We start from the raw sequence: 227407 nt of genomic DNA on the forward strand, positions 1-227407 counted from the left end.
GTTGTCGATGAACTGCATCGTGTCGTAGATGGCCATGCCGGAGTAGACCGAGCCACCGGGCGAGTTGATCCAGAGGTTGATGTCGCGGTCCGGGTCCTCCGCCGCGAGCAGCAGCAGCTGCGCGCAGATGCGGTTGGCGACCTGGTCGGTCACCTCGCTGCCCAGGAAGACGATCCGCTCCTTGAGCAACCGGTTGTAGACCGAGTCGTCGAGGTTGCCAATGGTGTCACCGCCGCGGGCTTCGATCGCCCGTAGCGGCTTCGCTGGGATGTGCATGTCGGTCATGGCAGCCCTTCGCTCTCCGTACCGTCGTGTCCGACACTAACCGCTCGGCCGGGCGCCGGACTCCCGGTCCGGGCACTGTTCGCTCTCAGCGCAGCAGGCCGGAGGCGTACCCGGAAAAGGGATTGGGCCACCACCCACCGCGACCGGCGGACGGTGGCCCGACCCGGCGATCAGTGCTCGTGCGAGTGCTCCTGCTCGCTCGCCTCACGCAGCGCGTCCATGGTCACCACGTTGCCGGCCGAGTCCTTGATCGTGATGCGCTCCATCACCGCGGCCAGCGCCTTGCCCCGCCGGACGTCGCCGTAGACCGCGCCAGCGGTGCCGGAGCGGACGAGCTGGTCGTAGTACTGCTGGGGGGCCATGCCGGCACGCTGGGCCCGGTGGACGATCTCGTGACCGAACTCGTCGTCGGAGACCTGCACGTCCTCGGCGTCGGCGAGGGTGTCCAGCAGCAGCTGGACCTTGACGCCCTGGGTGGCTGCGTCGGTCAGCTCGGCGTCGATCTGCTCCTCGGTCTTCTCCTCGGCGGCGAGGTAGTCCTCCATCGAGGCGCCGATGCGCTCCAGCTGGTCGGCCATCGCCTCCTTGCGGCTCTCCACCTCGTCGCGGATCACGCCTTCGGGAGCCGGCACCGCGGCGGCCTCGACGAGCTGCTCCAGGGCCTTGTCGCGGGCGGCGTAGATCTGCTCGACCCGCTTGCCCCGGGTAACCCGCTCACGCAGATCCGCCCGCAGCTCCTCGATGGTGTCGAACTCGCTGGCGAGCTGAGCGAACTCGTCGTTCAGCTCCGGCAGCTCCTTCTCCTTGACCGTCCGCACGGTCACCAGCACCTCGGCGTCACGACCGGCGAAGTCGCCGCCCACGAGCTGGGTGGTGAAGGTGGTGTCCTCCCCGGCGGAGAGGCCGACGACCGCCTCGTCCAGGCCCGGCAGGAGCTGCTTGCTGCCCACCTCGTGCGAGATGTTGCTGGCCGAGCCGCCGGGCACCTCCTCACCGTCGACGGTGGCCCGCAGGTCGATCTGGACGTAGTCGCCCTCGGCCGCGGCACGCTCGACGGTCTTCAGGGTGGCGAACCGCTCACGCAGGCCGTTGACCTGCTCATCGATCTCGCTGTCGTCGATCTGCAACTCGTCGACGGTGACCTCGATCGAGGCCAGGTCGGGCACGGTGATCTCCGGCCGGACATCCACCTCGGCGGTGAAGTTGAGCGAGTCGCCGTCGTTGAACTCGGTGATGTCGACCTCGGGACGGCCAAGAGTCTTCAGGTCGTGCTCACGGACCGCGGCGAGGATGTTCTGCGGGATCGCCTCCTGCACCGCCTCGTTGAGCACGGCGCCCCGGCCGACCCGCTGGTCGATGATCGCCGGCGGCACCTTCCCCTTGCGGAAGCCGGGGATCTGGATCTGCTGGCCGATCTCCCGGTACGCCTTCTTGAGGCTCGGCTCGAGCTCGACGAACGGCACCTCGATGGCGAGCCGCACGCGCGTCGGGCTCAGAGTCTCGACGGTGCTCTTCACAGGCGTACTCCTTGACGGATCTCGGTTGATTCTGGGCGCACTTTCGGCCCATCGAGTGTAGGCGAGCCGGCACGCCAGACCAGCAGCGCCCGGGGCCGGCGGCAGGCCTGCCCCGCCCGCCGGTCGTCCGGGTGCCGCCGTCTGGTGCTTACGGCAGTCGGGGTGGCGGGATTTGAACCCACGGCCCCTCGCTCCCAAAGCGAGTGCGCTACCAAGCTGCGCCACACCCCGTGGCGACGAGCAGTCTATGCCGTCCCTCCGACAACCGGTTGCCGGGGCGTCACCCAACGCGCCGAACGAGGACGAACCGGACACGACGCGGCAGGCGGCAGGCGGCAGGCGGCAGGCGGCAGGCGGCAGGCGGCAGGCGGCAGGCGGCAGGCGGCAGGCGGCAGGCTGGTGCAGTTTCGCGGATGTTGTGGTCTCCCGGGCAGCCCGAGGGGACAACACACAGGAAGTTGCGTGGATCTATGCGACGCGACACCGGGATACGGCCGCGCGGCCGCCGCGGGTATTGGGTAGGCTGTCGGGCGCACCCGGTCCTGACGGGTGTACGCGGGCGTAGCTCAATGGCAGAGCTTCAGTCTTCCAAACTGACGGTGCGGGTTCGATTCCCGTCGCCCGCTCCAACTGCGTCTGGCCCAGGTCGGAGGCCGTATCCCTCGATCCTGGGTCGAACGGCCACTCCCCCGCTTCGATCTTGTGGGCCAACAGCTGCTCTGGCCGTCTTTGCCTCGGGTCTGCCGGGCGATCCGCCGGTCCATGGCCGAGGCGATCTCCCGGTCCCGCCGCTGGTCGCGTGCTGATAGATCAACGCCGCCCGTATGCTCACGTGCCCCCATCCGCTGCGTCAGCTGGCGAGTGTTCGCCAGAGGCTGCGATGCGGTGTGCTGGTGTGCGTTAGCTCGTCGTGGTGGTGTGCGGGTCGCACATGCTTTTGGCATCGCGCTCCCAGTCGCTCCCTACGAGAGCGACGAGGTGGGTGACCTCTCTGACCTGCCCGTCTTCCGTCTCAACCGAAAGCCGTAGCGACAAGGGCTCTGGCTGGAAGGCGATCGAGCACTCGAAACGCAGCTCGACCAGGAGCTGACCGGTGCCGCCGGGGGGTAACAGCCGGGGTTGTCCCGTGCTGCGTACCGCGGCGCCGGGCATCTCTGCCTGAACTCCCCGAACCGTGATCGGCGCGGGGCCGGCGTTGATCAACGTCAACTGCCCAGACAGTTGGATCGATCCCTGGGCGGACGAGCCTCCGAAGTCGGCCGATCGAGGTAAGGCCACGAGTGCGACCGCAGCGTCGCGCTCTCGCTGATCACGCGAGTCGCGCAGCTCGCTGACACCGAAGCCGCCAAGCACAACGCCGACCACGAACGCAGCGACGAGGCGCAGGACCATTTTCCGCCTGGCGACGTGCCGGCCGGAGATGGTGCCTGACTCCGCCTGCCGGTGATTCTGCTCGTCCAAGTCGATCACGGCATGCTCTCCGACATGGGCGTGAGCTTAGGGTCACTCCGCACCGGCGCGTCGCCCGGCCGTGCAGCCACCTGTACAGCCGAGGCCATCCGCCGACGTCGGCCAAGACGGTGGCGCGTGACGGGTACGAGCGCCTCCGGGCCGACCTCCGCCCGCAGGCGTTTCGGGCGGCACGACCGCTTGAGCACGATGGCCGTCAGAGTGGGTCGAGGCGGCGCCTGAGCAGGCAGAACTCGTTGCCTTCCGGATCGGCGAGGACGTGCCAGGACGCACCCGCGGGCTGACCGATGTCGGCGAGTACGGCTCCGGCGGCCAGGAGGCGTTCGAGCTCGACGTCCTGATCGCGGTCCGTGGGGTTGACGTCTATGTGCAGTCGGGCATGTCCGTTCCGCGGCTCGTCGTCGCGGATGAGGAAGATCGTCGGCTGCGGGCCGCCGAAACCTTCGCGCGGCCCTATCTCGATGTAGACCTCCTCCTCACGATCGAGTTCCACGAAGTCAAGGACCTCGCACCAGAACCGCGCCAGCACCTCGGGGTCGCGGCACTTGAGCACGAGCTCACCGATTCGGCATGCCATTGACGAAACCTACTCTCAAGCATGGGCACTGTCGGGGCGGCGGCACGTGGATCTCGTGGGCTTCCCGCAGCGCGTGCAAGCTCGCGATCGTACCGGGGGCGGGGCGAGTGGGCTCCGGAGTTCAGGCGCTCGCGTGGTCTGGGACCGAGGAACACGCCGACCCGAGCAATTCCACAGCAGGCCGGCCACTGCCCGGCGACGAACGATCTGCCGCGGCATGCCCGCCCGACACCGGGGCGACCGGATGGCAGCGGAGGGTCCGACAGCGGTCCGTCGCCGAGGCGGTCGCGGTCCCGCTCGTTCAGTCGGCGGCTCGCAGTGCGGCGGTGACCACCACGAACAGCGCGATCAGCGCGACCGAGCCGGCTCGTAAGGGTCGTGATCGGCTGAAGACGCCCACCACGAGCGCCACTCCCAGGCCCAGGAGCCAGTGGCCGACCTCGGAATGCCGGTGTGGGTCGAAGCCCAGATGACCAAGGTTCCCCCGGTCGTAGCGGACCAGTGCGGCTCCGCCGGCCCAGATGAGCAGGGTCCAGCCGCACCGGCCACCGGGACTTTCGGTCAGCCGCGAACCGTGGCGGGTCAGCGTGCCGAGCAGGTAGGTGATCGACAGCAGCGTCACCGCACCGACCAGCAGCACGGCGTGCAGCCCAACGAACATTACGAGCAGGAGCCACCCGCCGTCGGTAATACCTCTCAGAAACAGGGCAGCTGCCGCACCCACCACGACCATCTGCCCCACCGCGAGGCGGTGTGGATTCGCCAGGCGAGGCTCGGCCGGCACCGACCGTGGTGGGGCCGGGTGCTCCGCCATGTCCTGTCCCCCTGTTGCGCCTGTCCGCCCGAGCCGGAACAGCAAGGGCCAGTCAGCCGTCAGCGTGGCAGACGCAGCGTACTGTCGCTGTCCCGCGATCAGAGAAATACGGGCGCCCCCGTACGCGTGGTGCTGTCACGATTGCCTCCGTGACTGCCGACCGGCCGACCGGTGACTCCCGCGCCTGGCGTAGCGCGCTGCTGGCTCGCGTGGTCGCGGAGATCGAGGCGGAGATCCGTCGGGCGTGGGAACGTCTTCTGCTCGCACTCGAGGTCGAGCCCGATTCCGCCGAGGCGGTCGAGTTGGCCTGGCTGGTGGCCGAAGATCCGGCGGCCTACGACTGGCGGACCGTCGACGGTGCGCTCGACCGGTTGAGCTGTCCGACCTGCGGATCACGACTGGCCCAGGGGCCGGCCGCGTGCGAGACGTGCGAGTTCCATCACCGGATGCGCTTCGGCGCCCGGGAGGTGGACCGTCGGCACGTGCCGCCAGGCAACGAGCATGCCTTGCGGGTGGCGAGCGCGGTGACGCGTACCCGTCATCGTTATTCGGCCAGGGCCCGGGTGGGCTATGAGCTGACGCTGCCGGACCTGGTTGCCGGTGCGCTGCCCACCACCCGGCAGGCGCAGGCCGGCAAGGCCCTGATCAACAAGCTGACCGATGATGAGTGTGACCGCGTCGTCAGCTTCGCCCAAGTCGAACAACTGGCGCGCGGTCGCTGATCCCGACCGTCCACGAGCGTCTGGAGTGGTCATGTCCGGTGCACCGGAGCCGGGTTCGCAGCCCGAGTGGCTACGGCCCGGTCAGGAGCAGGGTGATCCGATCCTGGTGACGGTCGACGGGCAGGACTTCCGGGTGTGGGCCCGGGCGGACGCACCAGGCACGTACGACTTCGACTGGCTCAGCGGGCCGCACGAGTACGGTTTCGGGCTGTCCCGGTCCGACGGTTCGGTGATGAGCCTGGCCGAGATGGAGACGGCGATCCGCGAGTTCCTCGCCGAGATCGACCCCGCCACCGGCTACCTGGCGGAGTGACAGCCGCCGCAACGACGAGAGCGGCGAAGCCGCAAGACACCGACTGCGGAGCCGGCGCCGTCACCGGGAGCAGAGCCGGCGCTGCAACCAAGTGACGATCAGTTCGTCGAAGCCGGGGGCGCGGGCGGCACGGACCCGGATGTTGTGGTCGGCACCGGGGAAGACCACGATCTCGTGGTCTTGGTGGCCGGCCTCGCGGAGCACGGTGGCGACGGTCCGGGCGCTCTCCCACACTGGCACGAGCAGGTCCTCGGCACCGTAGACGGCCAGCATCGGGCAGGTCAGTGACCTGAGGGCGACGGCCGGATCGTGGTCGGCGATACCAGCGAGGAAGGCGATCGACCGGGGTGTCGTGCCGGCCAGCAGCGCGGACCACGGCGCGGTGTGCCAGCGTGCCTGGGCGGCGTGGACGCGTACCGGATCGTCGCCGGAGCGTACCCGGTGGACCTGCTCGTGGAGTAGCCTCAGCGCCTGCTCGACGTCCGCCCCGGTGAAGCCCTCGGCGGGAAGCTGGTGGCGGAGCCGGTGCTCCTCCTGCGCCAGCACGCCCACCCCCGGGCCGGAAACGCAGACCACCGCCGCGACAGTGTCGCTCCGGGCGGCGGCGAGTGGGGCCACCCAGCCGCCCTGGCTGTGACCGATCAGGGCGACCGCGTCGGCTCGTACGTCTGGCTGCTGTCGCAGGGCGCGGACCGCCGCCAGGGTTTCCTCGGCCCGGTCGGTGAGCCGCTGGCGGGTCCAGTCTCCGGTCGAGGCACCCGAACCCGGTTTGTCGTAGGCGAGGCTGGCGAAGCCGGCGGCGGCCAGCCGGGTCGGCCACTCCCCCAGGTCGCGCCCGCCGGGTCCCGAGCCCTCGACGAAGACCACCGCCGGGTACGGGCCGGGCGCGGGTGGTCGAACCAGGTCACCGACCAACTCGTCGCCGTCGTGCCGGAAGGACAGTTCCGTCGACACCGGCTCGAACAACATCGCTCGGATTATCCACGCCGCGCCGAGGCACGACGTGCGGCATGTTCCGCGCGGGCGGGGGCGCCGACCTCGTGCAGGTGTCGTAGCGCCTGACGGTAGGAGTCGAGGAGACCGGTCTGTTCGTAGGCGACGCCGATCTCGGCGCAGTACGCCTGCACGATGGGCTGGGCCCGGCGCAGGTTGGGGGTGGGCATGCCGGGGAACAGGTGGTGTTCGATCTGGTGGTTCAGGCCGCCGAGCGCCACGTCGGTGAGCCAGTTGCCGCGCACGTTGCGGGAGGTCAGCACCTGCTTGCGCAGGAAGTCCTCGGTGCCGGTCGGGTGCGGCATGCCCTTGTGGTTGGGGGCGAACGTCAGGCCCAGGTAGACACCGAACAGGGCCTGGTGCAGCAGCAGGAAGGCGACGGCCTGGAGCGGCGTGAGGACCACCAGCAGCGTCGCGAGGTAGCCGACGGCGTGCAGCACCAGCAGGGCGCTCTCCACGCCTCGGCGCCGCACCGTGCCGTCGCGCAGGGCCTTGACGCTGGACACCTTGAGGCTGACCGCCAGCAGCGTCAGCAGCGGGAAGAACAGCGCGGCCTGGTGTCGGGTGATGAAGCCTTTCAGGCCCCGCCGGCCGGCCGCCGTCTCGGCGGCCCAGACGAGCACCTCGGGGGCCACGTCCGGGTCGAGGTCGTCGTGGTTGGGGTTGGTGTGGTGGCGGGTGTGCTTGTCCATCCACCAGCCGTAGCTCATGCCGACGCCGAGGTTCCCGGCGAGCAGCCCGGCGAGTTCGCTGGGTCGTCTGGTGCGGAAGACCTGACGGTGGGCCAGGTCGTGTGCCACGAGGGCCACCTGGGCGAACGTGACGGCGAGGAAGACCGCCGTGAGCATCTGCCACCAGGAGGAGCCGATGACGAGGAACGCCGTCCAACCGCCGACGTACATGAGCGCGACGGTCCCCAGGCGGACGAGGTAATAGGCGGGCCGGCGCCGCATCAGTCCCGCTGCGGTGATCCGGCGGGCGAGCGCGGCGAAGTCGCTGCCGGTCGTCGTGGTCGTCATGACTCCAGCGAACCGTCCCCGATCCGCGCCGTCAGGAGCGCTGTCTCCCGCTGTCGTGGGGGTGCTGGCACCACCGACGAACGGCGGCCGCCGTGGGCAGAATGTGACCTGTGGACGTGGCCGGAGCTGGTGAACGGATGGCCCCGTGGGTCCGCCGTGGGCTGCGGTCGGCGGGCGCCGGGTTGGCCGCGATCGGTCTGTCGCTCACGAACGTCCCGCTGCTCGTCCTGTCGGTTGTCGCGTTGGTGCTGGTGCCGGTGCCCTTCCTCGGCATGGCGCTGGTGCCCTGGACGACGAGGCTGGTCAGGAGGCGTGCCGATCTTGAGCGACGGCTGGCCGCCCGGGCCGGCGTGCCGATGGCGCGCCCGTACCAGCCGCCTCCGGAGCGGAGCGTGCCCGGCGGGTGGCGTCGTTTCCGGTGGGTCGTCACCGACCCGGCCACCTGGCGGGATCTGGCCTGGCTGGTGCCGGGCGCCCTCGTCGGGATCGTCCTCGGCGCGATCACACTGGCCGTACCGTTGTACGGGCTGGCGGGGCTGACGCTCACGCCGGTGTGGATCTGGCTCGGCACCGACTGGTACGGCTACGGCACCGTCTGGTCGGTCGACAGCGTGGGCGAGGCGCTGCTCTGCGTTCCGCAGGGTGCGGCGATCCTGGCCGTCGGCCTGTGGTCGGCGCCGTGGTTGCGGCGCGTCGACGCCTTCTTCGACCGGCTCCTCCTCGCGCCGACCAGGGCCGCCGAACTCCGGCTGCGGGTCACCCAGCTGACCGTGACCCGCGCCGACACGGTGGACGCTCAGGCCGCCGAGCTGCGCCGCATCGAACGCGACCTGCACGACGGCGTCCAGGCCCGACTGGTCTCGCTGGGCATGATGATCGGCCTCGCCGACGAACTGATCGACCGGGATCCGGCCGCGGCGCACGAGCTGCTCGCCGAGGCGCGCGAGTCGAGCGGCACGGCGCTTGTCGAGCTGCGGCACCTGGTACGCGGCATCCACCCACCCGTACTGGCGGAGCGTGGTCTGGAGGGCGCGGTGCGGGCGCTGGCGCTCAGCCTGCCCGTGCCGATCGCGGTCGACGCCGAGCTTCGCGGCCGGCTCGACACTCCGGTCGAGTCGGCGGCGTACTTCGCCCTGGCCGAGACGCTGACGAACGTGGTCCGGCACAGTCGCGCGCAGCACGCGTGGGTGTCGCTGCGCCACGCCGGGGGACGGCTGACGATGGTGGTGACCGACGACGGTGCCGGCGGCGCCGACTCCGCCGCCGGCACCGGCCTGCGCGGTATCGAGCGTCGCCTCGCCGCCTTCGATGGCACGATGGCGCTGTCGAGCCCGCCCGGCGGGCCCACCGTCGTCACCATGGAGCTGCCGTGCGCGCTGTCATCGCCGAGGACCACGCACTCCTTCGCGACGGACTGACCCGGATCCTGCAGGCCTTCGACTTCGACGTCGTCGCGTCCGTCGACAACGGCCCGGCCCTGCTACCCGCCCTGGTGACCCACAAGCCCGAGGTGGCGGTGGTCGACGTCCGTCTCCCACCGACGTTCACCGACGAGGGCCTGCAGGCCGCGATCGCCGCCCGCACCCGGATCCCGGGGCTGCCGATCCTCGTGCTCTCCCAGCACGTCGAGCCCCTGTACGCCCGGGAACTGCTCAGCACTCCCCAGGGCGGCGTCGGCTACCTGCTCAAGGACCGGGTCTCCAACGTCGGCGAGTTCGTCGACGCCGTCCGCCGCGTCGCCGCGGGCGGCAGCGCGATGGACCCTGAGGTGATCTCGCAGCTGCTCGCCCGCCGCGAGCCATTGGCGGTTCTCACGGTCCGCGAACGGGAGGTGCTCGGCGAGATGGCCGAGGGGCGCTCCAACGCGGCGATCGCCGCCAAGCTCCGCATCACCGAGAAGGCGGTGAGCAAGCACATCAACAACATCCTCACCAAACTGGACATGCCGCCCTCCGACGACCACAACCGCCGGGTGCTGGCCGTGCTGGCGTACCTCAACGCCTGAGACGCGACGCGCGTACCGGCTTCGATCAGTCAGCGGTGTGCTGTGGGTGCGTGGCAGCCGACACCGGGGGCAGTTGGCGCAGCACCCGGAAGGCCAGGACGGCGAGCGGCACACCGACCGCCAGGACGGCGAGGACCTGCGCGGAGGCGATGGTCAGCAGTGCCGTGCGCTGCGTCTGGCCGACGAGGTCGGGCAGGGTCGCGGTGCGCTGGACGAGTGCGGTCACGGCGAGTATGACGAGTGCCAGCGACCAGGGCAGGGTGCGAGACGGTGGGCGGAACGCCCGTACGCCCAGGTGGACCGCGATCGCGACGACGACCAGCACACAGCACAGGCCCGGCCAGTCCAGCAGCCGCAGCGCCGGCATGCTGGCCTGGGCGACGAACAGCGGTACGGGAACCGCCAGGATGCCCACCGGTAGAGCGAGCAGCCAGCGGCGTCGTGCCACCGGTGCACCGTCGCGGTGCACGGCCGACATCGCGACCAGCAGGAGAAGCTCGATGAGCAGCATCAACCACGCCGACACGGTCAGCGGGGCGGGGCCGCTGGCCTGCTCGACGGCGACGGTGACGGCCTGCGGCACGATGGCGATCGCGGCGACGGCCTGGGCCACTCGCGGGTGCCCGAGGACCAGGGCGAGGAAGGCCGGCAGCCAGGCGTACCCGGCGACGTGCAAGGTGGCCTGCCAACCGCTGATGGGTGACACGGGAGCCCATTCGGACGTGGGGACGGGCAACCAGCTCAGCGCGCCGGTGAGCCACAGCGTGACGGCGAGACCGACGGTGGCCATGGTCGCCTGGGTCAGCACTCCGGCCAGCACCGCCAGGCGAACCGCCTGCCCCCACGCGTACGGCCGCGGCGGCGCGTCGGGCCCGCCGATCCGTAACCGGACGGCGAGCGACAGGATGCTGGTCATCTCCGCCAGGCTCGGGCGGCCGTGGTCCGCGAGGTACTCATCGGTCTCGGGGTCGCCGGTCTGCATGGTTTCCAGGAAGGCGGCGACCATGTCGTCCTCCCACTGCCGCCGGTATCCGGGGGGCAGCAGCCGCAGCACCCGGCGGTAGCGTTCCTCCAGCCGGCTCATGCGGACGTCCCTTCGATCGGGTTCTGTCGGCGTAGCCGGGTCGAGGCGAGCCGGGCGTCGGCGGCCAGCCGGCGGGCCTCCGCGTCGAGGGCGTGGCGTCCCCGTTCGGTCAGCCGGTAGTACCGGCGCAGCCGGCCCTGCCAGGCCTCCTCGCGGTCCAGCTCGATCAGGCCGCCACCGACGAGCCGGTCCAGCGCGCCGTACAGTGACCCGATCTTCAGCCGCACCCGGCCCTGCGACAGCTCCGTCGCCTCGGCGACGATGCCGTAACCGTGCCGTGGGCCGTCGAGCAGCGCGGTGAGAACGAAGAACGTCGGCTCGGTCATCCGCCCGGAACTCATCGGGCCAATATAGTGTCCGGCACTATATCTTGGCCAGCACGCTAGCGGCACGACAGTGGGCGGGGCGACCGCCCGGGTGGCCGGGGTGGGCTCCAGGCCGCTCCGACGCCGGAGGGCGGTCACGGAGGACCGCACCGGCGGGGATGAATCGCGCCGGGTGGGGTAAGCAGGCCGCCGTCCTGGTGGAGTGACGACCTCGGTCGCGGTGCCACGCGGCCACTCCCGGGCGGGCCGGCCGCTGGTCCGGTCCGCCCGGCGACCGGGGGCGAGTTCACGCGCCGGCCGGGCGACGCCCTAGTTGGTCAGCCAGTTCCAGGCGTCCATGATCCACTGAGTCTGCTGCAGGAACGCGACACCGAGGCCGGCCAGGAAGACCGCCGTGACCAGGTGCGCGCCCCGGGCGGTGCGTCGCACCCGACCCAACTGCCGTTCCAGCACCACCCGGCCGAGCAGCCGGGCCAGGGTGAACAACCCGGCCGCCACCAGCAGGCTCAGCACGAAGATCACGATCGGCCCGACGAGGTCGCCGCCGCCGGAGATCGCCCAGATCCCCCAGCAGACGAACGCGAACAGAGCCCCGGCGAAGCTCCACTCGCCGCCACGCTTGAGTCGGGCCACGTGCCAGCTCAACGGCTGGCGCGGCACCGGTTCGCCCGGCCAGCCGGTGCCGGTCGGCGCGTGCTCCACCGTCGGGAACGGCTCGGTACGCGGCGCGCGGGCGCCGACCTGGGCCACGCCCCGGCGGTACGGGTCGCGCTGCGGCGGCACCCCGCCACCGGGCTGCGGTGGCACCTCGACGGTCCGCTCCGCCCACGGTTGCGTCTGCTCGGCCATGTCGTTCCCTCCCCTTCACCGACGGCGCCCCCGGACGCCGCTGGAGACTTCGAGGGTAGCCAGCCCGCAAATCGGTCGCCGTACCCACACCGATCGGCTAGACACGAGCGGTGACCACCTCCACTCTGCCGATCGAGACCACCAACGCCGACTTCGACGAGATGAACGGGTTCCTCGGTGCCCTGTTCCACCACCCGGTCGACAGCGAGGCCCAGGAGGTCGAACGTCCGATCTTCGAACCGGAACGCGCGCTGCAGATCCGCGACGGGTCCGACCTGGTCGCCACCGCCATCGCGTTCACCCGGACGCTCGGCGTGCCCGGTGGTGACGTGGCCGCCGCACACGTCAGCATGGTCGGGGTCGCGCCCACCCACCGTCGGCGGGGCCTGCTCACCGCGATGATGCACCGCCAACTGCGTCAGATCTACGACAGTCGCCGGGAGCCGGTCGCGGTGCTCTGGGCCAGCGAGGGTCGGATCTATCCGCGCTTCGGCTACGGCCTGGCCTCCCAGCGGTACCACGTCTCCGGCGAGACCGCCGAACTGCGGCTACCGGCACCGATGCCGGGCGAGGGCCGGCTGCGCCTGGACCGGCCGACCGACCGCCAGGCCGACCTGGCCCGAGTGTACGAGCGGGTACGCGCCGATCGCCCCGGCTGGTCGGCGCGCGACGACCGGTGGTGGCGATACGTGCTCGTCGACCCGCAGGCGCACCGTGGTGGCGGCACCGAGCGGCGGGTGGTGCTGCACGAGGGACCGGACGGTGTCGACGGCTACGGGCTGTTCCGCACCAAGGCCGAGTGGGACGACGGCGGCCCCAACAGTCTCACCACGGTCGACGAGGTGGTGGCGAGCACCCCTGCGGGGTACCTGGCGATCTGGCGGATGTTGCTCTCGCTCGACCTGACCCGACGGCTGGCGTGGATGCGGGCGGCGGTGGACGAGCCGCTGCTGCGACTGCTGAACGAACCGCGCCGGCTCAACTGCCGGCTGGTCGACGCGCTGTGGGTACGGGTGGTGGACGTGCCGGCCGCGCTCGCCGCCCGGCGCTACGCCACCGACATCGACGTGGTCATCGAGGTGACCGACGACCTGCTGCCGGAGAACACCGGCCGGTGGCGGCTGCGTGGCGGGCCGGCCGAGGCGACCTGCACACCGGCGACCGGACCGGCCGACCTGGCCTGCGACGTACGCTGCCTCGGCGAGCTGTACCTCGGCGGCGTGAACCCGACCGCGCTGGCCGACGCCGGTCGGCTCCGCGAGCTGCGCCCCGGCGCGCTCACCGCCGCCGGTCCCGCCTTCACCTGGCACCGAGCCCCCTCCGCCATGGAGATCTTCTGACCGCCGGCGATGGAGGTACGGTCGGGGGGTGGCGGATGGCGGGGAACGGCGGCGACGGCGGCACCGGCAGCACGGCGGCACCGGCGGTGGAGTCGACGGTGGTGCGGCGGCCAGCACGGCGGGGGTGCACGACGGCGGCGAGACGTCGCGTGGGCGACGCAACGGCGCTTCCGAAGAAGGCGAGCGAGGGCTGCGCGGGCTCGTCGGCTCTGGTTCGTCACAGGTCAGCGTGACCGCGGCGATGCGGGCGCGGGACGCCGCCCGGCCCACCGACGAGGATCTCGCCGCGGCGGCGGACCGGGTCGTCATCGTCCGCCGTAACTGGACCCCGCGCGAGGAACTGCCCCGCCGCTGACCCGTCCCGGTCCGGGTTCGGGTGTCCCGACCCCGGACCAGGAGAGACGGTCCGAAGGGTCGCGGATCAGGGCAGGTCGGGCAGCTGCCGGCTGCGCTCGTACTCGGCGACCTGGGCGATGCGCCGAGCATGCCGGTCACTGCCCGAGAAGGACGTGGTCAGGAACGCCTCGACGATGGCGGTGGCCTCGTCGAGGGTGTGCTGGCGGGCACCGACGGCGACCACGTTGGCGTCGTTGTGCTGCCGACCCAGCTGGGCGGTCTCGACGTTCCACGCCAGCGCCGCCCGCACCCCCGCCACCTTGTTCGAGGCGATCTGCTCGCCGTTGCCCGAGCCACCGATGACCACACCCAGGCTGCCCGGGTCGGCCACCACGCGGGTGCCGGCGTGCAGGCAGAAGGCCGGGTAGTCGTCCTCCGGGTCGTAGGCGTGCGGGCCGATGTCGACCACCTCGTAGCCCTGCTTGGCGAGGTGGTTGGCCAGGTGCACCTTCAACTCGAAACCGGCGTGATCGGATCCCAGGTAGACGCGCATACCGCGCAGTCTGTCAGGCCCGTCCCACGAGGCGGCGCCGGGGCGGTGCCCCGTGGGACGGGCACCGGATCAGGCCAGTTCGGCGACCACCAGGCCGCCGCGCGCCTTCGGGGTGAACCAGGTGCTCTTGCGGGGCATCTTCTCCCGGGCCAGGTTCACCGCGACGAAGTCGTCGACGGTCACCGGCGCGATGAGGATGGCCAGTTCGGCCCGACCGGAGCGCACCTCACCGGTGAGCCAGCTCGCCGGGTAGTCACCGCCGACGTAGGTGATCCGCTTGTCGCCCGGATCCAGGCCGAGGGCGTCGCGCAACAGCAGCCGCTCGACCAGAGCGTGGTCGAGGTTCTCCAGACGACCGTCGCCGGTGTGCGGCAGCGTCACCGCGTACGCCTGATCGGGAAGCTGGAGCACGACGGTGCCGCCGGTGGTGGGGACCTCGGCCGGGCCGTCGACCGGGGTGATCCGCGCCCCGGCCGCGGTCAACCGCTCCAGCAGCTCCTCGTGCGTGGTGGTCAGCTCGCTGACCAGGCGGTTGTACGGCTGGATGGCAACCGACGCCGGGGTGGTGACGACCGCCAGGAACCGGGGCATCCCGCCGGTCTGCGCGGCCAGGCTGCGGTGGTTGCCGTCGGCGACGACCAACTCGCCACCACCGGCCAGGGCGGTCAGCTCGTCCTGCTGCGGGCCCGGACCGACCAACCAGATGGCGTGGGTGCGTCCGGCCTGGTCGGTGTCGGTGGCGGCGGGCGCCCCGGCGGTGTCGGTGGCCGCCGCGAGGGCGGCGTGCAGCTCGTCGCCGCGCCCGGTCTGCAGCAGCAGTACGGGTGAGAGCAGGTGCCCCAGCGCCTCGGCCAGCGCGACCCGTTCGCGCACCTTCGCGATGAAGACGTCCTCGTTGCGGATGACCAGGCCGGGCTCGTCGGCCCGGGTGGAGATCTGGTCGGTGTCGACCATGGCGAACAGCCCGTAGGCCGACTCCTCGCCCGGCGCGCTGATCCGGTACAGCACCACCACCTGTTCGGCCGGGGTGTAGCTGCCGTCGGCCTTCGCCTCCGCGAGCCGGCTCACCGCGTCCGGCAGGGCGTCGGCGAAGGACCTGCCGAGGCTCTCCGGGGCCTTGTGGGGCATCTCGATGCCGAGGGCGCTGTGCGGATTCGCCTCGATGATCGCGGTGATCTCCGCGTCGTCGGCGAACTCGTCGTAGTTCTGGGCGCCGGTACCACCGGTGGTGATCCAGGCGCGGGAGATCGGGTGCACGACCGTCATGACCGTTGACGCTACCGGCGGCGCGTCGGGTGCCGCCGCCGGACCCGCCCCGAGCCCACCAGATGAAAGCAGGGTCACCGCCCTGACGCTTCAGGTGTGGCGGGGTCCGTCGTCAGCACTCCGCCTCCGCCGAGCGTCGGTGCCGGCCGGTCGGCGCCGGCACCACGGCGGGACGACGCGTCGGGGCCGGTCGTGGTCCCTGGTTGCGGATGTCGCGACCGGGAGGGGTCAACCGCGAGGTGGCGGGAACCGAGGCGACGCCCACCGCACCGTCGCGCCCGAACCCGCCGGCCGCGTTCGGGCTGCGATCCTGCCGGGGAGCGGACCACCCGCCGGCCCGGCCGTTCCCCGAGGTCGGCGCGGTCCGGCCCGCCGCCGGCCCGAGCACACCCCCACCGCCGCCCTCCTCCCGACTCCAGCGGTCGCCGATCGGAGCACGATGCTTGGCCACCAGGCACCTCCACGAGCGGTGGGCTGCGGACATCCGGACAAACGAGTCCGCGACCGCACCGGTGACGCCGGGCCCGGCAGCGGTGCGGCTGCCGGACCTCGGCTGCCGGACCTCGGACCGGCGGCGTCAGGACTACCGCCCTGCCGGAACCGGTGCGTCGACGACGTGCGGCTCAGGTGCGGCTCAGTCGAAGATGGGGTCGAGGTCGCGGCTGCGCTTGAGTTCGAAGAAGCCGGGGGTACCGGCGACCAGCAGGACACCGTCCCAGAGCCGACCCGCGGCCTCGCCCTTGGGCGCCGGGGTGACCACCGGCCCGAAGAAGGCGACCTGCCGACCGTCGGGGCCGGGGGCGTGGATGACCGGGGTGCCGACGTCGGTGCCGACCGGCCGCATACCGGCCTCGTGGCTGGCCCGAAGCGGCGGGTCGAGGTCGCTGTCGCCGGCCGCCTCGGCCAGCGCCGGGTCGAGTCCGGCGTCGGTCAGGGCGGCGACGTAGAGGTCCGGTCCGAGCGGCTCCTTGCCGAGGTGGATCCGCGTACCCAGGGCCGTGTAGAGCGCCCGTACGGCGTCGGCGCCGTGGCGCTGCTGCACGGCGACGCAGACCCGCACCGGTCCCCACCCGTTGCGCATCAGCTCCTGGTAGTCGTCGGGCAGTTCCCGACCCTCGTTGAGCACCGACAGGCTCATCACGTGGAAGCGGACGTCGACGGGGCGGACCCGCTCCACCTCCAGCAGCCATCGGGACGTGAGCCACGCCCACGGACAGATCGGGTCGAACCACATGTCTACGCTGGTGCGCTCGTTCACGACGAGATCCCTTCGCGATGGTGACGCCGACTCACCGGCGTACCTCCGATCTTTCCTCGACCATCCGCGATCCCGCGAGGATCGACCCGTGACCTCAACCACCACCGCATACCCGTACATGGAAGACTCAGGCCCGGACCGGCCGTCACGAGCGGTCGACGGACCGTGCGGCCGTGACGGACGGCGAGAGTGGGATGGAGACGAACAGTGCCGGGAGTGCGCAACCTGACACAGGTCGAGGCGACCGAGCGGGCCCGCCTGCTCGACGTGACCGGGTACGACATCAGTCTGGATCTGTCCAGCGCTGTTCACGCCGCCGACGGTCGTACCTTCCGGTCGACCACCGAGGTGCGGTTCCGCTGCGCCGAGCCGGGAGCCGGCACGTTCATCGAGGTGGCGGCCGACTCGGTACGCTCGGCGACGCTCAACGGCACCCCGGTCGACCTGGCCGACTTCACCGCCGAGAAGGGCCTCACGCTGACCGGGCTGGCCAGCGAGAACACGCTCGTCGTCGACGCGGACTTCGCGTTCTCCAACTCCGGGCAGGGGCTGCACCGGACCGTCGACCCGGTCGACGGTGAGACCTACCTCTACAGCCAGTTCGAGACGGCCGACGCGCAGCGGGTCTTCGCCTGCTTCGACCAGCCCGACCTGAAGAGCGTCTACACCTGGCACGCCACCGTTCCGGAGCACTGGAAGGTGGTCTCCAACATGCCGGTGGAGCGGGAGGAGGCGGCCGGCGAGGGCCACAAGACGGTGCACTTCGCCACCTCCGCCCGGATGAGCACCTACATCACCGCGCTGTGCGCCGGGCCGTACCACGAGGTCAGGTACACCCACGACGGCATCGACCTGGGCTACTTCTGTCGGGCGAGCATGGCGCAGTACCTGGATTCCGACGACCTGAACCTGGTCACCACGCAGGGCTTCGACTTCTTCCACGAGCAGTTCGGGGTGCGCTACCCGCTGCCCAAGTACGACCAGCTCTGGGTGCCGGACTTCAACGCCGGGGCGATGGAGAACTTCGGCTGCGTGACCCACGCCGAGTCGCACTACCTGTTCCGCTCGCAGGTGACCGACTTCGAGTACGAGCAACGGGCCAACACCGTCCTGCACGAGCTGGCGCACATGTGGTTCGGCAACCTGGTCACCATGCGCTGGTGGAACGACCTTTGGCTGAACGAGTCGTTCGCCGAGTGGGCCAGCCACTGGTGCAACACGCACGCCACCCGGTTCACCGAGGCGTGGACGACCTTCCTGTCCATCCGGAAGAACTGGGGCTACCGGCAGGACCAGCTCTCCTCCACCCACCCGGTCTACTGCGAGATGCCCGACCTGGAGGCCGTCGAGGTCAACTTCGACGGCATCACGTACGCCAAGGGCGCCAGCGTGCTCAAGCAGCTGGTCGCCTACGTGGGCGAGGAGTCCTTCCTGGCCGGTCTGCGCGCCTACTTCGACCGGCACGCCTGGGGCAACGCCACCTTCGACGACCTGCTGTCCGAGCTGGAGACCGCCTCCGGTCGCAAGTTGACCACCTTCGCCTCCCAGTGGCTGGAGACCGCCCAGGTCAACACGCTGCGCCCGGAGCTGACCATCGACGCGGACGGCACGTACCAGCGGGTGGCGGTCCGTCAGGAGGCGCCGGAGGGCTACCCGACCCTGCGTACCCACCGGATCGGGGTGGGGCTCTACGACCTCACCGACGGCCGGTTGGTGCGCCGCGAGCGGTACGAGGTCGACGTCGACGGCGAGCTGACCGAACTCACCGACCTCACCGGTGTGCCCGCGGCCGACGTGCTGCTGCTCAACGACGACGACCTGAGCTACACCAAGCTGCGGCTGGACGAGCGGTCCATGGCGACGGTGGTCCAGCACATCGCCGGTCTCGACTCGTCGCTGGCGCGGGCGCTGTGCTGGACCGCCGCCTGGGACATGACCCGCGACGCCGAACTGGCCACCCGCGACTACGTCGCCCTGGTGCTGGCCGGGCTGCCGGCGGAGACGGACATCAACCTGGTCACCGCGACGCTGCGCCAGGTCAGCAGCGCGCTCACCTTCTACGCCGACCCGGCCTGGGCCCCGACCGGCTGGGCGGACCTGGCCCGTACCGCGAAGACCGCACTCGCGGCGGCCGAGCCGGGCAGCGGTTTCCAGCTGGCCTGGGCCCGGGCGTACGTCTCCGCGGCCCGCTCCGGCGAGGACCTGGCCGTGCTGCGCGGCTGGTTGGAGGGCACCCAGGTGACCCCGGGGCTGACCATCGACACCGAGCTGCGGTGGAGCGTGTTGCAGGCGCTGGTGGCCAACGGCGTGGCCGGAGCGTCGGAGATCGAGACGGAGCTGTCCCGGGACAAGACCTCCAGCGGTGAACGGGAGGCCGCGTACGCGCACGCACTGGTGCCGACCGAGGCGAACAAGGCCGCCGTCTGGGCGCAGTTGACCGGCCCCGAGGCGCTGCCGAACTGGCGGCACCGGGCGCTGTTGCAGGGCTTCAGCCACCCCACCCAGGTGGAGCTGATCACGCCGTACCGGGACCGGTTCTTCGCCACGGTCGGGCAGGTCTGGGCGACCCGGGACAGCGAGCCGGCGCAGGAGTTCGCCATGCTCATGTACCCGGCGTACCTGGTGCAGGACGACACCGTCGAGGCCACCGACGCCTGGCTGGCACAGGAGGGTCACCCCGGGCCGTTGCGGCGGCTGGTCGCCGAGGGCCGCGACGGCGTGGTCCGCGCGCTCGCCGCCCAGGCCCGGGACGCCCGGACGGCCTGACAGACACTCCACCGGCCCGGGTGCGTCGTGGTTCCCCGACGCACCCGGGCCGTTATCGTGACCAAGGGAGGTTGACGTGATGGCACAACCGGCTCACGAGTGGCGCTCACCGGAACTCGGCTGGCGGGAGCAGGATCTCGCCGAACTGCCGGAGGATGGAAGTCGCTACGAGATCATCGACGGGAGCCTCCACGTGACCCCACCCGCCGGTCCATATCATCACGAGTTGGCTGATGACATTCGGATGGCGATGCGGCAGGCGGCCCCGACGGGGTGGCGGGTGATCCGGGAGATCGGGGTGCAGGTGCCGGCAGGCAACCTGATTCCAGATATCACGGTGCTCAAGGTAGGGGCACCGCAGGACCGGATGTGGGCGGAACCGGCGTACGTCGCGCTCGTCGTGGAGGTCGAGTCGCCCAACAGTCGCCGACACGACCGTTCGCCAAGCCCGCGCTTTACGCCGAGGCAGGCATCCCGTACTACTGGCGGGTGGAACGGGGCGACTTCGGCCCGGTGGTGCACCGCTACGAACTGGTCAAAGAGGTCCACTACAACCTGCTCGGCACGGTCGGGCCGGACGATCCGGTCGAGGTGACCGAGCCGTGGCCGATGCGGCTCGATCCGTCCGCCTGGCCACGGTGAGACCGGGATCATGATCCCGTTCAAGAAAAAGCCCGGCCGCGCGTGACGCGGGCCGGGCTTTGTCGTCGGGTCGGGCTCAGCCCTTGCCCGCGTAGCGGGAGAGCTGGTCGAGGCCCTGGATGATGCCGCCGGCGAGATCACCGCCGCCGAACGCGGCCACCATCGACAGGGCGGCGATCTTGGCGTACGTGTCCGGGACGCGCTTGCGGGCGTACCGGCCGGTGACGATCTCCAGCTGACGCTGGTTCGGTGAGATCGCGATCAGCACCGACCGGTCGGGCTCGGCGAGCTGACGGTGCAGCCGCTCGGCGTGCTCCCGGATCGGCTCGTCGAGGCCGCCGACGAAGACGGAGAAGACCAGACCGGTCGTCCGGTCGGCCACCCGCAGCGCCTCGTCGATGCGCAGCAGCTGGCGGGTCGAGAACGGCCCGTCGAGCACGTCGGGCGGGTTCTCCGTCCCGGCCGCGTGCTGCTTCTCACCAACGGTCACTTGCGCCTCCGGTTCCAGCGGTCGGCGCCTCGACGCCGGCCTGTTCCTGCGTGCGGCTGGTCAGCGCGGGCGCCTGTGCCCCCGCCGACAGCGCGGTGCCCGCGGAGTCGGCCAGTTCCTCGGGGCGGCCGAGGAACCACACCGGCGTGAAGGTGAACGGCCGGCCCGGCCGGTAACGCTTGGCACCGCCACCACCGCCCTGGCTGCCCGCGTAGACGAGGCCGGCGATCACCAGCACGATGGCTGCCGGGATGCCGACGAAGACCAGCAACGTGTCGGTTACAGACAATCCCAACGCCCCCAGGCGGAAAGAGAGATCTTCGATCGGGTCGGGTGGCAGATCACCGGGGTGACCTCCCGACTCCGCTGTCATTCACGTTAGCGGAGCCGACGCTCCGCCAGACTGCGGGGTGCCGATCCCATCCGCCACTGGAGGCCTCCAGTTGCGCAGCGGTGGCGATCAGCCTCGCGTCGTCGCCGTAGCGGCCGGTGAGCAGCACGCCGACCGGCAGTCCCTCGGCGGTCACGCCGACCGGCAGCGAAACCGACGGTTGGCCGGTGACGTTGAAGACCGCACAGTACGGCGAGAAGCGACGTTGCCGGTCGAAATCCTCCGCCGGGGTGCGCCCCTGGTTGAACCAGCCGAGCGGTGCCTGCGGGGCCGCCAGGGTGGGACAGAGCAGCAGGTCGCAACCGGCGGTACGGCGGGCACCGAGGCGTACCTGGGCCTGGATCTCGCCGAGGGTCGCGGTGAGCGTACCGGCGGAGATCCCGGCGGCCCGGGCCCGCAGGAAGCGGGTCAGCGGCAGCAGCTCGGACTCCCGTTGCGGCGGCACCGGGGCGAGCGCGAGGACGTACCAGACGATCTCGAACAGCGGCCAGACCTGCGGACCGAGCGGCGCCGGCACCTCGACGACCTCGTGCCCGGCGGCGGCGAGCAGCGCGGCGGCCCGGTCCACCGCGGCGACGCAGTCCGGGTGGACCGGCTCGTCGGCGAGCATCGGGGTGGTGAACCGGCCGATCCGTAGCGGGCCGGGCTCGGCGGTCCGGGCGGCGGCGAGATAGCCGCCCGCCGGCGGTGGCGGCGGTAGATACGGCTCGCCGGGCACCGGCTCGGCCAGCACGTCCAGCAACGCGGCCACATCGGTGACGGTCCGACCGAGCGGACCGTTGGTCGGCAGGCCGAAGGCGCCGAAACCGAGTGGGCCGCCGGAGACCAGGCCGCGACTGGGCTTGTAGCCGATCAGGCCGCACAGCGACGCGGGAATCCGCACCGAACCGCCGCCGTCCGAACCCTGCGCCACCGGCACCAGGCCCGCCGCCACGGCCGCAGCCGCGCCGCCGCTGGAACCGCCGGCGGTGTACGCCAGCTGCCACGGGTTGCGGGCCGGTGGTGCCACCGAAGTCTCGGAGTACAGCGAGCAGCCCAGCTCGGAGGTGGTGGTCTTGCCGAGACTGACCAGCCCGGCAGCCCGCATGAAGCGCACCACGTCGGCGTCGACAGGCGGTACGAAGTCCGCGAAGGCGGCGGAGCCGAACGTGGTGCGGACGCCCGCGGTCAGGGTCAGATCCTTGATCGCGGTCGGTACCCCGTGCAGTGGCCCGCGCCGATCGACCGGAGTCGCGTCGGCGGCGCGGGCGGCTTCGCGCGCCAACTCCGCGGTGACGGTGACGAAGGCACCGACCGTGTCACCGAGCGCGTCGACCCGCCGCAGGTGGTGCTCGACGAGCTCCACGCTGGACAGCTCGCCACGGGCGAGCGCGGCGGCCTGTTCCAGCGCGGTCAGGTCGTGCGGCTCGGCCATGCCGCCATCCTGCCCGCTCAGGCCACTCGTTGCCGCACCGACACGAGCGTCACGGCCTCAGGACAGGGTGCCCGGTGGGGACACCCACTCCGAACGGGGACCGCCCACTTCCGCCAACAGGTCGAAGTCCCGGTCATAGTGGAGAACGGTGGCCCCGTACTCAGCGGCAGAGGCCGCTACCATGAGATCCACCGGACTCGCTGCCCGGTGGTGTCCCTGGGCGGTCAACGCGAGTTGCAGGTCTCGCGCTCTCGTCGCCACGGCCGTGGTGATCGGAAGGTCGATCATCAGCTCCGCGCGCCGGGCGCGTACCGTCATCGCGTTCCTGAAGTCGCGGGCGCTACGCCCGTCCTCCAGGTCCAACGGAAGGCAGGTCGCGGCCAGTCGCTCCTCGAGCAGCGCCAGGATCCGCTTTCCGACCATCGGCTGACGAAGGCGGCCCCAGGCCGAGGTGTCGATCAGGTACAGGCCGGGCGGAGGGGTCATGCCGCGTCCCACTTGTCGCCGGGCGTCTTGTCATCCTCCAGCAAACCGGTCCAGTCCCGATCGATGGAGAGCAACTCCCGGATCGCCTCCATCCGCTCGCTGCGCTCGGCAACCATCCGGAGTGCGGCGTGAATGGTGTCCTTCTTGCTCTTGGTGCCCAGTTCGCGGCGGGCTCGTTCGAGCAGGTCATCATCGAGATCAATAACCGTCTTCACCAGCCAAGTGTATACGATTAACCCGTCTTTATATACCGTCACGACCGAGGAAACGGAGGGCGTTGGTGGAGAGCAGGTCGCTGCGCTGGGCGTCGGTGAGGAAGTCGGCCTGGCGGACCACCGCGCCGGCCGGGCGCTCACCCAGGGGGTACGGATAGTCGCTGCCCACCAGCACCCGATCGGCGCCCATGGTGTCCACGAGGAGCCGCAGCGCCGGAGTCGAGAAGACCACCGAGTCGACGAGGAACCGGTCGATGTAGGAGCTGGGCGGGGCGGCGGAGGCACCGCGTACCAGATCGCCACGGCGGTGCCAGGCGTTGTCGGCGCGCCCCAGCCAGAACGGGAAGCTGCCGCCGCCGTGGGCGAAGCAGATCCGCAACGTCTCCGGCACCCGGTCGAACACCCCGCCGAGGATCATCGCCAGCACCGACAGGTGGGTCTCGGCGGGCATGCCGGTGAGCCACCGGGCCATCCAACGGTCCAGTCGGGGACCGCCGGCCATGTCCCACGGGTGGACGAAGACCGGCGCACCGACCTCGGCGCAGTGGGTCAGGAAGGTCACGATGCCGGCGTCGTCCAGGTCCCGCTCGCCGACGTGGTTGCCGATCTCCACACCTATGTGGCCGGCCGCGAGGCAGCGGTCCACCTCGGCGCAGGCCACGTCCGGGTCCTGCAAGGGCACCTGGCAGAACGGCAGCAGCCGGCCCCCGCCCGCGGCGGTGACCTCCAGGGTCAGGTCGTTGAAGATCCGGGCCACCTTCACCGCCTGGTCGGCCGGGCGGTCGTAGCAGAAGAAGACCGGGGTGGGCGAGACCACCTGCACGTCGACCCCGTCGGCCGTCATGTCGGCCAGCCGGGTGTCGGCGTCCCAGCACTCGGCGCCGACCGGGCGGAACGGCGTCTCGCCGACCATGATCATGGCGGCGCGCTCCGAGTCGATCCGCAGCCATGGCCAGCCGGACCCGCCGCACGCCACGGCCAGGTCCGGCCAACCCTTCGGTACGACGTGCGTGTGCACGTCCACCACCGGAGACACCGACGGCACCGGAGCCGCCATCAGCCCTTGCCCGGGTGCAGGGTGCCGCAGTTGTCGCAGGTACGCGCCGACTCGTCGGCGTAGAACGCGGCGAAGACCGGCGGCAGGTCGGCGGCGATGTCCCGGACCTGCAACTCGACCTCGTGCACCCGGTGGGAGCACTCGGGGCAGTACCACTGGAACTTCTCCAGCGTGCCCTCCTCGCGTACCCGCTCGATCACCATCCCGATCGAGCCGGCCTCCGGTCGCTGCGGCGAGTGCGGCGTGTTCCGGGGCAGCATCCACATCTGACCCTCGCGCACATGCACCGTACGCGGGCCTTCCGGCAGCATCAGGTTGATGTGCATGTTGCCCTTGACCTGGTAGAAGAACTCCTCGTACGGGTCGACGTGGAAGTCGGTGCGCTGGTTCGGTCCACCGACCACCATCACGATGAAGTCCTCGGAGCCGGGCAGCATCTCCTTGTTGCCCACCGGCGGCTTCAGCAGGTGCTGGTGCTCGGCAATCCAGCCGGGGAAGCTGAACGGCTCGGCGATCTCACTCATGACTGGCCTCCTTCTGGGAGCAGGGCGACGGCCTGCATCTCGATCAGCAGGTGCGGATGCGGCAACTGGTGCACGGCGACCGTCGTCCGGGTCGGTCCGGTCGCGTCGAAGAACTCCGCCCACACCTCGTTGTATCCACCGAAGTCGTTCATGTTGACCAGATAGGTGGTCAACTGGACCAGGTCGGTCAGCCCCGCACCGACCGACCGCAGCAGGTCCGCGATGTTCTCGATCACCGCCCGCGTCTGCGCCCGGATGTCCAGGTCGGTCGTGCCGAACTCGTCCACCGACACGCCCGCGAACGTGTTGTCGGCCCGCCGCGACGACGTCCCCGACACGAACACGAACCCGCCCGCCACCTTGACATGCGGAAACGCCCCCCGAGGCACCGCCTTCCCGGCCACCACCCGCGCCCCGTCAGTCATGGCAACCACTTCGCAACACCACGCGAGCAGCAACCACCTCAGACCCCCATCCCAACCGGCACCGACACCACCCACTCCAGACCGAGTTCACCCGACACCGGCACCGCCCACACCAGACCGATTCCACCCGACACCGGCACCGCCCACACCAGATTCACCCCACCTGGCACCGGCGCGCGAAGCCCGACCACGTCAGGGTTCCGGGCAGCCCGACCGGCGCAGGGATCAAGCCTGACCGCCCGGAGCCGGTCGGGCTGCCCGGAACCCCAACACCCGGACCACTCACGACGAACTCCGCAACGAAGCCGTACCGAGCTTCTCGACAACCGCCCGCACATGAGCCCCAGCACGCAACGGAACAGCAGCCGTCGCCGCGCCGGCCAGGAAGACCCAGCCCGAACGCAACCGCACCCCGTGCCGCCCCGCCAGCCGGATGCCCTCGTCCAGCGCCCGTCGCGGGTCGCCGAGGATGGCCGCCGTCGAGCCGACCTGGGCCAACCGTCCGTCGATCTCCAACAGCACGCCCAGGTTGTCCAGCCCGTCCGGCACCGGCGACCACGGCCCGATCACGAACGCGCCGGCCGACGTGTTGTCGGCGATGACGTCCGGCAGGGAGAAGGTGAAGTTCGCGTACCGGGAGTCGATCAACTCGATCGCCGGAGCGACCGCCCGCACCGCGTCGGTGAAGTCACCGACCGGTTCGCCGGGCTCGGGCAGGCGGTCCAGCAGGAACGCCACCTCCGGCTCGACCCGGGGATGGATGAACGCGGCCACGTCGACCGTGCCGCCGTCGGGGATCCGCATGGTGTCGGTGAGCCGACCCCAGATCACCTCGTCCACCCCGACCTGGGCCATCTTCGCCTTGCTGGTCAGCCCCATCTTCAACCCGACCAGCCGCTCCCCCCGATCCAGCCGGCGCTGCACCAGCGCGGTCTGCACCGCGTACGCGGCGTCGACGTCCAGCCCGGTCTCGGCGGCGAGCTGCGCGGTCGCGGTGGCCGTGTCGGCGGCCGTACCGAGCGTCTCGGCGATCCCCGCGATATCCGGCCCGATCATGAGTTCTCCTTGCCGGCCAGGTCCAGCGCCACGTCGACGATCATGTCTTCCTGGCCGCCGACCATCCGGCGTCGGCCCAGTTCCACCAGGATCGACCGGACATCCACGCCGTAGCGCGCCGAGGCCCGTTCGGCGTGGCGCAGGAAGCTGGAGTAGACCCCCGCGTACCCCAGGGAGAGGGTCTCCCGGTCGACCTGGACGGGCCGGTCCTGCAACGGGCGGACGATGTCGTCGGCGGCGTCCATCAGCGCGAAGACGTCGCAGCCGTGCCGCCAACCGTGCAGTTCCGCGACCGCGACGAAGACCTCCAGCGGCGCGTTGCCGGCGCCGGCACCCATGCCGGCGAGGGAGGCGTCCACCCGCACCGTCCGGCCGGCCGGCGACCCGGGCGGGCCGTCGCCGGCGACCCGGCCGTGTTCGACGGCGATCACGCTGTTGGCCACCCCGAGGGAGAGGTTGTGGTGGGCGTGGATACCGATCTGCGTGCTCGGTTCGAGGACCTGCCGGTACGCGTCGACGCGCTGCGCCACGTCGGACATCAGCAGCCGGCCGCCCGAGTCGGTGACGTAGACGCAGTGCGCCCCGTACGACTCCATCAGCTTCGCCTGGGCGGCCAGCCCGGCCGGGTCGTTCATGTGCGACATCATCAGGAAACCGGCCACGTCCATGCCGTTCTCCCGAGCCCAGGAGATGTGCTGGGCGGAGATGTCCGCCTCCGTGCAGTGGGTGGCGATCCGCACGCTCGTCACGCCGAGCGACCGGGCGGCCTTCAGATCGGCGATGGTGCCGATGCCGGGCAGCAGCAGGGTCGTCAGCTTCGCCCTCGTCATCACCTCGGCCGCCGCCGCGATCCAGTCGGCGTCGCTGGCCGCGCCGTGGCCGTAGTTGACGCTGGACCCGGCGAGACCGTCACCGTGGGCCACCTCGATCGCGGCGACCCCGGCGGCGTCCAGTGCGGCGGCGATGGTGCGGACCTGGTCGACGGTGTAACGGTGGGCGATGGCGTGCATGCCGTCGCGCAACGTCACGTCCTGGATGTACAACTCGGTCATCCGAGCCCGCCTTCGTTCGCGACTGCGGGGCTCCGCTGCGCTGCACTCCTCGCGCTCACCCGACAACCTCCTTCCGCAGGGCGACCAGCCGCTGCGCGGTGCGCAGCGCGGCCGAGGTCATGATGTCCAGGTTCCCGGCGTACGCGGGCAGATAGTGCCCGGCGCCGGAAACCTCCAGGAAGACCGAGACCTGCAACCCGGTGAGCTGCCGTCCCAACGACGGCACGAAGGTGTCGACGCGGTCGAACTGCACGTCCTGCTTGAGCCGGTAGCCGGGCACGTACTCCTGCACGCTGGCCACCATGTCGCCGACGGAGGCGGCGATGGCGGCGCGGTCGGCGTCGGCATCCGGGCAGAGGCAGTAGACGGTGTCGCGCATCAGCAGCGGCGGGTCGGCCGGGTTCAGCACGATGATCGCCTTGCCCCGCTCGGCGCCGCCGACCACCTCGATCGCCCGGGCCGTGGTCTCGGTGAACTCGTCGATGTTGGCCCGGGTGCCCGGGCCGGCCGACCGCGAGGCGATCGACGCCACGATCTCCCCGTACGCGACCGGGGTGACCCGCCGTACCGCGGCGACGATCGGCACGGTCGCCTGCCCGCCGCAGGTGACCATGTTCAGGTTGGTCTCGCCCAGGTGCTCCTCCAAGTTGACCGGTGGCACGACGTACGGGCCGATCGCCGCCGGGGTCAGGTCGATCACCGTCCGCCCGTGCGCGCGCAGCACGGCGTCGTGGTGCCGGTGCGCGCCCGCCGAGGTGGCGTCGAAGACCAGTGCCACGTCGGCGAACTCGGGCATCGCGACAAGTCCCTCGACACCCTGCGCGGTGGTCGCCACGCCGAGCCGCCGGGCCCGGGCCAGCCCGTCGGAGGCCGGGTCGATACCGGCCATCGCCACCATCCGCAGCGAGTCCGACAGCCGCATCACCTTGATCATCAGATCGGTGCCGATGTTGCCCGACCCGATCACCGCCACACCCGTCATCCGTGCACCTCCTTGGTGAAACAGGTCCGCACCGAGCCGAGACCGGAAATGCGGGCCTCGTACGCCGCACCCGGGGTCACCGCCACCATCGGGCCGAGCGCGCCGGAGAGCACCACGTCACCGGCGCGGAGTGGATCACCGGCGCGGGCCGTGGTGCCCGCCAGCCAGGCCAGCGCGTGCCACGGGTTGCCCAGGCAGGCCGCCCCGGCCCCCACCGACACCGGCTCTCCGGCGTGTTCCAGGACCATCCCGCACAGCCGCAGGTCGACCTCGGCCGGCCGGCGGGGCGTGGTGCCGAGCACGAACAGGCCGCTGGAGGCGTTGTCGGCCACCGTGTCCACGATGGAGATGTCCCAACCGGCGACCCGCGAGTCGACGATCTCGATGGCCGGCAGCAGGTGGTCGACGGCGCGCAGCAGGTCGGCGGTGGTGACCCGGTCGTCGGGCAGGTCGGCACCGAGCACGAAGGCGACCTCCGCCTCCACCCGGGGTTGCCGGAGGCGCCCGATCGCCACCTCGGCACCGTCGGGCACCGCCATCGCGTCGGTGAGCACCCCGAAGTCCGGCTCGTACACCCCGAAGCTCTCCTGGACCGCCCGGGAGGTCAACCCGATCTTCGCGCCCACCCGGCGCTGCCCGGACGCCAACCACTCGCCCACCTGGCGCTGCTGCACCCGGTACGCGGCCTGCACGTCCCCCTCCGGCAGCAGCCGCCCACGCAACGGCGGACACGGCTTGCCGCCGGCTCGGGCCTCGGCCAGTTCCCGCGCCGCCAACTCGACGTCGTTCATGACAGCTCCACGCAGACGTTCGTCAGCTCCGAGTAGAAATTCAGCGAGTGCACCCCGCCCTCCCGACCGATGCCCGAGGCCTTCACCCCGCCGAACGGGGTCCGCAGGTCACGCAGGAACCACGTGTTGACCCAGACGATGCCGGCGTCCAATTGGGCACCGGCCCGGTGCGCCCGGCCCACGTCGCGGGTCCAGACCGTCGCCGCCAGACCGTACTCCGTGCCGTTGGCCAGGGCGTACGCCTCGTCCTCGTCGTCGAACGGGGCCACGTGCACCACCGGCCCGAAGATCTCCTCGCGGTTGGTCCGCGCGTCCGGGCCGAGGCCGGTCAGCACCGTCGGCTGCACGTACGCGCCACCGTCGCGGGCGTCGCCGAACCGGGGCACCCCGCCGCCGGCGAGCACCCGGGCGCCCTCGGCCCGCGCCAGGTCGTAGTGCCCGAGCACCTTGTCCCGGTGGCCGTGCGAGATCAGCGGCATGTTCACCGTCGCCTCGTCGCCCGGCCACCCGTACGCCAGCTCGCCGGCGCGCTCGGCCAGCCGCGCGGTGAACTCCTCGAACACCGGCCGCTGCACGTAGATCCGTTCGGTGCAGAGGCACACCTGACCGCCGTTGGTGAAGCTCGACCGGACCGAACCGGCCACCGCCGCGTCCAGATCCGCGTCGGCGAAGACCAGTCCGGCGTTCTTGCCACCCAACTCGAAACTGACCGCCTTCACCCCGTCGGCGGCGGCCCGCATGATGGCGCCGCCGGTGGCCGACTCGCCGGTGAAGGTGATCGCGTCGACGTCCCGATGGCGGGTGAGGAACTCGCCGGCCGAACCGGGCCCGAAGCCGTGCACCAGGTTGAACACGCCATCGGGCACCCCGGCCGCCGCCATCACCTCGGCGAGCAGCGTGGCCGACGCCGGCGTCTCCTCGCTCGGCTTGACCACCACCGCGTTGCCGCAGGCCAGAGCGGGGGCGACCTTCCAGGTGAGCAGCAGCAGCGGCAGGTTCCACGGCACGATGACCGCGACCACGCCGACCGGCTTGCGCACCGCGTAGTTGAGCGCCCGACCACCGGTCGGGCTGACCGTGGTGAACGACTCGGTCGGCGCGGTCGCCACGATCTCCGCGAAGGCCCGGAAGTTCGCCGCGCCGCGCGGGATGTCCAGGTTGCGGGCCTGCGAGATGGACTTGCCGGTGTCGGCGACCTCGGCGGCCACCAGGTCGTCGAAACGACGCTCCAGTTCGGCGGCGATCCGGCGCAGCACCTCGGCGCGTTCCCGCTCCCCCGCCCGGCCCCACGGGCCCCGCAACGCCGCCCGGGCCGCCGACACCGCGTCGTCCACCGTGGACCGGTCCGCCTCGACCACCTCGAAGACCGGTTCGCCGGTCACCGGGCTGCGTTTGGTGAACCGGTTTCCGGCGTCGACGAACTCGCCGCCGACGAAGTTCCTCAGCAGTCCGGGGCCGTCCGGTGCCCGCCCGGCCATCAGCCGGGGATCCCAGAGCGTCATCCGCGCCTCCTGAACCCGAGCGCCACCGCCGCGCCGACCACCGCCGCCAGACCGGCCGCCGCCAGGCCGACCACCTGGTACTGCCGGCGGACCCGACGGCGCACCTGCGCGTACGGGACGGTGGAGAAGGACACCAGCTCGTACTGGGAGACGTACCGGCCGGGCAGCGCCCGCTCCAGGGCGTGCTCGACCTGCTTGCGGGCCCGGAAGACCGGGGAGGCGACCTTGTCGCGCATCTCCACGAAGTTGGCCAGCGCCATCCGGGCGATCGCCTCGGCGTTGTCCTGCCGGCGGTGCTGAAACAGCGGCAGCGCCGCAGCCCAGTCCCCGGCACACTCGTCGAGGCAGCGGTCCAGCTCCACCACGTCCTCGAAGGCGCAGTTCGCGCCCTGGCCGTAGAACGGCACGATGGCGTGCGCCGCGTCGCCGAGCAGGGCGACCCGGCCGTCGACCTGCCACGGGTCGCACCGCACCGTGCCGAGCACGCCGACCGGGTTGTGCTGGTAGTCGTCGACCAGGTTCGGGGCGATCGGCGGCAGGTCCGGATAGTGCTGCGCGAAGTGCCGCTCGATCGCCGCCGGGCTGCCCAGCGAGGCGAAGCTCGCGGTGCCATGGGTGGGCCAGAACAGGGTGCAGGTGAACGAGCGGTCCGGGTTGGGCAGCGCGATCATCATCGAGGTGCCGCGCGGCCAGATGTGCAGCGCACCCGGGTCGAGGGCGAAGTCGCCGTCCAGCGGCGGGATCGTCAGTTCCTTGTAGCCGTAGTCGAGGAAGTCGACGCTCTCGGTGACCAGGCCGTGGGCGAGCAGCTGCCCGCGTACCGCCGAGCCGGCACCGTCGGTGCCGAGCACCACCCGCGCGCCCTCGGTCACCGGACCCTGCGGCGTCTGGAAGGTCATGGTGCCGGTCGCCGGGTCGAGCCCGACCAGCCGGTGCTCGAAGGCGATCCGCACCCCCGGCAGCTTGGCGGCGGCCGCCAGCAGGGCGTTGTTCAACGCACCCCGGCTGATCGAGTTGATCGCCCGGTCGCCGGAGACGCTGTACGACTGGAATCCGGTCGGCCCGCCGACCGGATGGATCATCCGGCCGCGCATCGGCAGGGCGTCCGTCATCACCTGTTCGGCCAGTCCGATGCGGCGCAGCGCGTCGAGCCCTCGTTCGGAGAGCGCCAGGTTGATCGACCGGCCCCGCTCGGGGGTGCCGCCGCGCGGGTCCGGGCGTCGCTCGTAGAGCGCCACCGGATGGCCCCGGCGGGCCAGGAAGCAGGCCAGCAGGCAACCGGCCAGCCCGGCGCCCACCACCGCGATCTCGTCGCCCTCTCCGGTCACCGGGCCACCCCCGAAACCGTCGCGCGCAACGCCTCGGCAACCCGCCAGCAGTCGTGATACGTCGAGTACAGCGGCACCGGGGCGAACCTGACCACGTCCGGCTCCCGGGCGTCGGCGATCACCCCGTGCTCGTGGCGCAGCCGTTCGGTCAGCTCGTTGGCGCTGCCCGTGCCGATGCGTACCGAAAGCTGGCATCCGCGCCGGCGCGGCTCACGTGGGGTGATCACCCGCAGGGGCCGGTCGGCGGTGACCTCGTCCAGCAGCCGCTCGAGGTAGCCGGTGAGCCGCAGGCTGCGCGCCCGCAGCGCCGGCATGCCGACCGAGTCGAACAGTTCCAGCGAGGTGCGGACCGGCCCCATCGCGAAGATCGGCGGGTTGGAGATCTGCCACGCCTCCACGGTGGCCGGCGGTCGACTGACCGGAGCCATCTGGAACCGGGTCGCCGCCGCCGTGCTCCACCAGCCCTCGAAACGGGGCAGCGTCGCGTCGCCGTGGTGCCGCTCGTGGACGAAGACCCCGGCCAGCGCGCCAGGCCCCGAGTTGAGGTACTTGTACGAGCACCAGGCGGCGAAGTCGACGTCCCAGTCGTGCAGCGACAGCGGTACGTTGCCCGCCGCGTGGGCCAGGTCCCACCCGACGACCGCGCCGGCGGCCCGGGCCGCCGCGGTGATCGCCGGGATGTCCATCAGCTCGCCGGTGAGGTAGTTGACGCCACCGAGCAGGACCAGCGCCACGGTGTGGCCCTCGGCCGCCAGGTACCCGGTGACGTCCTCGGTGCGCAGGGTGTCCTCACCGGGGCGCGGCGTGAGCCGGACGACCGTGGTGTCGGGGTCGAGGCCGTGGAAGCGTGCCTGGCTGCGCACCGCGTAGCTGTCCGACGGGAAGGCGCTGTCCTCGATGACGATCCGGGTCCGCTCGCCTGCCGGCCGGTAGAAGCTGACCATCAGCAGGTGCAGGTTGACCGTCAGCGAGTTCATCACCACGGTCTCCGTGGGCAGGGCGCCAACCAGTCGGGCGGCCGGCGCCGTCAGCAGCTCGTGGTACGGCAGCCAGGGCCGTTCGGCGGCCAGATGCCCCTCCACGCCGAGCCGGCGCCAGGCGTCCAGGTCGGCCAGGAGTTCGTCGCGGGTGGCCCTCGGTTGCAGGCCGAGCGAGTTGCCTGCCAGGTAGGCGGCCTCCGGATAACGCCCACCGTCGGCCGGCGGCACGTGGAACAGGTGCCGGTGCCCCGGTTCGGCCGCGTCGAGGCGGAGCGCTTCGGCCTCGGTGTCGTTGCTCATCGTCGTCACAACCGCCTCACATCGCCGTCCGGGCCGACCACAGTTCGGGGAAGACCACCCGGGCCATGCTGCGTTGCAGCCACGCCAGACCGGCGGAGCCGCCGCTGCCCACCTTGGCGCCCATCGTCCGCTGCACCGCCTTGATGTGGTGGTGCCGCCAGTCGCCGAACTGCTCGGCCACCTCGGTCAGCGCCTCGCCGAGCATCCGCAGGTGGTTGTCGGGCCCGGCATCGGCGTAGATCCGCACCCAGGCCGCCTCGACGGCGGGGTGCGTCTCGTGTTCGGTGGCCACGTCCCGCTCCAGCAGGTCCGCCGGCAGGTCGTGACCGTGCCGGGCGAGCAGGGCGACCACCTCGTCCCAGACGCTCGGGGTGGCCAGGGCGTCGGTGAGCTCGGCGTGCACCTCGGTCTGCCGCCGGAACGGGCGGATGAGTGCCGGGTCGCGCAGCCCGAGCAGGAACTCCAGGTGGCGGTACATCGCCGACTGGAAGCCCGACCCCTCGCCGAGCAGGTTGCGGAAGCGGTTGAAGTCGGCCGGGGTCATCCAGCGCAGTCCCCGCCAGGCCGCGTTGAGCCCTTCCAGGTGCAGCGCGGCGCGGCGCAGCGGCGCCAACGCCTCCCACACCCGGTCGGCGCGCAGCAGCCGGGACGTCTCCCGTAGTTCGTGACAGGTCAGGCCGAAGTACAACTCCATGATCTGGCTGACCATCAGGAACGACATCTCGCCCGGGTCGGTGCTGAGCGGCTGTTGCAGCCGATGCAGCGTGCTGGCCTGCACGTACGCGTCGTACGGCACCCGCTCGGCGAACTCCAGGGTCGGTTCGCCGCCGTTGCGGGCGGCGCGCGCCACCCGCTGCCGTGCGGTGACCGGACGCACCTCCGTCCGGGGCCGCAGCTCCGTCTGCTCCATGCGTCCGCTCCTCCCGGCTCGCTCGTCCAGTCATGATCTCCCGTGCGGTTGGCCAGATGGAATGCCTGTTCAACGGCGCTTTCGGTGGTCGACCTAAGGAACGGAAGCCGCTCGCCGGCAATGACCTGCCGGACGTAAGGTCGCCGGCATGGACGAGATGGACTGGGCCCTGCTCCGCGAGTTGCAGGCCGACGCGCGGTTGTCCTTCAGCGAGCTGTCCCGGCGGGTGCACCTGTCCCCACCGGCGGTCGCCGAGCGGGTCCGTCGGTTGGAGGAGACCGGCGTGATCAGCGGGTACCACGCCCACGTCGACCTGGCCCGGGCCGGTCGCACCGTGGTCGCGCTGATCCGGATGTCCTGTTACGGCGCCCGGTGCATCCTGCACGATCCCGAGGTCGCGCGATGGCCGGAGATCCTGGAGATCCACCGGATCACCGGGGACGCGTGCAGTGTGTTGAAGGTCGCGGCCGGCTCGATCGGAGACTTCGAGGCGGTCATCGACCGCCTCGCCCCCTACGGCCAGCCGTCGAGCACGATGGTGCTCTCCACCCCGCTCGCCTGGCAGCCGGTCACCGCGACGGAGGGGACCCCTCCTGACGGCCGTCCCCGTCGCCGGGAGCCGGGTTAGCCACCGGAGCAGAGGGAAAGCCACGCGGGTCGCCCCAGCAGGAACCGGTACGCCGGTGCCGGGAGGGAGGATCATGCGAGGTCTGCGACAGTACGGAGGCGTCCAGCACGCCCCGTCGACCATCGCCCGACTGTTCGGGGCGTTCGTCCTGATCGCGGCGTTCGCCCTGGCCGGGCTGCTGCTGCCCGGCACCGCACCCGCCAGAGCGGGGGAGAACACCTTCGTCGAGGTGACGCCGAACAGCGTCCAGGCCGGTTCCCGGGTGAGCATCCGGGCCAGTTGCGACAACGCCAACGACCGTCAGGCCGAGGTGACCTCGGACGCGTTCGACCGGGTGTACCTCCGGCCGGACAACGGCTTCCTCACCGCCTCGGTCACCGTGCCCGGCAACAAGGCGGCCGGCGACTATCCGGTGCACCTGCGCTGCGACAACGGCCGGACCGCCAGCACCACCCTGACCGTGCTGAACATGGACCAGCCCACCAAGGGACCGGCCACCGGCGGTGGCGGTACGGCCGACCGGGGCACCGGGTCGATGCTGCTGCTCGGTGGCGTCGCCACGGTGACCGCGGCGGTGGTCTTCGGCCTGTTCAGCAGCCGGCGCCGGGCCGGTTCCTGACCCACCGTCACCATGGCGGGCTTCCGCGTACCCGCGCCGGAACCGGGCCCCGGTCCACGCCGTACCGGCCGTCGGGGCCGACGTGCCTGGCGGCGAACGGTCGCCGCGGCCGGCCGGCTGGTCCGGGTCGCCGCGCAGGTCGGTTCGGCGAGCGTCGCCACGCCCGATCCCGCGGCGGCACCGCTACCGCCCAGGCGACGCCCCACCCGGGCGGTGGGGACCGGACGTTCCGGTCACTCCGGTCCGGGACTACCGGTGCTGGTGATCGGCTCGCTGATGCTGCTGATCATCGCGATGCTCGGCGTCGAGCGGATGACCGGGCTGAGCGTGCTACCGGACCGGTTCATCGCCGGGCTGGCGCCGCCGCCCAGGAAGTTTCCGCTGCTGGCCGCGAGCGAGCCGGTCGGCATCGAGATCAACAAGATCGACCTGGCCGCTCCGGTGCACAACGTGGGCATCGCGCCCGACGGCAGCATCGCCGCGCCGCCGGCCGAGCGGGCCCAGGAGGCCGGCTGGTACGACCAGGGGCCCACCCCCGGCCAGTACGGCCCGGCCGTCATCGTGGGGCACGTCGACACCACCACCGGACCGGCCGTCTTCCACCAGCTGCCCCAGTTGCGCGCCGGCGACCGCGTCGAGGTCGCCCGCTCGGACGGCTCGGTGGCGATCTTCGAGGTGGACCGGGTCGATCGGTTCGGCAAGGAACGACTACCCACGGACGACGTGTTCGGTGACTTCAGCCGTCCGCAGCTGCGGTTGATCACGTGTGGGGGGCGGTGGGTCGGCGGGGAGACGGGGTACGCGGACAACGTCGTGGTGTTCGCTTCGCTGGTCGAGGCTCGTTAGGTGTTGCTGTTGGGGGTTTTCGGGGGAGCCCGACCCGCTCCGGGCGGTCAGGCTTGATCCCTGCGCGGGTCGGGCTCCCCCGAAAACCTGTTCGGCGTACTCGCCGCCTGGCAGCGCAGAGTGTCGTCCGCGCAGGCTGGTGGGAGATCTGAGTGGGCAGGCCGGTCGCAGGCGGCGCGTGTTCGTTGGGTCAGGCGGCTTCGGGTTCGCGGAGGTCCAGCCAGTCGGCCCAGCGCGGGTCGGGGGCGCGGTGGCCGAGCACGCGCCAGGCGATCCCCTTCGGGGCGGTCGGCAACGAGTGCAGTCGCCAGCCCAGCTCGGCAGGGGTCTTGTCGCCTTTTGTGTGGTTGCACCTGGCGCAGGCGGCGACCACGTTCTCCCAGGCGTGCCGGCCGCCGCGGCTACGGGGGAAGACGTGGTCGATGGTCTCCGCCGGCCCACGGCAGTAGGCGCACCGCCAGCCGTCCCGGGCGAAGATCGCCCGCCGGGACAGGCCCACGTGGGTGCGGTAGGGCACCCGGACGAACCGGGTGAGCCGGACGACCGAGGGCACCGGCAGCGCACTGCGGGCACTGTGCAGGATGCCCTCACCGTCGGCGACACAGACCGCCTTGGCCGAGAGCACGAGAATCGCGGCCCGACGTACCGACACGACACACAGCGGCTCGTAGGTGGCGTTGAGGACCAGCGCGCCGGAGCCCACCGTGGGTCGTATGTCAGGCATCGCGTCACCCTTCCGGTCAAGCGGCTTACCACTCGCCACCGCCGACCGGCGTCGGGCACAGCCCCACACCACGTCGACGCCGGCCGGATCACCGACGTCCGCTGCGCCAATCGTCCCTGATCGGACCCGGGAATGCACGTACTAATCCTGGGTACGGCCGGTGCTTTCCCTCCGCCCGCCCGACCGGCCGGGCGGCACCGACCGGTGGGTCGACGGCGGGGCCGCCCGTCGGTTGCGGTACGAAAACAGGGTGACCGTCAGCAGCCTCAGCCCCACCCCCGCCCCGTCCCGCCCGGAGCCGGTCGAGACGCCCAGTCCGGAATGCCTGGACGAGGCCCTGTGCAAGATCGTCTTTAACTGGACCGACTCGGTGTGGTTCGCCGAGGGCAGCTTCTGGATCCTCGTGAAGCCACTACGGATCATCATGATCCTGCTGCTGGCGTTGGCCGCCCGGTGGCTGGTGCACCGCACGATCCGCCGCCTGGTGCGCACCACCAGCGACGCCGGGGTGCCGACCATGCTCCGCCCGCTGCGCGAGCGCATCCCGACCGCCGCCACCGAGCCGGGCGAGTTCGTCCCGGAGCGTCGCCGGCAGCGCGCCGAGGCGATCGGCTCGGTGCTGCGGAGCCTGACCACCGCGTTCATCTTCGGCATCGCCCTGCTGATGGTGCTCAAGGAGTTCAGCTTCGACCTGGCACCGCTGCTCGCCAGCGCGGGCATTGCCGGCGTCGCGCTCGGTTTCGGCGCGCAGAGCCTGGTCAAGGACCTGATCGCCGGGTTGTTCATGCTGATCGAGGATCAGTACGGGGTGGGCGACAACGTCGATCTCGGCGAGGCCTCCGGCGTGGTCGAGGCGGTCGGACTACGGGTCACCACCGTCCGGGACGCCCGAGGAGTGCTCTGGTACATCCGCAACGGCGAGATCGTCCGGGTGGGTAACAAGAGCCAGGGGTGGGCGTTGGTGGTGGTCGACCTGCCAATCGGTTTCGCCGGCACCGAGGAGGCGACGGCCGTGCTGCGTACCGCCGCCGCCTCGATCGCGGTGGACCCGGAGCTGGCCCCGTCGATCGTCGAGCCGCCGGAGGTGCTGGGCGTCGAGCAGGTCACGGTGGAGGGCACGGTGATCCGTACGGTGGTGAAGACCACCGCCGACGGTCAGTTCAGTGTGGCCCGCGAGCTGCGTCGCCGACTCGCCGAGGCGCTGGAGAACTCGGGTATCACGGCGAGGATCGCGGCGGGCCGCCTCTACCCCGGTCTACCTACTCGAACGGACCCCGAGACCGGTCAGGGCGGCGCAACCTGAGCCGACCGGCGGGGGTCGCGTCCGACCGACCCCCTCGGGTATCGTCCGTTCGTTCAGTCGGAGATGCGACCAACCAACCGTTCGCCCTAGCCAGTTGTCAGACGATCGGGCAGAATCCGGTGCACACGCTTACCGAGCGGTGTCACGTCCTCGCTGATCTGCAGACCTGACGATGGTCCCGGGCCGCCATCACGAGTGGCCAGACACCGGGACGATGGAGGCGATGGTGTCCGACGAGCGACCTTCTCCGGAAGGGCCGGCCACCTTCCGGGAGGTTTTCGCCCAGCGTGAGTATCGGGCCGTCTTCGCGGCCAGCACGCTGACCTGGCTCGGTGACTACGTCGCCCGCGCGGCCGTCACCCTCCTGGTCTATCGGGAAACCGAGTCCGTGGCGCTGTCGGCGGCCGCCTTCGCGGTGAGCTACCTGCCCTGGCTGGTCGGCGGTCCGTTGTTGGCCACGATCGCCGAGCGGCACCGGTTCCGTCAGGTGATGGTGGTCTGCGACCTCGTCCGGATGGCGCTGATGCTGCTCGTCGCCGTCCCGGGGATGCCGGTGCCAGTGATCCTGGCGCTACTGTTCGCGACCACGCTGGCGAATCCGCCGAGCCAGGCCGCACGCTCGGCACTGCTGCCGTTGATCCTGCCCGGAGACCGGCTCGTCGTCGGACTGTCCGTCAACGGCAGCGTGGGACAGGCCGCCCAGGTGGTCGGCTACCTGCTCGGCGCTGCCGTCGCGACGGTGAGCCCCACCGCCGCGCTGCTGATGAACGCGGGTGCGTTCGCGCTGTCGGCCCTGCTCGTCCGGCTCGGGGTGCGGGACCGGCCACCGGCGATGAGCAGCGCTCACCGTAGTCACCTGCTCCGGGAGACCGCCGCGGGGTTCCGGATGGTCTTCCAGACACCGGTGCTGCGGGCGATCGCCGTCCTGGTCTTCAGTGCCATGCTCTTCTCCATCGTGCCCGAGGGGCTGGCGGCGGCCTGGGCCAACGAACACGCCGGGGAGAACATGGACCCGGGACTGGCGCAGGCGGTGATCATGGCGGCCACCCCCGCCGGCTTCATCCTCGGTGGTCTGATCATCGGTCGTGCCGTCGCACCGGCCCGGCGACTGCTGCTGCTCCGGCCGTTGGCCGTGATTGCCCCGCTGGCGCTGGTGCCCTCGTTGCTGGATCCGCCGCCGATCGTGGTGGCGCTGCTCGCCGCCCTCTGCGGCTTCGCGGTCGCCGGGCTGCTCCCGACGGCCAACGGGCTCTTCGTCCAGGCCCTGCCGGACGGCTTCCGGGCTCGGGCGTTCGGTGTCATGGCGACGGGCGTGCAGGTCATCCAGGGCGCGGCCGTACTGGTGACCGGGCTGCTCGCCGAGCGGTTTCCGATCCCGCTGGTGGTGGGGTTGTGGAGCCTGGCCGGGGTGATGTTGATGTCGCTCGTCGCCCTGCGCTGGCCCGACCAGCAGACCGTGGCCGCCTCCGTCGAGACCGCCCGGGCCGCCTCCACCGCGACCGACGGGACCATGGGCCCCGCCCGCGGGCCGCAGGACGGCTCCTCCGACGATCCCGGTCCGGGGCACGTGGGGCCGGGCCGGCCACGGCACGCGGTGACCTGAGCCACTCTCGTTCACCCGGTGCCGGCCGGGCGGGCGCCGGGGCGGGCCTGGCAGGATGGAACGGTGAATCCCGCAGGTGAGTCCGAAGGCCACGGCGAGGCGGTCACCTTCTTCGACGCCGTCGGCGGTGAGCCCACGTTCCGCAGGCTGGTCGAGGAGTTCTACGCCGGCATCGCCGCCGATCCGCTGCTGCGCCCGATGTATCCGGAGGAGGATCTGGGCCCGGCCGCCGACCGGATGCGGCTGTTTCTCATGCAGTACTGGGGTGGCCCGAACACCTACTCGACGCAGCGGGGCCACCCCCGGCTGCGGATGCGCCACGCCCCGTTCCGGATCAGTGCCGCCGAACGCGACGCCTGGCTGGGTCACATGCGCCGGGCGGTCGACCACCTCGACCTGCCTCCGGCGCTCGCCGCGGAACTGTGGAACTACCTGGAGCGGTCGGCGTACTTCATGGTCAACGACATGTCGGACCCGGCGGCACACGGCTGACCGCCGTCGTACCACCCGACCGGTCTGACGACGTCGCCCCGGTCAGAGCAGGGCGCCCTCGTCGTGCAGCCAGTCGACGAAGCTGGTGGCCACCGCGGCACCGCAGTCGAGCAACTCGACCAGCAGCGCGTCGTGGGCACCGGCCGCGAGCGGCACCTGCAACTCGGCGTAGATCGGCAGCTGCCCACGTTCGGTGGGATCACCCACGTACGCCTTGCAGAAGCGTCTGGTGTGGTTCCACTCGTTGACCACCCGGTAGGCCCGGTCCGCCCAGTCCGGCGGCACGGTCGCGTGTGGCCGGGCCCGCAGCACGAGGATCTCGTCCTCCGGCCCCTCGAGGGTGACCAGCACCGCGTGCCGCTCCCACATGGCCAGCAGGTTGCCGTCGCCGTCGGCCAGGTAACGCACGTCGAGCAGGTCCAGCGCGTCGCAGATCCGGCGCAGGGTGACCTGTTCGACGGTGGCTGGCATGTCGGCGATCAACGGACGCTCCGCAGCCGGGCAGTCGTCGCCCGGTTGGCGGGGCGCCGGCGGGCCGACCCGGACGGTACCTTCCACCATGATCCTGCTTCGAGTTTCCGGGTCACCGCCACTGGCGGGACCTGGACGCCATGACCACCACGGCATCGCTCGCGCACCTCACTCCCCAGCGGATCCGGTCGCCTACAGTGGGTGGATCCGAGGATGGACGGTACCCGGACAGCCGGAACGAAGCACCCCCCCAACGCCAGCACCAAACCGGAAGGATGGGTAGCGGTCAGCCGTTCGGATGAGTCACGGATGGCCGTACGACAAGATCCGTGGCCTTCTGCGACCAGATGGCTCCGTACGGTCCCACCAGTCCGACCCATCGGCCAGCCGCCCGCACCTGCACGCCGTCAGCGTCTGACGAGTCCTCCGAGGCGGCGAGGAAACCCATGCGAACCAGACCCTGGACCATCCGCTGAGTCACCTCCACCGGACGGTCAGGCTGGTCGTCGGGGGTGACCACCACCGCCACGTGGTCCAGCAGGGCGTCGCGCAGCACCCGCTGCCCCACCGCCCGGCCACCGACGCCGTGCTCGGCCGCCGCGCGCAGGGTGCCCGCCGCCGCCTCGGCCAGCCGGCGCAGTTCCCCGCCCGGCAGCGTCTCGACCCGACGACTGACGGCCGGCGGCAGGGCCCACCGCCACTGCGCGTCGTGCCGGGCCGGCAGGTCCGCGCCGCCGGCCGCGAGTTCGGCGAGCAACTGCCCGGCGGCGACGGTCACGTCAGCCGGGCACGCCCCAGCCACCGTGCGCACGGCCAGTACCTCCCACGGCAGCCGCGCCCAGAGGGCGGTACGCGCGCCGGCAGCGGCCGGCCTCAGCCGGACCAGGGCGGCGCGCTCCAACCGGACCAGCCGGGCCAGGAACGCCCCGGCGTCGGCGCTGTCGACGATGCCGTGTCCGGTGCTCATGGCACCACCTGCGCCGCGTAGCCGAGCAGGAACGTCCGCTCCGGCTCGCTCAGCCGCCGGGGTACCTGCCGGGCCAGGTCGAACGGCACCAGCACCGAGCGGGCCCGACTGATGAGCAGCTCGCCGTCGTACATCTCGTAGCCGACGGTGAAGGAAGCGGCCCGCAACTGCTCCACCCACAGCTCGATCCGGACGGTGGGCGCGGTCTCGACGGTGGCCCGGTCGAGGGCGTAGTCCACCGGCCGCAGGTAGTCGACCTCGTGCCGGCGGATGACCACGCCCTCGGCGAACGAGTCCACCCCGTACGCCCGGGCACCGACGAACATCAACGCCACCCGGGCCTCCTCGTACAGGGTGAGAAAGCGGGCGTTGTTGACGTGGCCGTACGCGTCCAGGTCGGACCAGCGCAGGGTGCAGCGGTAGACGAACCGGTCAGCCACGACGGATCGCCCGGTCAGTCCCGGGTCAGCTTGCGGTACGTCACCCGGTGCGGACGGGCCGCCTCGGCGCCGAGCCGGTCGACCTTGTTCTTCTCGTACGCCTCGAAGTTGCCCTCGAACCAGAACCACTTCGCCGGGTCCTCGTCGTCGCCCTCCCAGGCCAGGATGTGCGTGGCGACCCGGTCCAGGAACATCCGGTCGTGGGAGATCACCACGGCGCAGCCGGGAAACTCCAGCAACGCGTTCTCCAGGCTGGACAGGGTCTCCACATCCAGGTCGTTGGTCGGCTCGTCCAGCAGGATGACGTTGCCGCCGATCTTCAGCGTCAGCGCCAGGTTGAGCCGGTTGCGCTCGCCGCCGGAGAGCACCTTCGTCGGCTTCTGCTGGTCGGGGCCCTTGAAGCCGAACGCCGCGATGTACGCCCGCGAGGGCATTTCGACCTTGCCCACCATGAGGTGGTCCAGCCCGTCGGAGACGACCTCCCAGACGGTCTTGTCCCCGTCGAGGCCCTGACGGTTCTGGTCGACGTAGGACAGCGACACCGTCTCGCCGACCCGGACCCGGCCGCCGGTCGGCTCCTCCAGCCCGACGATGGTCTTGAACAGGGTGGTCTTGCCGACGCCGTTCGGCCCGATGATGCCGACGATGCCGTTGCGGGGCAGCGAGAAGGAGAGGTTGTCGATCAGCAGCCGGTCGCCGAAGCCCTTGGTCAGGCCGTTCGCCTCGATGACCGTGTTGCCCAGGCGGGGGCCCGGCGGGATCTGGATCTCCTCGAAGTCCAGCTTGCGGGTCTTCTCCGCCTCGGCGGCCATCTCGTCGTACCGGTCGAGTCGGGCCTTGGACTTGGTCTGCCGAGCCTTGGCGTTCGAGCGCACCCAGTCCAGTTCGTCGGCCAGGCGCTTCTTCATCTTGGCGTCGCGGCGACCCTCGACCGCCAGCCGGGCGGCCTTCTTTTCGAGGTAGGTGGAGTAGTTGCCCTCGTACGGGTAGGCCCGGCCGCGGTCCAGCTCCAGGATCCAGTTGGCCACGTTGTCCAGGAAGTAGCGGTCGTGGGTGATGGCGACGACCGTGCCGGCGTACTTGGCCAGGTGCTGCTCCAGCCACTGCACGCTCTCGGCGTCCAGGTGGTTGGTGGGCTCGTCGAGCAGCAGCAGGTCGGGCGCCTCCAGCAGCAGCTTGCACAGCGCGACCCGACGGCGCTCACCGCCGGAGAGCTGGGTCACGTCGGCGTCCGGCGGCGGGCACCGCAGCGCGTCCATGGCGAGTTCGAGCTTGGAGTCGATGTCCCAGGCGTCGGCGTGGTCCAGCTCTTCCTGGAGCCGGCCCATCTCCTCCATCAGCTCGTCGGAGTAGTCGGTGGCCATCTGCTCGGCGATCTTGTTGAACCGCTCCAGCTTGACCTTCGTCTCCGCCACCGCCTCCTCGACGTTGCCGAGGACGGTCTTGGCGTCGTTGAGCGGCGGCTCCTGCGCGAGCATTCCCACGGTGAAGCCGGGCATCAGCCGGGCCTCGCCGTTGCTCGGCTGGTCCCAGCCCGCCATGATCTTGAGCAGGCTGGACTTACCGGCGCCGTTCGGACCGACCACCCCGATCTTGGCGCCCGGCAGGAAGTTCAGCGTCACGTTGTCGAGCACGACCTTGTCGCCGTGCGCCTTGCGCGCCTTGTCCAGGACGTAGATGAACTGGGCCACGGTGCGGGCTCCTCCGTCGCTGTCGATCGCCGATTTCGCGTGCCACGGGCGCGGGCCAGGGCCGCTGTCCGCCGCCGTCGGCCGGCAGCCGGCCGCACGCACGCCGTCGTCAATCCTGACAGGTACGCCGGACCGCGCCCACATCGCCCCGCCAGACGGTGTCCAGCGGGTCCGGCCAGCGCCCCGACCACCGGCGGCGGGAGCGCACCTGTAAACATGATCACGTCCAGGGTTCGCCGAGTTCGGCACGGGTAGGTGAGTCCGGCACAGGGGAACAGACACCGCAGCTACGCTCAGTACGCTCATCGCGGTGGACCCGTCAGCACCCGGAGGTGGCCGATCGTGACCGTCCGTAGCTCCTTTGTCGTAGTGGCGAACCGACTGCCGGTCGACGAGGTGAGCACACCCGAGGGACGGCAGTGGCGACGCAGCCCCGGCGGGCTGGTCACCGCGCTGCATCCCGTTCTCGCCGAGCACCAGGGCACCTGGGTCGGCTGGGCAGGCGGCACCGGCGCGGCCCCCGAGCCGTTCGACCTGGAGGGCATCCGGCTGCACCCGGTGCCACTGAGCGCCGAGGAGCTGGAGCGCTACTACGAGGGGCAGTCCAACGCCACGATCTGGCCGCTCTACCACGACGCCGTCGAGACACCCGCCTACAAGCGCCGCTGGCGCGAGGCGTACCGCCTGGTCAACGCCCGGTTCGCGGAGGCCGCGGCGGAGGTCGCCGCCGAGGGGGCCACGGTCTGGGTCCAGGACTACCAGCTCCAACTGGTGCCGGCGATGCTCCGGGAGCTGCGCCCCGACCTGCGGATCGGCTTCTTCCTGCACATCCCGTTCCCGCCGATCGAGCTGTTCATGCAGATGCCGTTCCGCACCGAGATCCTGCGCGGCCTGCTCGGCGCCGACCTGGTCGGGTTCCAGCAGCGGCTCGCCGCGCAGAACTTCGTCCGACTCGCCCGGCACCTGTTGGGGCTGCGGTACGAGGGCCAGATGATCCAGGTGGACGGCCGCCAGGTCAAGGCCGGCGCGTTCCCCATCTCCATCGACACCAAGGAGATGGAACGGTTGGCCGCCGACCCGGCGATCCAGGCGCGGGCCAAGGAGATCCGCGAGGAGCTGGGCAATCCCAGGACGATCATCCTCGGCGTCGACCGGCTCGACTACACCAAGGGCATCGAGCTGCGCCTCAAGGCGTTCCGCGAGTTGCTGGCTGACGGAAAGTTGACAGTCCCCGACGCGGTTATGGTGCAGGTTGCCACACCGAGCCGCGAGCGGGTGGAGCACTACCAGGCACTTCGCGTCAAGGTTGAGCGCGAGGTTGGTCGGATTAATGGCGAATTCGGCCGGGTTGGTGTGCCGGCGGTGCATTATCTGCATCAGTCGTACAGTCGGACCGAACTGGCTGCGATGTACGCCGCCGCCGACGTGATGATGGTCACTCCGCTGCGAGACGGAATGAACCTGGTGGCCAAGGAGTACGTCGCGTCAAGGGCGGACCACGGGGGCGCACTCGTACTCAGTGAGTTCGCCGGCGCCGCCACCGAGCTGCGTCAGGCGTTCCTGTGCAACCCGCACGACCCAGACGCGGTCAAGGACGCTCTGCTACGGGCCGTGCATGTGGAGAAGCCGGAGGCTCGTCGCCGTATGCGGACAATGCAACGCCATCTGCGCACCCACGACGTGGGGCACTGGGCGAAGTCCTTCCTCACCGAACTCGGTGTGCCCGACATGGAGGCAGCGTGAACGCGGCGTCCAACGAGAACAGCACGCCCGTCGCGGGCCCGATGGATCCGGAACTGCGCTCCGCCATCGGGCGCATCGCCCGGGTACCCCAGCTCCTGGTCGCCTGCGACTACGACGGCACGCTCGCGCCGATCGTGGAAGACCCCAGCAAGGCCGTACCGTTGCCGGAGTCGGTGGCGGCGGTGCGGGCCCTGGCGGCGCTGCCGCAGACCACCGTGGCGGTCGTCTCCGGCCGCGCGCTGCGCGACCTGGCCGCCCTCTCCCGGCTGCCGAGCGAGGTCCACCTGGTCGGCAGTCACGGCTCCGAATTCGACATCGGCTTCGTCGAGCGGCTCTCCCCCGAACTGATCGCCGTCCGGGCCCGGCTGCGCGACGCCCTGCGGGACATCGCTGCGGCCCACCCCGGTGTCCGGCTGGAACGCAAGCCGGCAAGTGTCGCCGTACACACCCGGGGGGTGGCTCCCCAGGTCGCCGCCGCCGCCATCGACGCGGTCCGCAACGGCCCCGCGACCTGGCCAGACGTCACCGTCACCCAGGGCAAGGAGGTCATCGAGCTCTCCGTCGTGGCCACCCACAAGGGCACCGCCGTCGACCAGCTGCGCACCCAGCTCTCGGCCAGTGCGGTGCTCTTCATCGGCGACGACGTGACCGACGAGAACGCCTTCGGCAACCTGCACGGCCCGGACGTGGGCATCAAGATCGGCCCGGGTGAGACGAAGGCCGGTTACCGGGTGGCCGAGCCGATCGAGGCCGCCCGGGCGCTGGGGTTGTTGCTGGAGACCCGACGGCACTGGTTGTTCGGTGAGCGGGCGGTGCCGATCGAGCGGCACTCGATGCTGGCCAACGGTCGGACGGTCGCACTGCTCACGCCGGACGCCAAGGTGAGCTGGCTGTGCAACCCCAAGCCCGACTCGGCGGCGATCTTCGCGGATCTGGTCGGTGGCAGTCCGGCCGGGCACTTCAGCGTCGCACCGGAGCGGGGCGGCATTCCACTGGGCCAGCGCTACCGGTCGGGCACGATGACCGTGGAGACCCGCTGGTCCGGGCTCACCGTCACCGACTGGCTGGACAAGCCGGATCCCAAGGCCACGCCGGACGGCCCGGCGATCATCTCTGGCGATTCGACCCTGATCCGGGTGCTGACCGGCACCGGCCGGGTCCGGATCGAGTTCGCACCCCGGCCGGAGTTCGGCCAGGTGGCGGTGCAGCTTCAGCCGCTCGGCGACGGCCTGCTGGTGCTCGGCTCCAACGAGCCGGTGGCGCTCTACTCCCCCGGCGTGCAGTGGGAGGTCGGCAACGACGGCGGGTACGAGACCGCCAAGGCGGTGGTCGACCTCGCCGCGCTCGGCGGCCAGGTGGTGCTGGAGCTGCGTTTCGGTACGCACAGCCTGGAACACCACCGGCTACCGATCCACGAGCGGCAGGCCGCCGCCGAGCGCCCCTGGAAGGACTGGGTGGCCTCGCTGCGGCTGCCGACCACCGCCCGGGACCTGGTCGCCCGCAGCGCCCTGACCCTGCGCGCCCTCTGCCACGAGGCCACCGGCTCGATCCTGGCGGCGGCGACCACCTCGCTGCCCGAGGAGCTGGGCGGAGTACGCAACTGGGACTACCGCTACTGCTGGCTGCGGGACGCGGCGATGACCGCCCGGGCCCTGGTCGACCTGGGCTCGATCACCGAGGCCGAGGCGTACCTGCGCTGGGTCGACGGCTGTGTGGAGCGCACCGGTGGGCACCCCGAACGGCTGCACCCGCTCTACACGGTCGACGGCTTCGAGCTGGGTGCCGAGGCGGTCATCGACACCCTGCCCGGCTACGCCGGATCCCGCCCGGTACGCGTCGGCAACCTCGCCAACCACCAGCTCCAGCTCGACGTCTTCGGCCCGATCGCCGACCTGATCGCCGCCACCGCCGACGTGCGCGGCTCGGTACGCGCCGAGGAGTGGCGGGTGCTGGAGAACATGGTCGAGGCGGTCCGCCGGCGCTGGCACGAGCCGGACCACGGCATCTGGGAGGCCCGCCTACCACCCCGGCACCACGTCTTCTCGAAGGTCATGTGCTGGATGACCGTCGACCGGGCGCTGCACGTGATGCGTCAGCACGGCGGCGAGGACCGCCCGGAGTGGGTGGAACTGCGCGACCGGATCGGCGCCAACGTGCTGGAGTACGGCTGGCACGAGCACGCCGAGGCGTACAGCGTCGCGTACGGCGACGAGGACATGGACGCCTCGTCGCTCTGGATCGGCATCTCCGGACTGCTGGCCGGCGACGATCCCCGCTTCCTCTCCACCGTGTTGAAGATCGAGGCGGATCTGCGCAGCGGCCCGGTCGTCTACCGCTACCACTGGGACGACGGGCTGCCCGGTCGCGAGGGCGGCTTCCACATCTGCACGGCCTGGCTGATCGAGGCGTACCTGCGCACCGGCCGGCGGACCGACGCCGAGGAACTGTTCCTGCAGATGATTGACACGGCGGGTCCGACCGGCCTGCTGCCCGAGCAGTACGACCCGCTGGCCGAGCGCGGCCTGGGCAACCACCCGCAGGCGTACAGCCACCTCGGCGTGGTCCGCTGCGCCCTGCTCCTCGACAACATGCTCAAGCAGTAACAAATCGCCCACACCAAAGCGGCCGGAGACCCCCGTCTCCGGCCGCCTCCACGCACACCTCACCCCCCGGTTTCCCTGTTGATCATGAGGTTGGCGGCGTTTATGATCTCCAAAACTGCCGCTAACCTCATGGTCAACGCTGTGGGTGCCTTTGGGGTGTCGGGCGCCGCCCGGGGGGTTTGGGTGCTACGCCGGTTTTGGGCGGTCGGGCTTGACCCCAGGGCCGGTGCGGCGGGCGCGGCGGATGCGAGCCCGCATCCTTCCTTGTCGTGCGGGAGGGGCCAGCGTTTGGTGTGGATCTTGGTGCGATTGTGCCCCTTGGGGGGCGTTGTCGGACCAAGATTGCGGGTTGTGGGTGGCGGTTGTCGGGTTTGGGGTGGGTGTCGGGTTCCGGGCGTGGCTCGGGGTGGAATGGGTGCGGGCCCCGGGGGCGTTGTGTACGGGTGAACGGCCGAGGAAGACACCGCCCGCCCCGGTGGGTGCGGGCCGCCGGGGAATGGTGGCGGGCCGGTGGTCGTTGGACATCCCCGAACGACCGTGGAGGACACCGCCCGCCCCGATGGGTGTGGGTCCCCGGGGAATGATGGCGGGCCGGTGGTCGTTGGACATGGTCCCGGCGATGCGAAGCGGCGGATACGCCCCGCGTGCCGGAGGACTTTCCCCCCTTTCTTTGAGCGCCTTTCTGGTGCTTGCGTGCGCCTGACCGATCCCCCTCGGTGTGGCTGTGCGTCGACCCCCGAATGGAGCTTTGTGATGAACACGATGCTGCGTAAGAGCGTGTTGGGTATCGCGGGTCTGGCCTTCACCGGTGGTCTGTTCGCCGGTCCGGTGGCCGCCCACGCCGACACCACCCCGGTCACCAGCAACCCGGTCGCGGCGGTGCAGGCCGACAAGCCGGACACCAGCAAGCTGCTGCCGCACGGCGTGCCGAGCAACCAGTCGCACGTCGACCTGAACGACGAGCAGATCGACAACGTCAAGGCGATCATCGCGGCGACGAAGAAGGCCGGCATGGACGAGCGTGCCGCCGTGGTGTCGATCGCGACCGCGTTGCAGGAGTCGAAGCTGGAGAACCTGGGTCACCTGGGTGACCGCAACGACCACGACTCGCAGGGCCTGTTCCAGCAGCGCCCCTCCTCCGGCTGGGGCACGGTGGAGCAGATCACCGACCCCGAGTACTCCACCCTGGCGTTCCTGAAGGGGTTGAAGCAGGTCGACGGCTGGCAGGACATGCCGCTGACCCAGGCCGCGCAGACCGTGCAGGTCTCGGCCTACCCCGACCACTACGCCCAGTGGGAACAGCAGGCCGCCGACCTCGTCGCCCAGCACTGGACCAGCTGACAACCACCAGCTGACCACCACGAACATTCCTCCACAGGGGGGAGCAGAAAGCCGCTGGCCGGCACCCCAACCCGGGTGCCGGCCAGCGGCGTATATCCAGCAGAAAGCGCACCGACGGCAGCCAGATCAACCAGCCAGCAGCAGCAGACGACAGAACCGCCCAGCAGACAGCAGACTGTCAACCCCACCCGGGCTGACCCGCCCTACCTCCGCGCGGGGGCTGCCCAGGTCAGGCTGGGGGCGACCGTGCCCGGCGCAGGGATCAAGCCTGACCGCCCGGAGCCGGGCACGGTCGCCCCCAGCCCCACCGCAACCACCCAACAAGTCGGAAACCCAGAGCAAACGCTCAGTCCAGCCCGGCCGCCCCCAGTGCCTCGACCACGTCACCGACCACGACCACCGCCGGCGGACGCAACCCCGCAGCGGTCACCGCCTCGGCCACCTCGCCGAGCGTGCAGCGGACGATCCGCTGACCGCCGGTGGTGGCCTCCTGGATGACCGCGGCCGGCGTACCGGCCGCCCGTCCGTGCGCCAGCAGCGTGCTGGCGATCGACGGTAGGTTCTTCAGGCCCATCAGGATCACCAGCGTGCCGCGTAGCCCGGCCAGCGCCTCCCAGCGGACCAGGGAGTCCGGCGACTCCGGCGCGACGTGCCCGGACACGACGGTGAACTCGTGTGCCACCGACCGGTGGGTGACCGGAATGCCCGCCGCGGCCGGTGCGGCGATCGAGCTGGTCACCCCGGGCACCACGGTGACCGGTACTCCGGCCGCCGCGCAGGCCAGCAGCTCCTCGCCGCCCCGGCCGAAGACGTACGGGTCACCGCCCTTGAGCCGGACCACGAAGGCGCCCGCCGACGCCCGGTCCACCAGAATCCGGTTGATCTCCTCCTGCGTCCGGGACGGGCCGTAGGGGATCTTGGAGGCGTCCACCAGTTCCACGCCCGAGCGCAGTTCGTCCAGGAGCAGTCCGGGCACCAGCCGGTCGGCGACCACCACGTCGGCCTCACTGAGCAGCCGCCATCCACGGAGGGTGATCAGTTCCGGGTCACCGGGTCCGGCACCCACCAGGGCGACCCGACCAGGACGGCCGCCCCCGTCAGCGGGACGGTTCGCCGGGGTTTCCGGCTCGGTCGGCTCCAGTGGCTTCCGCTCGTGTTGCAGGAGGGTACGGATGGCGTCGCGGACGCTCACCGCGCGATGTGGGTCGCCGCCGCCGTGCACCGCGACGGTGACCGGGCCGTACCGGGTCACGGCCGGGGTCCAGGCCGTCGCCGCGTTCCGGTCGTCGGCGCGTACGCAGAAGATCCGATGTTGGGCGGCGGCGGCGCTGACCTCCGCGGCGGCGATCGGGTCGTCGATGGCGACCTGCACCAGCCAGGCGCCGTCGAGATCGTCCGGGGTGAACCGGCGTGCCGCCCAGCGCAGCCGCCCGGCGTCGACGTGCGCGCGCAGCGCCGGGGTGATCTCCGGCGTCACCAGCAGTACGTCCGCGCCCGCGTCGAGCAGCGCCGGGACCCGCCGCGTGGCCACCGCTCCCCCGCCGACCACCACCACGCGGAGTCCGGCCAGCCGGAGCCCGAGGGGATAGGAATTGGTGCTCACGCTGCCGACCGCCTCGCCGGGCAGCGGCGCGGCACGGCCACTGCCGGACCTGATCGTTGCATCGCACGCCCGCTCATGCCGCCTCGCTCCGCGCACCGGTGGTGCCCGACGAAGCGGGCGGCAGCCCGAAGGGTTCGCTCGCTCACTTCTCGGCCACCCCGGCGGAGTCGAAGGTGGCCACCTCGTGCAGTACCCGGACCGCGCCGGTGACCACGGGGAGAGCCAGCAACGCACCGGTGCCCTCACCGAGCCGCAGTCCGAGGTCGATCAGGGGGGTGAGGCCGAGCTGTCGCAGCGCGACCGTCGCGCCAGGCTCGGCGGAACGGTGACCGGCGACCATGGCCGCCACGGAGTCCGGGGCGAAGGCCGCCGCGGCAAGCGCTGCGGAGACCGCGATCACCCCGTCCAGCAGCACCGGTACGCGGCGTGCCGCGGCGCCGAGCACGAACCCGGCCAGGGCGGCGTGTTCCAGCCCACCGACTGCGGCCAGCACACCGAGCGGGTCCGCCGGGTCGGGGTGGTGCCGGCGCAGCGCGGCCCGGACCACCTCGATCTTGTGCTGGTAGGTCGGGTCGTCCACGCCGGTCCCCCGGCCGGTGGCCTCGGCGGCGTCGGCCCCGGTGAAGGCGGCGACCAGGGCGGCGGCCGGGGTGGTGTTGGCGATCCCCATGTCACCGGTCAGCAGAATTCCGGCACCGGCGTCGACCAGGTCGCCGGCGACGCCGATGCCGACCTCGACCGCTGCCAGCGCCTCCTGCCGGTTCATCGCGGCGGTGACGGTCATGTCCCGGGTACCGCGCCGGATCGGTGTTTTCAGCAGCCGGGGCACCGCCGGTTCCGGTACGCCGCCGCGCGGCGCACCGGAACCGTCCGGGCGGTCGTCGGCCTCCGGCAGCGGGGTCGCCACCCCGACGTCGATCACGGTCACCGAGGCGCCCGCCTGCCGGGCGAAGGCGTTGACCACCGCTCCACCGGCCAGGAAGTTGCCGACCATCTGCCCGGTGACCTCCTGCGGCCAGGGACTGACCCGCTGGGCGTGCACGCCATGATCACCGGCGAAGATCGCCACCGCCGCCCGGTCGGGCACCGGCGGCGGGCAGCTGCCGGCCAGGCCGGCGAGGCGTACGGACAACTCCTCCAAGACGCCGAGCGAACCGGCGGGCTTGGTCAGGCGCGCCTGCAACTGCCGCGCCGCGGTCATCGCCGACTCGTCGAGCGGGCCGACGGCCGCGATGGTGTTCTCCAGCATCATGCCTCCATGATCTCGGCCAGCACGGTGGTGAAAGCGTCGGTGGTCGTCCGGTCCCGAACTGCGATCCGCAGCCAGTCCGGACCGAGCCCGGGGAACGTGTCGCCCCGGCGTACCGCCCAGCCACGCGCCCGCAGCCGGTCCCGGATCCGGTCCGCGCCGGAGATCCGCACCAGCACGAAGGCGCTGGCCGGACGACCGGCCACGCGCACCCCGGGCAGGGCCGACAGCCGCGCGACCAGATGTTCGCGGTCGGCCGCGAGCTGCTCGGCGATGGCCCGTTCGGCCTGGGCCGCCTCGGGGCCCGCACAGGCCTCGGCGGCGGCCAGCGCCGGGGTGGAAACCGCCCAGAGCGGCTGTACGGCGGCCAGTCGGCGCAGCAGCGCGGCCTCGCCGAGCAGGTAACCGATCCGCAGCCCGGCCAGCCCCCACGTCTTGGTGAGGCTGCGTACGACCAGCAGTCCCGGCAGGTCCCGGCGGGCGGCAAGCGATTCGGGTTCGCCGGGCACGCCGGTCCTGGCGGCGGTGTCCGCGAACGCCTCGTCGACCACGAGTACCCGACCGGGGCGGGCCAGTGCGGCGAGGTCGGCGGCGGGATGCAGTACGGAGGTGGGATTCGTCGGGTTGCCGATCATCACCAGGTCGGCGTCGGCGGGTATCCGATCCGGGTGGAGCCGGAAACCGTCCGCCGCGTCGAGCAGCACCCGCTCCACCGGGTGTCCGGCAGCCCGCAACGCGGCCTCCGGCTCGGTGAACTGCGGGTGCACCACCACCGGCCGGCGTACCCCGCGCAGTGCCTGGGCGAGCAGCACGAAGCCCTCGGCGGCTCCGGCGGTGAGCAGCACCTCCTCCGGTGGGCGACGGTGCCGGGCGGCGACGGCGGCGCGGGCCGGGCGTGGGTCCGGGTACGCGGCGAGGTCGGTCATCGACGCGGTGATCGGCCCGGCCAGCCAGGGTGGCAGCGGGGCGCGTCGCACGTTGACGGCGAGGTCGACCAGGCCCGTGGCGACCTCGGCGTCGCCGTGGTGGGTCAGATCCGGTTCGGCCGCCGTCGTGGGTGTGGTGCTCAGCTGCCCATGCATGACCGCGATCCTGCCGGGAAGGCGGCGCGGGGGACAGCAACCCGGCGGGTGGGCCGCATCACCACGCATCACTTCATGAGTATTTCTCATGCTTGAATCGGAAATGTCATAACTTGACGGGGTGAGCTACCGACCCCTTGCTGCCGCTGGTCGTCTCGTTCCACTGCTCCGCGCCGGGCTGATCGCCGGCATCGTCGTCGCCGCCGCCGCGTACCCGGCCGTCGCGGTGACCGGTATCGGCGCCAAGGCCACCGCGCACGCCGTGGAGAGCAAGACCCGGCTGCTGACCACCGCCCTGCCCGCCGAGACCTCCTACCTGTACGCGCCCGACGGCAGGACCGTGCTGACCATGTTCTTCGAGGAGTACCGGCAGTACACCAAGCTGTCGGACATCTCGCCCAGCATGCAGCAGGCCATCGTCGCCGCCGAGGACAACCGCTTCTACCAGCACCACGGCGTCGACCCGAAGGGCGTCGCCCGCGCCTTCGTGGCCAACGCCCGCTCCAGCGGCGTCTCCCAGGGAGCCTCCACGCTCACCATGCAGTACGTCCGGATGGCGCTGCGCGACAGCGCCACCAACCCCAGAGAGGTGCAGGAGGCCACCGCGCAGACCCCGACGCGCAAGATCAAGGAGATGCGCATGGCGGTCGACCTGGAGAAGGAGTTGAGCAAGGAGGACATCCTGGAGCGGTACCTCAACTCCGCCTACTTCGGGCACCGCGCGTACGGCATCTACGCCGCCAGCGAGATCTTCTTCTCGAAGACCCCCAAGGAGCTGACCGCCGTCGAGGCGGCCACCCTCGCCGGGCTGGTGAAGTCACCCTCCCAGTACGACCCGGCCAGCTCGGACCAGAAGGAGGCCACCGCCCGACGCAACTACGTGCTGGACAACATGGCACGTCTCGGCTATGTCTCACCGGATTCCGCGCAGGCGGCGAAGGGTGAGCCGATCCGGCTCCGACTGACCTATCCGCCGAACGACTGCGCGGCGGTGCCCGAGAAGTGGAACAGCTGGGGGTTCCTCTGCGACTACCTGAAGAACTGGTGGAGCGCCCAGCCGGCGTTCGGTGCGAACCCGCTCCAGCGGTTGGACAAGCTACGCCGGGGCGGCTACCGGATCGTGCTGAGCATGGACCCGAAGATCCAGGCGGCGGCGGAGAAGAACGTCGGCACCGAGTCGAACACCGGCAGCCCGTTCGCCAACGGCATCGTGGTCTCCGAACCCGGCACCGGGCGGGTAAAGGCGATGGCGGTGAACCGCACCTACTCGCTCGAGGTCGACGAGAATCCGCTCAGCTCCAACCCGGAGGCGGGTCCGGAGGTGCGGGCCAACTATCCGAACACCGTGGCACCCCTGATGGGCGGTGGTGACCTGCCCGGTTACCAGGCCGGATCGACGTTCAAGATGTTCCCCATGCTGGCCGCCCTCGACGCCGGCATGCCGCTCAACACCACCTTCAACGCGCCGCACAGCTACCGCTCCGAGGTCTACGACGGCTGGCAGCCCTCGAACGCCAGCGGCGCGATGAGCGGCACGCAGACCATGTGGTCCGGCTTCGGTAAGTCGGTGAACACCTACTTCGTCTGGCTGGAGGAGCAGGTCGGGGCGGAACGGGCCGTCCGGCTCGCCGAGCAACTGGGGCTGCGTTGGCGTACCGACGTGGACCGGGAGCACGCCTCCCCGGCGAAGGCCAACAAGTGGGGCGCCTTCACCCTGGGCGTCTCCGACGCCACTCCGCTGGAGATGGCCAACGCCTACGCGGCGGTCGCGGCCGACGGGCGCTACTGCGAGGCGCTGCCGGTGAACGCCATCTACAACCGGGACGGCACCCCGGCCACCTACACCACACCCGGCGGTATCGAACGGGAGGTCGCCAAGCCACGCTGCCGCCAGGTGGTCAGCGCCGACGCGGCGCGCGCGGCCACCGACGCCGCCCGTTGCCCCACCGGTGACACCCCGGCCAAGGGCAGTTGCGGCGGCTGGTCCACGGCCGACAGTGTGCGCGGCACGGTGGGCCGCCCGGTGGCCGGCAAGACCGGTACGACGGACAGCACCCGATCCGCCTGGTTCGTCGGCTACACGCCGGAACTGGCGGCGGCCAGTTTCATCTCCGACCCCGACAATCCGTTCAACGCGGTGGGTGACGGCCAGTCGCAGATCCCGATCGCGGCGGTGTCGAACACGCTCCGCGACGCCCTGAAGGGCAAACCCGCGCGGGACTTCGTCCCACCGTCGGACCGGATCGTCGGCTGATGCTCAGGCCGACGGCCCGGCGACCGGCTCGGACGCCACCGCACCGGCCGGGTCGCCCGGAGCGACACCCGCCGGCCCGGCCGGGACACCGCCGCCGGGCCCGACCGGGACCGTGGCCGGCTCGGCCGCAGCGGCGGCCACCAACCGCGTCGCGATCTGCGGGTACGCGGCCCAGTGCGGCACGAGCTGGGAGGCGTGCACACCCCGCCAGATGAATCCCTCCGGCGCGCCGCCCGGCCAGCTCCACGCCGGACGCTGCCCGCCCCGGGGGGTGAGGACCGCGCGGTGCTCCTTGTGCCCGACCACCACGTCACCACGGGCGGCAACCACGCTGTCACCCTGAGCGGTCGCCTCGCGGTAGCCGACCACCAGCCCGTCCCGCAGACTGCCGATCGCGTCGATCACCCCGCACATCGGCAGCCCGTCGAGTTCGCGGGCCAGCCAGAGCAGGCCGGCGCCCTCGGCGACCACCGGTCGGCCGGTGCGGGCCAGTTCGGCGACCGCGATGCAGAGCCGCCGGTTGGCGGAGAGCTGCTCCGCGTACGACTCGGGCAGCGCTCCGCCGACCACCAGGGCACGGGTGCCGGCCGGCAGCGCCTCGTCGGCGAACGGGTCGAGCGTCATCACCTCCGCACCGGCGGCCCGCAACAGCTCGGGCGTCTCGGCGTGACTGAAGCTGCCGCCCGGTCCGCCGAGCAGCGCCACGACCGGAGGAGCGGCGCCGGCTGGCCGGGCCGGGACAGCCTCGGCGGTGTTCGGCGGCGACCATTGCGGCACGCCCAGCGCCGGTGCCGAGCGGGCCAGCCCGAGCAGCCGCTCCAGGTCGACCGTGGCGGTCACCGCCTCACCCAACCGCCGGACCGCCCGGGTGGCCTCACCGGCGCCTTCGAGCACCGGCACCACGCCGTGCCGGCGCGACGGCAGCACCGAGGGCAGATCCTGACGGCGCAGCGCGCCGTAGACCGGCACACCGATGTCGTCGAGCGCCTCCCGCAGCAGCGCCTCGTGCCGGGCGGAGGCGACCCGGTTGAGAATCACCCCGCCGATCCACAACTGTTCGTCGTACGCCCGGAAGCCGTGCACCAGGGCGGCCACCGACTGGCCCATCGCGGCGACGTCGACCACCAGCACCACCGGGCTGCGCAGCACGGTGGCGACGGCGGCGGTCGACTCGGTCTCGCTCCGGCCGGTCAGGCTGTCGTACAGACCCATGCTGCCCTGTACCACCGCAAGGTCCGTGCCCTGCGCACCGTGCAGCAGCAGCGGGGCGACGCGTTCGGCACCGACCAGCCGCGGGTCCAGGGTGCGCCCGGGTCGGCCGCTGGCCAGCCCGAGGTACGCCGCATCCACCTGGTCGGGCCCGATCTTGAAGCCGGCCACGTCGAGGCCCCGGTCGGCGAGCGCGGCGAGCAGACCGATCGCCAGCGCGTTCTTGCCGTGTCCGGACGAGGGGGCACTGAGCACCAGACGCGGCACGACGGTCATCATCGACTCCTCGCGAGCGGTCGGCGTGCCGACCGTCGGCGCGCTCCGCCCGCGTGACGATAGCTGAACCGGACGCCGGACACGCACCCTCCGCCACCTCGTCCGGGCCAGGTCAGCCGGTCGGTGGCGGAGGGCCCCGACGCGCGTACGCTCCGCCACCACGAGGTCTGCGGCACCGGATTCCGGCCGGGCTCACTGCCTGCGGCGGCCCGGCGCCGACAACGGCGCGTGGACGCCCCGACGGCTCGGCACAGTGGCGGCGGTCACACGGGTAACCTCGTGGCGTGTACCGGTTCCTGCTGACCCCGCGCTGGCTGGGCCTGCTCGTGCTGGCCCTGGCCGCCGCCACGGTGATGGTGCTGCTCGGCAACTGGCAGCTGGACCGCTACCACGGCCGCACCGCGATCAACGAACGCATCGACGCCGGCCTGCGGATGGATCCCGTGCCACTGCGCGAGGCGCTGCCCGCGCCGACCGGCGGTCCGGGCACCGTCGGTGCGCCACCGGCGGAGGAGCGGACCTTCACCCGAGTCACCGTGACGGGCCGGTACGACACCGACAACATCGTCCTGGTGCGGGGCCGCACGGCCGAGGGCCGGGTCGGCTTCGAGGTGGTCACCCCGCTGCTGCTCACCGACGGCACCGCCGTCCTGGTGGATCGCGGCTGGATCCCACCCGCCCCCGGTGGGGCGGTGGCGCAGCCGGACGTGCCACCGGCACCGGCGGGTGAGGTGACCGTCGAGGGTCGGGTGCACGCGAGCGAGAGCGGCGACGCCAAGGTGTCCCGCCGCGAGGGCCGCCTGGAGAGCCGCCGGGTCTCCGTGCCTCAGCTCGCCGGCGCGCTGCCCTACCCGGTGCACGGCGCGTACGTGCTTCTTGACGAGCAGACGCCGGCCGCCGACCCGACGTTCCGGGCCGTGTCGATCGGCCACACCAACAACTGGCAGAACCTCGGCTACGTCGTCCAGTGGTGGATCTTCGCGGCGATGACCCTGGTCGGCTACGGCTGGATCGCCCGCCGCGAGGCCCGCCGGCTCGCCGGGGTGGTCGACGAACGCCCCCGCGACCGGGCCGCCGACTCCGGCACCCCCGCCGTCACCTGATCACTCAGCCGGGCCGGCGGCCCGCGTGGATCGCCCGGACGGCGTCGATGGTGTCGGCCTCGGCAGCGGTCTTGTCGTCCCGGTAGCGGACCACCCGGGCGAACCGCAGGGCCACCCCGCCCGGATAGCGCGAACTGCTCTGCACGCCGTCGAACGCGATCTCCACGACCTGCTCGGGTCGGACCCGGACGACCCAGTCGCCACGGTCCACGGCGAGGCCGAGGAAGCGTTCGGTCTGCCAGCGCAGCAGCTCGTCGGTGAGCCCCTTGAAGGTCTTGCCGAGCATCACGAACCCGCCGGTGCCCGGGTCACGAGCGCCCAGGTGCAGGTTCGACAACCACCCGGTGCGTCGGCCACTGCCCCACTCCACGGCGAGCACGACCAGGTCGAGGGTGTGCCGGGGCTTCACCTTGACCCAGGCGGCGCCACGCCGGCCGGCGTCGTAGGGCGCGCCGGGCGCCTTGACCACCACGCCCTCCTGGCCGGCGTCCAGTGCGGCGGCGAAGGCCTCGCCGGCCTGCTCCGGGTCGTCCACCTCCATCCGCCCGACCAGCAGCGACGCGTCGGCCGTGCCGCGCAGCGCCGCCCACCGCTCCCGGCCCGGCAGGTCGATCAGGTCCACCCCGTCGAGGTGCAGCAGGTCGAAGAAGTACGGCGTGAGCACGGTCGCACCGGTCCGTTCGGCGGCGGCGCGCACCGCCGGTGCGACCGGCGCCCCGGCGGCGGGACCAGCGGACCCGGCCCGGCGGGCAGCGGCACTGGACGTCTGCTGGAACGGCAGCGGCCGGCCGGCGGCGTCCAGCCCGATGGCCTCCCCGTCGAGGACGATCTCCCGGGCGGGCAGGGCACGCACGGCGGCGACCACCTCGGGCACCCGGGTGGTGATCTCGTCGAGACTGCGGGAGAAGACGGCGATGTCGGAACCACTGCGGTGCACCTGGATGCGGATGCCGTCGAGCTTCACGTCGACCACGGCGGGCACCCCGGTGGCGGCGAGCGCCTCGTCGACGGTGGACGCGCTCTGCGCCAGCATCGGCGCCAGGGGCCGGCCCACCCGGAGACCGAACTCGGCAAGCGCGGTCGCCCCGCCGCCGAGAGCGGCCACCGCCACCGCCCGCAGGTCGCCGGCGAGCAGCAGCGCCCGGCGTACGACGGCGACGGGCACCTCGGCTGCCCGGGCGACCGCGTCGGCGAGCAGCCCGGCCTGTGCACCGTGCCGCAGCTCGCCGAGGAACAGGCCGGTCAGCAGGCGCTGCTCGTCGGCGGTGGCGGCCGCGTAGAGGGCGTGCACCAGGGCCCGACGCCGAGCCTGCGAGCCGGCGCCGTGCACGGCCGCGATCTCGTCGATCGCGGCGTCCACCGCCGACACGCTGAGCGTCGGTTCGGTGGCCGGCGGGGGCAGGTCGCGCAGGCTGGCCCAGCCGACCCCGGTCTGCCGTTGGCGCAGCTCGCCGGCAAGCCAACCGGAGCCCGCCGCCACCTCGGGCGGATCGAGCCGCCGCAGGGCATCGGCGAGCAGCTCCACCTTGGCCCGACGACCGCTGGTGGCGCCGACGGCCGCGGAGGTGGCAGCCAGGTCCAGGAACCGCACGACCTCATCCTGCCAGCCACCACCGACAACCGGTGCCACCTGCGGACGGCCCGACCTTCGCTGTGGTCGCGACCGCCACCTGACCGCCCGGCGGTCGCCGACGTCAGGCCGGCACCGGCTCCTCGATCCGCAGCCCCCGGGCGCGGACACCGTCGGCGATGCGCGACAGCGACGCGTCCAGGGCGACCAGCGCGGCGGACAACTCGCCGAGCTGTTCCTTAAGCGTGTCCTCGGGCCACGCGGAGACGTCGACGTCCCCCAGAGCGATGACGGCGGCCTCCAGGCGGGCCAGAACCTCATTCGTACGCATGTTCGAGAGGCTACAACAGCCCCGCGTCCGACACACCGGAAACGGCTACCGTCGGTGTGAAGTTACGGGTTCACCCGCGACCCACCTCAGCCACTCTGGCCAGCAGCAACGTCTCGGCGAGGCAGACCCGGGCGAACTCGCCCAGGTGCAGGCTCTCGTTCGGCCCGTGGGCTCGGGCGTGCGGATCCTCCACTCCGGTCACCAGGATCGCCGCCTGCGGGAACATCTCCTGGAAGGTGGCGATGAACGGAATGGAGCCGCCGACCCCGATCTCCACCGCGTCGGTGCCGTCCCAGGCGGACCGGAAGGCAGATCGGGCCGCGTCGAACATCGGGCCGCTGGCGTCGATGACGCAGGGGGCACCGTCGTGCTCGAACGTCACCTCGACCTGCGCGCCCCACGGTGCGTACCGCTCCAGGTGGGCGCGGAGCGCCGCGTACGCCCGCTTCGGTTCGTCGCCCGGCGCCAGCCGCACGCTGAGCTTGGCCTTGGCCGCCGGAACCAGCGCGTTCGGCGCCTCGCCGGTGGCCGGGGCGTCGATGCCGAGCACGGCGAGCGCCGGCTTGGTCCACAACCGGTCGGTGATCCGGCCGGTGCCGAACAGCCGCACACCGTCGGCCAGCCCGGCCTCGGCGCGGAACCGGTCCTCGGGGTAGTCGACGCGGGCCGCCTCCCGGCCGACCAGGTCGGCCACCGCCACGTTGCCGGCGTCGTCGTGCAGCGTGGCGAGCAGCCGGACCAGGGTGGTGAGCGCGTCCGGGACGGCACCGCCGAACATGCCGCTGTGCACGGCGTGGTCCAGCGTGCGCACCTCCACGAAGCAGTTGACGATGCCGCGTAGCGACGTGGTCAGCGCCGGTACGCCGACATCCCAGTTGGTCGAGTCGGCGATCACGATGACGTCGGCGGTGAGCTTGTCCCGGTGTTCGGCGAGCAGCCGCTCCAGGGAGTCGGAGCCGTACTCCTCCTCCCCCTCGACGAACACGACCACACCGACCGGCAGCCGGTCACCGTACGCGCGCAGCGCCGCGACGTGCGCCATGATGCCGGCCTTGTCGTCGGCGGCACCCCGCCCGTACAGCCGACCGTCGCGCTCCACCGGCTCGAACGGGTCGGACTCCCACAACGTGGGGTCGCCGATCGGCTGCACGTCGTGGTGGGCGTAGAGCATCACCGTCGGGGCACCGGGCGGCGCCGCCCGGCGGCCGATGACGGCGGGCTGACCACCGGCCCGCGCCACCTCCACGTCGAGGCCGCAGCCGCGCAGCAACTCGGCCACCGCCTCGGCGGAGCGCTCCACGTGGGCGTGGTCGAAGCCGTCGAAGGCGATGCCGGGAATGCGGACCAGGCGCTCCAGGTCGGCCCGGACGCCGGGCAGCTCCCGCGCGACGGCCTCCCGCAGGTCGGACTCGGTCATGATCGGTGTGGTCATGACCGGCATCGTATGCCGGCCTTACCGGCCGGCGCGGCCGGCGTGGCGGGTCCGACGGTGGCGGGTCGGCGCCGGCGGGTGGTACGGCCGGTGCGGTCAGCCGCGTCGGCAGTAGTAGCGCTCGGCGGCATGCGGCAGGACCGGTGCGCCCTCGACGACCAGGTCGGCGCGGGCCTCGGTGCCGTCGGCGGCGAAGTGGGCGCGTTCGGTGACATGCCAACGACGCAGCTCCGGCAGGATCGCCGGGCCGTCGCGGGCCACCGCCCGGTCCAGCCGCAGTGGCTGCGGGGCGGTGACGAAGACCGCCAGGGTCAAGCTCGCCACGGCGGTCGTCCGGGCCGCGCTGACCCCCTCCACGATCAGCACCGGCGCGACCGGCACCGGCACCGGCGTGGGCAGGAAACGCCGGCGCACCCAGCTGTAGCGCCGGTAGGCGCCGGCCCGCCCGGCTCGTACCGGCGCCAGCACCTGCTCCTCCAGCCGGTCCCAGAAGGTGAGCTGGTCGTCCCATCCGTCGAGCAGGTCGTCGGTGTGCACCACCGGTGGCCGGGTGGCGTCGGGCGTCGCGGCGGCGAGGGCATCGGCCAGGCGCGCCGCGAAGACCGTCTTGCCGGCGCCGCTGGGCCCGTCGACGGCCACCAACCGGGTACGCCCCAGCCGGGCCGGCCCCGCCAACACCCGTCGAGCAAGTCCGGCGTACGCCTCGAAGACCACCACCACGGACACCGACGTTACCGATCGGGTTGTCCCGGGCCACTTCGGATCGCACGCCCGGGCACCGGGCGGCATGCTCGTGGCGTGTCCCATTCCGTGATGAGTCCCGGCGTCGAGGCGTTGCTGGAACAGGCCCGCGCGGGCATGACCCGGTTGACCCCGCAGGAGACGGTGCAGGCCGCGAGCCGTGGCGCACTCCTGATCGACACGCGCACCGACGCACAGCGTCGGGAACAGGGCGACCTGCCCGGCGTCATCGTGATCGACCGGACGGTGCTGGAGTGGCGGCTCGACCCGGCCAGCGACTGGCGGATCCCCGAGGCCACCGGGTACGACCTTGAGATCGTGGTGATGTGCCGGCAGGGATACAGCTCCAGCCTCGCCGCCGCGAGCCTGCGCGCCCTGGGCCTGCACCGGGCGACCGACATGATCGGCGGAGTGGAGGCGTGGCGGTCGGCCGGCCTGCCCTTCTCCGACCAATCCGCCGACGTCCGCTACTGATTCAGTAGGCCATCAGATCCAGGGTCTGCCTGGCGTACTCCATCGCCAGTTCCTCGGTCTGGGCCTCGTTCGGCACCTGCGCCGCGATGAAGTTGAGCTGCAAATGGACCACGGCCGTTCCCGCCATCGCCGCCGCCATCGAGAGCCGGCTGTTCACCGGCCCGTCGTAGGGCTCCGGTGGATCAGTCATCGGGCCGTTGGCCGGTGGGATCGACACCCAGGCGCCCTCGCCGACCCCGCTGGCCTCCCGGGCGATGCCCTGCGCTCCGGCGGGCGGCGGACCACCGAGAGACTCACGGGCCGCTGTCGTCGAATCTGCGACCAGCATGGTGATGGTGACCGCGTGGATCGCCAGGGGGTCCTCCGACACTGCGCTGAGTACACAGCTCTTGCGGTCCGGCCGGTCGGGGCGGTCTCGTACCCGTGTCGTCCCGCCGGCCACGTCGATCAACGGCTGGTGGTCGAGCTTGATGCAGAGGTCGTCCACCAGGCGGTAGGACGCGGCGGGTGATGGGGGTGAGCTGGGTGCCGGGGTGGCGGTGCCGGCGCAGCCGGTGAGCACGACCGGGAGCACCAGAGCGAGCCGGCCCAGACGGCGGGTATCGATCACCACGAGATCGTGCCACAGCGGGCCGTCCCTCCGGCGCCCGCCGGCCGGGCATCCCGGCTCACCGTCGCGGGGCGCCGGGTGGGACGAACGGTAGGTCGGTCGGGGGCCCGTCCTCGACGAGTCGCCACAGGGCGTCGGTGTCCAGGTGCTCCTCGACCAGATCGCCGAGCAGGTCGAGATTGCGTTCCCGGGCGGCGGCGAAGGAGGTGTCCGGTGCGACCCGGAAGCCGGTACGTCCGGCGAGGCGGGCCGCCCGGGTGAGGAACCAGCGACGGAACTCGTCGGACTCGAACGTGCCGTGCCAGTGGGTACCGTGCACGACGCCGTGCATGGCACCCTCGTCGGCGCCGCCGGTGTACCGCAGCAACGGGACCAACCGGGGGTCGGCGGTCGAGACGTGACCGTGGTGGATCTCGTAGCCGTGGACCGGACGGTCACCCGCGAAGCTGCCCACCGCCGGTCGGACGGTCTTGCGGCGGTCGAAGGTGATCTCGATGGGGAGCAGGCCGAGACCGGGCACCGTGCCCTGCCGGCTCTCCACCGGGTCGTGGATGGCGCGGGCCAGCATCTGGTAGCCGCCGCAGATGCCGAGCAGCGGACGGTTCGCCGCCACGTGCGCCGTGACGGCGTCGGCAAGGCCCGTCTCGCGCAGCCAGGCCAGGTCCGCCACCGTCGACTTCGAGCCGGGCAGCACCACCAGGTCGGCGGCGGCGAGTTCGGCCGGCTCGACGGTCAGACGTACCCGCACCCCCGGCTCGGTCGCCAGCGCCTCGACGTCGGTGGCGTTGCTGATCCGGGGCAGCCGCAGCACGGCCACGTCGAGCCATTCGGTGCCGTGCGGGGCGGACGGGCGACCGAGTACCCGGCCGTAGGCGAGGGAGTCCTCCGCGTCGAGCCACAGGTCCAGGGCCCAGGGCAGCACCCCGTACGTCGGACGCCCGGTGAGCTGCCGCAGCATCTCCAGCCCGGGGGCGAGCAGACCCCGGTCGCCGCGGAACTTGTTGACCACGAAGCCGGCGACGAGGGCCTGGTCGGCGGGGTCGAGCAGGGCGAGGGTGCCGAACATCGCGGCGAACACACCACCCCGGTCGATGTCACCGACGACGATCGTGGGCAGCCGCGCGTGCCGGGCCAGCCCCATGTTCACGTAGTCGCCGTCGCGCAGGTTGATCTCCGCCGGGCTGCCGGCGCCCTCGCAGATCACCACGTCGTACTCCGAGCGCAGCTCGGTCAGGGCGGCGTACGCGGTCTCGGCGAGCCGGGGACGCAGGGTCCGGAAGGTGCCGGCGGTGATCGTGTCGACCGCCTCGCCGAGCAGGACCACCTGGCTGGCCAGGTCGCTGCCGGGCTTGAGCAGCACCGGGTTGAATCGCAGGTCCGGCGCGAGCCCGCAGGCCGCCGCCTGCATCGCCTGGGCCCGGCCGATCTCGCCGCCCCGGCCGTCCGGCCCGAGCACCACGGCGGAGTTGTTTGACATGTTCTGCGCCTTGAAGGGCGCCACCTTCACACCTCGCCGGTGCAGCCACCGGCAGATGCCGGCGGTGAGCACACTCTTGCCGGCATCCGAGGTCGTCCCGGCCACCAGCAGCCCACCGCTCACCGACGGCCCGCCCGCCGAGCCGCGTTGCCGGCCAGCGGACCGGCCCGGCGGGCGGCGGCAGCCACCAGGCGACCCGCGGTCATCGGGTACGCCACCGCGAGACCGAGGGTCGCCAGCCCGACCGCCCGGGAGATGCGGGCGGCCCGCGCCAGATGCCGTGCCTCGGGACGTGGCCCGTCACCGAGGAACGGACGCACCTCCGTACGGCCGAAGTACACGTTGCGTCCACCCAGCCGTACGCCCAACGCCCCGGCCATCGCCGCCTCGCACTGCCCGGCGTTGGGGCTGGGATGGTCGTCGCGGTCGCGCCGCCACACCCGCCAGGCCCGGGCCCGGTCGCCCTTTCCGGCCGGCGCCAGCGCCACGGTCAGCAGCCCGGTCAGCCGGGCCGGCACCAGGTTGAGCAGGTCGTCCAGGCGGGCAGCCGGGGTGCCGAACCGGGCGTACCGAACATTGCGGTGGCCCACCATCGCGTCGAGAGTGTTCGCCGCGCGGTAGCCGAGCAGGCCGGGCAGCCCGGCGACCGCACCCCAGACCAGCGGGGCGACCACCGCGTCGGAGGTGTTCTCCGCCACCGACTCCACCGTCGCGCGCGCGATCTCGGGCTCGTCGAGTGTCGACGGGTCCCGCCCGCAGAGATGCCCGAGCCGCTGTCGGGCCGCCGGCAGGTCACCGCCGCGCAACGACCGGCCCATCGTCTTCGCCTCGTGGCGCAGGCTGCGCCCGCCCAGCACGGCCCAGGTGCCGGCGGCGACAAGCACGGCCCGGGCCGCCGGCCGACGCCGGGTGCCCACCGTGGCAGCCACCCCCATCGCCACCGGCGCGCCCACACAGAGCGCGGTGAAGATCGCACCGGCCAGCTGTTCCGGGCGGTAGAGGCGACGTTCCAGGGCGGCGGCGGCCCGGCCGAATCCGGCCACCGGGTGCCCTCTGCGCGGGTCACCGAACAGCGCGTCCAGCGCGTAGCCCGCGACCAGTCCCGTCGCGTTCGCCACCGCACCCGCGTGTCGCACGGCATGTCACCCCCGGGCGGTCAGCCTAGCCGAGCCCTGCCGCCCGGATCGTGCCCGGCGAAGCCCGCCCACGCCGCGGCCGTACCCGATGGCGCCACGTCGGCCGATGGGTGACCGGGCCCGTCGCCGAGACCCGGTCACCTCGGCACCGGGCGCCGATCGGCGAGCCGTACACCGTCGGGCGGGGTGCCCGGTCACCAATCGTCGCCGGCGAGCTTCCGGGATGTCAGACGGGCTGTGGCAGCCGGCCGCGCCCTCGACGACCACGCCCGGTCGCGGCATCGCCCGCCCCCGATTCCTCCGGGCGCACCGCCAGCTCGGACTCGGTCGCGGTGGCGTCGGCGGGCACCGGAGCCAGTTCGTCGGCGACGCCTTCGCCCGCGTCGGCGAAGTCGTCGAACTCCGGCGAGAGGTGGTCGTCGCTCGACGTCTCGGAGCCGGGCGTCGAGTCGGACCTGACCGCCGAGCCCGGGTCGAAGCCGCCGACCGCCGATCCCGGATCGAAGCCGACCGTCGAGCCCGGGTCGAAGTCGCCGGGCGGACCAGGGTGGCGGGCGCCGGCCGCACCAGCCCCGAAGCCGGACATGTCGGCCAGTTCGAAGTCGTCGTCGACCGGGCGGTGGTCGAGTCGGGCGGGCGCCTCGTCGTCCGGAACCGGCTCGGTCGGCTCCCCCTGCACCCGCCGCTCCGCGTCGGCGTCCGAGACCGCGCTGGTGGCCAGGGTGGGCCGGTTGCGCAGGAACCTTCCCCGTCCCCGGGACAGGTCGTGGCCGACCGCGACGGCCTCCAGCTCGTACAGGGTGCGGTGGTTGCCGGCGTCGTCGACCCAGTCGCGGGTGTAGAGCCGGCCGCAGACCACCACCGGATCGCCGACCATCACCGAGGCGGCGACTCCCTCGGCGAGCTTGCGCCAGCAGTTGACGCGTACCCGCAGGCTGTTGCCGTCGACCCAGCGTCCGCTGTCCCGGTCGAGGCGTCGAGCGGTCGAGGCGACCTTGAAGTTGGCCACCAGGGTGTTGCTCTGGGCGGTGCGGCGCCATTCCGGCGCAGTCAGAACATTTCCGACAATCGTCATATAGGTATCGAACATCGTTCCTCCCTTGAAGGGTCGGGGCCTGGCTTCGGCGAGTCGACTCGTCACCGAGCCTGCGGGCTGGCGGCCGCCCCGAACAGCCCAGCAGGCGGCATCTGTGGACGACCGGACCAGCTGTGGACAAACGCCTGATCAAGGTCCTGATGTGGTAGGCCCATCGCCCCTGCCCGCCGGGCCACCGGCCATCGATGATCAATGGGAAGCGGAAATGGTCACGTTCCGGACGGAGCCGACCTGGGTAGGGATCTCTACAACCGCACGCGTGAGCACGACGTCGAACGAAAGGTCAGCGATCATGATGATGACCGTCACCCGTTCCGCCCGCCTCTCCGGGCAGGTGCGGCGATGAGCGCCGTGCAGAACCCCGCCACCGTGGCCACGTGCCTCAGGCTGGGCGCGGGTTTCTCCGACCGGGAGCGGAACCGCATCGTCGAGCAGTTCGCCACGCTCGACGCCCGCCTGGCCGGTTTCCACGCCGACGCCACCGACATGGAGTTGTCGGTGAAGGACCGGGAGGCCAAGGGTCAGAAGGTCACCCTGGAGTGCTGGATCGCCGGCCGGCAACGGGTGGTGGCCACCTCGACCGAGGAGGACCTGCACGCCGCGCTCAACGACGTCCGCGACGACCTGCGTCGCCAGTTGAACGACGCGAAGACCCGGCAGGAGCCCCGCAACAACAAGCACCTGCGGGTCAACGAACCGCCCGGCCCGGCCACGCCTACCGACGAGTTGGCCGGCGCCGGGACGACGACCGACGAAAGGTGAGCGCCGGGCCGGGGCGACGAACGCCCCGGCCACGCCACCGTGGAGGTGAACGACATGCCGAACGTGCAGCAGCCCGAGATGCGCCGCAGCGGCGAGACCCGGCTGGTCCAGGACAGCGACGGCCCGATCGAGGGCGGTTCGTCCTCGGCCCGGCGGGAGCACCGCTCAGTGCCGGTCGACCAGGTGTCGCCGTACGGTCCCGACCGGGGACGGGCCACGACCTCGCAGGAGCCGTCCGGCCGGGAGGCCGTAGGCGACTGACCAGCGAACAGCCCCCGTCCGCCGGGTACCGGCGGGCGGGGGCTACCGCCCGGTAGCCAGCCGGCGTACCGTCGGCGAGGTGGAACCGGACGTGCTTGGCCCGCCCTACGAGCGGGAGATCATCGACCTGGGCCGGGACGACGAGGGCCCGGTGGTGGCGACGTTGGTCCGCCGCCGACCGGAGCGCCCCACCGGACGGGCCGTGCTCTACGTGCACGGCTTCGTCGACTACTTCTTCCAGACCCACGTGGCCGACTTCTTCGCCGCACGCGGCTGGGACTTCTACGCTCTCGACCTGCGCAAGTACGGTCGCAGCCTGCTGCCGCACCAGACCCCGAACTTCTGCCGTGACCTCGCCGACTACTTCCCCGAACTGGACGCCGCCGCACAACTCGTCCGCGACCGGGACGGGCACGAGACCCTGCTGGCCATGGGCCACTCCACCGGCGGCCTGATCCTCTCCCTGTGGGCCGACGCCCGCCGCGACGCCGGGCTCGTCGACGGGCTCTTCCTCAACAGTCCCTTCTTCGACCTCAACGCCCCCTGGTTCGTCCGGAGGCCCCTCGCGGCCGCCGTCGCCCGCCTGGGCCGCAGGGCGCCGCACCGCATCCTCCCCTTTTCGCTCGGCACCGTGTACGGCGAGAGCCTGCACGCCGACCATCGCGGCGAGTGGACGTACGACCTGGCCTGGAAGCCACTTGCCGGCTTCCCTGTCCGGGCCGGCTGGCTGGATGCCGTCCGCACCGGCCAGCGGCGGCTGCGCGCCGGCCTGGACATCCCGGTGCCGGTGCTGCTCGCCTGCTCGACCCGGTCGTTCCGGGGCACAAAATGGCAGGACGCGGCGACCCTGGCCGACGCCGTCCTCGACGTCGAACACATGGTCCGCTGGGCACCCCGACTCGGCCACCACGTCACCGTGTCCCGCTTCGACGGCGGCCTGCACGACCTCACGCTCTCCGGCCCCGCCGTACGTGAGAAGGTCTTCGCCGAGGTCGGCCGCTGGGCCGACGCCTTCCTCGGCGCCGGACCGACGGCGACCCACCCGACCCCGCCGCAGCCCCGGCCCTCGGCCGAGGAGGAACACCCGCCGGCCGACCGCTTTCCCGCGGACGCCTGACCGTCGCCGACACCCGGCCGCTACGTCCGGCCTGACCACCCGTTCCACCGGGCGAGAGCCGGGCGGCGGTACCCTTCTCGCGCGATACCATGTTGCGCCCGTAGCTCAGCGGATAGAGCAGGGGACTTCTAATCCCAAGGCCGCAGGTTCGAATCCTGCCGGGCGCGCTCCACCACATGGCTCTGACCTGCGGTTTCTAGCAATTTTCGCGATCTTCATGAATGACATTCTTTGATTTAGGCATACCTTAGGTGAGCCCGGGTGTGCAGCCCTCGCCCGACGAAGCACCAGACGAGTGGTGACTTCGAACGCCAACACTCGGACAGGGAGCGTCCGGTAGGTGCAGGCAGTAAGGCGCCAACAAGACCGGTTACGACCCGGTGGACAAGTTATCCGTGGCGCTCCGTCGGCGACAGGCGCCCAGGGTCGGCCGTCGGCACCGTCTCCGCCAACTGCTCAACCTGATCAGTGTCGGCAGCAGCGCCGGACCCGGCGCGCACGCTTTCGGTCTTGAGTCGTAGCGCGGGTCGTTCGACCAGGTGCCAGGAGGGCACAGCGAAGAGCAACGAACCGAGCAGACTCAACAAGATGTACACCGTCATTCCGAATTGTGCGCCGCCGAGCAGGGCGATCACCTGCTGCACTGGAAACCCGTAGATATATATGCCGTAGGTGTAGTCGTGCCGCCGACTGACTCGGGACAGCTTCTTCGGCAGTGTCACCGCCGCGAACAGGACCAGGTAAGCGAATGTCGGTAGACCTACCGCAAAGAAGCCGCCGCGCCAGAGGGAGATGACCAGAACTACGGCGGCAAGCCCTGCCAGGGTGCCGTTGATGGGGATCCGGTGCGCGTAGAGCCGGGCGGCGACGCCGAGCAGGAAGAGAAAGCCGAGCATCAGCGTCCAGTCGGCGGCGAAGGCTCCGATCATCGGGAACGGGCCGATGGCACCGTGCTGCGGTGGACGCGAGGTGAGCGTGGGACCCGTGACGAAGTCCCGTAGTACCAGTGCGTAGCAGACGCCCGTCAGCAGGAGTATCACACGCGGCGACCGGCGCAGCACCGATGTCATGAGAAGGATGCCGATGAGACCGTAGAAGGCGAGGTCGTATCGGAGCGTCCAGAGCGAGCCGTCGAACGCGCTAGGTCCCCCAAAAATCTGCCCGTAGGGTGTGTCGGCGAGGAGGCCGGAGATGGGAAGTTGCTCCATCGAGGCGAACAGGTTCGTGGTGACGTATTCGAAGGGACCTTCCGGATGCCCCCAGAAGCCGTCAAGGCTACCGTTCTCGTACAGGGCCACCAGTGGCGCGATCGCGAAGGCCGTCACCACAAGACAAACCCACAGGCCAGGAAATACCCGAAGCAGACGGGCACGGATGTATTGTGGCAGCGATGATCGTAGCGCGCTGTCCGTAATAAGGAATCCGGAGATCAGAAAGAAGCCGTAGAGCGACATCGTACCGATGTCGCTCTGCCCCGCGAAGAACGTCGTACCAAGGTTCGCCTCGCCAAACCCGATCGGCCCCGCGTGCGCGATCACCACCCCGCAGGCCATCATGAGGCGCAGCACGCCGAAAGCGTTGTGTTGAGCCGAGTACCTATCTCGCAGTGTCTGGGAGCGCTGTTCCTCGAGCCACGCCTGCACCTGACGACCCCTTCTTAATGAGTTTGGTAGGTGTCCGAGCAGAACGTCTCGGTCCAAATCATTTGCCCTAGCCCCAACGAGACCCGTGAATGGCCGGCGGCCCGCTCGCGACCGCCGGCTGGATGCGCCCCCACCTCGGCCGTGGAGGCGCAAACGGAAGCGAGGAGCGCCGCCCGGTGGCTGCGTGGCACTCCTTTTCCACGTTCACCACCGGGCGGCACGCCCGACCAGATCCGGCCACGCCCTCACCAATCAAGTGCTACCGGTCCTGGAAATAGCTCGACACGACCAGGACGCGTTTCCCTGAACACGAACCCGATCACATACCACGAGTGCCTACGATGGCGATATCACCCGGATTATGTCCGGGATCTGCCGCCTTGCGCCGCCGACCTCGGGTTCTCGAGGAGACAGCACAATAGAGGCGTCATCCGATCCTCCGACTAAGTGCTTGCAGGACCGGATTTCGCGTGACGTTCGAGTTGTCGCAAGGATCAGTGTGGCAGAAATACCAGGAGATACCGGCGAACGCACACAGACCACCCGAAAGGTCTTACGAACGGTAGGAACAGTTCAGCCACCGAATGCTGAAAGAAGCAATCAACGTGAACTCGTCAGCTGAAATGAGGCGGGACCGACTGGTGACCGCCACGGGCACCCGGGAATCGTCGTAAGATTGAGGCCGACTCAAGGTAGATGCTTACGCAGCAGATCATGGAACTTTGGTGCGAGCCTGCGGGCATACGTGGCGGTCAAATGGTGAGCATCCCGGTACACGAGTACCCCATCGATCACAGGAGGGCACAGCTCGAAGGGACAGATTTCGTCATTCAGATCAGCGAGATGCACTGCCGGCAATGAGGCCGCAGCAGCCTGCTGAGGGAGGCCCCAGGCGAGCGCGCTTTGCCGTGGCTGTGCGCAGCTGGTTAGCCGCTCGCGATTAGCCGAAACACATTCGGCCATGTCGATTCTGAATGCTGGTGTATCTCGGATGACCATCAGTGGCAGCCCGACGTTTGTGAACTCCGACCATGTTTCCAGCAGCGCTGCCGCCTGCGCTTCCGCGGTTGCCGGGCCGGGAGGTGGTGTACTGCCATTCACCAGAGGAATCTGGGTCACGCTGGAGACGATCAGGAGTCGAGGGCGTCGTTCGCCCACTAGCGCCGCTCGAAGCCGCCGGTTCCACTCGGTGCAACTATCATCAGCCCGTCCGCCGATGACGGTCGGCGCCGCCAAGAAGGAACACGTGGTCTTGATGTAGGTAACCAGGCGCCAGCCGCGCTCGGCCGCAACGACCTGCAGCGCCGGCACCCAGTGCGCCGCGTGGGAGTCGCCTGCCAGGGCCACCTCGACCGCTGAGTCACGGTTGCCGTAGACACAACTCCGCAGGTCCGACTCCCGTGCTTGCGTGACACAGCCGTCCTGATAGACATCGGGCAGGTCGTCACGGGCCTCGAGCGGATCAGGATGGATACTGGGGAACTGGTCCACCAACGCCATCGAGGCGCTGCTACCGGGTAGCGCACCGCTCGTTGCGCCGGCCACATGCTGCGGGTTCGTGGGCACCGATGCTGCCGGTGGCCGGACAGCAATCTGAAGCCCGACCCCAGTGAGGGCTGTCACGCTGGTCGCGACCAGGCCCAGGCGGAGGGTGCCGGCCCTGGAGAACCGGCTGTGCCGAAATGGGTTCTCCACCAGGTGATAGGTCAGCACCGCCGGCACCGCCGAACAGAGAATCATCGCGAGTCCCGCGACGGTATCCAACTGGCCCCACCGTGTCTCCGCCACCACCAGCAACGGCCAGTGCCACAGATACCAGGAGTACGAGACGACCCCGGCCGCCCGAATCGGCCGTAGTTCGAGGAGCAGAGCGGGACCGTACCGGCCAGCGCTGGGGCCGGCCGCGATGATGGCGACGGCGCCGAGCGTAGGTAGCAGCGCGAGGTATCCCGGGTAGGCCGCCGTCTCCGGTCGGACCGACGCCGCCGCGAAAGCCACCGCAGCCATCCCGGTCCAGCCAAGGACCAGGGCGACTCGACGCGACAGCCGGTGCAACTGTCCGCCCAGGATCGCCAAGGCACCACCCAGGGCCAACTCCCACACACGAGTGGTGGTGACAAGGTAAGCCTGCGCGGGATCGACCAGACTCAATTGTATCGACCACACCAGGGACGGAACGCCGACCAAAGTGAAGGCGACCAGCAACGACACGGCCATCCGGTCACCGAGAAGCCGCTTGCGGTGACGACCCGAAAGTCCGTGCCACGCGGCTGGTTTTCGGGGGGTGAGCCCACGCTTATGGCGGTGCCGGCTCAGCATAGCGACGCCGAGCAGGAGCAGCGGCCACAGTAGGTAGAACTGCTCCTCCACCGCGAGCGACCAGAAGTGCTGGAGAATGCTCGGTGCTTCCTCAGCACGTAGATAGTCAGTCGACTGCTCGACCAGCCGCCAGTTCATCACGTAGGCGGTGCTGGCCAGCGCGTCCCGGGCCGTCTCGGACCAGCGAATCGGTGGCAGGAACAGGTAGGTGAGCAGGACGCTTGCCACGATGACGACGCTCGCGGCCGGCAACAGGCGTTTGGCACGTCGGACATAGAAGCCGGCGATGGAGATCATGCCGGATCGGCGTGCCTCGTCGACGAGGAGCCCGGTAATCAGAAACCCGGAGATCACGAAGAAGACATCGACGGCGACAAAGGCACCGGGAAGCCCGGGTACGCCTGCGTGCCCGACCAGTACCAGAAGCAGTGCGAGTCCTCGTAGCCCCTCGATGTCACGGCGAAAGCGGCCTGCCAGGATGGTGTCATTGCCGCCGGCCGCTCGACGCTCGGTCCCGCCGGGCAGACGGGATGGTCCACCCCGGATGAGGGATTGATCGTGGCTCATCTCGATGTCGTTCCTAGTAACCGGATGTCTCGGTGAGAACGGACGCGGAGCCTGCGGTCATGACTCGCCGTGCCGCAGGTCGGCTGTTCGGTGTCGGCACGTTCGGCGTTGCCTGCCCGCCTAGCAAGGTGTTGATGGCTCGAACGCACCGCTGTGCCGCGTGACCGTCGCCGTAGATTTCCCGGGCCCTGACCGGGGCGGATTGACCGAGGCGGCGACCAACGGCCTCGACGATGCTGTCAGGATCGGTGCCGACGAGATCTCCCAGCTGGTGCTCGATGATCTCCGGTCGCTCGGTCGCGGTCCGGGTGACAACAAGCGGAACACCGAGGCTGGCTGCCTCCTCCTGTAGACCGCCCGAGTCGGTCACCACGACGTCTGATGCGCGAAGGAGTCCCACCATGTCGGGGTATGGCAGCGGATCGAGAAGTCGGACGTTCGGCAGGTCGGGCAGCTCGGTCCGGGCTTGTTCAGCGAGCCGGGGATTCGGGTGAGTGATGACCGCCAGTTCCACCTCGGGCCGGGCCTCGGCGACCCTGGCCAGTGCCTGCAGAACCTTGGCGATTCCCGCGCCCCAGCTCTCCCTGCGGTGCGTGGTGGCCACGATCAGACGGCGACGCGGATCGATCCACGTGGGAACGCGGGCCTGCCCCTCTCGCAGCAGCGTGCGTACGGCGTCGACGACGGTGTTTCCGGTGGTCACGATGCGCCCTGCGGGTATCCCCTCGGCGAGAAGATTGCGTCGCGCCGTGCTGGTCGGAGCAAGGTGCAGCGTGGCGATGCGAGCGAGCATCGCCCGGTTGGACTCCTCCGGAAACGGCTGCTGAGGTTGGTGACTACGCAGACCGGCTTCCAGATGTACGACCGGTATCCGGTTCCAGAACGCGACGAGCCCGCTCACCAACGCGGTGGTGGTGTCTCCGTGTACCACCACCGCGTCTGGTCGGCGATCAGTCAGCAGTAGCTCCACCGCGCTGGTCAGCTCCGTAGCGAGTTCGGCAAGAGAGCCTGTCCGACGCCTGAGGGCCAGGGCGGTGTCGGCACGCAGCCCGAACGGAGCCAGCGCCTCGTCGACCCGGCCGGGTTGCTGACCACTGTCGACGACGACTGTGCTCAGCTTCGGGTCGTGACAGAGGAGGCGCGCCACTGGCGCGATCTTGACGCCCTCAGGTCGCGTACCGGCCAGAATCAGCACTTCGGGCGGCCTCGCTCTGTCACGACCCATCGGTCAGCTCCGACCTGCGCGTCGACGGCGGCTCACGAGGAAGCCACCGGTGCCCGCGGCCAGGGCACCCAGGCCCAGCGCAACCGGCGCGCCGGCGAGCGGAATGACCGGGATGGGCGGTGCGACGGCGTTGGCTCCGCAACTGGACAGGCCGATGACCACCGAGGCGAGCGAGCCACCCAGTGCGGAAAGGTCCAGTGCCGTCACGGTCAGTTGGCCGACGCCGGAACTGGACTGCCCGTTCAGGGTGAGGTTCAGCAGGCCGGGGACGCTCAACCCGGTGTTCGGCGCCGGGTTGGCGGGCAGGCTGAGCAGAGTCGTCGGCACGCCCAGCACGGTCGAGACGATGCGGGCGTTGACGAGAGTTGCGGTGCCGGTCGCCGACGGGCTGCTCGTCGCGGTGCATTCGGAATAGATGGCGTCCGCGACGAGGTCGATCGTGGCAAGCCCGTTGGTACCGAGCGTCAGGGTCACCTCGGCACCGGGAGTCACCGTGCACGCGCCACCGGGCCCGATGGTGATGGCGCCGCCGCTGCCGAGTACGCCAGCGCAGGCTGCGGAGGTGCCGTCGTTGTAGGCGCGTACGTACTGCCCGAGGACTCCGGCGCTGATGACGTTCTGGCCGCCGAGCACAGCCAGCGGCGGATTCGTGTTGCCTGAGATGGATTCGGTCGTGCCGTCGTTGGTGGCGCTGGCGGTCCCAGAGCTTGCCAGGCCACCACCGACCAGGCTGATCTGAAGTGCCGATGCGCTGGACTGGGAGGTGTCGGCCATCGCGGGTGACGCGACAACCACAGCTAGTGCCAGACCGCCGGCGATGGTCGCCGCAGCCCGGACGACGCCGGACTTTACTTTGTGCATGCGAGATCTCTCTTTCTGTGCCTGACTGGACCGTCGGGGCGGTGGGTTGGGGTGGGCTGTGCCGGGGGTTGCGGGACGGAAACCGTGCCGCGGGGACGGCCGTCGAGGCGCGCGACAGCGCCGGCCGCCAGCGGCGGATTCGGGTCGGTGTCGGAGGCCTGGCTCGACGGTGTCGGATCGGCGCTACGCGCCGTCTTCTGCCACTCGGAGCGGGAGGTGAGCATTCGCGCGAAGGCGATCCAGACAGCTACTGACTGCACGTAGCTGTAAAGCCAGTGGCCGACGCCGAGCCCCAACGCTGCGGCCACCGACAGGTGCGGCTCGCATCTGTTGCGGTAGACCAGGCCCCAGACCGCGAACGGAAGGATCCCGAACACCGCTACCAGCGGGGGTACGCCCCAGCCGCCCGCCGCCCACCAGGTGGCGACGCCGCCGGGCGTCTGCGCCACATACCACCCGAGGACGACGAGACAGCCGACATAGATTGGCGTGCCGACGAGTTGGAACCACGGCGCTGCGAGGAAGTGGGCAATCTCCAGCGTGGCAGAGTTGCTGATTCGTCGAGAGTGCAGGACGGCGGCCAGATAGCGACCACACTGCATCGATCCCTGCGCCCAACGGGTTCGCTGGCGGATCAGTGGCCGAATTTGAGTCAACGCCTCTTGGGCGACCCAGGTCTCCGCACAGTACTCGGTGCGGCCACCCTGCAGCAGGATGTGCAGACCGAGTTCGAAGTCCTCCAGCAGCGCGCCGTGCCAAGGGGTCCCGTGCTCCGTCGCGAGTTGCTGTAACAGCGAGACCCGCGTGAACTGCCCGTTACCGCCCATCGCGACACTCGCGGTGTAGCGCCGCAGCGACTGCATGGCTGCGATCGGCGCGCGGAATTCCATGTCCTGTAGCCGAACCAGCAGCCGGGCCCACCTACCGGAGTTCCCCGCCGGCCGGGCGCACTGGATCATGCGAACTTCGACCTGAACGGCGGCTACCTTCGCGGAGCCGAAATAGCGGGGGCCGGCGAGCGCGGAGCGACATCGAGGATCCAGGTAGCTGTCAGCGTCGAGAACGCCGACGATGATTCGTTCGTTGTCGGCGTCTGCCGGTAGATGTTGCAGGATCGCTTTCCATGCGGCGTTCAGCGCCGCCCCCTTGCCCTGAACGGCTTCGGGTAGACGACGGGAGACGACGCGAACGCGAGAGTCGGCCGTGAAGGACTGCAGTACCGCGTCCGTGCCGTCGTCCGAAGCGTCGTCTACGCACCAGACGGTGACGTCAGGAAAGTCACGGAGCAGTCGGTGCAGTGTTCCCGCGATCACACTGGCCTCGTTGCGGCAGGGGATGACGATGTGCCAGTCGAAGCTTCTGTGCTCGCCACCGCTTGACCGTCCCGTGCGTAGATGCAGCACCAGAATGCTCAGCACGTACGCGCAGAAGTAGACGCAGAGCAGGAAGGCCGCCGTATTCAGAATGGCGAGGGACTGGATCTCAACGGGCACCTGCTGGCCTCCGTGTCCGGCTTCCGCGCCCTACCAGGAGGAAGAAGACGATGGCCACGGCGATGAGTCCGACGGTGCTGATGGCCGAGCCGATGAGTACATGGCTGCGCTGGTAGCCGACCTCGAAGCCCCACAACTGCATCGACGCGACGACGGCGGCGAGACGCATTTGATTGACCACCACGAGCAGACCGATCGCCAGGGCCACCGCGACCAGTGCGCGGGCCAGCGTCACCCGCCGGAAGCCGACCAGCAGCGCAGCGAGAACGAAGGGTGGAACCAGCAGCAGGGCAACCGAGCAACCGGTGGAGACGAGAAAGCCGACCCAGCGCTGTTCAAGCGGGAAAATGACGGCTGCCCCGATGGAGGTGGTGTCGGCGAGGCCGATCGCGGAGACCAGTCGTGCGTTCAGCCATGCCTCGACCACTGCCACGTCGTGCCATCGCCGCAGTAGGGCTGTTCCTAATGCGATACCGCAGACGGCGCCGAGCGAGGCCTGGAGCCAACTCATCGCGGTGGACCTGTCGGTCGGCGGCCGCGTGCTCATCGAGGTCGGCTTACGAACGTGACGAGCCACAGGGTGGTCCCGAGGAGGATCAGGCCGATCCCGACGAGCAGCCAGGAATGTATCGCTACGCCGGTCGTGGCGAGCCCTCCGCCGACCGCCGGCCCCTTCGTCGGAACCCCGTACATCAGCCTTCACTCCCTCCACTCAGAGGCCGCGCCTCCAGCGCGACAAAAAGAACATATAGGACACAAGTGGTGATAAGTGACCTATGCCGGAAATGATGGATCTTCGTGATGGTCCGCCGCAGGTTGCCCCGGAACCGAGCTCCGGCCGGACGGCACGGACAGCACCGAGCAGGCCCAGGGCAATCTGGAAGGAGGCTGGGCAGCATGGGATCCCCCGGGCGATCGGCACTCCAGGGTGCTCTGGTTAGCGATGTTCAGGCACAGCACGGCCACGTTCAGGTACACGGCCCACCCACGCTTGTTGACACACGCAGCGGCCGGCAGCTACCCGGCTGGATCGGCGATGCCCGCTCTATGGGCTGAACACGCAGCGGATGGGACAGGTCACTGCGAAACTCCCACCGGCTGCCCCTGTCGTGGCCGGTAGGTACGCGCTGAGCCCCCTACGCGTCGCCGCCAGGCCTCGCGGACGGTGAGCTCAATTCCCTCGGTGAGCCCGATCGTGGGCCGCCACCCGAGTTGAGCGAGCGCCTTGCTGCTGTCCAGCGCCATCCGGCGCACCTCCTGCGGGTTGGGATGCGGCGCATGGTGCGCGTCCGCCTCCACCGCCAGCACCGAGCTGACAAGGTGATAGAGGTCGTTGACGCTGGTCTCCCTGCCGGTGCCGATGTTGACCAGTCCGGCGCCCGGATAGTGACACGCTCGGGCCACCGCGTCGACCACGTCCACGATGTGCACGAAGTCTCGAGTCTGCTCGCCGTCACCGTGGATGGTGGGGGGGTGGCCGTTCAACAGCGCCTCGGTCATCACGGCCACCACGCTGGTACCGCCCCCTGCAGGCGGCGGGCCGTAGACATTGCCGAGCGCCAGAGCCGTGTACGACATGCCGCGTTCCCGCCGGTACCAGTCCAGATAACAGAGCGCCACAGCCTTGCTGATGCCGTACGGATTGGTGGCAGCCAGTGGTCGGTTCTCCCGGATCGGCAGGGCCTCCGACGGGAGGCTGCCGTAGATCGCACTGCTAGCGGCATGCACGAACAGCCGCACGCCAGCCTGCGCACAGGCGTCCAACACGTTGATCGTCCCGAAGATGTTCACATCAGCGTCGAACAGAGTTGACTCCCGGGCGGTCTGCAAGCTGCCCTGACCCGCGAGGTGTACCACCACTTCGGGTTCCCACTCATAAATAACGTCGACCGCCTCAGCCGTACGGATGTCGCCTCTGAGGACGTCTGACTGCGAGAGCCCGCCGTACGCGGCATCGGCGAGGTTCTCGACCCGGCCCGTCGAGAAGTCGTCGAGCACCTTGACGTGAATGCCCATCAGCATCAAACGCGCAACGACGTGACTGCCGATGAATCCGGCTCCACCGGTCACCAGAACGCGATTCGGAACCGAATTGCCTTGTCCGGCCGACTCGGCCCCGTTCGGCGGAAATTCCATCATGAAACTCCTTGACAGCGGGGGTGCTGACTTCTGTCGGCATCGGCCGTGCGACCTGCCGTACCTTCCGTTGAGCAGGATCATCCTGACATAAACGCACCAAACGGGCGCGAGTTTCCGTAGACGAAGAAGCTTTGTTTTGCGGCAAATGGGCGGTTTATCCCTTCGAATCGTTCATAGTGCTGTCGAGAGCATCAACCTGCTTAGGCCGGGTGGGAGGAGGTCAGCCACGTGGACAAACCTTCAGTCGTCGCACCAACTGAAGATTCTCCGCGAACGAAGCCTGGACATCCGACTCGCCGGCACGGGCGCACATCCCTGCTCAGCGGCCACCGGAGCGCCTCGACGCGGCAGGTTAGCGACGGACGCCTACGCGCAATGGTGATCGAACCGGCCGACTCACCCGTACGGTCCGACCGGCTCAACGAGGACTTCGACGTTGTGCTTCGGGTGCCGACACCCAGTCGCACCGAGCAACTCACGGCGATCCTTCGACGGCTACGACCAAAGGTGCTGCTGCTCAAGAATTCGCTCGACAGCATCGACGAGCCCACAGTGGCCGCATGCCAGCAACTGGACGTGGAAATCCTGGTGCTGGCACGGCCGGTCTACGGACTACTACCCACCCGAGGTCTCCGGCGCTTCGGCGGGCTGCCCTGGATCCGCCTGCGGTCGAGCCAGCGCCGCCGCGCCAGCCTACATGTCAAGCGGTGCCTCGACCTTGGCATCATCGCGCTCAGCGCGTTGCCGGCGCTTCCGCTGATCCTCGCCATCACCATCGTGCTTTCCTTCACCGGTCCGCCGTTCTACCGTCAACAGCGCGTCGGCACGGGCGGACGGCCGTTCTACATGATCAAGTTCCGGACCATGCGACCCGGTTCGGAGCACGACACCGGGCCGGTGCTTGCCCAGCCGGAAGACACCCGGGTCACCCGCGTCGGCCGCCATCTGCGCCGCACTCGCCTGGACGAACTTCCGCAACTGTGGAACGTCATCCGCGGCGAGATGAGTCTGGTCGGTCCCCGCCCCGAGCGGCCCGAGTTCATCGCAGAGTTCCGGCAGCTGCCGCACTACGACCTGCGCCATCTGGTCCGGCCGGGGCTCACCGGGCTCGCGCAACTCACTGGTGGCTATGCCGCCACGGTGGAGGAGAAGCTGCGCTGCGACCTTTTCTACCTCAACTGTCGTTCACTGCGGTTGGACCTGAGCCTGCTGGCCTTGACCGTCCTAGACCTGTTCCGGGGTTTTCCCCGTGGCTAGCCCGACCGGCACCGCTGGCGGACGGCGACTTGCCCGCAACACGTTGAGCATGCTTGCCGCCCGGGTGGTGATGGCACTGGCCGGGCTGGTCACACTGCCCATTGTCTACCAGCACCTCGGATCCAAGGCGTTCGGCATCTGGGTGCTGCTGACCGGTCTGCTCGCCATCGCCGCGCTGTTCGACCTCGGTCTCGGCTCCGCACTGGTGCGGGAGGTGGCGAGCGTCAACGCCCACAGCGAGCCGAGCGCGGTGATCAGGCGACTCCTCGGGCTTGGCCTGGCCTGGGGACTAATCCTCGGCGGGCTCACCTTCTTCGCGCTCGCCGCCAGTTGGCCGTGGATCGCCCATCTGCTACGGCTCGGTGAGCTGACCCGAGACGCGTGGCACGCGGCGCTATGGCTGCTGCTCGGTCTGGTGGCCAACGGAGTGGAACTCCCCTGGCGCGCGGTGCTGGAGGGTGTTCAGCGCTACGGAACGTTGGCCTTGGTGAGCACCGCGATGGCCGTCCTCGGGGCGGCACTGACGATCGCGGTGGTGCGACTGGGCGGCGGTCTGGTCGCACTCGCCGCCGCCACCGGAGCGACAAGTGCGATCCGGACCGTTCTGCTCGCCGCCGCCGCAGAACACCGGCACCGAGACCTGACTCCCCGCTGGGGCCGCCTGGCCGGTCACGATGTCCGTCGTATCGGCGAATATGGTCTGCGGGTCCAGGTGTCCAGCGGCGCCGCCGCCGTGAACGTGGAACTCGATCGGCTCGTTCTCGGCGGCTTCTTCGGCCCGGCGGTGGCCGGCAACGCCGATCTCGGCGTCCGTCTGCTCAATCTGTTGCGGCTACCGCCCGGCTTCGCGCTGCTCGTGTTGTTTCCCGCTGCGGTCCGGCGCACGGTCACCGGCGGACGGGCTTGGCTCGACACCTTCTACCTTGACGCGACACGTCACCTGGCCACGTTTCTCGCGCCAGTGGCGGCGGCCCTGATGGTCAGCGCCGATCCCCTGGTGCGGCTGTGGCTCGGGGAACCGGTGCCGTGGGCCGCGCCGACCATCGCGGTCCTCGCCCCCGCGTACGCACTCAACCTGATCATGGGCGCGGCCACCATCGTCGCCCGGGTTGAGGGCCGTCCCGGCCTTGAGACGCGCTACGTGCTGCTGTCGGTCGTGCTGAACGTGTCACTGACCGTACCGCTGCTGATCTTCGCTGGTCCGGTCGGGGTGCCAGCCGCTACCGCGCTCGCGGTGGTGCTCGCCACGGCGTACTTCATGGCCCACTTCCATCAGGCGACGGCGCGCCCGGTGCGGCCGATGCTGCGGACACTGTGGGTGCCGACCGCCGCCGCGACGGTGGCGGGTGTCATCACGGCCGCGCTCGTCGGGTACCTGCCAGACGGTCCGGGACGATCCTCCGCAGCGCTTGCCGTTGCCACCCGCGCGGGCCTGGCGCTGACGCTCGCCGCCGGGTTGCTCATGCTCTGCGGATATCCGCGAGCCGACGAGCGAGCCTGGCTGCGGTCGCTCGCTGGTCGGGTCCGAATCACGCTGGCCACCGGAGTTCACCGATGAGCCTCGACCTCCACCCCGCCCAATGCCTGAACTGTGGATACGGCCAGCCACACCGCCAGGTCCTCGGTGGTGCCGTACGCCGCTGCACCTGCTGCGGGCTTGGCTGGACGGTGCCGGATCCGACCGTCGGCCCCGCCCGGTACGACGTGGACTACTTCACGGGCGGCGGTTACGAGGACTACTTCCGCAACGCACCCCGACGGTTCGAGGCGGGGCGGCGGTTGCGGTGGCTGTCGACGGTGGTGCCACCTTCGGTGCTGGTGGAAGCGGGTTGCGCGGGCGGCTACTTCCTGGAAGCAGCCCAGCGTGCCGGCTTCACGGTCACCGGTGTGGAGGTGTCGCAGGTGGCGGCAAAGTTCGCCGTCGAACAACTGCGGGTGCCGGTACGACAGGGCTACTTCGAGCAGGTCGCCGCAACGCTACAGGCCGACGTCGTCTGCGCGTTCCACGTGCTCGAACACGTCGACGATCCGCGAACGTTCCTGCGAACCGCACGGGAGGTACTGCCGCCCGGCGGATGGCTGGCCCTCGAAGTACCGAACATCGCCTCCGCCGCCGCCACCCGCCTCGGACACCAATGGCCCGCCCTGCAACTGGCGTACCACCGCTGGCACTTCACTCCGACCGCGCTGACCCGGCTGCTGGCGACTGAGGGATTCGAGGTCGTCCGGCAGGACACCGCGGCCTTCCGGTTCTACATGCCGATCGGATTCCGCATACGACACGCCCGACGGCTACTTCCGTCGGACTGGATCGATCTGCGCTCGCCAGCCCTGACCCATCGGTGGCGGGGAGACCTCCTGCGGGTGATCGCCCGCAGACCGCGAGATGTACGGAGCGGCTGATGAAGCTCAGCAACGACGAACTGACCACCTGCCGCCTGTGCGGCCGCGACGGCCAGCCTGAGTGGGTTCTTGATGGGACGCTGCGCCGCTGCGCCGAGTGCGGGTTTCTCTGGACGGCGGGTGTCGCTGTGCCACCGGATGAGCTGTATGACGAGGCCTATTACCTAACCGACGGTTACCAGGACTATTTCGCTGCCAGCGGCCAGCGACGGTTCGAGGCGGGGCGGCGGTTGCGGTGGCTGTCGACGGTGGTGCCACCTTCGGTGCTGGTGGAAGCGGGTTGCGCGGGCGGCTACTTCCTGGAAGCAGCCCAGCGCGCCGGCTTCACCGTGACCGGTGTGGAGGTCTCGCAGGTGGCGGCAAAGTTCGCCGTCGAACAACTGCGGGTGCCGGTACGACAGGGCTACTTCGAGCAGGTCGCCCCAACGCTACAGGCCGACGTCGTCTGCGCGTTCCACGTGCTCGAACACGTCGACGATCCGCGAACATTCCTGCACACCGCACGGGAGGTACTGCCGCCCGGCGGATGGCTGGCCCTCGAAGTACCGAACATCGCCTCCGCCGCCGCCACCCGCCTCGGACACCAATGGCCGGCGGTGGCGCCCCAATATCACCGATGGCACTTCACCCCCGACACGCTCAGTCGACTGCTGCACCAGACAGGCTTCAAGATCGTCTCGCACGACACCGTCTTCTCCCGCTTCTACTGGCAGCCGGTGGCACGTCTGCGCCGGTCCCGGGATCTTTTCGTCGCCGACGTCGCCGCCAGCCGGTCTCCCCGGATGCGCCATCCGCTCCTCGGTGACCTACTCCGCGTCTTCGCCCGCCGCGAGGAAACGGCGGTGGATCGATGAGCGCTGAACCGCGAGGCGGGCCGCTCAGGTCGGCACCGTCCCTGTCCATCCTGCTGACAAGTTGGAACACCCGAGAGCAGACCCGGCAATGCCTGGAGACGCTGGCGGCCACCGTGCCACCCGATCTCGACTACGAGGTCGTGGCCGTGGACAACGCCTCTCGCGACGGCTCGGCAGAACTGCTTTCCCGGTGGCCCCGAGTACACCTCATCCGGAACAGCCGTAATGTCGGCTTCGCTCCCGCCGTCAATCAGGCATACCGGCAGTCCCGCGGTGAGTTGATCCTGCTGCTCAACAGTGACGTGGCGTTTCATCCCGGCGCGCTCTCCACAATGCTGTCGTTCCTGGACGACCACCCCGAAGCGGCCGGGGTGAGCCCGCTCTACCTCAACCCCGACGGCACCTTCCAACAGCACTACGTCCAGCAGCCGAGGTTCCTGGCGTCCCTGGCGCTGGTCACCGCGCTACGCCGAGTGCCAGGGTTCCGGCAGGCGCTGCACACCTTCCAGATGCGTGGGGAGGACTTCAGCCGTCCACGCCTGCTGGCCTCGGCTAGCTGCATGCTGCTGCGTCGCGCCGTGCTGGCACCAGATCACATCTTCGACGAGCGGTTTCCGATCTACTGGAACGACGCCATCCTCGCCCGGCAGCTCCACCGCGCCGGCCAGCAATTGTGGATGACTCCGAACGCCGTGGTGACCCACGTCCGGGGCGCCTCCTGTCGGCTGCTCGGACCGTCCATCCGCTTCCGTCACCTCCTCGGCAGCCTGGTGACCTACCTCGGGATGACCCAGCCTCGGCACCGGGTCGCGTTGTTCCGGCTGGTCGTCCTGGTCGATCACGCGGTCAAGCGCATCTGCGGGCGTACCGTTCAGCTCTCCCTCGCCGACCTGCGAGCCGCCCTTCGAGGTGATGTCGGTCCACTGCCAGACGGCGACATCCGGGACTGGTTGATCGTGTTCACGCATACGCCATCCACCCCGGAGACCGACCGAGCGGTGATCGCCGAAGCGCTGCACGACGACCCCGAACAACGCCTGCTGCTCGTGGACCCGCCAACACCACGTCCACGTTGGCGCAGCCGGGTCACTCGCATCGATGACAGAGCATGGCACCTCGCTCCGCCGGCGCCGCTGCCCTTCGGCGCTCGGATACGAACCGTCGACACGGCGAACCGTCGATTCGCCGCCGCCGCCGTACGCCGCTGGCTCGACCGTCAGGCGGGTGCCCGGCTGCTCCGGCTCGACGACGCGGATGCCCAGACTGTGCTCGGCCGGGTCGGCGAGGACGAGGTGCTGCCGGCGACGTGCCGGGTGCCGGTCAGGCAGCGGGCCGGCCATGACTGACCTGAGCGACCGGGGATCCGCGATGCACCCTTGCATTGCAAGCGGCGGCGCCACCTGGGTGATCTTCTTCAGCGCCACCCCTTGGCACGGCGGCGCGCACCGCCAGCACGCAATAGCGCGGCAGCTCGCCACCACATACCGGGTGATCTTCGTCGATCCCCCTGGCCTACGAATCCGGAGGGGCACCTCAATCCGCAGGGTTGAACATGCCATCTGGCACGCCGAGCTGCCCACCACGGTCCCGTTCGGTCGGCACCTGCCGGCAGCCAACTCGATCAACAGACGAGTGGCCGTGGCCGTGTTGCGGCGCTGGCTGCTCCGTGACCCGGCGGAGGTAGCTCTGGTGTGGCTGGACGAGGACTTGGCCGCCGGCTGCGCCAGCCGGATCGATGCCTCCGCGGTCGTCTACGACGCGGCCGACCTGGACTGGACCTTCACCCGACGGTGGAACCGGCGCCATCTGCGTCGGAGTCTCAGTCGGGCAGTGGCGGCCGCAGATTTGGTACTAGCGTCGTCGGCTGCACTACCTGCGCGGATGCCGGCCAGCCGACAGACACCGGTGGTGCTGCCCAACGCCTGCGACCCGGGGCACTTCACTCCCCATGGCCCGACCGTTCCCCGGCCGGTCGAGCCGGGTCGGCCGCTGATCGGCTACTCCGGCAGCATCGATAGCCGGGCCTTCGACGGCGAGCTGGTCGCTGCGGTGGCGCGGAACCGACCCGACTGGACCTTTCTGCTGATCGGGCCGAGCACACGCGCCGGCCGGAAGCCCCTCGCGGGTCTCACCAACGTGCTGCTCACCGGCCCCATCCCGTACCCCGACCTCCCCGCGACACTGCGTGTCTGTGATGTGGCCATGATCCCGTACCGCCTCGGCGGTCTGGTGGACTATGTGCACCCGAAGAAATGCTACGAGTACCTGGCGCTCGGCAAGCCGGTGGTCGCGACGCCGCTGCCGGCGCTGACCGGGATGACCGGCGTGGTCCGGCTCGCGGCTGGTGCCGATGACTTCTCCGCCGCGATCGCCTCGACGCTGACCGAGACGACGGGCCCGGAGCGGGTCGCTCACCGAAGGGCTGTGGCGACAGCGAACAGCTGGTCCGTCCGGGGCGAGCAACTGCATCGGCTGCTCGCGGGGCTGGTCCGATGACCCGGCTCGCAGTCGGGATCGGCCTGGCGGCGGTGAGTGCCATGCTCGGCGCCGCCGTGTCGCTGGCCACCATGCTGCCGGGGATGCTGGCGCTGGCGGGCACGGGTGCGCTGGTGTGCCTGGCCGTCTTCCTGCTCTGGCCGTGGGCCGTGCTGCCGGTCGGCATCGTCGGTGGTGCGGTAGCTGGCGGCCTGGTCAGCGGAGGAGACGTCCGCATCTACGTGGCCGCGCACCTGCTGCTGCTGGCCGTCGGCGGGGTCGCTCTGCTGATCCGGTACGCCCTCGGCATCTCGGCCGGGCGGCGGCGGACCTCGGCCGACACCGGCATGATGCTGGTAGTCGGGCTGACCGTCGCCGCCGCCTGTTACGGCCTCGCTGTCGGGAATCTACCCACCGAGGTCGTCGTCGCCGGCTACCAGATCGCCATCCTCCCGCTGTACTTTTTCCTCGCCACGCACACGTTGACCACCGACCGCCGGCTGGCCGCCGCCGGGCTGCTCTACGTCGGCGTGGTGGCTGTGCTGGCCGCGATCTCGATGACCGTCCCTGGCCGTCACGGCGGGCTACTCACACTGCTCGCGGTCCCGATGCTGATCTGGTTCGCTGGTCACTACCGGGGCTGGCGCCGGCTCGCCGCGGTGCTGCTCGCTGGACTCTTCGCCATCGACGTGGTGCTCGCCTCGTACCGGGGTATCTGGCTCGCGGCCGGGGTGACGCTGCTGACGATGCTGGTCTGCGGCGGGCGGGCGGTGCGGATTGGAATGGCTGCCACCACCGCCGTTGGGCTGGTCATCGCCGCACTGCTCGCGATCCAGCCCGGCGTGCGGGAACGCGCGCAGGAGATCGCGATCGGGTTTGAACAGTCCGCCGGCTATCGCGCGTCGGAGTCGTCGGTCGGTCTGAACATCTTCGCAGACCGACCAGTCCTGGGAGCCGGGCTCGGGCAGTCAACCACCGACGTTTACCTGGCCGACTTCGCCCTCACCGATGTCGGGCCGGTCTACCACGCCTTCTACGTAACGCTACTGGCGAACGTCGGACTGGTGGGCCTCGCCCTGGTGCTCTGGCCGGTACTACGTGGGATCCGGGCCGGGCTTGCCGACCCGGCAGGGCCCGCCCTACCGTTCGCGGCTCTGTGTTGTGGGTTTCTCTGCGCTGCGGTGTTCGCGGCCCCGACCGACGGGCACTGGGAACTCGGATTGCTACCAGCCCTGGCATTGTTGACCGCCCGTCCTCCCGCCCAGGTGCGAGAACGTCCACCGGGCCGACTACGGCTGCAGGTGCGGGTTCCTGAGGCGGTGCGCTGATGGTCGAACTCGACGCGACGGCGATCGTGGTCACCTACAACTCCCAGGGACAGGTGCTCGCCGCGCTCACCGCGCTACGGCAGGCCGGCCTACCGGTACGGCTGGTCGACAACGGATCGACCGACCGCACCGTCGAGCTGGTGCGGACTCACTTTCCTGAGGTGACCGTGTTGGTCGGTCAGGGCAACGTCGGCTTCGCCGCCGCCGTCAACCGGGGCGCATCCGGGGTACAGACCAGTGTCCTGCTACTGGTCAATCCCGACTGTGTGGTTCCACCCGAGACCACTCGGGCTCTCGTCGAAACCGTGTTCGGCCGGCCGGAGATCGGCATCGCCGGGCCACGACTGCTTGACGCCGACGGCCAGGTGGCGGTCAGCGCCCACCCTTTCGAAACGCTCACCACGGTGGTGGCGAGCCGGTTCGGGGGAATGCTGGTGCCGGTGCCGGTACGTCGCTGGCTGTCTGGGCGACGCCGTCGACAGGCGTACGACGCGTGCCTGCACGGCGCTCTTCCGGCCAGGGTGGACTGGGTCTCCGGCGCGTGCCTCGCCGTCCGCGCCGACCTGTTCACCGCCGTCGGCGGTCTGGACGAGGCGTACTTCATGTACTACGAGGACGAAGAGTTGTGTCTTCAAGTTCGCTGCCACGGTGCCGAGGTGCTGTACCTCCCACATGTGACGGCGGTCCACAGCGGCGGAGCGAGCAGTAGTGACCCGGCCTGGATCTGGCCCCACCTCTACCGCAGCATGTTGGTGTTCTTCAGCCGCCACCGGCCCCGGTCCCGAGCCGCGGTCCGGGCCGTCGTCCTGTTGCGGGCGGTGCTGGGGGTCATTCTGGCCACCGTACGACTGTCGCTGCAACCGGGTGCCGGCATCACCCGGATGCGTGCCTGGACCCGAGTTGGCCGCATCGCGATCACCCGTATCCACATTTGAGGAATCACTCATGCATGTCTTGATCACAGTCGTGGGGGCCCGTACCGAGCATTGGACCGACCTGTTCAGCTCGCTCTGCGAGCGACCCGACCTCCGGCTCACCGTGCTCGCCGCCGAGGTGTCGCCGGCCACTCGCCGCGAGTTCGACCGGCTGGGCCAACGGTATCCCAGCTTTCACTCGCAGGTGCTCCCGCACCGTCTCGGTGAGGCCAGGACGGGTCACATGGCCTCCGTCGTGGTCCAGTTCGGCGGACGAGGCGGACCGCCGGTGTCGCAGCCACCGGACGTGGTGCACATCATTGGGGAGGCCGCGTACCTGTCGACCTGGCAGGTCCTGCGGATGCGTCGTCGGCACTGGCCGGCAGTACCGACGACGCTGTACGCGGCGCAGAACGTGGTGACCCGGTTCCCCATGCCGTTCCCGCTGGTTGAGCGGTACGCGTATCGCGAGGTGGACATGATCCTGCCGATCACGCCCGCAGCGCGGCAGGTGTTACGCGTCAAGGGTTACCGCGGTGCGGCGACGAACGTTCCCCTCGGCGTTGACACCACCATCTTCCGACCGCGGGCCGAGGCCGCCGCCGTACGACCCTTCACCGTCGGTTTCGTGGGCCGTTTCGAGCCCCACAAGGGTGTGCTCGACCTGCTGCGCGCGGCCGATCTGGCCGATTGCGACGTGCTGCTGGTGGGCGACGGCAGCCTGACCGCCGACATCGATCGGGCCGCCTGGCGCCGCCCTGGGCGCATTCGGCGGCATCGTTGGACGGGCCACGCGCAGCTACCCGATCTGCTGGCGCAGATGAGTGTGCTGGCGCTGCCCGCTCGGGAGATCGTGCAGCGAAACGTGCTGCCGTGGGTCGGGATCCCGCTACGCGAGCAGTTCGGCCGGGTACTGGTTGAGGCCATGGCCTGCGGTGTTCCGGTGATCGGCAGTGATGTCGGCGAGATTCCGTACGTCATCGGGAACGCAGGACTGGTCTTCCCAGCCGGGGACCCGGCCGCGCTCGCCGAACGGCTCGTCGAGCTGCGCGCCTGCCCGGCAACGGCCCGTGGGTTGTCCGCCACGGGGGTGCACCGCGCAACGAACGAGTTCGCCTGGGATCGAATCGCCGATCGGCTTGCTCAGATCTGGCAACAGTTGCACGAGACAAGCATGTCAGTACCCATCCCGGCACGAGCCGGTCAGAAGGTTCGCGACAACGCGGACCGGAAGGTGATCGCATGATGCGTACCGTCGACTTCATCGACCTGGTGGACACCGCCTGGCGCAGGATCGGACTTCCGCTGTTCGGTCTACTCGCCGGGCTGGCCGCCGCTCAAGCGGTGACACCGATGCTGCCGGATCGGTACGAAGCGCACGCTTCGATCCTGGTAGTGGCCGATCCGCCCGAGAATGACAGGCCCGCAGAGATGAGCCTCGCTCTCGCACAGAGCCTCGCACCCACCGTCGCCAAATTGATCAGCTCTCGGGAGGTGGCCGTCGCGGCGGCGCGCGACCTGGGACTGCCCGCGCAGACAGTCATCGGCACCGTCAACGGAACCTTCGAACCCGGTCTGCAGATTGTCACGGTCAGGGCTGAGGCGGCCTCCGCCGGCCGGGCCGCTGCGATTGCGAATGCGGTGAGCCAGAACCTCAGCGGGCAGTTGGACCGCTTGGAGTTGGGCGGCGACGCGGTGGTGACCACCCGGGTGGTCGACAGGGCCAGTCCACCATCTCGACCGACTTTCCCCAAACCGCTGATGAACAGCGCACTGGGAGCACTCATCGGATTGCTCGCCGGTTGGGGCGCGACGGTGCTCCGTGATCGTTTCGACCGTCGGCTGCGTGACATAGGCCAGATGGAGCTGCGTCTGGGTTTGCCGGTCATCGGTGTTCTTCCACAGCTGCCGAGGCGTTTCGCCCGTCATCACGCCGCTGCGCTGCTAGCCCGCCGCGACGTTGCAGTGCCCACCAGGGCGACAGTCTCGTCACTGAGTGTGCTCACCGGGTCGTCGAAGCGACGCCTGTTGGTCACAAGTGCACACGACGACGACGGTGCGGCGCTGGTCAGTGCCCTCCTGGGCCTTTCGATGGCAGCGGACCAACGCCGGGTCTCGATAGTCGACGGCGCGGTCCGGGACCCCATGCTCGCCGGGCACTTCCCGGACGCCTCGTTCACCTGGCAGCAGGTCCAGGCCGGTAAGCACTCCCCCACCCGTATGCCCGACTTTCCCACACTGTCTGTGCTACCGAGCGAGCCACGCGACGGTCTGACCGACGAGCACGCGCGGGAACTCAGCGAGGTGCTCGACATGCTGGCCGACAGCGAGGACTGTGTCATCGTTCACGCGCCACCGATGTTGGCCGGTTGGGACACTGCCGCGCTGGCCGAGCAGGTGGATGGGGTGCTGCTCGTGGTGGCGGCAGGAAGCACTCGGCTGACCGAGGCCACACGGGCGGCGCGTTTGCTGCGACGACTGAACCTCCCGCTGGTCGGCATCGTCGCTCTTGGGGCGATCGACCGGACCACTGAATGCGCTGCCGACGAGGTGAGCGCGCTGGACACCGCATCGGGCGAGACCCCGGACAGGAGGCGGCGGTCTGCGGATCGCGAGCCACGCTCCCACCAGCACCGAGCGGCTGCGCCAAGCGGACAGCGCCGGACGATCGACTCGACGGCGGCGACGGAAATCCTCGCCACGACACCAGCCCCAGCAGCAGGCACTGCCCCGACTCCCCCGCCGAGAGGTGACGCGAGGGTCCCCGTCGCGGTCGTCACCGACGGGCGAGAGGAACCGATCCAGGGCGACCACGTTCCGCCGCTGCCGCCACGGCAGCCGCACCACCGGGAGAACGCCTCGGCACGCTGGCGTGTCGCGGGAACGGTGTCCCCGATCGACGACGGGGTCGCGTGGTCCACCCCGCTGATCGCCGGTGGCCGGGAGGCGGCCGGATCGGCGCTAGGTCGTCCCCTGGCGCCTCGAACCGAAACGCCCGGTCGCGCCTACCGGGCCGGTGCCGGACACCAGCCGGTCGAGCCCGTGCCGGACCAGCACCCCCGAAACGACAGCGTCACTCAGTACGTCTGCAACGGGACGCCTACCGACCTCGACGACCACCACGCACCGGCCGGCCGCTACCGCTGGCCGTCCAACTGAACCCACGTCAAAGGAGTAGCCGATGAGCGAGCCGCTCACTTGCCTGCCGCCCACCCTCAGCGATCCCCGTGCCATGTACTGCGACCTGCTGAAGAAGGCACTCACCCGATACGTCTTCCAGGAGACGTGGATGCCCTACCAGCCGCGACCAGCCTCCCTGCACGGCCGGTTCTACAACCGGTACAAGCATCTGCTGCAACGCCGTGGAATGGAACTCGTGCTGAAGTTTCCGTTTGACCCTGACGCACGCGCGAACGGCCGGGACTGGCCCCCGGAGGCGGACACGATGATCGGCCTGCGTCGTCTCGACAACCTGGAGCAGTGCCTTCGCGACGTGCTGAGACGAGACGTACCGGGCGATCTCATCGAGACCGGCGTTTGGCGCGGCGGCGCGGTGATCTTCATGCGGGGCATGCTGCAGGCCTACGGCGACCCGAACCGGACAGTCTGGGTGGCGGACTCGTTCCGCGGCCTACCCAAGCCCGAACCGCATCGGACCGAGGACGTCGAGGATGCGCTCTGGGCCCAACCTTTCCTCGCCGTCTCTCTGGATCAGGTCAAGAACAACTTCCGCCGGTACGGGCTCCTGGACGACCGGGTCCACTTCCTGCCCGGGTGGTTTGACGACACGTTGCCCACCGCACCGGTCGATCGGCTGTCGCTCATCCGGCTCGACGGGGACCTCTACGACTCGACAATGGTGGCGCTGCGCAGCCTCTACCCGAAGTTGTCAGTGGGCGGCTACGTGATCGTGGACGACTACCATGCGGTTCGCGGCTGCAAACAGGCGGTCGACGATTTCCGCGCCGAGTTCGGCATCAGCGACGAGCTTCACCCGGTCGACTGGACCTGCCGGTACTGGCAACGAACGACATGAACCCCTCAGTCCGGTATCGATGTGGCGGGCTGGCTTGCGAACCATTCGTCGAGCCGGTCCTCGCGGAGCGCCGCGAACAGGCTCATGGACAACCGCTCGTCCAGCTGAACCGACGAGCCTGCCGGCGTCATCAGGTCGGTCTCAGCGGCCGGAACGGTGACGAACCGCAACGACGCTGTCGTGATCCGGCGTACCGCGAGCACCAGCTCGGCGATGTCGAGTTCCCTGTCCACGGTCAACGACTCCGCCGTCGTGGTCAGCACCCGGTCCAACCGCGCAGGGTCAGTGAGGAGGTTCTCAGCCGTGATCTTCTCCACGATCGCCCGCACCACCAGCTGCTGGGTCTGGATCCGGCCGAAGTCACCGCCAGGCACGTTGTGGCGTTGCCGCATCAGGTCGTCGGTATTGCGGCCGTCGAGCTGGTGACAACCCACCTGCCAACGTGTGCCGGTATCGGTGGAGATAACCACGTAGGGCAGGCACACAGTGACACCGCCGATGGCGTCCACGATCTGCCGAACGGCCGCGAAGTTGGCGACCAGCACGCCGTCTATGGTCGCACCGGTGAGTTTATGCACGGTCTCGGCGGCCAGGGACGCACCACCAAACGCGAACGCAGCGTTGATCTTGTTAAGGCCGCCGGGCCAACTACCACTTCTCGCAGGCACCTCGACATAACTGTCACGCGGAATGGAAACGACCGTCGCAGTGTCCCTCGTCGCATTGAGATGCACGAGCATGATGGTGTCCGAGCGTTGCCCCGGGTACAGGCCCTCGTCCGCTTCACCCGCACGCGAATCGGAGCCGAGCAGGAGCAGGTTCAACGGGCCTGAGTTCCAACGCTCGTCGTCGCGGGGCGCGGTGCCGTGCCCGAGAATGTCCTCCCGCTGCACTCTGCTCTCATACCGATGTTTGAGACCAATGCCGAGAGTCACGCCCGCGGCGCACAACACACCAAGCAGCGCGACCAGGGAAACGCCCGCCTTCTGCCAGCCGGACATGCGCCGCCACACACTTGTCGCAAAATGAACCTTTGCCATCTCTGTCTACGCTTTCACCTAGCTGTCGAATCGGCTCCGGGCCGCGTATCCATAAGGTTGTTCCGATGCCAGGCACACTTTCCCCACGCTGGTTCACGGCCTCGGTCGACCACTGTCCTTCTCGACAACATTTCTGGCGATCCGAAGACATATCACAATGGTGCGGCGGGACCAGCCTCTCCTCTTCCAGTATCTACCAACGGCCGCCACGAACGCGGTCGAATACGTGATTCCCTGCAACTTTGTGGTTCACCGAAGGCCCGTCGTCGAAACACACCTACGCGCTCCGCACAATCCACAGCAACAAAGGTGAATCCACCCCGAGGATCGACGTGTTCCATGTAAAACGGAACCGTGTCTACTGACCCTGTGGCCACAAGCCACCGAGGGCACCCGGCCGCCACCGCCGAGCCTGGACACCCGGCACATCAGCGGATTCGCTACTTCGACCTGCTTCGTGCCGGGGCGCTCATTCGTGTCTTCATCTACCACGCCACCGGCTGGCTCTGGCTCTGTCTGCTGATTCCCGCGATAGGGCTGATGTTCGGCATCGCCGGGCATCTGATGGCGGCGTCACTGGATCGGCACGGCCCTGCGGCTGTGGTCCGGCGAGCGGCCCGATTGATGGTGCCGTTTTGGACATTCAGCCTGGCCGCCCTCACGCTGGTGCACGGCATCAGTCTGCGGGACGGCCCGGTAAGCATGCTCGACTGGGATCAGCTGATCTGGTGGATCCTACCGCTACGCGTACCATCCGCCGGAGAACTATCCTGGGCGTGGGCTTTCACCATAGGGCTATGGTACATAAGCGCCTACCTGTGGCTGATTCTGATATCACCGATCACCCTCTGGCTGTTCCGCCGGCATCCTTGGGCCTGTATCCTGACCTCTGTGGCGATATCGATCGGGTTCCAGGTCGGCCACATCGAGCACGGATACTTTGTTCTCTCCTACCTGCCCTGCTGGTTGTTGGGCTTCGCCAGCCACGACGGACAGCTCCCGCGACTGCCGGCGCGCACCTTCCATCTCGGAGCGTTGTTGCTGGCGGTCGTCGGCGGCAGCTGGATCGGCATTTCCATGGCCACCCACCCGACCAGTACCCTGAACCACATTCCCATAGCGACCACCCTGTGGTCGATGGCGTGGACCGCCGTGCTGATGCGTCCGCATGCGCGAATGGAACTTCGCCGCTTCAGGCAGAACCCTGTAGCCGACCGGCTGTTGCGTCTGATCAACGCCCGGGCGGCGACCATCTACCTCTGGCACATCCCCGCCAGTGCGGTGATTGTGACGGTACTGGCTCCGATGCTGCCCCTCGGCTCAGCTACCCACCTCCTGGCGACACTGATCGGAATGGTGATGCTGACCGCCGTTGCCGTGCTCGCGTTCGGCTGGGTTGAGACGTCGGCATCTCGCTGCGCCCGCTCCTGCAAGATCTCGTCGCGGATACCGGCCGAACAGCAGGAACCAGCCAGCGCAGATGCTTCCGCCATCACCCGATAGTGGTCCGTCAACAAGCGGGCGTACCGCCCGCCCAGCGACCGAGAGTCGCCCCCTGTACGTCGCACGCATCGATGGCTGCCTCCCAGCGCGGGCGTAGGTGCAGATCCTCGCGCAGCTTCAGATGATCGATGGATCTGCCGACACGAGTTCCGCATCTGCACTGCCCTGCGGCTGCCCGTTTATAGGCTTATAACACTTTTTGTCCTGATTTAGGCTTATGGTTTCCCTGAGTGACAGCGCGCCAAGACCACTGTCTGCGCGACCTCCAGGAGGCGACGGCCAGTCGGATCGCCCTGCGCCGCTGCCACGGACCATCACACGCCTACGCGTTGTCACCGAGGAGGACAAGTTGGGGGACAGGAGAGGGATGAGAACGGGCGACCGAAAGAGCCGTCGCAAGCTCAAGGCGGTCCTGGCCGGAGGGCTGACGCTCGGTCTTGGCGCGACCATCACACTCGCCGCCTGGAATGACTCCGAGTACGCCTCGGGCACGTTCACCGCAGGTAGCTTCAGCATCGAGGGCAGTACGGACGGCACCACCTACGCGGAGCACCCCACGGCGGGCACGGCGGCCTCGCTGGCATTCAGTACCGGATTCGACAACATCAGTCCGGGTGAAGTCGTCGCGGCACCGTTCGCCGTTCGCCTGACCGCGACAACGACCTACGACGCGACCGTCACGGTGGCGTCGGCCACGCCCGCCCCACCGGCTTTCGTCGGCCTAACCTACGGGATCGCCACTGTTCCCACCTTCGGCGACTGCAGCGCGACACCCACGACTCCTACCTGGATCGTGGCCGAGGGTACGGCGCTTGACTCGGTGGCTGGCGCAGTGCCCTTCAGCCTGACGCAGGGTACTCCACCCACGACGCCCGGCGCTCCGGCGTTCCTGTGCTTCGTCGTCACGGCGGATTCCGGTCTGGTACAGGGCACGTCGGTCACGGAGACCTGGCAGCTTCTCGCCGAATCCGTGTAGGTGGCGGCCGTGGTCAACCGTCGAACATCGGCCGGCTCACCACGGTTCCGCCGGATCCGTGCCGTACTCGCCGGCGCCCTGGTCCTCGGGCTGGGCGCGACGTCCACGCTCGCCGCCTGGACCGACGGCGAGTACGGCACCGGGTCGTTCGCGGCTAGCGTCTTCGGCACCGAGTCGCAGACCGCGTCCAGTAGCTGGACCAGCCACACCCCGGCGGCGAATGCCGCGATACTGGCGTTCAGCGCGACGGCGATGTCCCCCTCGGTCTCGTTCTACGCCTACCTCGACATCCGGACGACATCGACCACAAACATCGGTGGCACGGTCACGCTGACAAGCTCGTCGAACAACTCCGGTGCCCTGCTACCCGTACTCGAATACCGCGCGGTGCGGACTCCCAGTACCGGCACCACCTGTTCCGCCGCCGCCTTCACCGGTACGCCGACGTGGATCGTCGGGCCGAGCTATCTGGGTGTGACCTCCATTCCCGGCCCGCCGGTCTCGTCGGCCATCACCCCGCCGAGCGGCGGGACGCCGCAGTTGCGGTTCTGCTTCGAGGTACGTGTCCAGTCCGGTGCCAACAACTCGTACCAAGGCACCACCGGTGCCGTCACCTGGGAATTCACCGCGACATCTACCTGAGGACCTAGCAGATGGTGAGACGAGTGGATCGGCAGCCCGGAATCCTCGCACGCGTCGGCGACCTGGCGCTGACCCTGCTTGCCGTCGGCGGGACGGTGTGCGTCATCCTCGTTCCGTTGGCATTCTTCTTCGACATCTCGCTCATCCTGTTCAAGACCGGGTCGATGAGCCCGACCATCCCGGCCGGATCGCTGGCGGTGGTGCGGGAGATCCCCGCGTCCGAGGCCAACGTGGGTGACGTCATCACCGTCGACCGTACGCCGCTGCCGCCAATCACCCACCGGGTCGTCGGCATCGCCGACGGCGGCGGCCCTACTCGCCTGCTCACCCTGCGCGGAGACGCGAACGAGTCCAACGACGCTGCACCGTACGCGGTGACCCGCGTACGGCTCGTCGAATGGTCGGTGCCCAAGCTCGGATACGCGGTACGCACCGTGTCGAACGTTTACGTCATGAGTGGGATCACGATCGGCACCGCCGCGATCGTCACCTGGGCTTTCTGGCCGCGCTCAGAACCGCGACCACTGCAGCCAAATCAGTGGCGGCGACGGCGACGGGATTTACCGGGTTCGGATGAGGCAGCGCCGGACACTGAGATGGGCACGGTCATGCCCCGCGGTCCAACCTTGCGGTGTCTCCTCATTGCCGTGGCGGTGCTGCCGGGCGTCACCGCAGCGGTGCTGACGACACCCAGCCAGGCACGCGCGGAGACGACCGTAGACGTGATCCGGAGCCGGTACCTGACTCTGGTCTCGATCGGCGACCACGATCGGATGACGAAGATGACGCCGGGTGACCCTGTCCCCTGGCAGGTGGGCGTCTCGGCACATGCGCAGCAGCCCGGCCGGGTGGACATCTCACTGTCGGCGTTCGGATCGCTGGCCACCGAGCCGGAAGGCCTCCAGGTCATGGTCGCCATCTGCCCCGAGCGGTGGGTGAAGGGAGCCTGTCCCACAGGCAAGGAAGAACAGGTACTGGTGGACGGCCCGGCCACCAGAGTGGCCGCCGAGCCCCTCACCATCACCTCCATGCGTGCCGACCAGCAGCGCTGGTTGCTCGTCACCGCGAGCCTGCTCGCCGGCCCGGCAGCCTCCGGGTCGGCGGACCTGGTCGTCACGGCGACCGGATTCGGTGACCGGGCCTCGGCCGGCGGTAAGGTCAACCCGCTTCCGCGTACCGGAACCGCGCTGCGGACCCCGCTGTTCGCCGGGGCCAGTGCGCTGCTCGCCGGACTGCTGCTCGTCCTCACCGTGCGCAGGTACCGCGTCCGGGTGGGTCAGTCGTGAGGCGAACGCGGGTCCAGGCTAGACCCCCCTGGAGACGCATCGGGCGGCGCTGGATCGCGGCTGTGACCGCCCTGATGCTCGCCTTTAGTGTCGGTGTGCTCGCACCGCCCCAGTCGACGCTCGCGGCATGGACGGACACCGAGTACGGCAGTGGAAGCCTCCAGGCCGGCACGGTCAACCCACCGACCAACCTGCAGTGCACCGCAGGTTTGCTGACCCCACCCACCTTCAGCTGGAATCTGCCCGCCGGTGGCCTGACCCGCAGCGGCTTCACCTGGTCACTGTCCGGCGGCTTTTCCGGCGGCGGCAATCTCGGCCCCACCGCCGCAAGCGTCACCGTCCCCGGGGGGTTGCTGGCCATCGGCAGCGGTACCTTCCAACTGGTCGCAAACGGGCCCGCCGGCTGGACGTCGGTGCAGGTCACCGGCTCACTCGGCATGCTGACTGCGCTGCTCTACTTCTGCAGCGTGCCTTAGCAGCTTCAACCTGTAACCGTTACGCGGTATGCATACCCTGGCGACCAGCGCCCGCCTCGCTGGTCAGACCAGCCAACAAGGTCGACCGGTGAGCCCGCTGTGAGCCCGGACGCTCAAGCATCCAGCAGCACTCGACATCATTGACCGAGATCCGCAGGGGCACCTAGCTGGACGGATAGGTACCCCTGCGGACTGCCGGGCACCTGGCATCACGAGTCGAGTTTAACTTCTAATCCCAAGGCCGCAGGTTCGAATCCTGCCGGGCGCGCTCCACTACATGGCTCTGACCTGCGGTTTCTAGCGGTTTTCGCGATCTTCATTAATGGTATTCTTTGATTTAGGCTTACCTTAGGTGAGCCCGGATGTGCAGCCCTCGCACGACAAGCGCCAGACGAGTGGTGACTTCGAACGCCAACTCTCGGACAGTGAACCGCCCCGGATCTTGTAGAGACTTCCTCACCTCGCGCCTGCCCTTCGGGCGGTGGGGCGAGGTCTTCGGCGACGAAGTCGTCGCCGCCGCGATGATCGACCGCCTCGTGCACCACGCCGAGGTCCTCACCCTCGCAGGCGAGTCCTACCGCACCAGAGCCCGCCGAGAACTCCTCGCAAAAGACCGCGACAAGCAGAACGACACACCCCCCCCCCGGGGGTAACGGGGGGTCAATCCCAATCCGTCGCCAGGGGGTCAGTTCCAGTTCTACGTCAGATCACACCCCCTGTCGCCGCATGTCGCGCAATGATGGCTATTTGATTTTGGGCTGTGAGCATGTGTGAGCACAGAAATTGTGGGAGGCCGGATGCCAGCCCGTGCGCTCCCGCGCCGTCCCACAGCGATCACCCCGCCCCGGCTGCGACCAACCACGCAATCCTCATGCCTGTTGCGGAATCCTCCGGTACCGATGGGGAGCCAGGTCTCAGGCTGGCCCGGGGTCGGGCTAGGTCACGACGGGTTACCATGCCGTCATGAACTTCGAGCGGATCACCGTCAACCCGGCCCAGATGGGCGGTGCACCGTGCATCCGTGGGTTACGCATCCCGGTCGCGACGGTCGTGGCAATGATCGCGGACGGCATGAGCGCGGACGAGATCGTGTCAGATCTGCCGGACCTGACCGTTGAAGACGTCTGGGAAGCGCTGCGCTTCGCCGCCGAGGCTGTCCGGGAGCGGGAGCTGCCGCTACATCACGCGGCATGAAATTCCTGATCGACAACAACCTGTCGCCAGCGGTTGCCGCAGGTCTGCGCGCTCAGGGGCATGACGCCGAGCACCTCAGGGACTACGGCCTGGCAGCGGCGCCGGATGAGATCGTGCTGGATCGGGCACGCCAGGAACAGCGAGTGTTGATATCCGCAGATACCGACTTCGGCACTCTGCTGGCCTCCTCCGGGGCCGGCGAACCGTCCGTGTTGCTGGTGCGGCGGATCAGCGGTCGTCGATCCACACAGATCGTCGCGATCCTGGTGGCGAACCTCGCCGCAGTCGCCGACGACCTGGCCAGTGGAGCGATCGTCGTAGTCGGCGAGGACTGGCTGCGGGTCCGGCCCTTGCCCATCCTGCGCGGCAAGTGACCTGTTCGCCGGCTTGCCATCGGCCACGACTCACAGCCAGTCAGATCACCCCTTCCTCCCGAGCGTGCGTGACGCCACTTTCAGGTCGACTGTTGGCGTCGCCGCGAGTAGCGACTGGGTGTACGGATGGCGAGGATCGGTGGTGAGCTGCGCGGTCGGACCCTGCTCAATGATGCGACCGTTGTGCATGACCGCAATCCGGTCGGCGAGTTGCCTGACGACGGCGAGGTCATGGCAGATGAACAGGCACGCAAGGCCGAGCTGGTCGCGCAGGTCGCATAGCAGGTTGAGGACTTGGCCTGCACCGACACATCGAGTGCGGTAACCCGCTCGTAGCAGACAAGCAAGCGTGGTTCGACGGTCAGTGCGCCGGCGATCGCCAACCGCTCCTGCTGCCCACGGACAGTTGCTGCGGCCGACGATCACCCACACGGTTATCGAGCCCGACGAGGTCCAGCAATTCGTCCACGCGGGCGGACCGGGCACGAGAGTCGCCGAGGCGGTGGATATGTAGCGGCTCGGTGATGGCTTGCCGGACTGTCTGGTGGGGGCTGAAAGTGAGATACGGCTCCTGGAAGACCATCTGTATCCGCCGTCGGTGGGTGCGCAGTGCCCGACCGCGCAGGCTGTACACGTCCGTCCCGGCGAGGCGTACCGAGCCTGAATCGGGGCGGTGGAGCCCGGTGATCACGCGGGCGAGGGTCGTCTTGCCGCACCCCGACTCGCCGACCAGGCCGACGATTTCACCCGCATCGACCCGCATGGTGATGGCATCCACCACGGTGTTGCGGTGCCGCCCTCGCGCGACGGCATAACCGGCCGCAACACCTTCGATCTCCAACACCCGGTCAGTCTCCGTTTCGCCCGACGCCAGCCTCGGGCATCAGCGAGGGCTCGCCGGGTTGGCGCAGGCACGCGGACCGGTGCGCCCCGCCCAGCGCGACCAGTATCGGTTGGCGCTGCACACAGGCGGGGAGGGCGACCGGGCATCGGGAGGCGAATGGTGTCGTCTGGACCGGCACCGGAGCGTCCAGGCATAGTGCGGAACCGCGTGCCCGGCGGCGCTCCAGGACGGGGCACGGCGTCGAGCAGCCCCGCGTGTAGGGATGGTCCGGTTTGCCGATGACGGTGGCAAGCGGCCCTGTCTCAACGATCCGACCGGCGTACATGACGGCCGCTGTGTCGGCCAGGCGGGTGACCACCGCCAGGTCATGATCATGATCAGTTCGTCGCGGAGCCGGGCCAGCAGGTCGAGCAGTTGTGCCTGCACAGCGACATCGAATGCGGGGGTGGGTTCGTCGGCGACGAGCAAGTCCGGCTCACCCGCGAGGGCGAGCCGATCTGCGCGGAGTGGTCGACGTGGGTGCCGCCACACAGCTCGCAGGACCACTCGCCGCCGAACTCGACGACCCGCACTGGTCTCGTCGTAGGTCTCGCCGAACAGGGCCAAGGCACCCTCGGCGCGGGCCTGTTCCAGGGGCAGGTAGCGGACGTCGACAGGCAGGTCGCGACGGATCGCGAGGTTCGCGACCTCCTCGACCTCGCTGTGGTCGCCTCGGACAGGCCACCACGCCAGGCGAAGTCCAGGCGCAGATAGCCGGGTCGGTTGTACGAGCCCGATTGCAACGCGTTCGGTCCGAGGACGTGGCGCAGCGCGGCGTGTACGACGTGGGTGCCGGAGTGGGCCTGCCGGGCGCCGGTGCGCCACTCCGGGTCGACTGTGGCGTATACCGCGTCGCCGACGGCGAGGCTGCCGTCGAGGATCCGAACGGTGAACGCGATCAGATTCTTGACCGGCCGTTGCACGTCGATAATCTCGGCGCGCAGGTTCGGACCGGTGAGCATGCCGGCGTCGGAGTCCTGTCCGCCGCTTTCGGCGTAGAACGGGGGCGGTCCAGTGCGACGGAGACGATGTCGCCGGCCTGGGCGCCGTGCGCGGCGAAACAGTCGCCGGGCCGCCCGCCGTCGCGTTCTGGCAGGTGTCGCCGGCATTTTCACAGTGTCGGCGACACCGACCAGTGGTCACCACGTGTCAGTTGTCCGGCTGCGTGGTGGTGGCGGCGACGAGCAGGGACAACTCTCGGACGAGATCGTCCAGTGACTGACCGCTCTGCGCGCGGAGCAGTCCGAGGCTCAGGTCCGCCAGAAGGTAGAAACCGAGGGTCTTGGCCTGCTCGGAGCCGAACGCGGCGAGGAGTTCCTCAGCGCCGCCGAGGTCGCCGCGATGTTTGGCGGCGATGACCCCGGCAGCGCGTTGCACCAGTTCCGCGGCGGCCGGGGTGAGGCCCGTCATGCGGTCAGAGCTTCGGCGTGGTGGCGCGGGCGGCATCGAACCGGGCGATCACGTCCGACCAGTTGACCAGGTTCCACAGCCGGTCCACGTAGTCGGGCCGCACGTTCTTGTACTGCAGGTAGTAGGCGTGCTCCCAGGCGTCGAACACCAGCAGCGGCGTGGAGCCCTGCCCCACGTTGCCGTGGTGGTCGTAGACCTGCTCCACGATCAGCCGCTGCGCGAGCGGCTCCCAGGCCAGCACACCCCAACCGGAACCCTGCACGCCCTTGGTGGCGGCCGAGAGCTGCCCGGCGAACGCCTCAAACGAGCCGAAGTGCTCCTCGATCGCCGCCGCCAACTCGCCGTCGGGACGGTCGCCACCATCCGGGGAGAGGTTCCCCCAGAAAATCGAGTGCAGCACGTGCCCGGAGAGGTTGAACGCGTACGTCTTCTCCAGACCGACAAGAGTGGAGAAGTCGCCCTTGGCCCGGGCCTCGACGAGCTGCTCCAGACCGTCGTTGGCGCCCTTGACGTACGCGGCGTGGTGCTTATCGTGGTGCAGCTCAAGGATCTGCCCCGACATCGCCGGCTCCAACGCGCCGTAGTCGTAGGGCAGGTCGGGCAGGGTGTAAACCGCCATCAGAACTCCTCTGGGACTGCTGCTCTTACTGCAAAGCTTTGGCAATTGCATAGGATAGGCCACTGTGCAGACCTCGACAGGCACCCCGCGCCCCATCACCCGTTACGGCACGCCCGTCCTGCACCGTCGCTGTGCCGAGGTGACCGACTTCGACGACGTCCTCGCCCAGCTCGTCGCCGACATGTTCGCCAGCATGTACGCCGCCCACGGCGTCGGCTTGGCCGCCAACCAGATCGGCGTCGACGCCCGGATCTTCGTCGTCGACTGCCCCGACGCCACCGGCGCCCGCACCGTGGCCACCGTCGTCAACCCGGTCCTGCACCTACCCGAGCACCGCGACCTGGTGACCGACACCGAGGGCTGCCTCTCCGTCCCCGGCCAGCACGCCGAACTGGCCCGCTGCGCCACCGCCACCGTCACCGGATTCGACATGCACGGTCAGGAAGTCCGGCTGGACGGCACCGGCACCCTGGCCCGCTGCTTCCAACACGAGGTCGACCACCTCGACGGCCTCGCCTACGTCGACCGACTTCCCAGCAAACTCCGCAAACGCATCCTCACCACCAACGCCGAACACCCTGGCGTCGGCGTGGGCACCGGCCAGGACGACTGACCGATGCCGGTCGTCCTGGGCATCGAAACCTCCTGCGACGAGACCGGCGTCGGCATCGTCGCCGACGGCGTCCTGCTCGGCGACGCCCTCGCCACCAGCATGGACGAACACGCCTGCTCGGCCTGCCCTACCCCGGCGGCCGCACACCGAGACCGCTGTCTTGCCCGGGCGGGATGGCTGGCCCTGGTGTCGTGGCGAAGGTGACCGGCGCCTCGAAGGCGGCGCGCCGGGCGGCGCGGCGCAGAGCAGCCAGGACGGCGGGTCCGACCAGGACGATGGCCATCACGGTGGTGATGGCGCGGCCGGTGTCCCACCCGAAGGTGGAGGTGACGGCGGTGAACACGGCGAAGCGGTGCAGGTTGTCCAGCACCGGCGCCCCGGCGACGTAGGAGAGCTGGGTGTCCGCGCCGATGCTGAACGGCCAGAACCACAGGTTCATCAGCAGCCCGTAGCCGTAGGCGGCGATCGCACCGTAGCCGGCCAGCACGGCGATCTCGGCCCGGCCCCGCAACCGGGCCGGCAGCAGCCCGGCGCCGAGGCCGATCCACGCGGCGGCCAGCATCTGGAACGGCAGCCACGGGCCGACACCGGCGGTGAGCAGGGCGGAGGCGAACAGCGAGGTGGCGCCGAGCAGGAACCCGAAGCCGGGTCCGAAGACCCGGCCGGCGAGCACGAGCAGGAAGAACACCGTTTCGATGCCGGCGGTGCCGGCTCCGAGCGGACGTAGGGCCGCGTTGACGGCGGCGAGCACGCCGAGCATCGCCAGGGCCTTGCTGTCGATGCCGCCGGAGCTGAGTTCGGCCAGGACGAGGGCCAGCAGGATCGGTAGTACGGCGATGAAGACCAGTGGTGCCTCGGTGGTCCGGGCCATGCTCTCGGGTTGGGCTGGTACGAAGAACGGCCAGCTGAAGGTGGCCAGCGCGGCGACGGAGGCCAGGACCAGCACGACGGCCGTACGCGGGGCGACCCGCAGGGCGGTCGTCATCCTCGTGTCCGTGTGGCGGCCAGCGCGGCGGTGACCTGGTCCACGGTCAGCCAGGGCTGCGGTGCCAGCACCTTGGCGACCTGCGGGGCGAACGCGGGTGAGGCGAGCATGACCTCGGCGGTGCTGCCGTCGGCCACGATTTCCCCCTGCGCCATCACGACAACGCGGTCGGCGAGGGTGGCGACGAGTTCGACGTCATGGGTGGCGACGACGATCGCCCGACCTTCGGTGGCCAACCGCCGGGCGATCGCGGTGAACTGCCGTTTGGCACGGTAATCCAAGCCTCGGGTGGGCTCGTCGAGCAGCACGACCTGTGGTGCGGCGGTGAGCTGGACGGCGAGCGCGAGGGCCAGCCGCTGCCCTTCCGACAGATCGCGGGGATGCTGGTCGCCGGGCAGCGCGGGGGTGAGCTGGTCCAGCAGCGCCCGGCAGGTGCCCACGGATGCGTCGGACTCCCGGTCGGCCTGGGCGCATTCGGCTTCCACCGTCTCCAGATAGAGGAGGTCACCTGGGGTCTGCGGCACCAGTCCGACCCGTCGTCGAGCACGCCCGGCGGGCAGTGTTTTCGGGTCGGTGGCGCCGTCGGGGCCGACGACGGTGACAGTTCCGCTGTGCCGTGGGCCGCTGCCCTGCACCGCCCAGAGCAGGCTGGACTTGCCGGAGCCGTTGCGGCCCATCAGCGCGACGATCCGGCCGGGATGCAGGTCGAGATCCACGCCGGCCACGGCGACGGTGCCGGGGTAGCGCACCACGATGTTGCGGGCGGCCAGTACCGGCAGACCAGCCGGTGGTGGTGTGGCCGGAGGCGCCGGGGCGTCGGCGAGCCGCTGCCGCAGGTCCGATGCGCGGCGACGGGCGTCGCGTACGGACAGCGGCAAGGGTGTCCAGCCGGCAGCCCGGCCCAGGTCGACAAGGGGTGGCGCGAGATCGACGTCGGCGAGCACAGCGGCCGGTTCGCCGTCGATGACGGTGCCGTCGCCGGGCAGGTAGAGCAGGCGGTCGGCATACTGCACGACACGTTCGAGGCGGTGCTCGGCCACCACGACGGTGACGCCGAGGTCGTGGACCAGGCGGGTGACGGCGGCCAGGACATCCTCTGCGGCGGTGGGGTCCAGGGCGGAGGTCGGTTCGTCGAGGACGAGCACCTGCGGGTGGCTGGTGAGCACGGCGCCGATGGCGACCCGCTGCTGCTGCCCGCCCGACAGGGTCCGGAGCGGACGGTCCCGGAGCTCGGCGATGCCGAGCAGGTCGAGGGTCTCCTCGACGCGTTTACGCATGACCGGCGCCGGCAGGGCAAGTTGTTCCATGCCGTAGGCGAGTTCCTCTTCGACGGTGTCGGTGACGAATCCGGCGAGGGGATCCTGGCCGACGACTCCGACGACGTCGGCGAGGTCACGGGGAGGGTGGCTGCGGGTGTCGCGGCCCTGCACGGTGACGGTGCCGTGGAGCGTGCCGCCGGTGAAGTGCGGCACCAGCCCGTTGATGGCCCGCAGCAGAGTCGACTTCCCGGCGCCGGTGCGGCCAGCGACCAGGCACAACTCGCCCTCGGGGATGTGCAGGTTCACGTCGCGCAGCATCGGTTCGGGGGTTTCGGCGTAGTGGACGGTCACCCGACTGAAGTCGATCAACGTTGGGCCTCCGGCTCGCTGGTGTCGCGCTTCGGCGAGCTGCGGGTCGTGCCGTTCGGTGGGATGAGCACCGGGCGGCGGGTGCGGTGAGCCGCGAGTGTCGGCGGCGGTGCCAGCCAGGCCGGCGCGACCGCGACCGCGACGACCAGGAGCATCAGCGGGGTCAGCTCGGGCCAGGTGAGCGGGCTCACCGGCGGGTAGAGCCGGTCCGGGGCCACGGATCCGGCCACCGCCATCACGACGGCGGTGGCCGCCCCGCAGCCGGCGACGGCAACCTCCGTGATCCGCCAGCGGTCCGGCCGGTAGCGGCTGCGCCGGACCTGCCGGCCGGCCAGCAGCATTCCGATGACGGCTGTCGCCAGACCGACGATCAGCATCGGCAGACCGAGGTAGCCGGGCACTGTCGTGTCGAGCAGCCCGTACGTGCCGACGCAGACCCCGACCAGGCCGGCGAGCACCAGCCCGCCGGTGAAGGCGCGCTGGCCGGCAGGTATCGCCGCGCTGCGGCCGTAGCCGCGCGAATCCATGGCCGCGGCCAGGGCGAGGGATCGGTCCAGGGCGTCGGCCAGCACCGGCAGTGCGATGCCCCGTAGGGCACGCAGACCCTGCCCGGCGGCACCGCGCAGCCGGCGGGCCCGGCGTACCCGCAGCACACTTTCCACAAGTTGCGGAGCCACCGACAACGCGACCACCACGGCGGTGCTGATCGCGTACAAGGCACCAGGGACCGCTTTCAGCAGGCGTTTCGGGTTGGCCAGAGCGTTGGCGGCACCGAGGCAGATGAGCATCGCCGCCAGGCGCAGCCCGTCGTAGAAGCCGCCGAGGAGTTGTCCGGCGGCGACCGGGCCGAACAGCCGGATGCCGGCCGCCCACGCCGGCAGCGGAATCTCCGGCAGGTGAAGCAGGACGTGGTCCCCCTGTCCGCCGCCGAAGACGAGGCGGAACACCACCCGCATGGCCACGATCACCGCGCCGAGCATCAGGTACATCCGGAATGCGAACGCCCAGGGGGCGTCACCGCGGCGGCGGACGACCACAAGCGCGGCAGCGGCGATGAGCAGCGCCAGCGGCAGCGGGTTGGTGGTGTGGCTGGCCGCGGTCGCCAGACCGAGTGCCCACAGCCACCAGGCACCCGGGTGCAGGGCGCGGGGTAGCCGTCTCGCCAGGGCCGGCCGGCTGTCAGGCGGTGTCACAGGTGGCTGTCGCGCAACCCCGTCAGCGGTGGCCTGATCAGTCATCCGGCTCGGCGGTTCGCCGGCGGCGGGCGGCGACGAGCCCGCCACCCGCCAGCGCGACCAGCAGGAGCACCCCCGCCACGGTGCCCAGCGGGAGGCCGTCGGTGTCACGCGTGGCGCTGAACTCGGTCGCCGGGTACGAGTCCGTCGGATCGGCCGACGGGGCAACGGGCGCAGCCGCGAGCGGCGGAGCGGTGGCGGCCGTCGTCGGCACGGATGAGCTGCCGGAAGGGGTCGCGGTGGCGGCGGCCACCGGTGGGGTCAGGGTAAACCCGGCCGGTGGGGTACCGCCCGACATCGTGGGTGCGTTCGGTGCACCGACGGCCGGCGGCGGGGCGACCGGTGGCGCAGCCGACGGGGGACCCGGCGGCGCCGGTGCGGACGTACGGGGTGCGGGCGGCGGAGGCGCGGGTGGTGTGGTGCGCGGCGGTGGTGCGGGCCGGGCGGGGGCCACACCAGGTCGGGGTGCGCTGTCGGCGTTGCGGTTGAGCGAGAACGACCAGCCTTCGAAGCTGCCCGATGGTGGCTTGCGGTTGAGCACACCCTTGTCGCTGTAGGTCCAGGTACCCCCGTTGGGCGCGTGCCAGTATGACCAGTAGGCGCTGGCCGGTGGCGTGTCGACGCACTTCTCCGTGCTGGCCGAGGGCTTGCCCTCGATCCGGCAGATGAATCCCTCGCCCCAGCGCAGTGTGCCGGCGATCCGGAAGCCGGCGGCCTTCAACGCCGCCAGGCCGGTGGCCTGGTCGCCGGGGGCGCACCGGACGACGGTGCCGCCGCCGAGTTCCTTGAAGTCAACCACGACGGTCACACCGGCGGCGTCGGGGCAGTAACCCGCGCTGCCGGCGGCCGCTGCCGGACCCGAACCGACCAAAACACTGGCGGCGGCCACGGCGAGGGTGACGGCGAGGCGGGTCGCCCGGATGCTCATGTGGCCCGCCGACGGCCGAGCACCAGCAGCACCGCTCCCCCGCCGAGCAGCAGCAGGGCGGTGAGCACGTACCCGCCGATCGCCGCGCCGGTGGTTGGCAGCCGGCCCGGTCCGGCGGCGGGACTGGTGACGGAGGCAGCGGGAGTCGGCGTCGTGGTGGGGGTGGGTGGCGTGCCGCTCGGGGAGGCGCTCGGTGTCGGGCTGTGGGTGGGCGCGGTGGTCGGTGTGGGCGAGGCGGACGGGGACGGTCGTCCGGTCGGGCTGGGTGAGCCGGTCGGCGTGGGTGGCACGGTGGCCGATGGGGTGGGCTCACCGGAGGGCGGCACGTCGAGGCCGATCCGGCTCAGCGGCACCTGGGCCAGCCCGAGTAGCGCCTGGGCGGTGGCGCGCCGCCACTGGTCCCGGAACGTGTCGGCGATGCCGTCGGCGACCGCCTCGGTCAACGCGTCGCTGGCGTAGGCGATGGCGCCGGCGTCGGCCGCCGCGGCACCACCGTTGGCGGTGGTGAGCTGCAGCGCCGCCAGGGCTTCGGCGGCCCGTGCCGCTCCGGCGTCGCGCCCGGCCGCGGCCAGGGCCTGCCCGGCCAGGCCCGTGCTGTTGGAGTTCGCGCCGCTGGTCGGCCCCGACCCGCCGAACGACCCGTCGGCGCGTTGCTGCGCCACCAGCCAGTCCGCGCCGCGCTGAGCGGCCTCGTCCGCACCTGTTGCGTCGGTCGCGAGCAGTGCTTGCACGGCCATGGCGGTCGAGTCGACGTCGAGGGTGGCACTGGCCTGGGTGTCGCAGGAAGGCGACGGTGCTCCGTCGGCGTCGGGGTAGAGCCGGAAGCCGCCGGCCGTGCACTGCTGCTGGATGAGGAAGTCGACGGTTTCCTGCGGCGCGCCGCCGCTGCGGGCCAGGCCCAGCACGGCAAAGGACTGATCGAAGGTGTTGCTGGGGTCCGGGCCGGTGGCCTCGGTGGTCCGGCTGGTGATCCGGCCCCGCTGGTGCCCGGTGCCCGCCGCGGACAGCAGGGCCACGGTCTCGGCACGCAGGTCCCAGCCGCCGAAGTCGGTGGGGTCGGCACCGGCGGCGGAGGCCACGTAGAGCAGTTTCGCGGTGGCACCCCCGTCGGTGAAGCCCTCGATGCCCCAGTCGTCGTAGCTGTTGTAGGACCGTACGTGCGCGGCGATCTGCGCCGTCGCCGCCTGTCGAGTAGAGCCGGCCACCCCGGTGGCGGCGAGAGCGATCACGCCGTCGATGCTCAGCCCCCAGTCCTCGGGAGTGAACGGTCCAGGTAGGACGCCGTCGACGTATTCCCCGGCGAGCCAGGTCGCGGCGTCGCGCGCGGCGGCGGTGTGGGTTGGCGATGGCGCGGCGGCCACGCCGAGGGGGGTGGTCGCGACGATGGCGAGCGCTGCGGCGGTGGCGGCGCCGAGACCGGCGCCGACGCGCCGGAGCGGGAACGTGGGCATGAGGGGTGCCTTTCGCAGAGCGGTCGGTGAAAGCTCCGGAAGGCACCGACGGGCGGCATCCGCTCGCGTGGCCGCGACGAGATGCTGTACCTCGGTTACCCGGACTCCACCCTGTAGACCTCGACAGTGGAAGCCGCTCGTCCTGTGCGGGGCATTCCGGCTCGCGAGGCGGTGCTCGCTCACGGTTGCGGGTCAGCGTCGGCTTCTACCGACTTCCCCCCGTACGGGACGTATTCAGTTGTGTACCCGGCGCACCGGGTGTCGCCACCGTACCGCCGGTCACCTCTCGGCGCCAGCGTGGCGGGCGACACCCGGCACGTCCACGGCTCGTGAAGGGTACACGCAGGTCAGGGGGCGGTGATGCTGGGTGCCGCGCCGGAGCCGAAGGACCAGCCCTCGACCGTGCCCGGGGCCGGGTTGTAGCTGGTCGCCCCCAACGTGCTGTAGGTCCAGGAGGCGCCGCTGCCGGAGGCGTGCCAGTACGACCAGTACGCGCTGGCCGGCGGGGTGTTGATGCAGGGTTCCGTCGCGGCGGTCGGCTTGCCGTTGATCCGGCAGATGAAGGCCAATCCCCATCGCTGCGTACCGGTCACGGTGAAGCCTGCGCCCTGCAGGGCGGCCAGGCCCGTGGCCGGGTCACCGAGCGCGCACGCCACCTGGACGCCGCCGCCGAGCGCACCGTAGTCGACCACCACGGTGACCCCCGACGTCCCGGTGCACGCGGCGGCCTGCGCGGCCCGTGGAGACGGCTCGACAGCAATCAACCCGACGGCGACGACAGCCACCGCCGCGATGCTCGCCAGCCACCGACGGACGGGATCATAGACCTGCGACATGAGCACTCCTTCTGGTGGGACGGAATCTGCCGGCCGGTCAGCGGCAGGGCAGAGTGGGTGCGCCGGCGGTCGCGGTGACAGTGGAGAGCCGGGCATATCCGGTGCCGGTCAGACCGAGAACAGCCTGCGCGGTGGCGCGGGGGGCGGTACCGGGATCGAAGACGCCGCCGTCGAAGTCGACCGCGCCCCGGTCGGTGACCGGGGCGGCACACCCGACCTGAAGATCGGCCAGGAACACGCGGGCCCGGGCCCAGGCCAGCGGCCGTCCACCGTCACGCAGCGCCTGAGCTGCCAACCCGGTGCTGTTGGCGTTCGCGACCCCACCCGCGTTGGTGAACCCACCGTCGGCGCGTTGCACCGAAAGCAGCCATTGCAGCCCTGCGGCGGCATCAGCCTTACGACCGGCGGCCCGCAACGCCTGCACCGCGACGGCCGTGACGTCCACATCCGACACACAGACCGGCTGCGCGGGCAGCAGCGGATAGCCGCCGTCGGGGCACCGGGTACCCGCCAGCCAACCGGCGGCAACCGCCGGCACACCTTGCGCGGTCCGGTCCAGCGCGAGAATCGCGAAGGACTGGCTGAACGAGTTACTGAAATCACCCCACGCCGACCGGTCGGTGAACCGGCCACCCGGGTCCTGGAGCGACTCCAACCGGGCGATGAGATCCACACCGCCGACGTCGGTCGGGTCACCACCGCGGACCGCGACGGCGAGTGCGAGCTTGGCGGTCGCGCCCGCGTACGCCTCAGTGGTGCCGTCACCGATGTACCCGTCACGCACGTCCGGCCGGGTCGCCCAGGCCAGGGCTCGAGCGCCGAAGTCGTCGGCGACACCGGCGGCGGCGAACGCGAAGACCGCGTCCAGGGTCAACCCCTGGTCCGGGTACGCGACCCCGTCGAAGACGGCCTCGAAGCGTTCCCCGTCGACAAGCTGTCGGGCCAACCAGCCCGCGGCCGCATCGGATCGGACGGTGCCGGCCTGCGGGGGCGCGGCGATCACGGGTGTGGTCAGAGTGAGGGCGGCGAGCACACCGCAAAGCAGGGCGAGCAGGCGGTGCCGGCTCAGGCGGACGACCATCGGACGCGCCTTTCCGGCCCGGCGGTCGTCAGAAACCCGGCCCGCCCGGCGACGGCGCGGCTGGCCGGCCTCCGACCCGTGGGCCACGACGGGTGGGGAGCAGAAATCGCGGGTGCGGCAGGTATTCGGGCTCGCCACCAGGGATGCTCCCGGCGGCCTACCGTTGCGGGCCAGCGCCGGACTTCGACCGGACTTCCCCCGCACACACACGCGGTTGTTCAGTTGTCGCGCCAGTCTCGTCTGCTCCCACAGCCACTGTCAATCCGCTACCGATCGCACACGGTGGGTCGTGGCGGCGAGGTTCGTGGCGATCGCGGCCACGGGCCGACGCTCGGCGTCGGAGTGATGGGGCAACTCGCCGCAGGTACCCGGGCCGGACGGTCGTCGGACCGGGTCAGGATAGGGTGGCCGACGGCGCTGGTTCGCCCGGCCGTTGCAGTCGGGCGTCGCAAGAGGGACCCGGTGAAAGTCCGGGACTGCCCCGCAGCGGTGAGTGGGAACGACAGCCGTCACCACGCACTGGGCCGCAAGGCCTGGGAAGCGACGGCCAGTAGGAGACCGGCCGAGTCCGGCACCGCCCACGAGTCCGAAGACCTGCCCGCGCTGCGGACACAAGGTGTGTGCGCTGCCGTCGACCTCGCGGGCGGGTCGGGCGGGTGACGCGCCGCAACGGCGTGCTCCTCGACGTGCGCGCCTACGGGTCGGTGGCTTGTTCCCCGAGGACGGACACCCGTGCACTACACGACCACTCTCGCCGGCCGACCACCGTCAGCCTCCCACCTGACCCTGTCGCAGATCATGGACCAGCACCACACCAACCTGATGGGCACGGTCCACGGCGGCCGGATCCTCAACCTCATCGACTCCGTCGCCGGAGTGGTCGCCGCCCGGCACTCCGACGGCCCGGCACTCACCGCCGCCATCGACGAGACCGCCTTCCTGCGCGCGGTCCGCGTCGGCGACGTCGTACACGTCGACGCCCGCATCACCTGGGCGGGTCGCAGTTCCATGGAGGTCACCGTCAAGGTCACCGCCGACCGCTGGGACCGCGCCGTACCACCGACCGACGTGGCCACCGCCCACCTCGTCATGGTCGCCGTCGACGACAACGGCCAACCCCGCCCGGTGCCGCCGCTGCTACCCCAGACCGACGGAGACCGGCGCCGCTACCGCGAGGCACAGATCCGCCGCGAACACCGGCTGACCCTGCGCCGTGCCCTGCTCGACGGCACCGAGGAGTCCTGAGATGCTCGGACTCTCCACGGCAGCCCTCGCGTGACCCCCACCGGGCAACCGGTTCTGCTCGGCGCCGTCTTCATAAAGTGCAGGTCACCGTCGATATCGCCCTCGGCGCAGGTGCCGGACGCCTCGCCCGACGGATGGCTGACGGCCGCTGGTCACGGCGCGTCAACCAGGTCTGCGCAGTCGTGCTCGTCGCGCTCTTAATGCGACTGGCCGCCGACTGACCCCTTCGGCGTGGCCTTACAACTCCTTGCGGTGGTCGAGTCGGACGGCGCGTAGCACGACGTCGTTGACGTGGTGGGTGCTGATCGCTCCCGGGGGGCGCGGGCGGGTCTCGTGCACGTCGATGCGCCAGTCGTCCGAGGCCGTGATCTCGGCGACGATGTCGTCGATGCCGACGTACGCCTGCGGGTCGTACATGGGGGTCTGCTCGGCGGGGTCCGACGGCTGCTGCAGCCACGTCAGGTCGTGGCCGACGACGAGCAGCGTCCCACCGACCGCCACGGCGTCGAGCAGGTTGCGCAGTCCACGCTGCTCGGGGGTGCGCTGGAACGAACCGTACTGCAGGGACACCAGGTCGTAGGTCTCGTCGGCGAAGGCGGCGGGGTCGTTGGCGTCGCGGTGCAGCGTACGCACGTCGAGCCCGCGACGTTCCGCCTCGGCCCGGATGCGGTCCAGTGCCCTGCCGGAGACGTCGGAGGCGGTCACCTGCCAGCCCCGTTCGGCCAGCCAGAGCGCGTCGGCTCCCTCACCCGCGCCGACGTCGAGCGCCCGGCCGGGCGGCAGATCCGTCGCCTCCGCCACCAACGTGCCGTTCGGGTTGGCGCTCCACACGCGTTCCTGATCCCCGTAGCGACCGTCCCACTCGATCGCGACGCCGGAGGGCCGGACGCCCGCCGTGGTGTCCTCGGCGGCGAGGCTGAAGGCGATCTGAGCGCCGATCCAGCTACCGTTCGCCGCGGCCTGCAGGACCTGGGCGCTCGGGTCCGTCAGGTTCCCGGCGGCGAAGACGCCCGCCACGCTGGTACGTCCGGTGGCGTCGACCGCGACGAGGTCACCGAGTCCGCTGGGGTGGACGGTGGTGTCGATGCCCAGCCCCGCGAGCATCTCGACCCGGGGACGGAACCGGGCACCGGCGAGGACCGCGTCGGCCGGCAGGCTGCGGCCGTCGGCGAGCTCGACGGCGAGCGACCCGTCCGGGTCGGCGTCGGACACCCGGCGCACCGCACTCTCGACCACCGGGACCCCGGAGGCGACGAGAGTCTGCACCGCGGCCGGGTCGATCCCCGTGGCGTCATGCAGCACCACGGTCAACTGGTCGGTCAGGTGCCGCATCAGCTGGGTCGGGTGCAGTCCCATCGGCGTCGTGACGATCTGCACGACCCGCAGGTCGCGGACCTCCCAGCCATGGCAGAACGGACAGTTGAACACCTGAGCACCCCAACGCTCAGTGAGGCCCTCGATCTCGGGAAGCTCGTCGACGATGCCGGTCGCGGCCAGTACCCGGCGAGCGACGAGACCGTGCCCGCCCGAGAGCGCGAGGTGAAATCCGTCGTCCTCCTTCCGCACCGCCAGGACCCGGCCGGTGAGAACGTTGCCACCATAGCTACGGACCTCCTCCCGCCCGATGGCCCGCATCGCCTCGGGCGGGGTGCCCTCACGTCCCAGGTAGCCGTGCATGTGCGCCGCCGGCGCGTTCCGCGGCGTGCCGTCGTCGACGACGATGACCGAGCGTCGCTGACGAGCGAGCTGCAGCGCGGCCGCCAGACCGGCCGCTGATCCGCCGATGACGGCGACATCGCACCTGCGGACGATGCTCTGGTGCGGTGGGTGTTCGGAGGCTCCGTGGGCAGGGTCTGTCATGCGTCAAGCGTAGGAACAACTGGCGGCATCTAACAGGCCGCTTGCGAGATCCGCAAGACACCCACATGCTGGGGCGATGAACGACCGCAGTGACGTGGAACATCTGGCGCGCACAAGGCTGCGAAGCATCCGCACCACGCTCGGCTACTCCCTGGACGAACTCGCCGAACGCACCAATCTCAGCCCGTCGACGATCAGCCGGGTCGAGACGGGCAAACGGACATTAAGCCTCGACGTGCTCGTACCCCTGGCCAACGCGCTACAGGTCAGCCTCGACGTCCTCTTCGAGGCGACCAGCGACGAGGACGTGGTGATCCGCCCCGTGCAGCACCGTTCGGGCTCGCGCACCACGTGGCCGCTGAGCCGCGTCGACGGGCGCACCATGGCGATGAAGATCCGCCTGGAGCCCGAGGCGACGATGCCGGCCCAGCGGGTCCATCCGGGGTACGACTGGTTCCTGGTACTCGAGGGCAGGGTGCTGCTGTGGCTCGGCGAGCGGCAGATCGAAGTCGAAAAGGGCGAGGCAGCCGAGTTCTCGACGATGACACCACACTCGATGACAGCACTCGACGAGCCGGCCGAGCTGATCATGATCTTCGACCGCGAGGGGCAGCGCGCGCATCTGCACCAGTGAGCCTGAAACCGGGCAGGACGGGACCGGCAGGACGTGCCGATGACGCCGCGCCCTCATCGACGCGGCACCTCCGACGTTGGGCGGCCCGCCCTACGCACTCGACGAAGTGTGCAGCCACCGCGAACGCAGCCAGCGGACCGGCCACGTCGAGTGGCTGCACACCATCGAGAGGGACGACCAGGAGTGTCTGACGTGACGCCGGACAGATCAGGCCGGGCCGTCGCCGAGGTTCACACCGTACCGAAGAAGCTCTTGAGGGCCGGCATCCTGCGGATCAGGAGCTGGTCCAGCGCGAGGATCACCAGCAGCGACAGACCGAACAGGGGCAGGAACACGCCGAGGACGGCCATCGCGGCGAGCAGGAGCCAGTTGCCCCAGATCGGAAGTTTCCCGCGGGGTGCGGCCATCCCGGAGGCGGTGCCGCGGCGGGTCCACCACATCATCGGTCCGGTGACGCACATGAAGATCACGGCGAGGCAGAACAGCGTGGACAGGATCTCGTTGGCGACGCCGAGACGCCGTCCCTCGTGCAGGGCGATTCCGTGGGACACGACCTTGGCCATGGCGCTGTAGTCGGCATAGCTGTACTGGCCGACCTTCTCGCCGCTGTACTGGTCGACGTGGACCGTCGTCTCCTGGGTGACGTCGGACTCGGCGGGGTTGCCGACGTTGTACCACTGGCTGCTCATCACGCTGAAGACGCCCGTTTCGCCTTCGGGGTACATGATCAGGTACGGCCCGGGAGCGCCCTGTGCCTGCGCCGTGGCGACGGCCTTGTCGATCGAGATCGGTGTGCCGGCGCCGGTGCTGGTGCCCTGCGGCGCGTTGCCGGAGGCCCATCCGGCGGGCGCCGACTGGCCGTCGCTGTTCTCGATCTGCTGCCGGATGGTGGACTCGGCACCGGGATCCTCGCCCCAGAGCGAGATGTTGCCGTGCGCGGCGAGTTCCGACGCTTTGGCGCCCCAGAAGCCGGTCCACGGCAGGCCGGAGATGACGAGCAGCAGGACGCCGAGGCCCACGGGGAGCCCGACGATGGCGTGCCAGCCACGGACCCGGGCACCGCGTCTGCCCTTGGCCTGGGCGCCGCTGCGGGCCTTCCGGCCGAGGAAGAAGATGATGAACCCGGTGATCGTCAGCACGATCCCCCAGGAGGCGCCGAGCTCGACGATCCGGTCTCCCACGCCGCCGTCGCCGATGAGCAGGTCACCGTGGATGCGCTCGGCCCAGGTGGAGACGAGTTGGTCCTGGCTGAGCGCGCCGGTGACCTCGGAGGTGTAGGGGTTCACGTACACGTTCGTGGTGCTGCCGTTCTCCTGGGCGGCGACGACGAACAGGGTGGTACGGTCGCCGATGCCGTCCTGAACGGACAGGATCGAACGATCCGGGAACTCAGCGCGAACAGCCGCTTCCTGGGCGGACAATGCGACCCTCTGGGCACCCTCGACCACAGAGACCTTCAGCACCCCGGGATGCGTGAGGGAGTCCACGTCGTCGCGGAACATGTAGATCATGCCGGTGACGGAAAGGGCGAAAAGCACCGGGATGACGATGATCGAACCGTAGAAGTGCCAGCGCCAGAACGCGGCGAACCACTTCGTCCTGCGGACTCTCGCGGTAGGCGCGGGCGTCTCCGCGGGAGGTGGCGCTTCGGTCTCTGAGACGGTCATCGAGGTGGGCCTTTCAAGCGTCGCCGGTCGCCCGGTTCACATGGTCTAAGTTGTAGTCGTGCTTGAGGCCCCATGGGTTCCCGTATTGACGGTCGTCTTCTTGCTGACCGGTCTCGTCTGCGTCGCCGACCTCGTCGTCCGCCGCCGGGCGGTCTCCCGTGACCAGCCCTTCTCCGATGAGGAACTGGTCGGCATCAACCACGGCGTGATGAGCGCGGCGATGATCCTCATGGTCTGGGTGATGGTGGAGGGCGCGGTCGCCTGGGCACAGATCGCGGTCTTCGCGATCCTCGCCCTCGCGCTGCTACCCGCCTACCGACGCACCCGGCACGCATCGGACCGAGCCGATCTGGTCAGTCACGCCGCGATGGACGTGGCGATGATCTGGATGCTCGCGGCCATGCCCACACTCATGTCCGAGTTGGGAACCGGCGGCGCAGGCGGCGGGCACTCCCACGGCGGCGGCGCCTCCGGCGGAGTACCCGTGCCGACACCGGCGTGGGCGGACACGGTCAACATCGCCTTCGTGGTACTCGCCGCCGCCACCGCCCTGTGGTGGCTGTACCGCACCATGACGGCGTCCCGCCACCGGCTGCACTCGCTCAGCTACTCCGTCATGGCCGCCGGCATGGGAACCATGCTGCTACTCATGAACGTGTGAGGTGTCGCCTGGACTCGGCCCGCGACGACGCCACGACGGGCTCCGTCACCGGCGAACCACTCAGTGCCGCCGAACGCAGGACTCGCGTCGACCACTCGCGGCCGGAGCAGAAACACGAAGGTACGCCCTGCCTCCGCCGGTGATCCCGGTGGACCTTCACCTACGGCTGGAGGGCCGCAGCACCCCACCTTCGCTCAGGTGACCAGGGTTCCGTCCGAGATGCTGGCCGACGGCTCGCTGCCGGGAAGGACCGCAATCGCCGACCCGAAGTCCGGAAGCAGCGCCGCGTACGCCTTTTCCAACTGGACCTGGCAGGTGGTGTAGTCGTCGGCCACCACAATGGCATGCCCGATTCGGCCGCCGAATCGGGCCGTCGGAGCCTCCGGCGCCGTCCACAGCGACTCGACACCGTCGGGCAGCCGAGCGGGTCGGCTCGTGGGTACGGTGTCTTCGACGGTGTCACCGTAACGGAAGATGATTCCGGCGGTACGTCGCCGCATGTGCCGCAGCCGCGGTTGTCTCCCGAGCGCCGTGTCGACCGCCGCCGCGACCAGATCGACGCCGGTGGCCAAGGGCACCAGCCGGGAGATCAGGTCACCACCGAGCCGGGCGTTGAGCCCGATCAACCGGGGTCCGTCGGCGGTCAACCGTACCTCGGTGTGGGTGACGCCCTCGCACAGCCCGAGCGCGGCGTGGGCGGCATCGACGGCACGGCGTACCGAGGCCAGGTGCTCGGCCTGCTGAGGAACTGAGATCAGTCGGCTGGCTGTCGCGAGTCCCGGCCCTGGTCCGGCGTGCCGGCTTCCGACCGCGACCACGTGCAACCGGCCGCTGTTGTACCAGAACTGACTCGACGCTGATCTGCGGCCCGTCCAGGTACTCCTGCACCAGAGCGCCGTCGGCGCCGGCCGCCCCGGCATAGGCGCGGGCCAGATCCGCCGGGCTGCGAACCAGCCGCACCCCGGTGCCGCCGGTCCCCGAACGCGGCTTGACCACGACCGGGTACCCCAGCTCAGCGGCGGCGCGGAGGGCCTGAACCTCGTCGGTGACCAGGACTGACTGAGCCGACGGCACCCCCGCGGCGGCCCATGCCTGGCGCAGCCGGTGCTTGTCCCGGCAGGCGCGGGCCGACGGCACGGGATGACCGGGTAGCCGCAGCGTGCTGGTGGTGGCCGCGGCGGTCTCGATCCATTCCTCCTCCCAGGTCAGCACCGCGTCCACGGACTCTTTCCGAGCCAGTAGCAGCACGGACGTCAGGTCGTCGGCGGCGATCCGGTGTACGGAGTCGGCGTAGCGGATCTCCCAGGTCGCCGGAGACTCCTGGGCGAGCACCACGTCGTGCTCGGCGGCGACTGATGCGAGCATGTGCTCGCGGTCCAGGTCACGTCCGCTACCGAGAATCAGGATCTTGGGCATGATGGATCCTTACGTCGCGAGAGCTTCGGGCGATGAATCGGTCTGCGCCTAGTCGGCGGGTCCCGGTCACGTCGAAGAGGGCTCACCCCTCGAGTTGCGAGGCGAGCAGGTCGACGTACGCGCCACCGGCGGCCACGAGTTCCTCATGGGTTCCGGTCTCGATCATTCGTCCGCCGGACAGCATGACGATCCGGTCGGCCGTCCTGATGGTGGAGAGCCGATGCGCGATGATCAGTGTGGTCCTGCCGTGCCGGGCTTCGTTCATCGCCTGGTTGACCGCCTGTTCGCTCGCGGCGTCAAGGTTTGACACCGCCTCGTCCATGACCAGGATCGGGGCGTTCTTGAGCAGGGCCCGTGCGATCGCGATCCGTTGCCGTTGACCGCCGGACATGAGCGCGCCGAGTTCACCCGCGGTGGTGTCGTAGCCGTCCGGCAGTGTCGTGATGAACTCGTGGGCCTGGGCGGCCCGCGCGGCGGCCTCGACCTCCTCGTCGGAGGCGTCGGCGCGGCCGAGACGGATGTTCTCCCGCAGACTGGTGTTGAAAAGGAAGGTGTCCTGCGGAACCAGCGTCATGAGGCGGCGAAGGTCCTCCTGCGGGAAGTCGCGAACGTCGTGTCCGCCCACCGAGATCGATCCAGCGGTGACGTCCCAGAACCTCAGCAGCAGGTTGGCGCAGGTCGACTTCCCTGCGCCGGAGTGCCCCACCAGGGCGACCGTATCGCCGGGGCGGATCTCGAAACTGACATCTCGTACTGCGGGGGTCAGGTCGCTGCGGTAGGCGAAGGTGACAGCGTCGAAGCGCACATGCGGCACGATCGGGCCCTCGGGCGGCTGGTTGACCAGGTCCGAGACCGGGGCGGGCGCGTCGAGCAACGTGTTGATGCGGTCCGCTGACGAGGCCACCACGGACAGCTCACGCGCGACCTCGGTCACCTTCAGCACGGGCAGCATCGCCATCGCCGCGAGCACGACGGCGACCGGGAAGAGAGCGCGGTCGAGTTCTCCCGCGACGACGAGCCACGCGCCGAGGGTCAGCACCACGAGTATTCCCAGCAGTGCGATGGTGTCTGTGGCGGCGTACTCGATGCCGCTGCGGCGTCCGTGCGCGGACTTCGCTTCGGCCAGCCGGACGCTCTGTTTGCGGAGCAGCCCGAGTCGCTGGGAGTGTGCGCCGAAGTTCACCAGTTCGCGGAGTCCCTGAAAGGTGTCGGTGTTGTCGGCACTGATCTGGCTGAGCGAGTCGCGTAGCTCGTGTCCGTGTCGTTCGGCCTGACGCCGCAACCAAGCCGGTACTGACGCGAGCAGTACCAGCACCGGAACCAGGACGCAGGCCAGCGACCAGTGGAACCAGCCGAGTGCGACGGTGGTGGCCACGGGCACGGTCGACGCGACCGCGAGCGGACTGAGAGTGTGGGCGAAGAACAGCTCGATCTGTTCCACGTCTGCGACTGCGGCGGAGCCGAGGTCGCCGGAACGCCGTTCGAGCATGTAGCCGGGCGAGAGCCGTTCGAAGGCGGTGTACACCTTCGCCCGGGTGTCGGCCAGCGCGCGGAAGGCAGCGATGTGTGCGTAGGTGCTGTCGGCGATGCTCAGGACGACCAGCGGCACGATGAGGGCGCCGAGTGCGATCAGCCAGCCGGTGAGCTGGTCCAGCGGTGCTCCCGTGGCGGCTCGTGCCACCACGTAGGCACCGATGCCGGATGAGGCGAGCAGGAGCAGTTGATGCAGCGCGCCAGCCAGATAGGCCACCAGGATGAGCCGGCGGTGCTCGCCCAGGAGGGGCATCAGGCTCCTCAGCCTGGTGATCAGCGACCGGCCGTGCCCGTCTCCCGTGTCGTGGTCGTGGTCGTGGGAATGAGTGTGGACAGTCAAGGTCATGCGAGCGCACCAGCCTGGGTAGCGACGAGTTCGGCGTAGAGGCCCTTGCGTGCCACCAGGTCGGGGTGACTGCCGAATTCGACCACCCTGCCGGACTCCATCACCACGATCCGGTCTGCGCCGCGCACGGTGGACAACCGGTGCGCGATGATGATCGTCGTCCGACCGAGGGTCAGGTCACCGAGAGCCTGGGTGATCTCCGCCTCATTGGCGGCGTCAATGCTGGACGTCGGCTCGTCGAGCACAAGCACGGGAGCGTCCTTGAGAAGCGCACGCGCGATCGCGATGCGCTGCCGCTCGCCGCCGGACAGTTTCAGGCCGCGTTCGCCGACGACAGTGTCGAGGCCCTGGGGCAGGAGGGTGATGAAGTCAGCGGCCTGTGCAGCGGTCACCGCGCGTCGGATCTCCTCGTCGGTGGCGTCGGGTCTGGCCAGGAGCAGATTGTCGCGAACGGTGCCGTGGAACAGGTAGGTGTCCTGTGAGACCACACCGATCATCGATCGCAGGTTACGCAGGGCTAGCTCCCGGATGTCGCGATCATTGATGCGGATGGACCCCGCGTCGGTGTCGAAGTAGCGCATGAGCAACCCGATGATGGTGCTCTTACCCGCCCCCGAGCGCCCCACGATGGCCACCCGTTCGCCCGGCGTTATGACCAGGTTGAACCCGTCCAGTGCCGGTGCCCGCCGGGTCGGGTAACAGAATCGAAGATCGCGGAACTCCAGGCCCGGAGGATCGCAGGGCCATTCCGGTGCCGTGGTTGCCGTGTCTTTCACCACCGGTTCCAGATTCAGCACGTCGGCGACCGCGCGGCCGGCTGGGATGGCGTAGTAGGCCGAGTGGTAGGCCGCCTCCAGTTCGGTCATGGGCCGGAACGTCTCGCGGGTGAGCATCAGAATCGTGAACAATCCCGCGACGCTCACCGAGCCGGTGGCAGCGTGCCAGGCGCCCAGGCCCACCGCCGCCGTGGTGCCGATCGGGACCATCAGCGCGCCGATACTGGACGTGCCGCACCAGGCCACCATCAGCCCGATGGAGTCACGGCAGAATGCCTCCCCGCGTTCGATCAACTCTCGGCCGCGCCGGCCGCTGGCATTGAATGCCTTGAGTGTCGCCATCCCCTGCACAGCGTCCAGACTTTCCGAGTACATGCTTCGGTAGGAGACCGTCCAACGGCTGCCACGTTCCCTGATCGACTTCTCCCCGGCCAACTTGGACAACGGAGCAAGCAGCGCACACGCCAGCACGACCAGACCCACTACCGGATCCACCGCTATCACGTACATCGAAGCGAGACAGGAACCCAGCACCGACGCCAGCACCGACGGGACGAATCGACTCAGCAGCGGATCGAGCAACTCCACGGAGTCCACGAGCGTCGACTGCAGGTCGCCGGTACGCATCCGCTGAGCCTGTCCGGGACCGATCTCCATCAACTTCAGCGTCAGTCCTTCACGCACCGCCCCCTTCACCCGGGCCGACACCCGCGGCGCCCACGAGTCCCGCGCCACGATCAGCGCGATCCGAAGCACCTGCAGCACGCCGATCACGACCAGTGGCGCCGCCAGGCCGGCGATGTCAGCCGACGAGAAGACCGTGGACAGTAGGTCCGCGATCATCAGGCCTTGGCCGACATAGGTCGCTGTCACCAGCAACATCAGCCCGACCAGGCCGGCGATCTCCACCCATGACCGCGGACGCAGGCCAAGGAACAACTTCACCGTCGACCACACGCCGACACCTCCACACTGACGAGATCACCCGACCGCAGGAAACCGGCCCTCGTGAGTCGGCCCTACCGTCGCTTACGATAACGGAAACCGTTATCCTTTCAGGCGACAAGCCACGCTTTTGATTAGTGCACCTGCTCGGGTGTCTGTCCGGTTCGGTCGGCCGGGGCGCGACGCAGCATCGATGCGAGTCGGTCGACGACCTGCGCGTCAAACAAGCCGTTGGCCGCCATCCACTCGTCGTTGAAGACAGTGTCGAGGTACTTTTCACCGCCGTCGCACACCAGTGCGACGATGGTGGTCCCCGGTCCTACGCTCTGCGCACGCTCCAGCGCCTTGTAGACCACGCCCCCCGCCGAGCCGCCCACGAGGATGCCGAAATTCCGGGCCAGGTAACGGCAGGTCTCGAAGGCCTCCGAGTCGCTGACCTTGATCCCCTCGTCGATCAAGCGGTAGTCGAGGGTGTCACAGATTTCCGACACCACCGGCGTCCCGGTGCCTGACTGGTGGTACGGAGCCTCCTCCCCGCCGAAATTCACAGAGCCCACCGGCTCGACACCGACGATCCTCAGCTCCGGGATGCGCTCCCGCAGGACACGACCGGTGCCGCAGAGCGAGCCCCCGGTGCCGACAGCCCCATACAGGTAGTGGATGTCCTCGCCCAGATCGTCGTACAACTCGCGGGCGAGTGGCCGGTAACCGTTCGGGTTCCCCGGATTACTGTCCTGCGAGGTGCAATACGCACCCTGCTCGGCCGCGAGCCGGCGAGCCGTGGCGTACCGTTCGGCGGTGGCCAGTCCATTGTCGTCTCCACCGACGTTCAGCAGCTCGGCGCCGTAGGCGAGCATCCCGCGCAGCTTGTCGACACTGGAATGGTTGTCCACCACGGCGGTGAACTTGTAGCCGCGTTCAGCGGCGATGAGCGCGAGGCCGATCCCGGTGTTGCCGGAGGTGGCCTCGACCAGCCACCCGCCGGGGGCGAGCAGCCCCTGCTCCTCGGCCTCGTCCACCATGTTCCTGGCCATCCGGATCTTGGCGGTACCGGTGGGGTTGTACTGCTCCAGCTTGAGCAGGACGGTTCCCGCCCCGCCCGATACCGACAGTCTGAGCAGCGGCGTCCGCCCGATCAGATCGGATACCTTGTCCCTGATCATTGCTCACCCTTCGCACAGATTCGCATCAGACAACGCACAAAGACGTCGTTGTCCTCGGGAAGCGACAATGAGGCTCGGATAAAGTTCTCGTACCCCGGCTCACGCCAGGCCTTGACGACGATCCCGACGCGGTGCAACTCCTGGGCCACCCAGTCCGAGCGGCAGCCCGTGTCGATGAACACGAAGTTGGCCGACGACGGTGCTACGCGGAAGCCCGCCTCGCGCAACCCGTCGGTGACCCGAACGATCTCGAGCCCGGTCCGGCGGACGGTCTCCGCCAGGTGCGCGTGGTCACGCAGCGCGGCGATGGCCGCGTCCTGGGCCAACTGGTTGACGTTGTAGGGTGCGCGAACCCGGTCCAGTGCCTGGACCAGGGCGGTGTCGGAAGCGACGCCGTATCCCACCCGGATACCCGCCAGGCCGTACGCCTTGGAGAAGGTGCGCAGGACGATCCACGGCCGGTGCTGTTCGCGCAGCAGCGCCAGCCCGTCGGGATAGCCCGGGTCGGGTCGGGCGAACTCGCAGTACGCCTCGTCGAGCACCAGCAGAGCCGACTCCGGGGTCTCGGCCACGAGGTGTGCCAACTCGCCGACGTTGAGCATCGCGCCGGTCGGATTGCAGGGGTTGGCGAGGAAGACCAGTTTCGGGCCCGCGGCCAGCGCGTCATGCCAGGCGGACGCGTCGAACCCGAACTCCGCGGTGACCGGGACCTTTTCGACCCGGGCGCCCACCATGCGGGGAAAGATCTCGTGCAGGCTGAAGCCCGGTGCCTGAGTGGTCACGAGGTCGCCCGGATCGAGTACCGCCTGGCACAGCAACTCCAGGATGTTCTCCGAACCGTTGCCGAGGACGACGCGCTCGGCAGGTACCGCCAGGCGCTCCCCGATAGCCTCCGCCAGCCGTCTCCCGGTGGGGTCGGGATAGCGGGAGACGCCGCTGTCCAGGCGCCCGCGTACCGCTTCGGCCACCGCCGGCGAGGAGCCGAACGGGCTTTCGTTGTTGGACAGCTTGATTACGTGGGCGGTGCCGCTGAGGGCGGCCACCGCATCCGGGTCGGCGCCGGGGTCGTAGGCGGGCAGGCCCGCCACCACCCGGCGCACCACGGATGCCGAGGTCGCCGCCGCGACGGCATCGGCCTCGACCGCGCTCACCAGAAATCGACCCGCTGGCCACGCCCGGCCGCCAGTGCGAGGTCGGCGATGTACCGGCCGAGCGCGGCGTCGGTGACCGCCATCCCGCTGTTGTAGGCGAAGACCACATCGCCGGAATCACGTCGGGCCGGTGTCCGGCCGAGCAGGATGTCGGGCAGCTCGCCGTCGATCGGGGGCAGGCTCCCGTCCGGGCCTCGGAGTTTGCCGCAGGTGACCTGCATCTGGGTGATGTCGGTGGCGATCCGGTAGTCGGCGCCGTGGAACACGTCGTGTACGCCGTAGCCGAGCAGGACGGAGATCGATCCGGGCTTGACCCAGTCGCGCTGGACCACCTTCGTCACGGACAGACCGGAGGCGCCGATCAGGATGTCCGCTTCGCCGGCGGCTTTCTGGAGGTCGTCCACGATCTCCACCTCGCGACCGTCGACACTGTTCTGAACGGCCCGTAGACCGTCGGGATAGGTGCCGCACACCTGCAACCGCTCCAGATTCGGAAGCGCCGCGACCAGCATCGGCAGGGCCATCTGCCCCTGAACGCCGGTGCCGATGACCAGGGCGGTGCGAGCGTCCGGGCAGGCCGCGCGGGCGAACAACGCGCTGCTGGCCGACGACCGCAACGGCCCCAGTTTCACCACGTCCATCAGTGCGATGGGCGTCCCGGTGGTGTCGTCGGCGATGAAGATGAACGAGTGGAACCGGTAGTCATCGCGGCGGCGGCTCGGGTCGAACTCGTAGACGGCCTTGAAACACACGGTGTTGGTGCCGCCGTCCCGGGCCACCATCGAGTAGCTGAGCGAGTGATCGTCCGAGTCCTCGATGACCGTCTTGACCGGGTTGTTCGACCCGTTCTCCCGCAGAGCGCGGTAGGCGCCCTCGACGACCTCGAGTACCTGCCGGTAGTCGAAATTCAGCCCTTCCTGCTCCGACTGCGGCAGCAACCACAGCTGTCCGGGGGCGGCGTAGCTCTGTGACATGCGCGGGTTCTCCTTCGTGTCGAGGTTGCTCAGATTCCGTCCAGTCGCCAGCGCGGTGATCCGTGACCGAGCCGGAGGACCGCTTTCAACGGCAGCGCGGTGTCGTGGAACCGGGATTCGAGGAAGTCTGAGTGGTAGCCGGCGGTGTTGAGGTAGACGAGGTGGTCACCGGGGCGTACCGGCCGGGGAAACCCGATCTTGCGCCAGGTGACCATGTCGTTCTCCAGACAGGTCGAGCCCGCGACGCAGGCCGGGAATTCCTCGTCGGTGACGGACTGGGTGGAGAGCAGGATGGGGTCCGGCAGATAGTCGGTGTTGAACCACTGTTCGCAGAGGCTCAGGCTGTTGCCCGCGACGGTGGCGATCGCGTACCCGTCGGTGTCGCGCCGGTCTTCGACCTGTTGCACGCGGAACACGGTGAAGCCGGCCTGATCCAGCAGCGACCTGCCCGGCTCGACGATGAAGCGGATGCCGGTGCGGACAGCCTTCGCCGACAGGCTCTCGTCGCCGTCGACCGGATGGTTCATGATCATGTGTGCGGCCTGGGTGGTGGGCAGCCCTCCGTACGGATAGAAGTGGAGACCCCTGGAGGTCTTGGTCCCGTGGTAGTGGGCCGGCTCGTTGTGCTGGAGGAATTCGTCCCAGAGCTGCGGATCGACGTAGCGCATGGGTAGACCGCCGCCGATGTTGACTAGGTCGGCGGCCGGTGCGCCGCGTCGCTTGGCGTCGAGGCAGTATTCGATCATCTCGTTCGCCGCCGTCGCCCGTTCCTCAGGCGAGTAGCCGTTGAGGTGGAACGAGAATCCACAGAGACGCACATACTGGATGAGGTCCAGACACTGGTCGACCGCCGCGTGACGCTCGGCTGCGGCCATGCCGAAGCGACTTCCCGGCTGGCTCCCGGTCCGAGCCCGCAGCAGCACCCTCACCTGTCGATGCGCGACTCTCGCGGTGGCGGCCAGCCGGCGGAGTTCGCTGACCGAGTCGACGGCGACCAGACAGTCGTGCTGGACACCGAGAGAGTGCAGAGCGTCGTCCTTCTCGGGGCCGGAGATGCCGATCCGGTGTCCGGGCACTCCGCCGGCCAGGGCTTTGACCAGTTCGGCGGCGCTGGCGACGTCGACTCCGATGCCGGCAGCGGCGGCCGACCGGACGAAGCAGTCGGCCTTGTTCGCCTTCTTGGCGAACAGGATGTCGACGTCGGCGCCCGTCTCGGCGAACGCCTGCCGAAGCGCGGCGATGTTCTCGTCGAAGACCTCCGGCAGCACGACGTGCAGCGGTGAACCCAGGCCGTCCAGGAGTTCGGCAAGCAGGGCTCGGTGGCCGTCCAGAAGCGTGGAGACCGTGGGATGCCGAAGGGCGGTGAGCGTGAAGGGCTGGACTCCGGTCAGCATCGGCTCAGTTACTGATTGCGACGTGGTCACCTCGCCATGTCTACTAGACTTGATAACCATGTGCAATAGGCGATCGATGTTGGTCGCTCCCCCTGATGGCCCCACAGAGGGGTGCCGTCGTTGTCGTCCTGAATGGAATTGCCCGCCGTGACCCTTCGCTGCCGCCGCGCGGGCTGCTAGCCTGCCACCGATGAAAACGACAACGGGTATCAGAGTCATGACTGCTGCGGTGATGCTGGTCCTCGCGGGGTGTTCGAGCGGCGAGCCCTCCGGCGCGCCCGCTCCGGCAGCGTCAGCGGCGCCGGGTGGAACGACCTACCCGCTCACCATGAAGAACTGCGGCACCGACGTCACCTTCGAAGCGGCGCCACAACGGGTCGTCACGCTGAACCAGACGGCAGCCGAGATCCTCATCAAGCTCGGGGTGGGCGACCGGGTCGTCGGATCGGGTTACGAGATCTACAAGCCACCGGCCGAGATGGCCGAACCCTACGGGAAGATCCCGCAACTGGGTCCACGCGGCGAGCCGGTCAAGCACGAGAAGCTGCTGGAGGCGCAGCCGGACTTCGTCTACAGCGGTTTCGGGAGCTTCCTCACCGCAGAGCAGGCCGGCGATCGCAAGCAGTTGCACGACCTGGGCGTGGCAACCTACGTGACCGAGTTCGACTGCAGCTACCACGTCAGCGTGCCGGACGCGGACTTCGACATGTTGTATGACGAGTACCGCGCCCTGGCCAAGATCATGAGTGTTCCAGATGCCGGGGAGAAGCTGGCGGCTGAACAGAGGGCCCTGGTGGAGCAGGCGATGGGCGCTCTGAAGAACAAGGACAAGCCGCTGAAGGTGCTGTGGTTCTACTCCACCTACGACGGCACTCCCTGGGCAGCGGGTCCCGGCGGTCTGCCGCAGCACGTCTCCGACCTCGTCGGGGTGCAGAACATCTTCGACGACGCGAAGACCAAGTGGGCCGAGGTGAGCTGGGACGAGGTCGCCGCCCGGAATCCCGACGTCATCATCCTGGCCGACCTGACCAGGGGTGAGCCCAACGACACCGCGGCGCAGAAGATCGCCCTGCTCAAGAAGGACCCGCTCACCAGCAAGCTCGGCGCGGTGACAGGCGACCGTTTCATCACCATCCCCGGCGCCCAGATGGACCCCTCCTACGGCAGTGTGGAGATGGTTCCCGCCCTGGTCGAAGGTCTGAACAAGTTCCGGTGAGCGGCCGACGACCATGACGACGAACCTGCACAAAGCCGCTAGGCGCGCCTCGAACCCGATCACCGGCTCCAAGCCGGCGCCATCGCGTCTGCGGCGCGCCTCGGTGGCGGCCATCATCCTCCTAGCCATGGTCGGACTGTTGGCGTCGATCATCGCGGCGTCCCTGTTCGGCAGTGCGAACATCAGCGCTCTTGATGTCGTCTCCACGATCCTGCGGCACATCGGCCTGGGCGAGATCGCCCCGAACCCGCCGCTGCCGAGATTGCTGGACGCGCTGATCTGGGAGTCACGCTTCCCGCGCGTGCTGCTGTCCGCGCTCGTCGGCGCAGCACTGGCCGTCTCGGGAGCGGTCCTGCAGGCGATCACCAGGAACCCGCTAGCCGACCCCTACCTGCTGGGGGTCTCCTCCGGCGCCTCGACCGGAGCGGTAGCCGTCATCCTTCTGGGGATCGGTGGCGGCATGTCGCTGTCAACCGGAGCTTTCATCGGCGGTCTACTCGCCTTCGGCCTGCTGCTGCTCCTGCTCGGTGGAGGACGCGTCGCCAGCCCCACCCGCGTGGTGCTCACCGGTGTGCTCGTCTCCCAGTTCTTCGCCGCTGTCACCTCGCTCATCCTCATGATCAGCGGGGATGCGAACTCCACCCGCGGCTTTACCTACTGGCTGCTCGGTACCCTCGCGGGCGCCAGATGGGACGGAGTGGACTTCACCGCCGTCATCATCCTGGCCGGGGTGGTGGCCATCCTCTTCTTCGCGCCTTCCCTGGACGCCTTCACATTCGGCTGGGACTCCGCAACAGCCCTGGGCGTCAACGTCACAGCGGTCCGCATCTGGCTGATGGTGCTGACCTCTCTCATCACGGCGGCCGCCGTGGCCGCCTCCGGCGCGATCGGCTTCGTCGGCCTGCTCGTCCCGCACGCGGTCCGCATCCTGGTCAGCCCGATGCACCGCACGTTGCTTCCGCTGTCGGCGGTCGTCGGCGCCATCCTGCTCATCTGGGTGGACACGTTCGCCCGAACGGGGTTCACGCCACATGAACTGCCCGCCGGCGTCATCACCGCGCTCCTCGGCGCGCCGGCCTTCGCGCTGGTCCTCAAGCGTCTGGAGTCCTGATGGGCCGCATCAACGCCACCGAAATCTCCTGGTCGGTCAAGGGTCATCAGCTGCTTGACAACATCGAGATGGCCGCTCACGACGGAAAGGTTGTCGGGCTTCTCGGCCCCAACGGCTCCGGCAAGTCGACACTGCTGCGCCTGCTCGCCGGATTGCGCCGCCCCGACACCGGCACCGTCCGATACGACGACACCAGCCTGCGCGACCTGAGCCGCCGGGTGCTCGCCCGGCGGCTCGCCGTCGTCGAGCAGGACGTGACCGCCCACAACCACGTCAGCGTCCGGCAGGTCGTCGAGCTCGGCCGCACACCGTTCCGGGGCCGCTTCGACGCACTGACCGAGCACGATCAGCGGATCATCGATGCGGCACTGGAACGGGTCGGTATCACCGACAAGCAGCGCCAGAGCTGGCACACCCTGTCAGGAGGCGAGAAACAACGCGCTCAACTCGCCCGTGCCCTCGCCCAGGAGCCCCGGGAGATCCTGCTCGACGAACCCACCAACCATCTCGACATCCGCTACCAGCTCGAACTGCTCGAACTGCTCGGATCGCTGAGGGTCACCTGTGTCGTCGCCCTGCACGACCTCAATCTCGCTGCACGCTACTGCCACCACGTCGTCGTCCTCGACCACGGGCAGGTGTTTGCCGCCGGCACGCCCGCGGCAGTGCTCACCACCGAACTGATCAGATCGGTATACGGCGTTGAGGTACTGGTCGACCGTGAGCCCACCGCGGGCATTCTCCGCATCACCTACCTGGCTGCCACCGCCCCGCGAACAGCTGACGCGACAGCCATCGCGGGTTGACGTCATCCGTGACTGGAGAACGTACACATGCTTGACAACGCCGTGGCGGTCACTCCCGCGCCGACCCCCCTGCTGCGAAGCCCGTCCTTCGTCCGGCTCTGGACCGGCACGATGGCCTCCGGCGTGGCGACGTGGGCACTGCCGTTCATCCTCGGTCTGGCAGTCCTCGACCGGTCGCTGACCGGCGTCGGGCTCGGAGTTCTCCTGGCCACGCGCACAGTGGGTTTTGTCGCCGCCATGCCGGTCGCCGGTGTGCTGGCCGACCGGTACTCCCGGAGGAAGACGGTGCTCTGGTCCGGGCTGACGGCCGCCCTCGCCACGCCGGTGATGGCGATGAGTCTGGAGCGGTCGCTGTTGGTGGCCGCAGCCGCGGCGTTCGTAATGGGCGCTGGTCAGGGCGCGTGCCGCCCAGCTTTCCAGGCACTGACCGCCGAGGTGGTCGCCGAGCCACAGCGGCAACAGGCCAACGCCGCCATCACCCTCGCGGTCCGGGTCACCACCCTGGTGGCGCCGACGCTTACCGCGCTACTGGCCGTAGCCGTCTCCACGCCGGTGCTGCTGTGGGGCGTCGGCGCCCTGTGGTTGGTGGCCGCTTTGGTTCCTCCCCCGGGGAACGATTCGCCTCCACCTTCGACCACCAGGCCGAACATTCTGGCCGACTTCGCCGACGGATTGCGCGAAGCCCGTAGGCATCCCTGGTTCGTTGCCGGCCTGGCCGCGTTGACTGCGGTGATCGCCACCGGGTACTCGGCCACCTTCGTGGTGTTGCCACTGGTCAGCCGGGACCGCTTCGGCAGCGAGGCCGTCCTGGCGGCCGCGATGACCACCTACACGATCGGCGCCCTCGTCGGTGCCATGATCATTGCGAGATGGCGGCCCCGGGCCCAGGGCTGGTCCGCGCTGGCCGGGCTTGCGCTCTACGGACTCGTGCCGCTGAGCCTGCTGCTGCCGGTGAACCCCGTAGTGATCTTCGCCGCGTATGTGCTCGCCGGCATCGGCATCGAGCTGTTCAACGTTCCCTGGTTCACCGCCACCCAACGCGAGGTCGAGCCCGCCAAACTCGCCCGGGTGTCCTCACTCGATTTCTTGCTCTCCTACGGACTCGCACCGGTCGGTCTTGCGCTCATCGCACCCGCGATCGACCAGTTTGGCGCAACCGTGGTTCTGGCCGTCTGCGCGGTGGTGTGCTTCGCCGCTCCAGCGGCGGCGGCGGTGGTTCCCTCGTCCCGAGGCTTCTCGGCGAGCCACGGCAAGTCGAACGCAAGACTGCAGTAATCAATGGCCTCGTCGGGCGAGAGTGATCGAGGCCCGGTGCCGGCTACCGGCTCGTCGTTCCAAGACCTCCGCGTCACGGCCCCGCTTGCCGGGCGGTGTCCGGCTCAACAGTCGCGCAGCTCAGGAGACTGGTTGAGCAACTGGCCCCGTACGGAGACGAAGCGGCGGTAGGCGTCGGAGTCAACGGCGGAGAGCCGAAACGCCGCGACACGGTGGCAGTTCTGGAAGGCCAGTTTGACACCGAAGTGGCGCTCCAGGCTGGACCGGATGGCGTCGCTGGCCAGGGCGCGTAGGAGTTGGCCGCGTTCGGCCTCGCTCGGCGGTGGGACGACGTTGTCGGCGAAGTCGACGTCCGACGACTCCAGGTCGGCCGCCACGCGGCTGACGACCTGCCAGGCGTACGGCAACGATTCACGGACGCAGGCCACGAACTCCTCATCATCGACAGGTCCCGATTCTGCGGCGCGCAACAGGCCCGGTGACACGGTGAGAGACATACTTCTCCTCACACACAGTAACGCCCACGATTGTCGTTGGCGTCGCGGCATGAGCACACCATGTCACGATCGATGCGTCAATGGCGGCGTGGGCCGCAGCGGAGCGAGCTGGCCGTGCTTGGCTGGATGGCGGTGGCCGCTGGCGGCGAAGTCAGCCGGCCGGAGGGTCGGCGCGAGACCCGGTGGGTGAGGGTCCCGCGCCGACCGGATCCGCCTCCCGGAGGCACCCCTTGCCTCAGCGGACCGCAGAGTTGTCAACGGGGTTCAATTGCAGTGATCAGGCCAGCACCTCGAAGGTGAAGGTCTTCGGACCGGAGGTGATGGTGCTGCCGTTGGAGGCCAGCTTGCCGGTCACCTCGAAGGTGACGGCGTAGGTGCCGGCGGCGTCGAAGCCCCAGTTGACGTGGGCGTGGGTGTTGCGGTTGACGTTGAGGCTGTCGGGCAGGCCGTTGCCGCTGTCGAACAGCACCGTCGGGGTGCCGCCGGAGACGGTGTAGATGCTGAATCCTGCCGGCCCGCTGACGTTTGTGAGCTTGAAGGTGACGCGGTTGTTCTGGAAGACGCCGCTGGGCACCTCGGTGGTGTTCCAGCCGGCCCAGAGCAGTCCGGCGGTGTTGCTCTGGGGCAGCACCCAGGCCTGGCCGCCGGTGCCGAGGAACGACCAGGCGCTGCCGCCGGGCACGGTGAGCTTGGCCGCGGTGGGAACGCGTAGGACCACGTCGGCGGGGTTGCGTTCCACCGACGGGGTGACAGTGTCGTCGAGCACGTTGACGGCCAGTGCGCCGCCGGCGTAGTCGACGTCGATGACGTCGACGTGGCCGCTGGTGAGCACGATCGGTGCTGCGGCGGCGGGGGTGGCGGTGCCTGCGAGCAGTGCTGCGGTCAGGGTGAGACCGGCGAGGAAGCGGCTGCGGGTACGCACGGGGCTCACGACCGGACCACGACGCGCAGGGTGGCGGGTTCGCTGGTGACCCGCTGGCCGGTGGCGGCGAGAGTGCCGGTGGCGCGGAAGGTGATGCGGTAGGTGCCGGCGCAGTCGAAGGCCCAGTTGGCGTGCGTGTGGTCGCCGGCGGTCACCGCGATGGTGTCGGGCAGGCCGTCGCCGCTGTCGGCGAGGATGGTGGGCTGCCCGACGGCGTTCTCGGTGTAGATGGCGAGCTGCCCGGGGCCGCTGACCGACTGCAGCTTGAGAGTGAGTGCGTCGGAGGTGAAGGTGCCGGCCTCGACCTCCTCGGCGGCGATGCCGGGCCACACGAGGTTTGTGTTCTGGATCTCGGGCAGGATCCACACCTTCGACACCCCGGGGGTGCCGAGGAACCCGAAGGCGGGGTCGTTGGGGACGGTGACCTTGGCCTGCCGCTTGACGACGATCTTGACCTCGTCGGCGGCGTACTCGACGTCGTTGTCCTCGTCGTGGACGCCGAGTTCCAGCTCGCCGTCCTCGTAGGCGATGTCGACCAGGTCGAGGTGCCCAGAGCTGAACGTCACCACGGATGCCTGCGCCGGTGGCGCTGCCGCGAGCAGCGCCGCGGTCACCGCTCCGGAGGCGAGCAGCAGGCGGATGGGCTTACGCACAGAGGAACTCCTTCCCGTGGTCCCCATTGGACCACAGCCAAGAGGAACGATAGTCGTTTTCAATAGAACGGGGAAGGGTCGACCAGGAGCCGTTTCCCACCGCCGGCCCGCGGTCCTGCCTACCGCAGCGACGCCGAGGGGTCCTGTGGCCGCGTGAGATCGGGAATCGACGAAGATCGGGCGACGTCGGCGGATTCCCGCCCACGGGCACGGCGCATCCGTCTGGTCAGCAGGCCGTGTCGTGGGGCGAACAGCCAGGCGGCCAGGAAGATGACGGTGGCGACCAGGACTACGGTGCCGCCGACCGGAGTGTCGTAACTCCAGGACAGGTACAGCCCGACGAGCGCCGACGTGCCGCCGATCACCGGGGCCAGCAGCATCATCACGCCGAGCCGGTCGGTGAGCAGGCGGGCCGCCGCAGCTGGCGTGATCAGCAATGCCAGGACGAGGATGTTGCCGATCGTCTGCAGGGAGATCACCACGGCCAGGGTGACCAGCACGTAGAGCACGATGTCGAGCCAGAAGACCGGCAGCCCCATCGAGCGGGACATCTCCCGGTCCAGGCAGACGGAGACGAACTCCTTGTGCAGTGCGAGCACCAGACCGAGGATGACCAGGCCGGTGCCGCCGACGACGTAGAGGTCCCGGTCCGGAATGCCGGTGATCGAGCCGAACAGGAACTGTTGCAGTGACCCGGCGTATCCGGGTGCCTGCGAGATGATCACGATGCCGAGGGCGAACGCGCCGACCAGGAAGACCCCAATGATCGAGTCCTCCTTGACGCGCCGGTTCTGGGAAAAGATCGCGATCAGCAGTGCGGTGACGACGCCGGCGACGGCACCGCCGAGGACCAGGCTGCCCTGTAGGACGAAGGCGACCGCGATACCGGGAAAGACCGCGTGCGCCACGGCGTCGCCGATGAAGGCCATCCCGCGGAGCACGACGTAGCAGCCGACGACGCCGCAGACGATGCTGGACATCACCGCGATCGCCAGCGCCTTGGGCAGGAACGCGAGGTCGGGGTTGAACAGGTCGGTGAGGAAATCGGTGATCGACATCAGGTCGCCCTCACGAGTTTCAGCAGGGGTGAGGTTTCGCTCACGCCGAAGGTCTTGGTCCACAGCTCGGCGTCCTGCAGATCCGCGGGGTGCCCATCGGCGATGACCCGGCCGTTGAGCAGGACCAGGCGGGTGCAGGTGTCCACTGCGGCGACGAGGTCGTGGGTGGTCATCAGCACCGCGTGCCCCTCGCCGGCCAGGCTGGTGAACAGCAGGCCCAGCAGTTCCTGGGTGGGCATGTCCAGGCCGGTGAACGGCTCGTCGAGCAGCAGGATGCGCGGCGCGAGGGCGAGAGCCCGGGCGACCAGGACGCGTTGGCGTTGCCCACCGGACAGCTCACCGACCGGCCGCCGGCGCAGTTCGGTGAGCTGTACGCGGTCCAGGGCGTCGCCCACGGCCCGCCAGTCGGGCACACCGGGGCGGCGGAGCAGCCCCATGCGGCCGGTCCGACCGCTCATCACGGCCTGCTCCACGGAGATGGGAAAGTCCCAGGCGAACTCGTGACGCTGCGGGACGTAGCCGATCTCGGACCGGCCGGGACGCGCCGGTCTGCCCTCTACCAGCACCCGACCGGCACGGGTGCCGGTCAATGCCAGGATCGCGCGCAGCAATGTGGTCTTTCCGGCACCGTTGGGTCCGAGCAGCCCGACCAGCTCGCCGCGGTCGAGGTGCAGCCGTACGTCCCGCAGGACCGCCCGGCCGCCGAGGTCCACGTCCAACCCGTCGATCTCCAGTGCTCTCACCGCTGATCCTCCGGTGCGGCGATCGCGCGCTCCCGCTCGGCCCGTCGTCGGGCACCGCGTCCGCGCAACAGCAGAACGACCAGGCCGACAGCGAGCACGACGGCAGTCCCGGCCAGCACCGTGATCAGGAGCGTCTGGGAACCACCGGCCTGGTCGTCGGCTCCGACCGGGTCCTGGCCGGGCGGTTCCTGGCCATCCGGCGCGGCGATGTCCGCGGTGGCGGCGAAGGCCTCGTCGGCGCTGGTGGCGTCTCCCACGGCGAAGCGCAGTGTCCGGGTCGCCGACACCTCCTCGCCGTTGACCAGGTCGGCCGACACCCGCACGGCGACCAGGTAGACCCCCGGTGCGGAGAAGACCCAGTTCGCATGGGTGTGGGTGTTGACCTCGACCCAGAATGGCTGGGCCGTCGACTCGGCCGACCGCCACAGCGGCTGCGGCGGCGCGAAGTTGCCCGACTGGAGGTAGGTCGTGAGGGTTCCTGGACCGCGCACGCCGAGCAGGGTCAGGGTGACCCCCCGGTCGATGGTCTGCATCACCCGGGGATCCTGGGTATTCCAGCCGAGCCAGACGACATCCTGGGCCTGGACCTGCGGCACCACGTACGCCTGCTGGCCGGCCTCGATGCCGAGGAAGGCGTACGCCGGGTCGTCGGGAACGGTCTGCTGCGCGGCGTCGGACACCCGCAGCAGCGTGTCGTCGGGGTCACGCCACACCGGTTGCGCCTGGGTGCCGTCGTGGATCAGCAGGGTCCACCTGTCATCGACGTAGCGGGGACCGATGTCGATGTGTCCGGCGGACAGCTCCACCCGGCCGGTGGCGAGGGGCTGGTCGGCCGCGATCGACTGGCTGAGGTTCGGCGTCGGCTCGGCCGCCCGCGCCGGGGCTGGTGCCAGGGCCTGTGCCGTCGCCAACCCGATCGACGTCGCGAGCGCGCCGCGCAGGATGACTGTGGTAGCGCGGGTGCGGCGCGCCCGTCCTGCCATCACTGATTCCTCCATCACTTGTTCGTGGTCAGGCAGTCGCGCAGCGATTCGGCGTTGAACCGCATCATCTCCGCGTAGGTGGTGACGTCGCGGTCGAACGCGTCGCCGTAGATCGGGCACACCCGCAGGTCCTCCTCCCGGGCCACCTCGGTCAGGGTGGCGGACCGGGCCGCCAGGTTCGGCTCCAAAAAGACGGCGGGGATGTTCAGGTTGCGGATCGTCTCGGTGAGCCGGCGACGGTCGGCCAGGCTCGGCTCGGCGGCCGGGTTGGGTGTGACGAAGCCGGATATCTGCACGCCGTACGCCTTGCCCAGATAGCCGAACGCGTCGTGGGTGGTGACCAGGTGACGCCGCGACTGTGGAATCTGCGCGACGGTGTCCCGAACGTACGTGTCGAGCTCCTCCAACTGCCGCAGGTAGGCCGAGGCGTTCGCGCGGTAGTCGGCGGCGCCCCCAGGGTCCACGCCGATCAGGGTGTCCCGGATCAGCTGCACGTACGCGATGGCGTTGCGGACGTTCTGCCACAGGTGCGGGTCGATTTCCCCGTGCACGTGCTTGCCGAGGACCGCCTGCGGAAGCTGGTAGACCTGGGTTCCCGGCCGGCCGAGGAACCGGAACCGCCGGTCGCCGGGCACCTCCAACAGCGCCTTGTTCGGCACCTCGATGACGGTGCGCGCCGGGTCGTGCACCCGTTGGGTCGCCTCGCCGCCGCCCTCCGGGTCGGCGAGCAGGTAGAGCCGCCGCTGGTCGAGGTCGACCGTGACGTCGGCGTGCCCACCGTTCAGTACCTCCGACATGCCCGGCAGCGAGTGCGGGTCCACCCCGACGGCGAAGGTGAACACCTGCTCGCCCATGGGCACGGGTGCCGACTGCGGGTCGACGGCCAGCCGTGCCTGCATCCTCAGCCGGTAGACACCCGGCTCGGTGAACGCCCAGCTCATGTGGGTGTGCGCGTCAGGTGGAAGCGTCGCGGTGTCGTCCCGGTAGCCGTTGGCGGGGTCGAACCCGTCGCCGGAGTCGACGTAGAACGACGGGTTGCCGAAGGACTCGGTCAGGTACGCGAGCATCCGACCGGGTCCGTCCGCGCCGGTCGCGCTGAGCAGCACCTCCGAGGACCGGTTCGCCCCCAGCGCCGCGCCGGTGCCGCGTACCCGCATGCCCAGCCAGATGGTGTCCAGCGACACGTCCTCGACCAGCGGAATGATGTCCGCCGCGTACTTCACCGCCCCCTCGGCCAGCGAGACGTTCGGTACGCCGTCACGCAGGTTGGCGTCGAGCGCCTTGATGACGGCCTGCTCCTCAAGGAGCAGGTAGTTGCTGAACGCCACGTCGGCGTAGACAACGTCGCGGATGTCCCGCAGCGACGGCTCGTAGCTGTGCGGATCAGCACCGTCCGGCACCATCGAGGTGACCCTCACCCGGTCCCCGCCCACGTTGCGGGCCAGATCCCGCAGGATGCCGGTGGTCGTCAGAACCTGGACCCGCTGGTCGTGCGAGCTCAACGCCACCTCCGACCGACAGCCGCCGGCGAGCAACGCGACCAACAGCGGCAGCACGACCAGCCGCCGTGCGCCGACCCGGCGGCTGCCAGTCCTCGTCACCGCCGTCACCCGGTCTGGGTGGCGGCGCGGCGGCGGACCAGCAGCAACAGCAGGGCTCCCACCGCGACGAGGACGACGCCGAGCGCCCCGGCCGTCAGCACCCAGCCCGCGCCGGTACGCGGCAGCGGGCCACCACCGCCCTGATCCGAACCGTCGTCGCCGTTGCCGCCACCGTTGGAGCCGGAGCCGGAGCCGAAGCCGGCGTTCGGGTCGGTGCTGTCGCCGACGGCGATCGTGAGCGTCTTCGTGTCGGTGACCGCCTTGCCGGCGGTCGTGGTGCCGCTCATCTGCACCGCGAGGCGGTACAGACCAGGCTTACCGAACGCCCAGTTGCCGTGCGTGTGGGTGTTGAGCGGGATGTCCAGCTTCTGCGGGAACGGCTTGGTCGAGTCGAACAGCACGTCGGCCTTGCCGAACGAGCCGGTCAGGAACAGGGCGAACCGGCCGGGCCCGTTGACTCCCTTGAGCGTCCAGGTGACGTTGCCCTTGATTCCCGACACGACGGACGCGTGCTGGGTGTTCCAGCCCGGCCAGACGAGACCCGCCTGCTGGGTCTGCGGCAACACCCACACGGTGTCGCCCGCCTTACCGAGGAAGTCGGCTCCGTCGGGCACCGTGATCTTCGCCTTGTCCTTGGCGTGCAGGACCACGTCGGCGGTCTCCCGCCAGACCGGAGGGCTGGACCGGTCATCCTTGATCCGGATCGTCCAGCTGTCCCCGGACAGGTTCGGGCCCATGTCGACGTGCCCGTCGGCGATCACCTGACGAGCACCGGCAGCGGCTTTCGCCGCCTGCGGCGCGGCCGCCGCCTTCGGCGCGGCGGCGGGCTTCGGCGCGGCGGCGGGCTTCGGCGCGGCGAGTGCTTCGGCTGCCTCGGCGGGCGGTTGCGCCGCCGGCTTCATCGGTGCGGGCACCGCCGGCTCAGCCGGCTCGATCGCCGGCACGTGGACCCGGTACGTCGCCTCGGCATGCGCCGTCGCACCCGAGCGCAGGTCGGCCGAACCGGTCAGGGTGAACCGGTACTCGCCCGCCGCGTCGAAGGCCCACACCACGCCATCGGTACGCGCGCCCGCCGGTAGCTGCGTCGACCGCGGCAGGTCGGCACCGTTGCCGAACAGCGGGGTCGCCGCGCCGAGGCCGGACAGGGTGTACGCGGTGAACGTCCCCGGCCCCTCGACCGAGCCCAGCGTCAGGGTCACCCGGTCGTCGACGACGACGCCGGGGCGTACTCCGGTGGTGTCCAGAGACGGGAACCCGGTGTCACCGGCGGACAGTGCCCACACGGCGTGGCCGGGTTTCCCGAGGAAGGCGAGGGCCGGTCCGGCCGGGACGCGGCCGGCCAGGCCGCCGTCCGGGCCGAGCACCACCTCGGCCGGGTCGCGCCCGGCCGCCTGCTCGTCCCGGAAGCGCAGCGACATCGTGTCTCCGTCGAGCGCGACGGAGACCAGGTCGACGCCGGTCGAGACGACGGCGACCGGTTCCGCGGCGACTGGCGTCGCTGCGGAGGCCAGTGCCAGCACGACGGCGGCAAGGCTGGCAGCACCGACGCGCATGCTTCTCGTCCTCATTTTTCGCTCCCCCAGGCGTAGCCGAGTCACTTCTTGTCCTTCCCCGTGTTTCCAGTGGCCAGAGGCCGGTTGTCGGAGCCCGTGCCGGAACTGTCGGCGTCCGGCATCGGGGGGTCGTCGGGTGCTGCTCCGCCGGCGGCTACTGCGACGTCCTGGTTGTCCGGTGCCCGGCTGGCCTGCGCGCGGCCCTCCTCCCGAGCGGCGGCCACCGCCCGCGCGAGCTGCGCCGCCCGGCGGCGGCGGGTCGCGACCAGTGCCCAGCCGGCGAGGGCCAGCAGGGCCAGCAGGGCGAGCTGTGGCCAGGGCACCGCCCATACGACGGCCTGCGCCGGGTCGGCCCGCGGCGGCGGGTCGAGGACCTGGTCCCCCACTGCGGCCAGCGTGACCGTCGCGTCCGCCGTCAGCCGGAACAGCGGCGCAACATCCGACATGCGTACGGTGATGGTCAGCTCGCCGCCGGGCAGGATCTCCGGTAGGGCCGCACCGTCCACGGACTTCCGGGCCAGGCCGAACGGTCCGGCCACGCCGAGCACCGGCTGTCCGGAGAGCCGGACGTTGCCGGTGTTGCGGACGGTGAATGTGGCGGTGACCGTGCCGCCGGCCAGCGGGTTGACCGAGCCGGTGTGCCGCACTCGCAGGTCTTCGACGGTGAGCGTCGGCTGTAGTTCACCGGCGACCCGCAGGTAGATGCGCACGCCGACCCGATGGTCGACGGCGACCTGGTTACCCTGCGCGTCGGCGGCGGTGCCGGCCAGCGAGGCGACGATCCCTCCGGCGTGATCCCCGGGCGTCGCATTCTTCGGGACGGTGAGCGTGAACGGTATGTCCAGCCGGGACGTCGACGGGATGGTCACCGTCTTGTTCGGCAGGCGTACCCACGAGCCCACGTCGGTGGGCTTCCGATCGGCGGCCAGCAGATCGAACCCGCCCTGCGTGGTGGTGACCGCGTCGCTGGCGTAGAGGCTGAGGGTGAGCGGGCGGTTCGAATGGTTCGTGACGCCCACGTAGTCGGTCAGGGTGGCACCCGGATCGAGCTTGTAGCTGAACGCCGGCCGGCCGTTCGGTCCGCGCTCGCTCGACGGTGCCACGCCCCACGTGGCGGCGGCGGACGGCGGTGCCGGCGACGGCGACGTTCCTTGCTGCGCCGGCGGGGTGGCGGGTGCGGGTGCGGCCAGCGCAGCGGCAGGTGGCGTGGGGACCACGCCGAGCAGGGCGATCCCGGCGACGATGGTGGCGAGCAGGCGCATTGCGGGGGCGGGTCCGTTCCTGTGGGTACGAGGGAGGTGCGGGGCGGGCGGGTCGTGTCACCGACACGCTCACCCCGTGGTCGTCCGGTGGCCGGGCTCGACGCCCGACCACCGGACAAGGTGGTGCGATCAGATCGCGGTGAGGGTGAGGGTCGCGGTGTAGGTGCCCGCGGCCGTCTCGGTGGGCAGGCTCAGTCGCAGGCCCGCGCCGAGCTGCGCGCTGCCCCGTCCGGTGCCGTCCGGTGCCGAACCCAGCACCGCGCTGTTGCCGAGACCGCCGCCAACCCCGACGACGTACGGAGACACCTCCGGACCGGGGACCACGCCCTGCCCGTCAGCCTGAGCCAGGACCCGCGGCGTCCAGCCGAGGTAACCGGCGCTGAACGTCGCCCCGTCCGGCCCGACGAAGTCCGCCGGGATCTGCCCGGACGCACTCCACCCCGGCTGGCCCGCCCGGGTGTCGGTCACCGTGACCGGCCGCAACTCACCGATGCTCTCCCACCGGTCACCGGCGGAGTTGAGCTGCGCCGGCGGCAGCACCACGGCCCGGTCGTCCGGGTTGACGCTGATCACCAGCGAGCCCTGCGTCTCGTCGATCGACGCGGTGATCGTCTGCGAAGTGCCCGGATCCTGCGGCGGGAACGCCACCCACAAGGTCACCGGCTCACTGGTCGCCACGACCGCGTGGTCGTCGTCGTAGAGCTTCGCCACGTACTCGCAGGCGTTCAGCTCCCGGGTCGCGGTGAACGAGTAGCTCGCGCCACCCTCACCCGAGATGATGTTCCAGTCCGCCGCGCCCGGGCACCTGCTGAACCAGTGGTAGTGGTCCAGCTCGGTCTGCGGAGTCTGCACCGCGTTCAGCGTCACCGTGTCGTTGGGCTGGTACTCGGCGGCCATCCCGCTCACCGCCAGGCTCACCTCCGGCCCTCCGCCGGACAGCTCGCCCACCACGAACGAGTAGTCGACCGGCCCAGTGCTGAGCGTGGTGCCGTCGACCAACGTCGCGTCGGCCTGGAACTTCAGCGTGTAGTTGCCCAATGCGCTGAACGCCCAGTTCGAGTGCGCGTGCGTGTGCACCGGCACGTCGATGGCGTCCGGAAGCCCGTCATCGGAGCGGAACTTGATGATCGGACCGCCGAACGAATCCTGCGTGAACAGTGTGACGTTGCCCGGCCCCTCGACGTCGACGAGGCTCAGCCGCACCTTGTTCCCGTCGAACACCCCGCTCTTCAGCGTCGTGGTGTTCCAACCCGGCCAGAGCAGATCCGGATCCTGCGTCATCGGCAGCAGCCAGATCTGGCTCCCCGCCGGCCCGAGAAACGCGAACCGGGAGTCGTCCGGAACCGCCATCGCGGCCTCCGGCAGAACCTGGAACGTCACATCCACCGGATCCCGGGTCACGGACGGGCTGACCGTGTCGTCATGCACCTTCAGCGACAGCTCCCCGTCGCTGTAGTGCACGTCCACCGCGTCGGTGTGCCCCTTGGAGAGCACCACCTTCTCCGCCGCAGACGCGGCTGTGGGCGCCAGCACCGTACCGGCGACCACCACCGCCCCCGCGACAAGGGCCGCGAAACCGCGAGCCCTCACTGTCGCATTCATACCTCCCCTTTCCCACCGCTGTCTGCGGTGGTAGATCTGGTCGGGACCGAGCACGCTGGAACCCGGGGTGCCCTCGGCACCCCGTGAGATCACCACGACGCTTTGCGGATTCCGGGCAGCTCGCCGCGCAGGGCCAACTCGCGGAACCGGACCCGGGACAGTCCGAAGCGGGTCAGCACCCCACGTGGGCGGCCGTCGATCTGGTCGCGTACGCGCAGTCGCACCGGGCTGGAGTCACGCGGCAGCCGGCCGAGTCGGCGGACGGCGTCGGCGCGTACCTCCGGGTCGGTGTCCGGGTGGGCGATCAGCCGCTTCATCCCGGTCCGCGCCTCGGCGTGCCGGGCGACCAGTTCCTCCCGGCGGGCCTGCCGGTTGACCAGGCTCTTCTTGGCCATCAGCGTGCCTCGCGGAACTCGACGTGCCGGCGCACGATCGGGTCGTACTTGCGCAGGGTCAGCCGGTCGGGGTCGTTGCGGCGGTTCTTGCGGGTGACGTACGTGTAGCCGGTGCCGGCGGTGCTGCGCAGCCGCACGATCGGACGGACATCGGTCTGGCGGGCCATCAGAGCTTCACTCCCCGGCTACGCAGCTCGGCGACGACCTTCTCGATGCCCTTACGGTCCACGGCCTTCAACGCCTTCGCCGTCAGGGTGAGGCTGACCCACCGCCGTTCCGACGGCAGCCAGTAGCGGTGGTTCTGCAGGTTCGGGTTCCACCGGCGGCGGGTGCGCCGGTGGGAGTGGGACACGGCGTTGCCGAAGCTCGGCTTCGCGCCGGTGACGTCACAGCGTCGGGACACGACTCTCCTCCAGTTCAAGCTTGACAGTAACGAGAACGGTTTTCGTTTTTACATCAGCCGTTCGGACGAGCCTTCACCCGGGGTCGCCCTCCACCTCGACCGACACGGCGGAACCGAGCCCGTAGCCGACCCCACGGACGGTGGAGATCACCGGCAGGTCGGCGCCGAGCTTCGCCCGCAAGCGCCGCACGTGGACATCGACGCTTCGGGCGCCGGTGAAGGGATGCCCCCACACTCGATCGAGCAACTGGGCGCGGGTGAACACCCGCCGCGGATGGTCGGCGAGGTGTCGCAGCAGGTCGAACTCGCGTCGGGTGAGAGGGATCTCGCGACCGTCGCAGTAGACCGTGCGCGCGTGCGGGACGACTCGCAGCAGGGGCGTGCCCCTCGCGACAGGAGGCTCGACACCGCCACCGACCTGGCGGGCGGCGATGCGACGCACCAGCCGCAGCAGGCGGGTCGCATCGGCGTCGAGCGGCCCCGCCACACCCGGCAACCGGATGGTGACCACCACGCCCCCGTCGTTTTCCACCGACACCCCCACCCGCTCGTCGCCCATCACGTGCCTATAATGACAACCGTTTTCAATTCGTGTCGAGAGGATTGTGATGTCGACGTCACCGCTCGCACCCGCCGAGCCCGGCGCCACGGCGGCCGACACCCGCCCGTCGTTGACCGTGCTCAGCGGTTTCTGGCCGTCCGCGACGTACGCCGTCGCTCGCACGCTGCTGGCGGCGAACCCGGCGCTGCTGCTGATCCGGCATGATCTCGCCGACCTGGCCGCCGGCACCGTGCACCGGATCGTGCGCGACGGTGCCGGCGTGCTCGAGGACGAGCGGATCACTCTGGCCCACGGCTGCGTCTCCTGCACGCTGCGGGAGGACGTGCTGCCCACCCTCGCCCGGCTGGCCCGCGCCCAGCCGCACCGCGACCTGCTGTTGATGCTGCCCGAGGTGGTCGAGCCCGAGTCGGTCGCCGCCGTCTGCGCGCACTGCCTCGTCGACGGCGCGCCGCTCACCGACCTGATCCGGGTCGACTCCTACGTCACCGTGGTCGACGCCGAGCACTTGCTCGACGGGCTGGCCAGCACCGACGACCTGAAGACCCTCGGCATCGCGGCCGCCGACAACGACGACCGGGCGTTGGCCGACGTGGTGGTCCGGCAGATCGAGTACGCCGACACCCTCGTCCTGTGGGGCGAGTCCCGCGAGGGCGCGTACGACACCAGCCGCCTGTCGGTGCTGCTGGAACGGATGTCGCCGTGGGCGACGCCGGTCCGCGTCCACGGAGACGTCGTCGACGCCGGTACGTTGACCAGGCAGCTTTGCCACACCCACCGGCACCGGCCGGAGACCCCGGGGATCTTCGCCCGCGGTCTACAGGGCTACACCCTCGGCGCACACGAGCCGGAGTCCGACTGTGGAGTTGTCTCCGCCGTCTTCCGGGCCCGCCGCCCGTTCCATCCGCAGCGCCTGCACGACGTCCTCGAAGAGGTAAACGCCGAGATGATCCGCTCGCGCGGGCACTTCTGGCTGGCCAGCCAACCCGACACCGTCATCGCCTGGGAGTTCGCCGGTGGCGGCCTGGCCATGGGCTCCCTCGGACACTGGCTGGTCAGCCTGCCCGAAGACCGCTGGGAACACGTCGAGGACCAGCGTCGCCTCGCCGCCGCCCTCGACTGGGACCCCTACTACGGCGACCGGCACCAGCATCTGGTCTTCATCGGCCTCGACGTCGACCCCGTCGAGCTGCACCGCACCCTCGCCAACTGCCTGCTCACCGACGCCGAACTCGCCGACGGTGAACAGATCTGGCGCACCTACCCCGACCCGTTCGCCGGCTGCTTCCCCCTCGGGGCGGAGGAGCTGGCCGACACCGAAGGAGCGCGACCCGCATGAAGCCTGGCATCCACCCCGATTACCGGCCCGTCGTCTACCGCGACAAGGACGCCGACTTCGCCTTCCTCACCCGCTCCACCGCCACCAGCGACCAGACGATCGAATGGACCGACGGCAACACCTACCCCGTCATCGACGTCCAGATCTCCTCGGCCAGCCACCCCTTCTGGACCGGCAAGCAGCGCCTGCTCGACACCGAAGGCCGGGTCGAGAGGTTCCGCGCAAAGTACGCCCGCCGCGGACCCCAGCAACCCCGATGACCGAGGCGCGTATCGACTGGGCGGCCGCCGCGCCCCACCTCGTCGACGCCGCCACGGCCGACCGGGCCTGGTACCAGGCCGTCGCCCGCGAGCTGGTCGCCCCCGGCGACCGGCTCGCGGTCGACGTCGGCTGCGGCGGTGCCGGCATGGCGCTCGCACTCGCCCGACACATGACCTGCGGCCAGATCCTCGCTGTCGACGCCGAACCGGCAATCGTGGAGACGGCCCGGGCGCGGATTCACCGCGAATGGGCGGACCCGCGGATCCGCATCGAGGTCAAGCTCGTCGACATCGATGACATCAACGTCCTGCAGGAGACGGCCGGTGGGCAGGCTGATCTCGTGTGGGCCTCGGCCATGGTGCACCACCTTGGTGACCAGCAACGCGCCGTCGACGCCCTGGCCGCCCTGCTGGCTCGCGGCGGGCGGCTGGCGCTCGCCGAGGGTGGCCTCCCCGCCCGTCATCTGCCCTGGGACCTTGGCGTCGGCGAGCCCGGGCTGGAGCTGCGGCTGCACACCGCCGAGGACCGCTGGTTCGCCCGTATGCGCGCCGCGCTACCCGGCAGCCGACCCATGCCGTACGGCTGGGACGAGGCTCTGCGCCGTGCCGGCCTGGATTCGGCCACGACCGCGACCACCCTCTGCGAGTTGTCCCCGCCGCTTGCGCCGCCCCAGCGGCGCGCTGTCGTCAACGGCATCGCCAGTCGCATCGGCCGGCTCCGCGACACCGGCCTGCTCACCCCCGGCGATCTGCACACCTGGGACCGGCTCCTCGACCCGGAAGATCCGGTCTGGCTCGGCAACCGCCGCGACGTGTTCCTTCTCGAGGCGCGCAGTGTCCATGTCGGCCGGCGCGGTTGACCGGCGATGACCGAGACCGCGCCCCCCGCCGACGCGTCGCTGCGGGCAATCGGGGTACGCACCACCCGGCAACGGCAGGCCATCCTCACCGCGCTGACCGGCCGGACCCACCCGATGACCGCCCAGGCCGTGCACACCGCGCTGACCGGTGCCGGTCACCGGATCGGTCTCAGCACCGTGTACCGCGCGCTGCACCGGCTCGCCGAGGTCGGGCTGCTGCACTCATTCGAGGTGGGCGGGGAACGCGCCTACCGGCGCTGCCCGGACACCACGCACCAACACCTGCTCTGCGACACGTGTGGCCTGATCACCGAGTGCCCACCGCACCTGGTGGACGCCTGGCTCACCGAACTACGCGCGACAACCGGCTTCACTCCGCACGCCGACCGGATCGACCTGCACGGGCACTGCGCCGACTGCACCGCAGCGGCGCCGTAGATCCCGTACCACGGCTTGCCCTGGGCGGGCAGTCACCGGGTGGTGCAGGCGGCGCAGGTGCCCATGATCTCCAGGGTGTGGTTGACGTCGGTGAACCCGTGCTGGTCGGCCGTGCGGCGGGCCCACGTCTCGACGGCGGGGCCGGTGATCTCGACGGTGCGGCCACAGTGCCGGCACACCAGATGGTGGTGGTGGGTGCGGCTGCACCGGCGGAACAGTTGCTCACCGGTGGGCAGTCGCAAGATGTCCACCTCACCCGCGTCGGCCAGGGCCTGCAGCGTGCGGTAGACGGTGGTGAGGCCAACCGCGGCTCCCCCCTCGCGGAGCTCCGCGTGCAGACGTTGCGCGCTGCGGAACTCGTCCGAGCGAGCGAGCAGCTCGACCACCTCCGCCCGCTGTCGGGTGTTGCGGACGGCACCGGGGATCGGATTCGTTGTCATCGACAGTCACCTCCTCCTTGCTCCGCCCGGTCCGGGTGTTCCGAGGATCGCGACGGTGATGCTAGCCGACAAGGTCACCGTGCCGGTCGAGGATCACACCGACGCAGGTCAGCGGAGCGGCAGGTCGGGCTCTCGGATGAGGTCGACGACAGCCTGCCGGTGGTGTGGTGTCTCGATCGGCCCGATCAGCGCTGGCCGTCCGCCCGCGCTGCTGAGCAGGAGCAGCGCGGGCGCCCGATGGCAGGCACCGAGGCAGCCCGCCCGGATCAGGACCGCGTTCCGGCTGGACCCACCGCTTCGCGGACGGCACCGACGTAATCCGCCGGAGCCTCCGAACCGCCCGCTCGGCGTAGTGCGTGGCAGCGATGGCCGTCGCAGTAGATGACGGTGACCCCGGCGTGCGCGTTGACGTTCATCGGCCGTCCGGCGGGCGGCGGAAAGCCATCAGGGCCTGGTCCGCCCTCCGGTGCAGTACCGTCGAGTCGGAGAAGCCGGCCCGCCAGGCGGTCTCCCGGTGCCAGCCGGCCGGCGCGGCGAACTCCGCGCAGACGAGACCGGCCAGGGCGGTTGCCCGCTCGCGCAGCAGCGGCGCCATCGACGGTTCGCCGGCCAGCGTCGTCCACCACGCGGTCCAGGGATCTACTCCCGTGTCTGCCAGCGACGGGGCCGTGGACGGTGCGTCCCGCATCGCGTCACCGACGAGTAGCAGCCCGCCTGGCCGCAGCAGTTGCCGAGCCTCGGCGTACCAGTCGCGGACCCGGTCTTCGGGCAGATAGTGCACGATCATCAGCGCCAGCACCACGTCGTACGGGCCACCGGCCGGCGCGAGCCACTGTGCGGTGTGGAGGTCAGCCCGGACGGTGCGCACGTGCGGCAACGCGGTGGCGGTCAACGCCAGCAGGAGCGGGTCGACGTCCAGCACGGTGACGTGCGCGCCGGGCCATCGACGCAGCACCGCTTCCGCGGTGGTGCCCGGCCCGCCGCCGACGTCGAGCACCCGCTCCGGTCGCCGCCCGTGAACCTCCTCGGCCGCGGCGAGGCCGGCGGCGAGAAGCTCGTCCCGACCCGGCTGGTAGTGCCGCATCACCGACTCCCAGTCCCGCCGCCACCGGGTCACGTCAGCGTGAGCGAGCATCGTCGCCATGATCGATCAGACCCGCACCGGCTCGACGTGGTCGTGCTCGTGCAGGCCGCCCATGTCCCACTCGGGGAACGGATCGGGCAGGGCCCGCCACGTCGGCTCCCCGGCGGCGACCTCCGGGTCGGTGAGCAGGCAGGCGGTCAGGGCGTCCCGCAGCCCGGCAGCGTCCAGACCGACGCCGATGAAGACCAACTCCTGCTGACGGTCACCGAACGTCGGATGCCAGCGGGACTCCAACTCGGTCCGCTCGACGGGATCCTCCGGCCACTGTCCCGACACCGCAACCGGGACACCGGCCGGGTCGCACCGCCCGGACGGACCTGCCTGTGACCAGAGAGCCACCGCGTCCGGCCGGCTGGCCAGCCAGAGGAACCCCTTCGACCGCACGACACCGAAGGCGTCCAGGCCGCCGGCGAGCAACTCCCACAGGCGCTGCGGATGGAACGGCCGGTGGTCGCGAAACACGATGCTGGAGATGCCGTACTCCTCGGTCTCCGGCACATGCTCACCGTTGAGTTCGGCCACCCAACCGGGCGCGGTCTCCGCTCGCTCCAGGTCGAACCGGCCGGTGTTCATGATCACCGCCGGTGACACCCGACCGCGCACGGCACGGACCTGCCGGGCGGCCGGGTTGAGCCGGGTCAGCAGCGCCTCCACCACCGTGAGGTCCTCCGGGGCCACCAGATCGGTCTTGTTCACCACCAGCACGTCGGCGAACTCGATCTGGTCGACCATCAGGTCGGCGATGCTCCGGTCGTCGCCCTCGTACGCGGCCAGGCCGCGCGCTTCCAGGGTCTCCCCCGCGTCGATTCGCGCCAGCAGACCCGCCGCGTCGACCACGGTGACCGTGGTGTCGAGCCGAGCCAGATCATCCAGGATCTGCCCGCCCTCCACCCCGAAGGCGAACGTGGCGGCCACCGGCATCGGCTCGGAGATCCCGCTGGACTCGATCAGCAGATAGTCGAACCGACCCAACCGCGCGAGGCGGGCCACCTCGTCGAGCAGGTCGTCGCGCAGCGTGCAGCAGATGCAGCCGTTGGTCAGCTCGACCAGGCGTTCCTCGGTCCGCGACAGCGCCCCGCCGTCCCGGACCAGCGCGACGTCAATGTTGATCTCGCTCATGTCGTTGACGATCACCGCCACCCGCAGCCCGTCCCGGTTGGCCAGGACGTGGTTGAGCAGGCTGGTCTTGCCGGCACCGAGAAACCCCGACAGGACCGTCACCGGCAGCCGGCCGGTCACGGCTGTTCCACCACCTGACGCCCCTTGTACAGGCCGCAGTGCGTGCATGCCCGGTGCGGCACCACCATCTCCTTGCGCGGACAGGGGCAGGGAATCAACTGCGGCACACTCGCCTTCCACTGCGCCCGCCGGTGACGGGTGTTCGACCGCGACATCTTCCGCTTCGGAACGGCCACAGGAACTCCTTCAGCTCGGGGTCACGGCACAGACTACCGGTATCGGTTTTCGTTTTCACAGGCCGCCTTGACCAGCCGGCGGCACAGGAGCTGTCACTGGAACACGTAAACAAATGCGCAACTGAACATGTATCGTTGGCCCCGAGAGCGAGGCACGCAAAGGAGGGCGACATGAGCACGGACACCATCCACCCCACCCATACCGCCGGACACCAGCACACGCACGGCCCCGAGTGCGGGCACGTGGGCGTGCGGCATCTCGGGCACGTGGACTTCCTGCACGACGGGCACCTGCACCACGCCCACGACGGGCACTACGACGAGTGCAGCGTCGAGGGGCACAGCCCCGCCGAGGCACACGAACACCGGCACGCCGAAGGCTGCGGGCACGTGTCGTTCGCCCATGACGGCCACACCGACTACCTGCACGACGGGCACGTGCACCACGCCCACGACGGGCACTACGACGAGTGCGCGTCAAGCGAGCACGTGGTGGCCGAGGAGCACGACCACATCCACGGAGACGGGTGCGGCCACTCCCCCGTGCTGCACGGCGACCACTTGGACTACGTGCACCACGGCCACCGGCACGCCGCACACGGCGGCCATTACGACGAGCACTGAACCCGGTTCCGACAGGGCTCGTCCCGCCCCGGTCGGAAGCCGGGGCAACTCAGGCGCCAGTCCGTGCTGCGGCTGCTCCATCGCCACGACACCAGGGATGGGCGGTGGACAGCCCGCCCGGGCGGGCCGGCACTCATGATCATTGCTACACCGGGGTGTCGGTGATGGTGCACTCCACCGCACCCGCGAGTCGCACCGTGCGATCGGCGAGGGCCGCGTCGGCGGCGTCGTGACTGGCGTAGACCACCGCCGCTCCGGCCCGGACCCGTTCGGCGAGCAGGTCGTGGACGCGTTGCCGGCTCGTCGCGTCGAGGGCGACCGTGGGCTCGTCCAGCACGTAGATGTCGGCGACCTGGACGAGCGCCTGGGCGATGAGGGTGCGCTGACGCTGCCCGCCGGACAGCTCACGCAACCGCCGCCGGGCCAGGTGGACGAGGTCGAGCCGCTCCATGATCGTGCTCACGGCGGCACGGTCGTCGCGATTCAGGCGTCGACGCGGCCGGAACCGACCGATCTGCACGCACTCCGCGACGGTCAGCGGGAGCGCGTCGATGCCGCTGGTGCGCTGCGGGAGCAGCGCCAGCCGGCAGCCGGCCCGGCGCCGGACGCTGCCCTCGGCCGGCTCCTCGACGCCGGCCAGCAGGTGCAGCAGAGTGCTCTTGCCGGAACCGTTCGCGCCGGTCACGGCGACCGTGGCGGCAGCCTCCACGCGCAGGTTCACGTCTCGCAGCACCGGGATGCCGGCGTACCGGAAGGCCACGTGCTCGACGGTCAGGACCTCAGCGCCCAACGCTCCCCCAAATGATATCGATTATCAATTGCACTATAGTCGACCCGGTGATGGCGTCACTCCTCGAACCGTTCACCGTGTCCTTCGTCGTCCGCTCGCTGATCGGCGGCATCCTGCTGGCCGCGGTGTGCGCCCTGGTCGGCGTGTGGGTGATCGCCCGCGGCATGACCTTTCTCGGCGAGGCGATGAGCCACGGCATGCTGCCCGGTGTCGCCATCGCATCCATCTTCGGCGGCAACCTCGTCGTCGGGGCGGCCGCCAGCGCGTTCGCCATGGCGCTCGGCGTCAACGCCCTACGGCACAGCCGCGAGTTCGGGCGCGACACCAGCATCGGGCTGCTGTTCGTGGGGATGCTCTCGGTCGGGGTGATCGTCGTGTCGCACTCGCGGTCGTTCGCCACCGACCTGACCGCCTTCCTCTTCGGTGACGTGCTGGCCATCCGGTGGCCCGACCTGCTGCTGCTCGCCGCCGCGGTCGCCGTCGTCGCGGTGGCCTCCGCCATCTGCTACCGACCGTTCCTGGCGCTCACCTTCGACCCGCGCAAGGCCCGGACCCTCGGCCTGCGCCCCGAGGTCGCCAACGCCGTCATGCTGGCCCTGCTCACCATCACGATGGCTGTCGCCTTCAGCGTCGTCGGCACACTGCTCGCCTTCGGGATGCTTATCGCGCCCTCGGCGGCGGCAATGCTCGTGGCGCGCCGACTGCCGGCGGTGATGCTCACCAGCTTCGGCATCGGCTCGGTCGCGACCGTGATCGGTCTGTGGATCTCCTGGTACGCGGCGACCGCTGCCGGCGCCACGATCGCCGCCGTCGCGGTAGCGATGTTCTTCGGGATTCTCGGCGTGCGACGGGTCACGACCGCAGCGCGACGCCATCGGTCATCGGTCCCCACGCTCCCCCCCATCCCCGCACCGGAAGGATCTTCGTGATCACCAGCACCACCGGAAGGCTCCTCGGCGTGGCCGCCCTGGGCCTCACGCTCGCGATCTCCGCGTGCGGCTCGACAGGACAACAACCACAGGACGTCGAGGAGACGCCGCACGGCTACGTCGAGGGCGCCGAGGAACTGGCCGAAGCGCAGTCGACAATCGCGTACGCGACCCGCGGCGCCCAGCGGCTGCGCCTGCTCGACCTGCGCACCAGTGCGGAGAACGAGATCGGGCTGTCGGTCGGTGCCGAACAGCTCACCGAGGACGGCCGCTTCGTCTACGTCGACGGCGGCGACCGCACCCTCGAGATCGTCGACGCCGGAGTGTGGACTGTCGACCATGTCGACCACGTCCACTACTACCGGGCACCGTCCCGGTCGGTGGGCACGCTGTCGCTCGACGCACCGGTCCGGACGATCGCCGGTTTCGAGGCCCACACCACGGTCGGCACCACCGACGGGAAGGTGACGGTCCTCGACCGACGCGAACTCGAGGCCGGCAAGGTCGCCAAACTGGCCACGATCGACTCGAAGAGCTCCACGCCGCTGGCCGTACCGTACGCCGAGCAGCTCCTCGTCGCCCTGGGCGACGATCCCCGGCGGCCGGCCGACCGCATCGTCGCCATGGACGCGAAGGGCCAGCCGACAGGTGCCTTCGAGGTGCCCTGCGCGGCGCCCCGTGGGTGGGCCGTCCTGCGTGGCGGCGCGGTCTTCGCCTGTGCGGACAGTTTCGTACGGGTCAAGCTGGAGGGCGACAAGCTCGCCGCCAAGACGCTGGCCTCCCCGCGGACACCGGTGGCGTCGGACGGGTTCGGCTACCGCCCGCGCAGCAACGAGGCCGCGGTGGCCGACCAGGCCGGCATCTGGTCGGTGAACGCCGCCAAGGCCACCCTGCGGTACGTGCCGGCCACCGGCCGCGAACTGGTGGCCGCTGCGTCACCTGCTGACGGCAGTACGGTGCTCGCCCTCGACGCGTCCGAGAACCTGATCAGCTATGACCTCGAGACCGGCAAGATCCTCGCCGAGAAGCCGCTGCGCGCCGCCAGCCTGACGCTGGACATCGACCGCGCCTACCTGGCCGATCCGAAGGCCCAGGTCATCCACGAGATCGACTACCGCGACGGGCTACGCACCGCCCGCGCGCTGCAGGTCACCGAACGACCGGATCTCGCCGTGGAGGTCGGCCGATGAGAGCACGACAGCTTCTCGCGATGCTCTTCGTCGGTGCCCTGCTGACCGGCGGCGCGGCCTGCGCCTCACGGGACGACTCCCGCATCGTGGTGACCACGAACATCCTCGGCGACGTCGTCAACGAGATCGTCGGCGACGAGGCCGAGGTGAGCGTGCTGATGAAACCGAACGCCGACCCGCACTCGTTCGCCATCTCGGCCCGGGAGGCGCACACCATGCAGACGGCCGACCTGGTCGTCTACAACGGCCTGGGACTCGAAGAGGGCGTCCTGCGCCACGTCGAGTCGGCGAAGGCCGAGGGCGTCCACACCGTCGAGGTGGGTGCCAGGATCGACTCGATGGAGTACCAGGACGGCGACGCCGCCGGCCTGCCGGATCCGCACTTCTGGACGGATCCGGAGCGGGTGGTCACGGCGGTGGGGCTGCTCGCCGACGACATCATCGAGCACGTCGACGGGGTGGACGCCCGCGCGGTGCGGGAGCGCGCGGAGGCGTACGCGAAGAGGGTCGGCGAGCTGGATGCGGACCTCGCGCGGCGGTTCGCCGCCATCCCGCCGGAGCGTCGGGTCCTGGTCACCAACCACCACGTGTTCGGCTATCTCGCCGATCGCTACGACTTCACGATCATCGGCGCGATCATCCCGAGCGGCACGACGCTCGCGTCGCCGAGCTCGTCGGATCTCGCCTCGCTGGTCACCGCCATCCGGACCCACCGGGTGCCGGCGATCTTCGTCGACACCTCACAGCCGGCCCGGCTCGCCGAGGTGCTCGTCTCGGAGGCAGACATCAACGTCAAGGTGATCGCCCTGTACTCGGAGTCGCTCAGTGAAGCCGACGGCGGCGCCCCCAGCTACCTGGCGATGATGCGCTTCAACGCCGAGGCGATCATCGGCGGCCTCTCCGGTTGACACACCCCCACGTCGGGCCGGGAAGCACCCCGTGTAGAGTTAATAGAAATGATTGTCAGTTGCAATTGAGGAGTAGTTCGTGAGGCATCGCAGAATCAGCGGCGCGGCCGCCCTGGTGGCCGCCACGCTGGCGCTCACCGCGTGCGCGTCCGATGCGGACGAGGGCAACGCACCGTCGGCCAGCTCGTCCGCCGCGGCCTCGGTGCAGGAGCCGGTGGCGATCACCTACGACGGCGGCATCTACGTGCTCGACGGCGAGGCGCTGAAGGTGGCGCACAACGTCGCCCTGCCCGGCTTCAACCGGGTCAACCCGGCCGGCAACGACACAAACGTTTTCGTCTCCACCGAGTCCGGGTTCCAGGTCCTCGACGCGGGCGCCGGCGAGATGACGGACATCAACTATGCAGGCCCCAAGCCCGGCCACGTGGTGCTGCACGGCGACCGCACCGTGCTGTTCACCGACGGCACCGGCGAGGTGCACAGCTTCGACCCGAAGACCCTCGCCGACGGCAAGCCCGAGGGACGCCAGTACAAGACCGCGCAGCCGCACCACGGCGTGGCCGTGGAACTCGCCGACGGCACCCTGGTCGTGACCCTCGGCACGGAGGAGTCGCGCCCGGGAGCTATCGCGCTGGACAAGGACGGCAAGGAGATCGCCCGCAGCGAGGAGTGCCCCGGCGTGCACGGCGAGGCGGTCGCCCAGGGCGAGGTCGTGGGCCTCGGCTGCACGGACGGCGTACTGCTGTTCAAGAATGGTGCCTTCGTGAAGGTCAGGAGCGCGGGTGCGTACGGCGCCGTCGCCACCCAGGTGGGCAGCGAGAAGTCGCCCGTCCTGCTCGGCGACTACAAGGTCGAGCCGGACGCGGAGCGCGAGTTCCCCGAGCAGTTCGCGCTCATCGACACGGCGGCCCAGAAGCTCCAGGTCGTGCCGATGCCCGAGGGCGTCAGCTACAGCTTCCGCTCGTTGGCCCGCGGTCCGCAGGGCGAGGGCCTGATCCTCGGCACCGACGGCAAGCTGCACGTGGTCGACCCCGCCTCCGGCAAGCTGACCAACTCGTGGCCGGTGGTCGGCGCGTGGCAGGAACCGATGCAGTGGCAGGAGCCGCGCCCGGCCCTGTTCGTCCGCGGTGACGACGCCTACATCACCGAGCCCGCCACAAAGCAGGTGCACCGGCTCGACCTCAGCACCGGCAAGGTCGTCGGATCGGTGACGCTCGACGCGGTCCCGAACGAGATCAGCGGCACGCTGTCGGCGCACTGACATCCCGGTGACCGGCGGTGGAGGCGACCTCGTCTTCACCGCCGGTCGCATCAGCGACAACCACTACGAGAGGGTGCGGATGAACGGCGACGAATACCACGACTCGGGCGAGTTCCTCGACCTGCTCAGTCTCGACGCGTGGCAGGCGCTGCGTGATCCGGTACGGTCCGCGTTGGCCGGCGCCGCACCGCAGGCGGGCCCCATTGTGGACCTCGGAGCGGGCAGCGGGCTCGGGACCCAGCTCATCGCCGAGGTGTTGCCGGCTGCGCGGATCCTGGCGGTCGAGCCGTCGGCCGTCCAGCGCGCGGCCCTGCTCTGCCGACTCGGCCCCGTCCCCGAGTTGCGGGAGCGGGTCACGGTGGTGGCCGCCGCAGCGCAGGACGTCCCCCTGCCGGACCGGATCGGCGGCGGGGTCGCGATGAACATGATCGGGCATCTGGCACCGCCCGCCCGTCGCGAGTTGTGGGGGCGGCTGCGCGACCGGCTCGCCGACGGTGCGCCCCTGGTGGTCAACGCGCAACCGCCGGCAGAGCCGATGGAGATTCCGGAGGCGGAGTTCGTGAGGGTGCGGGTGGGTGACCACACCTATGTGGGCAGCGGAGCGGCACAGCCGGACGGACCAGACACTCTGCGGTGGCGGATGCGCTACCAGGTGCTCGACCAAGACGGCCAATTGGTACGCGAGATCACGGCCGCCTACCAGTGGTTTGTCGTATCACCGGAGGCGATCATCGCCGAACTGTCCGCAGCCGGTCTCGACGCGGTCGTCGGCCCAATGGACGTGGTACGCGCGGTAGCCCGCTGATCCGGGCTTCCTCGCCGCCCTGCTTGCCACCAGTGGCAGCAGGGCGGCGATCTTTAGACCGAACACGGGGAGGTCCGTCCGGACGAGATCACCTCACTCCTCGCTGTGGCGGATGTCGCAGGCTACTGCGACATCCGCCAACAACTCGTCGTGACCCGACTCCGGCCCGGGTCAGATCGCGGTGAGGGCGAGGGTGGCGGCGTAGGTGCCGGGAGCGGTGTCGGTGGGCAGATCCAGCCGAAGACCGGCGTCCAGTTGAGCGGTTCCGCGGCCGGCGCCGATCCGAGGACACAGCCGGTCGTCAGGCCGGTGCCGCCGGAAAGACTGCCGGGCACCGTGGGACCCGGCGTCACCTCCTGCGCCGGGGGGTGCTTCCGTCAGCCCGCAGCGCTACGGCGGAGGTGTCCGACACGCGCACCCACACGGTTGACGACACCCTGATCGCGGCATCGTCGCGAAGGGACTCACGCTGGGGGCAGTCCTGACGCCGGTGGGGGGATGCGCCGGAAGTGCGGGTGGACGAAGACGGTGACGACGGCGGCCATGATCACCGTTCCGGCGACAATCGGCATCGCGCTCCCGAATTCATAGAGAGCGGTACCGGCGATGGGTGCGATCACGAACGTCAGGCCGGTGGTCGCGCCGGTGATCCCGGCGAGAGCGCCGGCCACAAGCACGGGCCTCCCCGCTATTCGGGGCAGACAGGCGGTCGCTCTGCTGCGGGCGCTGGCACGTCCGCAGCAGAGCGACCAAGTGCATTGCCAACGAGATCAGTTCGATGAAGCGACCCGGATGGAGGGGTTCAGATCGCGGTAAAGGTCAGGGTCGCTCGATAGACACCTGCCTCGGTGTGGGTGGGCACACGCAGTTCCAGCGTGGCGGCCAGTCGAGTACTGCCCAGGCCCTCTCCGGGTGTGGCGATAGCCAGGAGGCGGCTGACGGACAGGCCGTCTCCATCGGGGAAGCCGGTGGGCACGGGCGCGCCAGGCTCGACTCCTCCACCGGTCGCCTGAGCCGTCACTGTTGGTACCCAGCCGAGATAGCGTCCGGAGAACGACGCGTTGGTCGCCGCGAAACCGGAGCTCTGGCCGGATACGGACCAGCCCGGCGATCCGGACCGCGTGTCCGTTACCAAAACCGGCCGTAGCTGACCGGATGCCGCCCAGGACGTCCCGTCGGTGGCGAGCGTCATCGCCGGGAGATTGACCTCCCGGTCGTCAGGGTCGACGGACATGACCAGGGCTCCGGCGGAGTCGTCGATGGTCGCGACAATGTTCTGGGACGCACCGCTCGGGGGTTCCGGCTCCCCGCCGCCGTTGGTGACACGCACGGTCACGGGAGCTGATTCGGCGAGCAGCGTGTCACCGTCGTAGACCCGCACCACGATCTCCAGCCCATCCATCTCTGCCGTGGCGGTGAAGCGGTACGGACCGGTGATATTCGGCACGACCGACCATTCCGATGCCCCGGCCGCGCGCGTCGCCCACTCGTAGCGAGCATCACCGTGCGCCGGGTCGGTGGTGGCGGTCAGGGTCACGGCATCACCGCTGTCATAGCGGTCGGCGAGCCCGGTCACCGTCACTGTCGGTTTGGGGTCGGCAGCCGGCCTCACGGACAGCGTGAGGGTGTTGGCGGGGTCGTAGGCGATCCGGCCGGCCGGGGTGATGACCGCGACCCGGTACCGCGCGCCGTCATCGGCCGCGGACGCGGTGAACGACAGTGAGGCGCCGTTCTCGCCCGGCATCACGCTTGGCTCGGTCTCGCCGGTCCGCTGACGGAACCAGCGGAACTGGGTGAGCGCGGTCGGCGCCCCCTGGACCTCGGCCCTCAAGGTGACCTGGTCACCCACCTGGTGGTTGGTCGCACCAACGACGGTGGGGCGGCGGCCCGACGCACCGCCATGGTCGTCGATCACGATGGTCACCGGATCCGTGATCATCCGCTCGCCGTTGCCGAAGGTCACCTCCGCGCGAACCTGTGCACCGTTGAGGCCCTGCTCGGCGGTGTACTCGTGGTAGACGCCGGTCAGGCCCATGTCGTACCACTGTTCGCTGCCGGGCCACTTCCACTCCCACCGTACGGTGTCCTCGGTCGCGAGGGTGGGGTCGGCCACCAGGTCGAACTTCACGGTGTTGCCGGTGTGGTAGTGGTCGGGCAGCGCGCGCAGGAAGAGCAGTTGCTCGTCCGGGTTGAGCTGCCGCACCTGCAGGGACCGGACGAGCGGCCGGAAGAAGTCGTTGACCTGGACCGTCCTGCCGCTGTGCGCGTAGGTGCGGTAGGCGTCGAAGTCGAGGTGCCAGTTGTTCCACTCCGCCGGGATGTTCTCGTACCTGAGATGGCGTACGTCCTCGATGTTGTCCGATTCGGCGAGCACCACCTTGCTGGAGGTGTTGCTGGCGCTGGGCCGGATCGTCCAGGCGAAGTGGGTCAGGTTGTCGGTGTTCGGGTAGAACTCATCCAGCGTCAGGTCGAACGAGCTGCCGGCGCGGTAGACCGGCTGAAGGCCGGAGACCACCGCGTGGTTCCACTTGATCTCGCCGCGGAAGACGTCGGACTGGGCGATGACGATCCCGTTCTTGACGATCTGGAGGGCGTACGACGCGTAGCCGGTGAAGTTCGCGTCCGGCGGCTCGACGGACAGCACGTCGCCGTCCAGGCCCATACCGAACCCGGAGGCGCCCCACCGCCCGGACGAGGCCGCCGCGAGGCGGGCAAGCCGCATCGTCTCACCTTCCTCGAGCGCCCGGTTGTCCGTGAGCTGAATCTTGATGTCGTCGCCCATGTACAGGTTACGACCGTCACCGATGAACTGGCCCTGAATCGCCGGCACCGCGTTGGCGACGTTCAGACGCACCCACGGGGTCGAGGAAATGACCGTGGTGCCCTGACGGACGTTGGCGCGGATCTCCCGCGTGTTGTCGCTCGCCTCCACGCGGTACACAGCCGTACCCGTCGCCGCGTCCGGACCGAGGCCACTGAAGGCGATGCCGCTGCCGCCGCCGGTACCACGAATCGACCAGGTGACATTCTGGCCTTCACTCAACGTGAAGCCCTTCATCGTCGCGGTCATGGTCTCGCCCCCGACATACGACGCCTTGTCCAGCTCGACCGTGAACGGAACTCCCGACGGGTCGGTGACCTGGACGGTCACGGGATCTGAGGTCGAGGTCGCAGCCAGGTTGCTGACGGCCGGGACGAACCGCGCCGTCATCGAGTGGGAGCCGACGGCCGGAGTCGTGACCATGCTGGCCGAACCCGCGACGACCGGTGCGTGACCGATCACGTTGCCGTTGTCCCGGAACTCCAGGTAACCGCTCACGCTGGCGGGTACGACGTTCGCGGTCAAGGTGACCGAGTCACCCGCGGTCAGCGTGGTCGCCGACGCCGACACCGACGTCGTGGTCGCCACCTGCACCGGCGCGTCGCCGACGATGAACGTGTACGTCGCGGTGTCACTCACCGGCGCGGCGCCGACAGCGGCGCCCGCACGCACGGTCAGGTCATACGAACCGGGCGCGGTGAACGCCCAGTTGGCATGCATATGCACCCGCCCGAGAGTGAAGGACTTGACGTCCTCGTCGCTGGACCACAACCGCCGCACCTGCTGGCCGAGCGCGCCGCCCTGCCACACCTCGACATCGCCTGGACCCTCGACATCCACCAGCGTCAGCGTCGTGTCGTCGTTGTCGAGCGTTCCCGCCGGCACCGACTCGGTGGAGAACCCGGCCCACAACTGACCCGGCGCCTGGGTCTCAGGGATCATCCACACCGCTGCGCCCGCTGGCGCGACGAACTCATAACCGGCCGGCAACTGCGCCACGTAGGAGTCGTTGTCGATGTGGAACCACACCTTGTCGGCGTCATAGCGCGTACCCACGTCCGGTATGTCGGCCTTGCTGCCGAGTTGCAGCGAACCATCGTCCCAGAACGTGGCGATCGCGTCCGCGTGGACGTCGGCGATCACCGTCTTCTGCGCCGGAGGCGGGGCTGGCCCATCCGCCGCACCGGCCGAAGCCCGCGGAAGCAACACGACGCCCGTTCCCGCCACGGCCACTGCCAGCAGGGCAGCGAGGGCTCGGCTCATTGTCATAGGTCGGCGCATCCAACGCCGGAGAGGTTCCATGCTACGACGCTCCTCAGTAGGTGGATCGCCATCATCATCGAAAACGAAGCTCATTTGCAATAGCGAGCATCCGAACGATCATGGCCTCTCCTGCGCCAATCGGCGGACGCGACCAGTCGACCCCGGCGACGCGGTGCCACGCCCGCGAACCCAACCGACCGGGCCACCTTGCGCTGCCAATCGACCGGCGCAGACCACTGACCAACCACCGGGGCCAAGCAGGCACGATCACCGGGTTAGCGATCGGGCTGCATGTCCTCGGCCTGCTCGTCTCCGCGGTGGTGGTGATCGGTCTGAACGCTGCCGTCATCCCCCCATCGGCGACCGCGCATTACCTGTGGGCAGGCGTGACCGGTGGCACGATCTCCGCCGACGAGGTGACCCGGTACCAGATCGACTGGCAGATCCGTACGCCCGGGGTGCTGCTGGCGGCCTGGGTGGGTGCCGGCTCGGCGCTGTCGGGGTTGCCCTCCAAGTGCTGGTGCGCAACGCTCTCGCGGACCGTAAATGCTGGGTGTCTCCTCGGCGCCTCGGTCGGTGCGGTCGCCGTCACCGTCTCCGGCGGGCTCGCCGCCGCCGTGTACGCCGTCTCGCGGGAGCCTTTGTCGGAGCGGTGGCGGCCACCGCGCTGGTTGTTCCTGGCGTCCTGGACTCGGGCCGGGCTCGCCCCGCTGCGACTCGTGTTGACCGGCGTGGTGATGTCGTTCGGTTTCCAGTCGTTGATGGCGATGATCGTGTACTTTTCGCCGGACAGCAAGGCCACCAGCACGCTGCTGTTCTGGTCGATGGGCGACTTCGGGGCCGTCACCTGGGGGCGCTGCCCCCGGGTGGCGGCCGTGGTGTTCGCCGGCATCGTCCTGCTGGCCAGGCAGGGCCGGACGCTGGACGTGATGACCTTCGGCGACGAGAGGGAGTGTGTCGATTTCGGCTCTGTCTCACATTCGGTGGTGACGGAGGGTGCTGGTCAGCTGAGCAGGATTCGATGGCGCAGGAAAGCGAAGCCCGCTCGTCCGTACATTACGAACCCCTTCACCGGCCTACGACGGACGGCCGGTCACCGTTGCGGCTATGGGGTCGAACCGAACCTCGACGGGTCCGGGGTCCCCTTCACCGGCCTACGACGGCCGGTCACCGTTGCGGGAAAATGTCCCACTGGCCTCCGAACATCAACGCGTCGTCCGCCTTGGCCAGCCCACCCGGGCCGGCCTCCGTTCCGGGCGCGAGGACTTCTACCGGACCAACCGGGATCTCACCGCCGTCACCGGCCCACCCCGGCCAGTCCCCGTTGCGGGGGCTACTCCCCGGCCCACCCGGAGATCTCCCGCAGCCTTCACCTGCCCCGGACCGGTCTCCGTTGCCGCGCACCAGTGAGCCCCGTGTGAGCCCGGACGTTTGATCACCTGGCAATACTGAGCAGCATGGCCCGGGATCCGCAGGGGCATCTAGCTGGACAGATAGACACCCCTGCGGACTGCCAAGCACCCGGGCTCACGACCCGGATTCAACTTCTAATCCCAAGGCCGCAGGTTCGAATCCTGCCGGGCGCGCCTCCCGTCTCCTCGTCGTCAGCCTGCGACAACGCGCCCGGGCTGTCGCAGGAGGGCGAGTAGGCCGTGACCGTCCTCGATCCGGGCGTCCGGTCGCAGGTCGGGTGGGGACGGCTCGCGGTCGGTGCGGGGCGAGCGCATCAGGATCGCGGCGCCGGCACCGGCTCGACGAGCGCAGGCCACGTCGCGGTGCACGCTGTCGCCGACGAACCAGCAGTCGCCGATCGGTATGCCGACGGCGTCGGCCGCCAGCCAGGCCAGGCGGGGATTGGGCTTACGGAGCCCGGCCTCGTCGCTGTAGAACTCGGCCACGAACAGGTCGGACAGCCCGGCAGTGGCGAGGAAATCCCGATGTGCCGCCCCGCAGAGCGCGTTGCTGACCACCGCCATGGGTAGATCCGCGACGGCCGCGGCCCGCAACGCCTCCAGGATCCCCGGGCGGACCTGCCACTCCGATCGCCACGCCCAGGCGTACGCCAGCGGGGTCGCCGCTTCCTCGACCGCCGTGCGCGCCGCTCCGGGCCAGGTGCCGGTGACGAAGTTCGCCCACACCTGCGCGTGTGGCAGTTCGACGGGATCATCCGAGCGGCCGGCGTCGTCGCGCCACCGCGCGTAGGCCCGGCCGCCCTCGGTCACGTCGGCGGCGATCTGCTCGGCCGACACGGTGCCGCCGATCAGGTCGAACAACCGACGCACCAGTTCCGGTGGCGCCGGTGGCTGTCGTGGAGCGTCGGCCAGGACACCGCCGAAGTCCAACAGGAGCGCGCGGGGCGATCGCAGCATGCCGCCATCCTTCCGCACCCAGGCGCGCGGACCGAACAGCCGCCGCCAGGCCACGTCACCGTCAATCTTGGACAGTTTCCGTTAGCGCGTCACGGAAACTGTCCAAGATTGGCTCGGTCTGGCATGCGGCGTCCGAGGCCGGTGGTCAGTTGGGCTGGCAGGGGGTGCCGTTGAGCTGGAAGTCGGTGGGGCGGTCGTTGGTGCCGGAGTAGGTGGCCTGGAAGCCGAAGCTCACCGTGCCGTTCGTCGGCAGGCTGCCGTTCCAGGCCGCGTTGCGGGCGGTCACATTCCTGCCGGACTGGGTGACCTGCGCGTTCCAGGCGTTGGTGACCTGCTGGTTGCCGCCGAAGGACCAGGTCACGGTCCAGCCGGTCAGGGCGGCACCCCGGTTGGTGACCCGGACGTCCGCGGTGAAGCCGGTGTTCCACTGGTTGACCGTCCAGCTCACCGCGCAGCCCGCGGGCCCGGTGGTCGGCGGCGGCGTCGTGGGAGGCGGCGTGGTGGGAGGGGGAGGCGGCGGGGGCGGCGTGGTCGGGGGTGGCGTGGTGCCGTCGCGGGGCGGGAAGCGCAGGATACGGTCGTCTGTCGCGGCCGGTGTGCCCCGGCCGTCCCGGTTGCTGGTGGTGACCCAGAGCCAACCGTCCGGACCGTACTCGACGGTGCGCAGTCGCCCGTAGCTGCCGGTCAGTTCGGCGGTGGGGGTGCCGACGCCGCCGGAGGTGTTCAGCGGCACGTTCCACAGCCGGTTGCCGCGCAGGCTGGCCACGAAGAGCCGGTTCCCGGCGATCGCCGCACCGCTCGGTGACGCCTCCGCCGGGGTCCAGGTGAGCAGTGGGTCACGGAAGCGGGGGTCGTTGACCCTTCCCTCCACCGTGGGCCATCCGTAGTTGCCGCCGGCGACGATCAGGTTGATTTCGTCCCAGGTGTTCTGACCGAACTCCGTGGCATACAGTCGCCCCTGGGCGTCCCAGGCCAGCCCCTGCACGTGGCGGTGGCCGAGGCTGTATACCGGTGACCCGGCGGTCGGGTTGTCCGGCGGAACGGTGCCGTCGGGTCGGATGCGCAGGATCTTGCCGTTGCGGCTCTGCGGGTCCTGCGCCGACGCGGTCTGTCCGGCGTCGCCCACTCCGACGTAGAGCATGCCGTCGGGTCCGAACGCGATCCGGCCGCCGTTGTGGATCGCCGCCCGGTTCAGCCCGGTGAGGATCGGTTGCTGGGTCTGCGGTGCGGTGAGCCGGAACCGGGCGATCCGGTTGTCGGTCGCGGTGGTGAAGTAGACGTAGATCCAGCCGTCCTGAGCGTAGGTCGGCGACAAGGCCAGCCCGAGCAGGCCACCCTCGCTCACCGGAGTCACACCCGAGATGGTGACCACCGGCTCCGGCGCCTGGCCTGGGCGGACCCGTACCACCTGCCCGGTGGGTCGTTGGGCGACCAGCGCACTGCCGTCGGGCAGGAAGTCCATCCCCCACGGCACCTGCAGGCCGGTGGCGACCGTCTCGGGCCGGGAGAAGTCGAAGTCGCCGACGGCGAGCAACGCGGGTGCCGCGTCACCGAGGGCACCGGATGGACGTTCGGCGTTCGGGACCGCGCCGGCCAGGCCGGCGACGCCGACGCTGCCGGCGACCAGACCGGCGGTGAGTACAGCCCCGACCGCGAGTCGGATCTTCATGCCACCCCCTCATGCATAGATGCAAGTAAATCTAACACGATGCCACGCCGGCTCCGGATATCGCTGGCCCCGGCCGCGCCGCCGGCCGTACCGTCCACGCCATGCGCCTGCGCGAGGAACTGACAGCCGATCGGGACGCCGTGAACGAGTTGCACCGGCTTGCGTTCGGCAGCCACGGCGAGGTGGTGGCGGCGCTCGTGCGGGCGCTGCGGGACGACGATCCGGAGGCCCTCAGCCTGGTCGCGGAGGAGGACGACGAGGTCGTGGGCCACGTGCTGTTCAGCCGCGGCCTGCTCGACGCGCCACGTCGACTCGTACCGGTGCAGGTGCTCAGCCCGCTCGCGGTCGTACCGGACCGGCGGCGGCGCGGCATCGGCGGCGCTCTGGTCACCCACGGGCTGCGCCTGCTCGACGAGCGGGGCGTGCCGGCGGTCTTCCTGGAGGGCGACCCGCGTTTCTACGCCCGCTTCGGCTTCGCCGCCGCCGGTGGCCTGGGCTTTCGTCGACCGTCGCTGCGCATTCCGGCCCCCGCCTTCCAGGTGGCCAGGCTCTCCGGCTACGAGCCGTGGATGACCGGCACGTTCGTCTACTCGGCCACCTTCTGGCAGCAGGACTGCGTGGGGCTCCGCGAGGACGGCAGCGGCTGAGTGTGACGGATGGGCGACGTAGCGTCCATCCCGACGTCACCTACAGTCATCACGGCCACTGCCGTGTGTTATTCTCCGGCGTCGATCTCCGCAGCGCGCACCCGGATCGGGTCGTTTGTCGCAAAGGACGCCTTCCCGATGCCGGCCCTGCCCAACCCGATCACGTCGCCCACCACGGTGGACCGCCCGGCCGCCGGCGCGTTCGCGTTCATCTTCACCCGGTTGCCGGCGCTGCTGCGGCTCTCCTGCGGGCTGTTCTGCCTCCCGGTGGCGCTCGCCGTGCGTACCCCGCCGGTACGTCCGGAACTGCTGCTACCGGCGGTGGCGGTGCTGACCGCCTGGTCGCTCTGGTACGCGTCGCGCGCCTGGCGGCACGGCCTCGGCCCCCCACTCGTCGCCTTCGACGTGGCGCTGACCAGCGCGGCGTGCCTGGCGATTCCGGTCCTGGTCGCGCCTGAGGTGCTGCCCGGCGAGGCGAGTTGGATCGCCGTGCTGGCGAGCACCACCGTGATCAACGCGCAGGCGACCGCTCCGGCCCGGCTGTCCATTCCGGCCGGGCTGCTGGTCGTCGCCGCCTACGCCACGGGTGCGCACACGGCCGGAAACCCGACCGAGGCGTGGGCCCACGCGGTCACCCTGCTGGTCCAGACCGGCTGCACGGCGATGATGACCGCGGTGATGCGCCGACGTATCGCCCGCGCCGACACCGCGTTCGTGGCCGCGCAGCGGGCCACCCGTAACGCCACGGTCGCCCGGATCGCGCGGGAGGCGGAACGACGGCAGAACCGCGACCTGCACGACACGGTGCTGGCGACGCTCACCATGGTCGGGCAGGGCGCGGTGAGCGGGCCCTCACCCGCGCTACGCGAGCGGTGTGCCACCGATCTGCGTACCCTCGCCGCCCTGGCGGAGGCGCGCTCCGTGCCGCACGACGCGACGGCCCGGCTGGACGAGCGCCTCCGGGCGGTGCTCGCCCGGCTGCCCGGCCTGCCGGTCGCCGCCGACCTACCACCCTGCACGGTGGCGGCACCGGTCGCGGAGGCCGTCGCGGAGAGCGCCCACGCCGCGCTGGCGAACGTGGTGAATCATGCTCCCGGCGCGCGGGCGACACTGCGACTGCGGCGGTTCGCCGACACCGTCACGGTCGAGGTGAGCGACGACGGTCCCGGTTTCGACCCGGGCACAGTGCCGGCGCACCGGTACGGTCTGCGCGAGTCGGTACGCGGCCGGATGGCGACGATCGGCGGCCACGCCGACGTCGACTCCGCTCCCGGTCGGGGCACCCGGATCCGGCTGGAGTGGTCGGATGTCGGCTGAGCGATTGTCGGGCGGCCCCGATACGCGCGATACCGGGTTTCGGCGGCGGTACGGCAGGGCGGTGTACCGCCCGTGGCGGACCCGGTCGGGTCCGGTACCGGCTCAGCGGCTGAGGTCGGCGCCCGACGAGATCGGTGCGGTCCGGGCGGCCGCCGCGGTGGCCCGCATCTCCGACCGGGGCGCCCGGATCGTCGCGGTCACCATCGCGCTGGTCTGGCATCTGGCGATCGGGCTGCCCGCGGTGCTGGCCGCCGGATCGGCGCTGGCCGTGCCCGCGGTGGTGCTGGGTGGCTGGTTGCTCGTGGCGGCGCTCGGCGTGATCGCCGGCATCCGACTGCTACGCGACACGCCGCTGCCGGCCGCGCCGCTGGCCGGCCTGCTGCTCGTCGTGGACGTGGCGGTCTTCGCCGCGGTCGGTCGGTCGCATCTGTTCAGCCCGGCGAACTGGGTGTGGGGCACTCTCGCCTGGTTCTTCCTGGTGGCGCTCTGGGGGCGGCCGGTGGGCCGGCTGCTCGCCCTGCTGGCCGCGCACGCGGCCACCGCGCTGACCGCCGTCGTGCTGCACGGCGCTACGCAGGCCGCCGATCTGGCTCGGGCCACGATGGCGCTCTACGGCACGTCGTCGTTGCCGGTGGCGGTCTTCGCCGGTGCGGCGGCGCTCGCCGCGCTGTCCCGGCAGCGGGCCGCCACGGCGGCAACCACGAATGCGATGGTGGCCGAACGGGAAGCCGCCGAACGTGCCCGGCACGAGCGGGGCGAGCGGCTGAACCTGGTCAGTCGCGCCGCCAGCGAGGTGCTCACCGAGTTGGCCCGTGGGCAGGCCGATCCGGCCGACCCGGAGGTCCAGCGCCGCTGCGTACGCGCTGCCGCTCGGCTGCGACGCCTGATCGCCGAGTCCGACGACGTGCCCCACCCGTTGCTGCACGAACTGCGGGCCGCAGCCGATCTGGCCGAGCGCAACGGCCTGCCGATCGACCTGGTCACAATTGGTTCACCGCCACCGTTGCCGGTGCGGATCCGCCGGGGCCTGGCGGATCCGCTCACCGCCGGACTCGCGGACGCACGGGACTGGGCCCGGCTGACCGTCGTCTCCAGCCCGGACGAGGTGGTGGTCAGCCTCGTAACACCCGACCGGGAGGGCCCGGACGACCCCGGGCATCCGGCGGAGGACGACGGGCAGGTGGAGCACCTCTACGAACGGGACGGGAAGATCAGATGGACGCAGACGCGCTGGCACCGGTGACGCCGGGACGGCCCGTCGGTGTGGCGATCGTGGACGACCACCCGGTGGTCATCGACGGGGTGCGCGCCTGGCTCGCCACCGAGCCCCGACTGACCGTGCTGGCCACCGGTGACGATCCGGACGAGGTGTTGCGGACGGCACCGCAGGCCGACGTGGTCCTGCTCGACCTGCGCTTGCACGGACGGCTGGTGCTGGACAAGCTCGCCGAGCTGAGTTCCGCCGGACGGCGGGTGGTGGTCTACTCAGAACACTCCGACCCGGCGACGATGCTGGCCGCGTTGGACGCCGGTGCGGTGGCGTTCCTCGCCAAGCACGAGGGACGGGAACATTGTGTGGCGACCGTGCTGGACGCGGCGAGTGACCGGCCGTACGTCGCGCCGGCGCTGGCCGGCGCGATGGTCGGTGATCCGCGACCGGACCGGCCGATGCTGTCCGACAAGGAGCGTGAGGCGCTGCTGTTGTGGTTCCAGTCGATGTCGAAGGCGTCGGTGGCCCGGCGGATGCGGATCAGCGAGCACACTGTGAAGCAGTACGTCGACCGGGCGCGGATCAAGTACACGCGGGCCGGTCGCCCGGCCGCCACCAAGGCGGCGCTGCTCGCCCGGGCGATCGAGGACGGACTCGTCCGACCAGAGGAAATTGGTATCTACCGGTCGCGCGCGTCGACCGATCGGCCGACCCCCTAACGGGCGTCATGACAGCGGCGGAAGTCTCGGCGAGGCTCATGGGTAGATGCCGTCCGCACCGGAGGTTCCCGACGATGCACGATGACGCGTCCCCGTTCTTCATCGCACCGCACCGATTCGACGCGGTGGACGACGGTACCGGCCCGGTGCTGGACCGGCGGCACGAGCTGGTCCCGGCGAGCGGCGAGCAGGTGCTCGACCGTCACCGGGTGGACGTGGCCGGGTATCTGCTCGGTCCCAGCGACGCCTACCGCGCCTGGTCGTTGCCCGCCCCGGTGGCGCTCACCGTCACCGACCACCGGCTGACGTACGTCGGTGGGGACCGGCAGCGCACCGACCTGGGCGTCAGGCACCGCGGGACAGCCCGCCTGCCGGCACTGGTCAGCGGGCAGATCCGCTGGCAGTGGCCGTCGCGGCTGGAGTTGGCGCCCGCCGCCGACGGCAACCCGGCGACGTTGCTGGTGGTCTGTGACGCGCTGCGGACGATCCGGCAGCCGGCGCTCGCCCTGGTCGGTCCCGGCGACCGGATCGGCGAACTCGCCGGGCAGCTGCGCCACGCGATCGCCACGTTCCGGCTGGTCCGGCCGGAGCTGGTGGACCTGTCCCCGCCGGAGCGGGACGCGCTGGCCCGGCTGGCCCGGACCACGTCGCTCAGCGGCACGGGCCGGGTGCTGCTGCCCGGTGCCCTGCCGGTGGAGTTCCACTCCCGCGAGGACTACTACCGGCCGAGGCACGTCGACGCGCAGCCGTACGACGCGGCATCCGGCCAGCGGTAGGCCGCCGGCATCCTGCGGGCTCGACCTGTTCAGCGAGTCGTGGGACGCCGGTCGCCGGCGTCGAGCGCCGCCGCCTCCTGCGGGGTCGGCGCGCTGCCGCCGAGGTGCGCCGGCAACCACCACCGGTCCGCCGGTGCGGCCGGCTGGTCCGGGTACTCCCGCTGCGCCCGGTCGACAAGCGCCCTCAGCCGGGTACGCAGTTCCTCGGTCATCGTGGCGGGGTCCGGGTACCCGGACGGATCCATCGGCTCGCCGACCAGGATGGTGATCGGGGTGTGCCGGCGGGTGAGCGTACGCGGACGCCCCTTCGTCCACAGCCGCTGAGTGCCCCAGAGCGCGACCGGCAGCACGGGTACCTGCGCCTCGCGGGCCATCCGGGTGGCTCCGCTCTTGAGCTCCTTGACGGTGAAGGAGCGGCTGATCGTCGCCTCGGGGAACACGCCGACCACCTCACCCGAGCGCAGCGCGGCGACCGCGGCGGCGTACGAGTCGGCGCCGGCACGCCGGTCCACCGGGATGTGTCGCATGCCGCGCATCAACGGCCCGGACACCCGGTGCCGGAACACCGAGTCCTTGGCCATGAACCGGACGAGTCGCCGTGACTCGAGGGCACCAAGTCCGCAGAAGATGAAATCCAGGTAGCTGACGTGGTTGCTGGCCAGCACCGCCCCGCCGGTACGGGGAACGTGGTGGTCGCCCTCGACGGTGAGCCTGAGGTCGAGGACCCGGAACATCGTCTTGGCGGCGGCGATAACGGGCGGGTACACGAGTTCCGGCATTCCGGAACTTTACCCCGAGTAGGTTACGCACCGGTAGGGACGGTGGTCGCCGTGATCTGCGCCAAGCGTGGCCGGGTCACCCGTCGCCCGGTCGGGCGACCCGGCCACGCCGGTCACCCGGCGAGCGGGTGCAGGTCCACCCGGCCACGGGCGAAGGCGTCCACCCGGCCCCAGCGGCCGGGGATGTCCAGCACCTCGATCCGGCCCATGCCGACCGGCAGCCGCGGCTCGACCGCCAGGTGCCCCTCGTGCGGCTCCAGGCCGAGCATCGTCCGCAGCAACAGCAGCGGGGCCCCCGTCGACCACGCCTGCGGACTGCACGCCGTCGGGTACTCCACCGGGAACTTCGTCTGCTCACGCGGGTAGCCGCCGAACGCCTCGGGCAACCGTCCGTCGAAGTACCGGGCGGCGTCCAGGATGCCGTTGGCGATCATGGCGGCCTCCTCGGCGAAGCCGTACCGGCGCAGACCCCAGGCGCAGAACGAGGTGTCGAAGGGCCAGACGGTGCCGTTGTGGTAGCCGATCGGGTTGTAACGCACCTCGCCCTCGGCCAGGGTCCGCACTCCCCAGCCGGTCCAGAGCCGTGGCCCGACCAGGTGGTTGGCGATCTGCTCGGCCCGCTCGTCGTCGACGATCCCGCTCCAGAGCAGGTGGCCGATGTTGGAGCTGAGCACGTCGCACTGTCGTCCGTCGGGATCGAGCGCGAGCGCGTAGTAGCCGCCGTCCTCGACCCACCAGTCCCGGTTGAACCGCTCCTTCAGGGCCGCGGCCTCCCGCTCCAACTGGTCGGCGTACGCCGGGTCGTCCCAGAACTCGCGGGCCAGCCGCGCGCCGCGCATCTTCGCGTCGTACGCGTACCCCTGCACCTCGCAGGTGGCCCGGGGAAACGGCGGCAGCGTGCCGTCGCGGTAGGAGATGGAATCCCAGGAGTCCTTCCAGCACTGGTTCTCCAGGCCGGTGTCGGTGTTCCGCCGCTCATACCAGATGTAGCCGTTGCCGACCAGGTCGGCGTAGTCGTCGATCCACTTGAAGGCCCGGCGGCACTCCTGCTCCAACTCCTTGACCAGCGCGCCGTCGCCGCTCCACTGCTCGTACTCGTCGAGCAGCACCACGAACAGCGGCGTCGAGTCGACCGCTCCGTAGTACGGCGAGTGCGGTTGCTCCTCGAACGCGGCGCTCTCGCCGTACCGCATCTCGTGCAGGATCCGGCCGGGGTCCTCTTCCCGGAAGTCGTCGAACCGGGTGCCCTGCAGGGCCGCGAGGATCCGCAGCGTGGTCGCGCTCAGCTGCGGTGTGAACGGCAGCGTCTGCAGGCAGGTCAGGATGCTGTCCCGGCCGAACATGGTCATGAACCACGGCAGGCCGGCGGCGGGCAGGGTCTGACCGCCCAGCGAGAGCGGCGAGAAGCGCAACGCCGCCAGGTCGACGATGCACTTGCGGTACGTCGCGGCCAGCCGGTCGTGCTCGCTGTTCACCGTCGGCGCCTTGGCGATCCACTCCTCCAGGTCGTGCTGCAGGGCGAGCCGCTCGGTGCCGTGCGCCTGCAACCCGAGACGCAGGTCCCGTCCGCCCGGGCCGACCGCCAGGGTCTGCACGTCGATGCGGGTGTTCCACTGCTCGTTCGGTTCCAGGTGGATGGAGTACGCGAAGCCGTTGCGGTCGTACCGGGCCGGCACGGAGGACGAGATGATCGTCTCGCGCTTGAAGTTGCCCCGCCGGTAGCCCAGGCGCAGCCGGTCCGGCTCGGCCTCGGAGTAGATCTCACCCTTCTTGTTGAGGATCTCGTCCTTGACCTCGAACAGGTCGGCGAAGTCGCAGCCGGCGTCCATCCGGATCTCCAGGTCGACCGCCTTCTCGTCGTGGTTGAGGATGGTGATGTCCTCCCGGAAGCTCCCACCGACCGCCCGCTCCCGGATGATCGACAGTTTCGCGTCCACGTAGTGCGTGGCCAGCCCGGGCACCAGGAAGAAGCGCGACTCGTAGTACTGGAGGTCGTCGTAGGAGAGGGCGTTCAGTCGCTCACCGTTGACCGTGAGCACCCATCTGGAGAGGAAGCGGGTGTCGATGGAGAACAGTCCCGTCGGCTCCGTCGGTGTCGCCTCGATGTCCCCGGTGGCCTCGCTGACGACGAAGTTGTTGCCGTCGAGGATCCGTACGGTGTGGCTGGGCGCCATCACTGCACCCCCTTCCGGTAGCGCTGCGGTCCCCGGGCGTACGGCGACCCGGGGAAGATCCGTTCGACCTGCACCACCAGGCGGGCGTCACCGGTGACCGTCATGTCCCCCCGCAGCAGCGCCGCCAGCCCGTTCTCCCGGCCGGTGACCAGTTCCTCGAACAGCGCGGGGCTGGTACCGACCACCGTGTCGGCCTCCATGTCCTGCCGACTGACCTGGATGTCTCCCCGGTCGATCCGCACCAGCCAGTGCGTGGTCTGCGGCCCCTCGTGCAGGTCGAAGCGCAGGGCTCCGGAGGTCTTCGCCAGCAGAGGCTCGTACCCCTGCTGGTCGAGGTCCTCGAAAAACCGCGTGGTCGCGTCCGCCATCGGGCCCCTCCTCCCAATCGCTCATGTCCCGCAGGAGGGGTCCCCGAGGCCCGCTGACTCAACCTCACCCGCTTGGGGTGAGGCCCGACCGGCACGTGCTGCGGTGAAACACAGGACCGCGGGACTCGTGGCGCCGAGCGGCACGGAGCCGGCTCCCGACGGCTCGGGAACCGGCTCCGTTCGGCGCAAGGATCAGTTGTTGGGGTCGTCCGCGCTGATGTCGGCCAGCACCGACTGGGGCTCCCGCTCGACCGCCAGATCGCCCATGGACACCAGGCCGATCAGTCGGCCGTCCTCCAGCACGGGCAACCGCCGCACGGCGTACGTCCGCATCAGGTCGGCGGCGGCGACGGCGTCGTCGTACTGGCTCACCGTCACCACGTCCTTGGTGGTGATCTGGTTCAGCCGGGTGGTGTCCGGATCCATGCTCTCCGCCACGCCTCGGACCGTGATGTCCCGGTCCGTGACGATGCCGACCACGTTGTCGCCGTCGGTCACCACCACGTCACCGATGGCGGAGTCGCGCATCTCCTGGGCCGCCGCGACGAGCGTGGCGTTGCCGTCCATGGTCACCAACCGGGTCGTCATGAACTCTCCGACCGTTGTCATGGCGCCTCCCTCTGGGTGTCGGGCAACCAGGGGTCTACCCGACCGTCGCGGGCAGTAACGTGACCGGTCAGCCGCGCGGCGGGATGCCGTACAGGCGCTCCACGCGCAGCCGCAGCACCAGCCGCCTCTCGGCCACCATGGCCCGGCGGTAGTCGTCCCAGTCCGGATGTTCCCCCTGTACCGCCCGGTAGAGATCGACCAGCTCGGCGACGGTGTCGTCGCCGGGCTCCGCCGCGACCGGGGTCAGCTCGGCCCGCACCTCCGCCACCGCGTACGACCAGCCGTCGTCGCTGGCCACGTGGAAGCTGGCCCGGGGGTCACGGCGCAGGTTGGCGGTCTTCGCCCGCCCGTCGGTGACCGACACCCGGATCAGCCCGTTCGTGCGGTCATAGGCGTAGACCACATTCGACAGCTGTGGCCGCCCGTCGCGTCTGATGGTCGCCAGCACCCCCAGCGACCGACCCGCGATGAGGTCGCTGAGGGCGTTGCGGACGTGCTCGTCGGTCACGTTCTGCTCCGATCGGTCGGACAATCGTTCAGCCCTCGGCGGCGACCAGCTCGGCCAGCTGCACGGCGTTGAGCGCGGCGCCCTTGCGCAGGTTGTCGCCGGAGCAGAAGAGCGCCAGACCGTGCTCGACGGTCTCGTCGACCCGGATCCGGCCGACGAACGTCGGGTCCTGGCCGGCCGCCTGCAACGGGGTCGGCACGTCGGAGAGGGCGACGCCCGGGGCGTCGGCGAGCAGCTCGTACGCCCGCTGCGGGCTGATCGGCCGGGCGAACCGGGCGTTGAGCTGAAGCGAGTGACCGGTGAAGACCGGGACCCGCACGCAGGTGCCGGAGACCTTCAGGTCGGGGATCTCCAGGATCTTGCGGCTCTCGTTGCGGAGCTTCTGCTCCTCGTCGGTCTCCGCCGACCCGTCGTCGACGATCGAGCCGGCCAGCGGCAGCACGTTGAAGGCGATCGGCTGGGCGAACGAGCGGGGTGCGGGGAACTCCACCGCGCCGCCGTCGAAGGTGAGCCCGGCGGCGGTCTCGGCGACCTTGCGGACCTGCTCGTCAAGTTCGGCGACGCCGGCCAGGCCGGCGCCGGAGACCGCCTGATAGGTGGCGACGACCAGGGCGACCAGTTCCGCCTCGGCGTGCAGCGGGCGCAGCACCGGCATCGCGGCCATGGTGGTGCAGTTCGGGTTGGCGATGATGCCCTTGGGCCGGACGGCGGCGGCGTGTGGGTTGACCTCGGCGACGACCAATGGCACCTCGGGGTCCATCCGGAACGCCGAGGAGTTGTCGATGACGACCGCACCGGCGGCGGCGACCCGTGGCGCCAGCTCCTTGGCGGAACCCTTGCCGGCCGAGAAGAGCACGATGTCCAGCCCCGCGTAGTCCGCGGTGGCGGCGTCCTCGACCGTGATCTCCTCGCCGCGCCACGCGAGCGTCCGCCCGGCCGAGCGCGCCGAGGCGAACAGCCGCAGCTGCTCCGCCGGGAAGTTCCGCTCCGCCAGCACCTGCCGCATCACGCCACCGACCTGGCCGGTGGCACCCACAATGCCGATCCTCATGCCCGCGAGGCTACCCAGCCCGGTGCCCGGATCGGGAACGCTTTCCCACCGGCGGGGATTCCGGCGGCCGGGCCGGACCGGACCGGTCCGGGAGAGTCGCCCCTCGCCGGCCGGTTCCGCCGCAAGAACATCGTCGCGCCGCCCTCACCCACCGCAGCATCTCAGCCCGGTCACCACCGCCGCGACCGACGTCACACTTTGGCCCCGCGGGCGGTCGATCATGTCCCGGACGGGTGGTCGGTCAGCTCGCCGAGACCGGTGGCCAGCAGCTCGTCCCTGATCACCGCGGCGTCGCCCTCGACCACCAGGGTCAGCGACTCCGGACGCAGGTGCGTGGCGGCGGCCGCCGAGACCTGGTCCACCTGGGCGCCGAGCAGTTCCTCCCGCAGCCGGGCGTGGTAGTCGTCCGGCAGGTCGTGCACCACGAGCGTGCTGAGCGCCCCGGCGATCGCCCGTGGGCTCTGCAACTCGACCGAGAGCTGGCCCGCCCGCCAGGACCGGGCCACCGCCAGCTCGTCCTCGGTCACCCCACCGGCCTGGGTACGCGCGATCTCGCCGACCGCCTCGACCAGCGCCGGTGCGGTGACGGCGGTCTGCACGCTCGAACTGACCGCGAACCGGCCGAACCGGCGGGACGAGGCGAAGTCGCCCCGGATGCCGTACGTGTAGCCACGGACCTCCCGAATGAGGTGGTTGAGCCGGGAGGTGAACGCCCCGCCGAGCACCGTGCCGGCGAGCGCGATCGGCACGTGGTCCGGGTGTGCCCGGTGCGGGCCGGGATGACCGAGCCGCAGGGTGGACTGCACCGATCCGGGCCGATCGACGAGGATGATCCGCCGCTCGGGACGCACCGGCACCTCGATCGGCGTCCCCCGGTCCACCGGCCCACCGCCGGTGCCGGTGAACGCCGTGGCGGCGAGGGCGTCCAGGTCGAGCCGCTCCAGGTCACCGGCGACGACCAGGGTGCCCGGACGGATGAACCACTCCGAGTGGAAGACGGTCACGTCCTCCACGTCCAGGCCGGCCACCGAGTCGGGGTCGCCGTACATCGGACGGCCCCACCGGTTGCCGGCCCCGAACAGGTCGGCACGCAACGCCGCGTCGGCCCGTGGCCCCGGGTTGGCCCAGTCCATCCGCAGCGCGGTCACCTCGTCGTCGCGGACCCGCCGCACGTCGTCCGGGTCCAGCCTCGGGGTACGCACCGCCTCGGCGAGCAGTTCCACCGCCGCGCCCAGCCGACCCACCGGCACCTGCACGCTGGCCTGGAAGGTGTCCCAGTCCAGCCCGGTCACCAACTCGGTGCCGAGCGCCTCGATCGCCAGCGCGTACGCGGTGGCGTCACGCTGGGTGGTGCCTTCCTCCAGCGCCTTGGCCAGCACCCCGCCGAGCCCCTCGCGGCCCACCGGTTCCCGACCGGCACCCGCGTCCAGCAGCAGCATCGCCACGGCGAGGTTCTGCCCGGGCAGGTGCGCGGCGACGACGTCGCCACCCGCGACGGAGCGGCGGACCACCTGGGGAAAACGGTACGGGCGGGCCGTACCCGGACCGGGACGATCAGCGATCAGGGTCACCGGGCGATCCTCTCGTTCGCGGCTGCGGGGCTCACGGATGCCCACCCGCAGCACTCCGCCGGGCGGCACCGCCCGCTGCTGGCGCTCACTGCTTGTCCTGCGGAAGGTAGGTGAGGGTCACCCGGTCGTCGGCGCCGAGCACCTCGGCGGCCACCTCGGCGATCTGCTCGGCGGTCACCGCGAGCCAGGCCGGTAACCGCTCGGCCACCGTGGCCGGGTCGTCGAACTGGGTGGCGTACCGGCTCAACGCGTCCGCCCGGCCGTCCACCGTGGACATCTGCCGCCACCACGCGGTGGTCAGCAACGCCTTCGCCCGATCCAGCTCGGCGGCGGTGACCGGCACGGTCGCCAGCTCGTCGACCACCTCGGCGAGCCCGGCGGCCAACCGCTCACCGCTCACCCCGGGACGGGCGGTGGCGGTGGCGATCAGCGGTGCCGGTGCGTGTGCCAGATCCACCCCGTACGCACCGACCAGATCGGGCTGGGCGATCCGCTCACCATCGGCGAGCCGCTGGTAGAGCCGGCTGCCCCGACCGCTGCCGAGCACGGTGGCCAGCACGGTCACCACGTCGTATCCGGGGCTGCCGAACGGGTGGGTGCGGTGCGCCACGTACACCCGCGGTGCCGGCACCTCGGTGACCACCGTCTCCACCGCGGGGACTCCGGTGGCCGGCACGGCCCGCCCGTCGGGTGCCGCCGGGATCTCCGGCCGGGGCGGGATGCCGCCGAAGTACTTCTCGGCCAGCGCGACGACCTCGTCCACCGTGGTGTCGCCGACCACGCTGAGCACGGCGTTGTTCGGTGCGTAGTAGGTCCGGTGGAACGCCTGGAAGGTGGCCAGGTCGGCGGCGTTCAGATCGGCCATCGAGCCGATGGTGGCGTGGTGGTACGGGTGGCCTGGCGGGTAGAGCAGCGGCAGCAGCCGCAGCCAGGCGTCGCCGTACGGCACGTTCTCGTAGCGCTGCCGACGCTCGTTCTTGACCACGTCCCGCTGGTTGTCGAGCGTCTCCTGGGTCAGTGCCGGCACCAGCCCGCCCATCCGGTCGGCCTCCAGCCAGAGCGCCAACTCGAGGTGCTCCGCCGGGACCGTCTCGAAGTAGTTGGTGCGGTCCGGGTTGGTGGTGGCGTTGAGCGAGCCGCCGGCCCCCTGGACCAGCTTCATGTGCTCGGTCTTCGCCACGTGCGTCGAGCCCTCGAACATCAGGTGCTCGAAGAGGTGGGCGAAGCCGGTCTGTCCGGCCGGCTCGTGCCGGGAACCCACGTCGTACCAGAGGTTGACCGCGACCGCCGGGGCGGTGCGGTCCTCGCTGACCACCACGCGCAGGCCGTTGTCCAGTCGGGTCGTCGAGATCGGCCAGGGGTAACCGCTGTCGGGCATGGCACCGACGCTATCCGATCTTCCGCCTCGGCAGGCCGCGGGACGCCCCACCGGCGAGCCGCGTCGACGCACGGGTCCGAGGAGCGGACGGCGGCATCGACGGTGGGGCCCTGGGTATGCGGAAGACATGCCGACGCTCTCCTGGCCGCCGCCCGCCGTCCTCGCCGAACGAGCGGCACGGGCCGTGGCCCGGCTGCGCCGGGGCCGGATGCTGCACCCGGCCGGCCGGTCCTTCACCGGTGCGGTGCTCGTCTGGGGTACGCCCGGGCGGCCGACCGGTGTCCGGCTGCTCGACCGGCCCGGACAGTACCCGGCCACCGTCCGGCTCTCCAAGGGAACACCCACCCCGGGCGCCTGGCCCGACGTGCTCGGCCTGGCCGTGCGGATCCAGCGCACGACCGGACAGCCGTTCGACCTCCTGGTCAGCTCCAGCGCCACCGCACCGGTGCTGCGGCATCTGCCACTGCCGAGACGCAGGTTCGCCGGCACGTACAGCTCGGTCATGTCGTACCGCACCGGTCGGCGGCGGCTCTGGTTGGCCGTGCTGGCCGACCCGGAGTCACCCGACCTGGGCCGGGACCTGGCCGGCCTGTCCGCCGCGGTGGCGGCCGGCCGGCCGAGACTGGTCCTTGCCGTCGCCTCGGCCGCCGGACCGTGGCGGCCGTTCGGGCAGGTCACGATCGGCGATCAGCTCAGCGCGCGGGAGGACGCCGGGCTGGCCTTCGACCCGGTCGGCAACCTCCCGGAGGAGCTGCGCCTGGCCGGACCGCTGGCCTGGCTGCGCCAGCACACCTACCGAGGATCCCGCCGAGGGCGTGGCGCCACCGCTCAGTCCGGCGGTTCCACCGGGTTGACGGTCTGATCCGAGGTGCGCCGCTCCAACACCGTGTCGGGGGCGACGTTCTGGTTGGCCTCCCGGGCGTCGGACTCGGTGAGGATCGCGTCGGCCTGGGCCTGCGCGTCGTCGCTGCCGGCAGCCGCCTCCTCCGGTAGCAGGTGGGCGCGGGACTCCACCCGCTCCTGGTCGCTTCGCTCGTCAGTCTCGTCAGTCATGGCGCTCCTCATACCCCGCCCCCGTCTTCCCCACTCCGGCGAGGGCGGGCCCCTCGTGTTGTCCGAGGGACCCGACCTCGCCGGAGACCCGAGGTCAGCGGAACGGGCCACGCACCTCGTAGGTGATGCCGCCGGAAGAGGAGCCGGAGGTGCCGCGCTGGGACGAGAAGTACAGCCGGGTGCCGTCCGGTGAGAAGGCCGGCCCGCAGATCTCCGAGGACGACTGACCGGTGATGCGCAGGAACGGGGCGACCACCCCGGCCGGGGTGATGATGTTGATCTCCATGTTGCCGCCGTCCTCGGCCACGTAGAGGTCACCCGAGCCGGTGCCGGTGATGTTGTCCACCCCGGTCAGCGGTGCGGTGCCGGAGACCAGCGAGTCGTCGTACGCCAGGTCGATGCGTTGGTTGACCGCGTCGTACGCCCACACCCGGTTGTCACCCTTGGTGGTGAACCAGCAGGTGCCGTCGTCGTACCAGCAGCCCTCGCCACCGTTGAACCGCTTTGCGCCGGAGACCTGGCTGCGGGTCACCGTCGGCGACCCGTCCGGGTCCGGTACCCGCGCCCAGGTCACCGGGCCGCTGGTGGCGGACCCCGCGACCAGCACCTCCAGGGTGCCGGACGAGAGGTTGCCCCAACTGTTCGGCCGGAACCGGTAGAAGCAGCCGTTGCTCTCGTCCTCGGTCAGGTAGATCACCCGACGGTCCGGGTCGCAGGCCGCGGCCTCGTGCTTGAACCGTCCCATCGCCGGCCGCTGCACCGCGGCGGTACCCCCCTGCGGGTACGTCTCGTAGACGAACCCGCGGTTGACCTCCTCGCAGGAGAGCCAGGTGCCCCACGGCGTGGCCCCACCGGCACAGTTCTGGTTGGTGTTGGCGAGGATCCGGTACGCCGAGGCGATGCTGCCGTCGGCGTTGAAGCGCACCGCCGAGGCACCGCCGCCCGGGGTGATCTCGGAGTTCGAGACGTAGATCCAGCCGGTGCCGGCGACGAAGCAGGCACCCCCGTCGGGCGCGTCGTGCCAGGTGTACGACGTCCCGGAGACGGCCTGGCGGGACCGGGCGATCACCCGGCTGGTGAAGCCGGTGGGCAGCTGGATGCCGTTGCCGTCGGCGCTGCGCAGTGATCCGTATGGGCTGGGGCCGGGCTGGGCGGGTGCGGCCACGGCGGCGCCCGCCCAGAGGCTGCCGGAGAAGGCGGCGGCGCCACCGGCGACGGTGGCGCGCAGGACGGTACGACGATCCATCGGGGACCTCCGGAGGGAGCAGCGTTCGGTGGCGCTGAAATTACCGGCGGTTTTATCGATGTCGGTGAACACGAGACGAGGCTTTGTCGACGGGAGGATGAGCGCTCGGGCACGGTCGGGTACGCTTACCGCCGTGACGCGCTCGTATCGATGGTTTAGGCAGCCGGCTCGGCCGGTGACCTCACCATGATCTGACGTCACCGAATTCGAGCCGGCCGGGCAGGAGCTTTCGTTCCTGCCCTTTCGCGTACGAGCAGCCGGCTCGACCCGGGCACCGGCCCCGGGTGCGGTCGGCGGAAGGATGCCCACCGTGACGACCCCGGAGAACCACCGGGTCATCGACCAGCGGATCGACCGTGTGGTACCGCTGACCACCCCGGCCCTGCTGCTGCACGAGCTACCCCTGGACGACGCCCTCACGGCGGCCGTACTGGCTGGCCGTCGGGCGGTGGGCCAGGTGCTCGACCGCGCCGACGACCGCCTGCTGGTGGTGGTCGGGCCGTGCTCGGTCCACGACCCCGCCGCCGCCCTCGACTACGCGCACCGGCTCCGGGCGGCGGCCGAGCGGGTCGACGAGGACCTGCTCGTCGTGATGCGGGTGTACTTCGAGAAGCCGCGTTCCACGGTGGGCTGGAAGGGGCTGATCAACGACCCCGGGCTGGACGGCTCCGGTGACGTCAACACAGGGCTGCGCCGCGCCCGGGCGCTGCTGCTCGACGTGCTGCGTCTCGGTCTGCCGGTGGGCTGCGAGTTCCTCGACCCGATCACCCCGCAGTACATCGCGGACACCGTCGCGTGGGGGGCGATCGGGGCGCGCACCGTGGAAAGCCAGGTGCACCGCCAGCTCGCCTCCGGGTTGTCCATGCCGATCGGCATGAAGAACCGTCCCGACGGCAGCATCGCCACCGCGGTCGACGCGATCCGGGCGGCCGGCGTACCACACGTCTTCCCGGGCATCGACGTCTCCGGCACGCCGGCGATCATGCACACCCGGGGGAACGCGGACGGCCACCTGGTGCTGCGGGGCGGCGGCGGCCGGCCGAACTACGACGCCGAGTCGGTGTCCGGGGCGCTGGACCTGCTGCGCGCCGCGGGGCTGCCGGAACGGCTGGTGGTGGATGCCAGCCACGCCAACAGCGGCAAGGACCACCGCAACCAGCCCGCGGTCGCCGCCGACGTGGCCGGGCAGATCGCCGCCGGCCAGCGCGGCATCGTCGGGATCATGCTGGAGAGCTTCCTGGTACCGGGTCGACAGGATCTCGACCCCACCCGCGAACTCACCTACGGCCAGTCCGTCACCGATGCCTGCATCGGCTGGGACACCACCGACGAGGTGCTCTCCGAACTGGCCGCCGCCGTCCGCACCCGCCGCGCCACCGCCCCCTCCCTCCCCACCCCCGCCTAGTCCCACCTCGTTGATCATGAGGTTGACGGCAGTGTTCGATCTCCACGGTGCCGTCAACCTCATGGTCAACGCGGGTGGGCTGGTGGGTGGGCTGGGTGGGCTGGTGGGTGGGTGGGGTGTTTTGGTGGGGTGGGGGTGGGTAGGTCACGGGGGTGAGTGACGACGTACCCGTGACCGAGGCAGCCACGGCACCTACGACCCAGGCTCGGCTGCCCGACGCCATCCTGGCCGACGTGCCGGTGGTGGACACCGCCGCGCTCGATCCGCCCACCACCGACCTGCCCGGCACGGCCGCCGCGGTCGGGGACGAGGTGGAGACCGAGCAGGTGGACACCCGTCCGCTCGACGAACTGCTCGACGACATCTACCACGGTCAGGAGCGGATCAGTCAGGCGGACATCTACCGCCGCGCGGTCGCCGCGGAACTGCCGGCGCAGTTGCTGTCCCGGCTCAACGCGCTGCCGGAGGGCGAGTACGCGGCCGACGAGGTGACCGACCTGCTGGGTGGCTCGACGGGATGATCCGCCGGCGGCTGCCGGCGACGAGGAGAGGAACGCGATGACGCAGCGCGAGGAAGATCAGCACCCCCACCCGCCCGCGCTCGGCCAGCCACCGGAGGGGACGGACACCCTGCCGGAGCCGGACTTCGCCAACGAGCACGACCGCACCGCCGTCGACCGGGACATCGTCACCGGCGCCGACGAGGACGAGCGGGAACCGGAGTCACCCCGCGGCTGGTCCGGCATGCAGCGCTGAACTTCCGGGCCGCCGGAGATACAGCCGGAACCCGGAGATCGGTCGGACAACCGGAACGAGGTCGGCCCGGGATCCCGGGCCGACCTCGTCGCAGGTACCTACCGTCCGTCAATCCTCCCCGCCGCCACCCTCGGCCGCCTGCTGGGCCACCGCGTACCCCATCTGCAGGAAGTCGGAGGCCGCCACCGCGGTCAACGCCGTGGCGACGAGCCGGGTCAGCCGGGGCGCGAGCACCAGTCCGCCGGTCAGACCGGTCGCCACCCACACGGCCAGACAGAACGGGCAGCTGAGCAGTTCGCCGATGGCGTGGCGGGTGGAACTGCCCGAGTCGCGTACCTGCTCCATCACCTCACCACTGCCGATCGGCCGGTCGTAGCGGGTGAAGGGGGCGCGCAACGGACTGGTCACCGCGTCCTTGGACAGCAGCCGACTGAGCTTGTGGGTGGCGATGGCGAGCAGCACCACGTCCGACGTGCTGGGTCGCTCGGGCACGGTCCGTCCGGTCACCCGCACCAGGCCGGCGATCGCACCGGTCACTGCGGCGTAGGTGCCCATCGCCGCCAGGTAACCACCCAGCGGGCGGTGCTCGTGCGGCGCGTACGCCTGGCGCAACCGCGCCACCTTCTGCTTCAGATCGCTCACCCGGCCTCCTCTTCGGGTCACGCTACGAGTGCCGCCGCGGCCCGGCGGCGGGTCCGATCGGATCAGCCGGCCTGCAGGTTGTCGGCCACCTCGCGGGCCAGGCTGTCGAGTGCCTCGTCCGCCAGCCGGTCGACGTCCTCGCCACCCCCGCCGATCTCCAACCGGAGGCGGGAGCCACCGGCGTCGACCGGCTCCACCCGCAGGTCGGCCGACCAGTCGGTGCCTCGGGCGGTCCAGCGGGCGTGCAACTGCTCGGCCTCGCCCTCCTGGGCCGGGTCGTTCGACAGCAACGGCTCGGGCAGCCAGGAGGAGATCCGGTCGGGATCGGTGGCCGTGTTGAACACCACCTCCGGAGGCGCGGACACCCCCCGCTCGGCGTACGCCATCACGCGTCCCGCAGCCGGCTCGGATCGACCTCACGCCCCGGGTGGCGGGCGAGGTACTCGGTCTCCAGCTCGGCGGTGCGTCGCAGGTGATTGGCGAGCGCCGAGTCCGTGGCGTGGCGCAGCGTGTCCAGTCGGGTGCGGTGCAGGCTCTGCATCTCCCGGATGAGATCCTCCTCGCCCAGTTCCGCCGGATCGATGCCGAGCAGATCCGCCTCGGGCGCGGGCGTCGGCGTCCGGTCGTCGCCCCACTCAGGAATCCGCTGCTCGGGGCTCACCTCCGTACCGCCGGTGGGAAATCCGTCCGGTCGTCCCGATGCCGTCATCTCGCCCCCTCGTCCGTCCTGGGCTGGCGTCTGTACGGTTGCCCACCTCGGGTGTGGCCAAACCACGAGGCACTACGACACCGCGTCGGAGAAGGCGGCCGACTTCGGTACCCTCGTGGCATGAAGCGGCTCTGGACCCCGGCGTGGATCGCTCGCCACGTGGCCATGGTCGTGCTGGTGACCACCTTCCTCGGCCTCGGCTGGTGGCAGGTCAGCCGGGCGGCGGCGGGCAACGCCATCAGCTGGGGTTACGCCGTGGAGTGGCCGATATTCGCCGGCTTCGTGGTCTTCGTCTGGTGGCGCGAGGTGCGCCACACGTTACGGACGGCCGCTGCGCCGGACGAGCACCCGGCCGCACCGAGGTCCGCCGATCACCCGGCCGAGTCCGCCGGACCCGGCGGTGTCACCGCATCCGACGCCGGGCCGCCACGCCCGGGAATCCGTCGCCCGGTGCGGGTCGCCCGGGTCGGCGCCGGGCCCGGTGCGGACGACGCCGAGCTGGCCGCCTACAACCGCTACCTGTCATGGTTGAACGCCAATCCGGGCGCGAAGCCCGGTGACTATCCCGGCTGAACCGGGCCCGGAAGGACGGACGAGAAGTGCGCGCTGCCCTCACCCGCTACCGCGTGATCGCCTGGGTCGTCGGCGTGGTGCTGATCCTGCTGGTCGTGATCGGCATGCCACTCAAGTACGGCTTTGACAACCCGGTCGTGGTGGAGACCGTGGGCCAGGCACACGGCTTCCTCTACATGGTGTATCTGGTCGCCGCGTTCGACCTGTCCCGGCGGGCCGACTGGCCGCTCAAGCGGATGATCCTGGTGATGTTGGCCGGCACCGTACCGTTCGTCTCCTTCTGGGCCGAGCGGCGGGTGAGCGCGCTGGTCACCGCCGAGCAGCGGGAGCGCGAGCAGGAGCCCGAGCCGATCGCCGGCTAGCGACCCACCCTCACCGTCGCGGTCGCCACGGTTCGGTACCCGCCAGCGGGTCCTCCCAGCCGCCGTAGCTGTTCATCTCGCGGGCCCGGCGCAGCGCCCGGCTCACCTGGCCGAACTGGTGCTCGTCGTCGCTGCTGAACAACAGCTCGTCGCCGCCCGCCCGGCGACCCCACAGCTCGTACGCGGGTGGGCGCCAGCGGTCGCCCGCCACCGCGAGCAGCACCGGCACCAGGAACACGGCACCGAGCAGGAGGTACGCCCCGGCGGTGAGCCGTTGCAGCCCGCCGGTGAACCCGAGCAGCAGTCCCACCCCGCCGATCACCACCGTCGAGGTCAGCACGGCCCGGGTCGCCGCCCGGTCGTGTGGCCCCCGGGTGCTGTGCAGGTGGGTCAGCTCGGCGACGCGCCAACTGCTGCGCCCGACGGTGAACCGGTCGACCGTGACGATGATCCCGGGGCGCGCGTAGAGCAACGTCGGCCCGGTGCCGGCGCCTCGGGGTGTCCGTGGCGGTCGCGTCGTCGCGCCATCAGGATTCACGACCCCTCCTTCCACGGCTGGCACCGGTTCGATCACCGCCGGCCGGAGACATCGACACCGGTTGACGGGATTCCCGGCCGCGCGCTTCATTGTGGGCCGCCCGCGCCACTCCGGCTCGGGCGTTTGCGATGGTCAGAGGCCTGCCAGGGACAGGTGGCGCCGGAAACAGCGCAGCAAGTCCGGCTTGTCGGTCATAACGGCCCGGCATCCGACGTCATATGCCGGGAGCGACCAGTCCGACATGTCGCTGATAACCGCCTTGGGGCTGGTCGTGGCCTGCGTGCTTTGCCACAGCACCACCATTGGTCCCGGCTTTCTCTGCGGATGACAGGCGTCCCGTACTAGGTTGGGCGGGTCGGCTCGGCCGGCCGCCGTCCACCGGGACGGCACCGGGCCGTCGCCGTCGCGGAGCCTCAGCCGCCCGCGCCGGCCCTGGGAGAGGAGCATTCGGGCTCTTGTCGTCCCTGACGCACACGCTGCGCGCCCTGACGGCCACCGCCGTCACCTTGGCGCTGCTCATGCCGGCGACGGTGGCTCGGGCCGAGCCTTCCCCCGCCGAACTGACCCGGCGGATCGAGAAGGCCTCCGTCGAGTTGGAACGTGTGGTGGAGGCCCACAACGAGCTGCGGGAGAAGATCAAGGACAACCGTGCCGCGGTGGAGCGGTTGCAGGACCGGATCGGCCCACTGGAGCAGCAGGCCGAGCAGAGCCGCGAGGACGTCGGCGAGATGGCGGTGACCGCGTACAAGACCGGCACCCTGGGCACCGTCGACGCGCTGCTGCACGGCGGTGACTCCACCACGGTACTGGACCGGCTCGGCACGCTGGACCACCTGACCCGGCAGCGGCAGGCCACCATCGCCGGCTACACCGCCGACCAGCGGCGGCTGCTCGACGAGAAGACCCGGCTGGACGTGACGCTCAGCCGGCAGGCGGCGCAGTCCCGCGAGCTGTCCTCGGCGAAGAAGCGGATCGAGCGCGATCTCGCCAAGCTCTACGAGCTGCGCCGGCAGGCGTACGGCCGGGCGACCGAACGACCGACGAACCGGGCCAGCAGTGCCCAGGACGCACCCGCCGTCTCCGGCAAGGCCGGCGTCGCCGTCCGGTACGCCTACGGCGCGCTGGGCAAGCCGTACGCCTGGGGACAGGACGGGCCGGGCAGTTACGACTGCTCCGGGCTGACCTCGGCCGCCTGGCGGGCGGCCGGCCGGTCCCTGCCACACAACACCCGCATGCAGTGGGGAGCGGTGGCCCACATCAGTCGCGGTGAGCTGCGCCCCGGTGACCTGGTCTTCTACCGCAGCCTCGGTCACGTCGCCATCTACGTCGGTGACGGGCAGGTCATCCACGCACCGACCTTCGGCCGCAACGTGGAGAAGCGATCCGTGGACCTGATGTCGCCGTACGGCTACGGGCGGGTGCGCTGACCCACCGGCCTCGACGAGTCGATCCGGCCGCGTCCCGGCCGCCGACGACAAGCGGCGAACGGCCGGCGTCCCCCTATCGGACGCCGGCCGTTCGCCGTTATTGTCTCCCGCTCAGGCCGCCTGCAGACCCTCCGCCCGGGCCAGCTCGCGGAGCCGGCCGAGCGCCTGGATCTCCAACTGCCGGATCCGCTCCCGGGACAGGGAGAACCGCGAGGCCACCTCGGTCAGCGAGTGCTCACGGCCGTCCTCCAGCCCGTACCGGGCCCGCATGATGCCGGCCGAACGGTCGTCCAGGTGGTTGAGCAGCCCTTCGATCCGCTGCCGCTCCAACCCGGTGAGCACGATCTCCTCCGGGGAGGGAGCGTCGCTGTCGGCGACCAGGTCGCCGAGGTTGGTGTCGCCGTCGTCGCCGACCGGCGTGTCCAGCGACACGGTGTCCTGCGACCAGCGGACCAGTTCGTTGACCCGCTCGACGGTGACTCCCAGCGCCGCCGCGATCTGCTCCGGCTCCGGGTCGCCGCCCAGCTCACGGGTGAGCTGCCGGGCCACGTTACGCATCCGGTTGACGTCCTCGACCAGGTGCACCGGCAGCCGCACGGTGCGCTCCTGCTGGGCGATCGCCCGGCTGATGGCCTGACGGATCCACCACGTCGCATAGGTCGAGAACTTGTAGCCGCGTTCGTAGTCGAACTTCTCGACCGCCCGGACCAGACCGGTGTTGCCCTCCTGGATCAGGTCCAGCATCGGCATGCCGGAGCGGACGTAGCGTCGGGCGATCGACACGACCAACCGCAGATTCGCCCGGATGAACAGGTCCTTGGCCCGTTCCCCGTCGGCGACCAGCCGCTCCAGTTCCTCCCGGGTGACCCCGTCGGGGACGCGGTCCTCGCCGATCAGGTGCTCGGCGTAGAGGCCGGCCTCGATCGCCTTGGAGAGATCGACCTCCTTGGCGGCGTCCAGCAGCGGCGTCCGGGAGATCTCGTGCAGGTAGACTCCGACCAGGTCGCGCTCCTCGGCGACCTCGTCAGTTCGCATTCCGATGTTCTTGTCCACGGTGCCCACGGTCCCCTCGCTCGCGCCGGTTGCCCGGTTCCTTGCCATCCCCACGCCCATCAGCCCTCCCCCGTAACCTCCGCTGTGCCCATCGGTGCTGACATCTACACAACAGATGAGACGTGTCGGGGATTCCATGTCGTGGGTCGAAAGTGTCACGAATGCCTGATAATCCGCTGAGAGCAGCGTCCATGTTTGCTGTCAGCACCCTGCCTGGCTGTCGCCGGCAGGCACCTCGTGAGGTCGACGGATCGACGGATCGCCTTCCGTCCCGGTCCATGGCAGCACTGCCCGGCCGATAGTCGCAGCGACCCGGGTCACCACCGTGCTGCGATCCTGGTCACTGCCAGATACGCGTACGTCGACCGCTCGGTTCATCCACGCCGGTGGTAATACCCCACGCCCTGATGAACAATCCGCGCGCCGGTCCTATGCCCGCGACGACAGCGTGTGCCGGCCAGCTGTCTCGTTCCCGACGCGATGGTACGGATTCCGGGCCGTGCCGCCTTCGTCCCCGTCGCACCGGCCCACCACCCGCGGCCCGGTGTCCACCCGGATGAGGACGTCACCGGCCAGGGCGGACGGCGTCTCCGGTTCGGGCAGCGCGGCCGGGGCCCCGCCCCCGCCGACCGGTCACCGCACTAACCTCAGGCCATGGTGAATCGCAGTGTGTTGGTCACCGGAGCCACGGGCGGGCTGGGCACGGCGGTCAGCGCCGCCTTCTCGGCGGCGGGCTGGCGGGTGGTCGCGCCCCAGCGCCGACGACCGGACCCGATGGACGGACCCGAGGGCGACGCTCCGGTCCGGATCGTCGCCGACCTGACCGACCCGCGGGACGCCGCCCGGGTGGCCGAGGTCGCGGCCGGCGATCCCGAGGCGCCGCTACGCGCGGTGGTCAACCTGGTCGGCGGATACGCCAGCGGCGGCCTGCTGCACGAGACACCGATCGAGGACTTCGAACGGATGCTGACCATCAATCTCCGCCCGACCCACCTGGTCACCCGCGCCGCGCTGCCGCACCTGGTCGCCGCCGGCGGTGGCGCGGTGGTCTGTGTCGCGGCCCGGGCGGCGGTCGCGCCCTTCCCCGGGGCCGCCGGCTACGTGACCGCGAAAGCCGCGGTGCTCGGCTTCGCCGCCGCGGTCGCGACGGAGTACAAGGCGGCCGGGGTCCGCTGCAACTCGGTGCTGCCGAGTGTCATCGACACCCCGACCAACCGCGACGCGATGCCGGACGCCGACCACACCCGTTGGGTGGACCCGGCCGAGATCGCCTCGGTGATCCGCTTCCTCGCCTCGGACGAGTCGGCACCCACCAGCGGCGCCGCCGTACCGGTCTACGGACGGGCCTGAAGTGGGACCAGTTCCGTCACCGGAGCGACCGCCCCTGCCGGCACGGTAGCGGTCGGCTCGTTCCCGGCCGTCAGCCAGGCGTTCAGGTGCTCGCGGATCTCCCGGGCCAGTTCCTCGGCCGGGAGAGCCGCGTCGACCGGCACGAACGTCGGATACTCCGGCAGCGTGCGGTAGGCCAGGTCGGCAGCGGCCAGAAAGCCCAGGGTCTCGTGGTCGGTGCCCCGACGCTCGATCCGCCGGTACGCCTCGGTCGGCTCGACCGTCAGCAGGAACGTCAGTTGCGGCCGGGGGAAGAGTCGGTAGGTGGCCCGGATCATCCGCTCCCAGCGGTGCCCGCCGTGTGCCCGCAGACTGGCGTACTGGCAGGCCGCGTAGCGGTCCATCACGGCCACCCGACCGGTGCACAGGCCACCGAGCAGGGTCATCGCGATGGCCAACCAGCGCAGCACGGACTCCACCAGGAGCATCCCGTCCCGGCCGAGGAGACTCAGGGCATCAGGCCGACCGAGCCGGTGTGCCACCCGGCCGAGCCAGCGCCGGCCGCCGGCGTTGCGGTGGTAGGTGGCGGGATGCCCCGCCGCGGTGAGTGCCTCGGCCAGCCGGTGCGCCTGGGTGGTCTTGCCTGAGCCGTCGATGCCGATCAAGGCAATGGTGCGGAGCCGCCCCCTGCCACAGCGGACTCCCGTCGAATCGGGCGCTCCCGTCGATCTGGCCACCCTCGAAAGGCTATCCGACAGGCGCACGGTGCTCGCACCTTAGATCCGGTTTGCGCCCTGTTCATCCCCTTGCGCGCGCCGCGCAGGTGTGGGCAACCGGTATGCCGGGTACCGATCGGAGATCCCACCGGTGGCACCCCCGACGAGTCGACTGGAGAGGCGAGATGGCCGAGCGCGACGACGAGACTCTCCTACACACCCTCAAGAAGGTCGCCGCCGTGCTCAAGCAGTCCGAGATCCCGTTCGCGCTCGGCGGCAGCTTCGCCGTGTACGCGCACGGCGGACACTCCAGCGAGCACGATGTCGACTTCCTCATCCGCGAGTCCGACGTCGAACCCGCGCTGGAGGCGCTGGGGCAGGCCGGTTTCACCGCCGAGCGGCCACCGGAGGACTGGCTGGTGAAGGTCTTCGACGGTGGCCGGATGGTGGACCTGATCCACCGCCCGATCGAGACGCCGGTGACCGAGGAGACCTTCGCCGACACGGTGGTACGCCCGGTCGACGCCATCCACATGCCGGTGCTGTCGGCCACCCAGCTGATGGTGCACAAGTTGCTCAGCTTCTCCCAGCACTACTGCGACTTCGCCCGTGGGCTGCCGCTGGCCCGTTCGCTGCGGGAGCAGATCGACTGGGAACGGGTACGCAAGGAGACGCAGCACTCGCCGTACGCCGAGTCGTTCCTGGTGCTGCTGGACAGGCTGGACGTCGTGCCCTACTCCGGCACGGCCGACGGGAAGGGGAAACCGTGACCGCGCACCGCGACTCCGGCGCCGGACCGCCGGACGAGTACGTCGAGGCGGAGATCCACCGGCTGCTCACCGAGGATCCGGCCGTCGCCGAACAGGGAATCACCGTGGTCCGTACCGAACGCGCTCTCGTGCTGCACGGCGAGGTCGAGAGCGCGCACCGGCGGGAGGAGATCCTGCGCCGGGTGGCCGACCGCTTCCCGGACGTGCCGATCACCAGTGACATCGGGGTGGTCCGCACGCAGGCGCCCACGGAGATCGAGCAACTGCCCTGAGGGAGGTTCGATGGTTATCCGGATCGCCGCTGTGGGCGACGTACATCTGGACGAGGACGTGGTCGGCCGGTTCCGGCCGGCACTTGAGCAACTACCGGGCAACGTCGACGCGCTGCTGCTCGCCGGCGACCTGACCCGGCACGGCACCGAGGCGGAAGCCCGCTGCGTGGCCCGGGAGTTCGGCGGCCTGGGCGTACCGGTGATCGCCGTGCTGGGCAACCACGATCATCAGTGCGACCAGGTTCCCCAGGTGGTCGGGGCGTTGACGGAGGCGGGTATCACCGTCCTGGAGGGCGACGGGGTGGTGCTGGACTGTCCGGGCGGCCGCCTCGGCGTCGCCGGGGTGAAGGGCTTCGGTGGCGGTTTCGCCGGCCGGTGCGCCAGCGACTTCGGCGAGCCGGAGATGAAGGCGTTCGTACGGACCACGACCGAGAGCGCCGATCGGCTGGGCGAGGCACTGCGCTCGCTGGACTGCGACGTGCTGGTGGCCCTCACCCACTACGCCCCGGTGCCGGACACCCTGGCCGGCGAACCGTTGGAGATCTACCCGTTCCTCGGCTGCTACCAGCTGGGGCAGGCCATCGACGCCGCGCCGACCGCGCTCGCCCTGCACGGGCACGCCCACCACGGCACCGAGCGGGGCACCACCCCGGGCGGCGTACGCGTCCGCAACGTCGCCCACCCGGTGATCAAGCAGGCGTACAGCGTCTTCCACCTGGGCGACCACCTTGATCAAGGCGAGGTTTCCGGAGTCGCCGCCGGGGGTATTCAGCAACCATGGAGCTGATTCTCTGGATTCTCGCAGTCGTACTGGTGGTCGCCGGCATCCTCGCGTTGTTCCGCCGGCAGATTCTCTGGGGCATCGTCCTCATCGTCGTCGGGCTGCTGGTCGGCCCGGGCGGGGTCAGCATCTTCAGTTGATTCGGCGACGCAGGGCGTCGCTCACCGGACCCGCCGGGGTCGTCGCGACCGGTACTCCGTCCTCCCGACAGGAGTCACCGGGCGCGGCGACCCCGGCGTGCTGTCCGCCGACCGTGCCCGCTCCCGGTCGGCGGGCTAGCGCGCTCGCCGGTGACCACGGCCGCGACGACGGCCACCGGAAGGTTTGCCGCGCCCGCTCAGCGGAGAACCTCCGACCATGCGGACGAGTACGGAACAGATCCGACGCAACGGTGCCGGCAAGTGGTGGGCGCTCGCCGGTTTCGCGGTGGCCGTCCTGGCCGCCGCCGTGATCGGCAACCTGGCCGCCTCGGGCGCAGCCGACCAGTACGCGAGCCTCGACCGGCCCGCGTGGTCGCCGCCGTCCTGGCTCTTCGGCCCGGTCTGGAGCATCCTCTACGCCACGATCGCGTTAGCCGCCTGGCTGGTCTGGCGCCGGGTGGGCTTCGGTGTGGCCCTCGGTGCGTGGGTGGTCCAACTCGTGCTCAACGCCGCCTGGACGCCGCTTTTCTTCGCCGGTGACCGGTACGGGCTGGCGTTCGCCGAGATCATCCTGCTGTGGCTGGCGATCGGCGTGACCGTCCTGCTGTTCGCCCGGGCGAGTCGGGTGGCGGCGGTGCTGTTGCTGCCCTACTGGGCGTGGGTGACCTTCGCCGCGGCCCTCAACTACTCGATCTGGCAGCTGAACACCTGACCGGAGGGCCGGCCAGCCGTCGAACGGCTACCGCGGCAGCCATCTCCGCGATCTGACGATCGGCACCCCGCAGCGCGGCCACGACCGGGCGAACGCACCCGGGCGTGGTGACGACCACCGGCTGGCGGGCAGCGGCACGCCGCTGCCCGCCAGCCGGTCTCTCGCGCCGGGAATCTCCCTGCCGCTCGGCTCGGCCGACAGACATATCCGCTGATAGACAGGGGTCTCTCCGGTCGAGAGACGTGGGTCCATGGCCCCGGGCCAGGTTTCCGGATTGTTACTCGCTCGTGTCCGTCCAGGGGTGGACCCCGGGCGGATGCAAGCGCTTACATGTGAAAACGCCCATCGGACCGGCGCCTGGTCAACCGGATGTGATCCCGGCCGGCGCCGGACAGGAAGGAGGACGGCATGGCGATCTCTGCCAGGCCACGCCAGGCTGTCGCGATCGTTGGCGCGATCGGACTGGCACTCAGCGCCACCGCCTGCGGCACCGGAAGCAGCAGCAACGACGGCGGCAGCAGCAACGCCGATTCCGCGGAGTGCGCCCCGTACGAGAACTACCAGGGCCACTCCGGCAAGACGGTGAACATCTACTCGTCGATCCGGGACATCGAGGCCGACCGCCTGGCGGAGTCCTGGAAGCAGTTCGAGGACTGCACCGGCATCACGATCAATCACGAGGGAAGCGGCGAGTTCGAGGCCCAGCTTCCCGTGCGGGTCGACGGCGGTAACGCCCCTGACCTGGCCTTCATCCCCCAGCCCGGTCTGCTCGCCCGGTTCGCCGAGCGCAACCAGCTGAAGGCGGCCAGCGCCGAGACCAAGGCGATGGCCGAGCAGAACTACTCGCCCGACTGGCTGAAGTACAGCACCGTCAACGGCACCTTCTACGGCGCACCCCTCGGGTCGAACGTGAAGTCGTTCGTCTGGTACTCGCCGAAGATGTTCCAGGAGAACGGCTGGACCGTGCCGACCACCTGGGACCAGATGATCCAGCTCAGCGACACGATCGCGCAGAGCGACGTCAAGCCGTGGTGCGCCGGCATCGAGTCCGGTGACGCCACCGGCTGGCCGGCCACCGACTGGATCGAAGACGTGATGCTGCGGACGCAGACCCCCGAGGTCTACGACCAGTGGACCACGCACGAGATCCCCTTCAACGACCCCCGGGTCGCCGAGGCGCTGGACCGGGCCGGCACGATCCTGAAGAACGACAAGTACGTCAACGGTGGCTTCGGTGGGGTGCGCAGCATCGCCACCACCTCCTTCCAGGAGGCGGGTGTGCCGATCACGCAGGGCAAGTGCGCGCTGCACCGGCAGGCCTCCTTCTACGCCAACCAGTGGCCTGAGGGCACCCGGGTGGCCGAGGACGGCGACGTCTTCGCCTTCTACTTCCCGGCCATCGACCCCGGCAAGGGCAAGCCGGTGCTGGGCGGCGGCGAGTTCGTGACGGCCTTCGCCGACCGTCCCGAGGTGCAGGCGGTGCAGACGTACCTGGCCTCCGGCGAGTACGCCAACAGCCGCGCGAAGATCGGCGACTGGGTGTCCGCGAACAACAAGGTCGACCTGGCCAACGTCGCCAACCCGATCGACAAGCTGTCGGTGGAGATCCTCCAGGACGACAGCACGGTCTTCCGGTTCGACGGTTCCGACCTGATGCCCGCCGCCGTCGGCGCCGGGACGTTCTGGAAGGGCATGGTCGACTGGATCAACGGCGGGAACACCGCCGAAGTCCTGCAGGGCATCGAGAGCAGCTGGAAGTAGTTTCCGGTGGTGGGCCGGTCCGCGTGCGCGGGCCGGCCCACCGGCTCTACCGAGGACCCTGGGAGGGTTGATGGACTTCGACTTCGCCGAGCAGTCACCCAAACTGATGATGCTGCTGTGGGGGTTGGTGGCCTTCGCGGTGGTGGTGGGCGGCCTGCTCGTGCTGCTCGACGCGGTGCCGGCCTTCTTCGCGCGGCGACGCGAGGCGCGATTCGTGGCCGCCACCGCCAACGGGGCGCCGCCGCCCGGGCGGCCCAGGTCCCGCGAGGGGCTGTTCGCCACGTTCTTTCTGCTGCCGACGGTGGTGCTGCTGCTGATCGGCCTGGTCGTCCCGGCGCTGCGGACCACCCTGCTGTCCTTCATGGACGGCGGCAGCCAGAACTTCGTCGGCCTGGACAACTACCGCTGGATGTTCGCCGACGACTCGATCGTCCGGGTGCTGCTCAACACCCTGGTCTGGGTGACCCTCGTGCCGCTCGTCGCCACCTCGATCGGTCTGATCTACGCGGTGCTGGTCGACAAGGCCCGGCTGGAGGCGGTGGCCAAGTCGCTGATCTTCATGCCGATGGCGATCTCGTTCGTCGGCGCCAGCATCATCTGGAAGTTCGTGTACGCCTTCCGCAGCGAAGAGCAGGAACAGATCGGTCTGCTCAACCAGATCGTGGTCAGCCTCGGCGGCACACCCCGACAGTGGCTGCTCGACTCACCGCTGAACACGCTGCTGCTCATCGTGATCATGGTGTGGATCCAGGCCGGGTTCGCGATGGTGGTGCTGTCCGCGGCGATCAAGGCGATTCCGGCCGACATCGTCGAGGCCGCCCGGCTCGACGGGGTGAGCCCGTGGCAGATGTTCTGGCAGATCACCCTGCCCAGCATCCGGCCGGCGCTGATCGTGGTGGTGGTCACCATCTCGATCGCCACGCTGAAGGTCTTCGACATCGTCCGCACCTCGACCAACGGCAACTACGACACCAGCGTGATCGCGAACGAGATGTACAACCAGGCGTTCCGGTACGGCCAGAACGGGCAAGGCTCCGCGCTCGCGGTGTTCCTCTTCATCCTGGTGATCCCCATCGTGATCTTCCAGATCCGCAACCTGCGTCAGCAGCGACGGGAGGGCTGAGATGACCACCACCACTCCCCCGGTCGCCGCCGGAGCACAGGAGACCAGCGGCCGGCCGACCCGTGCGGGGCGGGTACGCAAGCGGCTGAACACCCACACCGCGACGATGGTCGCCATCGTCATCGCGGTCGTCTGGACCATCCCCACCTTCGGTCTGCTGGTCTCCTCGTTCCGGCCGGAGAATCAGATCAAGACCACCGGCTGGTGGACGTTCTTCCGCGATCCGGAGTTCACCCTCCAGAACTACCAGGAGGTGCTGTTCGGACAGTCCGCCTCGTCCGGGCAGCTCGCCAGCTACTTCGTCAACTCGTTGGTGATCACCCTGCCGGCGGTGCTGTTCCCGCTCGCCTTCGCGGCCCTGGCCGCGTACGCGCTGGCCTGGATCAACTTCCGGGGCCGTGACTGGGTGTACATCGGCATCTTCGCGCTCCAGATCGTGCCGCTGCAGATGGCCCTGGTGCCGCTGCTGAGCTTCTTCTCGCGCGGAGTCAGCCTGGGCGGCGTCACCCTGATGCCCGCCTGGAACCTCGACGGCGCGCAGAACTTCGCCCAGGTATGGTTCGCGCACACCTGCTTCGCGTTGCCGTTCGCCGTGTACCTGCTGCACAACTTCATCTCGCAACTGCCGAAGGATCTGATGGAGGCGGCCCGGGTCGACGGGGCCACCCACCCGAAGATCTTCCGCACCATCGTGCTACCCCTGGTTGCCCCGGCGCTCGCCGCGTTCGGCATCTTCCAGTTCCTCTGGGTCTGGAACGACCTGCTGGTCGGGCTCATCTTCGCCGGTGGCAGCGACGTCACCGCGCCACTCACGGTCCGCCTCGCCGAATTGGCCGGTACCCGTGGCAACGAGTGGCAACGGTTGACCGCCGGAGCGTTCGTCTCGATCGTCGTACCGCTGATCGTGTTCCTGTCGTTGCAGCGCTACTTCGTTCGTGGGCTGCTCGCCGGCAGCGTCAAGGGTTGATCCGCCGTGGTGCCGCCGCCGTCGGCGGCGGCACCACGCGGGACGTGAACGGGGTGTCACGTGACGAAGATCGACGATGTCGCCCGGCTGGCCGGCGTCTCCACGGCCACCGTCTCCCGGGCGCTGCGCGGGCTGCCGACGGTGTCCGCGGCGACCCGCAGCCGGGTGCTCGCCGCCGCCGAGCAGTTGCAGTACGCCGTGTCGCCGAGCGCCTCACGGCTGGCGGGTGGCCGGACCGGCACCGTCGCGGTGGTGGTTCCCCGGATCACCCGGTGGTTCTTCGGGGTGGTCGTCGAGGCGGCCGAGGGTTTCTTCCACCGGGCCGGATACGACCTGCTGCTGCACAACCTGGGTGGGCGGGAGCAGAACAGGCAGCGCGTCCTGCACGCCACCCACCTGCACAAGCGGGTGGACGCGATCATGCTGGTCGCCACCCCGCTGCGGGCCACCGACGTGACCGCCCTGGCCGCGCTCGACCTGCCCGGCGTCACCATCAGCTCCGGTACCACCGTGCCGGGCTGGCCCTGCGTGCGGATCGACGACGTGGCGGCGGCGCGGACCGCCACCCGGCACCTGCTGGATCTGGGGCACCGCCGGATCGCGCACATCTCTGGTGATCCCGACGACGAACTCGCCTTCAGCGCCCATCTGGACCGGCGCCGGGGGCATCAGGAGGCGTTGCGCGCGGCCGGGTTGCAGCCGGACCCGAGCCTCGACGTGGAGTCGAGTTTCGACATCGCCGGCGGCACCCGGGCCACCGAGGAACTGCTCCGCCGGGGCGACCCACCGACGGCCATCTTCGCCGCCTGCGACGAGATGGCGATGGGTGCGCTGACCGCACTGCGCGACGCCGGCCTGCGGGTACCCCAGGACGTCAGCGTGATCGGCATCGACGACCACGCCCTCTCCGGGGTGCTGGGGTTGAGCACCATCGCCCAACCGGCGGCGGAGCAGGGCCGGTTGGCCGCGCAACTGCTGCTCGACCCGCTCTGCGGGCGGGCCCTCGACAACGACGTGAGCAAACCCGATTCGTCGGTGATCCTGGACACTCGGCTGGTCGTACGTGATTCGACCGCGCCCGCCCGGGCAAACTGAACGACAGCCAGCACGCCGTCGGGGCCAACCGGGCCGGACGGCTCGACCACGGGAGTACGCCCTGAACCACGACGCGACGCAGCAGACCCCACCGACCGGATGGTGGACGGAGGCGGTGATCTACCAGATCTACCCCCGCTCGTTCGCCGACTCGGGTGGTGACGGGATCGGCGACCTGCCCGGGATCACCGCCCGCCTCGACCATCTGGCGGAGTTGGGTGTCGACGCGGTCTGGCTCTCCCCGTTCTATCCGTCCCCGCAGGCCGACGCCGGCTACGACGTGGCCGACTACCGGGACGTCGAGCCGCTGTTCGGCACGCTCGCCGATGCCGACGACCTGATCGCGAAGGCCCATGCCAACGGGTTGCGGGTGATCGTCGACCTGGTGCCCAATCACACCTCCTCGGCCCACGCCTGGTTCCAGGCCGCCCTGGCCGCCGGTCCCGGCAGTGCCGAGCGGGGACGGTACGTCTTCCGCGAGGGTCGCGGACCGGGCGGCGCGGAGCCGCCAAACGACTGGCAGAGCGTCTTCGGTGGCCCGGCCTGGACCCGGCTGCCGGACGGCCAGTGGTACCTGCACCTGTTCGACACCGCCCAGCCCGACCTGAACTGGGACAACCCCGACGTCCGCACCGAGTTCCTGGACGTGCTGCGGTTCTGGTTGGACCGGGGCGTGGACGGCTTCCGGGTCGATGTGGCGCACGGTCTGGTCAAGCAGGCCGATCTGGCCGACTGGCAGGATCCGCAGGAGATCCTCTCCGGGCAGGAGGCGGACAAGCCCCGCCCGCCGATGTGGGACCAGGACGGCGTGCACGAGGTCTACCGCGACTGGCGACGGCTGCTGGACGGCTACCCCGGCGAGCGGATCCTGGTGGCCGAGGCGTGGGTGGAGCCGGCGGAGCGGTTGGCCCGATACGTACGTCCCGACGAGATGCACCAGGCGTTCAACTTCGAGTACCTGCTCGCCTCCTGGACGGCCCCGGCCCAGTACGCGGTGATCACGCGATCGCTGGAGGCCACCGACGCGGTCGGCGCGCCCACCACCTGGGTGCTCTCCAACCACGACGTGGTGCGACACGCCTCCCGGCTCGGGCTGCCGATCGGTGCGCCCCGACCGAACGGCATCGGGATCGGCGACGAGCAGCCGGACGCCGCCACCGGGCTGCGTCGGGCCCGGGCGGCCACCCTGCTGATGCTGGCCCTGCCCGGCTCGGCCTACCTCTACCAGGGTGAGGAACTCGGGTTGCCGGAGCACACCACCCTGCCCGACGCAGCACGGCAGGACCCGACCTGGGAACGCAGCGGGCACACCCAGCGGGGCCGCGACGGGTGCCGGGTGCCGATCCCGTGGGAGGCCGACGCGCCCTCGTACGGCTTCGGGCCGACCGACGCGAGCTGGCTGCCGCAGCCGCCGGTCTGGGCCGAGTACGCGCTGGACCGTCAGCGCGGGGTGCCCGGCTCGACGTACGAGCTGTACCGGGAGGCGTTGCAGCTACGCCGCGCGTACGGGCTCGGTCGGGGCACCCTGGAGTGGCTCTCCTCCACCGACGAGGTGTTGACCTTCCGCAACGGCGACCTGGTGGTGTCCACCAACTTCGGTGCCGCCGCCGCCCCGGTGCCCGAGGGCGAGGTGGTGCACAGCAGCGCACCGCTGAACGAGGACGGATCGGTGCCCACGGACGTGACCGTATGGGTCAAGGTCTAGCCAGCGAGTCGGGTGCGGAATCGCCGCTGGGCGGGGGTTCCGCACCCGGATCCTTCTGAGCGCGGGTGTGCAGCAGCTGCCGGACGTCGGCGATGTCCTTCGGTGAGGTGCGGGCGGCGAGCCAGTACATGACACCGGTGGGGATGAAGAAGAGCTGGAAGGCGGCCAGCCCGACGGCGTAGTTCAGCGGCGGCGGGAAGGCCACCCGCAGCCCGTGGAACGCCACCCCGACCAGGCCGTTGCCGGCTGCCCGCCCCACCCCGTTGACCAGGTTGCCGAGGCTGTAGACCGTGCCCCGGTTCTCCGGCGGGTTGACGTCGGCGATCAACGCGAACCAGTTCGGCGAGTTCGCCGAGGTGAGCGCCAGGGCCAGCAACGCGGCCAGCAGACTCAACCCGACCGTCGGCTCGCTGAACACGCTGCCCAGCACCGCACCGACGACCGCGCCGGTGCCGGCCCCGTCGGGCACCTCGATGCGGATCGGTACGAAGAACAACACCAGGTAGAACGGGAGCGCCGCGAAGATGCCGACGGAGGCGACCAACGCCCGGCCCGAGGGCGTACGCCGTTGCAGCGCGTCGCCGACCAGCCCGCCGACGATGGAGAACACCCCACCGAGCTGGAACAGCGCGGCGAAGACGGCGCCCACTACGATGGCGGTCGCCGCGGTGTACCCCTGCTCCTCGGCCCGCTCACGGAAGAGCACCGGCAGCCAGACCAGCGAGCCGAAGGCGGCCTGCGCGGTGAGTCCCTGGAGGATGAGCCACCGGTTGGTCCGCCGACCCAGGATGACCGGCAGGTCGGCCCGGCTGATCCGGTAGTCGTACTCGTCACCGGCGGCGAGCGCGGCGGCCAGTGCCGGCTCGCTCTGACCGCGCCGGATGTCGTACGTGAACAGGTAGGCCGCCGTGGCGACCAGACCGACCACGGTGAGCACCAGGAACGGCCGACGCCAGTCGGTCGCGCCGAGCAGCCCGCCGACGAGGCCGCCGGCCACCGTGCCGACCCCCTGGGAGAGCCCCCAGAAGCTCATCACCAGGCCCCGACGACGAGGCGTGATCAGATCGGTGACGACCGAGTAACCGACCGACCCGACCGCGCCCAGACCCACCGCGGCGAGCAGTTGCGCGGTCAGGAAGGTGGGGTAGTTACCGGCCAGTGCGCTGCCGCCCGTACCGGCCGCCCACAGCAGTGTGCCGATCATCAGCAACGGCTTGCGGTTGGTGCGGTCGCCGAAGTACGCCCAACCCACCGCCGCCACCGCGCTGACCAGGAAGCTGATCGCGGTGACCAGGCCGAGCAGCCGTTGCGGCACGTCGAAGGACTCGGCGATCGCACCGTACAGCGGGGGCACCAGACCGATCGCCACGTTGTCCAGCGAGGCGAGCAGCACGAAGACCACGACGCTGTAGAGCCGACGCGGCGCGCTGCTGCCCCACACCCGCGCGGGTCCGCCTGTGGTCGAGGTCATGCGGGCAGCCAACCAGGGCGGGATAACGAGCCGATCACCGGGTCACCTCGCGGCGCGGCCGAGATCGTGCTCGGTCCCGGATCGGGTGGCTCCTCGTCACGCGGACACCACCCGACCCGGGAACGGCGTGATCACCCCTGGGACAACCGGTCCAGATGGCGTTCCCGGGCCTGCGCGTAGCGCTCCCGGATGCCGGGCACCGGTTCGGCGGCGTGCTCCTCGGTGCCGGCCGGTGTCCAGGACGGCGGTTCCCCCGTGCCCAGAGCCAACCACGCGGCCTGCCGGGCGGCACCGTCGGCGACGTACTCGCCGGGCGGTGGGACCACCACCGGGCAGCCGAAGACCTGCGCCGCGATGCGACGCACCGCCGCCGAGCGGGCACCGCCGCCGACCAGGATCACCCGGCGTACGGTCGCGCCCTGGGCGGCGAGCGCGTCGAGCCCGTCGGCGAGGGCGCAGAGCATCCCCTCCACGGCGGCCCGGGCCAGGTGCGCCGGAGTCGAGGTGCGCAGGGTCAGCCCGTGCACCGCCCCGGTGGCGTCCGGCAGGTTCGGAGTGCGCTCACCCTCCAGGTACGGCACCATGACCAGCCCGTCCGCGCCGGGCGGCGCGGACAACGCCAGGTCGGCCAGCTCGTCCAGGCTGACCCGCAGCATCGCCGCGGCGGCGTCCAGCACCCGGGCCGCGTTCAGCGTGCAGACCAGCGGCAGGAACCGGCCGGTCACGTCGGCGAAGCCGGCGACGATACCGCTCGGGTCGGCCGCCGGAGTGTCCGCGACGCTGAAGACCGTGCCGGAGGTACCGATCGACACCACCACGTCGCCGGGACGCGCACCGACGCCGAAGCCGGCGGCGGCGTTGTCCCCCGCGCCCGGCCCGAGCAGCGCCACGCCCGGGTCCGTAGCGGCCACGGCACCCGACAGTGCCGCCGGAGCCAGCCGGCCGGCGGCCTCGGCGGGGCCGAGCACCGTCGGCACTCGTACCACCCGGCCGAGCGCCCGCTCCAGCAGATCCGGTCGGTACTCGCCGGTGCCCGGGGACCAGTAGCCGGTGCCGCTGGCGTCGCTGCGGTCGGTACGCAGCGCGTCCAGCCCGGGAGCACCGGCCAGCCGCCAGGTCAGCCAGTCGTGCGGCAGGCAGACCGCCGCCACCCGATCGGCATTCGCCGGCTCGTTGCGGGCCAGCCAGCGCAGCTTGGTCACGGTGAAGCTGGCCACCGGCACGCTGCCCACCGCGTCGGCCCAGAACCGGGGCCCGGCCTGCCCCTCGCCCGCCTCCTGGACCAGCTCGGCCGCCGCACCGGCGGACCGGGTGTCGTTCCACAACAGCGCCGGCCGTACCACTTCGCCGGCCTCGTCGAGGCAGACCATGCCGTGCTGCTGACCGGCCACGGAGACCGCGGCGACGTCGGCCAGCCCACCGGCGGCGTCGATCGCCGTCCTAAGGGCCGACCACCAGGCCGAGGGGTCGACCTCGGTGCCGTCCGGGTGCGGTGCCCGGCCCTGCTGGACCAGGGCCCCGGTCTCCGCGTCCCGGACGACCACCTTGCACGACTGGGTGGAGGAGTCCACCCCGGCGACGAGCGGCATGCCGGCCGCCTCAGCGTGCGCCGAGCAGGTGCTCGACGGCGAGCTGGTTCAACCGGACGAAGCCGAAGCCCTTGGCAGCTGCCGCGTCGACGTCGAACTCCTCGAACGCGCTGGTGTCGGCGAGCAGCTCGGCGTATCCCTCGCCGTCGCCGAGGGTCGGCACGCCCAGTTCGGCGACCTTGCTCGCGGCCAGCGCCTCGGCGACCTCCGGGTCGGCCCGGAACGCCGCGGCCCGCTCCTTGAGCAGCAGGTACGTACTCATGTTCGCGGCTGCCGAGGCCCAGACCCCGTCGATGTCCTCGGTACGGGAGGGCTTGTAGTCGAAGTGGCGGGGGCCGTCGTAGCCGGGGCCGCCGGCCGTGCCACCGTGCTCCAGCAGGTCGACCAGCGCGAACGCGTTGAGCAGGTCGCCGTGACCGAAGACCAGGTCCTGGTCGTACTTGACGCCACGCTGACCGTTCAGGTCGATGTGGAACAGCTTGCCCTGCCAGAGCGCCTGGGCGATGCCGTGGACGAAGTTCAGCCCGGCCATCTGCTCGTGGCCGACCTCCGGGTTCAGCCCGACCCGCTCCGGGTGGGCGAGGGTGGAGATGAACGCCAGGGCGTGCCCGACGGTCGGCAGCAGGATGTCACCGCGCGGCTCGTTCGGCTTCGGCTCCAGCGCGAAGCGCAGGTCGTAGCCGCGGTCGATGACGTACTGGCAGAGCAGGTCCACCGCCTCGCGGTAGCGCTCCAGCGCAGCCTGGACGTCCTTGGCGACGTCGTACTCGCCGCCCTCCCGACCGCCCCACATGACGAAGGTCTTCGCGCCCAGCTCGGCGGCGAGATCGATGTTGCGCAGCACCTTGCGCAACGCGTACCGCCGGACGTCGCGGTCGTTGCTGGTGAAGCCACCGTCCTTGAAGACCGGCTGCTGGAACAGGTCGGTGGTGACCATCGGCACCACCAGGCCGGTCTCGTCGAGCGCCTTGCGGAACCGGGCGATCTGGGCGTCGCGGGTGGCGGCGTCCGCGCCGAACGGCACCAGGTCGTCGTCGTGGAAGGTGACGCCGTACGCGCCCAGCTCGGCGAGCCGGTGCACCGACTCCACCGGATCCAACGCGTCTCGGGTGGCGTGGCCGAACGGGTCGCGGCCCTGCCAGCCGACCGTCCAGAGCCCGAAGGAGAACTTGTCGGCAGGAGTGGGACGGGGTGCCATGGCAGACCTCCGGTGGTGTCATCCGCTATTTGTTCAGTGGTTGAATTAAATGACCGCGGTGTGGCAGTGTCAAGGGGTGACCTCACCCGCAGCCCCTGCCGGCGCGGTGCGGCAGGGCAGCCTGCGTGAGCTGAATCTCGCCCTCGTGCTCGGCCGCATCGCCGCCGCCCGTCGCCCCCCGTCGCGGGCGGCGCTGGCCGCCGACACCGGTCTCACCCGGGCCACCGTGTCGGCCGTGGTGGAGGACCTCGTCGCCGGCCGCCTCGTCACCGAGGCGGATCCGACGCCACGAGCCGGCGCCGGTCGTCCGGCGCGCGGTCTGATGCTGGCCGGCGACGGTCCCGCCGGTCTCGGCCTGGAGATCAATGTCGACTACCTCGCCGCGTGCGTCGTCGACCTCTCCGGGCAGGTCCGGCACCACACGGTGCACCGGGCCGACCTGCGACCCGTGTCGCCGGCCGAGGCTCTCGGCCAGCTCGCCGAGCTGGCCGGCCGGGCCCGCGTCGACGCCGAGGCCCAGGGTCTGACCCTGGCCGGTGCCGCCCTGGGAGTACCCGGTCTGGTCGACGACGCCGGGCGGGTCCGCCTCGCGCCGAACCTGGGCTGGCGGGACGTGCCGGTGCCGGAACTGCTGGCCCACCATCCCCCACTGACCGAACGGGTCGACGGGGTGCCGCCCCTGGTGGTGGACAACGAGGCCAACCTCGCCGCGTTGGGCGAGCTGCATGCCGGTGCCGCGCCGGGCAGCTTCCTGCACATCTCCGGCGAGGTCGGCATCGGTGCGGGCATCGTCCTCGACGGCGCGCTGTTCCGGGGCACCCGTGGTTGGAGCGGCGAGATCGGGCACATCCCGGTCCGCCCGGACGGCCCACCCTGCCGCTGCGGCGGCCGCGGCTGTCTGGAGCTCTACGCCGGGCAGGAGGCGATCCTGTCCGCCGCCGGCCTGGCCGGTGCGGATCTGCCCGCCGACCGGGCCTCGACCCGGCTGACCCAGCTCGCCACAGCCGAGCATCCCGCCGTGCTGCGCGCCCTGACCGAGGCCGGTACGGCGATCGGGGTCACCGTGGCGAGCGTGGTCAACCTGCTGGACCTCGACACGGTGGTGCTCGGCGGCGGTTACGCCCCGCTCACCGGCTGGCTCCGGCCGCCCGTACTCGCCGAGATCGAACGCCGGGTGCTCACCGCGGCATGGTCGCCGGTCACCGTCCGGCCCGCCACCCTGGGTGCCACCGCCGCCGCGGTGGGAGCGGCCGGTTCGGTGGTACGCCGGATCATCGCTCGCCCCGGCGGCTGGTTGGCCCGGCTCTGACGCGCTCGACCGGATGCCTCGGCAGCCGCTCGGTACGCTTGCTTCCAAGCAACCAACCGTGACCCCGAGGAGTGCACCCCGGCATGCGTACTGGTCGACACGGCCCGCCGCCGGGTGTCCGCCGATGACCAGCACCCGACCCGGCGCCTTCGCCGGTGCGGCCGGCGAGCAGACCAGCGACGACCGGTCGGAGCGCACCGCCGCCGAGGCGCCGCACGGCACGTCACCCGTGGACGCCGATCTCGCCCGTGAGCTGCTCGACGGCCTCGACGAGGCGGTGCTGACCACCGACGACGCCGGGCTGGTCGTGCTGGTGAACGCGGTGGCCGGAGCATTGCTGCCGGAAATCGTCGTCGGCACCGACCTGACCGGCTGTCCGTTCGCGGCCCTGGCGGCCGCAACCGCCACCGGTGCCGACGACTTCGATGCCGAACACCTCGGCCGGCGGCTGCGAGGGGTCCGCCGCACGCTTGGTGGCAACCGGTCCGCCTGGTACGTGCGGGATGTCACCGACGAGCACGCCCGCACGGCGGAGCTGCTCGCCGAGCGTCGGCGTACCCGGTTCCTGGCCGACGCCGGCCGTCAGCTCGGCCTGGCGCTCGAGGGTGACCAGGCGCTGCGCGCGGTGGCCGCCCTACCCGTGCCCTACCTGGCCGATCTGGCTCTGGTGGTACACCTGCCACCGACGCCGACCGAACACCGGCCGCACTGGATCCGGCACACCGCTGACCACAGCACGCCGGTCACCGGAACGGTCGGCTGGGACGTGGTCGCCGCCGTACCCGGACTCGTCGAGGCCCTCGACGGCGAGCCCGCCGATCCGCGGCCCTGGCCGGCCATCACCCGGGCGGGAATCGACGATCTGGTCCCGGCGGACCTCGACCCGCCCTCGACCCTGCTGGTCAGCCCGATCCCCGGCGCCGGCCGGACGGCCGGCGCCCTGGTGCTGCTCCGCCGAGCCGGGCGGGCCGGTTTCGACCGCCGTGACGTCGAGCTGGTCCGGGAGTTCGCCGCCCGGGCCGGCGCCGCGCTGGCCACCGCGCAACTGCACGACGAACAGAGCCACCTCGCCCGGGTCCTTCAGCACAGCCTGCTGCCGCCGCGGCTGCCCACGGTGGCCGGAGTGCGCCTGGCCGGGGGCTACCGCGCGGCCGGCGACGGACTGCGCATCGGTGGCGACTTCTACGACGTCCTGCCGACCGACGACGGTGCGCTGTTCGCCGTCGGGGACGTCTGCGGCAAGGGCGTGGGTGCGGCCGTGCTCACCGGCCGGGTACGCCAGTCCCTGCAGACCCTACGGCTGGTCGAACGGCAACCGCGGGAACTGCTCCGGCTGCTCGACCGGGCACTGCTCGACCTGCCGGACACGAGCCGGCGCGGGCAGTTCACCACCCTGCTGCTGGGCGCCCTGCGGGTCGGACCCGAGGGTGAACTGCGGTTGCGGATCGCCGGTGGCGGGCATCCGGCACCCCTCGTGGTGCGGTCCGACGGAACGGTGGCCGCGCTCCGGGTGGGCGGGATGCCGGTCGGCGCGTTGCCCGGTGCCCGGTTCGCCGCCGCCGACCTTCGGCTCGGCCCCGGCGAACTGCTCTTCACCCGTACCGACGGGGTCGCCGATGCCCGGGGCGGCCCGCACGGCGCGGAGACCTTCGGCGAGCAGCGGCTACGCCGGACGCTGGCGGCCGGTGCCGGGCTGCCCCCGGCGACGCTCGTCGACCGCGTGCTCCGGGAGATCGACACGTGGTGTGCCGGGCACCGCCACGACGACATCGCGATGTTGGCGATCGGTCCCGCCGCAGACTGATCCGGCCGTGCGGCAGCACCGACGGTAGCCGGCCCGGTCAGGCTGTGCGGAAGACGGAGGCGTCCCCCGCTGCCCAGCCACGCGGCGCCGCCTCGACGGCGTCCCGGCCGTCCGACTGTTCCGCACGTGGTTGCTCGGGCTGTGGCACCAGCGGCGACACCGGTCGGACGACCCGTGCGCGGGCGGCCTCGTCGAAGGCACGCAGCCCGCGCAGCAGCGCCTCCCGGGCGTCGGGGGTCATGTCGGCCAGGATCGCCGCCAGGTGCTGGCGACGGTCGTCGCGCAGCTCGGCCAGCAGCCGGCGGGCCTCGGCGGTCAGATGCAGCGAGATCTCCCGCCGATCGGCGCGGCCCGGCTCCCGCTCCAGCATCCCCGCGGCGACCAGCCGGTCACACAGTCGGCTGGCCGACGAGAGCAGCATGTCCAGACCGGCGGCGAGGCGCCGCAGGTTTATCCCGTCATGCCGTTCGACGAGCATGACGGCGCGAAGCTGGGCGGTGGAGATGCGGTTGGCCGTCCGCTCCCGCGCACCGTCCCAGACCGTCAGCAGGGCTCCTGCCGCGGCATCCAGCTCGGCAGCCATACTCATCTCGGGTCCCGGTGGACCATGCAGTTCCGCCATGGTGCGCCTGAGCGTACCCCGATTCCGTCGGCGGTTGGGCTTGTGATCAAGGAGGGACCATGACCGAGCCGGTCGACAGGGGCCGCGCGGCCATCACCGCCGCCCCCGTGGATCTCCTCGTGACGCGCGTCGGGGAGCTGTTCGAGCGGGAGTACGGGATCACCGACACCGATCTCCTCCAGGTCGACTACCGGCTGGCGGCGCTGCTGCCGCTGGGCGGTGGGGAACCGGTGACCATGCCCGGGCACCCGGCCTGGCGTTGCTTCGACCACCAGAGCCCGACCCACGCCGACGGCGTGGGGTACCTGCCGGTGAGCATGCGTGGCGAACGGCGGGGTGTGCTCCGGGTCACGCCGGTCACCGACGCCCGACTTGCCGAGCTGGCCGAGGTCGCCACCGCGCTGGCCCACGAGCTGGCCGCCGTCGACGCCGGCACGGACGTGTACCGGGTGGCCCGGCGGAGTCGCCGACTCACCCTCGCCGCCGAGGTGCAGTGGGAACTGCTGCCGGGGCGTAGCCGGCTGCGTCCCTCCTTCAGCCTCGCCGGTCAGCTGGAGCCGGCGTACGCGGTGCGTGGTGACAGCTTCGACTGGTCCGACGACGGTGAGCGGGTCTGGTTGGCCACCATCAACGGGATGGGTGAGGGGGTCGCCGCGTCCATGCTCACCACCCTCGCCACCTGTGCGTTGCGCAACGCCCGCCGGGCCGGCATTCCCCTGGCCGACCAGGCCGCCCTCGCCGATCAGGCGATCTACGACCTGCACCGGGGTGAGCAGTACCTCGCGACCCTGCTGCTCGAACTGGATCTGCGCACCGGGCGGCTCACCGCCGTCGACGCCGGCTCGCCCCGGCTCGTCCTGCTCCGGGACGGCGAGGTCAGCATCCAGCCGCTGGAGGAGCAGTTCCCGCTCGGCATGTTCGAGGGGACCAACTACCGCGAGCAGTTCGTCCAGCTCCAGCGCGGCGACCGACTGTTCATGATCAGTGACGGGGTGATCGAGGCGACCGGGGGCGCCGAGCAGTACGGCCAGACCGCGCTGGACCGGATGTTGCGCCGGACCGCACCGATGGCGGCGCTGGACGCCGTCCGCTCCCTGCTCGGCGACCTACGGGCCTTCGTCGCCGGTGATCTCACCGACGACGCCGTCGTGGTCTGCCTGGACTGGCTCGGTCCGCAGCCGTGAGACCACCCGCCGGATCAGTACGCGCCGCGGCTGTTGACCACCGCGCCGACGGTCTTCCACAGAATCGTCAGGTCGGCGGCGAGCGACCAGTTCTCCACGTAGTAGAGGTCGAGCCGGATGCCGTCCTCCCAGCTCAGATCGGAGCGGCCGCTGACCTGCCAGAGCCCGGTCATCCCCGGCTTGACCAGCAGCCGGCGGGCGACGTCGCCGTCGTACCGGGCGACCTCGGAGGGCAGCGGCGGCCGGGGACCGACCAGGCTCATCTGCCCCAGCAGGACGTTCACCAGCTGCGGCAGCTCGTCAAGTGACCACTTGCGCAACAGCCGACCGACCCGGGTCACCCGGGGGTCGTCCCGCATCTTGAACAGCAGGCCGTCGGTCTCGTTGCGGGCGGCCAACTCCGCCAGCAGCACGTCCGCGTTGACCACCATGGTGCGGAACTTGAAGACCCCGAACTCCTGGCCGCCCTGCCCGACCCGGATCTGGCGGAAGAGCACCGGGCCTCGGCTGTCCAGCTTCACGGCCAACGCGATGACCGCCAGCAGGGGCAGCAGCAGGGCCAGGGCGACAAGCGACATCGACCGGTCGACGAACCCCTTGACCAGTTTGCGGACGCCGCGGAACTCGGGGGCCTCCACGTGGATCAGTGGCAGGCCGGCGACGGGCCGGGTGTGGATGCGCGGGCCGGCCACGTCGGTCAGCGCCGGAGCCAGCACCAGGTCGATGCCGGTGCCCTCCAGTTGCCAACCGAGCCGACGCAGCCGGGTCGCGGTCAGCTCCCCGCAGGCGGTGACGGCGACCGTGTCCGCGCCGATCGCGGCGGCGGCCTCCGGAATGGCCCGGAACGAACCGACCACCGGCACGTCGCCGAGCCGCTGGGCGACCGGGGCGAGCAGGGCGTCCGGGATGCAGGCACCGACGACCTGGTAGCCGGCGTACGGCTCGCGGCGCAGGGTGTGCACCAGTTCCAGCACGTGGGCGGTGTCACCGACCACCAGCACCCGCCGCGACCAGCCCGACCCCTGCGACCGGGCGCGGTGCAGGCGCTTGCGGGCGGCGAACCGGGCCACCTCCAGACCGATCGTGCCCACCGCGAAGGTGATGGCCAGGAAGCCCCGGGACACCCCGACGTCGGCGACGTAGCCCGCGATCGCGGTGGCGCCGGCCAGCCGCAGACTCGCCATGCTCACCCGCCGGTACTCGTCCGCACCGTAGCCCACCACCCGGTCGTCGTAGCAGCGCAGGGCCTTCAGCGAGACCAGCCAGGCCAGCACGAGCGCCGGGGCGACCAGGACGTACGGCACCGGGCCACGGGGTGCGGCCTCACCGAACCGGACGGCGTAGCCGACCAGCACCGCCACCGCCAGCACGGCGGTGTCCAGCACGACAAGCGTCCGGACGTACGCCCGCTGGTCGGTACGCACCGGTCGCCCCGATGCCGGGACGTCGTTGGGTTGCGATGACGATCTGACCGGGGTCAACAGCGTAGCCGAGGTCACCAGCCCTCCCACTTCGCTCGCCGACGGCACGGGCCCGGCCGGGACGGTCGGGTCTGCCGATGCACGACGACATCCTGCCCTGACAACCATGACTACCAATTGCTTCCGACGTATTGCCGTCAGTTTCCAAGGCGTAGGACAACGAGAAAGGGGCCGGTGGTACCGGCGAAACCGGTACCAGCGGCCCCTTTACGGGGTGTCTCAGGTCAGGCGGGTGCCTTCCGCAGCGCGATCGCCCGGAGGAAGATGTCACCGATCTTGGTGGGATCCGTGGCGACGAACGCACCGCCACCGGCGCTCTTCGCGATGGTGTCCAGCTCCGACTTGCTGACCTCGGTGCCGATACCGATGATGATCACCTGGATCGGCTGCTCCGGATCCTTGATCCGCTTCAACTCGGCGAGCAGGGCCTTCTGGGAGATGCCGTCGGCGTCCTCGTTCTTGCCGTCGGTGAACAGCACGATCGAGTTGACCTTGCCCGGTTCCCAGTTCGCCTGGACGTCCTTGTACGCGGCCAGCAGCGTGTCGTACAGGCCGGTGTCGCCGCTCGACGAGGCGACCCGGTCCAGGCCGCGCTCCAACTCGCTGCGCTGCCGTGACAGCGGCGCGATCGGCACCAACTCCTGGTAGTCCCGCGAGCCCACCAGGTTCGTCGAGAAGACCCACAGGCCGATGGACCACGAGTCGTCGAACAGGTTCAGCCCGCGCCGGGCCGCCTCCGTGGTGACCTGCTGCCGGGTCGCCCCGTTGGCGGTCGGCACCTCGTTCTTCATCGAGCCGGAAACGTCGATGATGCAGAGCATCCGACCGGACAGAGTGGCGATGGACCAGCTGGAGACCGCCCGCTCCACCGCGTCCGGGGCCAGCCCACCGGCGGCGACGCCGCCCTGGGCCGGCGGCGCGACGGAAGCGTCCCCACCGGCCGGGCTCGGCGCGCCCTGCGGCGCGTTGAAACCGGTGCCCCAGTTGCCGTCCGGCGCCCGCAGCGACTGCGCGGCCAGCTTGTCCTTGAACGACGTCGTGGTCAGCGCCTCGAACAGCACCCCGGCGGCGGACGCCTTGGCCGGCTCGATCCCGGGCAGCACCGCGTACGGGTAGTCGAGCGGCAGTGGCGCCGGCTTCAGGTAGAGCGCCGCCAACGGCACCGGAGGCTTCCGGGCGTTGTACTGGATGACGTCCTCCTCGGACAGCGCCGCCGCACCGAGGGCGCTGGCCAGCGTGGTGGCGTCGCTGGCCGTCGGGAACTTGGCGAGCAGGTCCTGGCGCAGCGCCGAGGCGCCGGCGGCCAACGCCCGCAACGCGCCGACGCGCTCCTGCTCGGCGGTCTCGCCGCCGGTCGACGCCGCGGCGGTCATCATCGACAGCAGGCCGGACAGTCCGGCGGCGTCGCGGGTCGGCTCCACGATGCCGGTCTTCAGCGGCCGATCACTGTTGAGGCGCGTCAGCAGGTCGGTCCAGCCGAGTTCCTGCTGCGGCCAGCCCAGCCGGGTGGCGATCGGTTCCGGCATCGCGACCACCACCGGGCTGCTCGCGATGGAGGAACCGTTGCCGGGCTCGAAGGCCGCCGCGCCGCCGGTCTTGAGTCGCAGCAGCCAGGTGGAGGAATCCGGAATCCAGACGTCCGGACTCACCGCGGTGCCACTGGCCTGCCCCACGCCGGCCAGAATCGCGCCGTGCTTGGCGGACACCACGGCGGCCACCTCCACCGGGTCGGAGGCGGCGACCGTCACGTCGATGCAGGTTCCATCGACCGCGGCACCCTTCTCCTCCCACTCGGTGGCCGCCTGGTCGACCGCCGGGGCGAGCTCGCTGGCCACCGCGACGGACAGCTCGATCTTGCCGGAGCAGTCCTGGCCGGCGAGTTGGCGATAGCCGACCCACCCACCAGCGGTGACGACGAGTACGCCGACCGCTGCTGCGGCGGCGGCACCGTGAATACTTGAACGCATGCGATGGCGGCCTGCTGACACGCAGACCATCTTGCGTATCCGACCGTTGTACTGCCATGGCCGTTCGGACGAAAGTTACAGAGGAGAAACAGTTCACCGCGATTCAGTTACTTTGAGTGATGAGTCAGCGGCGCAATGTGGATGTATCTATGTCCGAGCCACACGATCAGGGCAGAACGCAAGTAGGGCTCGCAATCGGTAGCGGCTCGCCGACCGCCACCGGCACCCCGGTGGCCGGGTCGACCCGGAAGGTGCGCACCATGTCCGCCCGTTCGTCGGCGACGTACAGGTGTTCACCGATCAGGGCGAAGTGACGGGGCCACTCGCCGCCGGTCTCCACCTCCGCCACGAGTTCCGGCAGGTCCGCACCGAGGGCGAAGACCGTCACGGTGCCGACACCCCGGTTCGCGACGTAGAGGAAGCGGCCGTCCGGACCGATGCCGATCTCGGACGGCTGGACGTGCCCGCCCCGGTCGCTGGCGTCGACCCGGCCCCGGTGGTGCAGCGCCCCGTCGAGCAGCTCGTAGGCCAGCACCGAACCGTCCAGCTCCCCGGAGACGTAGCAGCGCCGTCCGTCGGGGTGCCGGGCCAGGTGCCGGGGCCCCACCCCGGGCGCGGTTCGCACCCGGGGCGCGCGTGGCACCAGTCGTCCGGTGGCGGCGTCGAGGTCGTACCGGTAGATCGAGTCGGTGCCCAGATCGACCGCCAGCAACGGCGACGCACCCGTCCCCGGCGAGACCATGTGGGCGTGCGCCCGCTCCTGGCGTTCGGGATCGGCCCCGTGTCCCTGGTGCGCGACCACATCGGTGCGCTCGCTCGGCACCCCGTCGGCGTCGAGCGGGAAGACCGTCACGCTGCCGCCGCCGTAGTTGGCCACGAACAGGTGACCCCCGTCGGGTGCGACCGCCAGGTGGCACGGTTCCGCTCCGCCGGTGGGCCACGACCCGATTGCGGACAGCTCGCCGTCGGTGCCGACCCGCCAGGCGCTGATCCGGCCGTCGGGCAGTTCGTTCACCGCGTACAGCACGGGTCGCGTCGGGTGGCGGGCGAGGAAGGAGGGCGAGTCGGTGACCGCGACGGTGCCCAGCGACGTCAGCTCGCCCGTACGCGGCTCCCGCCGGGCGGCGACGATGCCGGTGCCGCGCCCACCGCTGGGCGCGGTGTACCCGCCGATGTGAACGATCTCGCCTCGACCTGCCACCGGTTGCCGCCCTCCGCTCGTTTCCGTCGAATCCACCTCCGCAGCCTTCCCCCGACGCCGACGGATTAGACCTCTGCGCCGCCACCCGGGCGCGCCGCCGGTCGGCTCAGGCCGTCGGTACCGGCTCGCCCCGATGCCGGGCGACGTGCTCGACCAGGGAGATCAGCACGGTCTTGCCGGACTGCCGATCACGAGCGTCGCAGAGCACCATCGGCACGTCCGGGTCCAGATCCAGGGCCCGGCGCACGGCCTCGAGACTGAACCGCCGGGCGTCGTCGAAGCAGTTCACCCCCACCACGAACGGGATGCCCCGCTGCTCGAAGTAGTCGATCGAGGGGAAACAGTCGGCCAGCCGTCGGGTGTCGGCGAGCACCACCGCGCCGAGCGCACCGAAGGCCAGTTCGTCCCAGAGGAACCAGAACCGGTCCTGTCCCGGCGTACCGAACAGGTAGAGCTGGAGGTCCTCGTTGATGGTGATCCGGCCGAAGTCCATCGCCACCGTGGTGGTCGTCTTGGTCTCCACCCCGGAGAGGTCGTCGGTGTAGATGCCGGCGTCCGTCAGGATCTCCTCGGTCTGCAACGGCCGGACCTCGCTCAACGCGCTCACCAGCGTCGTCTTGCCGGCGCCGAAGCCGCCGGCGATGAGGATCTTCAGCGCGATGGGCACCCGGTTGCCCCGCCGCTCGCCGTCATAACGCACGGAGTCCATCGACCACCGCCTTGAGGATGTCGTTGTCGGGTAGGTACGTGGCGCGCGGTGGCTGGTGCACGGCGACCAGTCCGCGGGACAGCAGATCACCGAGCAGCACCCGGACCACGCCGATCGCCAGGTCGAGGTCCGCGGCGAGCTCCACGACCGGGGTACCGCGGCCGGCCAGCTCCACCAGCAGCCGGTGCTCCGGATACAGCTCCGGATAGGCCGCGAGGTCCGGATCCGGCTTCGCCAGCACGTACGCGACCAGATCGAGCCCGTCCGTGCTGGGACGGGCCCGCCCGCCGGTCAGGGTGTACGGCCGCACCACCGGCCCGGCGTCGTCGTCGAGCCACTCATGTCGGTGCCCGGGCAGGTCAGTCCGCATCGGTGGTACCCGCAGCCGCCCGGGCCGGCGCCCCCAGGTTCTCACCCACCCGGGTCACCAGCATCGCCATCTCGTACGCCACCAGGCCGATGTCCGCGTCGGCGTCGCTGGCGACCGCCAGGCACGCGCCCTGGCCCGCCGCGGTGACGAAGAGGTACGCGGACTCCATCTCCACGACGGTCTGCCGGACCGGTCCACCGGTGAGGTGCCGGCTCGCGCCCCGGGCCAGGCTGGACAGACCGGACGCCAGCGCACAGAGGTGCTCGGCATCGGCGGTGCCCAGGCCGGCGGAGGCGCCCAGCAGGAGTCCGTCGGCCGACAGCACCACGGCCTGCCGCGCGGTCGGCACCCGCTCCAGCAGATCGTCCAGCAACCAGTCGAGATCTGCGTTCTGCCTCGTCGACTGCATCAGGCGTCCCTCTCAGTCACGGTCGGGGGATTCGCCGGCGCCGATTCGGTGGCCGGCAGGGCGTCGGGCGGCGCGGTGCTGCGGTTTTGACCCGGCGGGTCCGTTCCGGCCGGGTCGGGAGCCGGCACGGCGGAACCGGCCCGGTCGGTCGGGTCGGCGGCAGCCGCACCGGGCTGGTGGTTCGGCTGCGCCGGAGACGGCTCGGTCCGGTCGGTCCCGTTGCCGGGGACCGGTCCACCCGGATCACGGCCGGGGGTTCGGGTGGCGGCCAGCCGACCCCGCGCGGTGCCCGCCTGCAACGCCGACATGACCCGGCGTGCCTCCTCCGGGCTGCGCGGCGCCGGATCGCGGTGCGGCCGGGCCAGGGTCCGGGACGCGACCACCGGTTGTCGGACGGTCGGGCCGTCGATCGCGGCCGTCCGTGCGGGCCGTGCGGTCATCGCCGGCAGTTGCACGGTGGGCGCGTCCAGCACGGGGTCGGCACCGGGCACGTCCCGGTGCCCGGAAACCGGTCCAACCGGCGCGTCGGCGCCGGCCTCGGCTGGATCGGTGCCGGCCGGCCGCGCCGGTGCGGGCTGAGGTTCCGGTCCGGCCCGGACGACGGGGGCCACCTCGGCGGTGGACGGGACGCCGTTGCCGGCATCAGCGGTCGACGCTGCCGGCTCGCCGCTGGGCGACGCGACGGCGCGGCGGCGGATCCGGCGGGGCAGACCGTCGGCCTCCGCCGGCCCGACCGTCGATCTGCCGCCCTGGGTCCGGAGGGTCGTCTCGCCGACCGGCTCGCCTTCGACCGGACCGCCGGCGGGTGCCGTCGTGTCGCGCGGGACGGCGCGGGTTCGGGGACGGGGCACCGTGGTCAGTCGGGTCGCCCGGGCCAGCCTCCGCTGCTCCGGCGTGGCACCCTTGTCGTCGCCCGCCAGCGCCTCCGGGCCGGGCAACGGCGACGGTTCCTCCGTGATCAGTCCGGTCGGGATGAGCACCACGGCGGTGAGGCCGGTGCCCGTGCCCTTCGATCGCCGCAACCGGACCCGGACGTCGTGCCGGGCGGCCAGTCGCGCCACCACGAACAGACCGAGCCGGGCGGTCTCGCTGGGATCGAACTCCGGCGACCGGGCCAGCTTCCGGTTCGCCTCGTCGATGGCCGCCTCGCTCATGCCGAGACCCTCGTCGGTGACGGAGAGGGCGTAGCCGTGCGCCACGTGCTCACCGGAGATCTCAACCCGGGAGTCGGGTGGGGAGAACGCGGTGGCGTTCTCGATCAACTCGGCGAGCAGGTGGATGATGTCCCCCACCACCCGACCGACCGTGCCGGCGGGCTGCACCGTGGTGATGTCGACCCGGTCGTACGACTCGACCTCGGAGATCGCCCCTCGGATGAGGTCCACCATGGCGACCGGGTTGCGCCAGCCCCGGCCCGGTGTGGCGCCGGCGAGGATGACCAGATCCTCCGCGTGCCGACGCAGCCGGGTGGCGAGGTGGTCGACGCGGAACAGTTCGGCCAGGTGGTCGGGGTCCTCCGCGTCGCGTTCCAGCCGGTCGAGCAGCGCGATCTGCCGGTGCACCAGCCCCTGACTGCGTCGCGCGATGTTCAGGAAGACGTCGTTGAGACCACGCCGCAGGCTCACCTCGACCATGGCCGAACGGATGGCGACCTTGTGCACCTCGGTGAACGCCTGCGCGACCTGGCCGATCTCGTCGGCGCCCCGGTCGGCCACCGAGGCCTCCCGAGCCAGGTCGACCTGCTCACCGTTGCGCAGCCGGTCCACCACCTCCGGCAGGCGCCGCTCGGCGTCGGCGAGCGTGCCGCGTACCCGGGTCAGCCGTTGGGCGACCGAGCGGCCGACCCGGACCGCCACCACCAGCGAGAGCACGACGGCGATCAGGCCGAGCAGTCCCGCGGCGGCCAGCCGCACCAGCGTCCGTACCGCCATCGGCACCGACCGGTCGGCCAGGCCGTCCGCCTGGGTCAGCTCGAAGTCCCGCAGCGACTGCTGCACCGTGTCGTAGCTGGTCTGCCACGCCTGCGGGTCGAGCCTGAGCCGGGCTGACGGGTCGGCGGCGACGACGTCGTCCTGCATCTCCCGGAGCCGGCCGAACGCCTCCCGCTCGGTCAGCCGCTGGTACGCGGCCCGGTCCGCCTCGGGCAGGTCGGCCACCGCGGTCTCGGCCAGGAACCGCTGATTTCCGATGCCCTGCACGAGCAGGATGTGCTCGCCCTCGGCGAACCTGCCCGAGGTCAGCACCCCGGCCAGCAGCGCGTCGGTCTGGGCCAGCAGTTCCCGCGAACGGCCGAGGCCGGTCAGCGCCAACGCCTCGCGGTTGAGGTCGTGGTCCGGGAGGTTGGCCAGGGCGGTGAAGGTGTGGAAGGCGGAGGAGATCATTCCGCTGTAGAGCCCGACCGCGCCGGCGCGGTCGAGATCCCGACGATCGATGAAGCCGCGGCCGGCCGGCAACGCGTCCAACTCGCCGATGAGCCGTTCGAGCCGGGCTTCGAGCAGCTCACCGGCGGCGTCGCGCAGCTGGTCGCCGCCGACCCGGCGACGCAACTCGGTGATCGCCGCGTCGGTGCGGCCCCGCTGTGCCACCAGGGCCGGCAGCACGCAGTCGGCCGAGGGTTGTCCACACTCGGTGCGTGGCGAGGCGAGGTGCACCACGGAGAGCCGTCGTTCCCGTTGCAGCTCGGCCACCACGGTCTCACCTGGCCGGCCGAGGTCGTACAGCAGGGTACGGGCGGCGAGCAGGTCGAGCGCCGGCCCGAAGGTGAGCGTGGTCGCGAAGATCCACAGTGCCAGCAGCGCGGTCACCGGCACGACGACCAACGCGGTCAGCTTCGAGCGGATCGGCCAGTCGCGGGTGTTCAATCGGACCTCGCCCGGAAGGGTGGCTGGAAGGGCTCCGGCGCAGCCGGGCAGCGCCGTCACCGGGCGCATCCCGGTCGTCCCGCCGGGACGCCGGCTCGGGCGCCTTGGGCAGGATACGTAATCCGCGCCGGTCGCACTACCGTCCGTCGAGACTACCGGTACGTTGCCGAACGTCCCGACGACCAACCCCTTGTCGGGTTCCCTGCCCGCGCCAACCGGGTCGGGTCAGGAAAGTGTTCCGGAACGGGATTGGCGATCAGTGCGTGGAGGGAATACCTGCAGGCGAAGGAGGAGCCATGTCGCCCACGCAGATAGTCGTCACCGTCCTCGTCATCCTGGTGGTCGCCGCCATCGCCGCCGTCGTCGTCGTGGCCGGCCGCCGCCGGGCGCTCCGGCAACGGTTCGGCCCCGAGTACGACCACGTCGTCGCCGAGCAGGACAGCCGCAGCGCCGCCGAGCGCGAGCTGCGGGACCGGGAACGCCGGCATGCCGAGCTCGAACTGGTCCCGCTCACCCCCGAGTCCCGTGCCCGGTACACCGAGGCGTGGGAGGAGCTTCAGGTACGTTTCGTCGACGCTCCCGCCGAAACCGTCGGGCAGGCCGACGAACTGGTCAGCCGGCTGATCGCCGAACGCGGGTACCCCACCGGTGAGTTCGACGACCAGATCGCCCATCTCTCCGTCGAGCACGCGCGGACGCTGGGCCACTACCGCGACGCGCACGAGATCCACCTGCGCAACTCCCGGGGCGAGGCCAGCACCGAGGATCTCCGCCAGGCCGTCGTCCACTATCGCGCCCTCTTCAGCGACCTGCTCGGCGAGGAGTCGCCGGTCGCTGCGGGGATGCCGGAACAGCGCCACCCCGATGCCGCCCACGACGCCACCAACCGCTGAGGAGATCACCATGCGGCAGGAAGAGCAGCAGCTCAACAACGACCACCCCGAGGCCGTACGCTCCGCCCCGGTGGCGGTGCCGACCACCGAGGACGACCGGGAGCCGGGCGACGAGGTCGAGACCGTCGACGAGCCGACGGATCGGGACCGGTCGGAGGCCGACCGCGGCCGGCCCTGGGACGGCCGTCCCGGCTCCGACGGCGAGCGCACCGAGTTCCACGAGCCGGGTCCGGTGCCGACCGCCTTCGGCGCGACCACGGTCGGTGGCGCGGTCGCCGCGTCCGCGCTGGCCAGCCCGCGCCCCGAGGACGAGCGCGACCCGCGCGAGGAGGACACCGCCCGACCTGGTGACGGCGCCGTCGACGGGGAGCGGGAGGGACGGCGGGCCGACCCGACGGCGGAGTTCGGTGCTACGAGCGACGAGGTCGACCGGACCGACCCAGTCGACGATCCCGCGGCCGATGTCGTCGACGACCGGGCTTCGGCCGTCGACGACGACCCGACCGACGACGACGTGGACGCGACCGACGACGACGTGGACGCGGCCGACGGTGACAACCGACGGACGACGGTGACGGACGTCGACGACACGGCGGCGGCGGGTGGTCCCGGCTACGGAAGTGCCGCCCCCACGATGGTCGACCCCGACACCCAGACCTCGGGCGAGGGCACGTCCGGTTCGGGGACGACGGTCCCGGCCGGCGCGGCGACCCTGTTCGACGACGCGACGGCGCAGGGCTTCCGGGACCGCTGGCGCGACGTCCAGCTGCGCTTCGTGGACGATCCCCGGGCGGCGGCGGGTGAGGCGCAGTCGCTGGTGGAGGAGGCGATGGAGGCGCTGTCCGCCGCCCTTGCCGCGCACCGCGACAAGCTCGGCGGCTGGCAGGAGGCCGGCTCGTCCGACACCGAGCAGTTGCGGGTGGCCGTGCGCGAGTACCGGGACTTCCTCGACCGGGTGCTCGGCCGCTGACTCCGCGTGGCCGTACCACCCGAGGGCGGGTGCCTCCGATCCGGGGCACCCGCCCTCGGCGTACCACCGTCAGGCATGGCCACCGGTGTGGCGGGTACGCCCAACAGGGTCGGAGAGCGCCGCGGACAGGAGGGCAGCAGCGATGACGGATCGTGATCGGCAACGACCGCTGGAGGAGCGCCCCGAGGCGGCTGCGGCGGTCGACGACGACAGCACCGTGCCGCAGCTGATGACCGGAGGCGGACCTGACCGGGACAATCCGACGTTCGCCGAACCGGACGACCGGCCCGAAGGCGGGTCGACCGAGGACATCATCGCCGACCCGTACGCCGCCGGCACCGGCGCGACGGGAACCGGTACCGGCGCGGGCGGAGACAACATCCGCACCGGCGCCGAGCAGCCCTGGGAGCCGGAGGATCTGGTGATGGCCCGAGGGCAGGATCTCACCGCCGAGAACATCGAGCGGGCCCGGCGCGAGCTGGCCGAGGCCGGACGCGCGGCGATCGAGAAGACGGTTCCCTGATCCGCCCGCGCCCCGGTGCGCCCCCACCCGGACAGCGGTAGCCGGTTGCGGCGTTGCACCGCCGCCGGGCGGGTGACGGCGACCGTGGCGCAGGCGGCGCGAGGGGCCCCTGGTCCGACCGGTGCGGTCGGACCAGGGGCCCGGGTGACCTGCCGCCGCAGCGCCTCACCTACTGTCGGCGGCGGGTGTGCCTGTGTCCGTCAGGACAGCGGCGGGTAGGCGTTGCGCATCAGCTCGGAAAGCTGCGCCGGGAACCAGGCGCCCGAGATCGGGGCGTCCGGCAGGGCACCGCTCATGCTGTTGCCGTTGCGCTCGTTGCCCTGGTAGGTCGGGTCGCACATCCGGTCGAAGCCCTTGCCGTCGTTGTTCGGGATCTCGCGGCTGGAGCCGTCCGACTCGCCCGGGGGCTTGATCCAGACGTACGCGTCGATGCCCGACGCCGGCGCGGCCGTCGGCCGCTCGCCCAGGCCCGCACCGGCCTGGTTGCACCAGTTGCCCTTGTGGATACGACGGTCGATCCGGCCACCGTCCACGTAGGCGTTCACACTGGTCGTCGGGCCCGCGGCGGTAGGCCGGTTGGGGCCGCCCCAGCCGTTACGGGAGGTGTCGATCAGCATGCCGATGTTGCTGGGGAAGCCCTGCCGGACGAGTTCCTGGCGGAACGCCTGAGCGAAGCTCTGCTCGTCGTTGTACTGGTTCCAGTCGATCCAGTCCGACTGCCGCACCGTCTGCCCGTTCACCGAGTCGGTGACCTTGGCGTACGGCTCGACCAGTGCCGAGTAGTTGGCCGTGTTGGTGATGAAGCCGTGCACGTGGTTGACGGTGGCACCAGAGGCGCCGGCGGCCTCCCGCAGGATCTGGGCGGTCGGGGTGAAGTTGCTGTCCCAGCCGATCCAGCCGTGGTGACCGGCGTCGATGTAGTTGTAGACGTTCGGGATCGCGCCCAGCTTGGCCAGGGCGTAGCCGACACCCTGCACGTAAGCGCCGTTGGCCTTGACCGTGTCGCACATCGCGGTGCCACCCGGGTTGCCGGAGGTGTTGGTCACCAGGTTCGGCAGCGAGTCGATCTCGATGATGTTGATGATCCGCAGGTTGCGGTACTTCGCGTCACCCTGGATCGCCGCGATCGGGTCGATGTACTCGGCCTTGTACTTCGGCAACTCGTCCGCCTTCAGCTCACCGTTGGAGGCGAGCGCCGCGCAGTCCCGGCCGGGCAGGTTGTAGATGACGACCTGGATGTACTGCGCGTTCTGCCGCAGCGCTTCGTCCAGGTGGTCACGCAGGCCCATCGGGCCGTTGGACTGGCTGTTGTCGGTACCCTCGATCGCCGCGATCCGGTCAAGCCACACACCGGTCGGGGTGTTCGAGATGCGGTTACCGCCGCTTACCGATTCGGCCTTGGCCTTCCACTCCGGGTTCACGTACCCCCGGGCGCCTACGTACGGGTTGTCCACCTTGGTGCCGGGCGGCGGCGTGGTGGGCGGCGGAGTCGTCGGTGGCGGGGTGGTCGGCGGGGGCGTGGTGGGGGGCGGCGTCGTCGGCGGGGGCGTGGTCGGCGGCGGCGTGGTCGGCGTCGTGCCGCCGTTGCAGGCCACCCCGTTGACGGTGAACGAGGTGGGCTTGGGGTTGCTGCCGCTCCACGAGCCGTTGAAGCCGATGTTGGTGCTGGCGCCGGTGGCCAGGTTGCCGTTCCACGACTCGTTCTGCGCGGTCACGTTGCGACCCGACTGGCTCCACCGGGCCGACCAGCCCTGCACGAGCCGCTGGTTGGCGTCGGGGAACGTGAAGCCGAGCGTCCAGTTGCTGAGCGCGTCACCGACGTTCCTGATGGTGACGTTGGCGGTGAAGCCGCCCTGCCAGTCGTTCGTCGTGTACGACACGTCGCACTGCGTCGCCGCGTGCGCCGCGGTCACCGGTAGCGTCACCAAACCGCCCGCGACCAGCGCGCTCGCGCCGGCCAGCGCGACGGCCCGGCGTCGACCGGACAGCCTTCTCCACACATTCATGCCACTGATCTCCTTGGGCGAGACCGGATCCGCGTACGGCCCGGTACGTGGCCCGAAGGACGTCCGGTGCGGACGGCCGCCGGTGCCAACGGGATTCTTCGGGAGCGCCCGACCCGGACGGGCGTTGGTGGTGGTGCGACGACCGGCGTCACCGGTCGGCGGCCAGGTGGTCGTCCGGCGAACCGGATGCCCTCGACACCTGCCTACGCGGTGTGGCTCTGCTCACCGCGTGCAGCGATTCTTACATGGGAGCGCTTCCATGGCAATGGTTCGATATTTCGAAACCCTACCGGGCAAAACCCCCAACTCCACTACAACGCGAGCGGGCCGCCCTGGCAAGCACTGCGCCACCCATCCACCCAGGCACCGGACAAGCCGGCGGGTCCCGGGGCAAGCGAACCGGTAGAACCCGGCATACCGAACTAATGCCAGAACACGAATTTTCCCTGCATAAGTCATGAAACGGTCTAACGTCGGTTCTGGCTCGGTTGTTGCCGGCCGCAGGACAACAGGGATGGAGTGACACAGGTCATGGCTAAGAAGATGCTGGGGAAGGTGGTTGCGGGTGCTGCCCTCGGCAGCGCTTCCCTGCTGGTGTTCGCGCCCGGGGCCGCGTACGCCGACGGCCAAGCACAGACGGACGAGGGCAAGGTCTTCGCCAAGCCGCACGCCGTCAAGGCCGGCGAAGAGGTCAAGCTCGTGCAGATCTGCCCCGAGGAGCAGGAGCACCCCTTCGTCTGGTCCAAGGTCACCGGGAAGGTCAAGCTCGAACCGGCTCGGGGCGGCGACTCGCGTGGCGACCACAAGGACTGGCGCGAGGAGAACGGCGCCGCCGAAGGCGCCGACAGCGAGGGCTGGTCCGGCCACGAGCGTTCGCAGCCCGCCGAGGCCGAGTCCGGCAGCGGTTGGGGCGGCGGCGCGGCTGACGCCCACGACGACTGGAAGGGCGAGGAGCACGGCCAGGACGCCGAGGCTGGCGACGCGAAGGACCACGGCAAGAAGGACTGGAAGGGCCAGGCCGAGGAGAGCGACTCGGCCGCCGAGGAGTCCACCGGCGGCTGGTCCGGCCGGCACGAGAACGGCGCGGACTCCGCCGAGCACGACTGGTCCGGCAAGGGCGACTGGTCCGACGAGTCGGGCGAGAGCGAGTGGTCGGGCAAGGACGACTGGTCCGGCGAGTCGGGCGAGCGCGACTGGTCCGGCAAGGGCGACTGGGCGGCCGAGGAGGCCGAGGAGGCCGAGGAGCGCGGCTGGGAGCACAAGAAGGACTTCGTCTACTACGGCGAGGCCCAGGTGGCCGAGGACGCCGCGCCCGGCACGTACAAGCTGGAGGGCTCCTGCGGCACGGGCGAGCTGGTCGTCCTGCCGAACGGTGGGGTCGACGGCGGTGACGGTGGCATCGCCACCGGCGCCGACCGTGGTCTGGCCGCCGCCGGGGCGAGCCTGGTCGGCGCGGCCGCCCTCGGCGGCCTCGTGCTGATGCGCCGTCGTCGGGTCGATGAGTTCGCGGCCTGACGCGACGACGAGACGGGCCGGCGGCCGCCACGGTAGACCGTGGCGTGCCGTCGGCACCGCCGTCGTCGTCCTGCTCGCCATGACAGGTTCCGGGCTCGTCGGCGCGTCACTGAAGAGCACCGACGCCGCGCGCCCACCGCAGCCCGTGGCGGGTACGGCCGACCGGCCCCCGCAGAACCCGTTCGCCGAAGCCGACCTCGACGACGCGCGGCGGGTGCCCGCCGGACTCCCCCGGGCCGCGCCCACCAGGATCGACATTCCCCGCATCGGAGTCCGCGCCGGCATCATGGCGCTCGGCACCAACCCCGACGGCACCGTCCAGGTGCCGCCACTGGACCAGGCGATGCTCGCCGGTTGGTACGAGCCCGGCCCGAGCCCCGGCGAGCGGGGCAACGCCGTGATCGTCGGACACGTCGACTCGGCCGCGATCGGTCCCGCCGTCTTCTTCTCCCTCGGCGCCCTGCGACCCGGTGACACCGTGAGCGTCGAACGGGCCGACGGCCGGACGGCGACCTTCCGGGTGGACTCGGTGGCCTCGTACCCGAAGGACGCCTTCCCCACCGAGCAGGTGTACGGCCCCAGCGAACGTCCGGGCCTGCGGGTCGTCACCTGCGGCGGCCAGTTCGACGAGGCCACCGGCGACTACCCCGACAACGTGATCGTCTTCGCCACCCTGCTGCCCTGACCACCCCGCCGATCATGCAGTTGTGGCACCGAACGAATGCCGTGTATCCACGCATTCGGGGCGCCACAACTGCATGATCGCGAAGGGCGGGGTGGTCAGTTGGCGGCGGAGGTGCGGACCAGGGTGCGGATCTGGCGGAGGAGGACCGACAGGGCCGCCAGGTCGGCGCGGGACTCGTCGAACTCGCCCATCGCCCGTTCGGCGCGGTGGATCGACGTGGCGTTCGACTGCTCCCACTGCTGTACCCGCTCCTGCGGCGGCAGGTCGCCCGGCGTGGAGTCCAGCACCTCCGCGGTGAGGGCGGCGAGCGCGGCGTACAGGTCGTACCGCAACGCCATCCGCGCCAGCGTCTGCCACCGGTCCTCGCGTGGCAGCAGGGAGATCTTCGACAGCAACGAGTCCACCCGGAACCGGTCGGAGAGCACGAAGTAGACCGAGGCGACCTCGCCGACGTCCCGTCCGGTGCTCGCGGCGGTCTCCACCACGTCCAGCAGACCGAAGCTGTACATCAGGCGGGTGCTGCGCTCGGCCAGCTCACGCGGCACCCCACGCTCGGTCATGGAGTCGATGTGGGCCGCGATCGACTCGCGTTCGCTGCCGTAGAAGAGCGTCTCCATCCCGGGCAGCAGCCGGGCGATCCCGTCCCGCAGTCGGGCGATCTCCGCCGGCACGTCGAGCGGCGAGCGGCGGTTGGTCACCAGCCACCGGACCGCCCGGTCGAGCAGGCGTCGGGTGTCCAGGTAGACGTTCGTCTGCAACTCCGGATCGATCCGGTTGTCCAGCGCCTCGACCGCGTCCCACAGCTCGCGCAGTCCGAAGACCTCACGGACCACCACGTACGCCCGGATCACGTCCGCCGCCGTGGCGGCGGTCTCCTCCACCACCCGGAAGACGAACGAGATCCCACCCCGGTTGATCGCCTCGTTGACCAGCACCGTGGTCACGATGTCGCGGCGCAACCGGTGCCGGTTCATCCGGTCGGCGAACCGCTGCCGCATCGGCGTCGGGAAGTAGTTGACCAGCACCTCGCCGGTCCACTCCTCGTCGGGCAGCGCGTCGGTGAGGATCTCCTTCTCCAGGGCGATCTTCACGTACGCCAACAGCACGGCGAACTCCGGCGCGGTCAGTCCGGACTCGGTGCGTACCGCCAGTTCCTCGTCCGGCGGCAGCGCCTCCAGCGACCGGTCCAGCACTCCGGCGCGCTCCAGCTCTGTGATCATCCGGCGGTGCACCGGGAGCAGCGAGGTGGCCTGCGCCTGAGAGTTGTTGATCGCCCGGGCCTGGTCGTAGTTGTCCCGCAGCACCAGCTCCGCGACCTCGTCGGTCATCCGGGCGAGCAGCTCGTCCCGCTCGGGAATGGTCAGCTCGCCGTCGGCGACCGCGGTGTTCAGCAGGATCTTGATGTTCACCTCGTGGTCGGAGCAGTCCACTCCGGCCGCGTTGTCGATGAAGTCGGTGTACATCCGACCGCCCGCCTGGGCGTACTCGATCCGGCCGTGCTGGGTGAAGCCGAGGTTGCCACCCTCACCGACCACCCGGCAGCGCAGGCTGCGACCGTCCACCCGGATCGCGTCGTTGGACTTGTCGCCGACCTGGGCGTTGGTCTCGCTGGACGCCTTCACGTAGGTACCGATGCCGCCGTTCCAGAACAGATCGACCGGTGCGGTGAGGATGGCCTTCATCAACTCCTGCGGGCTCAACTGGTCGACGTCGTCGTCGAGCCCGAGCACGGCACGGACCTGTGGCGAGATCGGCACCGACTTCGCCGTACGCGGGTGGATACCGCCACCGGCGGAGATCAGCTCGGCGTTGTAGTCCTCCCAGGTGGACCGGGTCAGTTCGAACAGCCGCCTCCGTTCCGCGTAAGAGGTGGCCGGGTCCGGGTCCGGGTCCAGGAAGATGTGCCGGTGGTCGAAGGCGGCCACCAGCCGGATGTGCTCCGACAGCAGCATGCCGTTGCCGAACACGTCACCGGACATGTCACCGACGCCGGCCACGGTGAAGTCCTGGCTCTGGGTGTCGTGCCCCATCTCCCGGAAGTGCCGCTTGACCGACTCCCACGCGCCCCGGGCGGTGATGCCCATCTTCTTGTGGTCGTAGCCGGCCGAGCCGCCGGAGGCGAAGGCGTCGCCCAGCCAGAAGTTGTGCGCCGTCGAGATCTCGTTGGCGGTGTCGGAGAAGGTCGCGGTGCCCTTGTCCGCCGCCACCACCATGTACGGGTCGTCACCGTCGTGGCGGACCACGTCGTCGGGCGGCACGATCTCACCGGCCACGATGTTGTCGGTGACGTCCAGCAGCGCCGAGACGAACTCCTGGTAGCAGGTCACCGCCTCGTCCCGGTCACCCGGCTTCTGCTTGAGCACGAAGCCGCCCTTGGCACCCACCGGCACGATGACGGCGTTCTTCACCATCTGCGCCTTCACCAGGCCGAGCACCTCGGTACGGAAGTCCTCCCGCCGGTCGGACCAGCGCAGGCCGCCCCGGGCCACCGGCCCGAACCGCAGGTGCACACCCTCGAACCGGGGCGAGTACACGAAGATCTCGAACTTCGGTCGGGGCGCGGGCAGCTCGGGTATCGCCTGCGGATCGAGCTTGAACGCCACGTACGGCTTCGGTCGCCCGCCCACCGGCCGCTGGTAGAAGCTGGTCCGCAGGGTGGCCTGGATCAGGTTCAGGTACGAGCGCAGGATCCGGTCCTGGTCCAGGCTGGCCACGTCGTCGAGCGCGGTACGGATCTCGGCCACCAGCTCGGCGCCACGTCGCTGGCGCTGCTCGGCGGCGACCGGGCCCGGCTCGAACCGCGCCTCGAACAGCTGCACCAGCAGCGTGGCCAGGTGCGGGTACGCGATGAAGGTCGACTCCATGTAGTCCTGCGAGAACACCGTGCCGGTCTGCCGCAGATACTTCGCGTACGCCCGGAGCACCACCACCTGACGCCAGGTCAGCCCGGCGAGCAGCACCAGCTCGTTGAAGCGGTCCACCTCGGCCTCGCCCCGCCACGCCGCCGCGAAGGCGTTCTCCACGTGCGGGCGTACCTCGGCCAGTTGCTGGTGCCCCTCGGGCAGTCGTAGCCCGAAGTCGTACAGCCAGATCCGGCCGTCGACCCGCTCCACCTCGTACGGGTGCTCGTCGACCACCTTCACGCCGAGCGAGTGCAACACCGGCAGCACCGCCGAGAGCATCATCGGCTCGCCGTAGCGGTACACCTTGAACCGCACGTCCATCGACTCGTCGACGTCCGGACCCCGGCTACCGGCACGCGGCGCCAACTGCTTGCGGAACAGGTGCATCTCCAGCTGGCCGGGCTCCTCCAGCAGCTCCAGCTTGGCCAGGTCCTTCATCGCCTCGTACGGCGTGTGCCCGTCCTTGTAGCCCTCCGGGAACGCGTCGGCGTACCGGCCGAACAGGTGCTTGGCCTGCTCGTCGCCGAGCTTGCGTTCCAGCACCAGCCGGTAGTCGTCGTCCCACAACCGGGTCGCGTCGGCCAACTCCTCGGCCAGCAG

General features: G+C 70.5%; 221 protein-coding genes, 3 tRNA genes, 5 pseudogenes and 2 riboswitches (2 of these 231 cut by a window edge). Of the genes and pseudogenes, 97 read left to right on the forward strand and 132 right to left on the reverse strand.

Annotated features, from left to right (window positions below; genetic code table 11):
• From O7605_RS03270 to O7605_RS03280, 3 genes are all read right to left on the reverse strand, one after another.
• Window positions 1-285: the start of a ClpP family protease gene (locus O7605_RS03270; RefSeq protein ID WP_099850373.1), read on the reverse strand. It extends 357 nt beyond the left edge of the window; only the first 285 of its 642 coding nucleotides appear in the window; the start codon lies at window positions 283-285; its stop codon lies off the left edge, out of view.
• 170 nt (window positions 286-455) lie between these two features.
• Window positions 456-1802, reverse strand: a complete 1347-nt coding sequence (gene tig / locus O7605_RS03275; protein WP_269737836.1) for a trigger factor — start codon at window positions 1800-1802, stop codon at window positions 456-458.
• 157 nt (window positions 1803-1959) lie between these two features.
• Window positions 1960-2033, reverse strand: a tRNA-Pro gene (locus O7605_RS03280).
• Window positions 2034-2357: 324 nt separating this feature from the next.
• Here O7605_RS03280 and O7605_RS03285 point away from each other — a divergent pair.
• Window positions 2358-2431: transfer RNA gene (locus tag O7605_RS03285), tRNA-Gly, on the forward strand.
• Window positions 2432-2702: 271 nt separating this feature from the next.
• Here the strand turns inward: O7605_RS03285 and O7605_RS03290 are convergent.
• The 3 genes from O7605_RS03290 to O7605_RS03300 all read right to left on the reverse strand — a co-directional run bounded on the left by O7605_RS03290 (window position 2703) and on the right by O7605_RS03300 (window position 4510).
• Complete coding sequence (locus O7605_RS03290; RefSeq protein ID WP_269737837.1) at window positions 2703-3272, reverse strand: hypothetical protein; 570 nt, start codon at window positions 3270-3272, stop codon at window positions 2703-2705.
• 196 nt (window positions 3273-3468) lie between these two features.
• The gene (locus O7605_RS03295) at window positions 3469-3825 is read right to left on the reverse strand and encodes a VOC family protein (RefSeq protein ID WP_269737838.1); all 357 of its coding nucleotides are present in this window, start codon (window positions 3823-3825) and stop codon (window positions 3469-3471) included.
• A gap of 325 nt (window positions 3826-4150) precedes the next feature.
• A complete protein-coding gene (locus O7605_RS03300; protein WP_269737839.1) occupies window positions 4151-4510 on the reverse strand; it encodes a hypothetical protein in 360 nt (119 codons plus the stop codon).
• Window positions 4511-4812: 302 nt separating this feature from the next.
• Between O7605_RS03300 and O7605_RS03305 the strand changes: the two genes are divergently transcribed.
• Complete coding sequence (locus O7605_RS03305) at window positions 4813-5385, forward strand: hypothetical protein (RefSeq protein ID WP_269737840.1); 573 nt, start codon at window positions 4813-4815, stop codon at window positions 5383-5385.
• Window positions 5386-5416: 31 nt separating this feature from the next.
• A complete protein-coding gene (locus tag O7605_RS03310) occupies window positions 5417-5698 on the forward strand; it encodes a hypothetical protein (RefSeq protein ID WP_269737841.1) in 282 nt (93 codons plus the stop codon).
• A gap of 60 nt (window positions 5699-5758) precedes the next feature.
• Here O7605_RS03310 and O7605_RS03315 read toward each other — a convergent pair whose 3' ends face one another.
• A complete protein-coding gene (locus O7605_RS03315) occupies window positions 5759-6667 on the reverse strand; it encodes an alpha/beta hydrolase family protein (protein WP_269737842.1) in 909 nt (302 codons plus the stop codon).
• Window positions 6668-6675: 8 nt separating this feature from the next.
• Complete coding sequence (locus O7605_RS03320) at window positions 6676-7710, reverse strand: fatty acid desaturase family protein (RefSeq protein WP_269737843.1); 1035 nt, start codon at window positions 7708-7710, stop codon at window positions 6676-6678.
• A 137-nt stretch (window positions 7711-7847) separates the two neighbouring features.
• On the opposite strand from O7605_RS03320, the gene O7605_RS03325 reads away from it, so the two are divergent.
• Both O7605_RS03325 and O7605_RS03330 read left to right on the forward strand, forming a co-directional pair.
• Window positions 7848-9128, forward strand: coding sequence for a sensor histidine kinase (locus O7605_RS03325; protein WP_269737844.1), 1281 nt, complete (start codon window positions 7848-7850; stop codon window positions 9126-9128).
• Complete coding sequence (locus tag O7605_RS03330) at window positions 9080-9715, forward strand: LuxR C-terminal-related transcriptional regulator (RefSeq protein ID WP_269737845.1); 636 nt, start codon at window positions 9080-9082, stop codon at window positions 9713-9715. The genes O7605_RS03325 and O7605_RS03330 overlap by 49 nt, the downstream gene beginning before the upstream one ends.
• 25 nt (window positions 9716-9740) lie before the next feature.
• On the opposite strand, the gene O7605_RS03335 is transcribed toward O7605_RS03330, so the two are convergent.
• The 3 genes from O7605_RS03335 to O7605_RS03345 form a co-directional block, all read right to left on the reverse strand.
• Window positions 9741-10799, reverse strand: a complete 1059-nt coding sequence (locus tag O7605_RS03335; protein ID WP_269737846.1) for a hypothetical protein — start codon at window positions 10797-10799, stop codon at window positions 9741-9743.
• A complete protein-coding gene (locus O7605_RS03340; RefSeq protein WP_269738693.1) occupies window positions 10796-11125 on the reverse strand; it encodes a PadR family transcriptional regulator in 330 nt (109 codons plus the stop codon). Before O7605_RS03340 ends, O7605_RS03335 begins: the two co-directional genes overlap by 4 nt.
• 309 nt (window positions 11126-11434) lie before the next feature.
• A complete protein-coding gene (locus O7605_RS03345) occupies window positions 11435-11974 on the reverse strand; it encodes a hypothetical protein (RefSeq protein WP_269737847.1) in 540 nt (179 codons plus the stop codon).
• A 110-nt stretch (window positions 11975-12084) separates the two neighbouring features.
• Between O7605_RS03345 and O7605_RS03350 the strand changes: the two genes are divergently transcribed.
• Window positions 12085-13314, forward strand: coding sequence for a GNAT family N-acetyltransferase (locus O7605_RS03350; RefSeq protein WP_269737848.1), 1230 nt, complete (start codon window positions 12085-12087; stop codon window positions 13312-13314).
• 28 nt (window positions 13315-13342) lie between these two features.
• Entirely contained in the window at window positions 13343-13669 is a 327-nt protein-coding gene (locus O7605_RS03355; RefSeq protein WP_332317108.1) for a hypothetical protein, read from the forward strand.
• Between the two features lie 66 nt (window positions 13670-13735).
• On the opposite strand, the gene O7605_RS03360 is transcribed toward O7605_RS03355, so the two are convergent.
• The 4 genes from O7605_RS03360 to O7605_RS03375 all read right to left on the reverse strand — a co-directional run bounded on the left by O7605_RS03360 (window position 13736) and on the right by O7605_RS03375 (window position 16703).
• Complete coding sequence (locus O7605_RS03360; protein WP_269737849.1) at window positions 13736-14203, reverse strand: ribose-5-phosphate isomerase; 468 nt, start codon at window positions 14201-14203, stop codon at window positions 13736-13738.
• A gap of 69 nt (window positions 14204-14272) precedes the next feature.
• The gene (locus tag O7605_RS03365) at window positions 14273-15469 is read right to left on the reverse strand and encodes a DUF1015 family protein (RefSeq protein WP_269737850.1); all 1197 of its coding nucleotides are present in this window, start codon (window positions 15467-15469) and stop codon (window positions 14273-14275) included.
• Window positions 15470-15581: 112 nt separating this feature from the next.
• Window positions 15582-15920, reverse strand: coding sequence for a hypothetical protein (locus tag O7605_RS03370; RefSeq protein ID WP_269737851.1), 339 nt, complete (start codon window positions 15918-15920; stop codon window positions 15582-15584).
• 183 nt (window positions 15921-16103) lie between these two features.
• The gene (locus O7605_RS03375) at window positions 16104-16703 is read right to left on the reverse strand and encodes a mycothiol-dependent nitroreductase Rv2466c family protein (protein WP_443083895.1); all 600 of its coding nucleotides are present in this window, start codon (window positions 16701-16703) and stop codon (window positions 16104-16106) included.
• 240 nt (window positions 16704-16943) lie between these two features.
• On the opposite strand from O7605_RS03375, the gene pepN reads away from it, so the two are divergent.
• From pepN to O7605_RS03390, 3 genes and pseudogenes are all read left to right on the forward strand, one after another.
• Window positions 16944-19493 (forward strand): aminopeptidase N, encoded by a 2550-nt coding sequence (gene pepN, locus O7605_RS03380; RefSeq protein ID WP_269737853.1) that lies wholly within the window; start codon window positions 16944-16946, stop codon window positions 19491-19493.
• A gap of 79 nt (window positions 19494-19572) precedes the next feature.
• A pseudogene (locus tag O7605_RS03385) lies at window positions 19573-19872 on the forward strand (Uma2 family endonuclease); the annotation flags it as partial.
• A 110-nt stretch (window positions 19873-19982) separates the two neighbouring features.
• The gene (locus O7605_RS03390; RefSeq protein WP_269738765.1) at window positions 19983-20135 is read left to right on the forward strand and encodes a hypothetical protein; all 153 of its coding nucleotides are present in this window, start codon (window positions 19983-19985) and stop codon (window positions 20133-20135) included.
• Window positions 20136-20211: 76 nt separating this feature from the next.
• Here the strand turns inward: O7605_RS03390 and O7605_RS03395 are convergent, their stop codons facing one another.
• The 16 genes from O7605_RS03395 to O7605_RS03470 form a co-directional block, all read right to left on the reverse strand.
• Window positions 20212-20625, reverse strand: a complete 414-nt coding sequence (locus O7605_RS03395; RefSeq protein WP_164447440.1) for a DUF5130 family protein — start codon at window positions 20623-20625, stop codon at window positions 20212-20214.
• Window positions 20612-20998, reverse strand: coding sequence for an aa3-type cytochrome oxidase subunit CtaJ (gene ctaJ / locus O7605_RS03400; protein WP_443083862.1), 387 nt, complete (start codon window positions 20996-20998; stop codon window positions 20612-20614). The genes O7605_RS03395 and ctaJ overlap by 14 nt, the downstream gene beginning before the upstream one ends.
• Window positions 20967-22430, reverse strand: coding sequence for an amidase (locus O7605_RS03405; protein WP_269737854.1), 1464 nt, complete (start codon window positions 22428-22430; stop codon window positions 20967-20969). Before O7605_RS03405 ends, ctaJ begins: the two co-directional genes overlap by 32 nt.
• Before the next feature lie 57 nt (window positions 22431-22487).
• Window positions 22488-22916, reverse strand: coding sequence for a PIN domain-containing protein (locus O7605_RS03410; RefSeq protein WP_269737855.1), 429 nt, complete (start codon window positions 22914-22916; stop codon window positions 22488-22490).
• Window positions 22913-23131, reverse strand: a complete 219-nt coding sequence (locus O7605_RS03415; RefSeq protein WP_269737856.1) for a type II toxin-antitoxin system VapB family antitoxin — start codon at window positions 23129-23131, stop codon at window positions 22913-22915. Before O7605_RS03415 ends, O7605_RS03410 begins: the two co-directional genes overlap by 4 nt.
• Before the next feature lie 28 nt (window positions 23132-23159).
• Complete coding sequence (locus tag O7605_RS03420) at window positions 23160-24188, reverse strand: amidohydrolase family protein (RefSeq protein ID WP_269737857.1); 1029 nt, start codon at window positions 24186-24188, stop codon at window positions 23160-23162.
• Entirely contained in the window at window positions 24188-24712 is a 525-nt protein-coding gene (locus O7605_RS03425; RefSeq protein WP_269737858.1) for a 3-hydroxyanthranilate 3,4-dioxygenase, read from the reverse strand. Before O7605_RS03425 ends, O7605_RS03420 begins: the two co-directional genes overlap by 1 nt.
• Window positions 24709-25137, reverse strand: a complete 429-nt coding sequence (locus tag O7605_RS03430; protein WP_269737859.1) for a RidA family protein — start codon at window positions 25135-25137, stop codon at window positions 24709-24711. Before O7605_RS03430 ends, O7605_RS03425 begins: the two co-directional genes overlap by 4 nt.
• Before the next feature lie 282 nt (window positions 25138-25419).
• Complete coding sequence (locus O7605_RS03435) at window positions 25420-26193, reverse strand: 2-keto-4-pentenoate hydratase (RefSeq protein WP_269737860.1); 774 nt, start codon at window positions 26191-26193, stop codon at window positions 25420-25422.
• The gene (gene dmpG / locus O7605_RS03440; protein WP_269737861.1) at window positions 26190-27245 is read right to left on the reverse strand and encodes a 4-hydroxy-2-oxovalerate aldolase; all 1056 of its coding nucleotides are present in this window, start codon (window positions 27243-27245) and stop codon (window positions 26190-26192) included. Before dmpG ends, O7605_RS03435 begins: the two co-directional genes overlap by 4 nt.
• A 55-nt stretch (window positions 27246-27300) precedes the next feature.
• Complete coding sequence (locus tag O7605_RS03445; RefSeq protein WP_269737862.1) at window positions 27301-28227, reverse strand: acetaldehyde dehydrogenase (acetylating); 927 nt, start codon at window positions 28225-28227, stop codon at window positions 27301-27303.
• Window positions 28224-29018 (reverse strand): 2-keto-4-pentenoate hydratase, encoded by a 795-nt coding sequence (locus tag O7605_RS03450; protein WP_269737863.1) that lies wholly within the window; start codon window positions 29016-29018, stop codon window positions 28224-28226. The genes O7605_RS03445 and O7605_RS03450 overlap by 4 nt, the downstream gene beginning before the upstream one ends.
• Window positions 29015-30496, reverse strand: a complete 1482-nt coding sequence (locus O7605_RS03455) for a 2-hydroxymuconic semialdehyde dehydrogenase (protein WP_269738695.1) — start codon at window positions 30494-30496, stop codon at window positions 29015-29017. Before O7605_RS03455 ends, O7605_RS03450 begins: the two co-directional genes overlap by 4 nt.
• A gap of 20 nt (window positions 30497-30516) precedes the next feature.
• Window positions 30517-31848: an FAD-dependent oxidoreductase gene (locus O7605_RS03460; RefSeq protein WP_269737864.1), complete on the reverse strand. Its 1332-nt coding sequence runs from the start codon at window positions 31846-31848 to the stop codon at window positions 30517-30519.
• Window positions 31845-33128, reverse strand: a complete 1284-nt coding sequence (kynU, locus tag O7605_RS03465) for a kynureninase (RefSeq protein WP_269737865.1) — start codon at window positions 33126-33128, stop codon at window positions 31845-31847. Before kynU ends, O7605_RS03460 begins: the two co-directional genes overlap by 4 nt.
• Before the next feature lie 16 nt (window positions 33129-33144).
• On the reverse strand, window positions 33145-34038 hold the full coding sequence (locus tag O7605_RS03470) for a tryptophan 2,3-dioxygenase (RefSeq protein ID WP_269737866.1): 894 nt from the start codon (window positions 34036-34038) through the stop codon (window positions 33145-33147).
• 148 nt (window positions 34039-34186) lie between these two features.
• On the opposite strand from O7605_RS03470, the gene O7605_RS03475 reads away from it, so the two are divergent.
• The 3 genes from O7605_RS03475 to O7605_RS03485 all read left to right on the forward strand — a co-directional run bounded on the left by O7605_RS03475 (window position 34187) and on the right by O7605_RS03485 (window position 36131).
• A complete protein-coding gene (locus O7605_RS03475) occupies window positions 34187-34666 on the forward strand; it encodes an Lrp/AsnC family transcriptional regulator (RefSeq protein ID WP_269737867.1) in 480 nt (159 codons plus the stop codon).
• A 73-nt stretch (window positions 34667-34739) separates the two neighbouring features.
• Window positions 34740-35285 (forward strand): hypothetical protein, encoded by a 546-nt coding sequence (locus tag O7605_RS03480; RefSeq protein WP_269737868.1) that lies wholly within the window; start codon window positions 34740-34742, stop codon window positions 35283-35285.
• Window positions 35286-35297: 12 nt separating this feature from the next.
• Window positions 35298-36131 carry a class F sortase gene (locus tag O7605_RS03485; protein WP_269737869.1) on the forward strand — a complete coding sequence of 278 codons (834 nt, stop codon included), beginning with the start codon at window positions 35298-35300 and terminating at the stop codon, window positions 36129-36131.
• A gap of 190 nt (window positions 36132-36321) precedes the next feature.
• Here the strand turns inward: O7605_RS03485 and O7605_RS03490 are convergent, their stop codons facing one another.
• Window positions 36322-36855, reverse strand: a complete 534-nt coding sequence (locus tag O7605_RS03490) for an HNH endonuclease (RefSeq protein ID WP_164447455.1) — start codon at window positions 36853-36855, stop codon at window positions 36322-36324.
• 250 nt (window positions 36856-37105) lie between these two features.
• On the opposite strand from O7605_RS03490, the gene O7605_RS03495 reads away from it, so the two are divergent.
• The 3 genes from O7605_RS03495 (at window position 37106) to O7605_RS03505 (ending at window position 40253) form a co-directional block, all read left to right on the forward strand.
• The gene (locus tag O7605_RS03495) at window positions 37106-38158 is read left to right on the forward strand and encodes a mechanosensitive ion channel family protein (RefSeq protein WP_269737870.1); all 1053 of its coding nucleotides are present in this window, start codon (window positions 37106-37108) and stop codon (window positions 38156-38158) included.
• A gap of 223 nt (window positions 38159-38381) precedes the next feature.
• Entirely contained in the window at window positions 38382-39761 is a 1380-nt protein-coding gene (locus tag O7605_RS03500) for an MFS transporter (protein ID WP_269737871.1), read from the forward strand.
• A gap of 63 nt (window positions 39762-39824) precedes the next feature.
• Window positions 39825-40253, forward strand: a complete 429-nt coding sequence (locus O7605_RS03505) for a globin (protein WP_269737872.1) — start codon at window positions 39825-39827, stop codon at window positions 40251-40253.
• 42 nt (window positions 40254-40295) lie between these two features.
• On the opposite strand, the gene O7605_RS03510 is transcribed toward O7605_RS03505, so the two are convergent.
• The 4 genes from O7605_RS03510 to ettA form a co-directional block, all read right to left on the reverse strand.
• Complete coding sequence (locus tag O7605_RS03510) at window positions 40296-40880, reverse strand: YbjN domain-containing protein (protein ID WP_164447459.1); 585 nt, start codon at window positions 40878-40880, stop codon at window positions 40296-40298.
• A 130-nt stretch (window positions 40881-41010) separates the two neighbouring features.
• Entirely contained in the window at window positions 41011-41691 is a 681-nt protein-coding gene (locus tag O7605_RS03515) for a hypothetical protein (protein WP_269737873.1), read from the reverse strand.
• Window positions 41688-42131: an acyl-CoA thioesterase gene (locus O7605_RS03520; RefSeq protein ID WP_269737874.1), complete on the reverse strand. Its 444-nt coding sequence runs from the start codon at window positions 42129-42131 to the stop codon at window positions 41688-41690. Before O7605_RS03520 ends, O7605_RS03515 begins: the two co-directional genes overlap by 4 nt.
• A 14-nt stretch (window positions 42132-42145) precedes the next feature.
• Window positions 42146-43822: an energy-dependent translational throttle protein EttA gene (gene ettA / locus O7605_RS03525; RefSeq protein ID WP_269737875.1), complete on the reverse strand. Its 1677-nt coding sequence runs from the start codon at window positions 43820-43822 to the stop codon at window positions 42146-42148.
• A gap of 342 nt (window positions 43823-44164) precedes the next feature.
• Here ettA and O7605_RS03530 point away from each other — a divergent pair, with 342 nt between their 5' ends.
• The 3 genes from O7605_RS03530 to O7605_RS03540 all read left to right on the forward strand — a co-directional run bounded on the left by O7605_RS03530 (window position 44165) and on the right by O7605_RS03540 (window position 49509).
• The gene (locus O7605_RS03530; RefSeq protein WP_119579773.1) at window positions 44165-45565 is read left to right on the forward strand and encodes an alpha,alpha-trehalose-phosphate synthase (UDP-forming); all 1401 of its coding nucleotides are present in this window, start codon (window positions 44165-44167) and stop codon (window positions 45563-45565) included.
• A gap of 41 nt (window positions 45566-45606) precedes the next feature.
• Window positions 45607-48168 carry a trehalose-phosphatase gene (otsB, locus tag O7605_RS03535; protein WP_269738696.1) on the forward strand — a complete coding sequence of 854 codons (2562 nt, stop codon included), beginning with the start codon at window positions 45607-45609 and terminating at the stop codon, window positions 48166-48168.
• A 753-nt stretch (window positions 48169-48921) separates the two neighbouring features.
• Window positions 48922-49509, forward strand: coding sequence for a hypothetical protein (locus tag O7605_RS03540; RefSeq protein ID WP_269737876.1), 588 nt, complete (start codon window positions 48922-48924; stop codon window positions 49507-49509).
• Between the two features lie 346 nt (window positions 49510-49855).
• Here the strand turns inward: O7605_RS03540 and cobA are convergent, their stop codons facing one another.
• The 3 genes from cobA to cobC form a co-directional block, all read right to left on the reverse strand.
• Window positions 49856-51112, reverse strand: coding sequence for a uroporphyrinogen-III C-methyltransferase (cobA, locus tag O7605_RS03545; protein WP_269737877.1), 1257 nt, complete (start codon window positions 51110-51112; stop codon window positions 49856-49858).
• A 142-nt stretch (window positions 51113-51254) separates the two neighbouring features.
• Window positions 51255-52361, reverse strand: coding sequence for a nicotinate-nucleotide--dimethylbenzimidazole phosphoribosyltransferase (gene cobT, locus O7605_RS03550; RefSeq protein WP_269738697.1), 1107 nt, complete (start codon window positions 52359-52361; stop codon window positions 51255-51257).
• Entirely contained in the window at window positions 52361-53443 is a 1083-nt protein-coding gene (gene cobC, locus O7605_RS03555) for an Rv2231c family pyridoxal phosphate-dependent protein CobC (protein ID WP_443083863.1), read from the reverse strand. The genes cobT and cobC overlap by 1 nt, the downstream gene beginning before the upstream one ends.
• 121 nt (window positions 53444-53564) lie before the next feature.
• On the opposite strand from cobC, the gene O7605_RS03560 reads away from it, so the two are divergent.
• The gene (locus tag O7605_RS03560; protein WP_269737879.1) at window positions 53565-55697 is read left to right on the forward strand and encodes a transglycosylase domain-containing protein; all 2133 of its coding nucleotides are present in this window, start codon (window positions 53565-53567) and stop codon (window positions 55695-55697) included.
• A 3-nt stretch (window positions 55698-55700) separates the two neighbouring features.
• Here O7605_RS03560 and O7605_RS03565 read toward each other — a convergent pair whose 3' ends face one another.
• Window positions 55701-57182, reverse strand: coding sequence for a cobyrinate a,c-diamide synthase (locus O7605_RS03565; protein ID WP_269737880.1), 1482 nt, complete (start codon window positions 57180-57182; stop codon window positions 55701-55703).
• A gap of 284 nt (window positions 57183-57466) precedes the next feature.
• Between O7605_RS03565 and O7605_RS03570 the strand changes: the two genes are divergently transcribed.
• Window positions 57467-58285: an SURF1 family cytochrome oxidase biogenesis protein gene (locus tag O7605_RS03570; RefSeq protein WP_269737881.1), complete on the forward strand. Its 819-nt coding sequence runs from the start codon at window positions 57467-57469 to the stop codon at window positions 58283-58285.
• Window positions 58286-58289: 4 nt separating this feature from the next.
• Here the strand turns inward: O7605_RS03570 and O7605_RS03575 are convergent, their stop codons facing one another.
• The 4 genes and pseudogenes from O7605_RS03575 to O7605_RS03590 form a co-directional block, all read right to left on the reverse strand.
• A complete protein-coding gene (locus tag O7605_RS03575; protein WP_269737882.1) occupies window positions 58290-59876 on the reverse strand; it encodes an ATP-dependent DNA ligase in 1587 nt (528 codons plus the stop codon).
• A gap of 103 nt (window positions 59877-59979) precedes the next feature.
• Window positions 59980-60186 (reverse strand): hypothetical protein, encoded by a 207-nt coding sequence (locus O7605_RS03580; protein ID WP_093410448.1) that lies wholly within the window; start codon window positions 60184-60186, stop codon window positions 59980-59982.
• Window positions 60187-60256: 70 nt separating this feature from the next.
• A complete protein-coding gene (locus tag O7605_RS03585) occupies window positions 60257-61603 on the reverse strand; it encodes a dipeptidase (RefSeq protein WP_269738698.1) in 1347 nt (448 codons plus the stop codon).
• Window positions 61593-62497 (reverse strand): annotated as a pseudogene (locus O7605_RS03590) (uridine kinase family protein); the annotation flags it as partial. The pseudogene O7605_RS03590 and the gene O7605_RS03585, both read right to left, overlap by 11 nt.
• Between O7605_RS03590 and O7605_RS03595 the strand changes: the two are divergent.
• The gene (locus tag O7605_RS03595) at window positions 62432-62833 is read left to right on the forward strand and encodes a rhodanese-like domain-containing protein (protein ID WP_269738699.1); all 402 of its coding nucleotides are present in this window, start codon (window positions 62432-62434) and stop codon (window positions 62831-62833) included. The pseudogene O7605_RS03590 and the gene O7605_RS03595 sit on opposite strands and share 66 nt — an antisense overlap.
• Before the next feature lies 1 nt (window position 62834).
• Here O7605_RS03595 and O7605_RS03600 read toward each other — a convergent pair whose 3' ends face one another.
• The 4 genes from O7605_RS03600 to O7605_RS03615 all read right to left on the reverse strand — a co-directional run bounded on the left by O7605_RS03600 (window position 62835) and on the right by O7605_RS03615 (window position 67146).
• Entirely contained in the window at window positions 62835-63443 is a 609-nt protein-coding gene (locus O7605_RS03600; protein WP_269737884.1) for a hypothetical protein, read from the reverse strand.
• A gap of 58 nt (window positions 63444-63501) precedes the next feature.
• Window positions 63502-65043 (reverse strand): cobyric acid synthase, encoded by a 1542-nt coding sequence (locus O7605_RS03605; RefSeq protein WP_269737885.1) that lies wholly within the window; start codon window positions 65041-65043, stop codon window positions 63502-63504.
• On the reverse strand, window positions 65040-66056 hold the full coding sequence (locus O7605_RS03610) for a cobalamin biosynthesis protein (protein WP_269737886.1): 1017 nt from the start codon (window positions 66054-66056) through the stop codon (window positions 65040-65042). The genes O7605_RS03605 and O7605_RS03610 overlap by 4 nt, the downstream gene beginning before the upstream one ends.
• Before the next feature lie 226 nt (window positions 66057-66282).
• The gene (locus O7605_RS03615; protein WP_269737887.1) at window positions 66283-67146 is read right to left on the reverse strand and encodes a single-stranded DNA-binding protein; all 864 of its coding nucleotides are present in this window, start codon (window positions 67144-67146) and stop codon (window positions 66283-66285) included.
• A 348-nt stretch (window positions 67147-67494) separates the two neighbouring features.
• Here O7605_RS03615 and O7605_RS03620 point away from each other — a divergent pair, with 348 nt between their 5' ends.
• The 4 genes from O7605_RS03620 to O7605_RS03635 all read left to right on the forward strand — a co-directional run bounded on the left by O7605_RS03620 (window position 67495) and on the right by O7605_RS03635 (window position 69459).
• Window positions 67495-67914, forward strand: coding sequence for an HPF/RaiA family ribosome-associated protein (locus O7605_RS03620; RefSeq protein WP_164447469.1), 420 nt, complete (start codon window positions 67495-67497; stop codon window positions 67912-67914).
• Between the two features lie 54 nt (window positions 67915-67968).
• Window positions 67969-68175 carry a hypothetical protein gene (locus tag O7605_RS03625; RefSeq protein ID WP_269737888.1) on the forward strand — a complete coding sequence of 69 codons (207 nt, stop codon included), beginning with the start codon at window positions 67969-67971 and terminating at the stop codon, window positions 68173-68175.
• Between the two features lie 79 nt (window positions 68176-68254).
• Window positions 68255-69292 (forward strand): alpha/beta hydrolase, encoded by a 1038-nt coding sequence (locus tag O7605_RS03630; protein ID WP_269737889.1) that lies wholly within the window; start codon window positions 68255-68257, stop codon window positions 69290-69292.
• 94 nt (window positions 69293-69386) lie between these two features.
• Window positions 69387-69459 (forward strand) — tRNA-Arg (locus O7605_RS03635).
• A gap of 222 nt (window positions 69460-69681) precedes the next feature.
• Here the strand turns inward: O7605_RS03635 and O7605_RS03640 are convergent.
• The 7 genes from O7605_RS03640 to O7605_RS03670 all read right to left on the reverse strand — a co-directional run bounded on the left by O7605_RS03640 (window position 69682) and on the right by O7605_RS03670 (window position 79539).
• Window positions 69682-70935, reverse strand: coding sequence for an acyltransferase family protein (locus O7605_RS03640; RefSeq protein ID WP_269737890.1), 1254 nt, complete (start codon window positions 70933-70935; stop codon window positions 69682-69684).
• 687 nt (window positions 70936-71622) lie between these two features.
• Window positions 71623-73821 carry an acyltransferase family protein gene (locus tag O7605_RS03645; protein ID WP_269737891.1) on the reverse strand — a complete coding sequence of 733 codons (2199 nt, stop codon included), beginning with the start codon at window positions 73819-73821 and terminating at the stop codon, window positions 71623-71625.
• Between the two features lie 13 nt (window positions 73822-73834).
• Window positions 73835-75046, reverse strand: a complete 1212-nt coding sequence (wecB, locus tag O7605_RS03650; protein WP_269737892.1) for a non-hydrolyzing UDP-N-acetylglucosamine 2-epimerase — start codon at window positions 75044-75046, stop codon at window positions 73835-73837.
• Between the two features lie 3 nt (window positions 75047-75049).
• Window positions 75050-75820: a choice-of-anchor P family protein gene (locus O7605_RS03655; RefSeq protein ID WP_269737893.1), complete on the reverse strand. Its 771-nt coding sequence runs from the start codon at window positions 75818-75820 to the stop codon at window positions 75050-75052.
• Between the two features lie 74 nt (window positions 75821-75894).
• Entirely contained in the window at window positions 75895-77400 is a 1506-nt protein-coding gene (locus O7605_RS03660; protein ID WP_269737894.1) for a glycosyltransferase, read from the reverse strand.
• A complete protein-coding gene (locus O7605_RS03665) occupies window positions 77390-77947 on the reverse strand; it encodes a hypothetical protein (protein ID WP_269737895.1) in 558 nt (185 codons plus the stop codon). The genes O7605_RS03660 and O7605_RS03665 overlap by 11 nt, the downstream gene beginning before the upstream one ends.
• A gap of 530 nt (window positions 77948-78477) precedes the next feature.
• The gene (locus tag O7605_RS03670; RefSeq protein ID WP_269737896.1) at window positions 78478-79539 is read right to left on the reverse strand and encodes a GDP-mannose 4,6-dehydratase; all 1062 of its coding nucleotides are present in this window, start codon (window positions 79537-79539) and stop codon (window positions 78478-78480) included.
• Window positions 79540-80046: 507 nt separating this feature from the next.
• Here O7605_RS03670 and O7605_RS03675 point away from each other — a divergent pair.
• From O7605_RS03675 to O7605_RS03725, 11 genes are read left to right on the forward strand one after another with little or no spacing between them, the layout of a single operon-like run.
• Window positions 80047-80796, forward strand: a complete 750-nt coding sequence (locus O7605_RS03675) for a sugar transferase (protein ID WP_269737897.1) — start codon at window positions 80047-80049, stop codon at window positions 80794-80796.
• Complete coding sequence (locus O7605_RS03680) at window positions 80789-82354, forward strand: lipopolysaccharide biosynthesis protein (RefSeq protein ID WP_269737898.1); 1566 nt, start codon at window positions 80789-80791, stop codon at window positions 82352-82354. The genes O7605_RS03675 and O7605_RS03680 overlap by 8 nt, the downstream gene beginning before the upstream one ends.
• Entirely contained in the window at window positions 82351-83199 is an 849-nt protein-coding gene (locus tag O7605_RS03685) for a class I SAM-dependent methyltransferase (protein WP_269737899.1), read from the forward strand. Before O7605_RS03680 ends, O7605_RS03685 begins: the two co-directional genes overlap by 4 nt.
• Complete coding sequence (locus tag O7605_RS03690) at window positions 83199-84053, forward strand: class I SAM-dependent methyltransferase (RefSeq protein WP_269737900.1); 855 nt, start codon at window positions 83199-83201, stop codon at window positions 84051-84053. Before O7605_RS03685 ends, O7605_RS03690 begins: the two co-directional genes overlap by 1 nt.
• Window positions 84050-85399, forward strand: a complete 1350-nt coding sequence (locus O7605_RS03695; RefSeq protein ID WP_269737901.1) for a glycosyltransferase family 2 protein — start codon at window positions 84050-84052, stop codon at window positions 85397-85399. The genes O7605_RS03690 and O7605_RS03695 overlap by 4 nt, the downstream gene beginning before the upstream one ends.
• A 22-nt stretch (window positions 85400-85421) precedes the next feature.
• Window positions 85422-86549: a glycosyltransferase gene (locus O7605_RS03700; protein ID WP_269737902.1), complete on the forward strand. Its 1128-nt coding sequence runs from the start codon at window positions 85422-85424 to the stop codon at window positions 86547-86549.
• On the forward strand, window positions 86546-87856 hold the full coding sequence (locus O7605_RS03705) for an O-antigen ligase family protein (RefSeq protein WP_269737903.1): 1311 nt from the start codon (window positions 86546-86548) through the stop codon (window positions 87854-87856). Before O7605_RS03700 ends, O7605_RS03705 begins: the two co-directional genes overlap by 4 nt.
• Window positions 87856-88791, forward strand: a complete 936-nt coding sequence (locus O7605_RS03710; protein ID WP_269737904.1) for a glycosyltransferase family 2 protein — start codon at window positions 87856-87858, stop codon at window positions 88789-88791. Before O7605_RS03705 ends, O7605_RS03710 begins: the two co-directional genes overlap by 1 nt.
• Before the next feature lie 10 nt (window positions 88792-88801).
• Window positions 88802-90016 (forward strand): glycosyltransferase family 4 protein, encoded by a 1215-nt coding sequence (locus O7605_RS03715; protein ID WP_269737905.1) that lies wholly within the window; start codon window positions 88802-88804, stop codon window positions 90014-90016.
• On the forward strand, window positions 90013-91929 hold the full coding sequence (locus tag O7605_RS03720) for a hypothetical protein (RefSeq protein ID WP_269737906.1): 1917 nt from the start codon (window positions 90013-90015) through the stop codon (window positions 91927-91929). The genes O7605_RS03715 and O7605_RS03720 overlap by 4 nt, the downstream gene beginning before the upstream one ends.
• A gap of 22 nt (window positions 91930-91951) precedes the next feature.
• A complete protein-coding gene (locus tag O7605_RS03725) occupies window positions 91952-92806 on the forward strand; it encodes a TylF/MycF/NovP-related O-methyltransferase (protein ID WP_269737907.1) in 855 nt (284 codons plus the stop codon).
• 5 nt (window positions 92807-92811) lie between these two features.
• Here O7605_RS03725 and O7605_RS03730 read toward each other — a convergent pair whose 3' ends face one another.
• The gene (locus tag O7605_RS03730; protein WP_269737908.1) at window positions 92812-93846 is read right to left on the reverse strand and encodes an LCP family protein; all 1035 of its coding nucleotides are present in this window, start codon (window positions 93844-93846) and stop codon (window positions 92812-92814) included.
• 369 nt (window positions 93847-94215) lie between these two features.
• Here O7605_RS03730 and O7605_RS03735 point away from each other — a divergent pair, with 369 nt between their 5' ends.
• The 8 genes and pseudogenes from O7605_RS03735 (at window position 94216) to O7605_RS03770 (ending at window position 100297) form a co-directional block, all read left to right on the forward strand.
• A complete protein-coding gene (locus O7605_RS03735; protein ID WP_269737909.1) occupies window positions 94216-95349 on the forward strand; it encodes an acyltransferase family protein in 1134 nt (377 codons plus the stop codon).
• Window positions 95350-95716: 367 nt separating this feature from the next.
• A complete protein-coding gene (locus tag O7605_RS03740) occupies window positions 95717-96325 on the forward strand; it encodes a SipW-dependent-type signal peptide-containing protein (RefSeq protein WP_269737910.1) in 609 nt (202 codons plus the stop codon).
• Between the two features lie 9 nt (window positions 96326-96334).
• Window positions 96335-96967 (forward strand): SipW-dependent-type signal peptide-containing protein, encoded by a 633-nt coding sequence (locus O7605_RS03745; RefSeq protein WP_269737911.1) that lies wholly within the window; start codon window positions 96335-96337, stop codon window positions 96965-96967.
• 11 nt (window positions 96968-96978) lie between these two features.
• Window positions 96979-98253 (forward strand): signal peptidase I, encoded by a 1275-nt coding sequence (locus O7605_RS03750; protein WP_269737912.1) that lies wholly within the window; start codon window positions 96979-96981, stop codon window positions 98251-98253.
• A 62-nt stretch (window positions 98254-98315) separates the two neighbouring features.
• The gene (locus O7605_RS03755) at window positions 98316-98729 is read left to right on the forward strand and encodes a hypothetical protein (protein WP_269737913.1); all 414 of its coding nucleotides are present in this window, start codon (window positions 98316-98318) and stop codon (window positions 98727-98729) included.
• A gap of 455 nt (window positions 98730-99184) precedes the next feature.
• Window positions 99185-99382: pseudogene (locus O7605_RS03760) on the forward strand (ATP-binding protein); the annotation flags it as partial.
• Between the two features lie 310 nt (window positions 99383-99692).
• Window positions 99693-99923, forward strand: coding sequence for a DUF433 domain-containing protein (locus O7605_RS03765; protein WP_117228534.1), 231 nt, complete (start codon window positions 99693-99695; stop codon window positions 99921-99923).
• Window positions 99920-100297 (forward strand): DUF5615 family PIN-like protein, encoded by a 378-nt coding sequence (locus O7605_RS03770; RefSeq protein WP_269737914.1) that lies wholly within the window; start codon window positions 99920-99922, stop codon window positions 100295-100297. The genes O7605_RS03765 and O7605_RS03770 overlap by 4 nt, the downstream gene beginning before the upstream one ends.
• A gap of 45 nt (window positions 100298-100342) precedes the next feature.
• On the opposite strand, the gene O7605_RS32045 is transcribed toward O7605_RS03770, so the two are convergent.
• Window positions 100343-100486 (reverse strand): ABC transporter ATP-binding protein, encoded by a 144-nt coding sequence (locus tag O7605_RS32045; protein WP_443083864.1) that lies wholly within the window; start codon window positions 100484-100486, stop codon window positions 100343-100345.
• On the opposite strand from O7605_RS32045, the gene O7605_RS03775 reads away from it, so the two are divergent.
• Window positions 100424-100579 carry a hypothetical protein gene (locus tag O7605_RS03775; RefSeq protein WP_269737915.1) on the forward strand — a complete coding sequence of 52 codons (156 nt, stop codon included), beginning with the start codon at window positions 100424-100426 and terminating at the stop codon, window positions 100577-100579. The genes O7605_RS32045 and O7605_RS03775 overlap by 63 nt on opposite strands.
• Window positions 100580-100658: 79 nt before the next feature.
• On the opposite strand, the gene O7605_RS03780 is transcribed toward O7605_RS03775, so the two are convergent.
• The 5 genes from O7605_RS03780 to O7605_RS03800 all read right to left on the reverse strand — a co-directional run bounded on the left by O7605_RS03780 (window position 100659) and on the right by O7605_RS03800 (window position 103209).
• Window positions 100659-101141 carry an ATP-binding cassette domain-containing protein gene (locus tag O7605_RS03780; RefSeq protein WP_269737916.1) on the reverse strand — a complete coding sequence of 161 codons (483 nt, stop codon included), beginning with the start codon at window positions 101139-101141 and terminating at the stop codon, window positions 100659-100661.
• Window positions 101142-101145: 4 nt separating this feature from the next.
• Window positions 101146-101466 (reverse strand): oligopeptide/dipeptide ABC transporter ATP-binding protein, encoded by a 321-nt coding sequence (locus O7605_RS03785; RefSeq protein WP_269738700.1) that lies wholly within the window; start codon window positions 101464-101466, stop codon window positions 101146-101148.
• 52 nt (window positions 101467-101518) lie between these two features.
• Window positions 101519-102142 carry a hypothetical protein gene (locus O7605_RS03790; RefSeq protein ID WP_269737917.1) on the reverse strand — a complete coding sequence of 208 codons (624 nt, stop codon included), beginning with the start codon at window positions 102140-102142 and terminating at the stop codon, window positions 101519-101521.
• 187 nt (window positions 102143-102329) lie between these two features.
• The gene (locus O7605_RS03795) at window positions 102330-102590 is read right to left on the reverse strand and encodes a superoxide dismutase (RefSeq protein WP_269737918.1); all 261 of its coding nucleotides are present in this window, start codon (window positions 102588-102590) and stop codon (window positions 102330-102332) included.
• A 4-nt stretch (window positions 102591-102594) separates the two neighbouring features.
• Window positions 102595-103209, reverse strand: coding sequence for a superoxide dismutase (locus tag O7605_RS03800; RefSeq protein WP_269737919.1), 615 nt, complete (start codon window positions 103207-103209; stop codon window positions 102595-102597).
• Window positions 103210-103273: 64 nt separating this feature from the next.
• Between O7605_RS03800 and def the strand changes: the two genes are divergently transcribed.
• Together def and O7605_RS32050 are read left to right on the forward strand one after the other, a co-directional pair.
• Complete coding sequence (def, locus tag O7605_RS03805) at window positions 103274-103822, forward strand: peptide deformylase (protein ID WP_269737920.1); 549 nt, start codon at window positions 103274-103276, stop codon at window positions 103820-103822.
• 3 nt (window positions 103823-103825) lie between these two features.
• A pseudogene (locus tag O7605_RS32050) lies at window positions 103826-103996 on the forward strand (tRNA (adenosine(37)-N6)-threonylcarbamoyltransferase complex transferase subunit TsaD); the annotation flags it as partial.
• Here the strand turns inward: O7605_RS32050 and O7605_RS03815 are convergent.
• From O7605_RS03815 to O7605_RS03845, 7 genes are all read right to left on the reverse strand, one after another.
• Window positions 103950-104807: an ECF transporter S component gene (locus O7605_RS03815; protein WP_269737921.1), complete on the reverse strand. Its 858-nt coding sequence runs from the start codon at window positions 104805-104807 to the stop codon at window positions 103950-103952. The pseudogene O7605_RS32050 and the gene O7605_RS03815 sit on opposite strands and share 47 nt — an antisense overlap.
• Window positions 104804-106435: an ABC transporter ATP-binding protein gene (locus tag O7605_RS03820; protein WP_269737922.1), complete on the reverse strand. Its 1632-nt coding sequence runs from the start codon at window positions 106433-106435 to the stop codon at window positions 104804-104806. Before O7605_RS03820 ends, O7605_RS03815 begins: the two co-directional genes overlap by 4 nt.
• Window positions 106432-107673, reverse strand: coding sequence for a CbiQ family ECF transporter T component (locus O7605_RS03825; RefSeq protein WP_269737923.1), 1242 nt, complete (start codon window positions 107671-107673; stop codon window positions 106432-106434). The genes O7605_RS03820 and O7605_RS03825 overlap by 4 nt, the downstream gene beginning before the upstream one ends.
• Window positions 107666-108598 (reverse strand): hypothetical protein, encoded by a 933-nt coding sequence (locus O7605_RS03830; RefSeq protein ID WP_269737924.1) that lies wholly within the window; start codon window positions 108596-108598, stop codon window positions 107666-107668. The genes O7605_RS03825 and O7605_RS03830 overlap by 8 nt, the downstream gene beginning before the upstream one ends.
• Window positions 108595-110049, reverse strand: coding sequence for a prenyltransferase/squalene oxidase repeat-containing protein (locus O7605_RS03835; protein WP_269737925.1), 1455 nt, complete (start codon window positions 110047-110049; stop codon window positions 108595-108597). Before O7605_RS03835 ends, O7605_RS03830 begins: the two co-directional genes overlap by 4 nt.
• Before the next feature lie 347 nt (window positions 110050-110396).
• Window positions 110397-110891, reverse strand: a complete 495-nt coding sequence (locus O7605_RS03840; RefSeq protein ID WP_332317109.1) for a hypothetical protein — start codon at window positions 110889-110891, stop codon at window positions 110397-110399.
• A gap of 31 nt (window positions 110892-110922) precedes the next feature.
• Window positions 110923-111966, reverse strand: coding sequence for a peptidase (locus O7605_RS03845; RefSeq protein ID WP_269737927.1), 1044 nt, complete (start codon window positions 111964-111966; stop codon window positions 110923-110925).
• A gap of 100 nt (window positions 111967-112066) precedes the next feature.
• A riboswitch (cobalamin riboswitch) is annotated at window positions 112067-112187 on the reverse strand.
• A gap of 180 nt (window positions 112188-112367) precedes the next feature.
• Window positions 112368-112582: riboswitch (cobalamin riboswitch) on the forward strand.
• Between the two features lie 182 nt (window positions 112583-112764).
• On the opposite strand from O7605_RS03845, the gene O7605_RS03850 reads away from it, so the two are divergent.
• Window positions 112765-113211: an acyl-CoA thioesterase gene (locus O7605_RS03850; protein ID WP_269738701.1), complete on the forward strand. Its 447-nt coding sequence runs from the start codon at window positions 112765-112767 to the stop codon at window positions 113209-113211.
• Window positions 113212-113448: 237 nt separating this feature from the next.
• Here O7605_RS03850 and O7605_RS03855 read toward each other — a convergent pair whose 3' ends face one another.
• Window positions 113449-115071 carry an FAD-dependent oxidoreductase gene (locus O7605_RS03855; protein ID WP_269737928.1) on the reverse strand — a complete coding sequence of 541 codons (1623 nt, stop codon included), beginning with the start codon at window positions 115069-115071 and terminating at the stop codon, window positions 113449-113451.
• Window positions 115072-115147: 76 nt separating this feature from the next.
• On the opposite strand from O7605_RS03855, the gene O7605_RS03860 reads away from it, so the two are divergent.
• The gene (locus O7605_RS03860) at window positions 115148-115705 is read left to right on the forward strand and encodes a helix-turn-helix domain-containing protein (protein ID WP_269737929.1); all 558 of its coding nucleotides are present in this window, start codon (window positions 115148-115150) and stop codon (window positions 115703-115705) included.
• Between the two features lie 230 nt (window positions 115706-115935).
• Here O7605_RS03860 and O7605_RS03865 read toward each other — a convergent pair whose 3' ends face one another.
• Window positions 115936-117372 carry a PepSY-associated TM helix domain-containing protein gene (locus tag O7605_RS03865; protein ID WP_269737930.1) on the reverse strand — a complete coding sequence of 479 codons (1437 nt, stop codon included), beginning with the start codon at window positions 117370-117372 and terminating at the stop codon, window positions 115936-115938.
• Window positions 117373-117457: 85 nt separating this feature from the next.
• On the opposite strand from O7605_RS03865, the gene O7605_RS03870 reads away from it, so the two are divergent.
• Window positions 117458-118033, forward strand: a complete 576-nt coding sequence (locus O7605_RS03870; protein WP_269737931.1) for a DUF5134 domain-containing protein — start codon at window positions 117458-117460, stop codon at window positions 118031-118033.
• Window positions 118034-118227: 194 nt separating this feature from the next.
• Here O7605_RS03870 and O7605_RS03875 read toward each other — a convergent pair whose 3' ends face one another.
• The 8 genes from O7605_RS03875 to O7605_RS03910 all read right to left on the reverse strand — a co-directional run bounded on the left by O7605_RS03875 (window position 118228) and on the right by O7605_RS03910 (window position 127791).
• On the reverse strand, window positions 118228-118659 hold the full coding sequence (locus O7605_RS03875; protein WP_269737932.1) for a hypothetical protein: 432 nt from the start codon (window positions 118657-118659) through the stop codon (window positions 118228-118230).
• Window positions 118628-119449 (reverse strand): ATP-grasp domain-containing protein, encoded by an 822-nt coding sequence (locus tag O7605_RS03880; RefSeq protein ID WP_269737933.1) that lies wholly within the window; start codon window positions 119447-119449, stop codon window positions 118628-118630. The genes O7605_RS03875 and O7605_RS03880 overlap by 32 nt, the downstream gene beginning before the upstream one ends.
• An 82-nt stretch (window positions 119450-119531) precedes the next feature.
• On the reverse strand, window positions 119532-121235 hold the full coding sequence (locus O7605_RS03885; RefSeq protein WP_269737934.1) for an ABC transporter ATP-binding protein: 1704 nt from the start codon (window positions 121233-121235) through the stop codon (window positions 119532-119534).
• A gap of 89 nt (window positions 121236-121324) precedes the next feature.
• Window positions 121325-123061, reverse strand: a complete 1737-nt coding sequence (locus tag O7605_RS03890) for an ABC transporter ATP-binding protein (protein ID WP_269737935.1) — start codon at window positions 123059-123061, stop codon at window positions 121325-121327.
• 122 nt (window positions 123062-123183) lie between these two features.
• The gene (locus O7605_RS03895) at window positions 123184-124212 is read right to left on the reverse strand and encodes a PLP-dependent cysteine synthase family protein (protein WP_269737936.1); all 1029 of its coding nucleotides are present in this window, start codon (window positions 124210-124212) and stop codon (window positions 123184-123186) included.
• Entirely contained in the window at window positions 124209-125363 is a 1155-nt protein-coding gene (hisC, locus tag O7605_RS03900; RefSeq protein WP_269737937.1) for a histidinol-phosphate transaminase, read from the reverse strand. The genes O7605_RS03895 and hisC overlap by 4 nt, the downstream gene beginning before the upstream one ends.
• On the reverse strand, window positions 125360-126337 hold the full coding sequence (locus O7605_RS03905; RefSeq protein ID WP_269737938.1) for a hypothetical protein: 978 nt from the start codon (window positions 126335-126337) through the stop codon (window positions 125360-125362). Before O7605_RS03905 ends, hisC begins: the two co-directional genes overlap by 4 nt.
• 29 nt (window positions 126338-126366) lie before the next feature.
• The gene (locus tag O7605_RS03910) at window positions 126367-127791 is read right to left on the reverse strand and encodes an alanine racemase (protein WP_269737939.1); all 1425 of its coding nucleotides are present in this window, start codon (window positions 127789-127791) and stop codon (window positions 126367-126369) included.
• Between the two features lie 157 nt (window positions 127792-127948).
• Here O7605_RS03910 and O7605_RS03915 point away from each other — a divergent pair, with 157 nt between their 5' ends.
• The 4 genes from O7605_RS03915 to O7605_RS03930 are packed head-to-tail and all read left to right on the forward strand — an operon-like array spanning window position 127949 to window position 132139.
• Window positions 127949-128947 (forward strand): ABC transporter substrate-binding protein, encoded by a 999-nt coding sequence (locus tag O7605_RS03915; RefSeq protein WP_269737940.1) that lies wholly within the window; start codon window positions 127949-127951, stop codon window positions 128945-128947.
• A 13-nt stretch (window positions 128948-128960) separates the two neighbouring features.
• Window positions 128961-130058 carry a FecCD family ABC transporter permease gene (locus O7605_RS03920; protein WP_269737941.1) on the forward strand — a complete coding sequence of 366 codons (1098 nt, stop codon included), beginning with the start codon at window positions 128961-128963 and terminating at the stop codon, window positions 130056-130058.
• Window positions 130058-130864 carry an ABC transporter ATP-binding protein gene (locus O7605_RS03925; RefSeq protein WP_269737942.1) on the forward strand — a complete coding sequence of 269 codons (807 nt, stop codon included), beginning with the start codon at window positions 130058-130060 and terminating at the stop codon, window positions 130862-130864. The genes O7605_RS03920 and O7605_RS03925 overlap by 1 nt, the downstream gene beginning before the upstream one ends.
• A 27-nt stretch (window positions 130865-130891) precedes the next feature.
• The gene (locus tag O7605_RS03930; RefSeq protein WP_269737943.1) at window positions 130892-132139 is read left to right on the forward strand and encodes an MFS transporter; all 1248 of its coding nucleotides are present in this window, start codon (window positions 130892-130894) and stop codon (window positions 132137-132139) included.
• Window positions 132140-132243: 104 nt separating this feature from the next.
• On the opposite strand, the gene O7605_RS03935 is transcribed toward O7605_RS03930, so the two are convergent.
• The 14 genes from O7605_RS03935 to O7605_RS04000 all read right to left on the reverse strand — a co-directional run bounded on the left by O7605_RS03935 (window position 132244) and on the right by O7605_RS04000 (window position 144370).
• Entirely contained in the window at window positions 132244-132636 is a 393-nt protein-coding gene (locus O7605_RS03935) for an SCO5389 family protein (protein ID WP_269737944.1), read from the reverse strand.
• Window positions 132637-132913: 277 nt separating this feature from the next.
• A complete protein-coding gene (locus O7605_RS03940) occupies window positions 132914-133567 on the reverse strand; it encodes a choice-of-anchor M domain-containing protein (protein WP_269737945.1) in 654 nt (217 codons plus the stop codon).
• Window positions 133564-134211 (reverse strand): choice-of-anchor M domain-containing protein, encoded by a 648-nt coding sequence (locus tag O7605_RS03945; protein WP_269737946.1) that lies wholly within the window; start codon window positions 134209-134211, stop codon window positions 133564-133566. The genes O7605_RS03940 and O7605_RS03945 overlap by 4 nt, the downstream gene beginning before the upstream one ends.
• 119 nt (window positions 134212-134330) lie before the next feature.
• Window positions 134331-135269: an anchored repeat-type ABC transporter permease subunit gene (locus O7605_RS03950; protein WP_269737947.1), complete on the reverse strand. Its 939-nt coding sequence runs from the start codon at window positions 135267-135269 to the stop codon at window positions 134331-134333.
• On the reverse strand, window positions 135269-136012 hold the full coding sequence (locus O7605_RS03955) for an anchored repeat-type ABC transporter ATP-binding subunit (protein ID WP_269737948.1): 744 nt from the start codon (window positions 136010-136012) through the stop codon (window positions 135269-135271). The genes O7605_RS03950 and O7605_RS03955 overlap by 1 nt, the downstream gene beginning before the upstream one ends.
• A complete protein-coding gene (locus O7605_RS03960; RefSeq protein WP_269737949.1) occupies window positions 136009-136995 on the reverse strand; it encodes a choice-of-anchor M domain-containing protein in 987 nt (328 codons plus the stop codon). Before O7605_RS03960 ends, O7605_RS03955 begins: the two co-directional genes overlap by 4 nt.
• A 14-nt stretch (window positions 136996-137009) precedes the next feature.
• A complete protein-coding gene (locus O7605_RS03965) occupies window positions 137010-138605 on the reverse strand; it encodes an anchored repeat ABC transporter, substrate-binding protein (RefSeq protein WP_443083866.1) in 1596 nt (531 codons plus the stop codon).
• The gene (locus O7605_RS03970; RefSeq protein WP_269737951.1) at window positions 138602-140149 is read right to left on the reverse strand and encodes a TIGR03773 family transporter-associated surface protein; all 1548 of its coding nucleotides are present in this window, start codon (window positions 140147-140149) and stop codon (window positions 138602-138604) included. The genes O7605_RS03965 and O7605_RS03970 overlap by 4 nt, the downstream gene beginning before the upstream one ends.
• Before the next feature lie 41 nt (window positions 140150-140190).
• Window positions 140191-141411: a WxL protein peptidoglycan domain-containing protein gene (locus O7605_RS03975; protein WP_269737952.1), complete on the reverse strand. Its 1221-nt coding sequence runs from the start codon at window positions 141409-141411 to the stop codon at window positions 140191-140193.
• Window positions 141412-141540: 129 nt separating this feature from the next.
• Window positions 141541-143013 (reverse strand): choice-of-anchor M domain-containing protein, encoded by a 1473-nt coding sequence (locus O7605_RS03980; RefSeq protein WP_269737953.1) that lies wholly within the window; start codon window positions 143011-143013, stop codon window positions 141541-141543.
• Window positions 143014-143102: 89 nt separating this feature from the next.
• Window positions 143103-143408 carry a 30S ribosomal protein S14 gene (rpsN, locus tag O7605_RS03985; protein WP_269737954.1) on the reverse strand — a complete coding sequence of 102 codons (306 nt, stop codon included), beginning with the start codon at window positions 143406-143408 and terminating at the stop codon, window positions 143103-143105.
• The gene (gene rpmG / locus O7605_RS03990) at window positions 143408-143575 is read right to left on the reverse strand and encodes a 50S ribosomal protein L33 (protein ID WP_093410686.1); all 168 of its coding nucleotides are present in this window, start codon (window positions 143573-143575) and stop codon (window positions 143408-143410) included. Before rpmG ends, rpsN begins: the two co-directional genes overlap by 1 nt.
• Window positions 143575-143811, reverse strand: coding sequence for a 50S ribosomal protein L28 (gene rpmB / locus O7605_RS03995; protein ID WP_269737955.1), 237 nt, complete (start codon window positions 143809-143811; stop codon window positions 143575-143577). Before rpmB ends, rpmG begins: the two co-directional genes overlap by 1 nt.
• Before the next feature lie 73 nt (window positions 143812-143884).
• The gene (locus tag O7605_RS04000) at window positions 143885-144370 is read right to left on the reverse strand and encodes a winged helix-turn-helix domain-containing protein (protein WP_332317114.1); all 486 of its coding nucleotides are present in this window, start codon (window positions 144368-144370) and stop codon (window positions 143885-143887) included.
• 46 nt (window positions 144371-144416) lie between these two features.
• On the opposite strand from O7605_RS04000, the gene O7605_RS04005 reads away from it, so the two are divergent.
• From O7605_RS04005 to O7605_RS04020, 4 genes are read left to right on the forward strand one after another with little or no spacing between them, the layout of a single operon-like run.
• The gene (locus tag O7605_RS04005) at window positions 144417-145709 is read left to right on the forward strand and encodes a CobW family GTP-binding protein (RefSeq protein WP_269737957.1); all 1293 of its coding nucleotides are present in this window, start codon (window positions 144417-144419) and stop codon (window positions 145707-145709) included.
• Entirely contained in the window at window positions 145706-145969 is a 264-nt protein-coding gene (locus O7605_RS04010; protein ID WP_269737958.1) for a type B 50S ribosomal protein L31, read from the forward strand. Before O7605_RS04005 ends, O7605_RS04010 begins: the two co-directional genes overlap by 4 nt.
• Entirely contained in the window at window positions 145966-146829 is an 864-nt protein-coding gene (locus O7605_RS04015) for an SAM-dependent methyltransferase (RefSeq protein ID WP_269737959.1), read from the forward strand. The genes O7605_RS04010 and O7605_RS04015 overlap by 4 nt, the downstream gene beginning before the upstream one ends.
• 6 nt (window positions 146830-146835) lie before the next feature.
• Complete coding sequence (locus tag O7605_RS04020) at window positions 146836-147267, forward strand: Fur family transcriptional regulator (RefSeq protein ID WP_269737960.1); 432 nt, start codon at window positions 146836-146838, stop codon at window positions 147265-147267.
• Between the two features lie 32 nt (window positions 147268-147299).
• On the opposite strand, the gene O7605_RS04025 is transcribed toward O7605_RS04020, so the two are convergent.
• From O7605_RS04025 to rpmF, 4 genes are all read right to left on the reverse strand, one after another.
• Complete coding sequence (locus tag O7605_RS04025) at window positions 147300-147707, reverse strand: Fur family transcriptional regulator (RefSeq protein WP_164447543.1); 408 nt, start codon at window positions 147705-147707, stop codon at window positions 147300-147302.
• 412 nt (window positions 147708-148119) lie between these two features.
• Complete coding sequence (locus O7605_RS04030) at window positions 148120-148842, reverse strand: class I SAM-dependent methyltransferase (RefSeq protein ID WP_269737961.1); 723 nt, start codon at window positions 148840-148842, stop codon at window positions 148120-148122.
• Between the two features lie 15 nt (window positions 148843-148857).
• Entirely contained in the window at window positions 148858-150090 is a 1233-nt protein-coding gene (locus O7605_RS04035; protein ID WP_269737962.1) for a GTP-binding protein, read from the reverse strand.
• Window positions 150087-150266, reverse strand: a complete 180-nt coding sequence (rpmF, locus tag O7605_RS04040; protein ID WP_269737963.1) for a 50S ribosomal protein L32 — start codon at window positions 150264-150266, stop codon at window positions 150087-150089. Before rpmF ends, O7605_RS04035 begins: the two co-directional genes overlap by 4 nt.
• Before the next feature lie 171 nt (window positions 150267-150437).
• On the opposite strand from rpmF, the gene O7605_RS04045 reads away from it, so the two are divergent.
• The gene (locus O7605_RS04045; RefSeq protein ID WP_269737964.1) at window positions 150438-150890 is read left to right on the forward strand and encodes a hypothetical protein; all 453 of its coding nucleotides are present in this window, start codon (window positions 150438-150440) and stop codon (window positions 150888-150890) included.
• 145 nt (window positions 150891-151035) lie between these two features.
• Here O7605_RS04045 and aztA read toward each other — a convergent pair whose 3' ends face one another.
• Window positions 151036-151680 carry a zinc ABC transporter ATP-binding protein AztA gene (gene aztA, locus O7605_RS04050; protein WP_269737965.1) on the reverse strand — a complete coding sequence of 215 codons (645 nt, stop codon included), beginning with the start codon at window positions 151678-151680 and terminating at the stop codon, window positions 151036-151038.
• An 11-nt stretch (window positions 151681-151691) separates the two neighbouring features.
• Here aztA and aztB point away from each other — a divergent pair, with 11 nt between their 5' ends.
• The 5 genes from aztB to O7605_RS04075 all read left to right on the forward strand — a co-directional run bounded on the left by aztB (window position 151692) and on the right by O7605_RS04075 (window position 156773).
• Window positions 151692-152609 (forward strand): zinc ABC transporter permease AztB, encoded by a 918-nt coding sequence (gene aztB, locus O7605_RS04055; RefSeq protein ID WP_269737966.1) that lies wholly within the window; start codon window positions 151692-151694, stop codon window positions 152607-152609.
• The gene (locus O7605_RS04060; protein ID WP_269737967.1) at window positions 152606-153799 is read left to right on the forward strand and encodes a hypothetical protein; all 1194 of its coding nucleotides are present in this window, start codon (window positions 152606-152608) and stop codon (window positions 153797-153799) included. Before aztB ends, O7605_RS04060 begins: the two co-directional genes overlap by 4 nt.
• A complete protein-coding gene (gene aztC, locus O7605_RS04065; protein WP_269737968.1) occupies window positions 153796-154707 on the forward strand; it encodes a zinc ABC transporter substrate-binding protein AztC in 912 nt (303 codons plus the stop codon). The genes O7605_RS04060 and aztC overlap by 4 nt, the downstream gene beginning before the upstream one ends.
• Before the next feature lie 79 nt (window positions 154708-154786).
• Window positions 154787-155968, forward strand: coding sequence for a zinc metallochaperone AztD (gene aztD / locus O7605_RS04070; protein ID WP_269737969.1), 1182 nt, complete (start codon window positions 154787-154789; stop codon window positions 155966-155968).
• A 7-nt stretch (window positions 155969-155975) separates the two neighbouring features.
• Window positions 155976-156773: a class I SAM-dependent methyltransferase gene (locus O7605_RS04075; protein WP_269737970.1), complete on the forward strand. Its 798-nt coding sequence runs from the start codon at window positions 155976-155978 to the stop codon at window positions 156771-156773.
• Window positions 156774-156944: 171 nt separating this feature from the next.
• Here O7605_RS04075 and O7605_RS32055 read toward each other — a convergent pair.
• The 3 genes and pseudogenes from O7605_RS32055 to O7605_RS04085 form a co-directional block, all read right to left on the reverse strand.
• Window positions 156945-157132 (reverse strand): annotated as a pseudogene (locus O7605_RS32055) (choice-of-anchor M domain-containing protein); the annotation flags it as partial.
• A 105-nt stretch (window positions 157133-157237) separates the two neighbouring features.
• A complete protein-coding gene (locus O7605_RS04080) occupies window positions 157238-157450 on the reverse strand; it encodes a hypothetical protein (RefSeq protein WP_269737971.1) in 213 nt (70 codons plus the stop codon).
• 125 nt (window positions 157451-157575) lie between these two features.
• A complete protein-coding gene (locus O7605_RS04085; protein ID WP_269737972.1) occupies window positions 157576-160737 on the reverse strand; it encodes a choice-of-anchor M domain-containing protein in 3162 nt (1053 codons plus the stop codon).
• Window positions 160738-160976: 239 nt separating this feature from the next.
• Here O7605_RS04085 and O7605_RS32060 point away from each other — a divergent pair, with 239 nt between their 5' ends.
• Window positions 160977-162278 carry an iron chelate uptake ABC transporter family permease subunit gene (locus O7605_RS32060; protein WP_443083896.1) on the forward strand — a complete coding sequence of 434 codons (1302 nt, stop codon included), beginning with the start codon at window positions 160977-160979 and terminating at the stop codon, window positions 162276-162278.
• 183 nt (window positions 162279-162461) lie between these two features.
• Here O7605_RS32060 and O7605_RS04095 read toward each other — a convergent pair whose 3' ends face one another.
• Both O7605_RS04095 and O7605_RS04100 read right to left on the reverse strand, forming a co-directional pair.
• Entirely contained in the window at window positions 162462-163226 is a 765-nt protein-coding gene (locus tag O7605_RS04095) for an HAD family hydrolase (RefSeq protein ID WP_269737974.1), read from the reverse strand.
• A gap of 145 nt (window positions 163227-163371) precedes the next feature.
• Complete coding sequence (locus O7605_RS04100) at window positions 163372-164895, reverse strand: PQQ-dependent sugar dehydrogenase (RefSeq protein ID WP_269737975.1); 1524 nt, start codon at window positions 164893-164895, stop codon at window positions 163372-163374.
• Window positions 164896-164996: 101 nt separating this feature from the next.
• On the opposite strand from O7605_RS04100, the gene O7605_RS04105 reads away from it, so the two are divergent.
• From O7605_RS04105 to O7605_RS04125, 5 genes are all read left to right on the forward strand, one after another.
• Window positions 164997-165542 (forward strand): GNAT family N-acetyltransferase, encoded by a 546-nt coding sequence (locus tag O7605_RS04105; protein WP_269737976.1) that lies wholly within the window; start codon window positions 164997-164999, stop codon window positions 165540-165542.
• A gap of 138 nt (window positions 165543-165680) precedes the next feature.
• Window positions 165681-166859, forward strand: coding sequence for a sensor histidine kinase (locus O7605_RS04110; protein ID WP_269737977.1), 1179 nt, complete (start codon window positions 165681-165683; stop codon window positions 166857-166859).
• Between the two features lie 109 nt (window positions 166860-166968).
• Window positions 166969-168102, forward strand: coding sequence for a hypothetical protein (locus O7605_RS04115; protein WP_269738702.1), 1134 nt, complete (start codon window positions 166969-166971; stop codon window positions 168100-168102).
• Window positions 168075-168788, forward strand: a complete 714-nt coding sequence (locus O7605_RS04120) for a response regulator transcription factor (RefSeq protein ID WP_269737978.1) — start codon at window positions 168075-168077, stop codon at window positions 168786-168788. The genes O7605_RS04115 and O7605_RS04120 overlap by 28 nt, the downstream gene beginning before the upstream one ends.
• 74 nt (window positions 168789-168862) lie before the next feature.
• A complete protein-coding gene (locus O7605_RS04125) occupies window positions 168863-169564 on the forward strand; it encodes a hypothetical protein (protein WP_269737979.1) in 702 nt (233 codons plus the stop codon).
• Window positions 169565-169593: 29 nt separating this feature from the next.
• Here the strand turns inward: O7605_RS04125 and O7605_RS04130 are convergent, their stop codons facing one another.
• From O7605_RS04130 to O7605_RS04165, 8 genes are all read right to left on the reverse strand, one after another.
• Window positions 169594-170343 carry a lysophospholipid acyltransferase family protein gene (locus tag O7605_RS04130; protein WP_269737980.1) on the reverse strand — a complete coding sequence of 250 codons (750 nt, stop codon included), beginning with the start codon at window positions 170341-170343 and terminating at the stop codon, window positions 169594-169596.
• A 113-nt stretch (window positions 170344-170456) separates the two neighbouring features.
• Entirely contained in the window at window positions 170457-172517 is a 2061-nt protein-coding gene (locus O7605_RS04135; RefSeq protein WP_269737981.1) for an amylo-alpha-1,6-glucosidase, read from the reverse strand.
• Window positions 172517-172885, reverse strand: a complete 369-nt coding sequence (locus O7605_RS04140; RefSeq protein ID WP_269737982.1) for an SCP2 sterol-binding domain-containing protein — start codon at window positions 172883-172885, stop codon at window positions 172517-172519. Before O7605_RS04140 ends, O7605_RS04135 begins: the two co-directional genes overlap by 1 nt.
• Window positions 172886-173077: 192 nt before the next feature.
• A complete protein-coding gene (locus tag O7605_RS04145) occupies window positions 173078-173494 on the reverse strand; it encodes a CBS domain-containing protein (protein ID WP_269737983.1) in 417 nt (138 codons plus the stop codon).
• A gap of 67 nt (window positions 173495-173561) precedes the next feature.
• Window positions 173562-174002, reverse strand: coding sequence for a PPOX class F420-dependent oxidoreductase (locus O7605_RS04150; RefSeq protein WP_269737984.1), 441 nt, complete (start codon window positions 174000-174002; stop codon window positions 173562-173564).
• 28 nt (window positions 174003-174030) lie between these two features.
• On the reverse strand, window positions 174031-175053 hold the full coding sequence (locus tag O7605_RS04155; RefSeq protein WP_269737985.1) for an aspartate-semialdehyde dehydrogenase: 1023 nt from the start codon (window positions 175051-175053) through the stop codon (window positions 174031-174033).
• Window positions 175054-175271: 218 nt separating this feature from the next.
• Window positions 175272-176624, reverse strand: a complete 1353-nt coding sequence (locus O7605_RS04160) for a M16 family metallopeptidase (RefSeq protein WP_269737986.1) — start codon at window positions 176622-176624, stop codon at window positions 175272-175274.
• An 85-nt stretch (window positions 176625-176709) separates the two neighbouring features.
• A complete protein-coding gene (locus O7605_RS04165) occupies window positions 176710-178002 on the reverse strand; it encodes a M16 family metallopeptidase (protein ID WP_269737987.1) in 1293 nt (430 codons plus the stop codon).
• A gap of 127 nt (window positions 178003-178129) precedes the next feature.
• Here O7605_RS04165 and O7605_RS04170 point away from each other — a divergent pair, with 127 nt between their 5' ends.
• Window positions 178130-178864, forward strand: a complete 735-nt coding sequence (locus O7605_RS04170; RefSeq protein ID WP_269737988.1) for a phosphodiesterase — start codon at window positions 178130-178132, stop codon at window positions 178862-178864.
• Here O7605_RS04170 and O7605_RS04175 read toward each other — a convergent pair.
• Window positions 178831-179055 (reverse strand): hypothetical protein, encoded by a 225-nt coding sequence (locus O7605_RS04175; protein WP_269737989.1) that lies wholly within the window; start codon window positions 179053-179055, stop codon window positions 178831-178833. The two genes, O7605_RS04170 and O7605_RS04175, sit on opposite strands and share 34 nt — an antisense overlap.
• A gap of 94 nt (window positions 179056-179149) precedes the next feature.
• Window positions 179150-180301, reverse strand: a complete 1152-nt coding sequence (locus O7605_RS04180; RefSeq protein ID WP_269737990.1) for an alkaline phosphatase PhoX — start codon at window positions 180299-180301, stop codon at window positions 179150-179152.
• Window positions 180302-180602: 301 nt separating this feature from the next.
• Between O7605_RS04180 and O7605_RS04185 the strand changes: the two genes are divergently transcribed.
• The 3 genes from O7605_RS04185 to O7605_RS04195 all read left to right on the forward strand — a co-directional run bounded on the left by O7605_RS04185 (window position 180603) and on the right by O7605_RS04195 (window position 182462).
• On the forward strand, window positions 180603-181706 hold the full coding sequence (locus O7605_RS04185) for a 3-deoxy-7-phosphoheptulonate synthase (RefSeq protein WP_269737991.1): 1104 nt from the start codon (window positions 180603-180605) through the stop codon (window positions 181704-181706).
• Window positions 181707-181984: 278 nt separating this feature from the next.
• Complete coding sequence (locus O7605_RS04190; RefSeq protein WP_269738703.1) at window positions 181985-182227, forward strand: hypothetical protein; 243 nt, start codon at window positions 181985-181987, stop codon at window positions 182225-182227.
• A gap of 37 nt (window positions 182228-182264) precedes the next feature.
• The gene (locus O7605_RS04195; RefSeq protein ID WP_164447568.1) at window positions 182265-182462 is read left to right on the forward strand and encodes a hypothetical protein; all 198 of its coding nucleotides are present in this window, start codon (window positions 182265-182267) and stop codon (window positions 182460-182462) included.
• Window positions 182463-182570: 108 nt separating this feature from the next.
• Here the strand turns inward: O7605_RS04195 and O7605_RS04200 are convergent, their stop codons facing one another.
• The 3 genes from O7605_RS04200 to O7605_RS04210 form a co-directional block, all read right to left on the reverse strand.
• Entirely contained in the window at window positions 182571-183104 is a 534-nt protein-coding gene (locus tag O7605_RS04200; RefSeq protein WP_269737992.1) for a DUF1360 domain-containing protein, read from the reverse strand.
• Window positions 183105-183166: 62 nt separating this feature from the next.
• Window positions 183167-183490, reverse strand: a complete 324-nt coding sequence (locus O7605_RS04205) for a hypothetical protein (RefSeq protein ID WP_269737993.1) — start codon at window positions 183488-183490, stop codon at window positions 183167-183169.
• On the reverse strand, window positions 183490-183813 hold the full coding sequence (locus tag O7605_RS04210) for a DUF6158 family protein (RefSeq protein WP_164447571.1): 324 nt from the start codon (window positions 183811-183813) through the stop codon (window positions 183490-183492). The genes O7605_RS04205 and O7605_RS04210 overlap by 1 nt, the downstream gene beginning before the upstream one ends.
• A 120-nt stretch (window positions 183814-183933) precedes the next feature.
• On the opposite strand from O7605_RS04210, the gene O7605_RS04215 reads away from it, so the two are divergent.
• On the forward strand, window positions 183934-184386 hold the full coding sequence (locus O7605_RS04215) for a hypothetical protein (protein WP_269737994.1): 453 nt from the start codon (window positions 183934-183936) through the stop codon (window positions 184384-184386).
• Window positions 184387-184412: 26 nt separating this feature from the next.
• Window positions 184413-184748 (forward strand): DUF3817 domain-containing protein, encoded by a 336-nt coding sequence (locus O7605_RS04220; RefSeq protein WP_269737995.1) that lies wholly within the window; start codon window positions 184413-184415, stop codon window positions 184746-184748.
• Between the two features lie 10 nt (window positions 184749-184758).
• Here O7605_RS04220 and O7605_RS04225 read toward each other — a convergent pair whose 3' ends face one another.
• The gene (locus O7605_RS04225; RefSeq protein ID WP_269737996.1) at window positions 184759-185286 is read right to left on the reverse strand and encodes a DUF6232 family protein; all 528 of its coding nucleotides are present in this window, start codon (window positions 185284-185286) and stop codon (window positions 184759-184761) included.
• A gap of 455 nt (window positions 185287-185741) precedes the next feature.
• Between O7605_RS04225 and O7605_RS04230 the strand changes: the two genes are divergently transcribed.
• Window positions 185742-186713, forward strand: coding sequence for an NlpC/P60 family protein (locus tag O7605_RS04230; RefSeq protein ID WP_443083867.1), 972 nt, complete (start codon window positions 185742-185744; stop codon window positions 186711-186713).
• A 111-nt stretch (window positions 186714-186824) separates the two neighbouring features.
• Here O7605_RS04230 and O7605_RS04235 read toward each other — a convergent pair whose 3' ends face one another.
• Window positions 186825-187814 carry a sigma-70 family RNA polymerase sigma factor gene (locus O7605_RS04235; RefSeq protein ID WP_269738705.1) on the reverse strand — a complete coding sequence of 330 codons (990 nt, stop codon included), beginning with the start codon at window positions 187812-187814 and terminating at the stop codon, window positions 186825-186827.
• Between the two features lie 606 nt (window positions 187815-188420).
• On the opposite strand from O7605_RS04235, the gene O7605_RS04240 reads away from it, so the two are divergent.
• Window positions 188421-189116 (forward strand): SDR family NAD(P)-dependent oxidoreductase, encoded by a 696-nt coding sequence (locus tag O7605_RS04240; RefSeq protein WP_269737997.1) that lies wholly within the window; start codon window positions 188421-188423, stop codon window positions 189114-189116.
• On the opposite strand, the gene O7605_RS04245 is transcribed toward O7605_RS04240, so the two are convergent.
• Entirely contained in the window at window positions 189101-189766 is a 666-nt protein-coding gene (locus O7605_RS04245; protein ID WP_269738706.1) for a dTMP kinase, read from the reverse strand. The genes O7605_RS04240 and O7605_RS04245 overlap by 16 nt on opposite strands.
• 230 nt (window positions 189767-189996) lie before the next feature.
• Here O7605_RS04245 and O7605_RS04250 point away from each other — a divergent pair, with 230 nt between their 5' ends.
• The 10 genes from O7605_RS04250 to O7605_RS04295 all read left to right on the forward strand — a co-directional run bounded on the left by O7605_RS04250 (window position 189997) and on the right by O7605_RS04295 (window position 199137).
• Window positions 189997-190581, forward strand: a complete 585-nt coding sequence (locus O7605_RS04250) for a nucleotidyltransferase (protein WP_269737998.1) — start codon at window positions 189997-189999, stop codon at window positions 190579-190581.
• Window positions 190578-190853 (forward strand): hypothetical protein, encoded by a 276-nt coding sequence (locus O7605_RS04255; protein ID WP_164447578.1) that lies wholly within the window; start codon window positions 190578-190580, stop codon window positions 190851-190853. Before O7605_RS04250 ends, O7605_RS04255 begins: the two co-directional genes overlap by 4 nt.
• Before the next feature lie 10 nt (window positions 190854-190863).
• Window positions 190864-191640, forward strand: a complete 777-nt coding sequence (locus O7605_RS04260) for a metallophosphoesterase family protein (protein ID WP_269737999.1) — start codon at window positions 190864-190866, stop codon at window positions 191638-191640.
• Window positions 191631-191774, forward strand: a complete 144-nt coding sequence (locus O7605_RS04265) for a GPGG-motif small membrane protein (protein ID WP_018786997.1) — start codon at window positions 191631-191633, stop codon at window positions 191772-191774. The genes O7605_RS04260 and O7605_RS04265 overlap by 10 nt, the downstream gene beginning before the upstream one ends.
• Before the next feature lie 217 nt (window positions 191775-191991).
• Window positions 191992-192486, forward strand: a complete 495-nt coding sequence (locus O7605_RS04270; protein WP_269738000.1) for a TspO/MBR family protein — start codon at window positions 191992-191994, stop codon at window positions 192484-192486.
• A gap of 408 nt (window positions 192487-192894) precedes the next feature.
• Window positions 192895-194247, forward strand: a complete 1353-nt coding sequence (locus O7605_RS04275) for an ABC transporter substrate-binding protein (protein ID WP_269738001.1) — start codon at window positions 192895-192897, stop codon at window positions 194245-194247.
• A gap of 70 nt (window positions 194248-194317) precedes the next feature.
• Window positions 194318-195370, forward strand: a complete 1053-nt coding sequence (locus O7605_RS04280) for a carbohydrate ABC transporter permease (RefSeq protein WP_269738002.1) — start codon at window positions 194318-194320, stop codon at window positions 195368-195370.
• Window position 195371: 1 nt separating this feature from the next.
• The gene (locus tag O7605_RS04285; protein WP_269738003.1) at window positions 195372-196337 is read left to right on the forward strand and encodes a carbohydrate ABC transporter permease; all 966 of its coding nucleotides are present in this window, start codon (window positions 195372-195374) and stop codon (window positions 196335-196337) included.
• 60 nt (window positions 196338-196397) lie between these two features.
• Window positions 196398-197432: a LacI family DNA-binding transcriptional regulator gene (locus tag O7605_RS04290; RefSeq protein ID WP_269738004.1), complete on the forward strand. Its 1035-nt coding sequence runs from the start codon at window positions 196398-196400 to the stop codon at window positions 197430-197432.
• Between the two features lie 61 nt (window positions 197433-197493).
• On the forward strand, window positions 197494-199137 hold the full coding sequence (locus O7605_RS04295) for a glycoside hydrolase family 13 protein (protein ID WP_269738707.1): 1644 nt from the start codon (window positions 197494-197496) through the stop codon (window positions 199135-199137).
• On the opposite strand, the gene O7605_RS04300 is transcribed toward O7605_RS04295, so the two are convergent.
• From O7605_RS04300 to xylA, 3 genes are all read right to left on the reverse strand, one after another.
• The gene (locus tag O7605_RS04300; protein WP_269738005.1) at window positions 199127-200608 is read right to left on the reverse strand and encodes an MFS transporter; all 1482 of its coding nucleotides are present in this window, start codon (window positions 200606-200608) and stop codon (window positions 199127-199129) included. The two genes, O7605_RS04295 and O7605_RS04300, sit on opposite strands and share 11 nt — an antisense overlap.
• A gap of 131 nt (window positions 200609-200739) precedes the next feature.
• Window positions 200740-202197, reverse strand: coding sequence for a xylulokinase (gene xylB / locus O7605_RS04305; RefSeq protein WP_269738006.1), 1458 nt, complete (start codon window positions 202195-202197; stop codon window positions 200740-200742).
• 10 nt (window positions 202198-202207) lie between these two features.
• Window positions 202208-203395 carry a xylose isomerase gene (xylA, locus tag O7605_RS04310; protein WP_269738007.1) on the reverse strand — a complete coding sequence of 396 codons (1188 nt, stop codon included), beginning with the start codon at window positions 203393-203395 and terminating at the stop codon, window positions 202208-202210.
• Between the two features lie 49 nt (window positions 203396-203444).
• Between xylA and O7605_RS04315 the strand changes: the two genes are divergently transcribed.
• Window positions 203445-204704: an ROK family protein gene (locus O7605_RS04315; RefSeq protein ID WP_269738008.1), complete on the forward strand. Its 1260-nt coding sequence runs from the start codon at window positions 203445-203447 to the stop codon at window positions 204702-204704.
• Between the two features lie 124 nt (window positions 204705-204828).
• Window positions 204829-206508: a PP2C family protein-serine/threonine phosphatase gene (locus O7605_RS04320; protein ID WP_269738009.1), complete on the forward strand. Its 1680-nt coding sequence runs from the start codon at window positions 204829-204831 to the stop codon at window positions 206506-206508.
• Window positions 206509-206545: 37 nt separating this feature from the next.
• Here the strand turns inward: O7605_RS04320 and O7605_RS04325 are convergent, their stop codons facing one another.
• Window positions 206546-207097 carry a MarR family winged helix-turn-helix transcriptional regulator gene (locus tag O7605_RS04325; protein ID WP_269738010.1) on the reverse strand — a complete coding sequence of 184 codons (552 nt, stop codon included), beginning with the start codon at window positions 207095-207097 and terminating at the stop codon, window positions 206546-206548.
• A 92-nt stretch (window positions 207098-207189) separates the two neighbouring features.
• Here O7605_RS04325 and O7605_RS04330 point away from each other — a divergent pair, with 92 nt between their 5' ends.
• Entirely contained in the window at window positions 207190-208314 is a 1125-nt protein-coding gene (locus tag O7605_RS04330; protein WP_269738011.1) for a PP2C family protein-serine/threonine phosphatase, read from the forward strand.
• Between the two features lie 14 nt (window positions 208315-208328).
• Here the strand turns inward: O7605_RS04330 and O7605_RS04335 are convergent, their stop codons facing one another.
• The 7 genes from O7605_RS04335 to O7605_RS04365 form a co-directional block, all read right to left on the reverse strand.
• Entirely contained in the window at window positions 208329-209813 is a 1485-nt protein-coding gene (locus O7605_RS04335) for a sugar transferase (RefSeq protein ID WP_269738012.1), read from the reverse strand.
• Between the two features lie 206 nt (window positions 209814-210019).
• Entirely contained in the window at window positions 210020-211783 is a 1764-nt protein-coding gene (locus tag O7605_RS04340; RefSeq protein WP_269738013.1) for a substrate-binding domain-containing protein, read from the reverse strand.
• 145 nt (window positions 211784-211928) lie between these two features.
• The gene (locus tag O7605_RS04345) at window positions 211929-212963 is read right to left on the reverse strand and encodes a lactonase family protein (RefSeq protein WP_269738014.1); all 1035 of its coding nucleotides are present in this window, start codon (window positions 212961-212963) and stop codon (window positions 211929-211931) included.
• A gap of 106 nt (window positions 212964-213069) precedes the next feature.
• Window positions 213070-213672: a GTP-binding protein gene (locus O7605_RS04350; protein ID WP_269738015.1), complete on the reverse strand. Its 603-nt coding sequence runs from the start codon at window positions 213670-213672 to the stop codon at window positions 213070-213072.
• Window positions 213653-214042, reverse strand: a complete 390-nt coding sequence (locus tag O7605_RS04355) for a DUF742 domain-containing protein (RefSeq protein ID WP_269738016.1) — start codon at window positions 214040-214042, stop codon at window positions 213653-213655. The genes O7605_RS04350 and O7605_RS04355 overlap by 20 nt, the downstream gene beginning before the upstream one ends.
• On the reverse strand, window positions 214032-214451 hold the full coding sequence (locus O7605_RS04360) for a roadblock/LC7 domain-containing protein (protein ID WP_269738017.1): 420 nt from the start codon (window positions 214449-214451) through the stop codon (window positions 214032-214034). Before O7605_RS04360 ends, O7605_RS04355 begins: the two co-directional genes overlap by 11 nt.
• On the reverse strand, window positions 214451-217312 hold the full coding sequence (locus O7605_RS04365; RefSeq protein ID WP_443083897.1) for a nitrate- and nitrite sensing domain-containing protein: 2862 nt from the start codon (window positions 217310-217312) through the stop codon (window positions 214451-214453). The genes O7605_RS04360 and O7605_RS04365 overlap by 1 nt, the downstream gene beginning before the upstream one ends.
• Window positions 217313-217608: 296 nt before the next feature.
• Between O7605_RS04365 and O7605_RS04370 the strand changes: the two genes are divergently transcribed.
• The 3 genes from O7605_RS04370 to O7605_RS04380 all read left to right on the forward strand — a co-directional run bounded on the left by O7605_RS04370 (window position 217609) and on the right by O7605_RS04380 (window position 219698).
• Window positions 217609-218205: a hypothetical protein gene (locus O7605_RS04370; protein WP_269738018.1), complete on the forward strand. Its 597-nt coding sequence runs from the start codon at window positions 217609-217611 to the stop codon at window positions 218203-218205.
• Window positions 218206-218215: 10 nt separating this feature from the next.
• Window positions 218216-219175, forward strand: a complete 960-nt coding sequence (locus O7605_RS04375) for a hypothetical protein (protein ID WP_269738019.1) — start codon at window positions 218216-218218, stop codon at window positions 219173-219175.
• A 142-nt stretch (window positions 219176-219317) separates the two neighbouring features.
• Window positions 219318-219698, forward strand: coding sequence for a hypothetical protein (locus tag O7605_RS04380; protein WP_269738020.1), 381 nt, complete (start codon window positions 219318-219320; stop codon window positions 219696-219698).
• A 200-nt stretch (window positions 219699-219898) separates the two neighbouring features.
• On the opposite strand, the gene O7605_RS04385 is transcribed toward O7605_RS04380, so the two are convergent.
• Window positions 219899-221704 carry a glycoside hydrolase family 6 protein gene (locus tag O7605_RS04385; RefSeq protein WP_269738021.1) on the reverse strand — a complete coding sequence of 602 codons (1806 nt, stop codon included), beginning with the start codon at window positions 221702-221704 and terminating at the stop codon, window positions 219899-219901.
• 531 nt (window positions 221705-222235) lie between these two features.
• Between O7605_RS04385 and O7605_RS04390 the strand changes: the two genes are divergently transcribed.
• Together O7605_RS04390 and O7605_RS04395 are read left to right on the forward strand one after the other, a co-directional pair.
• On the forward strand, window positions 222236-223219 hold the full coding sequence (locus O7605_RS04390) for a hypothetical protein (protein ID WP_269738022.1): 984 nt from the start codon (window positions 222236-222238) through the stop codon (window positions 223217-223219).
• Window positions 223203-223904, forward strand: a complete 702-nt coding sequence (locus O7605_RS04395; RefSeq protein ID WP_269738023.1) for a class F sortase — start codon at window positions 223203-223205, stop codon at window positions 223902-223904. Before O7605_RS04390 ends, O7605_RS04395 begins: the two co-directional genes overlap by 17 nt.
• A 95-nt stretch (window positions 223905-223999) precedes the next feature.
• On the opposite strand, the gene O7605_RS04400 is transcribed toward O7605_RS04395, so the two are convergent.
• Window positions 224000-227407, reverse strand: partial view of an NAD-glutamate dehydrogenase gene (locus O7605_RS04400; protein ID WP_269738024.1) — the 3' portion only. The gene runs 1647 nt beyond the window's last position; 3408 of the gene's 5055 nt are visible here — the last part of the coding sequence; the start codon falls outside the window, past its right edge; its stop codon occupies window positions 224000-224002.

Origin of the sequence: Verrucosispora sp. WMMA2121 (assembly GCF_027460185.1) — a bacterium.
Taxonomy (GTDB): domain Bacteria; phylum Actinomycetota; class Actinomycetes; order Mycobacteriales; family Micromonosporaceae; genus Micromonospora; species Micromonospora palythoicola.

Coding starts and splice junctions, on each gene's coding strand:
- O7605_RS03765 (WP_117228534.1), top strand. CDS start 99,693: ATGAACTTCGAGCGGATCACCGTCAACCCGGCCCAGATGGGCGGTGCA.
- O7605_RS03480 (WP_269737868.1), top strand. CDS start 34,740: ATGCGAGGTCTGCGACAGTACGGAGGCGTCCAGCACGCCCCGTCGACC.
- O7605_RS03830 (WP_269737924.1), bottom strand. CDS start 108,598: ATGAGCATCCGGGCGACCCGCCTCGCCGTCACCCTCGCCGTGGCCGCC.
- O7605_RS04095 (WP_269737974.1), bottom strand. CDS start 163,226: ATGCTGCGATCGCCCCGCGCGCTCCTGTTGGACTTCGGCGGTGTCCTG.
- O7605_RS04010 (WP_269737958.1), top strand. CDS start 145,706: ATGAAGCCTGGCATCCACCCCGATTACCGGCCCGTCGTCTACCGCGAC.
- O7605_RS03935 (WP_269737944.1), bottom strand. CDS start 132,636: ATGTCTCTCACCGTGTCACCGGGCCTGTTGCGCGCCGCAGAATCGGGA.
- O7605_RS03970 (WP_269737951.1), bottom strand. CDS start 140,149: ATGCGCGTCGGTGCTGCCAGCCTTGCCGCCGTCGTGCTGGCACTGGCC.
- O7605_RS04030 (WP_269737961.1), bottom strand. CDS start 148,842: ATGCTCGCTCACGCTGACGTGACCCGGTGGCGGCGGGACTGGGAGTCG.
- wecB (WP_269737892.1), bottom strand. CDS start 75,046: ATGGGTCGTGACAGAGCGAGGCCGCCCGAAGTGCTGATTCTGGCCGGT.
- O7605_RS03670 (WP_269737896.1), bottom strand. CDS start 79,539: ATGATGGAATTTCCGCCGAACGGGGCCGAGTCGGCCGGACAAGGCAAT.
- O7605_RS04130 (WP_269737980.1), bottom strand. CDS start 170,343: ATGCCGGAACTCGTGTACCCGCCCGTTATCGCCGCCGCCAAGACGATG.
- O7605_RS04025 (WP_164447543.1), bottom strand. CDS start 147,707: ATGACAACGAATCCGATCCCCGGTGCCGTCCGCAACACCCGACAGCGG.
- O7605_RS03740 (WP_269737910.1), top strand. CDS start 95,717: ATGAGAACGGGCGACCGAAAGAGCCGTCGCAAGCTCAAGGCGGTCCTG.
- O7605_RS04270 (WP_269738000.1), top strand. CDS start 191,992: ATGCGGACGAGTACGGAACAGATCCGACGCAACGGTGCCGGCAAGTGG.
- O7605_RS04210 (WP_164447571.1), bottom strand. CDS start 183,813: ATGACGGCATCGGGACGACCGGACGGATTTCCCACCGGCGGTACGGAG.
- O7605_RS04360 (WP_269738017.1), bottom strand. CDS start 214,451: ATGCAGTCGACGAGGCAGAACGCAGATCTCGACTGGTTGCTGGACGAT.
- O7605_RS03915 (WP_269737940.1), top strand. CDS start 127,949: ATGACTGCTGCGGTGATGCTGGTCCTCGCGGGGTGTTCGAGCGGCGAG.
- O7605_RS03425 (WP_269737858.1), bottom strand. CDS start 24,712: ATGAGTGAGATCGCCGAGCCGTTCAGCTTCCCCGGCTGGATTGCCGAG.
- xylB (WP_269738006.1), bottom strand. CDS start 202,197: ATGCCGCTCGTCGCCGGGGTGGACTCCTCCACCCAGTCGTGCAAGGTG.
- O7605_RS03770 (WP_269737914.1), top strand. CDS start 99,920: ATGAAATTCCTGATCGACAACAACCTGTCGCCAGCGGTTGCCGCAGGT.
- O7605_RS04280 (WP_269738002.1), top strand. CDS start 194,318: ATGGACTTCGACTTCGCCGAGCAGTCACCCAAACTGATGATGCTGCTG.
- O7605_RS04355 (WP_269738016.1), bottom strand. CDS start 214,042: ATGCGGACTGACCTGCCCGGGCACCGACATGAGTGGCTCGACGACGAC.
- O7605_RS04015 (WP_269737959.1), top strand. CDS start 145,966: ATGACCGAGGCGCGTATCGACTGGGCGGCCGCCGCGCCCCACCTCGTC.
- O7605_RS03690 (WP_269737900.1), top strand. CDS start 83,199: ATGAAGCTCAGCAACGACGAACTGACCACCTGCCGCCTGTGCGGCCGC.
- xylA (WP_269738007.1), bottom strand. CDS start 203,395: ATGGCACCCCGTCCCACTCCTGCCGACAAGTTCTCCTTCGGGCTCTGG.
- kynU (WP_269737865.1), bottom strand. CDS start 33,128: ATGAGCAACGACACCGAGGCCGAAGCGCTCCGCCTCGACGCGGCCGAA.
- O7605_RS03860 (WP_269737929.1), top strand. CDS start 115,148: ATGAACGACCGCAGTGACGTGGAACATCTGGCGCGCACAAGGCTGCGA.
- O7605_RS03625 (WP_269737888.1), top strand. CDS start 67,969: ATGCCGAACGTGCAGCAGCCCGAGATGCGCCGCAGCGGCGAGACCCGG.
- O7605_RS03320 (WP_269737843.1), bottom strand. CDS start 7,710: ATGACGACCACGACGACCGGCAGCGACTTCGCCGCGCTCGCCCGCCGG.
- O7605_RS04380 (WP_269738020.1), top strand. CDS start 219,318: ATGACGGATCGTGATCGGCAACGACCGCTGGAGGAGCGCCCCGAGGCG.
- O7605_RS04165 (WP_269737987.1), bottom strand. CDS start 178,002: ATGCCCGACAGCGGTTACCCCTGGCCGATCTCGACGACCCGACTGGAC.
- O7605_RS04370 (WP_269738018.1), top strand. CDS start 217,609: ATGTCGCCCACGCAGATAGTCGTCACCGTCCTCGTCATCCTGGTGGTC.
- O7605_RS04175 (WP_269737989.1), bottom strand. CDS start 179,055: ATGACTGACGAGACTGACGAGCGAAGCGACCAGGAGCGGGTGGAGTCC.
- O7605_RS04170 (WP_269737988.1), top strand. CDS start 178,130: ATGCCGACGCTCTCCTGGCCGCCGCCCGCCGTCCTCGCCGAACGAGCG.
- O7605_RS04285 (WP_269738003.1), top strand. CDS start 195,372: ATGACCACCACCACTCCCCCGGTCGCCGCCGGAGCACAGGAGACCAGC.
- O7605_RS03665 (WP_269737895.1), bottom strand. CDS start 77,947: ATGAGCACGCGGCCGCCGACCGACAGGTCCACCGCGATGAGTTGGCTC.
- O7605_RS03700 (WP_269737902.1), top strand. CDS start 85,422: ATGCACCCTTGCATTGCAAGCGGCGGCGCCACCTGGGTGATCTTCTTC.
- O7605_RS03895 (WP_269737936.1), bottom strand. CDS start 124,212: ATGATCAGGGACAAGGTATCCGATCTGATCGGGCGGACGCCGCTGCTC.
- O7605_RS03905 (WP_269737938.1), bottom strand. CDS start 126,337: ATGTCACAGAGCTACGCCGCCCCCGGACAGCTGTGGTTGCTGCCGCAG.
- O7605_RS04375 (WP_269738019.1), top strand. CDS start 218,216: ATGCGGCAGGAAGAGCAGCAGCTCAACAACGACCACCCCGAGGCCGTA.
- O7605_RS03710 (WP_269737904.1), top strand. CDS start 87,856: ATGGTCGAACTCGACGCGACGGCGATCGTGGTCACCTACAACTCCCAG.
- rpsN (WP_269737954.1), bottom strand. CDS start 143,408: ATGGCCAAGAAGAGCCTGGTCAACCGGCAGGCCCGCCGGGAGGAACTG.
- O7605_RS03615 (WP_269737887.1), bottom strand. CDS start 67,146: ATGTTCGATACCTATATGACGATTGTCGGAAATGTTCTGACTGCGCCG.
- O7605_RS03585 (WP_269738698.1), bottom strand. CDS start 61,603: ATGACCGAGTCCGACCTGCGGGAGGCCGTCGCGCGGGAGCTGCCCGGC.
- O7605_RS03435 (WP_269737860.1), bottom strand. CDS start 26,193: ATGATCGGGCCGGATATCGCGGGGATCGCCGAGACGCTCGGTACGGCC.
- O7605_RS03960 (WP_269737949.1), bottom strand. CDS start 136,995: ATGGCAGGACGGGCGCGCCGCACCCGCGCTACCACAGTCATCCTGCGC.
- O7605_RS32045 (WP_443083864.1), bottom strand. CDS start 100,486: ATGCACAACGGTCGCATCATTGAGCAGGGTCCGACCGCGCAGCTCACC.
- O7605_RS04045 (WP_269737964.1), top strand. CDS start 150,438: ATGAGCACGGACACCATCCACCCCACCCATACCGCCGGACACCAGCAC.
- O7605_RS03445 (WP_269737862.1), bottom strand. CDS start 28,227: ATGACGGGTGTGGCGGTGATCGGGTCGGGCAACATCGGCACCGATCTG.
- O7605_RS03910 (WP_269737939.1), bottom strand. CDS start 127,791: ATGGTTATCAAGTCTAGTAGACATGGCGAGGTGACCACGTCGCAATCA.
- O7605_RS03795 (WP_269737918.1), bottom strand. CDS start 102,590: ATGACGGGCCTCACCCCGGCCGCCGCGGAACTGGTGCAACGCGCTGCC.
- O7605_RS03880 (WP_269737933.1), bottom strand. CDS start 119,449: ATGCCCAAGATCCTGATTCTCGGTAGCGGACGTGACCTGGACCGCGAG.
- O7605_RS04140 (WP_269737982.1), bottom strand. CDS start 172,885: ATGGCGGACGCGACCACGCGGTTTTTCGAGGACCTCGACCAGCAGGGG.
- O7605_RS03310 (WP_269737841.1), top strand. CDS start 5,417: ATGTCCGGTGCACCGGAGCCGGGTTCGCAGCCCGAGTGGCTACGGCCC.
- O7605_RS03325 (WP_269737844.1), top strand. CDS start 7,848: ATGGCCCCGTGGGTCCGCCGTGGGCTGCGGTCGGCGGGCGCCGGGTTG.
- O7605_RS04320 (WP_269738009.1), top strand. CDS start 204,829: ATGACCAGCACCCGACCCGGCGCCTTCGCCGGTGCGGCCGGCGAGCAG.
- O7605_RS04120 (WP_269737978.1), top strand. CDS start 168,075: ATGGACGCAGACGCGCTGGCACCGGTGACGCCGGGACGGCCCGTCGGT.
- O7605_RS04105 (WP_269737976.1), top strand. CDS start 164,997: ATGCGCCTGCGCGAGGAACTGACAGCCGATCGGGACGCCGTGAACGAG.
- O7605_RS04395 (WP_269738023.1), top strand. CDS start 223,203: ATGAGTTCGCGGCCTGACGCGACGACGAGACGGGCCGGCGGCCGCCAC.
- O7605_RS03470 (WP_269737866.1), bottom strand. CDS start 34,038: ATGGAGCAGACGGAGCTGCGGCCCCGGACGGAGGTGCGTCCGGTCACC.
- O7605_RS32060 (WP_443083896.1), top strand. CDS start 160,977: ATGGCCTCTCCTGCGCCAATCGGCGGACGCGACCAGTCGACCCCGGCG.
- O7605_RS03720 (WP_269737906.1), top strand. CDS start 90,013: ATGATGCGTACCGTCGACTTCATCGACCTGGTGGACACCGCCTGGCGC.
- O7605_RS04205 (WP_269737993.1), bottom strand. CDS start 183,490: ATGGCGTACGCCGAGCGGGGGGTGTCCGCGCCTCCGGAGGTGGTGTTC.
- O7605_RS03790 (WP_269737917.1), bottom strand. CDS start 102,142: ATGCTCACCGGTCCGAACCTGCGCGCCGAGATTATCGACGTGCAACGG.
- O7605_RS03315 (WP_269737842.1), bottom strand. CDS start 6,667: ATGTTGTTCGAGCCGGTGTCGACGGAACTGTCCTTCCGGCACGACGGC.
- O7605_RS03420 (WP_269737857.1), bottom strand. CDS start 24,188: ATGGCGGCTCCGGTGCCGTCGGTGTCTCCGGTGGTGGACGTGCACACG.
- O7605_RS03595 (WP_269738699.1), top strand. CDS start 62,432: ATGAGTCCCGGCGTCGAGGCGTTGCTGGAACAGGCCCGCGCGGGCATG.
- aztC (WP_269737968.1), top strand. CDS start 153,796: ATGAGAGCACGACAGCTTCTCGCGATGCTCTTCGTCGGTGCCCTGCTG.
- O7605_RS03775 (WP_269737915.1), top strand. CDS start 100,424: ATGGCGAGGATCGGTGGTGAGCTGCGCGGTCGGACCCTGCTCAATGAT.
- O7605_RS03490 (WP_164447455.1), bottom strand. CDS start 36,855: ATGCCTGACATACGACCCACGGTGGGCTCCGGCGCGCTGGTCCTCAAC.
- O7605_RS04180 (WP_269737990.1), bottom strand. CDS start 180,301: ATGGATCGTCGTACCGTCCTGCGCGCCACCGTCGCCGGTGGCGCCGCC.
- O7605_RS03865 (WP_269737930.1), bottom strand. CDS start 117,372: ATGACCGTCTCAGAGACCGAAGCGCCACCTCCCGCGGAGACGCCCGCG.
- O7605_RS03750 (WP_269737912.1), top strand. CDS start 96,979: ATGGTGAGACGAGTGGATCGGCAGCCCGGAATCCTCGCACGCGTCGGC.
- O7605_RS03485 (WP_269737869.1), top strand. CDS start 35,298: ATGGCGGGCTTCCGCGTACCCGCGCCGGAACCGGGCCCCGGTCCACGC.
- O7605_RS03430 (WP_269737859.1), bottom strand. CDS start 25,137: ATGACTGACGGGGCGCGGGTGGTGGCCGGGAAGGCGGTGCCTCGGGGG.
- O7605_RS04155 (WP_269737985.1), bottom strand. CDS start 175,053: ATGAGGATCGGCATTGTGGGTGCCACCGGCCAGGTCGGTGGCGTGATG.
- O7605_RS04315 (WP_269738008.1), top strand. CDS start 203,445: ATGACCGCGGTGTGGCAGTGTCAAGGGGTGACCTCACCCGCAGCCCCT.
- O7605_RS03375 (WP_443083895.1), bottom strand. CDS start 16,703: ATGTGGTTCGACCCGATCTGTCCGTGGGCGTGGCTCACGTCCCGATGG.
- O7605_RS03980 (WP_269737953.1), bottom strand. CDS start 143,013: ATGAATGCGACAGTGAGGGCTCGCGGTTTCGCGGCCCTTGTCGCGGGG.
- O7605_RS03515 (WP_269737873.1), bottom strand. CDS start 41,691: ATGAGCACCGGACACGGCATCGTCGACAGCGCCGACGCCGGGGCGTTC.
- O7605_RS03885 (WP_269737934.1), bottom strand. CDS start 121,235: ATGCCCCTCCTGGGCGAGCACCGCCGGCTCATCCTGGTGGCCTATCTG.
- O7605_RS04020 (WP_269737960.1), top strand. CDS start 146,836: ATGACCGAGACCGCGCCCCCCGCCGACGCGTCGCTGCGGGCAATCGGG.
- O7605_RS03300 (WP_269737839.1), bottom strand. CDS start 4,510: ATGTTCGTTGGGCTGCACGCCGTGCTGCTGGTCGGTGCGGTGACGCTG.
- O7605_RS04250 (WP_269737998.1), top strand. CDS start 189,997: ATGGCCGAGCGCGACGACGAGACTCTCCTACACACCCTCAAGAAGGTC.
- O7605_RS03360 (WP_269737849.1), bottom strand. CDS start 14,203: ATGCGCGTCTACCTGGGATCCGATCACGCCGGTTTCGAGTTGAAGGTG.
- dmpG (WP_269737861.1), bottom strand. CDS start 27,245: ATGACCGAGTTGTACATCCAGGACGTGACGTTGCGCGACGGCATGCAC.
- O7605_RS03835 (WP_269737925.1), bottom strand. CDS start 110,049: ATGCCCACGTTCCCGCTCCGGCGCGTCGGCGCCGGTCTCGGCGCCGCC.
- O7605_RS03405 (WP_269737854.1), bottom strand. CDS start 22,430: ATGGCCGAGCCGCACGACCTGACCGCGCTGGAACAGGCCGCCGCGCTC.
- O7605_RS03800 (WP_269737919.1), bottom strand. CDS start 103,209: ATGGCGGTTTACACCCTGCCCGACCTGCCCTACGACTACGGCGCGTTG.
- O7605_RS03620 (WP_164447469.1), top strand. CDS start 67,495: ATGAGCGCCGTGCAGAACCCCGCCACCGTGGCCACGTGCCTCAGGCTG.
- rpmG (WP_093410686.1), bottom strand. CDS start 143,575: ATGGCCCGCCAGACCGATGTCCGTCCGATCGTGCGGCTGCGCAGCACC.
- O7605_RS03975 (WP_269737952.1), bottom strand. CDS start 141,411: ATGCGCCTGCTCGCCACCATCGTCGCCGGGATCGCCCTGCTCGGCGTG.
- O7605_RS03920 (WP_269737941.1), top strand. CDS start 128,961: ATGACGACGAACCTGCACAAAGCCGCTAGGCGCGCCTCGAACCCGATC.
- O7605_RS03845 (WP_269737927.1), bottom strand. CDS start 111,966: ATGGTCGTCCGCCTGAGCCGGCACCGCCTGCTCGCCCTGCTTTGCGGT.
- O7605_RS04185 (WP_269737991.1), top strand. CDS start 180,603: ATGCCCACCGTGACGACCCCGGAGAACCACCGGGTCATCGACCAGCGG.
- O7605_RS04125 (WP_269737979.1), top strand. CDS start 168,863: ATGCACGATGACGCGTCCCCGTTCTTCATCGCACCGCACCGATTCGAC.
- O7605_RS04235 (WP_269738705.1), bottom strand. CDS start 187,814: ATGGCAAGGAACCGGGCAACCGGCGCGAGCGAGGGGACCGTGGGCACC.
- O7605_RS04100 (WP_269737975.1), bottom strand. CDS start 164,895: ATGAAGATCCGACTCGCGGTCGGGGCTGTACTCACCGCCGGTCTGGTC.
- O7605_RS04260 (WP_269737999.1), top strand. CDS start 190,864: ATGGTTATCCGGATCGCCGCTGTGGGCGACGTACATCTGGACGAGGAC.
- O7605_RS03455 (WP_269738695.1), bottom strand. CDS start 30,496: ATGGCCGGGCGGGCACCGGACGGCCCCGGACTGCTGAGGAACTTCGTC.
- aztB (WP_269737966.1), top strand. CDS start 151,692: ATGATATCGATTATCAATTGCACTATAGTCGACCCGGTGATGGCGTCA.
- O7605_RS03580 (WP_093410448.1), bottom strand. CDS start 60,186: ATGCGTACGAATGAGGTTCTGGCCCGCCTGGAGGCCGCCGTCATCGCT.
- cobT (WP_269738697.1), bottom strand. CDS start 52,361: ATGCTGGAGAACACCATCGCGGCCGTCGGCCCGCTCGACGAGTCGGCG.
- O7605_RS03855 (WP_269737928.1), bottom strand. CDS start 115,071: ATGACAGACCCTGCCCACGGAGCCTCCGAACACCCACCGCACCAGAGC.
- O7605_RS04385 (WP_269738021.1), bottom strand. CDS start 221,704: ATGAATGTGTGGAGAAGGCTGTCCGGTCGACGCCGGGCCGTCGCGCTG.
- O7605_RS04300 (WP_269738005.1), bottom strand. CDS start 200,608: ATGACCTCGACCACAGGCGGACCCGCGCGGGTGTGGGGCAGCAGCGCG.
- O7605_RS03725 (WP_269737907.1), top strand. CDS start 91,952: ATGAGCGAGCCGCTCACTTGCCTGCCGCCCACCCTCAGCGATCCCCGT.
- O7605_RS03825 (WP_269737923.1), bottom strand. CDS start 107,673: ATGACTGATCAGGCCACCGCTGACGGGGTTGCGCGACAGCCACCTGTG.
- O7605_RS03695 (WP_269737901.1), top strand. CDS start 84,050: ATGAGCGCTGAACCGCGAGGCGGGCCGCTCAGGTCGGCACCGTCCCTG.
- O7605_RS03655 (WP_269737893.1), bottom strand. CDS start 75,820: ATGGCCGACACCTCCCAGTCCAGCGCATCGGCACTTCAGATCAGCCTG.
- O7605_RS04145 (WP_269737983.1), bottom strand. CDS start 173,494: ATGACAACGGTCGGAGAGTTCATGACGACCCGGTTGGTGACCATGGAC.
- O7605_RS03365 (WP_269737850.1), bottom strand. CDS start 15,469: ATGACGGTCGTGCACCCGATCTCCCGCGCCTGGATCACCACCGGTGGT.
- O7605_RS04325 (WP_269738010.1), bottom strand. CDS start 207,097: ATGAGTATGGCTGCCGAGCTGGATGCCGCGGCAGGAGCCCTGCTGACG.
- O7605_RS03925 (WP_269737942.1), top strand. CDS start 130,058: ATGGGCCGCATCAACGCCACCGAAATCTCCTGGTCGGTCAAGGGTCAT.
- O7605_RS04135 (WP_269737981.1), bottom strand. CDS start 172,517: ATGGCGCCCAGCCACACCGTACGGATCCTCGACGGCAACAACTTCGTC.
- O7605_RS04000 (WP_332317114.1), bottom strand. CDS start 144,370: ATGGGCGACGAGCGGGTGGGGGTGTCGGTGGAAAACGACGGGGGCGTG.
- O7605_RS03645 (WP_269737891.1), bottom strand. CDS start 73,821: ATGAGCCACGATCAATCCCTCATCCGGGGTGGACCATCCCGTCTGCCC.
- O7605_RS03785 (WP_269738700.1), bottom strand. CDS start 101,466: ATGTACGCCGGTCGGATCGTTGAGACAGGGCCGCTTGCCACCGTCATC.
- O7605_RS03815 (WP_269737921.1), bottom strand. CDS start 104,807: ATGACGACCGCCCTGCGGGTCGCCCCGCGTACGGCCGTCGTGCTGGTC.
- O7605_RS03410 (WP_269737855.1), bottom strand. CDS start 22,916: ATGACCCCTCCGCCCGGCCTGTACCTGATCGACACCTCGGCCTGGGGC.
- O7605_RS04330 (WP_269738011.1), top strand. CDS start 207,190: ATGACCGAGCCGGTCGACAGGGGCCGCGCGGCCATCACCGCCGCCCCC.
- O7605_RS04110 (WP_269737977.1), top strand. CDS start 165,681: ATGCCGGCCCTGCCCAACCCGATCACGTCGCCCACCACGGTGGACCGC.
- otsB (WP_269738696.1), top strand. CDS start 45,607: ATGGATCCGGAACTGCGCTCCGCCATCGGGCGCATCGCCCGGGTACCC.
- O7605_RS03510 (WP_164447459.1), bottom strand. CDS start 40,880: ATGCCGTGGTGGTCATGGCGTCCAGGTCCCGCCAGTGGCGGTGACCCG.
- O7605_RS03850 (WP_269738701.1), top strand. CDS start 112,765: ATGGACCAGCACCACACCAACCTGATGGGCACGGTCCACGGCGGCCGG.
- O7605_RS03930 (WP_269737943.1), top strand. CDS start 130,892: ATGCTTGACAACGCCGTGGCGGTCACTCCCGCGCCGACCCCCCTGCTG.
- O7605_RS03730 (WP_269737908.1), bottom strand. CDS start 93,846: ATGGCAAAGGTTCATTTTGCGACAAGTGTGTGGCGGCGCATGTCCGGC.
- O7605_RS04240 (WP_269737997.1), top strand. CDS start 188,421: ATGGTGAATCGCAGTGTGTTGGTCACCGGAGCCACGGGCGGGCTGGGC.
- O7605_RS04265 (WP_018786997.1), top strand. CDS start 191,631: ATGGAGCTGATTCTCTGGATTCTCGCAGTCGTACTGGTGGTCGCCGGC.
- O7605_RS03685 (WP_269737899.1), top strand. CDS start 82,351: ATGAGCCTCGACCTCCACCCCGCCCAATGCCTGAACTGTGGATACGGC.
- O7605_RS03450 (WP_269737863.1), bottom strand. CDS start 29,018: ATGAACGACGTCGAGTTGGCGGCGCGGGAACTGGCCGAGGCCCGAGCC.
- cobC (WP_443083863.1), bottom strand. CDS start 53,443: ATGCATGGGCAGCTGAGCACCACACCCACGACGGCGGCCGAACCGGAT.
- O7605_RS03345 (WP_269737847.1), bottom strand. CDS start 11,974: ATGGCCGAGCAGACGCAACCGTGGGCGGAGCGGACCGTCGAGGTGCCA.
- O7605_RS03715 (WP_269737905.1), top strand. CDS start 88,802: ATGCATGTCTTGATCACAGTCGTGGGGGCCCGTACCGAGCATTGGACC.
- O7605_RS04350 (WP_269738015.1), bottom strand. CDS start 213,672: ATGGACTCCGTGCGTTATGACGGCGAGCGGCGGGGCAACCGGGTGCCC.
- O7605_RS03335 (WP_269737846.1), bottom strand. CDS start 10,799: ATGAGCCGGCTGGAGGAACGCTACCGCCGGGTGCTGCGGCTGCTGCCC.
- O7605_RS03475 (WP_269737867.1), top strand. CDS start 34,187: ATGGACGAGATGGACTGGGCCCTGCTCCGCGAGTTGCAGGCCGACGCG.
- O7605_RS03950 (WP_269737947.1), bottom strand. CDS start 135,269: ATGTCGATCACCGATTTCCTCACCGACCTGTTCAACCCCGACCTCGCG.
- O7605_RS04195 (WP_164447568.1), top strand. CDS start 182,265: ATGACGCAGCGCGAGGAAGATCAGCACCCCCACCCGCCCGCGCTCGGC.
- O7605_RS03565 (WP_269737880.1), bottom strand. CDS start 57,182: ATGACCGTCGTGCCGCGTCTGGTGCTCAGTGCCCCCTCGTCCGGACAC.
- ctaJ (WP_443083862.1), bottom strand. CDS start 20,998: ATGACAGCGGAGTCGGGAGGTCACCCCGGTGATCTGCCACCCGACCCG.
- O7605_RS03705 (WP_269737903.1), top strand. CDS start 86,546: ATGACCCGGCTCGCAGTCGGGATCGGCCTGGCGGCGGTGAGTGCCATG.
- O7605_RS03540 (WP_269737876.1), top strand. CDS start 48,922: ATGAACACGATGCTGCGTAAGAGCGTGTTGGGTATCGCGGGTCTGGCC.
- O7605_RS03340 (WP_269738693.1), bottom strand. CDS start 11,125: ATGACCGAGCCGACGTTCTTCGTTCTCACCGCGCTGCTCGACGGCCCA.
- O7605_RS03500 (WP_269737871.1), top strand. CDS start 38,382: ATGGTGTCCGACGAGCGACCTTCTCCGGAAGGGCCGGCCACCTTCCGG.
- O7605_RS04275 (WP_269738001.1), top strand. CDS start 192,895: ATGGCGATCTCTGCCAGGCCACGCCAGGCTGTCGCGATCGTTGGCGCG.
- O7605_RS04390 (WP_269738022.1), top strand. CDS start 222,236: ATGGCTAAGAAGATGCTGGGGAAGGTGGTTGCGGGTGCTGCCCTCGGC.
- O7605_RS04215 (WP_269737994.1), top strand. CDS start 183,934: ATGAAGCGGCTCTGGACCCCGGCGTGGATCGCTCGCCACGTGGCCATG.